This window comes from Nocardioides marinus (genome assembly GCF_013408145.1).
Classification (GTDB): Bacteria; Actinomycetota; Actinomycetes; order Propionibacteriales; family Nocardioidaceae; genus Nocardioides; species Nocardioides marinus.
In genome coordinates this window covers 1,075,272-1,301,450 of record NZ_JACBZI010000001.1, presented here as the reverse complement: position 1 = coordinate 1,301,450, position 226,179 = coordinate 1,075,272, and the positions used below count along the sequence as shown (strand labels likewise).

Annotated in this window: 218 protein-coding genes, 2 tRNA genes, 1 pseudogene and 3 riboswitches (2 of these 224 running past the window's edge); of the genes and pseudogenes, 84 read left to right on the top strand and 137 right to left on the bottom strand. The window is 73.3% G+C overall.

The window, feature by feature from the left end; genetic code table 11:
* The 7 genes in view from BKA05_RS06280 to BKA05_RS06250 are tightly spaced (at most 21 nt apart) and all read right to left on the bottom strand, a layout consistent with a single transcriptional unit that may run on beyond the window.
* On the bottom strand, positions 1-171 hold the beginning of the coding sequence (locus BKA05_RS06280; protein WP_179530664.1) for an SIP domain-containing protein. Its footprint begins 612 nt before the window's first position; the window shows 171 of its 783 coding nt (coding positions 1-171); the start codon lies at positions 169-171; its stop codon lies off the left edge, out of view.
* 13 nt (positions 172-184) lie between these two features.
* A complete protein-coding gene (locus tag BKA05_RS06275) occupies positions 185-1,471 on the bottom strand; it encodes a class I SAM-dependent methyltransferase (RefSeq protein ID WP_179530663.1) in 1,287 nt (428 codons plus the stop codon).
* Positions 1,468-2,832, bottom strand: a complete 1,365-nt coding sequence (locus BKA05_RS06270; RefSeq protein ID WP_179530662.1) for an FAD-binding protein — start codon at positions 2,830-2,832, stop codon at positions 1,468-1,470. The genes BKA05_RS06275 and BKA05_RS06270 overlap by 4 nt, the downstream gene beginning before the upstream one ends.
* A 21-nt stretch (positions 2,833-2,853) precedes the next feature.
* The gene (locus tag BKA05_RS06265; RefSeq protein ID WP_179530661.1) at positions 2,854-3,198 is read right to left on the bottom strand and encodes a cytidine/deoxycytidylate deaminase family protein; all 345 of its coding nucleotides are present in this window, start codon (positions 3,196-3,198) and stop codon (positions 2,854-2,856) included.
* Positions 3,191-4,486, bottom strand: a complete 1,296-nt coding sequence (locus BKA05_RS06260) for a hemolysin family protein (protein ID WP_179530660.1) — start codon at positions 4,484-4,486, stop codon at positions 3,191-3,193. The genes BKA05_RS06265 and BKA05_RS06260 overlap by 8 nt, the downstream gene beginning before the upstream one ends.
* Complete coding sequence (ybeY, locus tag BKA05_RS06255) at positions 4,483-4,938, bottom strand: rRNA maturation RNase YbeY (RefSeq protein ID WP_179530659.1); 456 nt, start codon at positions 4,936-4,938, stop codon at positions 4,483-4,485. Before ybeY ends, BKA05_RS06260 begins: the two co-directional genes overlap by 4 nt.
* Entirely contained in the window at positions 4,935-5,960 is a 1,026-nt protein-coding gene (locus tag BKA05_RS06250; RefSeq protein ID WP_179530658.1) for a PhoH family protein, read from the bottom strand. Before BKA05_RS06250 ends, ybeY begins: the two co-directional genes overlap by 4 nt.
* 122 nt (positions 5,961-6,082) lie before the next feature.
* Between BKA05_RS06250 and BKA05_RS06245 the strand changes: the two genes are divergently transcribed.
* Positions 6,083-6,358 (top strand): hypothetical protein, encoded by a 276-nt coding sequence (locus tag BKA05_RS06245; protein ID WP_179530657.1) that lies wholly within the window; start codon positions 6,083-6,085, stop codon positions 6,356-6,358.
* A gap of 10 nt (positions 6,359-6,368) precedes the next feature.
* On the opposite strand, the gene BKA05_RS06240 is transcribed toward BKA05_RS06245, so the two are convergent.
* Both BKA05_RS06240 and BKA05_RS06235 read right to left on the bottom strand, forming a co-directional pair.
* A complete protein-coding gene (locus tag BKA05_RS06240) occupies positions 6,369-7,610 on the bottom strand; it encodes a monooxygenase (RefSeq protein WP_179530656.1) in 1,242 nt (413 codons plus the stop codon).
* Between the two features lie 11 nt (positions 7,611-7,621).
* Positions 7,622-7,963 (bottom strand): histidine triad nucleotide-binding protein, encoded by a 342-nt coding sequence (locus BKA05_RS06235; RefSeq protein WP_179530655.1) that lies wholly within the window; start codon positions 7,961-7,963, stop codon positions 7,622-7,624.
* Positions 7,964-8,055: 92 nt separating this feature from the next.
* Here BKA05_RS06235 and BKA05_RS06230 point away from each other — a divergent pair, with 92 nt between their 5' ends.
* A complete protein-coding gene (locus tag BKA05_RS06230; protein ID WP_179530654.1) occupies positions 8,056-8,967 on the top strand; it encodes a Gmad2 immunoglobulin-like domain-containing protein in 912 nt (303 codons plus the stop codon).
* Between the two features lie 27 nt (positions 8,968-8,994).
* Here BKA05_RS06230 and BKA05_RS06225 read toward each other — a convergent pair whose 3' ends face one another.
* From BKA05_RS06225 to hrcA, 3 genes are read right to left on the bottom strand one after another with little or no spacing between them, the layout of a single operon-like run.
* Positions 8,995-9,735 carry a 16S rRNA (uracil(1498)-N(3))-methyltransferase gene (locus BKA05_RS06225; protein ID WP_179530653.1) on the bottom strand — a complete coding sequence of 247 codons (741 nt, stop codon included), beginning with the start codon at positions 9,733-9,735 and terminating at the stop codon, positions 8,995-8,997.
* A 25-nt stretch (positions 9,736-9,760) separates the two neighbouring features.
* Positions 9,761-10,936 carry a molecular chaperone DnaJ gene (gene dnaJ / locus BKA05_RS06220; RefSeq protein WP_179530652.1) on the bottom strand — a complete coding sequence of 392 codons (1,176 nt, stop codon included), beginning with the start codon at positions 10,934-10,936 and terminating at the stop codon, positions 9,761-9,763.
* Between the two features lie 56 nt (positions 10,937-10,992).
* Complete coding sequence (gene hrcA, locus BKA05_RS06215) at positions 10,993-12,027, bottom strand: heat-inducible transcriptional repressor HrcA (RefSeq protein WP_179530651.1); 1,035 nt, start codon at positions 12,025-12,027, stop codon at positions 10,993-10,995.
* Positions 12,028-12,168: 141 nt separating this feature from the next.
* On the opposite strand from hrcA, the gene BKA05_RS06210 reads away from it, so the two are divergent.
* The 4 genes from BKA05_RS06210 (at position 12,169) to BKA05_RS06195 (ending at position 14,621) form a co-directional block, all read left to right on the top strand.
* Positions 12,169-13,023: an MBL fold metallo-hydrolase gene (locus BKA05_RS06210; RefSeq protein WP_179530650.1), complete on the top strand. Its 855-nt coding sequence runs from the start codon at positions 12,169-12,171 to the stop codon at positions 13,021-13,023.
* Between the two features lie 53 nt (positions 13,024-13,076).
* Entirely contained in the window at positions 13,077-13,277 is a 201-nt protein-coding gene (locus BKA05_RS06205; protein WP_179530649.1) for a hypothetical protein, read from the top strand.
* A 76-nt stretch (positions 13,278-13,353) separates the two neighbouring features.
* Positions 13,354-14,208: a DUF3097 family protein gene (locus BKA05_RS06200; protein ID WP_179530648.1), complete on the top strand. Its 855-nt coding sequence runs from the start codon at positions 13,354-13,356 to the stop codon at positions 14,206-14,208.
* Positions 14,205-14,621 (top strand): DUF4870 domain-containing protein, encoded by a 417-nt coding sequence (locus BKA05_RS06195; RefSeq protein ID WP_218842336.1) that lies wholly within the window; start codon positions 14,205-14,207, stop codon positions 14,619-14,621. The genes BKA05_RS06200 and BKA05_RS06195 overlap by 4 nt, the downstream gene beginning before the upstream one ends.
* 6 nt (positions 14,622-14,627) lie before the next feature.
* Here the strand turns inward: BKA05_RS06195 and hemW are convergent, their stop codons facing one another.
* From hemW to BKA05_RS06165, 6 genes are all read right to left on the bottom strand, one after another.
* Positions 14,628-15,851: a radical SAM family heme chaperone HemW gene (gene hemW, locus BKA05_RS06190; RefSeq protein WP_179530647.1), complete on the bottom strand. Its 1,224-nt coding sequence runs from the start codon at positions 15,849-15,851 to the stop codon at positions 14,628-14,630.
* Positions 15,852-15,932: 81 nt separating this feature from the next.
* Positions 15,933-17,753 (bottom strand): AMP-dependent synthetase/ligase, encoded by a 1,821-nt coding sequence (locus BKA05_RS06185; RefSeq protein WP_179530646.1) that lies wholly within the window; start codon positions 17,751-17,753, stop codon positions 15,933-15,935.
* 131 nt (positions 17,754-17,884) lie between these two features.
* Positions 17,885-18,529, bottom strand: coding sequence for an MOSC domain-containing protein (locus BKA05_RS06180; RefSeq protein ID WP_179530645.1), 645 nt, complete (start codon positions 18,527-18,529; stop codon positions 17,885-17,887).
* 21 nt (positions 18,530-18,550) lie between these two features.
* On the bottom strand, positions 18,551-19,750 hold the full coding sequence (locus BKA05_RS06175; protein WP_179530644.1) for an NAD(P)/FAD-dependent oxidoreductase: 1,200 nt from the start codon (positions 19,748-19,750) through the stop codon (positions 18,551-18,553).
* 133 nt (positions 19,751-19,883) lie between these two features.
* Positions 19,884-21,230: an MFS transporter gene (locus tag BKA05_RS06170; protein WP_179530643.1), complete on the bottom strand. Its 1,347-nt coding sequence runs from the start codon at positions 21,228-21,230 to the stop codon at positions 19,884-19,886.
* Entirely contained in the window at positions 21,227-22,081 is an 855-nt protein-coding gene (locus tag BKA05_RS06165) for an aminoglycoside phosphotransferase family protein (protein WP_179530642.1), read from the bottom strand. Before BKA05_RS06165 ends, BKA05_RS06170 begins: the two co-directional genes overlap by 4 nt.
* A gap of 129 nt (positions 22,082-22,210) precedes the next feature.
* Here BKA05_RS06165 and BKA05_RS06160 point away from each other — a divergent pair, with 129 nt between their 5' ends.
* Entirely contained in the window at positions 22,211-23,632 is a 1,422-nt protein-coding gene (locus BKA05_RS06160; RefSeq protein WP_179530641.1) for a sugar transferase, read from the top strand.
* Here the strand turns inward: BKA05_RS06160 and BKA05_RS06155 are convergent.
* The 7 genes from BKA05_RS06155 to BKA05_RS06125 all read right to left on the bottom strand — a co-directional run bounded on the left by BKA05_RS06155 (position 23,589) and on the right by BKA05_RS06125 (position 32,139).
* The gene (locus tag BKA05_RS06155) at positions 23,589-24,653 is read right to left on the bottom strand and encodes a glycosyltransferase (protein WP_179530640.1); all 1,065 of its coding nucleotides are present in this window, start codon (positions 24,651-24,653) and stop codon (positions 23,589-23,591) included. The two genes, BKA05_RS06160 and BKA05_RS06155, sit on opposite strands and share 44 nt — an antisense overlap.
* Positions 24,654-24,727: 74 nt before the next feature.
* The gene (locus BKA05_RS06150) at positions 24,728-26,053 is read right to left on the bottom strand and encodes a hypothetical protein (RefSeq protein WP_179530639.1); all 1,326 of its coding nucleotides are present in this window, start codon (positions 26,051-26,053) and stop codon (positions 24,728-24,730) included.
* A 168-nt stretch (positions 26,054-26,221) separates the two neighbouring features.
* Positions 26,222-27,316, bottom strand: a complete 1,095-nt coding sequence (locus BKA05_RS06145; protein ID WP_179530638.1) for a glycosyltransferase family 4 protein — start codon at positions 27,314-27,316, stop codon at positions 26,222-26,224.
* Positions 27,313-28,470, bottom strand: a complete 1,158-nt coding sequence (locus tag BKA05_RS06140; RefSeq protein ID WP_179530637.1) for a glycosyltransferase — start codon at positions 28,468-28,470, stop codon at positions 27,313-27,315. Before BKA05_RS06140 ends, BKA05_RS06145 begins: the two co-directional genes overlap by 4 nt.
* A complete protein-coding gene (locus BKA05_RS20215; protein ID WP_179530636.1) occupies positions 28,467-29,801 on the bottom strand; it encodes an O-antigen ligase family protein in 1,335 nt (444 codons plus the stop codon). Before BKA05_RS20215 ends, BKA05_RS06140 begins: the two co-directional genes overlap by 4 nt.
* 17 nt (positions 29,802-29,818) lie before the next feature.
* On the bottom strand, positions 29,819-30,637 hold the full coding sequence (locus tag BKA05_RS06130) for a polysaccharide deacetylase family protein (protein WP_179530635.1): 819 nt from the start codon (positions 30,635-30,637) through the stop codon (positions 29,819-29,821).
* Complete coding sequence (locus BKA05_RS06125) at positions 30,634-32,139, bottom strand: oligosaccharide flippase family protein (RefSeq protein ID WP_179530634.1); 1,506 nt, start codon at positions 32,137-32,139, stop codon at positions 30,634-30,636. The genes BKA05_RS06130 and BKA05_RS06125 overlap by 4 nt, the downstream gene beginning before the upstream one ends.
* 165 nt (positions 32,140-32,304) lie before the next feature.
* On the opposite strand from BKA05_RS06125, the gene BKA05_RS06120 reads away from it, so the two are divergent.
* Positions 32,305-33,069: a hypothetical protein gene (locus BKA05_RS06120; protein WP_179530633.1), complete on the top strand. Its 765-nt coding sequence runs from the start codon at positions 32,305-32,307 to the stop codon at positions 33,067-33,069.
* 62 nt (positions 33,070-33,131) lie between these two features.
* Here the strand turns inward: BKA05_RS06120 and BKA05_RS06115 are convergent, their stop codons facing one another.
* Complete coding sequence (locus tag BKA05_RS06115; protein ID WP_179530632.1) at positions 33,132-34,058, bottom strand: F0F1 ATP synthase subunit B; 927 nt, start codon at positions 34,056-34,058, stop codon at positions 33,132-33,134.
* Between the two features lie 60 nt (positions 34,059-34,118).
* On the opposite strand from BKA05_RS06115, the gene BKA05_RS06110 reads away from it, so the two are divergent.
* Both BKA05_RS06110 and BKA05_RS06105 read left to right on the top strand, forming a co-directional pair.
* Positions 34,119-35,210, top strand: a complete 1,092-nt coding sequence (locus BKA05_RS06110; RefSeq protein ID WP_179530631.1) for a GNAT family N-acetyltransferase — start codon at positions 34,119-34,121, stop codon at positions 35,208-35,210.
* Between the two features lie 68 nt (positions 35,211-35,278).
* The gene (locus tag BKA05_RS06105) at positions 35,279-36,955 is read left to right on the top strand and encodes a metallophosphoesterase (RefSeq protein WP_179530630.1); all 1,677 of its coding nucleotides are present in this window, start codon (positions 35,279-35,281) and stop codon (positions 36,953-36,955) included.
* A 10-nt stretch (positions 36,956-36,965) separates the two neighbouring features.
* Here BKA05_RS06105 and lepA read toward each other — a convergent pair whose 3' ends face one another.
* Entirely contained in the window at positions 36,966-38,825 is a 1,860-nt protein-coding gene (lepA, locus tag BKA05_RS06100; RefSeq protein ID WP_179530629.1) for a translation elongation factor 4, read from the bottom strand.
* A 158-nt stretch (positions 38,826-38,983) separates the two neighbouring features.
* Between lepA and BKA05_RS06095 the strand changes: the two genes are divergently transcribed.
* Positions 38,984-39,958, top strand: coding sequence for a hypothetical protein (locus tag BKA05_RS06095; protein ID WP_343045545.1), 975 nt, complete (start codon positions 38,984-38,986; stop codon positions 39,956-39,958).
* Positions 39,959-40,109: 151 nt separating this feature from the next.
* Positions 40,110-40,370: a 30S ribosomal protein S20 gene (gene rpsT / locus BKA05_RS06090; RefSeq protein ID WP_179530628.1), complete on the top strand. Its 261-nt coding sequence runs from the start codon at positions 40,110-40,112 to the stop codon at positions 40,368-40,370.
* 100 nt (positions 40,371-40,470) lie between these two features.
* Here rpsT and holA read toward each other — a convergent pair whose 3' ends face one another.
* The 5 genes from holA to leuS form a co-directional block, all read right to left on the bottom strand.
* Positions 40,471-41,493 carry a DNA polymerase III subunit delta gene (holA, locus tag BKA05_RS06085; protein WP_179530627.1) on the bottom strand — a complete coding sequence of 341 codons (1,023 nt, stop codon included), beginning with the start codon at positions 41,491-41,493 and terminating at the stop codon, positions 40,471-40,473.
* Between the two features lie 62 nt (positions 41,494-41,555).
* Positions 41,556-43,913: a ComEC/Rec2 family competence protein gene (locus BKA05_RS06080; protein ID WP_343045544.1), complete on the bottom strand. Its 2,358-nt coding sequence runs from the start codon at positions 43,911-43,913 to the stop codon at positions 41,556-41,558.
* A gap of 2 nt (positions 43,914-43,915) precedes the next feature.
* The gene (locus tag BKA05_RS06075; RefSeq protein WP_218842332.1) at positions 43,916-44,806 is read right to left on the bottom strand and encodes a ComEA family DNA-binding protein; all 891 of its coding nucleotides are present in this window, start codon (positions 44,804-44,806) and stop codon (positions 43,916-43,918) included.
* 73 nt (positions 44,807-44,879) lie between these two features.
* The gene (locus tag BKA05_RS06070; RefSeq protein WP_179530626.1) at positions 44,880-45,857 is read right to left on the bottom strand and encodes a DegV family protein; all 978 of its coding nucleotides are present in this window, start codon (positions 45,855-45,857) and stop codon (positions 44,880-44,882) included.
* A 4-nt stretch (positions 45,858-45,861) separates the two neighbouring features.
* Complete coding sequence (gene leuS, locus BKA05_RS06065) at positions 45,862-48,351, bottom strand: leucine--tRNA ligase (RefSeq protein WP_179530625.1); 2,490 nt, start codon at positions 48,349-48,351, stop codon at positions 45,862-45,864.
* Between the two features lie 204 nt (positions 48,352-48,555).
* Between leuS and BKA05_RS06060 the strand changes: the two genes are divergently transcribed.
* Positions 48,556-50,151, top strand: coding sequence for an MASE4 domain-containing protein (locus tag BKA05_RS06060; protein WP_179530624.1), 1,596 nt, complete (start codon positions 48,556-48,558; stop codon positions 50,149-50,151).
* Here BKA05_RS06060 and BKA05_RS06055 read toward each other — a convergent pair.
* From BKA05_RS06055 to BKA05_RS06040, 4 genes are all read right to left on the bottom strand, one after another.
* Positions 50,100-51,023: an LLM class flavin-dependent oxidoreductase gene (locus tag BKA05_RS06055; RefSeq protein WP_218842330.1), complete on the bottom strand. Its 924-nt coding sequence runs from the start codon at positions 51,021-51,023 to the stop codon at positions 50,100-50,102. The two genes, BKA05_RS06060 and BKA05_RS06055, sit on opposite strands and share 52 nt — an antisense overlap.
* A gap of 85 nt (positions 51,024-51,108) precedes the next feature.
* Entirely contained in the window at positions 51,109-52,437 is a 1,329-nt protein-coding gene (locus tag BKA05_RS06050; protein WP_179530623.1) for an MFS transporter, read from the bottom strand.
* A gap of 50 nt (positions 52,438-52,487) precedes the next feature.
* Complete coding sequence (locus tag BKA05_RS06045) at positions 52,488-53,291, bottom strand: enoyl-CoA hydratase-related protein (protein WP_179530622.1); 804 nt, start codon at positions 53,289-53,291, stop codon at positions 52,488-52,490.
* Between the two features lie 2 nt (positions 53,292-53,293).
* Positions 53,294-53,899 carry a rhomboid family intramembrane serine protease gene (locus tag BKA05_RS06040; protein WP_179530621.1) on the bottom strand — a complete coding sequence of 202 codons (606 nt, stop codon included), beginning with the start codon at positions 53,897-53,899 and terminating at the stop codon, positions 53,294-53,296.
* 84 nt (positions 53,900-53,983) lie between these two features.
* On the opposite strand from BKA05_RS06040, the gene BKA05_RS06035 reads away from it, so the two are divergent.
* Positions 53,984-54,760, top strand: a complete 777-nt coding sequence (locus tag BKA05_RS06035; protein ID WP_179530620.1) for an SDR family NAD(P)-dependent oxidoreductase — start codon at positions 53,984-53,986, stop codon at positions 54,758-54,760.
* 14 nt (positions 54,761-54,774) lie between these two features.
* Here BKA05_RS06035 and BKA05_RS06030 read toward each other — a convergent pair whose 3' ends face one another.
* From BKA05_RS06030 to BKA05_RS06020, 3 genes are all read right to left on the bottom strand, one after another.
* Positions 54,775-56,661 (bottom strand): CocE/NonD family hydrolase, encoded by a 1,887-nt coding sequence (locus BKA05_RS06030; RefSeq protein WP_179530619.1) that lies wholly within the window; start codon positions 56,659-56,661, stop codon positions 54,775-54,777.
* A gap of 84 nt (positions 56,662-56,745) precedes the next feature.
* A complete protein-coding gene (locus tag BKA05_RS06025; protein ID WP_179530618.1) occupies positions 56,746-58,860 on the bottom strand; it encodes a PhoX family protein in 2,115 nt (704 codons plus the stop codon).
* 151 nt (positions 58,861-59,011) lie between these two features.
* Entirely contained in the window at positions 59,012-59,971 is a 960-nt protein-coding gene (locus tag BKA05_RS06020; RefSeq protein ID WP_179530617.1) for a helix-turn-helix transcriptional regulator, read from the bottom strand.
* Positions 59,972-60,042: 71 nt separating this feature from the next.
* On the opposite strand from BKA05_RS06020, the gene BKA05_RS06015 reads away from it, so the two are divergent.
* From BKA05_RS06015 to BKA05_RS06000, 4 genes are all read left to right on the top strand, one after another.
* Complete coding sequence (locus tag BKA05_RS06015) at positions 60,043-61,545, top strand: flavin-containing monooxygenase (protein WP_343045543.1); 1,503 nt, start codon at positions 60,043-60,045, stop codon at positions 61,543-61,545.
* Positions 61,542-62,180, top strand: coding sequence for an acetoacetate decarboxylase family protein (locus BKA05_RS06010; protein ID WP_179530615.1), 639 nt, complete (start codon positions 61,542-61,544; stop codon positions 62,178-62,180). The genes BKA05_RS06015 and BKA05_RS06010 overlap by 4 nt, the downstream gene beginning before the upstream one ends.
* A gap of 41 nt (positions 62,181-62,221) precedes the next feature.
* Entirely contained in the window at positions 62,222-62,920 is a 699-nt protein-coding gene (locus BKA05_RS06005; RefSeq protein WP_343045542.1) for an acyltransferase, read from the top strand.
* Between the two features lie 154 nt (positions 62,921-63,074).
* Positions 63,075-63,485 carry a hypothetical protein gene (locus tag BKA05_RS06000; protein ID WP_179530614.1) on the top strand — a complete coding sequence of 137 codons (411 nt, stop codon included), beginning with the start codon at positions 63,075-63,077 and terminating at the stop codon, positions 63,483-63,485.
* Positions 63,486-63,823: 338 nt separating this feature from the next.
* On the opposite strand, the gene BKA05_RS05995 is transcribed toward BKA05_RS06000, so the two are convergent.
* The 10 genes from BKA05_RS05995 to BKA05_RS05950 all read right to left on the bottom strand — a co-directional run bounded on the left by BKA05_RS05995 (position 63,824) and on the right by BKA05_RS05950 (position 70,286).
* A tRNA-Ala gene (locus BKA05_RS05995) sits at positions 63,824-63,899 on the bottom strand.
* 122 nt (positions 63,900-64,021) lie between these two features.
* Positions 64,022-64,648, bottom strand: a complete 627-nt coding sequence (locus BKA05_RS05990) for a histidine phosphatase family protein (protein ID WP_179530613.1) — start codon at positions 64,646-64,648, stop codon at positions 64,022-64,024.
* Positions 64,645-65,016, bottom strand: a complete 372-nt coding sequence (gene rsfS / locus BKA05_RS05985; RefSeq protein WP_179530612.1) for a ribosome silencing factor — start codon at positions 65,014-65,016, stop codon at positions 64,645-64,647. The genes BKA05_RS05990 and rsfS overlap by 4 nt, the downstream gene beginning before the upstream one ends.
* Complete coding sequence (gene nadD, locus BKA05_RS05980) at positions 65,013-65,636, bottom strand: nicotinate-nucleotide adenylyltransferase (RefSeq protein ID WP_179530611.1); 624 nt, start codon at positions 65,634-65,636, stop codon at positions 65,013-65,015. The genes rsfS and nadD overlap by 4 nt, the downstream gene beginning before the upstream one ends.
* Before the next feature lie 31 nt (positions 65,637-65,667).
* Positions 65,668-65,820: a hypothetical protein gene (locus tag BKA05_RS05975; RefSeq protein WP_179530610.1), complete on the bottom strand. Its 153-nt coding sequence runs from the start codon at positions 65,818-65,820 to the stop codon at positions 65,668-65,670.
* A 43-nt stretch (positions 65,821-65,863) separates the two neighbouring features.
* Entirely contained in the window at positions 65,864-67,114 is a 1,251-nt protein-coding gene (locus BKA05_RS05970) for a glutamate-5-semialdehyde dehydrogenase (RefSeq protein WP_179530609.1), read from the bottom strand.
* Between the two features lie 139 nt (positions 67,115-67,253).
* The gene (locus BKA05_RS05965) at positions 67,254-68,201 is read right to left on the bottom strand and encodes an electron transfer flavoprotein subunit alpha/FixB family protein (protein ID WP_179530608.1); all 948 of its coding nucleotides are present in this window, start codon (positions 68,199-68,201) and stop codon (positions 67,254-67,256) included.
* 30 nt (positions 68,202-68,231) lie between these two features.
* Positions 68,232-69,002, bottom strand: coding sequence for an electron transfer flavoprotein subunit beta/FixA family protein (locus tag BKA05_RS05960; RefSeq protein WP_292607495.1), 771 nt, complete (start codon positions 69,000-69,002; stop codon positions 68,232-68,234).
* Positions 69,003-69,168: 166 nt separating this feature from the next.
* Entirely contained in the window at positions 69,169-69,498 is a 330-nt protein-coding gene (locus BKA05_RS05955; protein ID WP_179530606.1) for a hypothetical protein, read from the bottom strand.
* Positions 69,499-69,506: 8 nt separating this feature from the next.
* The gene (locus tag BKA05_RS05950; protein WP_179530605.1) at positions 69,507-70,286 is read right to left on the bottom strand and encodes an enoyl-CoA hydratase/isomerase family protein; all 780 of its coding nucleotides are present in this window, start codon (positions 70,284-70,286) and stop codon (positions 69,507-69,509) included.
* A 108-nt stretch (positions 70,287-70,394) separates the two neighbouring features.
* Here BKA05_RS05950 and glgX point away from each other — a divergent pair, with 108 nt between their 5' ends.
* Positions 70,395-72,587: a glycogen debranching protein GlgX gene (gene glgX, locus BKA05_RS05945; RefSeq protein WP_179530604.1), complete on the top strand. Its 2,193-nt coding sequence runs from the start codon at positions 70,395-70,397 to the stop codon at positions 72,585-72,587.
* Here glgX and glgP read toward each other — a convergent pair.
* Entirely contained in the window at positions 72,584-75,178 is a 2,595-nt protein-coding gene (gene glgP, locus BKA05_RS05940; protein ID WP_179530603.1) for an alpha-glucan family phosphorylase, read from the bottom strand. The two genes, glgX and glgP, sit on opposite strands and share 4 nt — an antisense overlap.
* A gap of 124 nt (positions 75,179-75,302) precedes the next feature.
* On the opposite strand from glgP, the gene BKA05_RS05935 reads away from it, so the two are divergent.
* From BKA05_RS05935 to BKA05_RS19350, 7 genes are all read left to right on the top strand, one after another.
* On the top strand, positions 75,303-78,782 hold the full coding sequence (locus tag BKA05_RS05935) for a M36 family metallopeptidase (protein ID WP_179530602.1): 3,480 nt from the start codon (positions 75,303-75,305) through the stop codon (positions 78,780-78,782).
* 392 nt (positions 78,783-79,174) lie between these two features.
* Positions 79,175-79,465 (top strand): GIY-YIG nuclease family protein, encoded by a 291-nt coding sequence (locus BKA05_RS05930; RefSeq protein ID WP_179530601.1) that lies wholly within the window; start codon positions 79,175-79,177, stop codon positions 79,463-79,465.
* Positions 79,466-79,622: 157 nt separating this feature from the next.
* The gene (locus BKA05_RS05925; protein ID WP_179530600.1) at positions 79,623-81,611 is read left to right on the top strand and encodes an alpha-1,4-glucan--maltose-1-phosphate maltosyltransferase; all 1,989 of its coding nucleotides are present in this window, start codon (positions 79,623-79,625) and stop codon (positions 81,609-81,611) included.
* Positions 81,608-83,347, top strand: coding sequence for a maltose alpha-D-glucosyltransferase (gene treS, locus BKA05_RS05920; protein ID WP_179530599.1), 1,740 nt, complete (start codon positions 81,608-81,610; stop codon positions 83,345-83,347). Before BKA05_RS05925 ends, treS begins: the two co-directional genes overlap by 4 nt.
* Positions 83,344-84,849, top strand: a complete 1,506-nt coding sequence (locus BKA05_RS05915) for a maltokinase N-terminal cap-like domain-containing protein (protein ID WP_343045541.1) — start codon at positions 83,344-83,346, stop codon at positions 84,847-84,849. Before treS ends, BKA05_RS05915 begins: the two co-directional genes overlap by 4 nt.
* Positions 84,846-87,086, top strand: a complete 2,241-nt coding sequence (glgB, locus tag BKA05_RS05910; RefSeq protein ID WP_179530598.1) for a 1,4-alpha-glucan branching protein GlgB — start codon at positions 84,846-84,848, stop codon at positions 87,084-87,086. The genes BKA05_RS05915 and glgB overlap by 4 nt, the downstream gene beginning before the upstream one ends.
* 73 nt (positions 87,087-87,159) lie before the next feature.
* Positions 87,160-87,921 (top strand): NUDIX hydrolase, encoded by a 762-nt coding sequence (locus BKA05_RS19350; RefSeq protein ID WP_218842329.1) that lies wholly within the window; start codon positions 87,160-87,162, stop codon positions 87,919-87,921.
* A 36-nt stretch (positions 87,922-87,957) separates the two neighbouring features.
* Here the strand turns inward: BKA05_RS19350 and BKA05_RS05905 are convergent.
* A pseudogene (locus BKA05_RS05905) lies at positions 87,958-88,812 on the bottom strand (EamA family transporter); the annotation flags it as partial.
* A gap of 67 nt (positions 88,813-88,879) precedes the next feature.
* Between BKA05_RS05905 and BKA05_RS05900 the strand changes: the two are divergent.
* Positions 88,880-89,767, top strand: coding sequence for a LysR substrate-binding domain-containing protein (locus BKA05_RS05900; RefSeq protein ID WP_179530596.1), 888 nt, complete (start codon positions 88,880-88,882; stop codon positions 89,765-89,767).
* A 30-nt stretch (positions 89,768-89,797) separates the two neighbouring features.
* Here the strand turns inward: BKA05_RS05900 and BKA05_RS05895 are convergent, their stop codons facing one another.
* Genes BKA05_RS05895 through BKA05_RS05870 form a run of 6 tightly spaced genes read right to left on the bottom strand, consistent with a single transcriptional unit; the run spans position 89,798 to position 95,261 of the window.
* Positions 89,798-90,538 (bottom strand): EI24 domain-containing protein, encoded by a 741-nt coding sequence (locus tag BKA05_RS05895; protein ID WP_218842327.1) that lies wholly within the window; start codon positions 90,536-90,538, stop codon positions 89,798-89,800.
* A gap of 8 nt (positions 90,539-90,546) precedes the next feature.
* A complete protein-coding gene (locus BKA05_RS05890) occupies positions 90,547-91,518 on the bottom strand; it encodes a co-chaperone YbbN (protein WP_179530595.1) in 972 nt (323 codons plus the stop codon).
* A 55-nt stretch (positions 91,519-91,573) separates the two neighbouring features.
* Positions 91,574-92,791: an acetyl-CoA hydrolase/transferase C-terminal domain-containing protein gene (locus BKA05_RS05885; RefSeq protein ID WP_179530594.1), complete on the bottom strand. Its 1,218-nt coding sequence runs from the start codon at positions 92,789-92,791 to the stop codon at positions 91,574-91,576.
* 28 nt (positions 92,792-92,819) lie between these two features.
* Positions 92,820-93,101 carry a hypothetical protein gene (locus tag BKA05_RS05880; protein WP_179530593.1) on the bottom strand — a complete coding sequence of 94 codons (282 nt, stop codon included), beginning with the start codon at positions 93,099-93,101 and terminating at the stop codon, positions 92,820-92,822.
* A gap of 29 nt (positions 93,102-93,130) precedes the next feature.
* On the bottom strand, positions 93,131-94,087 hold the full coding sequence (meaB, locus tag BKA05_RS05875) for a methylmalonyl Co-A mutase-associated GTPase MeaB (RefSeq protein WP_179530592.1): 957 nt from the start codon (positions 94,085-94,087) through the stop codon (positions 93,131-93,133).
* A complete protein-coding gene (locus BKA05_RS05870) occupies positions 94,071-95,261 on the bottom strand; it encodes an acetyl-CoA C-acetyltransferase (RefSeq protein WP_179530591.1) in 1,191 nt (396 codons plus the stop codon). The genes meaB and BKA05_RS05870 overlap by 17 nt, the downstream gene beginning before the upstream one ends.
* A 187-nt stretch (positions 95,262-95,448) precedes the next feature.
* On the opposite strand from BKA05_RS05870, the gene mce reads away from it, so the two are divergent.
* The 4 genes from mce to BKA05_RS05850 all read left to right on the top strand — a co-directional run bounded on the left by mce (position 95,449) and on the right by BKA05_RS05850 (position 100,014).
* The gene (mce, locus tag BKA05_RS05865; protein ID WP_179530590.1) at positions 95,449-95,901 is read left to right on the top strand and encodes a methylmalonyl-CoA epimerase; all 453 of its coding nucleotides are present in this window, start codon (positions 95,449-95,451) and stop codon (positions 95,899-95,901) included.
* 120 nt (positions 95,902-96,021) lie between these two features.
* Positions 96,022-97,371 carry a crotonyl-CoA carboxylase/reductase gene (ccrA, locus tag BKA05_RS05860; protein ID WP_179530589.1) on the top strand — a complete coding sequence of 450 codons (1,350 nt, stop codon included), beginning with the start codon at positions 96,022-96,024 and terminating at the stop codon, positions 97,369-97,371.
* 205 nt (positions 97,372-97,576) lie between these two features.
* The gene (locus tag BKA05_RS05855) at positions 97,577-98,806 is read left to right on the top strand and encodes a coiled-coil domain-containing protein (protein ID WP_246289765.1); all 1,230 of its coding nucleotides are present in this window, start codon (positions 97,577-97,579) and stop codon (positions 98,804-98,806) included.
* Positions 98,803-100,014, top strand: coding sequence for an AI-2E family transporter (locus tag BKA05_RS05850; RefSeq protein ID WP_343045540.1), 1,212 nt, complete (start codon positions 98,803-98,805; stop codon positions 100,012-100,014). The genes BKA05_RS05855 and BKA05_RS05850 overlap by 4 nt, the downstream gene beginning before the upstream one ends.
* 10 nt (positions 100,015-100,024) lie before the next feature.
* Here BKA05_RS05850 and BKA05_RS05845 read toward each other — a convergent pair whose 3' ends face one another.
* Positions 100,025-101,020 carry an EamA family transporter gene (locus BKA05_RS05845; protein WP_179530587.1) on the bottom strand — a complete coding sequence of 332 codons (996 nt, stop codon included), beginning with the start codon at positions 101,018-101,020 and terminating at the stop codon, positions 100,025-100,027.
* A 38-nt stretch (positions 101,021-101,058) separates the two neighbouring features.
* Between BKA05_RS05845 and BKA05_RS05840 the strand changes: the two genes are divergently transcribed.
* From BKA05_RS05840 to BKA05_RS05830, 3 genes are all read left to right on the top strand, one after another.
* On the top strand, positions 101,059-101,598 hold the full coding sequence (locus BKA05_RS05840) for an ABATE domain-containing protein (protein WP_179530586.1): 540 nt from the start codon (positions 101,059-101,061) through the stop codon (positions 101,596-101,598).
* Positions 101,599-101,652: 54 nt separating this feature from the next.
* Positions 101,653-103,530 (top strand): S8 family peptidase, encoded by a 1,878-nt coding sequence (locus BKA05_RS05835; RefSeq protein WP_179530585.1) that lies wholly within the window; start codon positions 101,653-101,655, stop codon positions 103,528-103,530.
* A gap of 154 nt (positions 103,531-103,684) precedes the next feature.
* Positions 103,685-104,062 carry a response regulator gene (locus BKA05_RS05830; protein WP_179530584.1) on the top strand — a complete coding sequence of 126 codons (378 nt, stop codon included), beginning with the start codon at positions 103,685-103,687 and terminating at the stop codon, positions 104,060-104,062.
* Between the two features lie 66 nt (positions 104,063-104,128).
* Here BKA05_RS05830 and BKA05_RS05825 read toward each other — a convergent pair whose 3' ends face one another.
* From BKA05_RS05825 to BKA05_RS05815, 3 genes are read right to left on the bottom strand one after another with little or no spacing between them, the layout of a single operon-like run.
* Complete coding sequence (locus tag BKA05_RS05825) at positions 104,129-105,934, bottom strand: 3-hydroxyacyl-CoA dehydrogenase family protein (RefSeq protein WP_246289764.1); 1,806 nt, start codon at positions 105,932-105,934, stop codon at positions 104,129-104,131.
* An 8-nt stretch (positions 105,935-105,942) separates the two neighbouring features.
* On the bottom strand, positions 105,943-106,563 hold the full coding sequence (locus BKA05_RS05820) for a GNAT family N-acetyltransferase (protein WP_218842318.1): 621 nt from the start codon (positions 106,561-106,563) through the stop codon (positions 105,943-105,945).
* A 19-nt stretch (positions 106,564-106,582) separates the two neighbouring features.
* A complete protein-coding gene (locus tag BKA05_RS05815) occupies positions 106,583-108,142 on the bottom strand; it encodes an alanine/glycine:cation symporter family protein (protein WP_179530583.1) in 1,560 nt (519 codons plus the stop codon).
* A 73-nt stretch (positions 108,143-108,215) separates the two neighbouring features.
* On the opposite strand from BKA05_RS05815, the gene nucS reads away from it, so the two are divergent.
* Both nucS and BKA05_RS05805 read left to right on the top strand, forming a co-directional pair.
* Positions 108,216-108,902, top strand: coding sequence for an endonuclease NucS (nucS, locus tag BKA05_RS05810; RefSeq protein ID WP_179530582.1), 687 nt, complete (start codon positions 108,216-108,218; stop codon positions 108,900-108,902).
* A gap of 9 nt (positions 108,903-108,911) precedes the next feature.
* A complete protein-coding gene (locus BKA05_RS05805) occupies positions 108,912-109,445 on the top strand; it encodes a DUF952 domain-containing protein (RefSeq protein WP_179530581.1) in 534 nt (177 codons plus the stop codon).
* Here BKA05_RS05805 and BKA05_RS05800 read toward each other — a convergent pair.
* From BKA05_RS05800 to BKA05_RS05790, 3 genes are read right to left on the bottom strand one after another with little or no spacing between them, the layout of a single operon-like run.
* Positions 109,420-109,920, bottom strand: coding sequence for an SRPBCC family protein (locus BKA05_RS05800; RefSeq protein ID WP_218842316.1), 501 nt, complete (start codon positions 109,918-109,920; stop codon positions 109,420-109,422). The two genes, BKA05_RS05805 and BKA05_RS05800, sit on opposite strands and share 26 nt — an antisense overlap.
* Complete coding sequence (locus BKA05_RS05795; protein ID WP_179530580.1) at positions 109,917-111,383, bottom strand: PAS domain S-box protein; 1,467 nt, start codon at positions 111,381-111,383, stop codon at positions 109,917-109,919. Before BKA05_RS05795 ends, BKA05_RS05800 begins: the two co-directional genes overlap by 4 nt.
* Before the next feature lie 10 nt (positions 111,384-111,393).
* Positions 111,394-112,320 (bottom strand): FAD-dependent oxidoreductase, encoded by a 927-nt coding sequence (locus tag BKA05_RS05790; RefSeq protein ID WP_179530579.1) that lies wholly within the window; start codon positions 112,318-112,320, stop codon positions 111,394-111,396.
* A gap of 96 nt (positions 112,321-112,416) precedes the next feature.
* On the opposite strand from BKA05_RS05790, the gene BKA05_RS05785 reads away from it, so the two are divergent.
* Positions 112,417-113,535, top strand: a complete 1,119-nt coding sequence (locus BKA05_RS05785; protein ID WP_179530578.1) for an alpha/beta fold hydrolase — start codon at positions 112,417-112,419, stop codon at positions 113,533-113,535.
* Positions 113,536-113,577: 42 nt separating this feature from the next.
* Here the strand turns inward: BKA05_RS05785 and BKA05_RS05780 are convergent, their stop codons facing one another.
* From BKA05_RS05780 to BKA05_RS05765, 4 genes are all read right to left on the bottom strand, one after another.
* Positions 113,578-114,102 (bottom strand): ferritin-like domain-containing protein, encoded by a 525-nt coding sequence (locus BKA05_RS05780; RefSeq protein WP_179530577.1) that lies wholly within the window; start codon positions 114,100-114,102, stop codon positions 113,578-113,580.
* A gap of 11 nt (positions 114,103-114,113) precedes the next feature.
* Positions 114,114-114,341: a hypothetical protein gene (locus BKA05_RS05775; RefSeq protein WP_179529588.1), complete on the bottom strand. Its 228-nt coding sequence runs from the start codon at positions 114,339-114,341 to the stop codon at positions 114,114-114,116.
* Between the two features lie 70 nt (positions 114,342-114,411).
* Positions 114,412-116,487 (bottom strand): protein meaA, encoded by a 2,076-nt coding sequence (locus tag BKA05_RS05770; protein WP_343045539.1) that lies wholly within the window; start codon positions 116,485-116,487, stop codon positions 114,412-114,414.
* 23 nt (positions 116,488-116,510) lie between these two features.
* Positions 116,511-116,816, bottom strand: coding sequence for an STAS domain-containing protein (locus BKA05_RS05765; RefSeq protein ID WP_179530575.1), 306 nt, complete (start codon positions 116,814-116,816; stop codon positions 116,511-116,513).
* Between the two features lie 153 nt (positions 116,817-116,969).
* Between BKA05_RS05765 and BKA05_RS05760 the strand changes: the two genes are divergently transcribed.
* Positions 116,970-117,545, top strand: a complete 576-nt coding sequence (locus tag BKA05_RS05760) for a cob(I)yrinic acid a,c-diamide adenosyltransferase (RefSeq protein WP_179530574.1) — start codon at positions 116,970-116,972, stop codon at positions 117,543-117,545.
* Positions 117,546-117,604: 59 nt separating this feature from the next.
* On the opposite strand, the gene BKA05_RS05755 is transcribed toward BKA05_RS05760, so the two are convergent.
* The 25 genes from BKA05_RS05755 to argS form a co-directional block, all read right to left on the bottom strand.
* The gene (locus tag BKA05_RS05755; protein WP_343045538.1) at positions 117,605-118,804 is read right to left on the bottom strand and encodes an MFS transporter; all 1,200 of its coding nucleotides are present in this window, start codon (positions 118,802-118,804) and stop codon (positions 117,605-117,607) included.
* Between the two features lie 54 nt (positions 118,805-118,858).
* Positions 118,859-119,317, bottom strand: coding sequence for a DUF2550 family protein (locus BKA05_RS05750; RefSeq protein ID WP_179530573.1), 459 nt, complete (start codon positions 119,315-119,317; stop codon positions 118,859-118,861).
* A 99-nt stretch (positions 119,318-119,416) separates the two neighbouring features.
* Positions 119,417-119,815, bottom strand: a complete 399-nt coding sequence (locus BKA05_RS05745; RefSeq protein WP_218842314.1) for a F0F1 ATP synthase subunit epsilon — start codon at positions 119,813-119,815, stop codon at positions 119,417-119,419.
* Positions 119,815-121,269: a F0F1 ATP synthase subunit beta gene (gene atpD, locus BKA05_RS05740; RefSeq protein ID WP_179530572.1), complete on the bottom strand. Its 1,455-nt coding sequence runs from the start codon at positions 121,267-121,269 to the stop codon at positions 119,815-119,817. Before atpD ends, BKA05_RS05745 begins: the two co-directional genes overlap by 1 nt.
* Positions 121,270-121,281: 12 nt before the next feature.
* The gene (locus BKA05_RS05735; RefSeq protein ID WP_179530571.1) at positions 121,282-122,184 is read right to left on the bottom strand and encodes a F0F1 ATP synthase subunit gamma; all 903 of its coding nucleotides are present in this window, start codon (positions 122,182-122,184) and stop codon (positions 121,282-121,284) included.
* A gap of 6 nt (positions 122,185-122,190) precedes the next feature.
* Complete coding sequence (atpA, locus tag BKA05_RS05730; protein WP_179530570.1) at positions 122,191-123,825, bottom strand: F0F1 ATP synthase subunit alpha; 1,635 nt, start codon at positions 123,823-123,825, stop codon at positions 122,191-122,193.
* Between the two features lie 64 nt (positions 123,826-123,889).
* Positions 123,890-124,708, bottom strand: coding sequence for a F0F1 ATP synthase subunit delta (locus BKA05_RS05725; protein ID WP_179530569.1), 819 nt, complete (start codon positions 124,706-124,708; stop codon positions 123,890-123,892).
* Position 124,709: 1 nt separating this feature from the next.
* Complete coding sequence (locus BKA05_RS05720) at positions 124,710-125,270, bottom strand: F0F1 ATP synthase subunit B (RefSeq protein WP_179530568.1); 561 nt, start codon at positions 125,268-125,270, stop codon at positions 124,710-124,712.
* A 44-nt stretch (positions 125,271-125,314) separates the two neighbouring features.
* Positions 125,315-125,524 carry an ATP synthase F0 subunit C gene (atpE, locus tag BKA05_RS05715; protein ID WP_179530567.1) on the bottom strand — a complete coding sequence of 70 codons (210 nt, stop codon included), beginning with the start codon at positions 125,522-125,524 and terminating at the stop codon, positions 125,315-125,317.
* 117 nt (positions 125,525-125,641) lie between these two features.
* On the bottom strand, positions 125,642-126,448 hold the full coding sequence (gene atpB / locus BKA05_RS05710) for a F0F1 ATP synthase subunit A (protein WP_246289762.1): 807 nt from the start codon (positions 126,446-126,448) through the stop codon (positions 125,642-125,644).
* A 16-nt stretch (positions 126,449-126,464) separates the two neighbouring features.
* On the bottom strand, positions 126,465-126,686 hold the full coding sequence (locus BKA05_RS05705) for an AtpZ/AtpI family protein (RefSeq protein ID WP_343045537.1): 222 nt from the start codon (positions 126,684-126,686) through the stop codon (positions 126,465-126,467).
* Between the two features lie 90 nt (positions 126,687-126,776).
* A complete protein-coding gene (locus BKA05_RS05700; RefSeq protein ID WP_179530565.1) occupies positions 126,777-127,274 on the bottom strand; it encodes a hypothetical protein in 498 nt (165 codons plus the stop codon).
* A 135-nt stretch (positions 127,275-127,409) separates the two neighbouring features.
* Complete coding sequence (locus tag BKA05_RS05695; protein WP_179530564.1) at positions 127,410-128,540, bottom strand: MraY family glycosyltransferase; 1,131 nt, start codon at positions 128,538-128,540, stop codon at positions 127,410-127,412.
* A 5-nt stretch (positions 128,541-128,545) separates the two neighbouring features.
* Positions 128,546-129,286 carry an L-threonylcarbamoyladenylate synthase gene (locus tag BKA05_RS05690; RefSeq protein WP_343045536.1) on the bottom strand — a complete coding sequence of 247 codons (741 nt, stop codon included), beginning with the start codon at positions 129,284-129,286 and terminating at the stop codon, positions 128,546-128,548.
* Positions 129,287-129,291: 5 nt separating this feature from the next.
* Positions 129,292-130,134, bottom strand: coding sequence for a peptide chain release factor N(5)-glutamine methyltransferase (gene prmC / locus BKA05_RS05685; RefSeq protein WP_179530562.1), 843 nt, complete (start codon positions 130,132-130,134; stop codon positions 129,292-129,294).
* Positions 130,135-130,136: 2 nt separating this feature from the next.
* Positions 130,137-131,210, bottom strand: a complete 1,074-nt coding sequence (prfA, locus tag BKA05_RS05680) for a peptide chain release factor 1 (protein ID WP_179530561.1) — start codon at positions 131,208-131,210, stop codon at positions 130,137-130,139.
* A 115-nt stretch (positions 131,211-131,325) separates the two neighbouring features.
* Complete coding sequence (rpmE, locus tag BKA05_RS05675) at positions 131,326-131,541, bottom strand: 50S ribosomal protein L31 (RefSeq protein ID WP_179530560.1); 216 nt, start codon at positions 131,539-131,541, stop codon at positions 131,326-131,328.
* Positions 131,542-131,639: 98 nt separating this feature from the next.
* The gene (locus BKA05_RS20210; protein ID WP_179530559.1) at positions 131,640-133,274 is read right to left on the bottom strand and encodes an ATP-binding protein; all 1,635 of its coding nucleotides are present in this window, start codon (positions 133,272-133,274) and stop codon (positions 131,640-131,642) included.
* Positions 133,275-133,327: 53 nt separating this feature from the next.
* The gene (locus BKA05_RS05665; RefSeq protein WP_179530558.1) at positions 133,328-133,699 is read right to left on the bottom strand and encodes a response regulator transcription factor; all 372 of its coding nucleotides are present in this window, start codon (positions 133,697-133,699) and stop codon (positions 133,328-133,330) included.
* A gap of 77 nt (positions 133,700-133,776) precedes the next feature.
* Positions 133,777-135,576, bottom strand: a complete 1,800-nt coding sequence (gene rho, locus BKA05_RS05660) for a transcription termination factor Rho (protein WP_343045535.1) — start codon at positions 135,574-135,576, stop codon at positions 133,777-133,779.
* A 154-nt stretch (positions 135,577-135,730) separates the two neighbouring features.
* Positions 135,731-136,648: a homoserine kinase gene (gene thrB / locus BKA05_RS05655; RefSeq protein WP_179530557.1), complete on the bottom strand. Its 918-nt coding sequence runs from the start codon at positions 136,646-136,648 to the stop codon at positions 135,731-135,733.
* A gap of 8 nt (positions 136,649-136,656) precedes the next feature.
* Positions 136,657-137,739, bottom strand: coding sequence for a threonine synthase (gene thrC / locus BKA05_RS05650; RefSeq protein WP_179530556.1), 1,083 nt, complete (start codon positions 137,737-137,739; stop codon positions 136,657-136,659).
* Positions 137,736-139,040 carry a homoserine dehydrogenase gene (locus BKA05_RS05645; protein WP_179530555.1) on the bottom strand — a complete coding sequence of 435 codons (1,305 nt, stop codon included), beginning with the start codon at positions 139,038-139,040 and terminating at the stop codon, positions 137,736-137,738. The genes thrC and BKA05_RS05645 overlap by 4 nt, the downstream gene beginning before the upstream one ends.
* On the bottom strand, positions 139,040-140,443 hold the full coding sequence (gene lysA / locus BKA05_RS05640) for a diaminopimelate decarboxylase (protein WP_179530554.1): 1,404 nt from the start codon (positions 140,441-140,443) through the stop codon (positions 139,040-139,042). The genes BKA05_RS05645 and lysA overlap by 1 nt, the downstream gene beginning before the upstream one ends.
* A 19-nt stretch (positions 140,444-140,462) precedes the next feature.
* Positions 140,463-142,133 (bottom strand): arginine--tRNA ligase, encoded by a 1,671-nt coding sequence (gene argS, locus BKA05_RS05635; RefSeq protein WP_179530553.1) that lies wholly within the window; start codon positions 142,131-142,133, stop codon positions 140,463-140,465.
* A gap of 162 nt (positions 142,134-142,295) precedes the next feature.
* Here argS and BKA05_RS05630 point away from each other — a divergent pair.
* Positions 142,296-142,368 (top strand) — tRNA-Arg (locus BKA05_RS05630).
* 343 nt (positions 142,369-142,711) lie between these two features.
* The gene (locus tag BKA05_RS05625; RefSeq protein ID WP_179530552.1) at positions 142,712-144,250 is read left to right on the top strand and encodes a hypothetical protein; all 1,539 of its coding nucleotides are present in this window, start codon (positions 142,712-142,714) and stop codon (positions 144,248-144,250) included.
* Between the two features lie 168 nt (positions 144,251-144,418).
* Here BKA05_RS05625 and BKA05_RS05620 read toward each other — a convergent pair whose 3' ends face one another.
* Entirely contained in the window at positions 144,419-145,342 is a 924-nt protein-coding gene (locus tag BKA05_RS05620) for an LCP family protein (RefSeq protein WP_179530551.1), read from the bottom strand.
* Positions 145,339-146,010, bottom strand: a complete 672-nt coding sequence (locus BKA05_RS05615) for a hypothetical protein (protein WP_179530550.1) — start codon at positions 146,008-146,010, stop codon at positions 145,339-145,341. Before BKA05_RS05615 ends, BKA05_RS05620 begins: the two co-directional genes overlap by 4 nt.
* Positions 146,011-146,180: 170 nt before the next feature.
* On the opposite strand from BKA05_RS05615, the gene BKA05_RS05610 reads away from it, so the two are divergent.
* The 3 genes from BKA05_RS05610 to BKA05_RS05600 all read left to right on the top strand — a co-directional run bounded on the left by BKA05_RS05610 (position 146,181) and on the right by BKA05_RS05600 (position 150,832).
* Positions 146,181-149,930: a multifunctional oxoglutarate decarboxylase/oxoglutarate dehydrogenase thiamine pyrophosphate-binding subunit/dihydrolipoyllysine-residue succinyltransferase subunit gene (locus BKA05_RS05610; protein WP_179530549.1), complete on the top strand. Its 3,750-nt coding sequence runs from the start codon at positions 146,181-146,183 to the stop codon at positions 149,928-149,930.
* 12 nt (positions 149,931-149,942) lie between these two features.
* Complete coding sequence (locus BKA05_RS05605; RefSeq protein WP_179530548.1) at positions 149,943-150,119, top strand: DUF6104 family protein; 177 nt, start codon at positions 149,943-149,945, stop codon at positions 150,117-150,119.
* Between the two features lie 80 nt (positions 150,120-150,199).
* Positions 150,200-150,832, top strand: coding sequence for an acetoacetate decarboxylase family protein (locus BKA05_RS05600; RefSeq protein ID WP_179530547.1), 633 nt, complete (start codon positions 150,200-150,202; stop codon positions 150,830-150,832).
* Here the strand turns inward: BKA05_RS05600 and BKA05_RS05595 are convergent.
* From BKA05_RS05595 to BKA05_RS05585, 3 genes are all read right to left on the bottom strand, one after another.
* Complete coding sequence (locus BKA05_RS05595) at positions 150,829-151,074, bottom strand: hypothetical protein (RefSeq protein WP_179530546.1); 246 nt, start codon at positions 151,072-151,074, stop codon at positions 150,829-150,831. The two genes, BKA05_RS05600 and BKA05_RS05595, sit on opposite strands and share 4 nt — an antisense overlap.
* Positions 151,075-151,144: 70 nt before the next feature.
* Positions 151,145-152,299: a fatty acid desaturase family protein gene (locus BKA05_RS05590; protein ID WP_179530545.1), complete on the bottom strand. Its 1,155-nt coding sequence runs from the start codon at positions 152,297-152,299 to the stop codon at positions 151,145-151,147.
* Positions 152,300-152,345: 46 nt separating this feature from the next.
* Entirely contained in the window at positions 152,346-153,443 is a 1,098-nt protein-coding gene (locus BKA05_RS05585; RefSeq protein ID WP_179530544.1) for a ferredoxin reductase, read from the bottom strand.
* 158 nt (positions 153,444-153,601) lie between these two features.
* On the opposite strand from BKA05_RS05585, the gene BKA05_RS05580 reads away from it, so the two are divergent.
* Positions 153,602-154,249 carry a TetR family transcriptional regulator gene (locus BKA05_RS05580; RefSeq protein ID WP_179530543.1) on the top strand — a complete coding sequence of 216 codons (648 nt, stop codon included), beginning with the start codon at positions 153,602-153,604 and terminating at the stop codon, positions 154,247-154,249.
* A gap of 9 nt (positions 154,250-154,258) precedes the next feature.
* On the opposite strand, the gene BKA05_RS05575 is transcribed toward BKA05_RS05580, so the two are convergent.
* From BKA05_RS05575 to BKA05_RS20000, 4 genes are all read right to left on the bottom strand, one after another.
* Positions 154,259-154,936 (bottom strand): SDR family oxidoreductase, encoded by a 678-nt coding sequence (locus tag BKA05_RS05575; protein WP_179530542.1) that lies wholly within the window; start codon positions 154,934-154,936, stop codon positions 154,259-154,261.
* Positions 154,933-155,901 carry a zinc-binding dehydrogenase gene (locus BKA05_RS05570; protein WP_179530541.1) on the bottom strand — a complete coding sequence of 323 codons (969 nt, stop codon included), beginning with the start codon at positions 155,899-155,901 and terminating at the stop codon, positions 154,933-154,935. The genes BKA05_RS05575 and BKA05_RS05570 overlap by 4 nt, the downstream gene beginning before the upstream one ends.
* A 24-nt stretch (positions 155,902-155,925) precedes the next feature.
* Complete coding sequence (locus tag BKA05_RS05565; RefSeq protein WP_179533010.1) at positions 155,926-157,038, bottom strand: NAD(P)-dependent malic enzyme; 1,113 nt, start codon at positions 157,036-157,038, stop codon at positions 155,926-155,928.
* A gap of 152 nt (positions 157,039-157,190) precedes the next feature.
* A complete protein-coding gene (locus BKA05_RS20000) occupies positions 157,191-157,568 on the bottom strand; it encodes a S24 family peptidase (RefSeq protein WP_343045534.1) in 378 nt (125 codons plus the stop codon).
* A gap of 51 nt (positions 157,569-157,619) precedes the next feature.
* Between BKA05_RS20000 and sodN the strand changes: the two genes are divergently transcribed.
* The 3 genes from sodN (at position 157,620) to BKA05_RS05545 (ending at position 159,384) form a co-directional block, all read left to right on the top strand.
* Positions 157,620-158,021 (top strand): superoxide dismutase, Ni, encoded by a 402-nt coding sequence (sodN, locus tag BKA05_RS05555; protein WP_179530539.1) that lies wholly within the window; start codon positions 157,620-157,622, stop codon positions 158,019-158,021.
* 80 nt (positions 158,022-158,101) lie between these two features.
* Positions 158,102-158,515 (top strand): ATP-binding protein, encoded by a 414-nt coding sequence (locus BKA05_RS05550; RefSeq protein ID WP_179530538.1) that lies wholly within the window; start codon positions 158,102-158,104, stop codon positions 158,513-158,515.
* Between the two features lie 2 nt (positions 158,516-158,517).
* Complete coding sequence (locus BKA05_RS05545) at positions 158,518-159,384, top strand: RNA polymerase sigma factor SigF (RefSeq protein WP_179530537.1); 867 nt, start codon at positions 158,518-158,520, stop codon at positions 159,382-159,384.
* A gap of 25 nt (positions 159,385-159,409) precedes the next feature.
* Here the strand turns inward: BKA05_RS05545 and BKA05_RS05540 are convergent, their stop codons facing one another.
* Positions 159,410-159,823 carry a hypothetical protein gene (locus BKA05_RS05540; protein ID WP_179530536.1) on the bottom strand — a complete coding sequence of 138 codons (414 nt, stop codon included), beginning with the start codon at positions 159,821-159,823 and terminating at the stop codon, positions 159,410-159,412.
* 259 nt (positions 159,824-160,082) lie between these two features.
* On the opposite strand from BKA05_RS05540, the gene BKA05_RS05535 reads away from it, so the two are divergent.
* Complete coding sequence (locus BKA05_RS05535) at positions 160,083-160,334, top strand: WhiB family transcriptional regulator (RefSeq protein WP_179530535.1); 252 nt, start codon at positions 160,083-160,085, stop codon at positions 160,332-160,334.
* A gap of 30 nt (positions 160,335-160,364) precedes the next feature.
* Here BKA05_RS05535 and BKA05_RS05530 read toward each other — a convergent pair whose 3' ends face one another.
* Entirely contained in the window at positions 160,365-161,867 is a 1,503-nt protein-coding gene (locus BKA05_RS05530) for a histidine kinase N-terminal domain-containing protein (protein ID WP_179530534.1), read from the bottom strand.
* A gap of 80 nt (positions 161,868-161,947) precedes the next feature.
* On the opposite strand from BKA05_RS05530, the gene BKA05_RS05525 reads away from it, so the two are divergent.
* The 5 genes from BKA05_RS05525 to BKA05_RS20470 all read left to right on the top strand — a co-directional run bounded on the left by BKA05_RS05525 (position 161,948) and on the right by BKA05_RS20470 (position 165,586).
* The gene (locus BKA05_RS05525; RefSeq protein WP_179530533.1) at positions 161,948-162,808 is read left to right on the top strand and encodes a DUF2785 domain-containing protein; all 861 of its coding nucleotides are present in this window, start codon (positions 161,948-161,950) and stop codon (positions 162,806-162,808) included.
* 42 nt (positions 162,809-162,850) lie between these two features.
* On the top strand, positions 162,851-164,500 hold the full coding sequence (locus BKA05_RS05520; RefSeq protein WP_179530532.1) for an acetolactate synthase: 1,650 nt from the start codon (positions 162,851-162,853) through the stop codon (positions 164,498-164,500).
* Positions 164,501-164,510: 10 nt separating this feature from the next.
* Positions 164,511-165,017: a GNAT family N-acetyltransferase gene (locus tag BKA05_RS05515; RefSeq protein WP_179530531.1), complete on the top strand. Its 507-nt coding sequence runs from the start codon at positions 164,511-164,513 to the stop codon at positions 165,015-165,017.
* Positions 165,014-165,421 (top strand): thioesterase family protein, encoded by a 408-nt coding sequence (locus BKA05_RS05510; RefSeq protein WP_179530530.1) that lies wholly within the window; start codon positions 165,014-165,016, stop codon positions 165,419-165,421. The genes BKA05_RS05515 and BKA05_RS05510 overlap by 4 nt, the downstream gene beginning before the upstream one ends.
* Positions 165,422-165,511: 90 nt before the next feature.
* A complete protein-coding gene (locus BKA05_RS20470) occupies positions 165,512-165,586 on the top strand; it encodes a 50S ribosomal protein bL37 (protein WP_369759046.1) in 75 nt (24 codons plus the stop codon).
* A gap of 80 nt (positions 165,587-165,666) precedes the next feature.
* On the opposite strand, the gene rsrA is transcribed toward BKA05_RS20470, so the two are convergent.
* The 5 genes from rsrA to BKA05_RS05485 form a co-directional block, all read right to left on the bottom strand.
* Positions 165,667-165,951 carry a mycothiol system anti-sigma-R factor gene (gene rsrA, locus BKA05_RS05505; protein WP_179530529.1) on the bottom strand — a complete coding sequence of 95 codons (285 nt, stop codon included), beginning with the start codon at positions 165,949-165,951 and terminating at the stop codon, positions 165,667-165,669.
* Entirely contained in the window at positions 165,948-166,583 is a 636-nt protein-coding gene (locus tag BKA05_RS05500) for a sigma-70 family RNA polymerase sigma factor (protein WP_179530528.1), read from the bottom strand. The genes rsrA and BKA05_RS05500 overlap by 4 nt, the downstream gene beginning before the upstream one ends.
* A 137-nt stretch (positions 166,584-166,720) precedes the next feature.
* Positions 166,721-167,371, bottom strand: coding sequence for an alpha/beta family hydrolase (locus BKA05_RS05495; protein WP_179530527.1), 651 nt, complete (start codon positions 167,369-167,371; stop codon positions 166,721-166,723).
* On the bottom strand, positions 167,368-168,117 hold the full coding sequence (locus tag BKA05_RS05490; protein WP_179530526.1) for an SOS response-associated peptidase: 750 nt from the start codon (positions 168,115-168,117) through the stop codon (positions 167,368-167,370). The genes BKA05_RS05495 and BKA05_RS05490 overlap by 4 nt, the downstream gene beginning before the upstream one ends.
* Before the next feature lie 188 nt (positions 168,118-168,305).
* On the bottom strand, positions 168,306-168,947 hold the full coding sequence (locus BKA05_RS05485) for a hypothetical protein (protein WP_179530525.1): 642 nt from the start codon (positions 168,945-168,947) through the stop codon (positions 168,306-168,308).
* A gap of 205 nt (positions 168,948-169,152) precedes the next feature.
* On the opposite strand from BKA05_RS05485, the gene BKA05_RS05480 reads away from it, so the two are divergent.
* Genes BKA05_RS05480 through rsgA form a run of 4 tightly spaced genes read left to right on the top strand, consistent with a single transcriptional unit; the run spans position 169,153 to position 173,644 of the window.
* Positions 169,153-170,742: a sigma-70 family RNA polymerase sigma factor gene (locus BKA05_RS05480; protein ID WP_179530524.1), complete on the top strand. Its 1,590-nt coding sequence runs from the start codon at positions 169,153-169,155 to the stop codon at positions 170,740-170,742.
* A gap of 54 nt (positions 170,743-170,796) precedes the next feature.
* Positions 170,797-171,300, top strand: coding sequence for a DoxX family membrane protein (locus BKA05_RS05475; protein ID WP_179530523.1), 504 nt, complete (start codon positions 170,797-170,799; stop codon positions 171,298-171,300).
* 42 nt (positions 171,301-171,342) lie between these two features.
* A complete protein-coding gene (gene aroA, locus BKA05_RS05470; RefSeq protein ID WP_343045533.1) occupies positions 171,343-172,632 on the top strand; it encodes a 3-phosphoshikimate 1-carboxyvinyltransferase in 1,290 nt (429 codons plus the stop codon).
* 13 nt (positions 172,633-172,645) lie between these two features.
* The gene (rsgA, locus tag BKA05_RS05465) at positions 172,646-173,644 is read left to right on the top strand and encodes a ribosome small subunit-dependent GTPase A (protein WP_179530522.1); all 999 of its coding nucleotides are present in this window, start codon (positions 172,646-172,648) and stop codon (positions 173,642-173,644) included.
* 13 nt (positions 173,645-173,657) lie between these two features.
* Here rsgA and BKA05_RS05460 read toward each other — a convergent pair whose 3' ends face one another.
* Positions 173,658-174,086: a DUF2231 domain-containing protein gene (locus BKA05_RS05460; RefSeq protein ID WP_179530521.1), complete on the bottom strand. Its 429-nt coding sequence runs from the start codon at positions 174,084-174,086 to the stop codon at positions 173,658-173,660.
* Positions 174,087-174,143: 57 nt separating this feature from the next.
* On the opposite strand from BKA05_RS05460, the gene hisN reads away from it, so the two are divergent.
* The gene (gene hisN, locus BKA05_RS05455; RefSeq protein ID WP_179530520.1) at positions 174,144-175,019 is read left to right on the top strand and encodes a histidinol-phosphatase; all 876 of its coding nucleotides are present in this window, start codon (positions 174,144-174,146) and stop codon (positions 175,017-175,019) included.
* Positions 175,020-175,136: 117 nt separating this feature from the next.
* Positions 175,137-175,571 (top strand): CBS domain-containing protein, encoded by a 435-nt coding sequence (locus tag BKA05_RS05450; RefSeq protein WP_179530519.1) that lies wholly within the window; start codon positions 175,137-175,139, stop codon positions 175,569-175,571.
* Here BKA05_RS05450 and BKA05_RS05445 read toward each other — a convergent pair.
* Together BKA05_RS05445 and BKA05_RS05440 are read right to left on the bottom strand one after the other, a co-directional pair.
* Positions 175,553-176,245 carry an FHA domain-containing protein gene (locus BKA05_RS05445; RefSeq protein ID WP_179530518.1) on the bottom strand — a complete coding sequence of 231 codons (693 nt, stop codon included), beginning with the start codon at positions 176,243-176,245 and terminating at the stop codon, positions 175,553-175,555. The two genes, BKA05_RS05450 and BKA05_RS05445, sit on opposite strands and share 19 nt — an antisense overlap.
* Entirely contained in the window at positions 176,242-176,454 is a 213-nt protein-coding gene (locus BKA05_RS05440; RefSeq protein ID WP_179530517.1) for a hypothetical protein, read from the bottom strand. Before BKA05_RS05440 ends, BKA05_RS05445 begins: the two co-directional genes overlap by 4 nt.
* A 57-nt stretch (positions 176,455-176,511) precedes the next feature.
* Here BKA05_RS05440 and BKA05_RS05435 point away from each other — a divergent pair, with 57 nt between their 5' ends.
* Genes BKA05_RS05435 through BKA05_RS05425 form a run of 3 tightly spaced genes read left to right on the top strand, consistent with a single transcriptional unit; the run spans position 176,512 to position 179,152 of the window.
* A complete protein-coding gene (locus BKA05_RS05435) occupies positions 176,512-177,453 on the top strand; it encodes a DICT sensory domain-containing protein (RefSeq protein ID WP_179530516.1) in 942 nt (313 codons plus the stop codon).
* Between the two features lie 8 nt (positions 177,454-177,461).
* Positions 177,462-178,727, top strand: a complete 1,266-nt coding sequence (locus tag BKA05_RS05430) for an FAD-dependent oxidoreductase (protein ID WP_179530515.1) — start codon at positions 177,462-177,464, stop codon at positions 178,725-178,727.
* Positions 178,724-179,152: a hypothetical protein gene (locus BKA05_RS05425; RefSeq protein ID WP_179530514.1), complete on the top strand. Its 429-nt coding sequence runs from the start codon at positions 178,724-178,726 to the stop codon at positions 179,150-179,152. Before BKA05_RS05430 ends, BKA05_RS05425 begins: the two co-directional genes overlap by 4 nt.
* Positions 179,153-179,189: 37 nt before the next feature.
* On the opposite strand, the gene lepB is transcribed toward BKA05_RS05425, so the two are convergent.
* Positions 179,190-179,930, bottom strand: coding sequence for a signal peptidase I (gene lepB, locus BKA05_RS05420; RefSeq protein ID WP_343045532.1), 741 nt, complete (start codon positions 179,928-179,930; stop codon positions 179,190-179,192).
* A gap of 101 nt (positions 179,931-180,031) precedes the next feature.
* Here lepB and BKA05_RS05415 point away from each other — a divergent pair, with 101 nt between their 5' ends.
* Genes BKA05_RS05415 through BKA05_RS05405 form a run of 3 tightly spaced genes read left to right on the top strand, consistent with a single transcriptional unit; the run spans position 180,032 to position 181,864 of the window.
* Positions 180,032-180,400 carry an FKBP-type peptidyl-prolyl cis-trans isomerase gene (locus BKA05_RS05415; RefSeq protein ID WP_179530513.1) on the top strand — a complete coding sequence of 123 codons (369 nt, stop codon included), beginning with the start codon at positions 180,032-180,034 and terminating at the stop codon, positions 180,398-180,400.
* Between the two features lie 13 nt (positions 180,401-180,413).
* Entirely contained in the window at positions 180,414-181,583 is a 1,170-nt protein-coding gene (locus BKA05_RS05410) for an alpha-hydroxy-acid oxidizing protein (protein ID WP_179530512.1), read from the top strand.
* A complete protein-coding gene (locus tag BKA05_RS05405; RefSeq protein ID WP_179530511.1) occupies positions 181,580-181,864 on the top strand; it encodes an RNA-binding S4 domain-containing protein in 285 nt (94 codons plus the stop codon). The genes BKA05_RS05410 and BKA05_RS05405 overlap by 4 nt, the downstream gene beginning before the upstream one ends.
* A 115-nt stretch (positions 181,865-181,979) precedes the next feature.
* Here BKA05_RS05405 and BKA05_RS05400 read toward each other — a convergent pair whose 3' ends face one another.
* Positions 181,980-183,242 carry a DUF445 domain-containing protein gene (locus tag BKA05_RS05400; protein ID WP_179530510.1) on the bottom strand — a complete coding sequence of 421 codons (1,263 nt, stop codon included), beginning with the start codon at positions 183,240-183,242 and terminating at the stop codon, positions 181,980-181,982.
* 41 nt (positions 183,243-183,283) lie between these two features.
* On the opposite strand from BKA05_RS05400, the gene BKA05_RS05395 reads away from it, so the two are divergent.
* From BKA05_RS05395 to BKA05_RS05385, 3 genes are all read left to right on the top strand, one after another.
* Positions 183,284-183,706: an FAD synthase family protein gene (locus tag BKA05_RS05395; protein ID WP_179530509.1), complete on the top strand. Its 423-nt coding sequence runs from the start codon at positions 183,284-183,286 to the stop codon at positions 183,704-183,706.
* A gap of 63 nt (positions 183,707-183,769) precedes the next feature.
* A complete protein-coding gene (locus BKA05_RS05390; RefSeq protein WP_179530508.1) occupies positions 183,770-185,329 on the top strand; it encodes an MXAN_6640 family putative metalloprotease in 1,560 nt (519 codons plus the stop codon).
* 101 nt (positions 185,330-185,430) lie between these two features.
* Positions 185,431-185,610, top strand: coding sequence for a hypothetical protein (locus BKA05_RS05385; RefSeq protein WP_179530507.1), 180 nt, complete (start codon positions 185,431-185,433; stop codon positions 185,608-185,610).
* On the opposite strand, the gene cobC is transcribed toward BKA05_RS05385, so the two are convergent.
* From cobC to BKA05_RS05365, 5 genes are read right to left on the bottom strand one after another with little or no spacing between them, the layout of a single operon-like run.
* The gene (gene cobC, locus BKA05_RS19555) at positions 185,537-186,634 is read right to left on the bottom strand and encodes an Rv2231c family histidinol phosphate aminotransferase CobC (protein ID WP_343045531.1); all 1,098 of its coding nucleotides are present in this window, start codon (positions 186,632-186,634) and stop codon (positions 185,537-185,539) included. The two genes, BKA05_RS05385 and cobC, sit on opposite strands and share 74 nt — an antisense overlap.
* The gene (locus BKA05_RS19550; protein ID WP_343045530.1) at positions 186,627-187,994 is read right to left on the bottom strand and encodes a cobyrinic acid a,c-diamide synthase CobB; all 1,368 of its coding nucleotides are present in this window, start codon (positions 187,992-187,994) and stop codon (positions 186,627-186,629) included. The genes cobC and BKA05_RS19550 overlap by 8 nt, the downstream gene beginning before the upstream one ends.
* A complete protein-coding gene (cobO, locus tag BKA05_RS05375) occupies positions 187,991-188,605 on the bottom strand; it encodes a cob(I)yrinic acid a,c-diamide adenosyltransferase (protein WP_179530506.1) in 615 nt (204 codons plus the stop codon). The genes BKA05_RS19550 and cobO overlap by 4 nt, the downstream gene beginning before the upstream one ends.
* Positions 188,605-189,297 (bottom strand): 5,6-dimethylbenzimidazole synthase, encoded by a 693-nt coding sequence (gene bluB / locus BKA05_RS05370; protein ID WP_179530505.1) that lies wholly within the window; start codon positions 189,295-189,297, stop codon positions 188,605-188,607. Before bluB ends, cobO begins: the two co-directional genes overlap by 1 nt.
* On the bottom strand, positions 189,294-191,354 hold the full coding sequence (locus tag BKA05_RS05365; protein ID WP_179530504.1) for a VWA domain-containing protein: 2,061 nt from the start codon (positions 191,352-191,354) through the stop codon (positions 189,294-189,296). Before BKA05_RS05365 ends, bluB begins: the two co-directional genes overlap by 4 nt.
* Positions 191,355-191,378: 24 nt before the next feature.
* Positions 191,379-191,522: riboswitch (cobalamin riboswitch) on the bottom strand.
* A gap of 16 nt (positions 191,523-191,538) precedes the next feature.
* Here BKA05_RS05365 and cbiE point away from each other — a divergent pair.
* Positions 191,539-193,197, top strand: coding sequence for a precorrin-6y C5,15-methyltransferase (decarboxylating) subunit CbiE (gene cbiE, locus BKA05_RS05360; protein ID WP_179530503.1), 1,659 nt, complete (start codon positions 191,539-191,541; stop codon positions 193,195-193,197).
* Here the strand turns inward: cbiE and BKA05_RS05355 are convergent.
* The 4 genes from BKA05_RS05355 to BKA05_RS05340 are packed head-to-tail and all read right to left on the bottom strand — an operon-like array spanning position 193,170 to position 197,054.
* The gene (locus BKA05_RS05355; protein WP_343045529.1) at positions 193,170-193,940 is read right to left on the bottom strand and encodes a cobalt-precorrin-4/precorrin-4 C(11)-methyltransferase; all 771 of its coding nucleotides are present in this window, start codon (positions 193,938-193,940) and stop codon (positions 193,170-193,172) included. The two genes, cbiE and BKA05_RS05355, sit on opposite strands and share 28 nt — an antisense overlap.
* Positions 193,937-195,466: a precorrin-2 C(20)-methyltransferase gene (locus tag BKA05_RS05350; protein WP_179530501.1), complete on the bottom strand. Its 1,530-nt coding sequence runs from the start codon at positions 195,464-195,466 to the stop codon at positions 193,937-193,939. The genes BKA05_RS05355 and BKA05_RS05350 overlap by 4 nt, the downstream gene beginning before the upstream one ends.
* Positions 195,463-196,155 carry a precorrin-8X methylmutase gene (locus BKA05_RS05345; protein WP_179530500.1) on the bottom strand — a complete coding sequence of 231 codons (693 nt, stop codon included), beginning with the start codon at positions 196,153-196,155 and terminating at the stop codon, positions 195,463-195,465. The genes BKA05_RS05350 and BKA05_RS05345 overlap by 4 nt, the downstream gene beginning before the upstream one ends.
* Positions 196,152-197,054: a nitrite reductase gene (locus tag BKA05_RS05340; protein WP_179530499.1), complete on the bottom strand. Its 903-nt coding sequence runs from the start codon at positions 197,052-197,054 to the stop codon at positions 196,152-196,154. The genes BKA05_RS05345 and BKA05_RS05340 overlap by 4 nt, the downstream gene beginning before the upstream one ends.
* Positions 197,055-197,111: 57 nt before the next feature.
* Positions 197,112-197,295, bottom strand: a riboswitch (cobalamin riboswitch).
* A 215-nt stretch (positions 197,296-197,510) separates the two neighbouring features.
* Here BKA05_RS05340 and BKA05_RS05335 point away from each other — a divergent pair.
* The 4 genes from BKA05_RS05335 to BKA05_RS05320 are packed head-to-tail and all read left to right on the top strand — an operon-like array spanning position 197,511 to position 200,330.
* A complete protein-coding gene (locus BKA05_RS05335; RefSeq protein ID WP_179530498.1) occupies positions 197,511-197,735 on the top strand; it encodes a CbtB domain-containing protein in 225 nt (74 codons plus the stop codon).
* 8 nt (positions 197,736-197,743) lie between these two features.
* Positions 197,744-198,532 (top strand): CbtA family protein, encoded by a 789-nt coding sequence (locus BKA05_RS05330; RefSeq protein WP_343045528.1) that lies wholly within the window; start codon positions 197,744-197,746, stop codon positions 198,530-198,532.
* Positions 198,529-199,578, top strand: a complete 1,050-nt coding sequence (gene cobT / locus BKA05_RS05325) for a nicotinate-nucleotide--dimethylbenzimidazole phosphoribosyltransferase (RefSeq protein WP_179530497.1) — start codon at positions 198,529-198,531, stop codon at positions 199,576-199,578. The genes BKA05_RS05330 and cobT overlap by 4 nt, the downstream gene beginning before the upstream one ends.
* A gap of 11 nt (positions 199,579-199,589) precedes the next feature.
* The gene (locus BKA05_RS05320; RefSeq protein WP_179530496.1) at positions 199,590-200,330 is read left to right on the top strand and encodes an adenosylcobinamide-GDP ribazoletransferase; all 741 of its coding nucleotides are present in this window, start codon (positions 199,590-199,592) and stop codon (positions 200,328-200,330) included.
* A 53-nt stretch (positions 200,331-200,383) separates the two neighbouring features.
* Here BKA05_RS05320 and cobU read toward each other — a convergent pair whose 3' ends face one another.
* Entirely contained in the window at positions 200,384-200,923 is a 540-nt protein-coding gene (gene cobU, locus BKA05_RS05315; RefSeq protein WP_179530495.1) for a bifunctional adenosylcobinamide kinase/adenosylcobinamide-phosphate guanylyltransferase, read from the bottom strand.
* Between the two features lie 32 nt (positions 200,924-200,955).
* On the opposite strand from cobU, the gene BKA05_RS05310 reads away from it, so the two are divergent.
* Positions 200,956-201,897, top strand: coding sequence for a cobalamin biosynthesis protein (locus BKA05_RS05310; RefSeq protein WP_179530494.1), 942 nt, complete (start codon positions 200,956-200,958; stop codon positions 201,895-201,897).
* Here the strand turns inward: BKA05_RS05310 and BKA05_RS05305 are convergent.
* From BKA05_RS05305 to cobN, 6 genes are read right to left on the bottom strand one after another with little or no spacing between them, the layout of a single operon-like run.
* Positions 201,836-202,573 carry a cobalt-precorrin-6A reductase gene (locus BKA05_RS05305; protein WP_179530493.1) on the bottom strand — a complete coding sequence of 246 codons (738 nt, stop codon included), beginning with the start codon at positions 202,571-202,573 and terminating at the stop codon, positions 201,836-201,838. The two genes, BKA05_RS05310 and BKA05_RS05305, sit on opposite strands and share 62 nt — an antisense overlap.
* Positions 202,570-203,967, bottom strand: coding sequence for a cobyric acid synthase (locus tag BKA05_RS05300; protein ID WP_179530492.1), 1,398 nt, complete (start codon positions 203,965-203,967; stop codon positions 202,570-202,572). Before BKA05_RS05300 ends, BKA05_RS05305 begins: the two co-directional genes overlap by 4 nt.
* A complete protein-coding gene (locus tag BKA05_RS05295) occupies positions 203,964-204,515 on the bottom strand; it encodes a 2'-5' RNA ligase family protein (protein WP_179530491.1) in 552 nt (183 codons plus the stop codon). Before BKA05_RS05295 ends, BKA05_RS05300 begins: the two co-directional genes overlap by 4 nt.
* The gene (locus BKA05_RS05290; RefSeq protein ID WP_179530490.1) at positions 204,512-204,859 is read right to left on the bottom strand and encodes a hypothetical protein; all 348 of its coding nucleotides are present in this window, start codon (positions 204,857-204,859) and stop codon (positions 204,512-204,514) included. Before BKA05_RS05290 ends, BKA05_RS05295 begins: the two co-directional genes overlap by 4 nt.
* Entirely contained in the window at positions 204,856-205,632 is a 777-nt protein-coding gene (gene cobF / locus BKA05_RS05285; RefSeq protein ID WP_179530489.1) for a precorrin-6A synthase (deacetylating), read from the bottom strand. The genes BKA05_RS05290 and cobF overlap by 4 nt, the downstream gene beginning before the upstream one ends.
* Positions 205,629-209,288, bottom strand: coding sequence for a cobaltochelatase subunit CobN (cobN, locus tag BKA05_RS05280; protein ID WP_179530488.1), 3,660 nt, complete (start codon positions 209,286-209,288; stop codon positions 205,629-205,631). The genes cobF and cobN overlap by 4 nt, the downstream gene beginning before the upstream one ends.
* A gap of 28 nt (positions 209,289-209,316) precedes the next feature.
* A riboswitch (cobalamin riboswitch) is annotated at positions 209,317-209,455 on the bottom strand.
* 121 nt (positions 209,456-209,576) lie between these two features.
* Here cobN and BKA05_RS05275 point away from each other — a divergent pair.
* Positions 209,577-209,831: a hypothetical protein gene (locus tag BKA05_RS05275; RefSeq protein WP_179530487.1), complete on the top strand. Its 255-nt coding sequence runs from the start codon at positions 209,577-209,579 to the stop codon at positions 209,829-209,831.
* Between the two features lie 10 nt (positions 209,832-209,841).
* On the opposite strand, the gene BKA05_RS05270 is transcribed toward BKA05_RS05275, so the two are convergent.
* On the bottom strand, positions 209,842-210,555 hold the full coding sequence (locus BKA05_RS05270) for an FCD domain-containing protein (RefSeq protein ID WP_179530486.1): 714 nt from the start codon (positions 210,553-210,555) through the stop codon (positions 209,842-209,844).
* Between the two features lie 97 nt (positions 210,556-210,652).
* Between BKA05_RS05270 and BKA05_RS05265 the strand changes: the two genes are divergently transcribed.
* The 6 genes from BKA05_RS05265 (at position 210,653) to BKA05_RS05240 (ending at position 216,261) form a co-directional block, all read left to right on the top strand.
* Positions 210,653-211,180: a gluconokinase gene (locus BKA05_RS05265; protein WP_415836766.1), complete on the top strand. Its 528-nt coding sequence runs from the start codon at positions 210,653-210,655 to the stop codon at positions 211,178-211,180.
* Between the two features lie 56 nt (positions 211,181-211,236).
* A complete protein-coding gene (locus tag BKA05_RS05260) occupies positions 211,237-212,646 on the top strand; it encodes a GntP family permease (protein WP_179530485.1) in 1,410 nt (469 codons plus the stop codon).
* Positions 212,643-213,410 carry an SDR family oxidoreductase gene (locus BKA05_RS05255; protein WP_179530484.1) on the top strand — a complete coding sequence of 256 codons (768 nt, stop codon included), beginning with the start codon at positions 212,643-212,645 and terminating at the stop codon, positions 213,408-213,410. Before BKA05_RS05260 ends, BKA05_RS05255 begins: the two co-directional genes overlap by 4 nt.
* Before the next feature lies 1 nt (position 213,411).
* On the top strand, positions 213,412-214,404 hold the full coding sequence (locus tag BKA05_RS05250) for a zinc-binding dehydrogenase (RefSeq protein ID WP_179530483.1): 993 nt from the start codon (positions 213,412-213,414) through the stop codon (positions 214,402-214,404).
* 76 nt (positions 214,405-214,480) lie between these two features.
* The gene (locus BKA05_RS05245) at positions 214,481-215,827 is read left to right on the top strand and encodes an HNH endonuclease signature motif containing protein (RefSeq protein WP_218842309.1); all 1,347 of its coding nucleotides are present in this window, start codon (positions 214,481-214,483) and stop codon (positions 215,825-215,827) included.
* A gap of 89 nt (positions 215,828-215,916) precedes the next feature.
* Positions 215,917-216,261: an anti-sigma factor antagonist gene (locus BKA05_RS05240; RefSeq protein WP_179530482.1), complete on the top strand. Its 345-nt coding sequence runs from the start codon at positions 215,917-215,919 to the stop codon at positions 216,259-216,261.
* 3 nt (positions 216,262-216,264) lie between these two features.
* Here the strand turns inward: BKA05_RS05240 and BKA05_RS05235 are convergent, their stop codons facing one another.
* On the bottom strand, positions 216,265-217,377 hold the full coding sequence (locus BKA05_RS05235) for an FAD-dependent oxidoreductase (protein WP_343045527.1): 1,113 nt from the start codon (positions 217,375-217,377) through the stop codon (positions 216,265-216,267).
* A 7-nt stretch (positions 217,378-217,384) separates the two neighbouring features.
* Entirely contained in the window at positions 217,385-218,281 is an 897-nt protein-coding gene (locus BKA05_RS05230; protein ID WP_179530481.1) for a DUF1295 domain-containing protein, read from the bottom strand.
* A gap of 167 nt (positions 218,282-218,448) precedes the next feature.
* Here BKA05_RS05230 and BKA05_RS05225 point away from each other — a divergent pair, with 167 nt between their 5' ends.
* Positions 218,449-220,170: an N-acetylmuramoyl-L-alanine amidase gene (locus tag BKA05_RS05225; protein ID WP_179530480.1), complete on the top strand. Its 1,722-nt coding sequence runs from the start codon at positions 218,449-218,451 to the stop codon at positions 220,168-220,170.
* A gap of 4 nt (positions 220,171-220,174) precedes the next feature.
* Here the strand turns inward: BKA05_RS05225 and BKA05_RS05220 are convergent, their stop codons facing one another.
* On the bottom strand, positions 220,175-221,464 hold the full coding sequence (locus BKA05_RS05220) for an NAD(P)-binding domain-containing protein (RefSeq protein WP_179530479.1): 1,290 nt from the start codon (positions 221,462-221,464) through the stop codon (positions 220,175-220,177).
* A gap of 93 nt (positions 221,465-221,557) precedes the next feature.
* Between BKA05_RS05220 and BKA05_RS05215 the strand changes: the two genes are divergently transcribed.
* Complete coding sequence (locus BKA05_RS05215; protein WP_179530478.1) at positions 221,558-222,400, top strand: metalloregulator ArsR/SmtB family transcription factor; 843 nt, start codon at positions 221,558-221,560, stop codon at positions 222,398-222,400.
* The gene (locus tag BKA05_RS05210) at positions 222,393-223,505 is read left to right on the top strand and encodes an ArsO family NAD(P)H-dependent flavin-containing monooxygenase (RefSeq protein ID WP_179530477.1); all 1,113 of its coding nucleotides are present in this window, start codon (positions 222,393-222,395) and stop codon (positions 223,503-223,505) included. Before BKA05_RS05215 ends, BKA05_RS05210 begins: the two co-directional genes overlap by 8 nt.
* On the opposite strand, the gene BKA05_RS05205 is transcribed toward BKA05_RS05210, so the two are convergent.
* The 3 genes in view from BKA05_RS05205 to BKA05_RS05195 are tightly spaced (at most 32 nt apart) and all read right to left on the bottom strand, a layout consistent with a single transcriptional unit that may run on beyond the window.
* Positions 223,502-225,487 (bottom strand): cation:proton antiporter domain-containing protein, encoded by a 1,986-nt coding sequence (locus BKA05_RS05205; protein WP_179530476.1) that lies wholly within the window; start codon positions 225,485-225,487, stop codon positions 223,502-223,504. The two genes, BKA05_RS05210 and BKA05_RS05205, sit on opposite strands and share 4 nt — an antisense overlap.
* A gap of 32 nt (positions 225,488-225,519) precedes the next feature.
* Positions 225,520-225,954: an arsenate-mycothiol transferase ArsC gene (locus tag BKA05_RS05200; protein WP_179530475.1), complete on the bottom strand. Its 435-nt coding sequence runs from the start codon at positions 225,952-225,954 to the stop codon at positions 225,520-225,522.
* Positions 225,951-226,179, bottom strand: the 3' portion of a protein-coding gene (locus BKA05_RS05195; protein WP_179530474.1) for an MIP/aquaporin family protein. It continues 560 nt past the right edge of the window; only the last 229 of its 789 coding nucleotides appear in the window; its start codon lies off the right edge, out of view; it ends in the stop codon at positions 225,951-225,953. The genes BKA05_RS05200 and BKA05_RS05195 overlap by 4 nt, the downstream gene beginning before the upstream one ends.

The window sequence follows — 226,179 nt, the reverse complement described above, 5'->3', positions numbered from 1 at the left end:
GTAGCGGCTCTGGAACTGGCCGGGCACGACCAGCCCGACCCACTCGTCGGGCACGCCCGTGCTGGTGAAGCCACCCAGCCCCTCGCCCCCCAGCGTCAGCCGCAGCAGGTGGTCGGCGAGCCGCTCGCGGCGCAGGACGGTCGCGCTGTGCTGCTGGGCTCGGACACTCACGCGCCGAGGCTACTCACCAGGACGGGCGCAGCGGGAATCCGTCGCGACCGTCCTCGTCGGTGCGGACCGCCAGCACCTGGTGCAGCTGGATCTCGTTGCGCTCGAAGGCGAGCCTGCTGCCGGCCATGTAGAGCCCCCACACCCGGGCGGTGCCCTCCCCCACCTCGGCGACCGCGGCGTCCCAGCTCCCCACGAGGTTGCGGCACCAGTCGCGCAGCGTCAGGGCGTAGTGGTGGCGCAGGTTCTCCTCGTGCACGACCTCCAGCCCGGCGTCCTGGGCCGCGGTGATGATCGTGCCCGAGCCGGTCAGCTCACCGTCGGGGAAGACGTAGCGGTCGATGAACGCGCCGGTCTCCCTCGGCCGGTTGTCGTGCCGGGTGATGCAGTGGTTGAGCAGGCGCCCCCGGGGCCGCAGGCGGTCGCGCAGGAAGCCGAAGTACGCGGGGTACTGCTTGACCCCGATGTGCTCGGTCAGCCCGATCGAGGAGATCGCGTCGAAGTCCCCCTCCAGGACGTCGCGGTAGTCGCTGTGCCGCACCTCTGCGAGGTCGCCGAGCCCGTCGCGGTCGATGGCCTCCTTGGCGTACGACGCCTGCTCGCGGCTCAGCGTCACCCCGAGCGCCTGCACGCCGTAGTGCCGCGCGGCGTGGCGGACCATGCCGCCCCACCCGCACCCGACGTCGAGCAGACGCTGACCGGGCCGGAGGCCCAGCTTGCGGCAGACCAGGTCGAACTTCTCCGCCTGCGCCTGCTCCAAGGTGGCGTCGGCGTCGGGGTAGACCGCGCACGTGTAGGCCATCGACGGCCCGAGGACCAGCTCGTAGAAGGCGTTCGAGACGTCGTAGTGGTGCGCGATCACCTCCGCGTCGCGCGACAGGGAGTGCCGCAGCCCCTCCACGGTGCGCCGCCACCGGGGCAGGTGCTCCTGCGGCGGCGGGGGCGGCGGCTTGAGGACGCCGAGCCCGACGCCGGAGACCAGGCCGCGGACCAGCGTCAGCGCCTCCCCGGGCGAGGGCGCGCGGAAGCGCAGGTGGCTCTGCAGCAGCCGCATGGCGTCGTACGGGTCGCCGGGGTGGACCCCGTGGACCCGCAGGTCGCCGCTCACGTAGGCCCGGGCCATGCCGAGGTCGCCGGGCGCGGTGAGCAGGTAGGACAGCCCGCGCTCGGAGACCAGCTCGAGGGTGATGTCGGCGTCGGGCGGGCCCGCGCTGGAGCCGTCGTAGGCCTCGAGCCGCACGGGCAGGCCGTCGCGCAGCAGCGAGGCGACCGCCTCGCCGATGGAGAGGGTCGGGGAGGTCACTGGCGTCGCACCACCTTGTCGTAGAGGGAGGTCAGTCGGTCGTCGGGGTCGTGGACCGCGCGGACGGCGGCCAGCCCTGCGCCGTCGTAGAGCCGGTCGAAGGCCTCGCGGTCGTAGAAGGCCTCGGAGTAGAGCGACTTGTGGCCGCCGAGCGCGTGCACCTGCTCCTCGACGGCCCGGTTCGTCGGGCCCTGCGGGGCGTCCGGACCGACGTGGACGGTGCCCCAGAAGCCCACGTTGACATAGGTCCTTCCGGGCTCGAGCGGGTAGGTGGGCCAGTCGCGCCGCGCGACCAGCGGGCAGATCCACACCGGGGTCATCCCGACGTGCTCGTCGAACCAGTCGAGGAACTCCGACAGCCGCTCGACGGGCACCTCGACGTCCTGGACGACCCGCTCGCGACGCGGGCGCCCGGCACGCCGGTCGAGCCGGTCCACGATGCCCAGTCGGGTGTCGAGACCCACCAGACGGTGGTACACGTCGCTGCGCCGCCACCGGCGCGGCCAGAGCCGGCGCACCCAGGGGCGGTGCAGCCCGAGCGCTCCCGAGCACCAGAACCAGTCGGTGTCCCAGCGCCAGAGGTAGTCGAGCGTGCTGAGCTCGTCACGAGGCCGCTGCTGGAGCGAGCGGAAGAAGATCCGCTGACCGGTGTAGTCACTGGGACGGCTGGCCTCCCCCTCACGCCAGCGCGCCAGGGTGAGGTAGGCCTCGTCGGGGGCGAACACCACGCCGTCGAGCGCGTCGACGCGCTCGCCGTCGTGCTCACCGGTCTCGACGATCGCGGCGATGGTCTTGGCCAGCAGGCCGCGGTCGTCGACCCGCACGTGCTCGAGCTCGACGTGCCCCGGCGCCGGGAGCAGCTCGACCAGCAGCCGCGTGGCGTAGCCCAGCGAGCCGTAGGAGTTGGGGAAGGCGTCGAAGAGGTCGTCGCCCGGACGGACCGTGACCACGTCCCCCGCTCCGGTGAGGACGTCCATCTCCAGCACCGCCTCGTGCGGGAGGCCGTGGCGGAAGCTGGTGGACTCGATCCCGAGACCGGTCACGGCCCCACCGAGCGTGATGGTGCGCAGCTGCGGCACCACGGTGGGCACCAGCCCGTGAACGAGGGTGGCGTCGACGAGGTCCTCGTAGGTGCACATGCCCTGCACCTGGGCGGTGCGCGCGGTCGCGTCGACCTCGATGACGCCGTCCAGGCCGGACACGTCGAGGCCGGTCCCCACGGCGGCCCGCGGCCGGAAGAGGTTGGAGGTGCGCTTGGCCAGCCGCACCGGCTGGTCGGCCGGGATCGCGGCGTACGAGGCCTGCAGACGCCCGACCGCGTCCGCGTGCTGTTGCCAGGGGTCAGCAGCTGGCGCCCTCACGGGGCCGACTCTACGCCTGGGTCAGGTCGTGCGGGTCTCGGTGAGGTTGCCCCTGATGTCGCCCCGGTGAACGGGGACGCCGGCCCCCGCCAGGTCGCGCACCGCGGCCAGGTCGGCCTCGGCGACGGCGTCGGCGCCCGAGAGCACCACGGCCGCCTCCAGTCCGGTGGAGCCGGACGCGACGGCCATCGCGACGCACACGCCCAGGGCCGAGACCTGCAACGAGGGCAGGTCGACCGTGGCGGCGGCGTAGGTGCGACCGTCGGAGTCGCGGACGGCGGCGCCCTCGGCGGCGCCGGTGCGGGCCCGCGTCGCGCGGGCCAGGGTCACGAGCTTGCGGTCCTCGGCGGAGAGCGCCTCACTCATCCTCGTCCTCCTCCTCGTCGTGCTCGACCACGGTGATGAGCACGGTGTCGATCTTGTTGCGGCGCCCGGCGGCGGACTCGGCGACGAACCGCAGACCGTGCGCCTCGACCATCGACCCCGGGATGGGCACCAGGCCGAGGTGCTTGGCCATCAGGCCGCCCACCGAGTCGACGTCCTCCTCCTCGACGTCGAAGCCGAAGAGGTCCTCCAGGTCGTCGACGGGGTAGCGGGACGACACGCGGTACAGGCCCTCGGTCACCAGGTGCGCGTGCACCTCGTCGCCGTCGTACTCGTCGCTGATCTCGCCCACGATCTCCTCGAGGATGTCCTCGATGGTGATCAGGCCGGCGGTGCCGCCGTACTCGTCGACGACGATCGCGACGTGCTGGCGGCGCGCCTGCATCTCGCGCAGCAGGTCGTCGACGGGCTTGGACTCCGGCACCCAGTACGGCTCGCGCATGTGCGACTCGATGCGCTCGGTGAACTCCGCGTCGGGCTCCTCGAAGTCACGGCGCACGAGGTCCTTGAGGTAGGCCACCCCCACGACGTGGTCGAGGTTGTCCTCGATGACCGGCACCCGGCTGAAGCCCGAGCGCAGGAAGAGCGACAGGGTCTGGCGCAGGTTCTTGTGCCGCTCGACGAAGACCACGTCGCCGCGCGGCACCATGACCTCGCGGGCCGTGGTGTCGGAGAGGTCGAAGACCGAGTGGATCATCCGACGCTCCTCGCTCTCGATGAGCGAGGAGGCCTCGGCGAGGTCGACGAGCTCGCGCAGCTCGGTCTCGGTGGAGAACGGGCCGTCGCTGAAGCCGCGGCCGGGAGTGATCGCGTTGCCCAGCAGGATCAGCACCCGAGGGACCGGACCGAGCACCCGGGTGACCCAGGTCAGCGGCCCGGCGGAGAAGAGGGCGACCGACTCGGAGTGCTGACGCCCCAGGGTCCGTGGGGCCACGCCGATCACGACGAACGAGAGCACGAGCATCACGGCGACCGTCACCGTGACCGTCACCGCCCAGGACTCCAGGAAGCGCTCGCGCACCAGCAGCGTCGCGAGGACGATGGCCGTCACCTCGCAGGCCAGCCGCAGCAGCAGCGCGGTGTTGAGGTAGCGCGGGGCGTCCTCGAGCAGGTGCAGCAGCCGCTTGGAACCGGCCCGTTCCTCGGCCGCGAGCTCGCCGGCCCGCGCCTGGGAGAAGGAGCTGAGCGCGGCGTCGGCGGCGGAGAAGCCGCCGGCGAGCATGACCAGGAGGGCCACCGTCACCAGCAGCCAGACATCACCTGCGCTCATCCGAGGCTCGACCGCCAGGCAGCCAGCAGCTCGTCCTGGAGACCGAACATCTCCCGGTGCTCCTCGGGCTCGGCGTGGTCGTAGCCCAGCAGGTGCAGGATGCCGTGGACGGTCAGCAGGTCGATCTCGGCGACGGTGCCGTGGCCGGCCGTCTCACCCTGGCGCTCGGCGACCACCGGGCACAGGACGAGGTCGCCGAGGACACCCTCCTCGGGCTCCTCACCGACCAGGCCGGGCCGCAGCTCGTCCATCGGGAAGGCGAGGACGTCGGTGGGGCCCTCCTTCTCCATCCACTGCGCGTTGAGCTCGGCGATGGTCTGCTCGTCGACCGCCTTGATGCACAGCTCGGCCAGTGCGTGCACCCGCATCCGGTCCATCACGAACCGGGCGAGGGTGGAGAGCCGGCGGACGTCGACGTCGCGACCGGACTCGTCGAGGACCTCGATGCTCACGAGCGCTGCTTCCTGTGGGGACGGGCCGCCTGGGCCGGGCGGGGGTCGGCCTGCTGGGCCTGCGCGTCGAACTCGTCGTAGGCCGCCACGATGCGGCCGACCAGCTTGTGCCGGACGACGTCGGCGGAGGTGAGCCGGTGGAAGCCGATGTCCTCGACCCCGTCGAGGATGTCCTCCACGACCCGCAGGCCCGAGCGGACGCCGCCGGGCAGGTCGGTCTGGGTGACGTCACCGGTGACCACGATCTTGGAGCCGAAGCCGAGCCGGGTCAGGAACATCTTCATCTGCTCCGGCGTGGTGTTCTGCGCCTCGTCGAGGATGATGAAGGAGTCGTTGAGGGTGCGGCCGCGCATGTAGGCCAGCGGCGCCACCTCGATCGTTCCGGCGGCCATCAGCTTGGGGATGGTGTCGGGATCGATCATGTCGTGCAGCGCGTCGTAGAGCGGGCGCAGGTAGGGGTCGATCTTCTCCCCCAGGGTGCCGGGCAGGAAGCCGAGGTGCTCCCCGGCCTCGACGGCCGGACGGGTGAGGATGATCCGGTTGGCCTGCTTGGACTGCAGCGCCTGCACCGCCTTGGCCATCGCCAGGTAGGTCTTGCCGGTGCCGGCAGGCCCGATGCCGAAGGTGATGGTGTGCTCGTCGATGGAGTCGACGTAGCGCTTCTGGTTCAGCGTCTTGGGCCGGATCGAGCGCCCACGGTTGGAGAGGATGTTGAGGCTCAGCACGTCGGCCGGTCGCTCGGTGGTCTCGGCCCGGAGCATCCCGAGCACCCGGTCGACGGTCTCTCCGGTCACCGACTGGCCGGTGCGCAGGATCGTGACGAGCTCGTCGAGCAGCCGCTCGGCCAGCGCCAGCTCGGAGGGCTCCCCGACCAGGGTGATCCGGTTGCCGCGGACGTGCAGGTCGGCCTCGAGGGCCTCCTCGAGACGGGCGAGGTGCTCGTCACCGGGGCCGAGCAGGCTGACCATGTCGATGCTGGTGGGGACCACCACGGTGTGGCGGGTCTGGTGCGCGTCAGTCATGGATGCCCGGGTGGGCCCTCTCTCTTGCGGGTCTCGTGCAGCCCTTCCACTCTACGGCGTGCGGCGCAGCGCTCCCAGCGGGTAAGCCGGTGGGCGCACGGGGGCGGCGTACCGTGACAGGCGTGCCCGGTCCCGACGCCCTCCCCCGCGACTGGGACGACGAGGACCCGGACCCCGACGACGAGTCGTTGCCGCCGTACTGGTTCCCCGGGCAGGCGCTGCCGCCGGACGCCCGCCGGCTCGGCCTGACCCACCACACGGCGGAGGGGGCCCTGCTGGACTTCGGCGGGCGCCTGGACCCCGCCAAGCCGCTGCACCGGTGGACGGCGTGGTTCCTGCTGGTCGTCTTCGGCCTGCCCGTGCTCTTCGCCGTCCTGCGGGTCGTGCTCTACCTCTGAGGCGCCCGGCTCAGAACCGGCTGGTCGGTGCCCCCGCGGCGTAGGCCACCGACAGCGTGCCCAGGCACATCTCGTCGGTGGACCCCTCGCCCCACAGGACGTACTTCTCCTGCTGGCCCTCGAACGCCGGCAGCTTGTCGCGCAGCCACTGCTCGTGGCGGCAGGTGACCGTGAGGGTGTCGCCGGGCTGCAGGGTCAACGGCTCCACGGGCTGGGCGCCCTGGTCGTCGAAGTCCCACAGGTCGATGTCGAGCAGGGTCCGCTCCTGAGGGGTCCCCTGGTTGGCCACGACGGAGATCTCCCGGCCCAGCAGGTGCATGTGGCCGCCCACGCCCAGGACCGTCATCTCCTCGCTGACCCGGCGGGTGCACGTGGTGGTCTCCGAGGGTTCCTCCAGCTCGCCGCAGAGCAGGTGCAGCGCGTCGGCGGTCAGCGACGCGCCGCCGAAGCGCTGGCGCAGGTCGACCATGGCCGCGTCGCGGTCGCACAGCGGGCCCTCCGAGCGCGCGTCCCGGCAGGGCAGCTCGACGGGGGCCGGCATGAGGTAGGTGTGCAGGGACTGGAGGTCGGTGGCACCGGGCATCCACCGCAGCTGGGTCGCCGAGCGGTCCGGCGCAGCGCCCTTGAGCAGGTTGTAGTGCACCTGCATCACGACCCGGCTGCCGGCCTCGAGCCGGGTGCCGTAGCCGTCGCTGGTCGCCCGCTCGTCACCTCCCGGCGCCCAGGCGGCCAACCAGTTGGCGTCGGTGAGCCGGGAGAAGTCGCCCTCCAGCCCGCTGCCGCCGAAGCAGGTCCACCCGGGGTCCACGGTCCGCTCGTCGAGCTCCTCCGCCGCCGCGACCTGGTCGGCGTCGACCTTGAAGAGGATGACGTGGTGCACGACGTCGGGGTTGCCGGGGAGCACCTGGCTCCCGGTGAGCCAGACGTCCTCCTCCAGCTCGGGGTCGAGCAGGAAGCAGCGGTAGTCGTCGGTGCCGACCCCGGTCGGTGCGCTCGGGGTGTAGTCGGTGTCCATCTCCAGCGTCATCCGCCGCTCGCCACGGCGCAGGGGCACCTGCTTGCCGGGCGGCACCGCGGCCAGCTGCTGGGCGGCGACCTCGGGGGGCGCGGGCGGCTCGAGGACGTCCGCGGCCACGCCGGTACGACGGTCGTCGCCGCGCTGCGTGAGCGCCACCGCGACGGTGCCGACCACGGCCAGCACGGCCACCACGAGGACGGCGACGAGGCGCCGGCTCCTCCCCGGGGCGCTCATCCCGGGGTCCCTCATCCCGGGGGCCACGTCAGGTCGCGGCCGGCCAGCACGTGCAGGTGGGTGTGGAACACGGTCTGCCCGGCCTTCTCGCCGGTGTTGAACACCAGGCGGTAGCCGTCCTCGTGGCCCTCGGCGGTGGCGACCGCGTGGCCGGCGTCGATGAGCTCGGCCATCGCCACCGGGTCGCCCACGGCCAGCTCACCGGCGTTCGCGAAGTGTGCCTTGGGCACCACCAGCACGTGGGTCGGTGCCTGCGGGTTGATGTCGCGGAACGCGACGGTGCGCTCGGTGACGTGCACGACCTCGGCCGGCACCTCGTCGGCCACGATCTTGCAGAACAAGCAGTCGGACATGGGTCTCCCTTCCCCACCGTCGATCATCGCACGGGCGACACACGACGGAACCTGGAACGCGGATCGAGCGTCACAAGGGCATCATGGACACCATGCGCACCACTCCTCGCCCCGTCCGCACCCTGGCCGCCCTGGCCGTCGGGGTCCTGCTGACCACCTCCGCCTGCGGCGGTGACGACGCCGCGACCGACCCGGTCGCCGCGGACCGCTCGGAGTCGCCCGCGGCCACGTCGTCGCCCTCGGACCCGGCCGTCACCGACGTACCCACGCAGGAGCCGGCGCAGGCGGGTGCGGTGCCGGTCTACTACGTGGGCGAGTCCGGCTCGGGGCCGCGGCTGTTCCGGGAGTTCCGCAAGGTCAGCGGCGAGCCCGCGCTGGGCGCGGCCGAGATGGCCGCCTCGGGGGAGCCCGCCGACCCCGACTACCGGTCGGCCTTCCCCGGCGGCGGCGGGTTCTCCTCCGTCGAGCACGGCGACGGCCTGATCACCGTCACGCTCTCCGACGAGGCCTGGGTCGAGCGCGCGGCGGGGATGTCCGGGGCCGACGCAGAGCTGGCCGTGCAGTCCCTCGTCTACACCGTCCAGGGCGCGCTGCAGTCACGCGACCCGGTGACGGTGACCTCGCCCGGAGGGTCCACCACCCTCTTCGGGGTCGAGACCGCCGACGGGGTGGCGAACGCCGACCAGCTCGACGTGCTCAACCTCGTCAACATCACCTCGCCCGAGCAGGGCGCCGAGGTCCCCGGCACCTTCACCGCCAGCGGTGTGGCCTCCTCGTTCGAGGCCACCGTCCCGTGGGAGGTCCGCGACTCCTCCGACGCCGTCGTGGCCCGGGGCTTCGCGACCGCGGAGGGCTGGATGGACGCGCTCTACCCCTGGCAGACCGAGGTGGACGTCTCGGACCTGGCGCCGGGCACCTACACCTTCATCGCCATGACCGACGACCCCTCCGGCGGCGAGGGCAACCCGCCGATGTTCGACACCAAGGAGATCACCGTCGGCTGAGGACGGGCGGCGGACCGGCGGAGGACCTCAGCCCCACCGGGGCGTGCGCGACAGCAACGCGGCCACGGCGGCCACGCCGGCCGTCGACGTGCGCAGCACCTCGGCCCCCAGGCGCACGCTGACGGCGCCCGCTGCGGTCAGGGCCGCCAGCTCCTCGGGGGCGACCCCGCCCTCGGGACCGACCACGACGAGCACCGAGCCCGCCGGCGGCACCTCGAGCCCGGCCAGCGACGCCGTCGCCTCCTCGTGGAGCACGACGGCCAGGTGGGCAGCGGCGACGAGGTCGACGACCCGGTCGGTGCTCGCCAACGGATCCACCTGCGGGTGCCAGGTGCGGCGCGCCTGCTTGGCGGCCTCCCGGGCCGTGGCGCGCCACTTGGAGAGCCCCTTCTCCGCCCGCTCGCCCTTCCAGACCGCCACCGAGCGGGAGGCGGCCCACGGGACGATCCGCGCCGCCCCCACCTCGGTGAGGACCTCCACGGCGAGCTCCCCGCGGTCGCCCTTGGGCAGCGCCTGGACCACGGTGACCGCCGGAGCGGGCTCCGGGTCGGACGCGGTCTCGCGCACCGCGACGTCGAGGCGCCGCTTGCCGGTCGAGGCGACCTCGCCCACGGCCGAGCGACCGAGGCCGTCGGTCAGCACGAGGCTCTCGCCGACGCGCAGGCGTCGTACGGCGACGGCGTGGTGCGCCTCGTCGCCCTCGACGACCACCGTGGCGCCGACGCCCACGCCCTCCAGGGAGGGCACCAGGTGGACCGGGAGGGACATCGTGGACCTGCTTCGGCGGTGGGGATCAGTGGTTGAACGCGTCGCGCAGGCGCCCGAAGACCGACTTGGCGCCCGGCTTGACCGACCCCTCGGGCGACTCCTCGCCACGCAGCGCCGCCAGCTCGTGGAGCAGCTCCTCCTGCCGGGCGTCGAGCCGGGTCGGCGTCTCCACGGCGATGGTGACGACCAGGTCGCCGCGACCACCGCGCAGACCGGGGACCCCGCGCCCGCGCAGCACCTGCTCGGTGCCGGACTGGGTGCCGGGACGGATGTCGAGCTCGAAGGAGGTCTCGAGGTCGGTGACCTGCTCGGAGCCCTCGACCACGTCGGCCTCCAGCGTGGGCATCTCGATCGTGGTGCCCAGGGCCGCGGCCGTCATCGGCACCGTCACGGTGCAGTGCAGGTCGTCGCCCTGACGCTTGAAGACCGGGTGGGCGGCGACGTGGATCTCGACGTACAGGTCTCCGGCGGGGCCGCCGCCGGGGCCGACCTCGCCCTGCTCGGCGAGCTGGACCCGGGTGCCGGTGTCGACGCCGGCCGGGATCTTGACGGTCAGCGAGCGACGCGAGCGGACCCGGCCGTCACCGGAGCACTCCCGGCAGGGGTCGGGGATGACGCTGCCGAAGCCGCGGCAGGCGGCGCAGGGACGCAGCGTGCGGATCTCACCGAGGAACGAGCGCTGCACGTGGGCGACCTCGCCCTGGCCGCGGCAGGTCTCGCACGGCACGGCGTGCGAGCCGGGGGCCGCGCCCTCGCCGGCACACGCCGAGCAGGTCACGGCCGTGTCGACCTTGATCTCCCGGGAGACCCCGAAGGCCGCCTCGGCGAGCTCGATCTCCAGCCGGATCAGCGCGTCCTGCCCGCGGCGTACGCGCGGACGCGGACCACGGCCCGTGCCAGTGCCCTGACCACCGCCTCCGAAGAAGGCGTCCATGATGTCGGTGAAGGAAAACCCGGCGCCCTGGCCGAAACCACCCGCCCCACCGCCGAACGGGTCGCCGCCGCGGTCGTAGGCGGCGCGCTTCTGCGGGTCGCTGAGCACCTCGTAGGCCCGTGAGACCTCGCCGAACCTCTCCTGCGCGGCGGGGTCGGGGTTGACGTCGGGGTGGTACTGGCGCGCCAGCCTGCGATAGGCCTTCTTCAGCTCGGCGTCGTCGGCGTCACGGGAGACCCCGAGGATCTCGTAGAGGTCCTGGCTCACTGCTGGTTGCTTCCTACTCGTCTGCTGTGGGTGGTCTGCGGGTGGGGACGGGCCGTTCAGGCCTCGTCGAGGATGCGGGTGACGTAGCGGGCGACGGCACGTACCGCGGCCATCGTCCCGGGGTAGTCCATGCGCGTGGGGCCGACGATCCCCAGCGCGGCCAGCGACTGGTCCTCCGGCCCGTAGCCGGTGGAGACCACGCTGGTCGAGGCGAGCTCCTCGTAGGGGCCCTCCGCGCCGATGCGCACGGTGACCATGCCGCTGGAGCCCGCCTCCCCGAGCAGCTTGAGCAGCACGACGTGCTCCTCGAGCGCCTCGAGCAGGGGCCGGACGGCGGAGTCGAAGCTGTCGCCGTAGCGCGCGAGGTTGGCCGCACCGCCCACGGCCACCCGGTGGTCGGAGCGGTGGTCGCTCATCGCCTCGCACAGCGCCTCGACGACCGCCCCGGTGGCCTCGGCGCCCGGCTGTGCGGCGGCGGCGGGGTCGACCGGCACGATCCCCCGCAGGCCGGCGACCGCGTCGGCGATGCGCTGACCGGTCGCGACCAGCAGCAGCCGGCTGCGCAGACCGGCGAGGTCGTCGTCGGCGAGCGGGGCGGCGAGCTCGACCAGGCGCTGCTCCACCCGGCCGGTGCTGAGGATGAGGACCACCAGCAGCCGCTCCGGGGCCAGTGCCACCAGCTCGACGTGCCGCACGGTGGAGGAGGAGAGCGTGGGGTACTGCACGACCGCGACCTGTCGGGTCAGCTGGGACAGTAGGCGCACGGAGCGCTGCACCACGTCGTCGAGGTCGACCGCACCGTCGAGGAAGCTGGAGATCGCCCGCTTCTCCGCCGAGGACAGCGGCTTGACCGTGGTCAGCCGGTCGACGAAGAGGCGGTAGCCCTTGTCGGTGGGGACGCGACCCGCGCTGGTGTGGGGCTGGGTGATGTACCCCTCCTCCTCCAGCACCGCCATGTCGTTGCGGACGGTCGCCGGGGAGACCCCCAGCCCGTGCCGCTCGACCAGCGCCTTGGAGCCCACCGGCTCCTCGGTCGAGACGTAGTCCTCGACGATCGCGCGGAGCACGGCGAGTCGACGGTCCTCCTGCACGCTCCACCTCCGGGTCGACGCTGGTGACGGCTGACTGCCGCTGGATCCTCCTGGCACTCGATCTCAGCGAGTGCCAACTCTACTAGCCCGGGGTGACCCCTCCCGGCAGCGGCGACCCGTGCGGTTCCTAGGGTGGGGGTCATGAGCCTCTCCCCCACCGTGCCGACCGAGGTCGCAGACCGGGTCTGGGTCGCGCGGCACGCGTGGTTCGACGTCAACGTCACCTACGTCGCCGGGGAGCGGGGACTCGTGGTCGTCGACACCCACGCCTCGACCCGGATGGGTCGCGAGGTCGTGGAGACCGCACGCTCGCTCGGCGCCGGCGCGGTCGTGGGCGTCGTGACGACCCACGCCCACCACGACCACGTGCTCGGCACCGCCGCCGTGCGCGACGCCTACGGCGAGGTGCCCGTGCACGCGCACGAGGCGTGCGTGGAGGAGCTGGAGGCCTGGGCGGCCGACCGTCCGGCGTACGCCGGGGAGGAGGCCGAGCCGGGCGAGGTCGACGCCAGCCCGGTCGTGCTGCCCGACCACCCGTTCTCCTCCGCGGCGGTGCTGGACCTCGGCGACCGTGTCCTGGAGCTGGTGCACCCCGGTCGTGGGCACACCTCCGGCGACCTGGTCGTCCGGATCGCCGACGCGGACGTGCTGCTCGCCGGCGACCTGGTCGAGGAGTCCGCGCCGCCCGCCTACGGCCCCGACAGCTTCCCCATGGAGTGGCCGCTCGCCCTGGACGTGTGCCTGCAGCTGTGCACCGACCGCACCGTCGTGGTGCCCGGTCACGGCGCCCCGGTCGACCGGGCCTTCGTGAGGGACCAGCGTGCCGACATCGGGGTGGTCGCCGAGACCATCCGCGACCTCGCGGGGCGCGGGATCCGCGTCGAGCAGGCGCTCGAGGTGGGCGAGTGGCCGCTGGACCGGTCGGTCCTGGGCCACGCCGTGACCCGGGGCTACCAGCACCTCCCGGCCTCCCAGAAGCGGCTGCCGCTGCTGTAGGACCGCTCGCCCGGGTGAGGTCGGCTCCCCCGGCCGGACCTAGCGTCGAGGACATGTCCGAGCACGAGACCGAGAAGAGCACCGGCGTCCCCGACGAGCAGCTCCCGCCCGACCTGGTGCCGGGCGAGGACAACCCCTTGGCCGAGGGCCTGCCCGACGGCGAGGGCGAGGGCCTGCTGGAGGAGGGCAAGGACGCCGAGGAGATGGCCGACCGGCGGGAGAAGGCCAGCGGGCCCGCCGAGGAGACCGAGTAGGGCGAGCAGGGCGAGCAGGACGGGCCCGACGGCGCGCCTGGCGCGTCGGCACCGCGCGGCTTCCTAGCCTGTCCCGGTGAGCGACCGCTACGGATCCGACGTCCTCTCCACCGACTGGCGCGCCCCGAAGCGCGGCCGGGCCACCGAGGCACCCGCCACCCTGGGCGAGGTGGTCGAGGAGGTCACCGCCGACTTCTGCGGCGAGATCGTGGCGGTGGACCGCGACCTCGACGTGCTGACGCTCGAGGACCGTCGAGGTCGGCGACGCACCTTCCCCCTCGGCCCCGGGTTCCTGCTGGACGGCAAGCCGGTGATCCTCACGGCGCCCGTCACCCGCCAGGGGCCCGCGAAGCCCACCCGCACGGCCTCCGGCTCGGTCGCGGTGGACACCACGGCGCGGGTCGCCCGTGCCAGCCGGATCTTCGTCGAGGGTCGCCACGACGCCGAGCTGGTGGAGAAGGTGTGGGGCGACGACCTGCGTGTCGAGGGAGTGGCCGTCGAGTACCTCGGCGGCGTCGACGACCTCGCCGACCACCTGCGCGACTTCCGCCCGGGCCCGGGCCGCCGGGTCGGCGTCCTGGTCGACCACCTCGTGGCGGGCTCCAAGGAGAGCCGCATCGCCCAGGGCATCGCCCGCTCGCCGATCGGCAAGCACGTGCTGATCGTGGGCCACCCGTTCGTCGACGTCTGGCAGGCCGTCAAGCCGGACCGGCTGGGGCTCCAGGCGTGGCCGACCATCCCCCGCAGCATCGAGTGGAAGAAGGGCGTGTGCCAGCACCTCGGCTGGCCGCACCGCGACCAGGCCGACATCGCCCGGGCGTGGAAGCAGGTGCTGGGCCGGGTCAGCTCCTTCAACGACCTCGAGCCGGCCCTGCTGGGTAGGGTCGAGGAGCTGATCGACTTCGTCACGACCGACCAGGGGGACCGATGAGCCAGGTGCCGCCGCAGGGACCACCCCCGACGCCCGGCCCGATGCCCGGCCCGGGGGGCTGGGGTTGCCCGCCGATGTCCCCCGGGGAGGAGAAGACCTGGGGCGCGGCCGCCCACTGGTCGGCCTTCGTGGGCGCCTTCGTCGCCCTGGCCTTCCTCGGCCCGCTGCTGGTGCTGCTGCTCAAGGGCAACGAGTCGCCCTACGTGCGCCGCCAGGCGGTGGAGTCGCTGAACTTCCAGGTCTCGATGCTGATCTACGCCGTCGTCTCCGGCGTCCTGGTCCTCGTGCTCGTGGGTCTGCTGCTGCTCGTCCTCGTCGGCGTGCTGTGGGTGGTCTTCACCCTCATCGGCACCATCCGCTCGGCCAACGGCGAGGAGTACCGCTACCCGCTCACCCTGCGCCTGGTCAGCTGACCTGGCTCAGGACAACAGCTCCCGGACCACCGCGTCGGCGAGCAGCCGGGCGGCGTCGGTGAGGACCAGCCGGTCCCCCACCTGCCGCAGCAGCCCTCGCTCGACCAGGGCCGGGAGGGCGGCCAGGCCGTCGCCGTCGAGCACGTCACACGGCAGCCCCTCGCGCAGCCGCAGCTCCAGCAGCACGCGCTCGACCCGCCGGTCCTCGGCCGAGAGCACCTCCCGGGCCAGCGCCGGGCTGCGGCCCGCGGCCAGCCGCTCGGCGTACGCCGCGGGGTGCTTGACGTTCCACCAGCGCACGCCGCCGACGTGGCTGTGGGCGCCCGGGCCCACACCCCACCAGTCGGCGCCGGTCCAGTAGAGCAGGTTGTGCCGGCACCGGGTCGCGGGACCGGTGGACCAGTTGGAGACCTCGTACCACTCCAGCCCGACGGCCCGGAACCGCTCGTCGGCGAGCTCGTACTTGTCGGCGAGGTCGTCCTCGTCGGGGGCCGGCAGCTCGCCGCGGCGCACGCGGCGGGCCAGCGCCGTGCCGTCCTCGACGATCAGGGAGTAGGCCGACACGTGGTCGGGCCCGCAGGCCAGCGCCGCCTCGATCGAGGTCTCCCAGTCGGCCAGCGACTCCCCCGGCGTGCCGTAGATCAGGTCGAGGGAGACCTGCTCGAAGCCGGCCTCCCGCGCCCAGGTCACCGCCTGCGGCACCCGCAGCGGGTCGTGGGTGCGGTCGAGGACCGCCAGGACGTGCGAGACCTGGGACTGCATGCCGAAGGAGATCCGGGTGAAGCCGGCCTCGCGGAGCCGCGCCAGCCCCTCCGGGGTCACCGAGTCGGGGTTCGCCTCGGTGGTCACCTCCACGTCCGGTTCCAGCCCGAGCTCCTCGCGCGCCGCCTCGAGCACCGAGGCGAGGTCCTCGGGCGGCAGCAGGGTCGGGGTGCCCCCGCCGAGGAACACCGTGTCGACGCGCACGTCTCGCTCGCCGAGCACCCCGCGGATGCGGCGGATCTCGGCGACGGCCGCGTCGGCGTACGTCGCCCGGGAGGCACCGGGCACGGTGGCCGGCCCGAGCTCCTCGGCGGTGTAGGTGTTGAAGTCGCAGTAGCCGCAGCGCACCGCGCAGAACGGGACGTGCACGTAGAGCCCGAAGGGGCGCTGACCTATGCCCGCCAGCGCCTCGGGCGGGAGCGAGCCGTCCGCGGGGGCCGGGTCACCGTCGGGCAGGGAGGAGGGCATGGACCCCATCCTCCCCCGCGCCCCGGACGCGACGACGCCCCGGTCCGCAGCGGCGGCTGCGGACCGGGGCGTCGGGCGGACTCAGCCGTAGAAGCTGTCGATCAGGTCCTTGTTGTTGCCCTCGACGACCGCGCGCTTGACCTTCATCGAGGGGGTCAGCTCACCGGACTCGATGGTCAGGTCGTGGTCGAGGATCTCCCACTTCTTGATCGTCTCCCAGCGGTTCAGCTTGGCGTTGAGCTGCTCGACGTAGCCGGCCACCATGTCCTTGACCGGCTGGGACTGGACGATCTCGGTGTAGGACTTGCCAGACATGCCGTTCTCCTCGGCCCAGCCCGCCATCGCGTCGGGGTCGAGGGTCACCAGCGCGACGACGAAGTTGCGCTCGGCCCCGAAGACCATGAACTGGCTGGCGTAGGGGCACAGCGCCTTGAACTTCGACTCGATCGCCGGGGGCGCGACGTACTTGCCGCCGGAGGTCTTGAACAGCTCCTTGATGCGGCCGGTGATGGTGAGGAAGCCGTCGGCGTCGATCTCGCCCTTGTCACCGGTGCGCAGCCAGCCGTCCTCGGTGAGCGTCTCGGCGGTCTTGTCGGGCAGGTTGTGGTAGCCGGCCATGATGTGCGGGCCGCGCAGCTGGACCTCACCGCCCTCGCCGATGCGGACCTCGGACCCGGGGAAGGCCTGGCCGACCGTGCCCATCTTGTACTCGTCGGGGTGGTTCACGGTGGCGCCGGCGGAGTTCTCGGTCATGCCGTAGCCCTCGAGGATGAGGATGCCCGCGGCGTGGAACCACTCGGCGATCTCGGCGTTGAGCGCAGCCGAGCCGGAGATGAAGAACTTCACCCGGCCACCGAAGCGCTCACGGACCTTGGAGAAGACCAGCTTGTCGAACAGGCCGTGCTGGATCTTGAGCCCGAGCGGGATGCTCTTGCCCTCGCGCTTGCGCTTGTCGACCTCGATGCCGACCTTGAAGGCCTGCTGGAAGATCTTCTCCTTGGCGCCGCCTTCGGAGGCGGTCATCGTCACGATGCGCGCGTGGGCCTTCTCGAAGATGCGCGGCGCGGCACCCATGAAGGTCGGCTTCACGACGCCCAGGTTGTCCACGATCTTCTCGACCCGACCGTCGATGGCGGTCGCGAAGCCACAGGCCAGCTGGGTGGAGAGCAGCACCTTGCCGAAGGAGTGGGCCATCGGCAGCCACAGGAACTGCAGGTCGTCCTCGTGCAGGATGTTCTGCGACTTGATCGCGGCACCCTCGTAGACCCACCCACGGTGCAGCAGCCGCACGCCCTTCGGCTTGCCGGTGGTGCCGGAGGTGTAGATCAAGGTGGCGAGCGCGTCGGGAGCGATCGACGTGGCGGTCTCCTCGATCACACCGGGGTGCTCGGCGAGGTAGGCCTCCCCGAGCTTCTCGAGGTCGTCGAGCCCGATCAGCCAGTCACCGTCGGTGGTGCCGTCGAAGACGACGACCTTCTTGACGGTGGGGATCTGGGACTTCTCCTCGGTCAGCTTGGCGACCTGCTCGTCGTCCTCGGCGAAGACCACCTGGCACTCGGCGTCACCGACGATGTAGGCGGTGTCCTCGGCGTTGGTCGTCGGGTAGACCGTGGTGGTCGCACCCCCGGCGCACATGACCGCCAGGTCGGCGAGGATCCACTCGTAGCGGGTGCCGGAGGCGATGCCGACGCGCTGCTCGCTGGTCAGGCCGAGCGAGAGCAGGCCCGCGGCCAGCCGGCTGACCCGCTCGCCCGCCTGCTTCCAGGTGACCGACTCCCAGGCCTCCCCCACGGGGAAGCGGAAGGCCTCGGCCTGCGGTGAGGTCTCGACGCGGTCCAGGAAGAGGACCGCGACGTTCTGGGCGAGGTTGTCGACGAAGCTGGCGTCTCTGTTGGCGGGCATGTCGCTCCTGTACGAGAGTGCGGCGGGACTCCCGGCGCCCCCTCCGGCGTCGGGTGTGGCTCGTAACCTATGTCACTTTGCCTACTCGCGCGTAGCAACCCACGCAGCAAGATGCACCGGCCGACGCCGGATCACCGACCGGCCAGGTAGGACTCGGCCTTCTCCCGCGCCCGCGGCACCAGGTCCGGCACCTCCAGCAGCCGCGGCAGCAGCGCGTGGTCGGTGTGCAGCGCCCGGAACATCGTGCTCACCGTGACACCGTGCCCCGGGCGGTGCACCACGGTGAGCTCGTCACCGGCTCGCACCGACCCCTCGCCGAGCACCCGGAGGTACGGGCCGGGCCGGGCGAGCTGCGCGAAGCGTCGTACCCAGGCGGTGCTGTCGTAGCCGGTGCGGCCCATCCAGACCTTGAAGTCGTTGCACGGGGTGCGCACCGAGCGGACCTCGAGGAGCACCTCCCCGACCTGCCAGCGCTCGCCGATCTCGGCCTCGTTGACGTCGATGCCCGACGTCGTGAGGTTCTCCCCGAACTGGCCGTCCGGGATCGGCTGGCCGAGCTCGCCCTCCCAGTGGTCGAGGTCCTCGCGGGCGAAGACGTAGACCGCCTGGTCGGGACCGCCGTGGTGCCTGGTGTCGGAGACCTCGTCCCCGTCCAGGCCCAGCCGTCCCACCCGGACGGCCCCGCTGACCGTGGTCTTGTCGATGGAGGTGCGACCGATGCCGGCCCAGGCCGCCTCGCGGGGCCGGCCGACGTTGACGGAGAGGATGTGCGCCACGCGCACATCCTCTCCCAGGGGTCACGGCAGCTGGACGTAGCCGTGCCGCATCTTCCACATGAAGTACTTCTCGAAGCCCAGCTTCATCAGGTGCGCCTGCGGCCCCGGGATCAGGACCCCGTGCTTGCGCGGGGGCAGCATCTTGTCCGCCAGGATGACCACGCCGTTGTTGCCGGCGTCCATCACGCAGATCGCCTTGATGTCGCCGAAGGCCTGCTCGTGCTCGGGCACCTCGCCCCGCACCTGGGCGGCGATGTTCTTGGCGGCCGTGTGCGCCATCTGCTCGGTCGGGAACCCGGTCTTGGGGATGCCCACCGGGGTGGGCGTCTGCCACGGCACGTCCACGGCGGCGGCGATGCCCACGGCGTACACGTCGTCGTACTTCTCGGTCTGGTAGGTGTCGCGGACCCGGACGTAGCCCTTGTCGTCGGTCAGGCCGCTGGCCAGCAGGAACTCCTGGCCCAGGAACGGCGGCACGACCATGGAGTACGCCGAGGGCAGCTCGGTGCCGTCGGCCAGCACGATCGCGTCCTCGGCGACGTGGTCGATACCGGCGTCGAGGTGGGCGGTGATGCCCTCCTTCTTCAAGAACATCTTCAGCAGCTGCTCGCCGTGCGGGAGCCCGCCGATGCCGAAGTGGCCCAGGAACGGCTCGCTGGTGACGTAGCTGAGCCTCACGTCCTTGTGCAGCCCCGCCTTGCGCAGCTGGTAGGAGGTGTTGAACAGGAACTCGTAGGCCGCGCCGAAGCACCCGGCCCCCTGGGTGGCGGCGATGACGATGTCACCGGGGTCCTCCAGGTAGCGCTGCCAGGCGGTGCCCGCGTGCTCGGCGTCGGAGAGCGTGGTGATGGTGACCGCGTTCTCGCGGTAGCCGGGGACCACGTCGTCGTTGTTGCGGTAGCCGGTGGCGATGACGAGGTAGTCGTAGTCGAGCGTGCGGCCGTCCGCCAGCGTCACCTGCTTGCCGTCGGCGTCGATCCCCGTCGCGGCCACGTGCTCGAAGTCCACCCCGTGGCTCTCGAACGTGGGGGCGATCGGGAAGGTGAGGTCGCCACGGTCGCGCTTGCCGAACGGCAGCCAGATCAGGCTGGGGTTGAACAGGAACTGGTCGTCCTTGGAGACCACCGTGACGTCGACGTCCCCCTCCAGCTCGTGCTTGACGGCCAGGGCGGCCGTGAGACCGCCGAAGTTGCCGCCCAGTACCAGGACCTTCTTGCGCATGACCCGCTCCCTCTGACTGCTCCGGGTGTCCGCGGTCGCTCCGCGGCCCACCTCCACCCTCCGCCGGGGACCCCCCGGAGGGATGGGGCGAAGGTCCCGGACCGCGGGGACCCTGGGCAGGTGCCGAGTGCCGCTAGACCCGGCGGGAGACCGCCACGGCCCCGACGCCGGCCAGCGAGGTGAGCAGCAGGACCGCCACGAACGCCTCCCGGTCCGCGGCCGTCCCCACGCTGGTGAAGACCAGCCCGGCCAGCGCCACGGCGGAAGCCGCCCCGACGGCGTCGGCCAGGGTGACGGCCGCCGAGGCCGAGCCCCGCTCCCGCGCGTCGCTGCGGGCCAGGACGGCACGCGTGATGCGGGGGTACATCAGCCCCATGCCCGCAGCCGCCGCGAGCCAGCCGAGCACCACGAGCGCGCCGGGCAGGTCCAGCACAGCCACCACCAGGATCACCAGCACCCCGGCGGCCAGCCCCAGCGCTCCCGCGCGGAGGGCGGCCTCGTCGCTGAGCCGCGCACCGAGGCGCGCCTGCACCTGGGAGGCGCCGGCCCACCCCAGGGTCGCCGCGGTGAGGACCAGGCCGCTGGTGGCCAGCCCGGCGTCGTACTGCTCCTGGAGGAGGTAGGGCAGGTAGGCCTCGGTGGCGAAGAAGGTCGCGCCCACCGCCCCCCGCAGCGCGACCACCGCCGGGAGCCCGGGCGCGGCGCGGAGGGTGCCCCGGGGCAGCAGCGGACGCAGCGACCACAGCGCGAGCCCCAGCGCGAGCACGCTGAGTGGCCAGGCGGTCCCGCGCGGCAGGCCGGCGAGGGCGTTGAGGGCCAGCAGCCCCGCGGCGACCGCCGCGGCCAGGCCCACCCGTCGCAGCCCTCCCCGGGCCGCCGGTGCGGGCGCCGGCGGCTCGACCTGGGCCAGCGAGGGCACGAGCAGTGCGAGGGCGAGACCCGTCAGCACCAGGACGCCGAGGAAGACCCAGCGCCAGCCGACCGTGTCGGCGACGAGGCCGGAGGCGAAGGGCCCGACCAGGCCGGGGAGCACCCAGGCGGCCGCGAACGCCCCGAGGATCCGGGGACGGTCGACGTCGTCGTACACCTGCGCGACCAGGACGTAGAGCGCGACCGTCAGCCCTCCCCCGCCGAGTCCCTGCAGCACCCGTCCGGCCACCAGGACCGGCATCGTCGGGGCCAGTCCCGCGGCGAGCAGGCCCAGGCCGAACAGCGCCACGGCGGCCAGCAGCGGACGGACGGCGCCGCGGCGGTCGGCCCACAGGCCGACGACGACCATGCCCACCAGGCTGGCGGCGAGCGCGGCGGAGAACGCGGCGGCGAACCAGGCCCGGCCGTCGAGCTCGGCGCTCACGGTGGGCATGACGGTGGCGACGGCCAACGCCTCGAACGCCGCGAGGAAGACCAGGGCGAAGGACCCGATCGTCGCGCCGCGGTAGCCACCGGCGAGCAGGCTGCGAGTGCCGTCGGTGGTCGTCACGACTGCACCGCCTTGAGCACCGTGAGCATCCGCGTGACGTACGCCGGGTCCGACCCGTCCGAGCGGACCGCCCGGAAGGCGTTGAGCACCAGCCGCACCACCGCCCACGCGCGCGCCCGGTCCTCGTCCAGCCCGGCGGCGTCGACGACGGTCTCGAACCGGACTCGCACGGTGCGACGCAGGTCGCCCCGGGCCTCGTCGAGGCGGTTCCAGAGCAGCGGCGCCGGCTCCCAGTGCGGGTCACCGCTCATGGCGTGCGGGTCGATGGCCACCCACTCCCCGGTCCGGTCGGCGAGGACGTTCTCGTAGTGCAGGTCGCCGTGGACCATGGTGCCGGTGCTCGCGTCGTCGGCGACCAAGTCGCGCAGGTGGGCCAGGCACTGCTCCACCATCCGGCGCGGCAGGGGTGCGTCGCGCGGCAGGCCCGCCAACGGGTCGACGAAGCGCCCGACGTACGCCGTGAGGGGCAGCAGCTGCGGCGGGGCGGGGACGTGCAGCAGCCGGTAGAGCCCGGCGACCTCCTCACAGGCACGGACGTCCCACTCCTCGGAGAGGTCGCGGCGCTCGAGGCGCTCCAGCAGGACGGCCCGGCGCCGGGGGTCCGCCCGGAGCAGGCGCACCGCTCCCCGACCGCCCCAGTGCTGCAGCGCCAGGGCCTCGTGCTCGGTCTCCTGGTCCTCCGCCGCGACCTTCAGCACTGCGGGGATCCCCTCGTCGGTGCGCACCGGCACCACGTGGGAGTGGTGCCCCCACACCTCGTCGGACTCGGTCCGCAGGCCCCACTGCTTGCGCAGCGCCCGGGACACCGCGTCCAGCCTCCGCGCGGTCTCGGGGGACAGGGCGCTGGTCACCCGCGGAGCCTACGAGCAGATCACCCTCCCAGCACGGTTGAGCCCAGCGGCGTCGGGGAAGCCTGTGCGGGTCGGGGCGATCCTCCGACGTCGACGAAAGAGGGGGCACTCAGCACCATGGGGGCACGCATGACCGGTCCACGCGCGCGCAGGCGCGGCATCTCCATCACACCAGCGCTCGTGGTCTCGGACCTCGCGGCCATGCTCGCGGCGGTCCTCCTCGGAGGCGCTCCAGGGGCGACCGCGGTGGCAGGCGCCGTCCTCGGTGCCCTGGTGGTGGCCGGGGCGCTGCACCTGCACCGCTCTCGGCTGGTGCTCTCGGTGCTCGAGGACCTGCCGGCCCTGTCGTTCGTCGCTCTCACGGCCAGTGTGCTGCTGATGGCCTTCGACGTCAGCGGCACGCGCACGGTCGGTGAGTCCGTACGCGGGGCGGGACTCACGTTGCTGGCCGTGCTCGGCGCCCTGATGGTCTCCCGCTCGCTCGCCTACGCCGCCGTCCGGCGCCTGCGCCGGCACGGCGTGCTGGCGCACCGGGTCGTGGTGGTGGGCGCCGACCGCGTGGGCCGCGAGCTGGTGGCAGCACTGCGCGCCGACCCCTCCCTCGGCCTGCGGCCGCTCGGCTTCGTCGACGACGACGTGGACCCGCGCACCCTCAGCGCTCCGCTGCTGGGTCCCACCCGTCGTCTCCCGGCGGTGCTGCGCGACCTGTCGGTCGACGACGTGATCTTCGCCTTCGGCTCCGCCGACGACCAGCAGACGCTCTCGCTGGTGCGCTGGTGCCAGCTCAACCAGCGTCAGGTCTTCGTGGTCCCGCGCTACTTCCAGCTGCTCGGCCTCGACCGGGCCCGCAGCCTGGAGGTCGTCCGCGACACGACACTGGTGCGGCTGCACCGCTTCCGCCCGCAGCCCGGGCAGGTGCTGGTCAAGCGGGCCTTCGACGTCGTGCTGTCCCTGGCGGCCCTGGTCGCGCTCTCCCCCGTGCTCGCCGTGGCGGCCGGGCTGCTGCGGCTCGAGACCGGCTCGGGCGTGCTGTTCCGCCAGGAGCGGGTGGGCCGCGCGGGACGGACCTTCGAGCTGCTCAAGCTGCGCACGATCCCGGCGACGACCGCCGAGGCAGCCGTCACGTGGAACGCCGACCACGACCCGCGACTGGGTCGGGTCGGGCGGTTCCTGCGTCGTACCGGCATCGACGAGCTGCCGCAGCTGTGGAACATCCTGCGTGGCGACATGTCGCTGGTCGGGCCGCGCCCCGAGCGGCCGCACTTCGTCCAGCAGTTCTCCGAGACCCTCGAGGGGTACCGCCACCGGCACCGCGTCGACACCGGGCTCACCGGGTGGGCCCAGGTCAACAAGCTGCGGGGCGACACCTCGATCGAGGACCGCGTCCGCGCCGACAACTACTACATCGAGAACTGGTCGCTGTGGACGGACGCGAAGATCCTGGTGCGCACGCTGGGCACGTTCCGGCACGACCCGGCCCGCCGGCGGCCCGAGGTGATCAGCATGCTCACCGGCGCTGCGCGGCCAGCAGGCTCAGCGACAGCTGACTGACCGTCCGGGCGGCGGTGGCCGCGTCCCGGTGCTTCTGCACGTGGACGTGGCCACGCCGTCCCTCGAGGTCGGCGAGCGCCGGCCGCGACAACCGCAGCGCCACCGCGCGGGCGAGCGCGTCGACGTCACCGGGCGCGACGAGCTCGCCGCACTCGAAGGGCAGCGACTCCTGGATGCCCTCGACCCGGGTCGCCACGACGCTGCGCCCGGCCGCCATCGCCTCCATGGGGGCCAACGCGGCGCCTTCGTACGCCGAGGGCAGCACCACGACGTTGGCGGCGGCCAGCCACCGCGGCACGTCGGTGCGCACCCCGACGAAGCGCACGCCCTCGAGCGTGGCGGCCTCGGCGCGCAGGTCGGCCTCGTCGGGACCGTCGCCGACCAGGACGAGCTGGGCCCCGGGCACCCGGGCGGTGACCTTGGCCCAGGCCTGGAGCAGCTGGCGCTGCCCCTTCTGCGGGCTCAGCCGACCCACGCAGACCGCGGTGGGCGCCTCGTCGATGCCGAGCTCGACACGGGTCAGCACCCGGTCGACCGGACCGGAGACCGTGAACCGCCCGAGGTCCACGCCGTTGGGGACCACCGCCACCGGGGCGGTGATGCCGTGCCGGCGCCCCACGTCGGCCTCCCCCTCGCCCACGCAGACCAGCTGACCGGTCCAGCGGGAGGCCAGGCGTTCCCACTGCAGCGCGGCGCGCGCGGTGACACCCGACCCGGCCAGGAACGACCAACCGTGGGGCTGGAAGATCGTGGGCCGCCGACCGCGGACCGCGAGGCGACCCACCAGCCCGGCCTTGGAGCTGTGCAGGTGCACCAGGTCCGGGTCGAGGTCCTCGACGACGCGCGCGAAGCGTGCGGTCTCCGAGAGCGTGCTGCGACCCGGCTCCCGGGTCGCGTCGAACCACTGCACGTGGGCCCCGGCGGCGCGGGCCTCGAAGCCCAGCCAGCCGTCGGAGGGGCAGACGACGCTGACGCCCCACCCCCGCGCCACCTGCTCGCGGACGTAGCCCATCAGCGCCACCGCGGTGCCCTCGGAGGTCGGGACGGAGGCGTGGAGGACTCGTGGTCGCCCGTGCGGGCGCCGGGGCGAGGGACTCAGCTCGTGCCTCCGGACTCCAGACCGGCCCAGTCGGGGTCGGCGTCGTGGGAGCGGGACCGGCCCCGGGGACGGCCCCAGTCCTTGCCGCGACCCACGAGGACGGTGCCGAGGAGCCGGGCGCCCACCGCACCGATGCGGTAGGTGGTACGACGCAGCTGCTCGGGCGTGAGGGCCCCCTCGGGCACGGCCAGGACCACCGCACCGCGCGCCCCCATGGTCACGGCGTCGTCGTTGACCGTGGTGGGGCTGGCGATCACGACGACGACGTCGAAGTGCTCCTCGGCCTCCTCGGCCATGCCGGCGAAGCTCGTCTCGAGCAGCTCGGCGTGCGACTCCGCACCCCACGACCCCGAGGGCAGCACCTCGAGGCCGTGCACGGGCCCGGGGCTCAGCGCACGCACCAGCGGCGTCCCGCGCAGCACCTCGTAGAGGCCCGGCGTGCCCGGCTCCGTGCCGGTCTGCCGCGCGGCACCGACGCCCATCCGGGCGTCGACGAGCAGCGTGCGCCGGCCCACCTGGGCGGTCGAGATGGCCAGGTTCGCCGCCAGCCACGCGTTGAGGTCGCCGTCGCCGACACCGGTGACGACCACCAGGCTCGCCGGCTCGTCGCTGGCCTCGGCCTCGATGGACACGCGCAGGCGGCGGAACACGTCGGCGTCCGGCGTGCCGGCGTACATCGCCAGCAGGCTGGGCTCACGCGGCGGGTGGACGTGCCCCAGGACGGGGGCGGTCACCACCGACTCGAGGTCGGCCGCGCTGGAGATCCGGAAGGTCCGTCGGTCCCGGGCGAGCGCGGCAGCGGCGCCGAGCAGCAACGAGACCATCGTGCCGACGAGGATCGCGAGGAGGAGGTTGGGGCTGCTGTACGTCACCGGGGGGTTGGCGGGGTTGCTCAGGGTGTAGCGCAGGCCCCCACGACTGGGGTCGTTGCGGGTGAGCGCGGCGTAGGTGAGGTTCGCGATCTGCGCTGCCATCTCAGGGTCGCGGTCGTCGACGCTGATCTCCACCAGCACGGTGCCCTCGACCCAGCGACCAGCGATCGAGCGGCGCAGCTCGTCCTCGGACCGTGCCCCGCCGAGCTCCTGCTCGACGTCGGCGACGACCTCGCGGGAGTTGGCGAGCTCCCCGAGGGTGCTGCGCAGCGAGTCCTGGTCGTCGTTGCTGCCCTGCACCGAGGAGAGCGCCGAGATCTCGGCGGTCGCGGTGTAGGTCTTCGGCGCCATCATCACCCCGACCGCCACGGCGATCCCGGTGAGCACGGTCACCAGCAGCGCGATCGTGCGCTGCCTCCACAGCACGGCCCCGATGTGCCGTCCTTCCATCACTGTCGCCCCAATCGACTCAGCGCCGCGTCGGCGCGTGGACACGGAAACACCCACGCAGGGCTGCGACTCGTCGACGCCCCCCGGCGCGAGGACCACGGACGGTGGCCCGAGCGCCGTCCTTTCCTCTGACACCGGGTGCATACCCGTGCTCCCAGCCAGGCAAACTCACCGGTAACCAGGAGTGAGGAGCGACTCCCCGAGCCCGAGGTAGTCCTCGACCATGCGGTCCGGGGAGAAGCGGCTCCCGACCAGCTCCCTGCCGCACCGGGTGCGCTCCTGCCGCTGCGCCGCGGACTCCTCCGCCAGGGCGCGGTCGAGCGCGGCGGCCCACCGCTGGGCCAGCTCGGCCTCGGTGCCCTCCGGCGCCACCAGCTCCACGGCCGCACCGAGGTCCGTCAGCCCGCCGACCGCGGAGGCCAGCACGGGCAGTCCCACCGCCAACGCCTCCAGCACACCGATGGGCAGGCCCTCCCAGTCCGAGGGCAGGGCCAGCAGGTCGGCGCGCCCCAGCAGCGCCGGGACGTCGTCGCGGTCCCCGAGGAACCGGACCTCGCTCCCCAGGTCGAGCGCGCGTGCCAGGGACTCCAGGCGCGCGCGCTCGGGACCGTCCCCCGCGAGGAGCAGCTGCCCACCCTGGACCCGCCGCGCCGCCCAGCCACGCAGCAGCAGGTCCTGACGCTTCTGCCGGGTCATCCGGGCAGCGCAGAGGACCACCGGTCCTGCCGCGGGGACCCCGGGCAGCGGGTCCACCCCCGACGACGTCTGGGGCAGGGTCACGGCGTTCTCGACGACGCGGATCCGCTCGCCCGGCAGTCCGGCGTGCTCGAGGTCGTCGGCGACGGCGGCGGAGACCGCCACGACGAGGTCGCTGAGGCGCCGCAGGACCCGCACGGCCCGCGGGTAGTCCTCAGCGCCCAGCCCGTGCACGGTGGTGAGCAGCGGGGCGCGGCGCAGCCGGGCGACGGGAGCGGCGGCGAGCGTGGCGCGCACGTTGTGGGCGTGCACGAGGTCGACCGGCCGGCCCGGCGACCAGGCCAGCAGCCGCCCCGCTGCCGCGGCCAGGGACACGGGGCCGGGTGCGGCCAGGGGGATGCGGACGTGGTCGGCCCCGCCCAGCCGGCGTACGAGAGGGACCCGCCAGCCGTGGTCGCTGGCCACCCAGACCCGGTGGCCGCGCGCGACCATGCCCTCGGTCAGCCCCAGGACCACGGCCTCCGCTCCTCCGGTGCCGAGCTCCGCCACGACCTGCAGCACCCTCATCGGGCACGCTCCTGGAGCGCTGTCGCGTAGGTGCGCTGCAGGCCGTCGAGGCAGTGCTCGGTGGTGTACGTCGTGAGGACGCGCTCGCGTGCACGGGCACCGAGGTCGGCACGCAGTGCGGGGTCGGCGACCAGTCGGTCCAGGGCCGAGGCCAGGGAGTGTGGGTCGCCGGGCGGGCAGAGCAGCTGCGGCGCGACCGGACCCCACACCTCGGGGACGCCGCCGACCGCCGTCGCCACGGCCGGCAGACCGGTCGCCATCGCTTGGAGCAGCGCCATGGGGCAGCTCTCCGCGGCCGAGGTCAGCACGAACCCGTCGGCCTGCTGCAGCAACGGGGCCGGGTCGGCCACGTGTCCCAGGAGCCGGACCTCGCGACCGGTGGCGCCGGTGCCCGGCAACCGGGCCGTCACGAGCCCCTGGACCTGCGCGGCCAGCTCGCCGTCGCCGGCCACGAGCACCTCGACGTCCTCGTGCATCGCGGCCACCGCCTCGACCAGGACGTCGGCACGCTTGACGGGCACCAGGCCACCCAGCCAGACCAGTCGCGGCCGCTCCCCCGCCCGGGGCGTCCCTGCCGTGCCCGCCTCCGGCGGCCGGAACCGGTCGGGGTCGACACCGTTGGGGACGACGTCCACCCGGGAGGGGTCCAGCCCGACGTGTCGGACCGCGAAGTCTGCCACCGCGTGGCTGGGACTGACCACCCGGGCGCGGCCCCACCGCGTGATCCAACGCTCCCCGTGCAGGTAGTACCACCGGTCGCGGCGGCGTCGGGTGTCGGCGAGCAGGTTGCCGGCGACGTGGTCGCTCAGGCCGTCGGCCACCCCGTGCAGCGTGTAGACGACGGCGGTGCCCGGCAGGCTGCGACCCAGCCCACGTCCGACCCAGCCGGCCCGCCTGTCCTGCAGGTGCAGCACGTCCGGCGCGAGCGCCCGCAGCGACCTGGCGAGACCCGCGAGCCCGGCGAGGTCCCGCTTGGAGGTGGCCTCCTGGTCGTGCCAGGTCACGGCGGCACCCGCGGCGCCGACCCGTCGGCGTACGTCGGGCGGCGCGACGACGTGCGAGTCGACCCCGCGCCGGGCCAGCCCGACCGCGACCTCGACCGTGTGGTCGACCGGTCCGCCCCCGGCCTGGGTCAGGACCTGGACCACCCTCACCGGACGCTCCCCGGTGACAGGTCCCGGGAGGTCGTCAGGCCCGGGAGCACCGCACCCATCGCGCACAGCAGCCACAGGGGCAGGAAGAACTGCTCGGTGATGAAGCAGGCGGCCACCGAGGTGCCGACCAGGCCCGCCACGACCGCGGCACCCAGTCGCGACCCGGCCCGCCAGGCCCGCCAGGCGCCGGCCAGGCCCACGCCGAGCAGCACGAGGAACACCGCCAGGCCGAGCAGGCCCGCCTCGGCGGCGACCTCGAGGTAGGTGTTGTGCGCGACGTCGAGGTCGTTGCGGGCATCGACCGGCAGCCGGGAGGCGAACCACGTGTGCTCGGTCGCGAAGGAGCCCGGGCCGTGCCCCAGGACCGGCCGGTCGAGCGCCATCCGCGCCGCGGCGTCCCAGAGGTAGAACCGCTCGGAGACGTTCTGACCGGCGATGGCGGTCTTCTGGGTCAGGCTGTCCAGCACCAGCTCGCGCTGCCACACGGCGAGCACGGAGGCGGCAGCGAGCAGCACACCGCCCAGGCCGACCAGGTCGCGGAGTCGGACCTGACGGGAGAGCAGCCCCACCACCAGCATCACGGCCAGGCCGAGCAGGGCGCCGCGCGAGACCGTGGCGACCATCCCGACGGTCACCACGGCCGCCGCGAGGTCCCACCGGCCGGGCATCGCGCCGGGGCGCCGCAGCGCCATGGCCAGCGGCAGGGCGGGCAGCAGGTGGAAGGCGAAGTCGTTGGGGTCGGAGATCGGGCCGGCCGCACGGGGGTCCTCGGCCGTGCTCATCGCCACCAGCCCCACGGCGGCGGCGGCGGTCGCGGCCAGCACGTAGGTGCGGGCGAGGTCCTCGGGGCGCAGGAGCCGGCGGAGCAGGACGTCGACGAGCACCACGAGGACCGCCAGGAACCCGGCCCAGCGCAGCAGCACGCCGACCGCGCCGACCGGAGCGTTGACCAGGGTCGAGACCAGCAGCACCCACCAGAGCACGACCCCGACCAGCACGACCGGCACGCGGTGCATCCCGACGCTCTCGGCGCGACTGCGCATCAGTACCCAGCTGGCCACCACCACCGCCGAGAGCAGCTTCGTCGCGAGCGGCTCCACCTGGGCGAGGTAGCCCTCGAACAGCGAGGCCACGACGAAGACCAGCACGGCCACGTCGAGGCGCAGCAGCATCAGTAGCGTCACCCCGACCGCGAGCAGACCCGCACCGACCAGCAGCGGCGCGACGCCGGTGGCCAGCCCGAGCACGACGCCGGCGAGCGCCAGGGCGGTGGGCAGCAGCACCCGGGGGGACCCCGGCGTCTGCGGGGACCCGACGGCGTGCGGGCTCACGTGCTGACTCACCTGACTCACGGGGCCTCCCGCGGCCGGCGTACGGCGTCGACGGGGCGCAGGAAGCCGTAGGCGCCGTCGAGGAGCAGGTCGAGGTCGTCGACCTCCTCCGGGACGAACGCGCGGTGCAGGGACAGCGGGTGGGTACGCCGCCGGTTGGTGCCCTTGCTGACGGTGACCGCGGCGGTGTAACCGGCCCGCGCGGCGGCAGCGCGGACGCGGCGGTCCCAGCCGCCGGTCGGGTACGCCAGTGTGCGCACCGGCACGCGCACGAGGTCCTCCAGGACCTCGCGGGACTCCAGCAGCTCGTGCGCCAGTGCCTCGTCGTCCAGCGCCGGCAGCCACGGGTGGGTGCGGGTGTGCGAGCCGATGTCGAGCCCCTCGGCGTGGGCGTCGACGATCTGTTCCGCGGTGGCGACCCGGTGCCGCTCGTGGACGGGCTCGGTGGTGTCCCAGTCGAAGCGCTGCGTACCGGGGAGGTACTCCGAGCAGACGAAGAGGGTCGCGGGCATGTCCCGCTTGCGCAGCAGCGGCCAGGCGGTCTCCACGACGCTGGCGTAGCCGTCGTCGAAGGTGAGCGCCACCGCACGGGGAGGCAGGGACCCGAGGGCGAGTCGTTCCACCGCCTCGCAGAGCGGCAGCACCCGGGCGTCCCTCTCCTCCAGCAGGTCGAGGTGCTGCTCGAAGGCGGTCTCGGAGGTCGAGAGGCCGTCGGTGTGCCGGTCGTCGATCCGGTGCCAACCGATGAGGGTCAGCGGCTCCTCGGACCGCAGCCGGCGCACCGTGCGCCTGAGGGGCCGCAGCCCGCGGGCGACCGCCCGCACCTGCGGCCTCATGACGCGTCCCGCACGACCGCCCAGGCGGCGCGCACCTGGGCCGACCGGGTCAACCACAGCACGGCGGCGTAGCTCGTCAGCACGGCCAGGGTGAGCAGCACGGTGCGCAGCACCGAGACCGCCGCCAGGCCCGTGGCGTCGCCGAGGGCGTCACCGGCCAGCAGTGCCAGGGCCGCCGCGCCGCTGCCCACGAGCACCGGCCACAGCGACCGCACCCACCGGAGGGGGTCGAAGCCCGCGACCAGCCTGGCGGCCAGGGCCACCGCCAGCAGCGCCGTCGCGGCGGTCACGACCGTCTGCGTCCAGGCGACGGCCACCACGCCCCCACGGACCGTCAGGAGCAGCGCCGCCGACAGGCCGGCGAGGTGCAGGAGCCGCAGTCGCATGGCGACCCCCGGCAGGCCCGAGGCGTTGAGCGCCACCTGGATGGCCTGCGTGAGCCCGAGGACCCAGGAGAAGAGCGCCATCGCCGCGAGGACCGACACCGCCTCGGCCCACTTCTCCCCCAGCAGCATCAGCTGCTCGGGGGCCAGGGCGGACAGCACGACCAGGGGGGCCAGCAGCGCGGTGAGGACCGTCAGCACGACCTCCGCTGCGTGGCCCACGCTCTCGCCGCGACGCCGGCACAGGTAGGGGAAGGCAGCCCCGGTGACGACCAGGACGATCAGCACGTAGGGCATGTAGGCGATGCGGAAGCCCAGGGAGTACTGCCCGAGGGCGACCGCGCCGAGCACCCGGGCCACCAGCAGGTAGTCGACGTTGAGCTGGAGGACCTCGAGCAGGTTGGCACCGGCGAACGGCGCTCCGTAGGACAGCAGCCCGCGGGCACTGGCGGCGTCCCAGCCGGGGAGCACCGGGGGGTGCACGACCCAGGCGAGCAGCAACGTGAGGACGCCCTGCACCACCTGGCCGGCCACCAACGACATCACGCCCATCCCCTGGGTGGCCAGCACGATCGCGACCACGGCACCGACGAGCGCGCCGCTGGCCTCGGGGACGACGCGGCGCAGGAAGCGCAGCTCACGGCGCAGCAGCTCCTGGGTGACCGCCGCCACCGCCAGGGCCGGCAGCGTGACGACCAGGCCGCGGATCACCGCGGCGCCGCCGTCCTCGGCGCGCAGGGCGGAGGCCATGGCCGGCGCGGCGAACCACAGCAGCAGGGTCATGGCGGAGGCGCTGACCAGACCGATCGTCACGGCGGTGCGGGCCGCCGCGGTGACGTCCCCGCGCCAGTAGACCAGCGCCCCGGAGGTGCCGAGGTTGCCCAGGATGGCCGACACGTTCACGACCAGGGTGCCCAGGGCCACGAGTCCGAGTGCGGAGGGGGCGAGCGTCGCGGCGAGCGTCAGCAGGACGAGGGTCTGGGCGCCCTTGACGACGATGCTGTTGGTCGCGAACCACAGCGCGCCGCGGGCGGCGCGGCCCTCGTCGGAGCCCCGTCCGTCGCCGGCGCGGGCCTGCTCCTCGTGCACCTCGAGCCGCGCCACGGCCACCCCCCCCATGTCGACTGTGCTGGAGCCGACGCCGTGGAGCGCCGACGCAGGGGCTTATACCCGCGAGCGGTTTAGGCTCACACCTGCTGGGAACAACCTGCAGCGTGACCCGGCCGACACTCGGCTGTTGACCACGACGACGACGGCCCGGCGGCCGGACAAGGGGGCGGACCAGTGCGTCGACTCGGACTCGCGTGCGTCGCGGTCGCGGTCGCGATCGGCTCGAGCGGCTGCAGTGACCTGCGGGCCCAGCTCGAGGGCGCGGAGGTCGTCTCCCCGTCCCTCGACAGCTCCTACGCCGCTGTGCCGACGGTGCTCGAGACCTCGGAGTGGTCGGTCACCGACGGCCTGGTCTCGGTGATCGTGCGCAACGACTCCGACCGCGACCTGCGCACCGCCGAGGTGACGATGACCGCACGCGACGTCAACGGCGAGGTGCTCGGCACCTACGGCGCGTCCTCCATGGGTGGGGACAGCGCGTGCTGCACCGTGCAGGCGCTCGCGCCCGGTGAGGAGTTCGGCTTGTACTTCGCGGTCGGTGAGGGCTCGGAGCGCATCGACGACGTCGAGCTCACCTACTCCCGGCTCGCCTGGGCGCAGGAACCCTCCGACAGCCCGGCGCCCGATGGCGCGGAGGGACCGGAGCGACCCGACGTCCGTGCCCGCGCCACCGACTTCGTCATCCAGCAGCAGCAGACCGTCGTACGAGCCACGGTCGAGGTCGGCGACGAGGACATCCCGCGCGCGCTCGTCCAGGCGGTCCTGCGCGGCCGCAGTGGCAAGCTGATCGCCGTCGTGACCGGCCGCTGGTCGTGCTTCGAGGCCGACACCACCCGACGGATCCGGATGGAGCTCTTCCAGCCGGTCCCCCTCGGCACGGGCGTGGACAGCGTGAGCATCCGCCCCCTGACCGACGCCGTCGCGCCCCGCTGCTCCTGACGCACGAGCACGGCGCCGCCCGGCCCCTGGGGACCCGGGTGACGCCGTGCGTCGGCGATCCCTCAGACGCCGCGGAAGAGCCACCCGAGGGGACGCTGCTCCTGCTCGACGGTGGTGGACCGGGGGGCTTGCTCCGACAGCTCGTCGGTGCGGTCGGCCCCGAGGTGCTCCAGGTCCATGGAGAAGGGCTGGGCGAGGTGGTCGCCCGGGTCGTCGCCCAGGTGGTCGACCGGGGTGTCGGTCGGAGCGTCGGCCCGGTCGAGGTCCGGTGACTGCTCGGGCCGGTCGTCAGAGGAATCGGACTCCGGTCCCGCCGGGGTCGGGGGCTCGTCCTCGACCGCCGGGGCGGCCACGACGAGCTCCGGGGCGGGACGCGACGGCGTGTCGGACGCCGAGGACGACCGCTGGTCGTGCGCCGCGATCCGGCGCCCGACGTCGTCGAGGTCAGTCGCGGTGCGCAGGACGTGCTCGACGGTCGACTTCGCGCCACCGAGGAGTCCGCCCAGCTCCCCGAGCGTGCCTCGCAGCTCCTCCACGAGACCCTCGGTGCGAGCGCGCAGCGCTGCCACCTCCTCACGCAGCTCGGCCGTGACCTCGGCCCGGGCGCGGGCCCGTTGCTGCTCGAGGTCCTCGCGGGCACCGGCGACCTCGAGGGCCGCCTCGTCGCGCAGCTCCTGGCTCTCCTGCCGCGCCTGGGTCACCAGCGCCTCGGCCCGCTCGCGGGCCTCTGCCACCAGTCGCTCGGCGGTCTCCTGCGCGCTCTCGAGCAGCCGGTCGGCCTCCTCGGCCGCCTCCTGGCTCAGCCTGGTCGCCTCGGCCAGCAGCGATCCGGCGTCGCGGCGCGCTGCGTTCTCCTGGCGCAGCCGCGCAGCCTCCTGGGCCGCCTGGCTCGGGGTCTCCGCCCCGTCGGCCTCGTCATGGCCGTCTGCGGTGCGGACGGTGTGGCTGGTGTCGTCGGCGTCAGGGCGCGTGCCCGTGTCGTGGTTCATAACCCCCCTCGTCGGTCTCGGGGTCTCCTGCCCGGGGCCGCGCCTGGTAAACCCGTTCTCATGGTGAACCACGCCGCACCGCCGGACCCCGCGCACCTCGTCGAGGTCCGTGACCTCGGCCCGTGGCGTGCGGCGTGGGACGGGCTCGTGCTCCGGGCCCCGCTCCCCACGCCGTTCCTGCGCACCTGGTGGCTCGACGCCCAGAGTGCTGTGCAGGACGGGTCCGCACTGTTCGTGCTGGTCCTCAGCGGTGAGGAGCTGATCGGCGGCCAGGCGCTGCAGGTCGACCGGGTGCTGGGCGCGCGACGGATCCAGATGCTCGGCCAGGGGCCGCTGGCACCCGACCACCTCGACCTGCTCGCCGCGCCGGGCCGGGAGGCCGAGGTCGTCGAGCTGCTCGCCGCTTGGTGGCGTGCCCGACGACGCACACTGGTCGACCTCGACGGCCTGGCCGCGGGCACCCGCCTGGTCACGGCCGTAGGCACCCCGGCGCTCGCGCGCGAGACGGCCCCGCACCTGCGGACCGACGACCTCGGCGACGGGTACCTCGCCACCCGGTCGGCGAACCTGCGCCGAGCCGTCCGCCGAGCCCGTCGCGACTTCGGTCGCGAGGGTCTGGTGCTCACGCGCGCCGACCAGGGCGGGGCCTCCGCCGTCGACCGCGCGCTGACCGGGTTCGCGGCGCTGCACTCCCTGCGCCCGGACCGCGCCCCTCTCCTCAGCCGGATGCCGGAGCTCGCGCGCGCCGTGCACGGCGGCGTGGCCGCGGGCGAGGCACGCGTGCACGTCCTCGGTCGGCCCGGCGAGGCACCGGTCGCGGTGGCGCTCGCGTGGTGGTGCGCGCGACGGCTCTCGACGTACCAGGTGGCGCGATCGCTGGCGCGGGAGCACGCACACGCCGGCACGCTGATGATGGTGGAGATGATCGAGCACGGGGTGGCCGACGGGGCCAGGGAGGTCGACCTGCTGCGCGGCGACGCCGACTACAAGCTCCGGCTCGCGGACGAGCAGCGTGACCTGGTGCTGGTCCGCACCGGCCGGGGCGCACTCCCCCGTGCGGTGCTGGCCGCCCACGCCGCCCGGGGCCGGCTGGCCGCGGGTCGCCGACCGTTCACCGGCTCGTCACCCGAGGACTCGTCACCCCGCCCCTGACCGGTCGTTGTGGGACCGGACGCCAGCGCGGCGTCCGGTCCTGACGAGCAACCCGAGAGTGAGCAGCCGTGGGTCACGGTCCGCACCGCCCGTACGTCTCCCGCCGACAGTTCGTGCAGCGCACGGCCGCGGTCGGCATCGCTGCGGGGGCAGGACCGTTCCTGTGGCAGCAGCCCGGCTACTCCGCGCAGACGCCGGTGGAACAGATCCACGGGCAGTTCGGCCAGGACGCCTCCCGGGAGGCCGCGTTCAGCTGGATGACCCCGGGGCCGGTGCGCCGGCCGTTCGTGCAGATCGGCGGCGAGCGGGTGCGCGCCGAGACGGTGCAGTACGCCGGCTACCCCGGCTACCTCCACCACGCGCGGGTCGACCGACTCCTCCCCGACACCCGCTACCGCTACGCCGTGGGCCACCAGGGCGCGGTGCGGTCGACCAAGGCGGTCTGGCGCACGGGCCCCCGCCCCGGCACGCCCTTCACCTTCACCGCCTTCGGCGACCAGGGCACCGACGTCCCGGACCTGACCAACATCCAGGACTTCGACCCGCTGACCCTGCAGACCATCACCCACCAGCAGCCGCCGTTCCAGGCCTCGCTCAACCGGGACCTGGCCCACTCGATGAACCCCGCCTTCCACGTGATCGTCGGCGACACCTCCTACGCCAACGGCGACCAGACGATCTGGGACGACTGGTTCCGCGGCATCGAGAAGATGGCGCGGACCATGCCGTGGATGCCGTGCATCGGCAACCACGAGATCGAGGCGGCCGCAGGCATCGGCGGCTTCTCCCTGACGGGGCTGCTCGGCGGGGAGGACGACTCCTGGGGCCCACTGGGCTACGACGCCTACCGGCACCGCTTCGCGCTGCCGGAGAACGGCGACAAGGACTGGGAGGGCAACTGGTACCGCTTCCGCTACGGCTCGGTGGAGTTCATCTCCATCGACAACAACGACGTCAACACCGAGGTCACCGCCAACATCGGCTACTCCGAGGGCCGCCAGGAGCAGTGGGTCAAGCGCACCCTGCGACGCGCCGCGAAGGACCCCGGCGTCGACTTCATCATCGTGCTGATGCACCAGGCCGCGTTCTCCTCCGGACTGCACGGCAGCGACCCCGGCGTGCGCAAGGCGTGGTTCCGCCTCTTCGCGAAGTACGGCGTCGACCTGGTCATCCAGGGCCACGACCACCACTACGAGCGCACCCACCTGATGCGGCGCGCGAAGGTCGTCGAGGCTGCCGAGGACGGCCACTACACCTCCGACGTCGGGACGATGTACATCGTCTCCGGCAACGGCGGCGGCGTGCAGCGCGGCGAGGGCCTCTTCGGCGGCGGCGACTTCACCGCGGCGATCCAGGCGATGGAGGTCGGCACCGTCAAGGTCGAGGTGGTCCCCGACACCGGTCGCGGGACCAAGCGGCTGGTGCTGGGCGAGTACTCAGCCACCCGCGGCGGTGCCCCCATCGAGGAGGGCATCGTCATCGAGCGCAGCCTGGACCGCGGCAAGCGGTCGGCGCGGGTCGCCGAGGAGCCGGAGGCCGCCGCCCCACGGCTCGTGCTGCCCTCGGAGGACCCGGTCGGGCCGCTGCACGAGACCACCGGCGGCGTCGCCGCGCTCGCGATGGGTGCCGCCTCGACCGCGGCCCCGGGCACGACGTGGACCCGCGGGTCGGCCGACGAGGAGGTCGCCGAGCTGCGCGCACAGCGGCGCTCCGGCGTACGACGGGTGCTGCGCGACCTGCGGTAGCCGGCGCCGGCTACTTCTTGGACTTGTCGATCGAGCTGCCGGCACCGTCGTTGGAGAGCGCGGCCACGAAGGCCTCCTGGGGGACCTCGACGCGGCCGACCATCTTCATCCGCTTCTTGCCCTCCTTCTGCTTCTCCAGCAGCTTGCGCTTGCGGCTGATGTCACCGCCGTAGCACTTGGCCAGGACGTCCTTGCGGATGGCGCGGATGTTCTCGCGGGCGATCACGCGGGCGCCGATGGCAGCCTGGATCGGCACCTCGAACTGCTGGCGCGGGATGAGCTCCTTGAGCTTGCCGGCCATCATCACGCCGTAGGCGTAGGCGGCGTCCTTGTGCACGATCGCCGAGAACGCGTCGACCGGCTCGCCCTGCAGCAGGATGTCGACCTTGACCAGGTCGGCGGACTGGTCACCGGAGCGCTCGTAGTCCAGGGAGGCGTACCCCTTGGTGCGCGACTTCAGCTGGTCGAAGAAGTCGAAGACGATCTCGCCCATCGGCAGCGTGTAGCGCATCTCGACGCGGTCCTCGGAGAGGTAGTCCATCCCGCCGAGGGTGCCGCGCTTGGTCTGGCACAGCTCCATGATCGTGCCGATGTAGTCGCTGGGGCTGAGGATCGTGGCCTTGACGACCGGCTCGCGGACCTCGTGGATCTTGCCCTCGGGGAACTCGCTGGGGTTGGTCACCTCGACCTCGGTGCCGTCCTCCATCACCACGTCGTAGACCACGTTGGGGGCGGTGGAGATCAGGTCGAGGCCGAACTCGCGCTCGAGCCGGTCGCGGGTGATCTCCATGTGCAGCAGCCCGAGGAACCCGCAGCGGAAGCCGAAGCCCAGCGCACCGGAGGTCTCCGGCTCGTAGGTCAGCGCCGCGTCGTTGAGCTGGAGCTTCTCCAGCGCCTCGCGCAGGTCGCCGAACTGGTCACCGTCGATCGGGTAGAGCCCGGCGTAGACCATCGGGTTGGGGTGCTTGTAGCCGCCGAGCATGTCGGTGGCGCCGCCGTGCTGGGTGGTGATCGTGTCGCCGACCCGGGACTGGCGGACGTCCTTCACCCCGGTGATGAGGTAGCCGACCTCGCCCACGCCGATCTCGCCGGCCTTGACCTGCTCGGGGCTGATCACCCCGACCTCGAGCATCTCGTGGGTCGCGCTGGTCGACATCATCTTGATGCGGTCGCGGTGGTTGAGCTTGCCGTCGACCACCCGGACGTAGGTGATCACGCCGCGGTAGGTGTCGTAGACGGAGTCGAAGATCAGCGCGCGCGCCGGCTTGTCGGCCGCGCCGACCGGCGGCGGGGTCTGCTTGACGATCTCGTCGAGCAGGGCCTCCACGCCCAGGCCCGTCTTGGCGCTGACCTGGAGCACGTCCTCGGGCTCGCAGCCCACGAGGCCGGCCAGCTCGGCGGCGTACTTCTCGGGGTTGGCGCTGGGCAGGTCGATCTTGTTGAGCACGGGGATGATGTGCAGGTCCGCACCCATGGCGAGGTAGAGGTTCGCCAGCGTCTGGGCCTCGATGCCCTGGGCGGCGTCGACGAGCAGGATCGCGGCCTCGCAGGCCTCCAGGGAGCGGGAGACCTCGTAGGTGAAGTCGACGTGCCCGGGGGTGTCGATCATGTTCAGCACGTAGGTGCCGGCCTCGGCGCCGTGCTCGTTGTCGTCCCCGACGCCCCACGGCATCCGCACCGCCTGGCTCTTGATGGTGATGCCGCGCTCGCGCTCGATGTCCATCCGGTCGAGGTACTGCGCACGCGCAGCCCGCTCGTCGACGACGCCGGTCAGCTGGAGCATCCGGTCGGCCAGGGTCGACTTGCCGTGGTCGATGTGGGCGATGATGCAGAAGTTCCGGATGATCGCCGGGTCGGTCTGGCCCGGCACGGGCCAGGACTTCGGGGGAACAGCAGGCACGGGGTCTCAGGCGTTCTCTCGTACGTCGGGACGGACCCGGCCATCCTCCCACGACACCCCCCGAATGCCCGCCACGCCGGGGGTCGGCCTCCCCCACTCCACGCGCACGAGCCCCCACGATGGGCGTCGTGCCCACCTCTTCCCCGGCGGCCGCGCCTCCCTGCCCGATCCCCACCTACCTGCCGTGGGGACGCACGGCCAGGCGACTGGACTGGGCGCACCTGCCGCCCCAGGTGCGCTTCGACGTCGAGGCGAGGCTGGGCTCGCCGGTGGTCGCCGACAGCACGCTGACCCACGGCTACGTGCCCGTGATCGAGACGGTGCTGACCCTCGCCGACGGCACCCACCACCTGCTGCGCGCCGCCTCCACCCAGGCCCAGCGCTCCTTCGCCGCCTCGCTGCGCGCCGAGGCGCAGTGGCTGCGGACGCTGCCCGACCCGGTGCCGACGCTGCGGCTGACCCACCTGCTGGACGGGGACTGGGTCGTGCTGGTGCTCGAGCACCCCGCCGCGCGACTGCCCCACCGGCCGTGGCGCGAGGACGACCTCGACCGGTGCCTCGACGCCGTCTCCGCCGCCGCGCTCGCCCTCACCCCTGCGCCCGGGGAGGCCCGGCCCTTCGCCGAGGACCTCGCCGACTGGATGGGGCGCTGGGACATCCTGGAGGGCCGCGAGGACCTCGGCACCCCGATGCAGGTGCTCACCGCCGGACGGTTGGCGGCGCGACTGCCCGAGGTCACCGGCGGCGACACGCTCGTGCACACCGACCTGCGCGACGACACCCTCCACCTCACCGCGGACGGCGGGGTCCTGCTGGACGGCTGGGCCTGGCCGGTGCGCGGCGCGGCCTGGCTGGACCCGCTGCTGCTCCTGGTCGGGCCGTGCGGCGACGGCCTGGACGTGGAGGCCGTGCTCCGGCGTACGCCGCTGCTGGCCCGGGTCCCCGACGACGACGTGGACTGCGTCCTGGCCGCCATGGCAGGCTTCTTCCTGACCAGCTGCGACCTCCCGGTGCCGGCTGCGTCGCCCTGGTTGCGGGAGTTCCAGCGCTGGCAGGGCGAGGCCGTCTGGGGCTGGCTGCGACGCCGTCGCGGCTGGGCGTGAGCCGCGGGACCGGAGCGGGGACAGGCGATTTGGGCGCTCTCCGGCGCCGCTGTTAGCCTTGCACGTCGCTTCGGTAGCGCGCCTCTTGCGCGCCCGGCGACCGTCAGCATCACCAGACCAGCACGTAGACCAGACACGTAAGGCGAGCCCTGTGGCCAACATCAAGTCCCAGATCAAGCGCAACAAGCAGAACGAGAAGCGCCACGAGCGCAACAAGGCCGTCAAGAGCGAGCTCAAGACCGCCATCCGCCGCTTCAACGAGGCCGTCGAGGCCGGCGACAACGAGAAGGCCGTGACCTCGGCCCGCGTCGCCACCAAGAAGCTCGACAAGGCCGTCTCCAAGGGCGTCATCCACAAGAACCAGGCCGCGAACCGCAAGTCGTCGATCGCCAAGAAGGCCGCCGCACTCTGATCCTGACCCGGGCACTGCCCGGTCTGGGACGCTGACAGCGACCCGCTCCACCATCGGTGGGGCGGGTCGTCGGCGTTCCCGGGTGGTGCCGCGTCCGTCGTCAGGACCGCAGGGCGGCGATGGTGAGCACGAGCCGCTCGAGGGTGTACGACGCATCGCTGGCCGCACCCTTGACGTCCGCGTCGGCCTGGGCGACCGCGCGGATCGCGGCCACCAGCCCGTCCTCGCTCCACCCCTTGGCCTGGTCGCGCAGGGTCCGGATCTTCCACGGCGGGACCCCGACCTCGCGGGCCAGGTCGGCATCCCGCATGCCCCGACCGCGGGACGTGGCGGCCTTGAACCGGGCCAGCCCGCGGGCGCTCCCGGCAAAGGCCGAGGTCACCAGCACCGAGGCGGTGCCGTTGTCCAGCGCCCACCGCAGCTCCTCCAGCGCCTCGAGGCGACGACCGGAGAAGGCCGCGTCGGCGACGACGAAGGACTTCGCCTCAGCCCGTCCACCGAAGTACTGCGCGACGCGCTGCTCGCCCAGCGCCTCGTGGGGGAAGTCGTGCGCCAGCTGGTCGACCGCCGCCGCCAGGGCACGCAGGTCGTGCCCGACCGCCTGCACCAGGGCGTTGGCGGCCGAGGCCTCCATCCGGGCACCCAGCAGCCGGGCCTCGGCGATCGCGAACTGGGGGAACTCCGAGGGCTTGAGCTCTTCGGTCTTCACCTCCGTCACCGCAGCCAGCTTGCGGAGCTTGGTCAGCACGCCCGACCCCTTGGGCCCACCGGAGTGGACCAGGACCAGCGCCACGTCGTCGGCCGGCGCGCCGGCGTAGTCGAGCAGGCCCGTCACCGACTCCTCGGGAAGGTGCTCGAGCTCGCGCACGACCACGCACCGGGTGCTGGAGAACAGCGACGGGGCCGAGAGCTCGCCGAGCGTGCCCAGCGTCAGGTCGGCACCGAGCGCCTCACCCATCTCGGCCTCCGCGTCGTGGGCGCGGACCGCGGCCCGGACCGCGCCGACGGTGCGCTCGCGCAGGAACTCCTCCTTGCCGGTCACCAGCGTGACGTGGCCGAGGACGTCACCGGGCGCGGGGCCGGCCTGACGGGCGGGACGGGCGGAGGTGCGGGCTGCTGCCATGGTGCGGCTCAGCCTGCCACAGCGGGCCGACAGCGCCCCACCGGGAGGCGCACGGCCACCGGTCACCGGGTCGTGAGCACCGACGGCCCCGACTCCCCCGCCACCACGGCGACCGCTCCGTCGGTGTCGGTGCGGAGCACGTGGGCCCCCGAGGACTCCAGCGCTGCGAGCACCGCCAGCGAGGGGTGGCCGTAGTCGTTGCCCTCGCCGACGCTCACCACCGCGACGCTCGCACCGAGGCCGGCCAGCCACTCGAGGTCCTGGTAGGAGCTGCCGTGGTGGGGCACCTTGAGCACGTCGACGGCGAGGTCGGGCAGGGTGCGTGCCAGGGCCGCCTGGCCGGGAGGCTCGAGGTCGCCGGTGAGCAGCAGCCGCAGGCCGGCGACCTCGACCAGCAGCACCACGCTCGCGTCGTTCGCCGTCGTCCCGTCCCCCGGGCCAGGGTCCGGCTCCCCGGGCAGCGGCCAGAGCACCTGCAGGTGCGTGGCCCCGGAGCGCCAGGTGCCGGCGTACGGCGCGGGGTGGAGGGGTACGCCGTCGTCGGCCGCCTCGGCCAGCACCTCCCGGGCCCCGTCGACCGGGTCCAGCACCCGGCTCACCCACACCTCCTCGACGCGGTGCGAGCCCAGCACGGCCGCCAGCCCGTCGACGTGGTCGGCGTGGAAGTGGGTCAGGACCAGCAGGTCGACCGTGTCCACCCCGAGCCGGTCCAGGCAGCGCCCCACCGCGCCGGCCTCGGGGCCGACGTCGACCACGACCGCGCGCCCGGGGGTCGTCGGGAGCACCAGGGCGTCGCCCTGCCCCACGTCGCAGGCGACCAGCGCCCACCCCTCGGGGGGCCAGCCGGGCACGGGTGGGCGGACCACCACCACGGCCAGCAGCAGCACGCAGCTGGTCGCGCCCCGGGCCCGGGTGCCGACCAGCCACGGACCGTGCCAGGCCAGGACCACCGTGAGGACCGTCAGGAGGGCCAGGGCGATGCCGGTGGTGGACCAGTCGACCGCCGCCGTCGGCAGCGCCGCTCCGCGGTGGGCGACCTCGACGATCCACCCCACGCACCACGTGGCGGCGGTGCCGAGCAGTCGGCCGGCCCACGGCCAGACCAGCCCGACGCACCCGCCGAGCAGGCCGAGCACGGTGGCCGGACCGACGGCGGGCGCAGCCAGCAGGTTCGCGACGACGGCGACCAGGCTGACCTGGCCGCTGAGCGCCGCCACCACCGGGGTGCAGGCCAGCTGGGCCGCGGTGGGGACCGCGATCGCCTCCGCCAGCCACCGGGGCAGCCACCGCGCCAGTGCGTCGCGCCACCGGGGCCCGAGCAGGACGATCCCGGCCGTGGCGAGCACCGACAGCGCGAAGCCGGGAGCCGTGGCCAGGCCGGGGTCCAGGAGCAGCAGGACCGTCACCGCCACGCCGAGCCCGCGCACCGCCCGGCCACCGCCGTGGGTCAGGGCCAGGAGGCCCACCACCCCCATCACGGCGGCGCGCAGCACGCTCGGCTCCGTGCGGGCCAGCAGGACGAACCCGACGACCCCGGCCAGCCCGAGCAGCAGCAGCCCGCGGCCCCGCACGCCGATCGTCCGGGCGAGCACCAGCAGCGCGCCGAGCAGCAGGGTCAGGTTGGTCCCGGACACCGCCAGCAGGTGGGTGAGCCCGGTGGCGCGGAACTCCTCGGCCACGGTGGGGTCCAGCCCGGCGTCGTCACCGGCGACCAGGGCGGGCACCAGCACGCGCTCGGGAGCGGGCCGGTGGGCGACCGCCTCGCGCAGCGAGGCCCGCAGCACCTGGGTCGCCCGCCACCACGGGCCGGGCGGGTCGAGGACGTCCGGCTCACCGTGGACCGCGAGGACCGCCGCGAGCCGACGCTCCCCGTCCTCGGGGGGCTGCAACCGCCCCGCGAGCGCCAGCGCGGACCCGAGCCGGACCTCACCCCACGACGAGGGGGCCAGGACCAGCACCGGGGAGCGGACCCGCCACCTGCTCCCCCGACCGTCGACCTCGACGACGAGCGCCCGCAGGAACACCCCGTCCGACCGGCTGCCGGCCATCGGCCGCGGGTCGGTGGTCACGACCAGGCGCCCCGTCACGGCCGCTCGCTCGTCGGCGAGCTCGGCCACCGGGTCACCGGCGACCCGGTCGGCCCGCAGCAGGCCGGCGCAGAGGACCGCCACCAGGGCGAGCAGGCAGCCGAGCACCGTCGTGCGCCAGACCGCGACGAGGGTGCTGGTGCGAGCCCCGGTGCCGCACCGCCGCGCGAGCACGGTCGCCGTGGTGGCCAGGCCCACCACCAGCCCCACCACCAACCCCGCCGACAGCAGGAGCGACCAGCGCGGGGCCGCGACCAGCAGTCCCCCGGCCCAGGCGCCGAGACCGACCACCCCCATCCGCAGGTCCGTCGGGCGGGAGGTCGCGGCCGGCACGCTCAGACCGTCACGAGCGGGGCGAGCGTCTCCAGGGTGGCCGGACCGATCCCGTCGACCTCGAGCAGCTCCTGGACCGCGGTGAAGCCGCCGTGCTCCTCACGCCAGGCCAGGATGGCCTGGGCGGTCACGGGCCCCACCTCGGGCAGGGACTCCAGCAGGGCCTGGTCGGCGGTGTTGAGGTCGACCAGCGCCGCGGGGGCACCCGGGGCGGCGGGGGCACCAGCAGCACCGGGTACGCCGACAGCGGCTGCCCCCGGGCCGACCAGCACCTGCTCGCCGTCCACCAGCACCCGGGCCAGGTTGAGCCCGGAGAGGTCCACGCCACCGCGGGCGCCCCCGGCCGCCTCGATGGCGTCGACCACCCGGGAGCCGACCGGCAGCTCGAGGACCCCGGGGCGTCGGACCCGCCCGGCCACGTCGACGACCACGACCGACGTCTCCTCAGCGGGAGCGGCCTCGCCCGACGCAGAGGATGGCAGGTCCACCAGGGAGTCCCCACCGGCCGGCTCGGGTGCGACCGCAGGCAGGGGTGCGGAGACGGGGACCGGCTCCGAGCGCACGACCCACCAGCTGGTCACGGCCAGCCCGAGCGCCACCACGACCGCCACGACCGCGAGGTGGACCAACCCCAGCCGTAGGTGCGCCGGAGGCCCGGGCAGCCGCGTCGGGCGCCGGCTGGCGTGCCTGCCCGGCATCGGGACGGTCCGCGCGACCCGGACCGGCTCGACCGAGTGCACCGGCTCCAGCAGGTCGTCGAGGCCGGAGGGGGCGGGACGGGCGGGAGGCTCCTCCCGCACCCGTGTCGGGCCGGGCGCCGGCTCGGGAGGCACGAGCAGCGCGAGCCGTCGCTCGACGGCCTCGCGGTGCTCGGTGGATCGTCGCGATCGCATGGGGCGACGCTAAGGAGTCCGAGGACCCCTGGGTCCGGCGCCGGAGCGTGCTGTGCAGCACGGCGCCCGGAGGTCAGGCTGTGGACGCCTCGCGGTCCTCGTCAGGGCCCTCGTCGGGGTCCGCGCCAGGTCCCTGCTCGGTCCCGGGCACCGGACCCCGGGGCGCGACGCAGACCGCGATCATGCCCGGGCCGACGTGGGCACCCAGCACGGCACCCAGCTCACCGCACGAGACGGTGGCGTCCGCCAGTCGCTCCCCCAGCCGCTCCTGCAGGTGCTGGGCCAGGGTGGCCGCACGGTCGGGGTTGGCCAGGTGGGCGACGGCGACGTCGAGGTGCACGGCGACGTCGGGGTCGAGCCCCCCCGCCAGCTCCTCGGCAGCGGTCACCGCCAGCTCCTCGAGCCGGGCCAGCGCCCGGGTGGAGGTGCGCACCCGCTCCAGAGGCGCCACGCGACCGTCGTCGATCCGCAGCAGGGGCTTGACCGCCAGTGCGCCGCCGAGCAGCGCCGCGGTCGCACCGATCCGTCCCCCGCGGCGGAGGTACTCCAGGGTGTCGACGTAGAACAGCGACGACGACCGCTGCGCACAGTCACGGGCGGCGTCGGCCGCCTCCTCGGCGGTGGCACCGTCGGCCGCCGCGCGGGCGGCCGCGAGAGCGGCGTACCCCGTGGCCACGCCGACCTGGCGCGAGTCCACGGCGACGACCGGCACCGGCGCCTCGAGCGCCGCGAGCTGGGCGGACTCGAAGGTGCCGCTCATCTGCGCCGAGAGGTGCACCGAGACGATCGCCGTCGCGCCCTCCTCGGCCGCGCGCCGGTAGACCTCCAGCATCACCGCGGGCGAGGGCCGCGAGGTCGAGACCGGCGTCCACTCCTTCAGTGCCGCGGCGACGCGCTCCGGGGTGGCCCCGTCGGCGCCCTCGTCGAGCACCTCGGCACCGATGACGACCTGCAGGGGCACGACGACGACTCCGTGCTCCGCCGCCACCTGCGCGGGCAGGCTGGCGGTGGAGTCGGTGACGACGACGACACGGGTCTCCGGGGAGCTCACCGGGTCAGACCACCACGTTGACCAGCTTCGGTGCCCGCACGATCACCTTGCGGACGGCGGCGTCGCCGATGGCGCGCTGCACGTCGGCGTCGGCGAGGGCCAGCGCCTCCAGGTCGGCCTCGGCGATGTCGGGGGCGACCTCCAGGCGGGCCTTGACCTTGCCCTTGACCTGCACCACGGCCGTGACGGTGTCCTCGACCAGCAGCGCCGGGTCGACGGCCGGCCAACCGGCGCGGGCGACCGTGGGCTCGTGCCCGAGGCGCTCCCACATCTCCTCGGCGACGTACGGCGCCACCAGCGACAGCAGGACCGCGACCGCCTCCGCGGCCTCGCGGACCGCGGGGTCGGCGCCGCCCGGCCCGGAGTCGATCGCCTTGCGGGTGGCGTTGACCAGCTCCATCACGCGCGCGACCACGACGTTGAACCGGTAGGACTCCACCAGCTCCGCCGCGTCGTGGACGGTGCGGGCGGTGACCCGGCGCAGCGCCACGTCGCCGCCCTCGGCCGGGGTGCCCGGGGCGGAGGTGACGTCGCCGGACAGGCGCCAGGCGCGCTGGAGGAACTTCAGCGACCCGTCGGGCGACATGTTCGCCCAGTCGATGTCGTCCTCGGGCGGGCCGGCGAAGACCAGGGTCAGGCGCACGGCGTCGACGCCGAAGGCCTCCAGCTGCTCGCCCAGGTTGACGCCGTTGCCCAGGGACTTGCTCATCTTCTTGCCCTGGTTGATCACGAAGCCCTGGTTGAGCTGGGCCAGCCACGGCTCGCGGAAGTCGACCAGGCCCATGTCGTTGAGGACCTTGGTGAAGAACCGGCCGTACAGCAGGTGCAGCACGGCGTGCTCGACGCCGCCGACGTAGAGGTCGCAGGCCATCCAGGCGTTGACCTTCTCGCTGTCGAAGACGCGGTCGGTCTCGTGCGGCGAGCAGTAGCGGAACATGTACCAGGACGAGTCCACGAAGGTGTCCATCGTGTCGCCGTCGCGGGTGGCCGGGCCGCCACAGGTCGGGCAGGTGGTGTTGACCCACTCCTCGGCCGCAGCCAGCGGCGAGGTGCCCTTCGGCTTGAGGTCGGCACCGCGCAGCTCGGGCAGCTCGACCGGCAGCTGCTCGTCGGGGACCAGCACCTCGCCGTGCTCCGGGCAGTGCACGACCGGGATGGGCGCGCCCCAGTAGCGCTGGCGGCTCAGCAGCCAGTCGCGCAGCCGGAAGTTGACCGCGCCCGTGCCCGCCTTCATCTCCTCCAGGAAGTCGATGGTGGCACGCTTGGCGGCGTCGACGTCGAGGCCGTTGATGTTCAGCGCCGCGGACTGCCCGGGGGCCGGGCTGTTGATCGCCAGGCCCTCCCCGGCGTACGCCTCGCCCTCGAAGCCGGCCGGCGGCTCGGTGGTGCGCACGATCGGCAGGCCCATGGCGGTCGCGAACTCCCAGTCACGCTGGTCGCCGCCGGGCACGCCCATGACCGCGCCGGTGCCGTAGTCGGCCAGGACGTAGTCGGTCGCCCACACCGGGATCTGCTCGCCGGTGACCGGGTTGGTGGCCGTGACGCCCAGGTCCACGCCCGTCTTGGGGCGGTCCGTGGCCAGCCGCTCGATCTCGCTGGCCCGACGCACCTCGTCGCGATAGGCCTCGAAGGCCGGACGCTGCGCGTCGGTCACCAGCTCGTCGGCCAGCGCGGCGTCGACGGCCACGACCATGAAGGTGGTGCCGAAGATCGTGTCGGGGCGGGTCGTGTAGACCGTCACCGGCTCCTCACGGCCCTGGACGACGAAGTCGACGTGGGCACCCTCGGACCGGCCGATCCAGTTGCGCTGGGCGGTGACGACGCGGTCGGGCCAGGTCTTCTCCAGGTCGTCCAGGCCGTCGAGCAGCTCCTGGGCGTAGTCGGTGATCTTGAAGTACCACTGCGTCAGCTCCTTCTTGGTCACCTCCGCCCCGCACCGCTCGCAGGCGCCTGCGACGACCTGCTCGTTGGCCAGCACGGTCTGGTCCTGCGGGCACCAGTTGACCGGGCTCTTCTTCCGGTAGGCCAGGCCGCGCTCGTAGAAGCGGGCGAAGAGCCACTGGGTCCAGCGGTAGTACTCCGGGTCGGAGGTGTTGAAGGTGCGCGACCAGTCGAAGGAGGCGGCGTAGCGCTGGCAGGACTCGATCGACTTGGCGATGTTGGCCTTGGTGTAGGTCGCCGGGTGCTCGTCGTTGCGGATCGCGGCGTTCTCGGCAGGCAGCCCGAAGGAGTCGAAGCCCATCGGGTTGAGCACCTCGTAGCCGCGCTGCCACCAGTAACGCGCCACCACGTCGTGCAGCGCGAAGACCTCGGCGTGACCCATGTGCAGGTCGCCGGAAGGGTAGGGGAACATCGTCAGCGCGTACTTCTTCTCCCGCGGGGAGTCGTCGTCGGCGCGGAAGGGCTGCAGCTCGTCCCAGACCGGGCGCCACTTCTCCTCGACGGCGCGCACGTCGTACGACGTCGGCTCCTCCTGCTGGACCTGCTCGCTCATCTCGTCTCTCTCACGTCTCGTCACGTTCGTCGGTGGACTGCTCGGGGCCCCGGGTCGGGGCACAAAAAAACCCCTCGGGCAGAGGGGGGAGCCGCGGCGGCGGGGTGCTGGCCGGCGCGGCTAGGTAAGGAGCAGGTCCTGGCGCACGGGAAGCATCGTACTCGTTCGTCTCCGGTACGCCGAGCAGCGGCCGATCTGGAGGACGTGGAGACTCCCGCGGACGGCCGGCCCGTCGTGCGCGTCGGCCGCGCACCCTGGGTGGTCGCCGGCGCGGTGCTGGTCGTCGCCACCGCCATCCTGCTCGCCCCCCACGTGGAGCTCGGCTTCCAGCCGGCCTTCCTCCCGACCTTCTTCACCCTCGTCATCGCCAGCGACGTGCTGACCTGCCTGGTGCTGGTCGAGCACTACCGCAACGGCGGCGACGTCCGGGTGCTGGCCCTGTCGTGGGCCTACCTGTGGTCCGCGATCGTCGTGGCGGTCCACTCGGCGGTCTTCCCCGGTGTGTGGGCGGGGACCGGGCTCCTCGGGGCCGTGCCGAGCAGCGCGCCGTGGCTGTGGACCGCCTGGCACGTGGGTCTGCCGGTGCTGCTCGGCCTGGCGCTGGCACCCTGGCCGGCGCGGCTCGAGAGAGGGCTGGTCGACCCGACCCGGCGGCGTCGGGTGCTCGTCCTCAGCTGGGCGGTCGTCGCGGGGGCCGCGACGCTGGTCTGCCTGCGCTGCACGCTGTGGGCGGACTCGCTGCCGGTGATCATCGTCGAGGGCGACTACTCGGTGCTGACCCGGACCTACGGCCCCTGGGTCGCCGCCGCCAACGCCCTGGCCCTGGCCGTGGCGACGGCGGGCGTGCTGCGGCGCCGGGCGCCGGGCCTCGAGCGCTGGGCCCTGGTGGCCCTGCTGGCCAGCGCGTGCGACACCTCGCTGGTGCTGCTGGCCCACTCCCGCTTCACCACCGGCTGGTACGGAGCGCGGTTGATGGCGGTCACCGCGGCCCTCGTCGTGCTGATGTCGATGCTGCTGGCCGTGGCCCGGCTGCACCGGCAGGTCGCCGGCCACGCGGACCGGGTGGCCGAGCAGAACCTCGCGCTCCGCGAGGCCCAGCAGACCCGCGACCACGTGCTCGCCGTGGTCAGCCACGACCTCCGCTCCCCCCTCACCGCCCTGCAGGGCTACCAGCAGCTGCTCGCCGACGGGGAGCTGGGCGACCTGCCCGAGGACGCCCGGGACCTGGCCCGTCGCAGCGCCGCGATCTCGCGGCGGCTGTCCCTCATGACCGAGGACCTGCTCGCGATCACCGGGACGCAGGGGCAGGTCAGCCTCGTCCCGGTCGACCTGGCGCTGCCCGAGCAGCTGCGTGAGGTGGCCCAGGGCTTCCCCGGCCTCGACCTGCGCACGCAGTGCCCGCCCGGCCTGAGGGTGCGGGCGGACCCGCTGCGGCTGCAGCAGGTGCTGGTCAACCTCGTCGGCAACGCGCAGAAGTACGGCGCCGCGCCGGTCGTGCTGGCGGCGTACCCCGATCCCGGCGCGGGTCCGGGGGCGGTGCGGATCACCGTGAGCGACGCGGGTGCGGGGGTGCCGTCACGGTTCGTGCCGCAGCTGTTCGAGCCCTACACCCGGGCCGAGGGCACCGGGGTGCACGGCACCGGCCTGGGGCTCTCGGTGGTGCGCGACCTGGTGCAGCGCCACGGCGGGTCGGTCGGCTACGACCCCGACGGCAACGCCTTCGTCGTCCGGCTGCCCGGTGGCCCGGCTCAGGCCGTGGACGCGAGTCCCGAGACGAGCTCGGCGACCCGCTCGACCTGAGCGACGTCGCTGCCGGTGGGGATCAGCTGCACCTCGTGGGCACCCGCGTCGGCCATCCGCAGCAGGGTCTCGCGCAGCTCGTCGAGGGTGCCGGCGAAGCCGGTGGTCGGGGCCATCGCGTCGACCAGCTCGACCGGCAGCCAGTTCATGTAGTGGCGCAGGTGCCGGTGCACCTGGGCGCGGGCGGAGCCGTCGCCGTCGTCGAGGGCGAACCAGAACGACGTCGCCAGGTGCGGCGCCGGCCGCCCCACCTCGCCCCAGGCGTCACGGGCGAGGTCGAACAGGCCCGCCACCGCGGTCGGGTCGAGATCCAGGGTCACCCCGGCCAGGCCGTCGGCCCAGCGCGCCGCGTGCCTCACGGTGCGCGGACCCATCGTGCCGACGTGGACAGGCGGCCCGCCCGCCTGCACCGGCGCGGGCCCGACGGGCAGGGTCGCTCCGGTGACGTCCTCCCCCGCCCACACCCGCCGCATCAGCGCGACCCGGTCGGCCATCTGCTGCATCGTCTGGGTGGCGGGGTCGGCACCGGCGGCGCGGTAGTCCTCCTCGCGTCCACCGACGCCGACGCCGACGGTCAGCCGTCCGCCGCTGAGCCGGTCCGCGGTGGCCAGCGCCTTCGCGAGCGTGACCGGGTCGTGCAGCTGGGGGACCAGCACCGTGGTCACCAGCGGCACCCGGGTCGTCCAGGCCGCCACCGCGCCCAGCAGCGTCAGGGCGTGCGGGTTGTCGAAGGCCATCCGCTCCCCGAAGCACAGGCTGGAGAAGGGCCCCTCGTCGATGGCGCGCGCCCACCGCTCGAGGGTGTCGGGAGCCTCCCAGAGGTCCGGCTCCATCACCGGGAGCGTCATGCCGACCTGGAGTGCGGGCTGCATGGCCCGGACTCTCCCACACCCGCACCCCGCCGTCCCCGCGTCTCAACCGCGTCGAGCCGGCGTATTGATACGCCGGCTCGGCGTCTCAGGGGACGGGGACGGGTGCCGGGGTACGCCGGAGCAGGGGGCGCAGGGCGAGGAGGCCGAGCAGCGGGAGGGCGGCGAGGACGAGGAGCGCGACCCCCATGCCGACGGTGTCGCCGATGCCGCCGACGACCGCGGAGCCGACCGAGCCACCCGTCAGGAACACCAGCGTCGCCACGCCCAGCGCGACTCCGCGCACGTCGGCCGGCACCGCCTGACCCACCGCGGCCGACAGCGCCGGCTGGCCCAGCAGGAAGGCGAAGGTCACCAGCACGACCGCGACCGCGATCACGCTGACGTGGTCCATGCCGACGCCGAAGGCGGCGACGAGCAGCGCCACGGAGGCGCCCGACGCGCTGACCGCGAGCGAGCGACTGGGCCCGATCCGGCTGAGCAGCGGTCCGGTGATGCGGGGCACGACCATCGCGACCAGGGCGCTGGGCACCAGCAGCAGGCCGACCTGCCACGGCTCCCAGCCGTCGGCGACCAGCACGGCGGGCACCGCGATCAGCAGGCCGAACCACGCCGCCGGCACGGCCGCGGCGGCCACGGCGCTGCGCACGACGACCGGGTCGGAGACCACGACCAGGGGCAGGAACCCGTCGGGTCGGCGGCGGACCCGCCGCGCGGTGACCGGGGCACCGAGCACCAGCAGCACCGCTCCCGCCAGGGCGACCAGCGGGCCGGTCGAGGGAGACTGCACCAGGAGCACCAGACCGGCGGCGGTGAACCCCACCAGCACCGCGCCCGGGATGTCGAGGTCGGCGCCCGAGCCGGTCGAGCCCAGGGCGTGCCACAGCAGCGGCAGCACCAGCAGCCCCAGTGCCGGCAGCGCCAGGACCGCGCGCCAGCCCAGGAGGTGCTCGGTGAGACCGCCGACCAGCGGGCCCAGGCAGGCGACGACCGCCGACCAGCCCGCGAGGCGGCCGAGCGCGAGGTCGCGGACGGCACCGTCGTACCGCGCGGAGAGGGCGGCCACGCCGAGCACGGGGACCGCCGCGGCGCCGGCACCCTGCAGCAGGCGGGCGGTGAGGAGCAGGGGGTAGGTCGGCGCCAGGGCCGCGGCCACGGCCCCGCCGGCCATCAGGGCGACGCCGACCAGCAACGGGGTGCGGACCCCGACGAGGTCGGAGATCCGGCCGTGCACGGCGGTGGTGACCGCGAGCAGCAGCGCGTAGAGGCTGATGACCCAGGCGGCCTGGCCGACCGACACGCCGAACTCCGCGGCGACGTCGGAGAGCACGATCGCCGCTGACGCCGAGCCCATCGCGGCCAGGCCGAACAGCAGGCCAAGGACGGTGCTGACACGGCGGGAGTCGTCGGGGGTCACGACGCTGCACAACACAGGAGCGCCCCGGCTGATTCCGGCGGCCGCGAGGTTCAGCCGCGGAAGGCGGGCTTCTCCTTGGCGAGGAAGGCGCGCACGCCCTCGGCGAAGTCGGCGCCGGTGTAGACCTCGCGCAGCAGGTCGGCGTCCCCCGCGGGCGAGGCCTCCAGGCGGCGGGCGCGGTCGAGCAGCTGGCCCTTGGTCGCCCGGATCGTCACCGGGCTGGCGGCGCGCAGCCCGTCGAGCAGCCGCTCGAGCTCGGCGTCGAGGTCGTCGGTGACGCTCATCAGCGCACCGACGGCGTGCGCCCGCGGGGCGTCCACCAGGCGCGAGGCCAGCAGCATCTCGCGGGTCAGCGACTCCCCGAAGACGCTGGCGCAGCGGTAGACGATCGAGCCGGCGAGCGCGTTGCCCAGGGTGCGGGCGATCGGGTAGCCGAAGCGCGACCCGGGGGTGGCGATCCGCAGGTCGCAGTGGGTCGCGACCGCCAACCCGCCCCCGACGCAGACGCCGTCGACCGCGGCCACGGTCACCTGGGGCAGGGCGAAGAGCGACTCGAGCAGCTCGCGGATCCAGTCCTCGTAGGCGACCGCGTCCTGCTCGAGGAAGTCGGAGATCTCGTTGCCGGCCGCGAAGGCCCGCCCGCCGGCGCCGCGGAGCACCAGCACCCGGGTGTCGCGGTCCTGTGCCAGCTCGGCGCACAGCTCGCGCATCTGGGCGTACATGTCACGGGTGAAGGCGTTGTGGCGGTGCGGCCGGTCGAAGGTCACCTCGACGACGCCGTCGCCGCGCTCCACCCGGATGTCCTGGCGGTCCTGCTCGCTGCTGCTCTGGCCCTGCTCGGAAGACTCGGTCACGGTCAGGAACCGTACGACGTCGGGCTCCCGGCTCCGCGCGTGTCCCGCGTCGCGAGCCGACGCGCGGCCACCAGGCCGCCCACCGCACCGAACAGGTGCCCCTGCCAGGAGATGCCCGGCTGCCCCGGCAGCACGCCCCACAGCAGACCGCCGTAGGCGAGGAACAGCAGGGCCCCGAGCAGGACCTGGCCCAGCCGCTGGGCGAACCAGCCGCGCAGCACGAGGTAGACCAGCCAGCCGAAGACCAGCCCGGAGGCCCCGACGTGGACGGTGCCCGGGCCGGCCACCAGCCAGGTGCCGAGCCCCGCGACCAGCCAGATGACCCCGGTGACGGCGAGCCCACGGCGTACGTCGCCGAGCAGGACGAGGAAGAAGAGCAGCGCGACCAGCGGGGTGTTGGCCTCCAGGTGCCCCCACGACCCGTGCAGCAGCGGCGCCAGCACGATGCCGAGCAGGCCCTCGGTGCTGCGGGGGCGGATGCCGTCGTCGTCGAGCACGGCGGGTGTCCACTGGTCCCAGGCCTCGATGACCCACAGGAGCACGACGAACCCGGCGGTGATGGCGGCTGCCGTCGGCCAGGTGCGGGGTCGGGTGGTGGACCGGGGCATGCGATCGAGCGTACGGGGGCTCGACCCACCGCGGACCGAGCGAGTGATCGGTCCGGAGCCCGTCCGTCCCCTACGATGCCGGGCATGAGCACTCCGGAAGCCACCGTCCCCGACCTGTTCCGCCTCGACGGCAAGGTCGCCATCGTCACCGGCGCCTCCAGCGGTCTGGGTGTCGCCTTCGCCCGGGGCCTGGCGCAGGCCGGCGCCGACGTGGTGCTCGGCGCCCGCCGCGTGGACCGGCTCGCCGAGACCGCCGCGCTCGTGGAGGCCGCCGGCCGGAAGGCTCTCTGCGTCGAGACCGACGTCGCGAGGGTCGCCGACTGCGACCGCATCGTCGCGCTGGCGATGGAGGAGTTCGGCCACGTCGACGTGCTGGTCAACAACGCCGGCGTCGGCACCGCGGTCCCGTCGACCAAGGAGACCCCCGAGCAGTTCACCGGCGTCATCGACGTCAACCTCAACGGCTGCTACTGGATGGCCCAGGCCTGCGGACGCGTCATGCAGCCCGGCTCCAGCATCATCAACATCTCCTCGGTGCTGAGCCTGACCACCGCCGGACTCCCCCAGGCGGCGTACGCCGCCTCCAAGGCGGGCCTCAACGGGCTGACCCGCGACCTCGCCCAGCAGTGGACCGGCCGCAAGGGCATTCGCGTCAACTCCATCGCCCCGGGCTTCTTCACCTCCGAGATGACCGACCAGTACCCGCCGGGCTACCTCGAGTCCCAGCAGCAGCGCATCCCCGCCGGCCGCAAGGGCGACCCGCGCGAGCTGGCCGCCGCCGTGGTGTTCCTCGCCTCGGCCGCAGGCGGCTACGTCACCGGGCAGACCATCCCGGTCGACGGGGGCATGACGATCGCCTGACGCTCAGCGGGCCCTCACCTGCCGAGGCCTGGGATCGCTCGGCCGAACCGCGCTCGTCCCGGCAGCGTGAGCCTGGCGTCCGGACCGAGCTGGACGGTCACGGCGTCGGCCACCTTGGCGTTGTACGACGTCTGGTCGGTCGCCGCGAGCACCAGCTGCACGTGGTGGCCGGCCGCGAAGCGGTGCGCGAAGCCGGCCAGGCTGATGGTGACCGGCTTCCCCACCCGGCCGGCCGGGATCCGCACCGGCGTGATCAGCCGGTGCACCAGCGTGCGCACCACGCCGTAGAGCTCGGCGTCGTAGACCTTGACGAAGAGCACCAGGTCGCGGGTGTTGGTGTTCTCCAGGGTCACCCGCAGCCGCGGGATCCCCACCGAGTCCAACGGCTTCTTGAGCCTGGGACTGATGATGGCCACGTGCTGCCCGGTCTCCTCGGTGGTGGGCATGGCGAGGTTCGGGGAGGCGCCGGGCCCTGAGAAGTTCGAGGTCTCGGTGTAGGCCGCGGGCACGCCGCCGGGCGGGTTGAGGAAGCTCATCGAGCCCTCGGGGGTGGCCTCGGCGCGGCGGTGCATCAGCCCGTCGGCACCGAGCCGCACGGTGGTCGTGCGCTTCAGCGGGAACGTCCTCGCGGCGGCGTACTGGTCGGAGTTCGGGCCGTCGCCCCGGTGCACCCGCCAGCCCTCGAACCACGTGAACCCAGGGCCGGGACGCCCCTGCCCGCGCAGCCAGTGGTCCAGCCACTGCAGCTGGCGCTGCGGCAGGTAGCAGGCGTCCATCTCGCGCACGCTGCGCAGCGTGCCGTCGTAGGCCTCGCACTCCCCCGGCTGGGAGACGTAGCCGCCGTGGCCACCGGAGTTCCAGGTCATCGCGACGGGCACGCCGCGCTGGCGCAGCGTGCGGTAGGTGGCGGCGGCGTCGTTGAGGTTGAACAGCGTGTCGCTCTGACCCTGGACCAGCAGGGTGGCCGCGTCGACGTCGTCGAGGAACGTCGCGGCCGACGCCCGGGCGATGTGGTCACGGGCCTGCTGGTCGGCGTCGCCGGTGGTGCTGAGCAGGTCGAAGATCCGGCACACGTCGAGGTAGAAGTTCAGGCACGAGGGCGCCGCCGCAATCTCCTCGGCGTCACCCGAGGCGAGCTTGGCCTCGGTGCAGCCGCCCCCGCCCGACGCCGGCTCGGAGGTGCCCGCGGCGAAGAACAGCGTGGTCCACTCCTGCTTGAAGACGCCCTGCTCGTGGGCGTCGTGGTCCAGCCCCGACCGGTCGCCCTCGACGACGAGGTTGTTGGGGTCCAGGGAGTACTGCAGGGTGTTCCAGGTCCGGCCGGGGATCGTGGCGCGGATCCGCCGGTCCGCCGCGGCGAGCGGCAGCTGGATGCCGCCGCCGTACGAGCCGCCGATGGTGCCGAGCACCAGGCCGCGCCGGTCGCGGAGCACGTCGCGGCGGGGCTCCAGCAGGGCGTCGACCAGCTGCATCGCGCCCTTGACGTCCCAGTCGGCCGACTGCAGCGTGATGCAGCCACCGCTCTCCCCGAACCCCGAGGACGTCCAGGTCAGCACGAGGTAGCCGTGCGCGGCGAGGAACCGCGCCGTGGACACGACCTCGTTGCTCGTCTTGTCCAGGCCGAAGCCGTGGGTCATCAGGACCGCGGGCCGCGGGTCCCCGCGGCTCGCGCCGCGCGGCACGTAGAGCCGGGTGTCGAGCTCGATCTCGACGTCGTCGTCCGGGCCCACCACCACCGGCACCATCGCGTCGGTCGTGGTCCAGCGGTCCGCGGCGCGAGCGGCGGTGACGGCGGACGACCCAGGGACGGCGCTGCCCGCGGTCGGCAGGACCAGCAGGGACGCGGAGGCCGAGACCGCGACGAGGGAGCCGACGAGCAGCCGGCGTGACCATGACCACATGGGCCGAGGGTAGGGCCGCCCGCGCGACCGCGCCCCCGGAACCTCGTGGGTCCCGGGGGCGCGACGCTGCGGAGCCGGCTGACGTCAGCGTCGGCGGAAGGCGACGACGACCGAGGGTCGGGGGAAGTCGTCGGTGTGCGGCCAGGTGGAGGCCTGGTCCTCGAACGTCGCGCCGTCGATCTCACCGGGGTGCTGCACGGCGAAGAACAGCGAGCGGTTCCGGTCGGTGATGAGCGGGCCGCATGCCTCGGCACCCCGCGGCATCGTGACGAACTGCTGGACGTGGCCGCGCTCGGAGCCGGCGACGGGCACGCGGAAGATGCCGTCGTTGGAGCCGAGGGCGTTGCCGTCGGTGGAGATCCACAGGTTGCCGGCGGTGTCGAAGGTGACGTTGTCGGGGCAGCTGATGGGGCTCACCTCCGCCTTGTCGTACCCACCGAAGTAGGTCTCGGGAGCCTCCGGGTCACCGCACACCAGCAGCAGGTCCCAGGTGAACGTCGTGCGCGTGTGGTCGCCCCCGTCGGCGGTCATCTCCAGCACGTAGCCGTTGCGGTTGCCCGAGGCCTCCGTGAGTGGAGCGCCGATGGAGGAGCGCACCATCGAGGTGGTGACCGGGTTGGCCTCGTCGGCCTCGAAGCGCGACCCGCGCTGGGAGTTGTTGGTGAGGGCGGCGTACACCTTGCCGTTGACGAGGTTGGGCTCGACGTCCTCGGGTCGGTCCATCTTCGTGGGCGTGACCTGGTCGGCGGCGAGGCGGGTGAAGATCAGGACGTCGGCCACCGACATGCCGGGCACGAAGGACTCGGTGTCGCTGCACAGCGGGATCCACTCACCGGTGCCGTCGTGCACGCCGTCGGCGGAGCCGTCGCCGGTCAGGCGGGCGACGTAGAGCGTGCCCTTGGTCAGCAGCTTCTTGTTGCGCTTGCGCGCCGTGGCCGAGGAGCCCTTGGCGACCTTCTTGGCCGAGACGAACTTGTAGAGGTAGTCGCCGCGCTCGTCGTCGCCCATGTAGGCCACGGCGTGGCCCTTCGAGACGATGACGTTCGCACCCTCGTGCTTGAAGCGGCCCAGCATCGTGTGCTTGACCGGCGCCTCGTCGGGCGAGAAGGGGTCGACCTCCACGATCCAGCCGTGCCGGTGCGGCTCGTGCGGCTCGGCGGTCAGGTCGAAGCGCTCCTCCACCGTGTGCCAGTTGCGGCCCGAGCCGCTCGCGCCGATGCCGTAGCGGGCGTACTGCTCGGTGTAGCGCGCGTCGAGCTCGCCGGTGGCCTGGAAGTACTGGTTGAAGTTCTCCTCGCCCGACAGGGACGTGCCCCAGGGCGTCATGCCGCCGGCGCAGTTGTTGAACGTGCCGAGCACGCGGGTGCCGGTCGGGTCCTGCGAGGTCTTGAGGCGGTCGTCACCCGCAGCCGGGCCGGCCATGACGAACTCGGTGCGGTGGTGGATGCGGCGGTTGTACCTGGCCTTCCTCAGGTTCGTGACGGGGCGCCACGAGCCGGGGACCAGGCCGCGACGCAGCTCCACGACCGACATGCCGTGGTTGGCCAGGCCGATCTCGGCGATCTCCCGGTCGGTGTAGGTGTCGGCCGGGAACATGATCTGCTCGTCGGTGTACTCGTGGTTCACCACCAGCAGCGCCCGGTCCTTGGAGTCCTTGCGGTGGTCGCGCAGCTCGTGCACGCCCACGTAGTCGCAGTTGTAGCCGAACTGCATCCGGGCCGCCTCGGCGCTCTGCGCGTGGGCGTCGAACGCCGGGGCGCCGTGCACGACGGCGTCACCCCAGCGCATGACGACCTCGTGGTCGAACCCGGGCGCGGTGACGACTGCGTCGCGACGGTTGGGGCGCACGGGGGTGAAGGCGACCTTCGCCAGGTCGTCGGAGGCCCGACGCTCGGCGGCCGCAGAGGCCCCTGTGGTGGCCCCGGTGGAGGCCGAGCCGGCGACGGCGGCCGGGCCCAGGCCGCCGAGCACCAGCGCGCCCGACCCGACGGCGGCCCCCTTCAGGACCGCGCGCCGGGCGACGGCCTTGCGGATCTCGTCCTGCACGTGGCCGGCGCCGGAGGTGTTCGGCTCGGGGTGGTCGCAGGCGTTGCCGCAGCGGTAGAAGCAGGTCATCCGGCTGCGGGAGCCGTGCACGGTCGAGGCCGTGGGCGTGAGGGAGAGCAGGCGGCGGCCGTCGGGCAGGGGGGTCTGGGTCATCGGGGACTTCCTGGGCTCGGGAGACGGGGCGGCCCGACGCGGACGGGCCGTCGGCAACCTAGGGACGCCACCCCCACCGGTGGGGAGCGTCCCCGTGACCCGTCGTCGACGGCTCGGTGAACGCCCGGGGAGGGAGCCGCACGAGGCCGGCTCAGCGACGCGGGCGGCGCCTGGACGGGGCCTCGCCGGTCCACCGGCGGTGGGCGTGGGTGAGTGCTGCCGGCTCGGCGTACCCCAGGCGCGAGGCGACGTCCGCGACCGGCAGCCCGACGGCCAGCAACCGCGCTGCGAGACCCGAGCGCACCTCGTCGACCACCTCCCGGTAGCCGGTGCCCTCGGCGGCGAGCCGGCGACGCAGGGTCCGCTCGGTCATCCCCAGCGCCGCCGCGACCTGACCCATCGGGGCTCCGTCGCGCACGCGCTGCGCCACCAGGACGCGCACGTCGGCGGTCGTCGACGGCAGGTCGCGGTGCTGGTCTGCCAGGCCGAGGCAGGCGGCCTCGGCCGCCGCCCGGTCCGCCCCGCGGTCGCGGACGAGCGGGCGGTCCAGCTCGGCCACGGAGAAGGCCAGCGTGGCCACGTCGCCCTCCACCGACGTCACGACGCCCACACCACCGGGCACCAGCGACTCCAGCACGGTCGCGACCGCCGCGGTGTCGCGCACGAGCAGCCAGCGGCGTACGTCGGCGGGCAGGGCGCCCGCGTCGAGGTCGGCCACCACCTGGTCCCCCTCCAGGCGCGCCACCGGGATGACGAAGGCGAAGCTGAGGTCGATGAAGCGCAACGCCACGTCCACCGCGTCCCCGACCGTCGCCGACGACCGCATCGCCCACCCCATGACGCCGAAGGACTCCGCGGTGTAGCGGCGCCCGACGTCGGCCGCCGCGTGCGGCGCCCGGCGGGCCAGCGCCCTCGCGACCTGCAGCTCCTGCGCGGCGGTGACCGTGCCCACCCGGTCGAGGTCGTCGTGGACCAGCCCGGTGCCCACGAGCAGCGGCTCCACCGGCAGCCCGGCCCGCTCGGCCCACCCCGCCAGGTGCCGCACCCCGGCCGCCGACCGCGGGAACTCCCACCCCGTGACCCCGGGCGACGGGAGGCTGCGCTCTGACATGTCCGGAATTATCAAGTGAAGTGGCCTCGATGTCTCCCCCCGTACCGCGGGCCGGGCCTAGCGTCGGTCAGGTGACGAGCAGCACTCCTCCTTCCAGCAGTCCAACCGGTAACGGCCCCCGCGTCCTGGTCGTCGGCGCCGGCTTCGGCGGCCTCGGCACCGCCCGCGCCCTGCTGCGCCGCGGCATCACCGACGTGACCGTCCTCGAGCGCGCCGACTCCGTCGGCGGCGTCTGGCGCGACAACACCTACCCCAACGCCGCCTGCGACGTGCCCTCGCCGCTCTACTCGTGGTCCTGGGCACCCAACCCGCGCTGGGGCCGGCGCTACTCGGTGCAGCCCGAGATCCTCGACTACATCGAGCGCACGGCGCGCGAGGAGGGCCTGCTCCCCCTCGTCCGCACGGGCACGAGCGTGACCTCCGCCGAGCGCGTCGACGGGGCCTGGCGGGTCAGCACGACCGTGGGCGGCCAGCCGGGACCGACGTACGACGCCGACGTGCTGGTCCTCGCCACCGGCCAGCTCTCGGAGCCGGTCGTGCCCCGCCTGCCCGGGCTGGAGTCCTTCGAGGGCCCGGCCTTCCACTCCGCGCAGTGGCGCCACGACGTCGACCTCACCGGGAAGCGGGTCGCCGTGGTCGGGACCGGCGCCAGCGCCATCCAGCTGGTCCCCGGGATCGTCGACACCGTCGGCACGATGACCGTCTTCCAGCGGTCGGCGGCCTACGTCGTCCCGAAGCCGGACCGCGTCTACTCCGAGCGGCACCACCGGATGTTCGAGAAGCGGCCGGCGACCCTCGGCCTGGAGCGACGCTTCGTCTACTGGCTCTCCGAGCGCTTCAACGGCGCCCTGGTCGGCACCTCCCCCGTCGCCGGTCCCTTCCTCGGCCTGGCCCGCCAGGTCTGGCGGCTGCACCTGCGCCGCCAGGTCTCCGACCCGGCGCTGCGCCGCAAGCTGGTGCCGGACTACCCGATCGGCTGCAAGCGGCTGCTGTTCAGCAACGAGTGGTACCCCGCGCTGGACCGCCCGCACGTCGACGTCGTGACCTCGCCGGTCGCTTCCGTCGAGCCGCAGGGCGTGCGCGACGAGACCGGTCGGCTGCACGAGGCCGACGTGATCATCTGGGGCACCGGCTTCGCCGCCACCGACTTCCTGCGCGGCATCGACGTCGTGGGGGCCGACGGCACCCGGCTGGCCGACGTCTGGTCCGACGGGGCGCGTGCCCACCTCGGGCTCACCGTCCCCGGGTTCCCCAACTTCTTCACCATCTACGGCCCCAACACCAACCTCGGCGGCAGCTCGATCGTCGGGATGCTCGAGGCCCAGGCCGACTACGTCGCCCAGGTCTCCGCCGGCATCCGCGACGGTCGCCACCGCGCCGTCGCGCCGCGCCCGGAGGTGTGGGACGCCTACGACCGCGAGGTGCAGCAGCGCCTCGGTGGCACCGCGTGGGCCGGCTGCGACAGCTGGTACACCGACGGCCGCCGCATCACCACGAACTGGCCCGGCCTGGTGCAGGAGTACCGCGACCGGCTGACCACCGTCGACTGGGACGACCTGGAGGAGGTCTCGTGACCGCGCAGCAGGACCCGCACCGACCCGCCGAGCCGGCCGACCGGCCCTACCCGCCCGAGCCGTGGGACCTCACCGGCACCGGCGCCATCACCACGTGGCGGGTCCCGGTCGGGGTCCTGCCCGAGCTGCCCAGCGGCGTACGGGCTGCGGCGGTGCGGGGCACGGCGCTGGTGACCACCGCCTTCGTCCGGTACGACGACCGCGGGCTGATGGCCTACGACGAGCTGCTGGCGGCCGTGCTCGTGCGGCACGGCCGCGGCGTGGCCCTGTCGATCACCGACATCTGGGTGGACAGCGAGACCTCGGTGGCGGGCGGTCGGGGTCTGTGGGGCATCCCCAAGGACCTGGCGACCTTCGGCGAGCACTTCGCCGAGACCGCCGACGGCCCCATCGCGGCGGCCTCGTTCTCGGCTCGCCGCGGCCCTGCGGTGCGCCTGCCGCTGCCGCTGCGCGGCGCGGTGGTGCAGACCCTGGACGGCAGGACGGTCGCGAGCCCGATCCGCGCCGGCGGCACGGTCCGGCCCGCCCGGGCGACGTGGGACCTGGCGGAGGACGGGCCCCTGGCCTGGCTGCGGGGCGGGCGTCCGGTCACCAGCCTGCTGGCGCGCGACTTCTCGATGCGCTTCGGCAGCTGAGCACGCCCCCACGGCCGCTGTCCCGGCACTACCCTCCGACCGTGACCTCCCTCACCAGACGGGTCCTCGGACCCGCCGTGCAGGCCCTGTGGGCGTGGCTGGACAGCGTCGGCGAGATCGTGCCGGGCACCCGCACCGCCGACCGCTTCGGCGCCTTCGGCGACGGCAGCGCCATCGGCTTCCCCACCGCGACGGTGATGAACCCGTCCTCGATCCACATCGGTCGCGACACCCTCATCGGGCGCCAGGTCACGCTCTCGGTCGGGTACGGCGTCGGCGACCCGGGCATGCCCGAGCGCGGCCTGGTCATCGGCGACAAGTGCATCATCGGGGCGCGGTGCACCCTGACGGCGCACGAGTCGATCGTGGTCGGTGACGGCGTGTGGTTCGGCCAGGACGTCTTCGTCTCCGACGCCGGGCACGGCTACCAGGACCCCGACGTGCCGATCGGCGACCAGTTCGGCAGCCACGACCCGGTCGTGATCGGCCCCGGCTCCTGGATCGGCCACGGCGCGATCCTGCTGCAGGGCACCCGGCTGGGGCGCAACGTGGTCGTGGCCGCCGGCTCGGTGGTCCGCGGCGAGGTCCCCGACCACGCGGTCGTGGCCGGCACACCCGCCCGCGTCGTACGCCGCTACGAGCCCGGCATCGGCTGGGTGGGCCGCACCGGCGACATCCGTCCGGTGGTCCGCGCCGACTACCTCCAGGACGCGCTCACAGAGCTGCGCGAGCGGGCCTGACCACGTGCCGAGGACGGTGGGACCAAGGTCCCGACCTCGGGGGACCTAGGTCCTGACTGAGGACCGGAGTCCTCATGCCGTTCTCACGGGCGTCGATGCGACTCACGCAGGGGTTCCCACGGCTTGTTCCCTGCATCCACCCAGGAGGTGGGACATGCGCATCCTGACACTCACCGGTCTCCCCCGACCGCCGCACCCGGGGCAGCGGCTCCGGGTGGAGCACGGCACCCTGATGGGCCTGGACTCCGGGCTCGACCCGGGCGAGCAGGTGGTCCTGCTCGTGCGCGGTCGCCACCAGCTGGTCACCGTCCTGCGCGTCGACTTCGGCCTCGACGAGACCGTCTACGACCTCATGGTCAACCGCGTGGTCGACGAGGCCAACCTCGACGCGCTCGGAGCCCGCGAGGCGGCCCGGCGCATCTGGGAGGTCGAGGACGTCATGGCCACGATGTGCCGCCTGAAGCGGACCGGGATCGGGTGCGAGGAGACCTGCTCCACTTGCGCCCTGAACCCCGACAGCGCGGCCGGCTCGATCCTGCACCAGCACCTCAGCGCCCTGGACTGAGCCGCGCAGCACCCCCAGAAATGGCCGAAGGCCGCCTCGTGCGAAGCGGCCTTCCGGACCTGGTGGAGGTGAGGGGACTCGAACCCCTGACCCTCTGCATGCCATCGCCCCGGGTGACAGAGCCGCTACCAGCTGCGCCGCGCACCACACCCGCCAGAAATGGCCGAAGGCCGCCTCTTGCGAGGCGGCCTTCCGGACCTGGTGGAGGTGAGGGGACTCGAACCCCTGACCCTCTGCATGCCATCGCCCCGGATGACAGAGCCGCTACCAGCTGCGCCGCGCACCACACCCGCCAGAAATGGCCGAAGGCCGCCTCTCGCGAAGCGGCCTTCCGGACCTGGTGGAGGTGAGGGGACTCGAACCCCTGACCCTCTGCATGCCATGCAGATGCGCTACCAGCTGCGCCACACCCCCAGGTGGTGTGCCGGAGACGGGCTGCAGCCCGTTCCAGCGACCTGCGGAACATTAGCCGACCGCTGTTCGCAACGCGAAATCGGGGTGCCGAGCCGCCGTACCGAGGGCGCTGGACCGGTGCGTCAGGCCGTGCGGTGGTAGGCCAGCAGGCGCAGCCGACCGGTCTCGGGCTGCTCGAGCAGCTCCACCCAGCCGCAGTTGCCCAGGCCGCGCAGCGAGTGCACCTGCTCGGTGGGCCAGCCCAGGAGGCCGACGGTGGCGACGCGGATGGCGGCCCCGTGGGAGACGGCCAGCCCGGTGCCGCCGGCAGGCACGGAGGCGATCAGCTCGAGGAGGCCGGACACCATGCGCTCCCGGACCACCTCGGTGCTCTCCCCGCCGGGGACGACGTCGAAGTCACCCTGGTGGAAGCGGGCGAACTCCTCGGGGTGCTGCGCGGCGTACTCCTCGTGGGAGAGCCCCTGGCGCTCGCCGAGGTGGAACTCCCGCAGCCTCGCGTCGTACGACGCAGCCCGGCCGCACGCGGCCAGGACCGGCTCCGCGGTCTGCCGGGTGCGCAGCAGGTCCGAGCACCAGACGACGTCGGGCTCGAGGGCGGCCATGGCCGCCGCGACGGTCGCGGCTTGGGCGTGGCCGACGTCGTCGAGGGGCACGTCGAGCTGCCCCTGGATGCGGCGGGCGTGGTTGTGCGCGGTCCGCCCGTGCCGCAGCAGCACCAACCGGCGGCCGTGGGGCTCGGGGCCGCTCACGAGCGGGTGACGTCCTCCGGCAGCGTGATGGCCGGGCAGTCGCGCCACAGGCGCTCCAGGGCGTAGAACGCCCGCTCCTCCTCGTGCTGGACGTGCACGACGATGTCGCCGTAGTCCAGCAGGACCCAGCGTCCGTCGCGCTGGCCCTCGCGCCGGATCGGCTTGGCGCCGACCTCGCGCAGGGCGTCCTCGACGGCGTCGACGATGGCGCCGACCTGCCTCTCGTTGGACGCGGAGATGATGAGGAAGGCGTCGGTGATGGCCAGCTGCTCGGAGACGTCGAAGGCGACGATCTGCTCGCCCTTCTTCTCCCCACCGGCGCGGGCGGCGGTGGTGACGAGCTCGATGGCGTGGTCGGTGGCGGTCATGCTGCTCCCGTGGGGCCGGTCTCGCCGGCCGGGTAGAGGTCGTGCTTGGTGAGGTACTGCACCACACCGTCGGGGACGAGGTACCACACGGGTTCCCCCCGCTCCCGGCGGAGACGGCAGTCGGTCGAGGAGATGGCCAGTGCCGGGATCTCGATCATGGTCACGCGGTCGGCGGGGATCGAGGCGAGGGTGGCGGCGTCCATCTCGTAGCCGGGCCTGGTGCACCCGACGAACTGGGCGAGCGCGAAGAGCTCCTCGGCGTCGCGCCAGGTGAAGATGTCGGCGAGTGCGTCGGCGCCGGTGATGAAGAACAGCTCGGCGTCGGGCATCGCCGCGCGCAGGTCGCGCAGGGTGTCGACGGTGTAGGTCCGCCCCGGGCGGTCGATGTCGACCCGGCTGACGGTGAACCGGGGGTTCGACGCCGTGGCGATCACCGTCATCAGGTAGCGGTGCTCGGCCGGGGTGACGTCACGCCCGGCCTTCTGCCAGGGGTCGCCGGTCGGCACGAAGACGACCTCGTCGAGGTCGAACCAGTGCTGGACCTCGGAGGCCGCGACCAGGTGGCCGTGGTGGATGGGGTCGAAGGTGCCACCCATGACGCCGATGCGGCGCCGGGTCACCTGCTCCCCCGTCCTGGCACGGGCGGAGCGCTCAGCTGTGCTCGCGGCCGCCGCCGAAGGCGAGGAGCGCGAACATCAGGCCCATGAGGATGGCCAGCGTGATGCCGCCGATGCCCCAGGCCAGGGCGTGGTTGACGTGGTGCTCCTCGGCGGCCTCGGAGGCGAGGATGATCAGCGACTGCATGGCCGCGATCCTAGCGGGCCGCACGCGGCCCCCACGCGGCGGCTCAGCGCACGTGCCCGTCCCCGGTGACGACGTACTTGGTCGACGTCATCTCCGGCAGCCCCATGGGCCCGCGGGCGTGCAGCTTCTGGGTGCTGATCCCGATCTCGGCGCCGAAGCCGAACTCGCCCCCGTCGGTGAACCGGGTGCTGGCGTTGACCAGCACCGCGGCCGCGTCGACCGCCGCCACCCAGCGGCGCGCCACTGATTGGTCCTCGGTCACGATCGTCTCGCTGTGCTGGCTGGAGTGGCGGCGCACGTGGGCGAGTGCCGCGTCGAGGTCCGGGACGACCCGGGCGGCGAGGTCGAGCGAGAGGTACTCGGTGTCCCAGTCCTCCTCGGTCGCCGCCACCACCCCGTCGTACGCCGCGAAGGCCTCGTCCCCGTGGAGGGTCACGCCCGCCCCCTGCAGCGCCGTCACGACGCGGGGCAGGAACTCCCCTGCCACGTCCGCGTGCACCAGCAGCGACTCCGCGGCGTTGCACACGCTCGGCCGGTGGGTCTTGGCGTTGACCACGATCGCCAGCGCCTTGTCCAGGTCGGCGGCCGCGTCGACGTAGACGTGGCAGTTGCCCACCCCGGTCTCGATCACGGGCACCGTCGACTCCTCCACCACGGCCCGGATCAGCCCGGCGCCGCCACGCGGGATCAGCACGTCCACGTGGCCCCGCGCCCTCATCAGGGCCTTGACGGTGTCGTGGGAGTCGGCGGGCACGAGCTGGACGACGTCCGCTGCGAGGCCGGCGGCGACCGCCGCGTCACGCAGGACGCCCACGATGGCGGCGTTGCTCGCCGCCGCGCTCGAGGAGCCGCGCAGCAGCACGGCGTTGCCGGACTTCAGGCAGATGCCCGCGGCGTCCGCGGTCACGTTGGGACGGGCCTCGTAGATCATGCCGACCACGCCGAACGGCACCCGCACCTGGCGCAGCTCCAGCCCGTTGGCGAGCGTGCTGCCACGGACCACCTCCCCGACGGGGTCGGGCAGCGCCGCGACGTCGCGCAGCCCCTGCGCCATCCCCTCCAGCCGCTCGGGGGTCAGCCGGAGCCGGTCGACGATGCCGGCCGGCGTACCGCCCGCCTCGGCGCGGGCGACGTCCTCGGCGTTGGCCGCCAGGATCGGCTCCGCGCGGGTGAGCAGCGCCTCGGCCATCGCGAGCAGCGCCGCGTCCTTCTGCGCCCTGGTGGCCAGGCCCAGCCCCAGCGAGGCCTCCCGGGCCCGCTGCGCCAGCTCGATCACGTCCTGCTGGGTGGTCATGGACCCGAGCCTAGGGCGCCCGGGACGTCATGCGGACGGGACGTCCACCCCTGCGGGAGGTATGACGTCCCCCGGAGACGACGTCACCCCGCCGGTCCGAGGACCGACGGGGTGACGTGCGTGGAACGACAGGCTGTGATCAGCCCTTGCGCTTCTCGATCTGCTCGGTGGCAGCGGGCAGCACGGCGTGCAGGTCGCCGACGACGCCGAAGTCGACGAGCTCGAAGATCGGCGCCTCCTCGTCCTTGTTGACCGCGACGATCGTCTTCGAGGTCTGCATGCCGGCGCGGTGCTGGATCGCACCGGAGATGCCGTTGGCGACGTAGAGCTGCGGCGAGACGACCTTGCCGGTCTGGCCGACCTGGAAGGAGTGCGGCTTCCAGCCGGAGTCGACCGCGGCGCGGGAGGCACCCACGGCGGCGCCGAGCGCGTCGGCCAGGCCCTCGATCGGGTCGAAGTCGCCGCCGGTGCCACGACCGCCGGAGACCACGATGGCGGCCTCGGTCAGCTCGGGACGACCCGTGGACTTGCGCGGCTGGGCGGCCACGATCTGGGCCTTCTTCGCCGAGTCGGAGATGGTCGCGGCGAACGCCTCGACCTCACCGGCGCCGGCGCTCTCCTCCGGGGCGGCGGAGTTCGGCTTGACCGTGATGATCGGCGTGCCCTTGGTGACCTTGGACTTCACGGTGTAGTTGCCGGCGAAGACCGACTGCGTGGTCACGCCGCCGTCCTCGATGTCGACCGCGTCGGTGATGATCCCCGAGTTGGTCTTGATCGCCAGGCGACCGGCGATCTCCTTGCCCTCGTAGCCCGAGACCAGGAGCACGGCGGCCGGGGAGGTCTTCTCCACCAGCTGCTGCAGGGCCTCGGCCTTCGGGGCCACCAGGTAGCCCTTGATCTCGGCGTCGTCGACGACGTAGATCTTCTCGGCGCCGAAGGCCTTGAGCTTGTCGGTCACCGCGGCGTCGTTGCCACCGAAGTAGACCGCGGACGGGGTGCCGAGCTTCTTGGCCAGGGCCAGGAGCTCGAGCGTGGGCTTGCGGACAGCGCCGTCGACTGCGTCGACGACGACCAGGACCTCAGACATGTGTGCGTTCCTCTCCTATCCGAGCCCGGCTCAGATGAACTTCTTCGACGCGAGGAACTCCGTCAGCGCGGTGGCGCCGGAGCCGTCCTCGTCGGTGACGATCTCGCCGGCGGTGCGCGGCGGGCGGGCAGCGGTCTCCTCGACGGCGCTCCACGAAGCGTTCAGGCCCACGAGCTCGGCGTCGACGCCGAGGTCGGACAGGCTCCAGGTCTCCAGCGGCTTCTTCTTCGCCGCCATGATGCCCTTGAACGACGGGTAGCGCGCCTCACCGGTCTGGTCGGTGACCGACATGACCAGCGGCATGGTGGCGCCGATGACCTCGGTGGCGGTGTCGCCGTCGCGCTTGATGCGCACCTGGTCGCCCTGGGTCTCGATGACCGAGGCGAAGGTGACCTGCGGGAGGTCGAGGCGCTCGGCGAGCATCGCCGGGACGACCGAGCCGGAGGCGTCGGTCGAGGCCATGCCGCACATCACGAGGTCGGGCACGCCGATCTTCTTGATGGCCTCGGCCAGCACCAGCGACGTGCCGAGGTAGTCGGAGCCGGCGATGGCCTCGTCGGAGACCAGGATGCCCTTGTCGGCACCCATCTGCAGGGCCTTGCGCACCGCGTCGACGGCCTTCTCCGGGCCGATGCAGAGGGCGGTGACCTCGGTGTCGTCACCGGCCTTCTCCTTGAGCTGGAGCGCCTGCTCGACGGCGTACTCGTCGAGCTCCGACAGCAGCCCGTCGACGCCCACGCGGTCCACGGTGTTGTCCGACTCGAACTGCCGGTCGGCAGTGGCGTCGGGCACGTACTTCACACAGACAACAATGTTCATGGTGGTGACGGCCCCCGGGGGGCCCCTCCTGTGCTCTCGGGATCGATCGCGAGGCTACCCTCGCGTCAACAGACATGTAACACGCGTTTACGGTTGCTTTTCTCACACCACCGGGCTGGACCGCGCCCGGCCCCCACCCGGCCCGTCCTCAGGCGCCGGGGCGCACCACCCGCTCGAGCAGGCGTCCCACGAGCAGGTAGACCACGGCGCCCAGGCCCCAGTTGACCAGGGCGTTCTTGGTCTCGGCGGACTCCCCGCTGAACTCGCGGATGCCGTTCTCGCGGGAGAAGACCCCCAGGTCGACGGCGTCGGCCGCGGACAGCACGAAGCTGACCAGGCCGTTGTCCTCGTTCGCGTCGATCGCCACCAGCAGGGCGCCCACCGCCAGGACCAGGGCGGCGAGGACGCACAGGGTCCACAGCAGCTGCGCGACGCGCGTGCGCCAGGACCCGCTCGAGAGCCTGTCCTTGATGCCCATGCCCCTCCTCACCTGCTCGCGAAGGTGGCCTTGCCCGGCCCGTTCTCGAGGAAGGATGTCATGCCGGTGGTGCGGTCCTCGGTGGCGAAGACCGCGGCGAACTGCATCCGCTCGATCTCCAGACCGGTCTCGAGGTCGGTGCCCAGGCCCCGGTCGATGCACTCCTTGGCCGCCCGCAGCGCCAGACCGGCCGCCGAGCGGAACTGCCCGGCCCAGGCCAGCGCCTCACTGTAGACCTCCTCGTCGGGGACGACCCGGTCGACCAGACCGATCGCCAGCGCCTCGTCGGCCTTGACGAAGCGGCCGCTGAAGATGAGGTCCTTCGCCTTCGACGGTCCGACCAGGCGGGCCAGCCGCTGGGTGCCGCCGGCGCCGGGGATGATACCGAGCAGGGTCTCGGGCTGACCCATCACCGTGCGCTCGCCGGCGATCCGCAGGTCGGCGGCCAGCGCGAGCTCGCAGCCCCCGCCCAGGGCGTAGCCGTTGACGGCCGCCACGACGGGCTTCGGGATGCGCGCGATCGCCGTCACCGCCGACTGGAGCGGGCCGGAGCGGGCGACCATGTCCTGGTAGGACATGTCGGCCATCTCCTTCACGTCGTTGCCCGCGGCGAAGACCCGCTCACCGCCGTACAGCACGACGGCGCGGACGTCGTCGCGCTCGGTCGCCTCGGCCGCGGCGGCCCGCAGCTCCTCCTGGACCGCGATGCTGATCGCGTTCATCTTCGGACGGTCGAGCCGGATCGTGCCGACGCCGTCGGCGACCTCCAGCCGGACGAACTCACCCATCGACTCTCCCTCTCCTCGTCGCTCACCGGTGCGGCCCTGCGGCGCCGAGGACGTGGCGACGGCTGGGCCCGCGCCGAGCATCGTGCCACCCCTGACACAATCCTCGACATGGTGCCGGTGGCGTGGACGCATCTCGGGCAGACCTCCAGGGTCTGGCCCGGGCGCAACTGGCCCCTCGGTGCCACCTGGACCCCCGAGCAGACCAACTTCGCGGTGTACGCCCCCGAGGCGAGCGAGGTGACCCTGTGCGTGTTCACCGACGCCCCCGACGGGGGCGAGGAGGAGCACCGCCACGTGCTCACCGAGCAGTCCCTGGGGATCTGGCACGGCGCCCTGCCCGACGTGCGGCCGGGCACCCGCTACGGCTACCGCGTCGACGGCCCGTGGGACCCCGACGCCGGTCACCGGTTCAACCCGCACAAGCTGCTGCTGGACCCGTACGCGATGGCGGTGAGCGGTGACTACACCCCTGCCCCCGCCACCTTCGGGTACGTCTTCGACAACCCCGAGGAGCAGTCCACCGAGGACTCCGCACCCTTCGTGCCGCGCAGCGTCGTCGTCGACCCGGGCTCCGGCGACTTCGACTGGGAGGGCGACCAGCCGATGCGGCGCCGCTGGCGCGACACGGTCATCTACGAGTGCCACGTCAAGGGGATGACCCAGCTGCACGACCGGGTCCCCGAGCACCTGCGCGGGACGTACGCCGGGCTCGGCTCCCCCGCGGTCACCGACTACCTGCGCGACCTCGGCGTGACCGCCGTGGAGCTGCTCCCGGTCCACCAGTTCGTCTCCGAGCCCGGCCTGACCGAGCGCGGCACCAGCAACTACTGGGGCTACAACTCCATCGGCTACTTCGCCCCGCACGCGGCCTACTCCTCCTCCGGCGACCGTGGCGAGCAGGTCCGCGAGTTCAAAGAGATGGTCAAGGCGCTGCACCGCGCCGGCCTCGAGGTCATCCTGGACGTGGTCTACAACCACACCGCCGAGGCCGGTCCCCTCGGGCCGACGCTGTCCTTCCGCGGCCTGGACGACCGCGGGTTCTACAAGCGCGTGATCCCCGTGCCCGACCCGGAGACCGGCGAGGTGGAGTTCGACGACACCTACTGGGACGTCACCGGCTGCGGCAACACCGTCGACTCCAACCACCCCCTCGCGCTGCGGCTGATCCTGGACTCGCTGCGCTACTGGGTCACCGAGATGCACGTCGACGGCTTCCGCTTCGACCTGATGTCGGCGCTGACCCGCACCGGCTACGACATCGACATGAACTCCGACCTGCTGGTCGCGATCGGCCAGGACCCGATCCTGCGGCACGTGAAGCTGATCGCCGAGCCGTGGGACGCCTCGATGGACGGCTACCTGGTCGGGGGCATGCCGCCGCCGTGGGTGGAGTGGAACGACCAGTACCGCGACGAGATCCGCGACTTCTGGCGCAACCACGCCCAGGGCCCGCGCACCGTCGCGACCCGGCTGGCCGGCTCCTCCGACCTCTACGCCGACGACGGACGCTCGGCCTACAACTCGATCAACTTCGTCACCGCCCACGACGGGTTCACCCTGCGCGACCTGGTGACCTACGAGCACAAGCACAACGAGGCCAACGGCGAGGACAACCGCGACGGCACCGACAACAACCGCTCGTGGAACCACGGGGTCGAGGGCGAGACCGACGACCCGGCCCTCGTCGCCGTACGCCGGCGGCAGGCGGCGAACATGATGGCGACCCTGTGCCTGTCCAACGGCGTGCCGATGATCACCGCCGGCGACGAGCGCGGCCGCACGCAGCGCGGCAACAACAACGCCTACTGCCAGGACAACGAGATCTCCTGGGTCGACTGGTCGACCCAGGACGCCTGGCTCGACGTCTACGAGGTCACCAAGACCGCCCTGCGGCTGCGTCGCGACCACCCGGCGCTGCGCCAGCGGCACTGGTTCGAGGGACGCCCCACCATCAAGGGCGGCCCCAAGGACCTGGCCTGGCTGCATCCCTCGGGTCGCGAGATGCGCGAGGAGGACTGGTACGACCACGAGCTGCGCACGATCGGCATGTTCGTCTCCGGCGCCCCGCTGCGCGCCCCCGGCCCGCGCGGGGAGCAGCAGGTCGACCGCTCGTTCATGCTGTGGTTCAACGCCGGCTGGCTGCCCCAGGCGGTCCACCTCCCGGAGAACGACTGGGTCCAGCGCGGCGAGGTCGTCCTCTCCACCGACGTCAAGCTCGACGTGGGCGCCGAGGTGGAGGCCGGCGACCGGATCTCCGTGGGGCGCCGCTCGGTCGTGGTGCTGCGCGAGCTGAAGGACTAGCCGGTCGGCAGGGCCACGACGCCCAGCTCGGCGTCGGAGGCGAGCAGCTCGTGGCGCGGCACCACCCTGACGGTGTAGCCGAACGACCCGGCGGAGTCGAGGGCGACGGCGCCGTCGAAGCGGTGCCGGCCGCCCTCGTAGCTCTCGGCGAGGGTCAGCAGGGAGGTCCGGGTGTCCAGGAGCTCGTCCTCGGCGGTGGTCCGCCCGTGGACCAGCTGGACCTCCACGTCCTCCGGCGAAAGCGAGCCCAGCGCCACGAAGGCGCGCGTCGACATCAACGCCCCCACCTCCGGGGAGTCGCCCACCCCGCTGGACTCCACGTGCTCGACCCGGACCCCGGGCCAGGACTCCAGGACCCGGCGCTTCCAGGCGGCGAGGTCGACCGCCCCGGCGTAGTCGCTGTTCAGGGCACGGGCGGTGGCGGCGGCCGGGGCGTAGAGCTGGCGCACGTAGTCGCGGACCATCCGCGTCGCGAGCACCTTGGGGCCCAGCGACTTCAGCGTGTGCCGGACCATCTCCAGCCAGCGGGTCGGGACCCCGGAGGCGTCGACGTCGTAGAACCGGGGCGCGACCTCGTTCTCGATCAGGTCGTAGAGCGCGGCGGCCTCGAGGTCGTCACGACGGTCGACGTCCTCCACACCGTCGGCGGTCGGGATCGCCCACCCGTTGTCGCCGTCGTACCACTCGTCCCACCAGCCGTCGAGCACCGAGAGGTTGAGACCGCCGTTGAGCGCGGCCTTCATGCCGGAGGTGCCGCAGGCCTCGTAGGGGCGCAGCGGGTTGTTCAGCCACACGTCGCAGCCGGGGTAGAGCGGCTGGGCCATGGCGATGTCGTAGTTGGGCAGGAAGACGATCCGGTGCCGGATCTCGGGGTCGTCGGAGAGCCGGACGATGTCCTGGATCAGCTTCTTGCCGCCGTCGTCGGCCGGGTGTGCCTTGCCGGCGATCACCAGCTGCACCGGACGGGCCGGGTCGAGCAGCAGCCGCTTGAGCCGCTCGGGATCGCGCATCATCAGGGTCAGGCGCTTGTACGACGCGGCGCGGCGGGCGAAGCCCATCGTCAGCACGTCGGGGTCGAGTGCGGAGTCGATCCACGCGAGCTCGGCGCTAGCCGCCCCGCGCTTGGTCCAGGACTTGGCCAGGCGCCGGCGGGCGTCCTCGACCAGGCGCTGGCGCAGCACCCGCTTGGTCGCCCACACGGCCTCACCGGGGATCGAGTCGACAACGTCCCAGAAGGCGTCGACGTGCTCGGAGTCAGGCGCCACCCCGGCGCGGGCGGCGAGCTCGAAGACCTCGCGTCCGACCCAGGTCGGGCCGTGGACTCCGTTGGTGATGGAGCCGATCGGGACCTCGGCCTCGTCGAAGGCCGGCCAGAGCCCCTGGAACATCCCGCGCGAGACCTGCCCGTGCAGCTGTGAGACGCCGTTGGCGCGCTGGGCGAGGCGGAACCCCATGACGGCCATGTTGAACACGGCCGGGTCGCCTCCCTCGTAGTCCTCCGACCCGAGCGCGAGGATCCGCTCGACGGGGACGCCGGGGCAGGCGCCGGAGTCGGCGAAGTACTGCGCCACCAGCGACCGGGGGAACCGGTCGATGCCGGCCGGGACCGGGGTGTGGGTGGTGAACACCGTCGAGGCGCGCCCGACCTCGAGCGCGGTGTCGAAGTCCAGGGCGGGCCCGGCAGGGTCGACCGTCAGCTCACGGATGCGCTCCAGCCCGAGGAACCCGGCGTGGCCCTCGTTGGTGTGGAAGACCTCGGGCGCCTCGTGACCGGTGATCCTCGAGAACGCGCGCAGCGCCCGGACGCCACCGATGCCGAGCAGGAGCTCCTGCCGCAGCCGGTGCTCGGAGTTGCCGCCGTAGAGACGGTCGGTGACGTCGACGTACTGCTGGGGGTTGCCCTCCACGTCGGTGTCGAGCATGAGCAGCGGGACGCGTCCCACGCTGGCCACCCAGATCCGGGCCAGCAGGTCCGGGCCGCCCGGCATCGCGATCGAGACGGTGGCCGGCTCCCCGGTGGGCTCGCGCAGCATCGAGATCGGGAGCTCGTCGGGGTCGAGGACGGGGTAGGTCTCCTGCTGCCAGCCCTCGCGCGACAGCGACTGCTTGAAGTAGCCGTGGCGGTAGAGCAGGCCGACCCCGATGATCGGCACCCCGAGGTCGCTGGCCGCCTTCAGGTGGTCACCGGCCAGGATGCCCAGGCCCCCGGAGTACTGCGGCAGCACCGCGGTGATGCCGAACTCGGGGCTGAAGTAGCCGATCGCGCGAGGCCCGCTGCCGTCCGCGCCGCCACCGGAGCGCTGGTACCAGCGCGGTGCGGTCAGGTAGGTCTCCAGGTCGGCCTCGGCCCGGGCCAGGTCGGCGAGGAAGGTCTCGTCGGCGGCCAGCTGTTCGAAGCGCTCGCGACCCACGGCCCCCAGCAGACGCACGGGATCGTGGCCGGTCTGCTCCCAGAGGTCGGCGTCGACCGCGGCGAAGACGTCCTGGGTCGGTGGGTGCCAGGACCAGCGCAGGTTCAGCGCGAGGTCGTTCAGCGCAGCCAGCGCGGGAGGGAGGACGGGGCGGACGGTGAAGCGACGGATGGCACGCACGCGCGAACGCTAACCCCGATCACTTGAACGATCCAAGACATCTGGACCTCTAGGACCGATGTGAACGGCGTGTTTCGTCGCGGTGGACGCATAACCACCGGTTCGCGGACACGTTGAGCAGGCCATGCCCACTGCTCCCTCCCGCGCACGGCGCCGCACGACGGCCGCCCTCGCCCTGATGACCGCCACCCTGGTCCCGGGCCTCGCGCAGATCCCCGCCCTGGCCACCCCCTCCACCGTCGCCACCACCGACCTGCCGCACGTCGTCGACGGGGTGGTCGCCACCCTCGGCGACACCGTGCCCGGCCTGGCCGACCTCGACCTGCGCGGTCGCGTGCTGCCCACCGCGGCCCAGCGCAGCGCGGCCGACCGCCTCGGCGCGGTCACGCTGCGCTGGAACGACTTCGGCACCCCGAGCTCGCTGCTCCGGGCCGATGGCGCCCTGGCCCGCGCGACGTCCTCCGACCCGGTCCTCGCTGCGCGCGCCTACCTCGAGGACAACGCAGCCCTCTTCGGCCTGACCCGCTCGGCGATGGCCGGCCTGGAGCTGGTCAACGAGCAGAAGCTCGCCGACTACCCCGACGCCCAGGGCCGCCCGACCGCCCCGGCCGGGCACGCCGTGCTGTTTCGCCAGCGCTTCGGTGACCTCTCCCCCGCCCTCGGCTCGATGGTGACCGTGGGCGTCTCCCGCGGCGAGATCGCCTACGTCTCCTCCTCCCTGGTCCGTACGACGCAGACCGCTCCGGCCGCGACCCTCACCCCGCTCGAGGGCTGGGTCGAGGCCGCCGGCAACGTCGGCCGCTCGATCACCGGCTCCACGCTGAAGAAGATCGGCACCGTCGTCGACCGTGCCGTCGGCTCGGTCGCCCCCTGGACCCGGCTCTCCGTGCCCGGCTTCTCGGAGCAGCAGCAGGTCCGCCTGCGCGCCCTCGCGCTGGCCGACGGCACCGTGCGCCCGGTCTACGAGGCCAACGTCGTCGACAACCAGGACGGCCTGGCCTTCGCGTACACGCTGATGGTCGACGCCGTCACCGGTGACGTGCTGCACCGCGCCCACCAGGTCGAGAACGACTCGGTCCAGGAGGTCTACCAGGGCACCTTCAGCAGCACCCAGTGCGGCCCCAAGCACCCCTTCGAGCTGACCGACGACCTGACCACCACGTTCAACGCCGCGGCGCTGGCCCTGCCCGTCGACGACGTCGTCGTGAAGTTCTTCGGCCCCAAGGACCGGCTGCTCTACACCGGTGACCTGCTCACCAGCCCCGAGGTCGTCACCTGGACCTCTCCCGAGCCGCTGGAGGCCGGTGTCTACAGCGCCCAGGTCTGCCCCTTCGACGACGCCTCGGCGGTCGTCGGTGCCTATGCCCTGCTCGTCTCGACCAGCGACACGGCCACCCCCGGGGTCGGCGGCGGCCTCGGCTTCGACCCGACGTGGAGCTACTACCCTGCGAACCCGTCGATGTCCTCGACGAAGGTCGGCAAGACCCCGGGCAACGACGTCATCGGCTGCTGGGTCGACACGCCCGACTGCTCCATGCCCACCGGCCCGTTCCGAAACCTGGCCTCCCCCTTCGCCTGGGACCAGGTCAACGTCGCCGGCGCGTCGTCGATGACGACCATCGGCAACAACGCCAACACCCACGAGGCCTGGGTCAGCCCGCTCTCCCCCGGTGGCCTGCTGCAGGCCCCGGTCTCCCCGACCCGCACCTACACCGGTGAGTTCACCGACGCGTGGAACGAGTCGGCCTGCGACCCGACCAACCTGGTGCCCGGCGGCAACGACATCGACTTCGTCACCGGCAACCTGTTCGTCTCCCACAACCGGATGCACGACTACAGCTACTACCTCGGCTTCACCGAGGAGAACTACAACCTGCAGCTGGACAACTTCGGTCGCGGCGGCGTGCCTGCCGACGCGGAGGTCGGCAACGTGCAGGCCGGCGCTCTGACCAGCCCGGTGTTCGAGGCCACCGGTGTCGCCACCGGACGCAACAACGCCAACCAGATCACCCTGCAGGACGGCGTCCCCGGCATCACCAACCAGTACCTCTTCCAGCCGGCCGCGAGCGCGTTCTACGCGCCCTGCACCGACGGCAGCCTCGACATGGGCATCGTCGGCCACGAGTACACCCACGCCATCTCCAACCGGATGATCGCCGGCCCGGACGAGGGCATCGGCTCCGACCAGGGCGGTGCCATGGGCGAGTCCTGGGGCGACCTCACCGCCGCGGAGTACCAGTTCAGCCACGGCTACAAGAACGGCGGCAACATCTTCGCCGTCGGCGTCTACGCCACCGGGAACAAGAAGACCGCGATCCGCAACTTCGCGATCAACAAGAACCCGCTGAACTACTCCAACTACGGCTACGACACCACCGGCGTCCAGGTCCACGCCGACGGCGAGATCTGGAGCGGCACCCAGTGGGAGGTGCGCCAGGCGCTGGTGGAGAAGTGGAACAAGAAGTTCCCCTACAAGGACAAGGCCCTGCAGCTGGCCTGCGCCCAGGGCTCCGACCACGCCTCCCCCGTCGCCCCGCAGTACTGCCCCGGCAACCGGCGCTGGATCCAGCTGGTCTTCGACGCCTTCCTGCTCCAGCAGGGCAGCACCTCGATGCTCGACGCCCGCGACGCCATGCTGGCTGCCGACCGGATGCGCTTCGGCGGCGAGGACCTCAAGGTCATGTGGCAGGCCTTCGCCCGCCGCGGCATGGGCAAGAACGCCGTCATCGACGCCACCGACGAGAACGTCGTCACCGGCGGCTTCGCCTCCCCCAAGGGCGACAACGCCACCGTGACGTTCAAGGGCGGCTCGGGACCCGGGTCGGTCTACGTCGGCATGTTCGAGGCGCGTACGTCGCCACTGGCCGACACCTTCCCGAGGACGAGGACCAAGGCGACCGCGACGATGGCGCCGGGCAGCTACGACCTGCTCTACGTCTCCCCCAAGGGCGGCTTCCACCGCTTCGGCCTCACCGTCAAGGCGGGCCAGAAGCGGACCGTGCGGCTCCCCAGGGCCGTCAACCTGGCCGCGTCCGCCGCCGGCGCGAAGGTCATCGGCGCCACCGAGGGCTCGCTCAAGACCGAGGCGCTCATCGACGGCACCGAGGACACCAACTGGGCCGGCGTGACCGAGGCCAACGTCGACGAGTCCAAGCCCTTCGTGGCCGTCGACCTCGCGGGCAGGAAGTCCACGATCCGCCGGGTCCAGGTCAGCGCCCTGCTGAACCCGGTCGACGGTGCCGACGACATCGACCAGCTGTCGGGCTCGCGGTTCACCGCGCTGCGACAGTTCGCGATCGAGGTCTGCGCCACGGGCTGCACCAGCGGCAAGGCGACCTGGAAGCGCGTCTTCACCTCGAGGTCCGACGCCTTCCCGGCCGTCCGCCCGCGCCCGACCGCTCCCAAGCAGGCCATGCGCTCGTTCTCCTTCAAGCCCACGAAGGCCTCGGCCGTGCGGCTCGTGGTCCTCAACAACCAGTGCACCGGGTTCGCCGGGTACGCCGGCGAGCTGGACAACGACCCGATCACCACGACCGACTGCGCCACGGGCTCCGAGCGCGGCACCGTGGTCCACGCGGCCGAGCTGCAGGTGTTCAAGAAGTAGCCACCCCATCCTCGCTGCTCGATCGCTTCGGTGGTCGAGCAGCGAGGAGCGCCAGCGACGAGCGGGCGTCGAGACCACCCACGCACCACAGGTGGTCGAGCAGCGAGGAGCGCCAGCGACGAGCGGGCGTCGAGACCACCCACGCACCACAGGTGGTCGAGCAGCGAGGAGCGCCAGCGACGAGCGGGCGTCGAGACCACCCACGCACCACAGGTGGTCGAGCAGCGAGGAGCGCCAGCGACGAGCGGGCGTCGAGACCACCCACGCGCAACCGGTGGTCTCGACACCCGCTCGCTGGCGCTCGCTGCTCGACCGCCCGTCAGCGCGACCCGTTGTCCACAGGCTGCGGGCCTGTCGCGGTTGGCGCCCGCCTGGGCGGGCAGGTCCCCTCCATGGCCTGGACCTACATCCTCGAGTGCGCCGACGGCAGCTACTACGTCGGCAGCACGACCCACCTGGACCTGCGCGTCAGCCAACACCAGCGCGGCGAGGGCGCCACGTACACACAGAGCCGACGACCGGTCCGCCTGGCGTGGGCGGGTGAGTTCGAGCGGATCGACGAGGCGTTCGCTTTCGAGAAGCAGGTCCAGCGGTGGGGGCGCGCCAAGCGGCAGGCCCTGATCGACGGCCGCTGGGACGACCTGCCTGGATTGGCACGGGGGCGCGACCTGCCTCCGACCTGAGGTGGTCTCGACACCCGCTCGCTGGCGCTCGCTGCTCGACCACCCGGTCTCACCGTGGTCTCGACGCCCGCTCGCTGGCGCTCGCTGCTCGACCATCGGAGCTGCGCCACCGGGTGGGTGTTTGCGTGACGGGTGCCCAGCCGCTTGGCTAGTGGGCATGGTCGGACGCATCCCCGTCATGAACGTGATGCCACTGGTGGACCTCGGTCGGCAGCCCGCGAAGGCGACCGTCGGCGAGCCCTTCAGGGTCTCCGCGACGGTCTTCCGGGAGGGCCACGACAAGCTCGCGGCCGAGGTGGTGCTGACCGACCCCTCGGGCACGCGTCGTGCGCCGGTGCGGATGGTCAAGCACCCCGACGTGCCGGACCTGCACGAGGCGTGGGTGACCCCCGACCTCGAGGGTGCCTGGAGCTTCGAGGTGCAGGCGTGGTCCGACCCGCTGGCCACCTGGCAGCACGACGCGGGCATCAAGATCCCCGCCGGGGTCGACGTGGAGCTGATGTTCCTGGAGGGGCGGCTGCTCTTCGAGCGCGTCGCCGCCACCCTCGAGCCCGCCGACACCAAGGCTCGGCAGGTGCTCGAGGGCGCGGTCCTGGCCGCCCAGGACACCGAGCGCCCCGCCGCCGCCCGGCTCGCGGCCCTGCGCGACCCGGAGCTGACGCAGGTGCTGCTCGAGCACCCGTTGCGCGAGCTGGTCACCGTCGAGGGGCCCTACCCGGCGTACGCCGACCGCGAGCGCGCGTTGTTCGGCAGCTGGTACGAGTTCTTCCCGCGCAGCGAGGGGGCCACCAAGGACCCGACGACCGGGAAGGTCCGCTCCGGCACCTTCCGCACCGCGGCGAAGCGGCTCGACGCCGTTGCCGCCGCCGGCTTCGACGTGATCTACCTGCCGCCGATCCACCCGATCGGCGAGGTCAACCGCAAGGGCCCCAACAACACCCTCACCCCCGGCCCGGACGACACCGGCTCGCCGTGGGCGATCGGGTCCAAGGACGGCGGGCACGACGCGATCCACCCCGACCTCGGCACGATGGCCGACTTCGACGCCTTCGTCGCCCGCGCCGGGGAGCTGGGCCTCGAGGTCGCGCTCGACCTGGCCCTGCAGGCCGCGCCCGACCACCCGTGGGTCACCACCCACCCGCAGTTCTTCACCACCCGTGCCGACGGCTCGATCGCCTACGCCGAGAACCCGCCCAAGAAGTACCAGGACATCTACCCGCTCAACTTCGACAACGACCCCAGCGGCATCTGCCGCGAGGTGCTGCGCGTGGTGAAGCTGTGGATGTCCCACGGGGTGCGGATCTTCCGCGTGGACAACCCGCACACCAAGCCGGTGGCGTTCTGGGAGTGGCTGCTCAAGGAGGTCCGCCGCACCGACCCCGACGTCCTGTTCCTCTCCGAGGCGTTCACGCGCCCGGCGATGATGCACGGCCTGGGCGCGGTCGGCTTCCACCAGAGCTACACCTACTTCACCTGGCGCACCGCGAAGTGGGAGATCGAGGAGTACCTCCGCGAGCTCTCCAGCGAGTCCGACCACCTGATGCGGCCGAACTTCTTCGTCAACACCCCCGACATCCTCCACGCCTACCTGCAGTACGGCGGGCCGGCCGCGTTCAAGGTCCGGGCCGCCCTCGCGGCGACCAGCTCCCCGAGCTGGGGTGTGTACGCCGGCTACGAGCTGTTCGAGCACGTGGCGGTCAAGCCCGGGTCCGAGGAGTACCTCGACTCCGAGAAGTACCAGATCCGCATCCGCGACTGGGACGCCGCCGAGGCCGAGGGCCGCACGCTCACGCCGTACCTCACCCGGCTCAACGAGCTGCGCCGCGAGCACCGCTCCCTGCAGCTGCTGCGCAACCTCACGATCCACCACAGCGACGACGAGAACGTCCTGGTCTTCGCCAAGCAGGCCGTCGTGGGCGACCCCGACAGCGACACCGTCGTGGTGGTCATCAACCTCGACCCGCACGCCACCCGCGAGACGACCGTCCACCTCGACCTGCCGTCGCTGGGCATGGACTGGGGCGAGCGCTTCGTGGTCCACGACGAGATCACCCACCAGGACTGGTCGTGGGGCCAGCACAACTACGTGCGCCTGGACCCCCACCACGAGCCGGCCCACGTGCTGACGGTGCGGAGGGGCGCATGAGCGACCACCTGCCCTCCGAGTCCGGCGTGGACCTCGACGAGGCCACCCGGTCCCAGCCCGACTGGTTCAAGACCGCGGTCTTCTACGAGGTCCTGGTCCGCTCCTTCCGCGACTCCAACGGCGACGGCACCGGCGACTTCGCCGGCCTGGTCGAGAAGCTCGACTACCTCGAGTGGCTCGGGGTGGACTGCCTGTGGGTCCCGCCGTTCTTCCCCTCCCCGCTGCGCGACGGCGGGTACGACGTCGCCGACTACAACGGCGTGCTGCCGGCGATCGGCACCATCGAGGAGTTCCACCGCTTCCTCGACGAGGCCCACGCCCGCGGCATCCGCGTGATCATCGACTTCGTCATGAACCACACCAGCGACCAGCACCCGTGGTTCCAGGCCAGCCGCAGCGACCCGGACGGGCCCTACGGCGACTTCTACGTGTGGTCCGACACCGACGAGCTCTACCAGGAGGCTCGGATCATCTTCGTCGACACCGAGCCGTCGAACTGGACCTGGGACCCGGTGCGCCAGCAGTACTACTGGCACCGGTTCTTCCACCACCAGCCCGACCTCAACTTCGACAACCCGGCCGTGCACGACGCGATGATCGACGCGCTGCGGTTCTGGCTGGACATGGGCCTGGACGGCTTCCGCCTCGACGCGGTGCCCTACCTCTACGAGCGTCCCGGCACCAACGGCGAGAACCTCCCCGAGACACACGAGTTCCTCCGCAAGGTGCGGCGCATCGTCGACGAGGAGTACCCCGGCCGGGTGCTGCTGTGCGAGGCAAACCAGTGGCCCCAGGACGTCGTGGAGTACTTCGGCGACTTCGAGTCCGGTGGCGACGAGTGCCACATGGCCTTCCACTTCCCCGTGATGCCGCGCATCTTCATGGCGGTGCGCCGCGAGTCGCGCTACCCCATCTCCGAGATCCTCGAGCAGACCCCGCGCATCCCCGACAACTGCCAGTGGGGCATCTTCCTGCGCAACCACGACGAGCTGACCCTGGAGATGGTCACCGACGAGGACCGCGACTACATGTGGCAGGAGTACGCCAAGGACCCGCGGATGAAGGCCAACATCGGCATCCGCCGCCGCCTGGCCCCCCTGCTGGACAACGACACCAACCAGATCGAGCTCTTCAACGCGCTGCTGCTCTCGCTGCCCGGCTCGCCGGTGCTCTACTACGGCGACGAGATCGGGATGGGCGACAACATCTGGCTCGGCGACCGCGACGGCGTGCGCACGCCGATGCAGTGGACCGGCGACCGCAACGCCGGGTTCTCCTCGGCCAACCCCGGTCGGCTCGACCTGCCGGTCGTCCAGGACGCGATCTACGGCTACGAGTCGGTCAACGTCGAGGCGCAGATGGAGAACCCCTCCTCGCTGCTGCACTGGACCCGCCGGATGCTCGCCGCCCGTCGCCACCACCCGGCGTTCGGCCTCGGGGAGTTCCACGACCTCGGCGGCTCCAACTCCTGCGTGCTCTCCTACGTGCGGGAGTGGACCGACCCCGAGACCGGCGAGGAGGACGTGATCCTCTGCGTCAACAACCTCTCCCGCTTCCCCCAGCCCGTCGAGCTCGACCTGCGGCGCTTCGAGGGCCGCCGGCCGGTGGAGCTGCTCGGCAACGTGCCGTTCCCGACCGTGGGCGAGCTGCCCTACCTGCTCACCCTCGCCGGCTACGGCTTCTACTGGTTCCGGCTGACGGCGCCCGAGCACCTCGAGGAGGACCAGCTGCTGTGACCTCCTCCGACACCCCCCGAGGCGGGACCCCCCGGGCCCCGCTGACGCTGCGGACCGACCACCTCGACCACCGCGTCCTGGCCGACTACCTGGTGCGGACCCGCTGGTTCGCCGGGAAGGGCCGCCCGTTCACCGTCACCGGCGTACGCCGGCTCGGCGAGGTGCCCGCGGGGTCGGTCCCCGAGCCGCGCGTGGTGCTGCACCTGGTCGAGCTGACCTACTCCGACGTGCCCGCCGGGGCCAGCGACGAGGTCGAGCGCTACCAGGTGCCGCTGGCCCTCTACACCGAGGCCGAGTCCCGCCTCGACCACGCCTTCGTGGGCTGGTGGGAGGAGCCCGGCCTGGGCTGGGTGCACGCCTACGACGCCCTGCACGACCGGGAGGCGATGGCCCGCTGGCAGCAGGCCTTCGACACCGCCGCGGGCCGGCCCGGCGGCAACCTGGTGGACCACGAGAGCTCGCTGGCCTTCCACCGGCTGCCCGGCCACGACCTCGACCTCGCCGCGCACTCGACGCTGTTCTCCGGCGAGCAGTCGAACTCCTCGGTGGCCTTCGGGGAGGACGCCCTGCTCAAGGTCTTCCGCAAGGTGACGGCGGGGGTCAACCCCGACGTGCAGGTCCACGAGGTGCTCAGCCGCGCGGAGTCCCCCGACGTCGCGCACCTCTACGGCTGGGTGGACTGGGTCGACCCCGACTCCGTCGACCCCCACGACCCCGAGTCCGGCGAGGTCGTCCAGCTGGCGATGCTGCAGCAGTTCCTGCGCACGGCCTCCGACGGCTGGGACCTCGCGCTGTCCAGCGTGCGCAACCTCTTCTCCGACCCCGAGCTGCACGCCTCGGCCGCGGGCGGCGACTTCGCCGGGGAGGCCACCCGGCTCGGCCTGACCCTCCGGGCGGTGCACGACCTGCTCGTGGAGCACTTCGGCGAGGACGAGGTCCCCGCCCGGGAGGTCGCCGAGCGGATGGGAGACCGGCTGCCGGCCGCCCTGGCCGCCGCCCCGGCGCTGGAGCCGCACCGCGAGTCGCTCGAGCGGCTCTTCGACCGGGTCGCGGCCCTCGGTCACGTGGGCGTGCACCGCATCCACGGCGACCTGCACCTCGGGCAGACCCTGCGCACCTCGCTGGGCTGGAAGATCGTCGACTTCGAGGGAGAGCCGGCCAAGCCGTTGGCCGAGCGGCTGCTGCCCGACTGCCCCTGGCGCGACGTCGCCGGCATGCTGCGCTCCTTCGACTACGCCCCGCGGGTCGTGGAGCGCACCTGGGCCGAGGACGACCCCGACGGTGCGGACGCGCGCGCCGCCAAGGCCCAGGAGTGGGCCAACCGCGCCAAGAACCACTTCCTCGTCGCGTACGCCGGCGGCGAGGTCACCCCCGAGCAGCGCACGCTGCTGGAGGCCTACGTCGCCGACAAGGCCGTCTACGAGACCGTCTACGAGACTCGCAACCGGCCGACCTGGGTGGAGATCCCCCTCCAGGCCGTGGCCGAGATCGGAGCGTCATGACCCCCCCAGCCCCCACCGAGCCTCCCACCCGGGCCGCTACCGGCACCGGCACGAGCCCCCGACCGGTCCCCCGCGAGGAGCTCGACCAGCTCGTCCGCGGCGAGCACGGGCACCCGCACGCGGTGCTCGGCCCGCACGTGCACGAGGGGGCCGTCACCGTCCGGGCGCTGAAGCCGCTGGCCGCCCGGGTCGCCGTCGTCGGCGAGTTCGGTGAGGTGCCGCTGACCCACGAGCACGAGGGCGTCTGGGTCGGGGTGCTCCCGGTCGCGGAGGTGCCCGACTACCGACTCTCGGTCGCCTACGACGGCGACCCGCTGCTGCTCGAGGACCCCTTCCGCTTCCTGCCCACGCTGGGCGAGGTGGACCTCCACCTGGTCAACGAGGGCCGGCACGAGCAGCTGTGGACCGCCCTGGGTGCCCACGTGCGCCACTACGAGGGGGCCGACGGGCGCGCCATCGAGGGCACCTCGTTCGCGGTGTGGGCGCCCTCGGCGCGCGGCGTGCGCCTGAAGTGCGACGCCAACGGCTGGGACGGCCGCGAGCACCCCATGCGACAGCTGGGCACGTCCGGGGTGTGGGAGCTGTTCGTGCCCGGCGTCGGGTCGGGGACGGCGTACAAGTTCGCGATCCTGGGCCAGGACGGCCACTGGCGCGAGAAGGCCGACCCGCTGGCGCGCTGGGCCGAGCCGCCGGCCAGCACCGCGTCGAAGGTCTTCGAGTCCGACTACACCTGGGGCGACGACGCGTGGATGTCCGCACGCGCCGACACCGCGCCGGTCAGCGCCCCGATGAGCGTCTACGAGGTGCACCTGGCCTCGTGGCGGCGCCACTACGACGGCAGCACCTGGTCGTGGGACCAGCTGGCCACCGACCTGGTGGCCTACGTGCAGGACCTCGGCTTCACCCACGTCGAGCTGATGCCGGTGATGCAGCACCCCTTCGGCGGCTCGTGGGGCTACCACGTCACGTCGTACTTCGCGCCCGACAGCCGCTTCGGCGACCCCGACGGCTTCCGGCTGCTGGTCGACCGGCTCCACCAGGCCGGCATCGGCGTGATCCTGGACTGGGTGCCCGGCCACTTCGCCACCGACGAGTGGGCGCTGGCCCGCTTCGACGGCACCCCCCTCTACGAGGACCCCAACCCCCAGCGCGGGTGGCACCAGGAGTGGGGCAGCCACATCTTCAACTTCGGTCGCCCCGAGGTGCGCAACTTCCTGTTCGCCAACGCCGTGTACTGGTGCGAGGAGTTCCACGTCGACGGCCTGCGCGTGGACGGTGTCGCCTCGATGCTCTACCTCGACTACTCCCGCAAGGAGGGCGAGTGGTCGCCCAACAAGTACGGCGGGCGGGAGAACCTCGAGGCCGTGCAGTTCCTGCAGGAGATGAACGCCACCGTCTACCGACGGGTGCCCGGGGTGGTCACCATCGCCGAGGAGTCCACCTCCTGGCCCGGCGTCACCAAGCCGACCGACGCCGACGGCCTGGGCTTCGGCTTCAAGTGGAACATGGGCTGGATGCACGACTCGCTGACCTACATGGCCCACGAGCCGGTGCACCGCGCCTACCACCACGGGGAGATGACCTTCTCGCTGGTCTACGCCTGGTCGGAGAACTTCGTGCTCCCGATCAGCCACGACGAGGTCGTGCACGGCAAGGGGTCGCTGCTGCGCAAGATGCCCGGTGACCGGTGGCAGCAGCTGGCCAACCTGCGCGCCTACCTCGCCTTCATGTGGGGCCACCCCGGCAAGCAGCTGCTCTTCATGGGCGTGGAGCTGGGCCAGGAGTCGGAGTGGGCGGAGTCCCGCGAGCTCGACTGGTGGCTGCTGGAGCACCCCGAGCACGCCGGGGTGCACCGGCTGGTCCGCGACCTCAACCGCGTCTACGCCGAGTCCGGGGCGCTGTGGGCGCAGGACCACTCCCCCGACGGCTTCGCCTGGATCGACGCCAACGACGCCGGCCGCAACGTCTTCTCCTTCGTCCGCCGTGCCCCCGGGCACCCCGACCTCGTGTGCGTCTCCAACTTCTCAGCGGTGCCGCACCACGGGGTGCGCGTGGGCTTCCCGGCGGCCGGTGAGTGGGCGGAGGTGCTCAACACCGACGCCGAGACCTACACCGGCTCCGGGGTCGGCAACTTCGGCTCCGTGACGGCGGTCGACGGCGAGCACCACGGCCACCCGGCGTACGCCGACGTCAGCCTGCCGCCGCTCGGCACCGTGTGGTTCCGGGCGGCCCGCTGACGGTGGTCGAGCAGCGAGGAGCGCCAGCGACGAGCGGGCGTCGAGACCACCGGCCGCCCTCTAGGGTGGCCGCATGAGCCAGCAGCCGACGACGAGGCAGAGCACCGTCGCCGACGGGGTGGCCCGTCTGGTGTGGCCCCCCGGGGAGCCCATCGACAACGTCCGTCGCGAGGTGGCGCGAGCCCTGGTCTCGCACGCCAGGGTCGAGGCGCACGTCGACCCCGACGACACCGAGGGCCAGCGGATCGCCACCTGGGCGGGAATGCTGCGCGAGGGGGTGATGCGCGGCGTCACGGTCGACGGCACGCCGATGGACCGGATCGTCTACGCGCGGCTGGCGACCGACCGCCCCGTCGACGAGCCGGGCTCCTTCCGGGCGCTGCTCAACTCCTTCCTGCCGCGCAAGCGCGCCATCTCCCAGATGCTGGTGCGCGACACCGACGACCGGGTGCTGCTGTGCCAGCTGACCTACAAGACCGACTGGGACCTCCCGGGCGGTGTCGTGGAGGTCGGCGAGTCGCCGCACGAGGCCGTGGCCCGGGAGGTCGAGGAGGAGCTGGCCCTGGCCCTGCCCGCGGGACGCCTGCTGCTCACCGACTGGCTCCCGCCGTGGGGCGGCTGGGACGACGCGCTCTGCCTGGTCTTCGACGGCGGTGCCCACGACCCGGGCCTGCTCGACCAGGTGGTCAAGCAGGCCCGCGAGATCCGCTCAGCGCGCTTCTGCACCCTCGACGAGGTCGACGAGCTCTGCGCCGACTTCACCGCGCGGCGCGTCCGTGCCGCGCTCGCGACCCTGGCCGGCGAGGGCTCGGCCTACACCGAGAGCGGGCGCTGAGGCGCGGCGCCGCCGGGGCGCACGCAGCGCCACCAGCACGCCCAGCACCAGCAGCAGCCCGCCACCGGCCTCGCCGACCGTCGGCAGGTCGCCGAGCAGCAGCCAGGCCGCGGTCATCGCGACGACCGGCGCCAGCAGGACCCACGGGACCACCGCGGCCGAGGGGTTGCGGGCCAGCAGGGTGTTGAAGATCCCGTAGCCCAGCAGCGAGGCCACGCCCGCGGTGTAGAGGGTCGCCAGGACCGCCGCGCCGTCCACGGCGGCCAGGCCCTCGACCACGGCCGACGGCCCGTCGACCACGAGGGCCAGTGCGAGCACCGGGACCGGGACGACGAGTCCCGACCACACCGTCAGCGAGAGCCCGCCGGGCACCTTGGCCGCGCGCGAGACGACGTTGCCGATCCCCCACGACAGCGCGCCCATCAGGCACAGCCCCAGGCCGAGCAGGGGGACGTCCCCGCCACGGCCCAGCGCGACCACGGCGAGCCCGACCACGCCCAGCCCCACGCCGACGCCCTGGGCCACCGTCGGGCGCTCGCGCAGGACGCCCGCGGCGATCACGATCGTGAACACGACCTGCGCCTGCAGCACCAGGGCGGCGATGCCGGGCGGCAGACCGACACCCATCGCGACGTACAGGAAGCCGAACTGCCCGACCGACATGAACAGCCCCACGGCGCCCAGCACCCGCCACGACACCGCCGGGCGCGGCACCAGGAACACCGCCGGCAGCACGACCGCCACGAAGCGCAGGGCAAGGAACACCAGCGGGGGCACCTCGCCCATGCCGAGGTCGATGGCCAGGAAGTTCAGTCCCCACAGCGTCGCCACCAGGGCGGCCAGGGCATTGTCTCGGCGGCTCACGGCTCCCAGCCTGCGGCACCGCACCATGCAGCACCAGCGATCATTCCTACCCGTCATCGTGAAGCAGCGCTGCACGGTCTGTCACGATGGACCCGTGCTCAACCTCGATGCCCTCACCGCCCTGCGCGCCGTCTCCGAGCACGGCTCGGTCAGCGCCGCCGCCACGTCGCTGGGGTTCACGCCCAGCGCGGTCAGCCAGCAGGTGAAGCGTCTCGAGCGGCAGACCGGCGTCGCCCTGCTCGAGCGGGTCGGCCGCGGCGTCATCCTCACCGGCGCCGGGCGCCACCTCGTCGACGAGGGCGGCCGGCTGCTGACCGACCTCGAGCGCCTGGAGAGCGGCCTGCACCGGCTCTCCGGCGACGTCACCGGGCACGTGCGGCTCGCGGCCTTCTCGACCGCGATGCGCGGACTGGTCGCCCCCCGCCTGGGCGAGCTGCGGCTGCGTCACCCCGAGCTCACCTTCTCCCTGACCGAGACCGAGCCCTGGGACACCGTGGAGACGGTGGCCGCCGGCCGCCTCGACATCGGCGTCGTGCACTCCTGGGGCGACGTGCCCCTGCACGTCCCGGACCACCTCGAGCGCACGGTGGTGGCCCGTGACGTGGCCGACGTGGTCGTGCGTGAGGACCACCCGTTGGCGGGCCGGGGGCGGGTGACCCCGGCCGACCTGGTCGAGGAGGGCTGGATCGCGACGCCCGAGGGGACCATCTGCCGCCAGTGGCTGCACCGGATGTACGTCGGCACCGGCCGCAGCCCGCGGATCGCGCACGAGTCCCTGGAGTACGACTCCCACCTCGCCCTGGTGCGCGCCGGGCTCGGCATCGCACTGGTCCCCCGGCTGGGCCGCTCGCGCATCGAGCCGCCGCTCACCACCGTGGCGGCCGCCGACCCGGTCCCCACCCGGGAGGTCGTCGCGGTCCACCGACGGTCGATGGCCGCCTCCCCCGCCCTCCAGGCCGTGCTGGCGGCGCTGACCGGCTGAACGGCTCGGGGTCGTGCCCCTCAGAGGGCGCTATGCCGCCCACTCAGGGGCACGACCCGGCCGGTCGAGCAGGTCGCGGGCCAGCATCGTGGCGCCGGCGACCGCGGCAGGCATGACTGCGACGGCGCCGAGCGGCACGAGGAAGCACAGCTGGGTGGCGACACCGAAGCCGAGCACCGCGCCCCGGTCGCGGCGCAGCACCTCCGCGCGGGCCGCCCGGTCCATCCCGCGCGCCTCCAACGGTCGCGCGAGCAGCTCACCGGCCAGCAACCACCCCGACACCAGGAGGCCCAGCGCGACACCGGCCACGGCGCCCACCACCGGGAGCAGCCCGAGCACCACCACCCCCAGGCCCACCGCCAGGCCGGTCGCGGCGAGGACCAGGCCGTCGGCGGCCGAGCGCCAGAAGCCCGGACCGGAGCCCGGCACCTCGCCGCCCAGCATCCGCTCGGTCTCGGCCCAGATCCGGGCGTAGAACGGGTCGCCCACCGCCAGGGTCAGCCCGGTGAAGGTGACCGACGCCAGCACCACGAACGCCAGCACCACCACGACCGCGAGCCCGAGCCGCAGCAGCCCGCGCAGCGCCTCGGCCCAGTCGTCGGCGAAGGGGGTGGCCCAGGCGACCAGGTCACCCACGGTGAGCAGCAGCCCCACCAGCGCCGCCAGCACGACGACCGCCACCAGCAGGGCCGGCAGCACCCCGAGCAGCATCAGCCGCGGGCGCGTGCGCCACAGGCCCAGACCGCGCAGGAGGTACCCCGGGCCGCGCACCGGTCGGCTCAGAACAGGGCCGAGGCCAGCGCCCGACGACCGTTGAGGACCCGCGGGTCGTCGTTGCCGACCGCGGCGAAGAGGCCCAGCAGGTGGTCGCGGGCGCGCTCGCGCTCCTTGTCCGACGTACGCCGCACGAGCTCGACGAGCCGCACGAACGCGTCCTCGACGTGCCCGCCGAGCATGTCGAGGTCGGCGCACAGCGTCTGGGCCTCCACGTCGTCAGGGGCGGCGGCCGCCGCGGCCCGAGCCTCGTGCAGGTCCACCCCCTGCGTCCGCTGCAGGACCTTGGCCATCGCCAGGCCGGCGACCGCCTCCGCGTCGGCGGGGTTGGCCGAGACCAGCTTCTGGTACTCCTCGACCGCGCGGTCGACGTCGCCCGCGGCCAGCGCGTCCTGGGCCGGCGCGTAGCGCGGGTCCATGGCCGGCTCCTCGCCCTCCTCCGCGGCGGGGGCCGCGGCACGGGGCTGGTGCCGACCGGTGACGCCGCCGGCGGTCAGCTGCTGGGCCAGCTGGTCGAGCAGGCCGCTGATCTCCTCGGGCCCGAGCACGTCCTGGGCGATCGGCTGCGGACGGCCGTCGAGCACGGCCATGAGGTACGGGATCGACTGCAGCTGCACGGCCTGCGCGATCGCCGGCGTGGCGTCGACGTCGACCAGCGCCGCGAGGAAGCGGCCCTCGTGGCCCTCGACCGCAGCGGCGAGGTCCTCGGCCATCTGCTCGCTCTCCGGCAGCCGGCTGGCGGAGTAGAAGGCCAGCAGCACCGGCGCGGTCATCGAGGACTCGACGACCTGCTGGAAGTTCTCCTCGGTGACCATGACGGAGTACGCCGAGCCGCCCTGACCACCGGCACCACCGCCGGCCCCTCCGCCGGCCCCTCCGCCGGGCCGGCCGGCGGCGGACGGGGTCGCTGACGGGGCCGGCTTCTTCAGCGCCGAGAGGTCGATGGCACCGGGGCGGGAGAACGGCTGCTGCGTCATGGCGCCAATCCTAGGAAACCTGCCCCGCCCACCGGGTGGGGGCCTCGGGCGGTGGTCACACGCGGTCGGAGAGACCCAGCGCCCCCGCCTCCTCCCACAGCTCCTCACGGACCCGTGGGTGGGCGGCGTGCTCGATGAGGTGCCGGGCCTGGGTCCGCTCGTCGTGGCCGGCGAGCTCGGCGGCTCCCTGCTCGGTGAGCACCGCGCTGACCTGGAAGGAGGTGACCGGCTCGTCGACCATCGGCACGATCGTCGAGCAGTCGGCCTTGGGGTGCCACGAGCGCAGCGCCATCAGGGCCTGCCCGCCCCGGCTGTGCAGCGCCCCCACGATGAAGTCGGTCTGACCGCCGAAGCCGGAGTGGATGCGCGCGTTGATCCGCGAGGCGTTGGCCTGGCCGAAGAGGTCGACCTGCAACGCGGTGTTGATGCTGGTCATGCCCGGGTTGCGCGCGATCAGGCCGGGGTCGTTGGCGGTCTCGGTGCGGATCATCCGCACCCGCGGGTTGCGGTCGACCCAGGCCAGCAGCTCGGGCGAGCCGAAGAGGAACGACGCCTGCACCGGCACGTCCGGGTCCAGGGCGCCCGCCTGCTCCAGCGCGAGGACCGAGTCGCAGAACATCTCGGTCCACACCCGCAGCCCCCGCCGGCCGGTCAGCCCGCGCAGGGCGGCGTCGGGCACCGCACCGATGCCGGCCTGCAGGGTCGCCCCGTCGCCGACCCGGGCCGCGACCTGGGCGCCGATGGCCGCAGCCTCCGCGTCGATCGCGCTCGGCGGCACCGGCGTCACGGGCTCGTCGGCCTCCACCAGGACGTCGATCGACCCCACGTCCAGCTGGCTGTCGCCGTACGTCCAGGGGACGCGGTCGCTCACCTGCGCCACCACCCGCCCGCCCCGGGGGCGCGCCGCCTCGATCGCGGCCGGCAGCACGTTGACCTCCGTGCCGAGCGAGACCCTCCCGTCCCGCGGCCGGGTGGTGTGCAGCAGCACCAGGTCCGGCTGCTGGGTGGTGACGAAGAGCCGTGGGACCAGCGAGAGCCGCGACGGGGTGTAGCGCAGCCGTGGGCTGCGGCGCATGCCCGGCCCGACGAACGGCGTCTCGTAGGTCACCCCGTCCCTGTCGGGGATGCCCCGTTGGGCGTTGAGCACCCACAGCCGGTACGACGCCAGCGACTCGTCGACGAGGCCGAGCAGGTGCCACGGGGTGGCATGGTTGCCGGTCGCGACCACCCGAGGGTCCTCGGGCAGGCCGGCCAGCAGGGTGCGCAGGTCCACGCCCCCATTCCAGCAGAACCGGGTGTGCTCAGTCGTTCCGCCGGGCCTGCTCCGCCTCGAAGCGCTCGATCTTCCCGCGGGCCTCGTCCAGGCGTCGCAGGTCACGGCGGGACAGCAGGGGCACCGGCCCCCAGGTCGCGTGCCGCGAGACCACCCGGTCCCGGTCCAGGCCGGCCACCTGGAACTCCCGGAGCGGACGTCGGGCCAGCTCACGGGCGACCCGACGGTCCTCGAGGTGGATCCACACGATGAGCCCGACCACCGCGGCGAGCAGCAGCAGGGCGGCCCAAGCGTGAGAGAAGACGTCCACGGCACCCATCGTGCCCCCGTCGGGCCCCGCTACTCCCCCAGCAGTGCGTCCGCAGCGGCGTAGGGGTCCTGCTCCCCGGCGGCCACCGCGGCTGCCAGGGCGTCCAGGGCGGAGTGGTCCCCCAGGTCCCAGCGTGCGCGCAGGGCGGCCACGGCGACGGCCTCGACCTCGGCACGGGCCCGACGGGCGCGTCGCACCGCCAGCTGGCCGGTGTCCTGGAGCCAGGTGCGGTGCTGCTCGAGGCCCTCGACGACCTCGTCGACCCCCTGGCCGGTCTGGGCGACGGTGGCGAGGATGGGCGGCTGCCAGGCGTCGGCGGCCCGCTCGGTGAGCGCGAGCCCGGCCCGCAGGTCGCGGCGCAGGCGGTCGGCACCGTCGCGGTCGGCCTTATTGACGACGTAGAGGTCACCGACCTCGAGGATGCCGGCCTTCGCGGCCTGGATGCCGTCGCCCATGCCGGGGGCGAGCAGCACCATCGTGGTGTCGGCCAGGCCGGCGACCTCGACCTCGCTCTGCCCCACCCCCACGGTCTCGACCAGCACGACGTCGAAGCCGGCCGCGTCGAGGACCCGGACGGCCTGGGGCGTGGTGAACGAGAGCCCGCCCAGATGGCCCCGGGAGGCCATGGAGCGGATGAAGACCGCGTCGTCGGCGGCGTGCTCCTGCATCCGGATCCGGTCACCGAGCAGCGCCCCGCCGGAGAACGGCGAGGACGGGTCGACGGCCAGCACACCGACCGAGCGACCGGCCGCGCGCAGCGCGCCGATGAGCGCGTTGGTCGAGGTGGACTTCCCGACGCCGGGCGCGCCGGTGAGCCCGACGACGTGCGCCCGGCCGGTGTGCGGCGCGAGCGCCGCCATCACCGGCCGCAGCAGGGGCGACTCGTCCTCGACCAGCGACACGAGCCGGGCGACGGCCCGGGCCTGGCCGGCGCGTGCGCGCTCGACCAGGTCCGGGACCGCCGAGGGGTCAGTTCTTCGGGACACGCACGATCAGGGCGTCGCCCTGGCCACCGCCGCCGCACAGCGCGGCCGCACCGGTGCCGCCACCGCGGCGCTTGAGCTCCAGCGCCAGGTGCAGCACCACGCGGGCACCGGACATGCCCACGGGGTGGCCCAGCGCGATCGCGCCGCCGTTGACGTTGACCTTCTCGTCGGGCAGGCCCAGCGCACGGGCCGAGGCGATGCCGACCGCGGCGAAGGCCTCGTTGAACTCCACGAGGTCCAGCGACGAGGGCTCGATGCCCTCCTTGGCGCAGGCCTTCGCGGTGGCGTTGGCCGGCTGCAGCTGCAGGGTGGAGTCGGGGCCGGCGACCATGCCGTGCGCGCCGATCTCGGCCAGCCACTCGATCCCGAGCTCCTCGGCCTTGGCCTTGCTCATCACGACCACGGCGCAGGCGCCGTCGGAGATCTGCGAGGAGGTGCCGGCGGTGATGGTGCCGTCCTTGGCGAAGGCCGGGCGCAGGGCGCCGAGGCTCTCGGCGGTGGTCTCGCCGCGCACGCCCTCGTCGGCGGAGACGACCACGGGGTCGCCCTTGCGCTGCGGGATGGAGACGGGGACGACCTCGTCGTCGAACACGCCGTTCTTCCAGGCCTCGGCGGCCTTCTGGTGCGAGGCCGCGGCGAAGGCGTCCTGCTCCTCACGGGTGAACTTGTCGGTCGCGGCGTTGCAGGACTCGGTCAGGCCGCCCATGGCCTGCTGGGTGGCCTGGTCGAACAGCGCGTCGTAGGCCATCGAGTCCACCAGCGAGGTGTCGCCGTACTTGAAGCCCTCACGCGACTTGGGCAGCAGGTGCGGGGCGTTGGTCATCGACTCCATGCCGCCCGCGACGATGACGTCGGCCTCGCCCGCGCGGATCATCTGGTCGGCCGTCGCGATGGCGTTCAGGCCCGACAGGCACACCTTGTTGACCGTGATCGAGGGCACCGAGGCAGGCAGCCCACCGGCCAGGCCGGCGGCCCGGGCGGGGTTCTGGCCGGCGCCGGCGAGGATGACCTGGCCCATGATCAGGTAGTCGACCTGGTCGCCGGTCACGCCCGCCTTCTCCAGGGCGCCCTTGATGGCGATCCCGCCGAGGTCGGCGGCCGAGAAGCTCTTCAGCCCGCCGAGCAGGCGGCCGATCGGGGTGCGCGCCCCGGCGACGATGACGGTTCCGGACATGGGGTTCTCCTCCAGTGCTGGGTGGGCCGGCGCGGGCGAGGGCCACGGCCGCCGGGCCAGGACCCGGTCAGGCTACCCACGAGTCACCTCCGCGGCGAGGGGCGTCCGTCCCGGCGACCGTGAGGCACATGTCACAACCTGGGCGGGTGCGTTGTGGCCGCAACGTCCGGCGTACGACGATGCCGCCATGAGCACTCCCCTCGACCTCCCCAGCCACCTGTTCACCGCCATCGACCACGTCGGCATGGCCGTGCCGGACCTCGACGAGGCGATCGCGTTCTACCGCGACACCTTCGGGATGACGCTGGCCCACGAGGAGACCAACGAGGAGCAGGGCGTGCGCGAGGCGATGATGGCCGTCGGCGACTCGGGCTCCTGCGTGCAGCTGCTCGCCCCGCTCTCGGAGTCCTCCACGATCGCGAAGTTCATCGACCGCAACGGCCCGGGCTGCCAGCAGATCGCCTACCGCGTCACCGACGTCGAGCAGGTGGCGGCGATCCTGCGCGAGCGCGGCCTGCGGATGCTCTACGACGCCCCCAAGCGCGGCACCTCCGACAGCCGGATCAACTTCGTGCACCCCAAGGACGCCGGCGGCATCCTGGTCGAGATCGTCGAGCCGAACCCCGCCGCCACTCACTGACCGTGCCGTGCATCACAGGGGGTGGTCGCGAGATCACTCTTCACGGCACTGTTACCCACCAGTAATCTTCCGCGCGGGGCGCCCGCCCCGACTGACTCCCGACCAGACCAGGAGCCACCCGTGCAGCACATCCTCGATGCGATCCAGGCCGGCCAGACCGGCGACGCGACCTCGCAGGACTTCGCGAACCTCGCCCTGCCCGAGTCCTACCGTGCCGTGACGGTGCACAAGGACGAGGTCGACATGTTCGAGGGCCTGGCGTCCCGCGACAAGGACCCCCGCAAGTCCCTGCACGTCGAGGACGTCGCGCTCCCCGAGCTCGGTCCGGGCGAGGCGTTCGTCGCGGTCATGGCCTCGGCGATCAACTACAACACCGTGTGGACCTCGATCTTCGAGCCCGTCTCCACCTTCGGCTTCCTCGAGCGCTACGGCCGCCTCTCCGAGCTGACCAAGCGCCACGACCTGCCCTACCACGTGGTCGGCTCCGACCTCGCCGGCGTCGTGCTCAAGACCGGCCCGGGCGTCACCCAGTGGAAGCCGGGTGCCGAGGTCGTCGCGCACTGCCTCTCGGTCGAGCTCGAGGACCCCGCCGGTCACGACGACACGATGATGGACCCCCAGCAGCGCATCTGGGGCTTCGAGACCAACTTCGGCGGCCTGGCCACCATCGCCCTGGTCAAGTCCAACCAGCTGCTGCCGAAGCCGGCCCACCTCACCTGGGAGGAGGCCGCCTCCCCCGGCCTGGTCAACGCCACGGCGTACCGTCAGCTCGTCTCCAAGAACGCCGGCCAGATGAAGCAGGGCGACAACGTCCTGATCTGGGGCGCCTCCGGCGGCCTGGGCGGCTTCGCCACGCAGTACGCCCTCAACGGCGGCGCCAACCCCATCTGCGTGGTCTCCAACGAGGAGAAGGCCAAGATCTGCCGCTCCATGGGCGCGGAGATGATCATCAACCGCTCCGAGGAGAACTGGAAGTTCTGGAACGACGACAACACCGAGCAGAACCCCAAGGAGTGGCAGCGCCTGGGCAAGAAGATCCGCGAGCTCACCGGCGGCGAGGACATCGACATCGTCTTCGAGCACCCGGGGCGCGAGACCTTCGGCGCGAGCGTGTACGTCACGCGCAAGGGCGGCACCATCACCACCTGCGCCTCCACGACCGGCTTCATGCACGAGTACGACAACCGCTACCTGTGGATGAACCTCAAGCGCATCGTCTCCAGCCACTTCGCCAACTACCGCGAGGCCTACGAGGCCAACCGCCTCATCGACCAGGGCAAGATCCACCCGACCCTGTCGAAGACCTACACCCTCGACGAGGTCGGCCAGGCCTCCCTCGACGTGCACCACAACAAGCACCAGGGCAAGGTCGGCGTGCTCTGCCTCGCGCCCGAGGAGGGCCTCGGCGTGCGCGACCACGAGAAGCGCGCCAAGCACCTCGACGCGATCAACCGCTTCCGCGGCGTCTGATCCCGCGCCGGGCCGACGGGCCCGGCACCTGCACCACCCCGCGAGGGCCGTCGGTCGACCACCGGCGGCCCTCGCGGCGTCCGGGCGCGGAGACCTGGCGGAAACTGGGCAAGAATTCAGGTGCCCACGGGTGGGACTGGACCGACCCATGCTCGACAATGGGGGCACACGTCGACCTCCCACGACTGGAAGTAGGTTGTGCCGCATGACCGACCAGGGCCTGTCCATCTTCGACGAGCAGTCCGGCAAGGGCTCTCCTGACGACAAGACCCAGGTGATCCCGGTCGCCTCCCGAGGCGGCCAGGAGGCCCCCCAGGTCCCGGCCGGGGGCTCCGGCGGCGCCCAGCGCCCCGTCGTTCCCCCGGCGACGCGGCCCACCAGTGCCCCCGCGACCGGTGGCGCCGCCCCCGGCGGCTTCCCGGTGGTCCGTCGCGGCGGCTACGACCCGTCCGCCGTCGACAGCCGGGTGCGCCAGCTGCTGGGCGAGAAGACCGGCCTGGCGCAGAGCCTCACCGAGTCCGAGACCCGCGTCCTCGAGCTCGAGGCCGAGCTGGAGCGCGTGCGCACCGAGGTCGCGGAGATGGAGCGCCCGTCGTACGCCGGCCTGGGCGGTCGCGCGAGCGCGATGCTCCGACTGGCCGAGGAGGAGGCCGCCGACGTGCGCGCCGCCGCTCGCCGCGACGCCGACGAGATCCTCAACCAGGCCGAGCGTGACGCGAAGGCCATCAAGGCCGACGCCGCACGCGAGGCCGAGGACATGCGCATGGTCCAGCTCCAGGAGCTCGAGGAGCACCGCACCCGCCTGCTCACCGACGCCGAGCAGGAGCGCTCGCTGGCGCGCAGCGAGGCCGAGGACCTCCGTGCCTCCGCCCAGCGCGAGGCCGACCAGGTCAAGCTCGCCGCCCAGCAGGAGGCGACCGAGATGCGCACCTCTGCGCAGCGCGAGGTCGAGAAGGCCCGCGCCGCCGCGGACCGCGAGGTCACCGAGGCCCGGCGCACGCTGGCGGTCGAGAAGGAGCGGCTGGCCCGCGAGGCCGCCGAGCACCACGAGAGCGCGATGGCCGAGACCCAGCGCCTGGTCGCCGAGGCCGAGCAGCGCGCCACCTCCGCCGAGGAGCGCGGCCGTCAGGCCACCCAGCAGGCCACGCAGTACCGCGAGCAGTCGCAGACCGAGGCCGACGCGCTCCTCCAGCGTGCCCGGCGCGAGGCCGAGCAGATCGTCTCCTCCGCCCAGAAGCAGGCCGAGTCGATCTCCTCCACCGGCACCGCCGAGGCCGAGCGGGAGCTGGCCGCGGTCCGTGCCGAGGTGGAGCGCCTGCAGAAGCGGCGTGACGGCATCACGGCCCAGCTCTCCTCGCTGGCCGACATCGTCTCGGGCTTCGGCAAGGACGAGCCGGAGGCTGCGAGCGACGAGCCGGAGAACGACGAGTCGTGACGACCGAGCCGGGCGGGCCCGAGGACGAGCAGCCCGGCGGGCCGCAGGACCCCCGTGACACCCCGGACACCCGGGACACCGTGGCGATGGTCGAGCAGCACGAGGAGGAGGCCGTCGAGGGCGACTCCCACGTCGGCCTGGTCGGCGGCCCGGAGCACCTGGGCACGCCCGGTCCCCCGCTGGACCGTCGCGCCCCGTTCTACCTCGGTTTCTTCGGCGGCCTCGGCGCCCTGACCGCGTGGTGGCTGGGCACGACGATCCTGGCGATCGGCTCCACGCTGCTGCTGATCGTCGTCTCGCTCTTCCTCGCCGCCGGGCTGCACCCGGCCGTGCTGTTCCTGGAGCGTCACGGCCTGCGGCGCGGCTGGGCGGTGCTGACGGTGATCGTCGCGGCGCTGGGCGCCCTCACGCTCTTCGTGGTCGCCATCGTCCCCGTCATCGCCGACCAGGTCCGCGCCATCACCGACAACGCCCCGGGCTGGTTCGACCAGCTGCAGCGCAACGAGCGGGTCCGAGCCCTCAACGAGGACTACCAGATCCTCGACCGCGCCCGGGACTACGTGAGCAACGGCGACTTCCTCTCCGGCCTCTTCGGCGGGGTCCTCGGCTTCGGCCTCGCCCTGCTCGGCGCGGTCTTCAACGCCTTCATCGTGCTGGTCCTCACGCTGTACTTCCTGGCGTCGATGGAGACCACCAAGGGCGCCCTCTACCGCCTGGCCCCCGCCTCGCGCCGCGACCGCGTCAGCCGCCTCGGCGACCGGATCCTGGCCAGCGTCGGCGGCTACGTCTCCGGCGCCTTCATCGTGGCACTGGTCTCGGGCGTCTCCTCGCTGGTCTTCCTCTTCGTCATCGGCCTCGGTGAGTACGCCGTGGCGCTGGCCACCGTGGTGGCGCTGCTGGGCGTGATCCCGATGATCGGCGCCACCCTGGGCGCCGTCGTGGTGACGGCGATCGGCTTCGCCACCGACGTGCGCACCGGCATCGCGTGCATCATCTTCTACGTGGTCTACCAGCAGGTCGAGAACTACCTGATCTACCCGCGCGTCATGTCCCGGTCGGTGGACCTGCCCGGCGCCGTCATCGTGATCGCAGCACTCGTCGGCGCGGCGCTGCTCGGCGTCGTCGGCGCACTGCTGGCGATCCCCACCGCGGCCGGCATCCTGATGCTGCTGCGCGAGGTCTACGTGCGACGCCAGGACGTCTCCTAGCCGTCGCTGCTCACAGCACGGGCTCGGGTCGCTCGGCCAGTCGGGCCGGACGCCCCTCGCCCAGCTTGACCCCGACCACGCCGGCGAGCACCAGCACGCCACCGAGCAGCTGGATCGCGCGCGGCAGCTCACCGAGGAGCAGCCACGCGGCCACCACCGCCGCCAGCACCTCGGTGAGTGCCACGAACGACGCCAGTCGCGAGCCGAGGCGCCGGCCGGCCGCGATCCCGGAGGTGTAGGCGACGCCGGCGGTCACCAGGCCGAGCACGAGCACGGGGACCCACCAGGCCACCGTCGTACCCGCGGGGCCGGCGTAGGTCACCTCCGTGGTGGCCGCCCGCATCGGCAGCAGGCCGGTGAGGCCCAGCAGGCCCAGCGAGGTCGCGCCGACCACCAGGCCCCCGGCCGCGAGCGTGAGCGGGGGCAGCCCGTTGCCCTCGTCGGCGGAGATGAGGAAGTACGCCGTGGCCCCGACCATGGCACCCAGCGCCCAGGCGACGCCGACCGCGCTCAGCTCGGCTCCCGAGACGACGTCGAGCACGAGCACGAGGCCCGCGGCCGCCACCGCCGCCCCGACCAGCGTGACGGGGCCGGGGCGCTGGCCGTGGCGCAGCCACAGCCACAGCACGACGGCGGCGGGCGCGGTGTACTCGATGAGCAGCGCGGGGGCCACCTGCATGTGCTGCACGGCGGAGAAGTAGCAGAACTGCGCGCCGGCGACGGCGAGCACGCCGTAGAGGACGACCAGGGTCGCGTTGCGCCGCAGCAGCGCCCAGCGGCCGCGCAGGGCGACCAGGCCCAGCGGCAGCACGACCAACGCCGCGACGGCGACGCGGACCAGTGTCGCGGCACCCGGCGACCACCCGGTGTCGAGCAGGCCACGGGCGACCGCGCCAGAGAGCCCGAAGGACAGCGAGCTGACCAGCGCGAAGGTGAGCCCCGCCGAGAGCCTCGAGGCGGACGCACCGTGGCCCGAGACCGGGGCGTCATGAGTCAACGTCGTCATGAGTCATGACAGTAGAGGGGTCGTAGTAACGTGTCAATGTGGTTTTCGCCCATGACACCGAGATGTCCCTGCAGGCAGCCGTCGAGCTCACCAACACCACGGCCGGCCCCGACACCCTGGCCACCGTGGCCGACCTCGACGCCTACTACTCCGGCTTCGAGTACACCGGTCGGCACGAGCGCACCCGGACCGAGCTGGAGGAGGTGCGCGCGCTGCGTCCTCGCTTCCGCGAGCTCTTCACCGCCAGCCGGGAGGACGCGGTCGAGATCGTGAACCACATGCTGGCCGAGGCCGGTGCGGTCCCCCAGCTGGTGCGCCACGACCCCTACGACTGGCACATCCACGCTTGTCCTCCCGATGCCCCCCTCGCGACACGCATCACTGTGGAGACGGCGATGGCGATGGTCGACGTCATCCGCACCGACGAGATGTCGCGCCTGGGGGTCTGCGAGGACCAGGACTGCGACGGCATCGTCCTGGACCTCTCCCGCAACCGCTCCAAGCGGTTCTGCTCGACCACCTGCGGCAACCGCAACGCCGTCGCCGCCTACCGGGCACGACAGGCCGGGGAGGCGTAACCGCCGAGGCGTCGGGCGCGTTGAGCAGGGCAGTTCCCGACCCGAAAGGCCCTGATGTCCCGCCTCCGCCGCCTCGCCACGCTCACCTGCGCCGGCCTGGCCCCGCTCGCCCTGGCCGGCGCCGCCACCCTGGCGCCCGCGACCGCGACTGTCCCCCAGACCGCAGCCCGGGCAGCGACGCCCGTCGCCACCGCCGCCGAGGCCCTCGCCTCCCCCACGGGCCGCGCGATCGTCCGTTTCGCCGACGTGCCCACGACCGCGCAGCTGCGCTCCCTGCGGGGGCTCGGCCTGAGCGTGCGCGGCCTGGACGCCCTGCCGATGGCCGTGGTCCACGGACCGGCCGCGACGCTGGCGCGGATCGTGCCCGAGGGCCTGGGCCTGGACGTGCGCGCCGACGAGGTCCTCTCCTACGCCGACACCGCCTCCTCCGACGTCATGTCCTCCTCCCCCGCCGCCGCCAGGAAGCTGAGGAGCAAGGGGCTCACCGGCGAGGGCGTCACGGTCGGTGTCATCGACTCCGGCTGCGACGGCACCCACCCCGACCTCGCCGACCACATCGTGCACAACGTGGTGCTGCTCAGCCCGGAGTACGCCAACGCCGGCACCAGCCCGGTGCTGCCGGTCCCGATGGGGGACACGCCCTACTCCAACACCGACCTCGGGTCGGGCCACGGCACGCACGTGGCGGGGATCGTCGCAGCCGACGGCACCAGCAGCCCCGACCACCTCGGCGTCGCGCCCGACGCCGAGCTCGCCTGCTTCGCCATCGGCGCGGTGATCACCACGACCGCCGTGGTCACGGCCTACGACTACATCCTCGACCAGCCGGACCTGCTGGGCATCGACGTCATCAACAACTCCTGGGGAAACAGCTTCCGGCAGTACGACCCGCAGGACCCGGTCAACGTGGCCACCAAGGCCGTCAGCGACCGCGGCGTCACCGTCGTGTTCTCGGCCGGCAACTCCGGCTCGGGGGACGCCGAGGCCAGCGTGAGCCCGTTCAACCAGGCACCGTGGGTCATCTCGGTCGCCGCCGGCGACCTATCCCGGCAGCGCGGGAGCTTCTCCTCCAACGGCCTGGAGTTCGACAACGGGCGGGCCGTCGCGATCGGGGCGGACGGGCACACCGTCCACCGCGGCGACCGGGTCGGGCTGACCGAGCCCGACATCATGGCCCCCGGGGTCTCGATCTCCTCCTCCTGTGACAGCACCGGGACCGTCATCGGCCCGTGCCCCGACCACGGGAACACCTCCGCGTCGGGCACCTCGATGTCCTCGCCCCACATCGCCGGCGCGGCCGCCGTGCTGCTCCAGGCCAACCCCCGGCTCACGCCGGCCCAGGTGCAGCAGGCCATGAAGGCCACCGCCAGCCCGGTGCGCACCGAGGACGGGACGACGCTGCGCTCCTACCAGGTCGGCTACGGCCACGTGAACCTCGACCGCGCCGTGACGCTGGTCAAGGGCCGCTCCGGGAAGGCCCTGACGAAGAGGATCGCCAAGGCGATGCGCAAGGCCGACCGTCGCCTGGCCCGCCAGGACCCCTGGAAGGTCACCCGCACCGACCAGTGGCAGTCCGACGCCCTGCCGATCGCGGTCGACCCGCTGCCGTTCTTCGACACCCACGACCTGACGGTCACCAGGGGCACCGATGCCGTGAAGCTCGCGGTCGTCTACCCGACGCCCGGCACCGCAGCGAACCTCGCCGAGGTGACGGCGACCCTGGTGGCAGCGGACGGGACGGAGGTCGGCTCCACCAGCACCGACCTGCTCTTCAGCCACGGCACCGGGTCGGTGCTCCTGGAGGGCGTCGCCCCGGGCGACTACACCCTCGAGCTCGGCGGCTACTACGTCTCCGACCCCGACACGCTCGACAGCGACTCGATCAACGGTCGGGTGGTCTTCGTGTCGGCCTCGCAGCTGCGGCGCCGCTGAGGCACGGCACCGGACCGGGAGGTCCTCGGAGGTCCCGTCCCGTCCGCGGGACGGGACCTTCGTCATGCCCCACCGGGTTCCGGCACGCGATCACCGGCGCTGTGTCACCCTGGACCCTCGGGCGCCAGACTCCCCGACCCCCACCAGGAGCACCGTGCCGAAGCAGATCCTCGTCGTCGACGACGACCCCGACCTGTCACTGCTCATGACGCTGTTCCTGCGCAAGCATGGGCACGAGGTGGTCACCGCGGGTGACGGTCGCGCCGCCCTGGAGCGGGTCCGCGCCTCGACCCCCGACCTCGTGGTGCTCGACTGGAACATGCCCCACCTCGACGGGCTCGGCCTGGCCGCAGCGGTCCGCGGCGAGCTCGGCCTGACCTCGTTGCCCCTGCTCATGGTCACGGCCCTGCCCGATCACGCCCAGGCCCTCGCGGCGGGCATCGACAAGGTCGTGTCGAAGCCCTTCTCCTCAGCCGTCCTCATCGGAGCCGTGGAGGAGCTGCTGGCCTCCGCGGGACGCGCCCCCGCCTGAGCCCGGCCAGGAGGGCGACCGGCCCCCGCCTGCGGTCGCAGGGGCCGGCTGCGTGGACTCGAGGGGTCAGCGAGCGCTGTAGTCGCGGAACCCGCGCTTGGTCTTGCGACCGAGGTACCCGGCGGTGACCAGGTGCTCGAGCAGCGGCGCCGGCGCGAAGCCCGGCTCGCGGAACTCCAGGTAGAGCTCGCGCTGGATCGCCAGCGACACGTCGTTGCCGACCACGTCTAGCAGCTCGAAGGGTCCCATCGGCAGCGCGCAGCCCTGCTTCATCGCGGTGTCGATGTCGTCGGCGCTGGCGTAGTGCGCCTCCAGCATCTTCACCGCATCGTTGAGGTAGGGGAACAGCAGCGCGTTGACGATGAACCCGGCGCGGTCGGTGCAGGAGACCGCGACCTTGCCGACCTTGGCGCACAGCGCCCGGACGGTCTCGGTGACCGCGTCGTCGGTGGAGACCGTCGAGACCACCTCGACCAGCTTCATGACCGTCGCCGGGTTGAAGAAGTGCATGCCGATGACGTCCTGCGGCCGCGAGGTCACCTTGGCCATGGCGATGATGGGCAGCGAGGAGGTGGTGGTGGCGAGGATCGCGCCCGGCTTGCAGATCTCGTCGAGGTTCTCGAAGAGCGTGGTCTTGATCGCCAGGTCCTCGGCGATGGCCTCGACCACGAGGTCGACCGTGCCCAGGTCGTCCAGCGAGGTCGTGCCGGTGACCCGGCCGAGCACGTCGGTCTTCTGCTCCTCGGTGGCGCGGCCGCGCTGGATCTGCTTGTCGAAGTTCTTGGTGATCATGGCGCGCACGCCCTCGACCTTCTCCGCCGAGCGACCGACGTAGAGCACGTCGTAGCCGGCCTTGGCGAAGACCTCGACGATGCCCGACGCCATGGTCCCGGTGCCCACGACACCGACCTGGGAGATGTCGTGACGCAGGGCCGGGGCGGCATCCGCGCTCGGGGTCGCCGCGTCGTCGACCACGACCGGGGAGTCCGGCTGCTCGTAGGTGTAGAAGCCGCGCCCGGTCTTGCGACCCAGCAGGCCCGCGGTGACCATCTGCTTCAGGATCGGCGTCGGGGCGTGCAGTCGGTCGCGTCCCTGGCGGTACATCGTCTCGAGGATCTCGTAGGCGGTGTCGAGACCGATGAGGTCCAGCAGCGCCAGCGGCCCCATGGGGTAGCCGCAGCCGAAGCGCATCGCGGCGTCGATGTCCTCGCGCGAGGCGTATCGCTGCTCGAACATCGAGGCCGCGTGGTTGAGGTAGCCGAAGAGCAGGGTGTTGGCGATGAAGCCGGCCTTGTCGCCGCACACGACCGGGCTCTTGCCCAGCGAGCCGAGCAGCGCCTGGACGTCGTCGAGGACGCCGGGCTCGGTCACCACGGTGCGCACGACCTCCACGAGGCGCTGCACCGGTGCGGGGTTGAAGAAGTGGATGCCGACGACCCGGCCCGGGGCCGAGGTCGCGGTGGACAGCTCGGTGACGGAGAGTGAGGAGGTGTTGGTGGCCAGGATCGCGTCGGCGGCGACGATGGCGTCGAGGTCGCGGAAGATCGCCACCTTCGCCTCCATCGACTCCACCACGGCCTCGACGACCAGGTCGGCCTCGGCGAGGTCCTTCAGGCTGGTGGAGAAGGTGATCCGGCCCAGCAGCTCGTCCGCCTCGGACTGGGTCAGCTTCTCGCGCGCGACGGCGCGGCCGGTGGAGGCCTCGAGGTGGCGACGACCACGGGCCACGCCCTCGTCGTCCTTCTCCACACCGACCACGGCGTAGCCGTGACGGGCGAAGACCTCGGCGATGCCGGCACCCATGGTGCCGAGGCCCACGACACCGATGGTGGTGAAGGTGCGGGCGGTGTCAGGAGTCTCGGGAGCGGTCATGGGCGGCATCATGGCACGGGTCGGGCACCCTGCCTGTGGCCTGGTTCACTGGTCGGTAACTTGTGCGCCGATCCACTCCGAGATGATCGATCCAAGTCCCGTCGCAGCACCTCCCGCACCCCACACCGGTCCAGTCCCAGAGCCCTCTCGGCCACCCGGATCCGCTCCAGGTGGGCTGGGGGGTCGAGGTCCTCGACGAAGCCGAGCCGTCGGTAGAACGGGCCGTTCCACGGCACGTCGCGGTAGGTGCAGAGCGTCAGCGAGGAGTGCCCGGCCCAGCGCGCCTCCTCGCAGGCGGCCTCCACCAGGGCCGTCCCGATGCCCTGGCGGCCGTGGTCGGGCAGCAGCACGGAGAGCTGCTCGAGGTGGGCCGTGACCGACCCGTCGTCGGCGTCCAGCCACAGCAGGTGGACGAACCCCAGCGGCCCCGTCCCGGCGTACGCGGGGTCCGCCGCCACCAGCAGCTCACCGGGGACTGCGTCCCGGCTCGCGCCGGACACCGCCGGCGCCAGCAGTGCGGGCACCGCGGCGGCACCGAACCAGTCCCGGAACGGCGCGGCCCCCGAGTCCTCGACAGCGGCGAGGTGCCGCATCTCGGAGGGCCGCGCCGGACGGACCGACAGGCTCACCGCCGGCGCCCCGGGTGGCTCAGGTCGTGGCGCGCTCCTCCACGGGGACCTCGGAGATCTCGCCGCTGCGGATCCCGTCGAGGAAGGAGCGCATCTCCTCGCGCACCTTGGGCAGCAGGAGGTAGCAGGCCAGGAGGTTGAAGATCGCACACACGAACAGCATGGCGTCCGCGAAGCTCAGGACCGAGCCCAGGTCCACGACGGCACCCAGCACGGTGAACACGCAGAACATGACCTTGAAGACGTTCTCGTTGAACGTCGTCTTGCCGACCAGCGAGGTCCACGCACGCATCGTGTAGTAGGCCCAGGTGATGAGCGTGGAGAAGGCGAACAGCGCCACGGCGAGGGCCAGGACGTTGTCGAAGCCCGGGATGAAGGTGTTGAAGGAGTCCGAGGTGAGCGTGACACCGCCCGCGCTGTCGAGGCCACCGCCGACGAGCTCGTCGTAGTTGGTCCCCTCGGCGGCGATGACGATCGTGAGGGCGGTCATCGTGCAGATCACCACGGTGTCGATGAACGGCTCGAGCAGGGCCACGAAGCCCTCGCTGACCGGGTGGCGGGTCTTGACGGCCGAGTGGACGATGGGTGCCGAGCCCACACCGGCCTCGTTGGAGAACGCCGCCCGCTGGAAACCGATGATCAGCACGCCGATCGCACCGCCGGTGATGCCCTCCGGGGCGAAGGCCCCCTCGACGATGCGCCCGATCGCGCCCGGCACCTCGGTGGCGTTGATGCCGATGACCAGCAGGCAGGCGCCGACGTAGATCAGCGCCATGACGGGCACGAGCTTGGAGGTGACCCGCGCGATCGAGGTCACACCACCGAGGATCACGACGCCGACGAGCAGGGCGAGCACGAGGCCGAAGCCGAAGGACGCCCCGCTGGAGGCGAGGAAGGAGTCCTCGCCGCCGGTGACGTTGACGGCCTGGGCGTAGGTCTGGTTGGACTGGAAGGCGTTGCCGCCCAGGGCGCCGAACAGGATCAGTGCGACGGCGAAGATGCCCATGGCGACCTTGCCGACGCCGGGACCGAACCGCTCGAAGGCGACCGGCATGTAGCGGAACGGCCCTCCGGTTACGGTGCCGTCCTCGTGGACCTCGCGGTAGCGCACGCCCAGGGTGCACTCGACGAACTTGGTGCACATGCCGAGCAGCCCGGCCAGGATCATCCAGAACGTCGCACCGGGTCCACCGACGGTGACCGCGACCGCGACACCGGCGATGTTGCCGAGTCCCACCGTGCCGGACACGGCCGAGGACAGCGCCTGGAAGTGCGTCACCTCCCCGGGGTCGCTGGAGCGCGAGTACCGACCGCGCACGAGCGCCCACGCCGTGCCCAGGGAGCGGAACTGCACGCCGCGGAAGTAGACGGTGAAGACCGCGGCGGCCACCACGAGCCACAGCACGATGAGGGGGAAGGAGTAGTCGCCGAGCGGCAGCTCCCAGAAGATCACCGAGGTGACGGCGGTCGCGATGGGGTCGAAGGCGTCGTTGATCGCCTTCTCCAGGCTGGGGATGAACCCGCTGTCGGACTCAGCGGCCAGGGGGATCATGCCCGTGACGGTTCCGAGAATGGTCATAGCCGGCCATGCAACACCACCCGTCCGGTCCCCGGACCACCCGGGCGGTTGAGCCCGGGTACCCTCGGGCCGCGTGAGACTCGTCGTCGCGCGCTGCCAGGTCGACTACGCCGGCCGGCTGACCGCCCACCTGCCCATGGCCACCCGGGTGCTGATGATCAAGGCGGACGGGTCGGTGCTGGTCCACTCCGACGGCGGGTCCTACAAGCCCCTGAACTGGATGTCCCCGCCGTGCGCCCTGCGCGAGGGCAGCACCGAGGACGGCCGGGTCGAGTGGACGGTGACCGGGAAGACCGACGACACCCTGCGCATCCTCATCGAGGAGGTGCTCCACGACAGCTCCCACGACCTCGGGGTCGACCCCGGGCTGCAGAAGGACGGCGTCGAGAAGCACCTGCAGGAGCTGCTCGCCGAGCACCCGGCCACCCTCGCCGACGGGCTCACGCTGGTGCGTCGTGAGTTCCCGACCGCGATCGGGCCCGTGGACCTGATGTGCCGCGACGCGGAGGGCCTCAGCGTCGCCGTCGAGATCAAGCGCCGCGGCGAGATCGACGGGGTCGAGCAGCTGACCCGCTACCTCGAGCTGCTCAACCGTGACCCGCTGCTGACCGGCAGGGGCGCCGTCCGGGGCATCTTCGCCGCCCAGGCCATCAAGCCGCAGGCCCGGGTCCTGGCCGAGGACCGCGGCATCACCTGCGCGGTCGTCGACTACGACGCCCTGCGCGGCATGGACGACGACGCCGAGCACCGACTCTTCTGAGAGGGACCCATGCTGGTCTTCCACGTGGCGACCGCCGCGGACTGGGCGCAGGCCCGGCGCGACGGCGCCTACACCACCTCCACCCGGGGCCGCACCCTGGCCGAGGAGGGGTTCATCCACGCCAGCCGCGCCGAGCAGTGGCGCGGGGTGCACGCGCGGTTCTACGCCGACGCCGACGAGCCGTTGCTGCTCCTCGAGATCGACACCGACCGGCTCGGCTGTCCGGTCGTCGAGGAGCCGGGCGAGCCCGGGGGCACCGAGACCTTCCCCCACATCCAGGGGCCGGTGCCCGTGACCGCCGTGGTGCGGGCCGTGCCGGTCGAGGAGGCCCTGGCCGCCACGTCGTTCAGCGCCCTGTTCCTGCGCGAGGTGCTGCGCAACGCGGCGATCGGCTTCGCGCTGATCATCCTCTCCGCCACCGGTGCGGTGATGGTCGGAGGCGTGGACGGTGGCCCGGAGACCCTGGCCGGCGCCGCCGGCGGGCTGGCAGTGGGCCTGCTCGTCGTGTGGCTGCTCCTCAGGCGGGGACGCCGGCGGCCGTGAGCCGCTGGAGGTTCTTGAGGAAGTGGCGGAACGCCAGGTTGCACAGCGGCCCCGTCAGCGGCGCGAGGACCTTCGACGGGCCGGAGAGCTCCTGGGCGAGCGTCCAGGTCAGCCGGCAGCCCGAGCCGGTCGGCTCGATCCGGTAGTCCTCCAGGAAGGCGCTGAGCGCCGAGGTCGAGGAGGCGTTGAAGCGGAAGGCCAGTCGGCGTCCGGGCTCCCAGGCCAGGAACTCCTCGTCCCCGACGATCCCGCCGCGCATGGTCACCACACGGGTCGTGCCGACGCCGTACGGCGCCGGGGAGGTGTACTCGACATCGGTGATCACCGACGCCCACCGCGACCAGGTGTCGGCGCGCGCCAGCACGTCGAAGAGCTCCTCGGGCGTCAGGGCGATGTCGACGGAGTTGGTGAAGACCGCGGGCGCGGACTCGAGGTAGTCGAGCCCGACGGGGCGGCAGGGGTGCAGGGCGGTCATCCGGTCTCCTCGATCACGGCGGGCGCCTCGGGCAGCACCACGCGCACGGTGGTCCCCTCCCCCAGGGTGCTCGTGGCGCTGATCCTGCCACGGTGCGCGTCCACGATCGCACGGGCGATGGTCAGGCCGAGGCCGGCGCCCGGCACCTGGTCGCGCACCGCGTCGGCGGAACGGAAGAGCCGGTCGAAGATCCGCGGCAGGTCCTCCGGCGGGATGCCGGTCCCCCGGTCCCTCACCTCCAGCCAGACCTCCTCGCCCTCACGCCCACCGGCCACCACGACCTCACCGCCGGCGGCGCTGAACTTGAACGCGTTCGCGACCAGGTTGTCGAGGACCTGGGCGAGCCGCACGGGGTCGCCCTCCACGAAGAGCCCGGGCGGGACCTGCACCGAGACCGACATGGCCTTGCTCAGCGCCGCAGCCCCGGCACCCTCGGCGCTGGAGCGGGCGACGGTGGCCAGGGAGACCCGCTGGGGCTCCTCCACCGTGGTCACGTCGATGGAGGAGAGGTCCAGCAGGTCGTTGACCAGGCGCAGCTCACGGTTGGCGTTGCGCTCGATGACCTCGAGCATCCGGCGGGCGGGGAGGCTCAGGTCCTCCTCGTCCAGGTCCGTCATCAGCTCGACGTAGCCGATGATCGAGGTCAGCGGGGTCCGCAGCTCGTGCGAGACCGTGGCCACCAGCTCGTCGCGCAGCCGGTCGGTCTCGCGCTGGAGCCGCAGCCGTTCGGTGATGTCGCGCACGGCCGCCGAGACGAGGATGCCCTCCTCGGTCTGCAGCGGAGACAGGGAGATCTCGACGGGGAACTCGCTGCCGTCCTTGCGAGCGGCGTACAGCTCGCGGCCCGAACCCATCGGCCGGACCCCGGGCTGCCCGAGGAAGCCCGCGCGCAGGGCGTGGTGCCCCTCGCGGTAGCGCTCGGGCACCAGCGTCTCGATCGGGCGCCCGAGGAGCTCCTCGGGCTCGTAGCCGAAGATGTTCACGACCTGCCGATTGACGACGACGATGCTGGCCGACTCGTCGACGATGACCATGGCGTCGGGGGCCGCCTCGAGCAGGCTGCGGAAGCGCTCCTGCTCCAGCACTCGCGAGGAGACGTCACGCACGGTCGCACAGACGTAGGTCGCGTCGTCGGTCGAGACCTTGGCCAGCGAGATCTCCGCGGGGAACTCGGTGCCGTCGGACCGCGCGGCCGCCAGGTGCAGCAGCCCCATCGGTCGTCCGCCGTGGACACCCTCGAAGCTGGCCCGGCGCCGGGGATGGCTCGCGCGCACGGCCGCGGGGACCAGCGTCTCGACGGGGCGTCCGACCAGGTCGTCGGGAGGGGTCCCGAAGACCTCGAGGCAGTGGCTGTTGGCGGAGACGATCAGCCCCTCGTCGTCGACGAGCAGCACCGCGTCCGGGGAGGCGTCGACGACACCGCGCCACAGGGCTGCATCGCCCAGCCGGTCGCTCCCCTCCACGGGAACCACCCTAGGCGAGGATCGCGCTCCCGGTGAGCGAAGCGACCTCATCGGCACAGCCCCAGCTCAAGGTCACACCCGCGCCTCCGTGGCCGTAGCAGTGCACGACGTCCCCGACCCGCTCGAGCCGCACCCGAGGACGGACCGGGCGCAGTCCGACCCGGTGCGACAGCACGCGGGCCCCGGCCAGCTGCGGGACGAGTCGCGTGGCCCGCTCCAGGATGAGCCGGGCGACCTCCGGGTCGGGCGTGCGGCTCCACTCCCCCTCCTGGTCGGTGCCGCCGACCACGACGTCGCGGGAGCGCGGCACGACGTACGTCGGCCCGTCGGCGTCCAGGGTCCACCGCTCGATCCCCACCTGCGCCACCCGCACCACCTGGCCCCGCACGGGCACGACGCTCGGGTCTCCGGCCAGGTGCCGGCTCCCGAGACCTCCGCAGTCCACGACCAGGTCCACGCCGTCGGCACCGGTGGGCAGGGCCGACAGGTTCAGCCGGGTCACCGTCCCGCCCAGCTCGGCGACCCGGGAGGAGAGCCAGTCGAGGTAGACCGGCATCTCGACGACGGGGGCGGTGAAGGACCAGGAGTCGGCGTACCCGGGCGGCACGTCGACCCCGCGGCGCAGGTCCGGCACGGCCGAGGCCCACCAGGGCTCCCCCGCCGCGCGGCGCAGCACCTCGCCCCCCGGGACCATCTCCACGCCCGTGCGCGGCAGGCGGGCGAGCGCGGCCAGCTCGGCGAACGTGGCTGCGGCCCAGGCCGTCACGCGGTCCTGGGGAAGGGCCCGGTAGGGGTACCACAGGGCGGCGGCCACCGCGGAGGTCGTCTCCCGCGGCAGGTCGCGGGCCAGCACGTCGACACGGTGCCCGGACTCCAGCAGGCGCACCGCGCAGCTGAGCCCGACGACGCCTGCACCGACCACCAGCACCCTGCTCACGGGCCGCAGTCTGGCATCCCCGCACTCGCCCGCGTGGCTAGGAACACATACCGACAGTTTGTTCGCAAGTGTGCTGTTGACATAGATTCAACGCCCATGAGCACCCCCCACCCCGGCTCGTCACGCATCGCACCCTCTCGACGCGACCGTCGCACCGGCCGCACGCTGCTCGCCGGCCTGGTGGTCGGCGCCCTCACCGGCGCGCTGCTGGGCGCCGTCGCGGGCCAGTCCTCCGCAGCACCGGATCCCCAGCGGGTCATCTCCCGCGACGTGGTCTTCACGCTCAACAACCACAACGACACCTCCGTTCCCTGCCTGGCCGACGGCGCGGTGCACACGGTCGCCGGACGGCTCGTCGGGCCCCGCGAGGAGGTGCTCGGCCACGCCGGCAGCACCCGCATCAACGTCCTGGTGCACGACGCCGGGACCGGCGGCTGGTTCTGGAACCTGCAGGGCGCCCGGCGCTACGACTACGCCGGGCAGCTCGCCCGGCACGGTGAGACCTCGCTGATCCTCGACCGGCTGGGCTTCGACGCCAGCCCGCTCGCCGACGGGCGGGGCACCTGCCTCGGGGCCCAGGCCACGATGCTGCACCAGGTGGTCCAGCACCTGAAGGCCGGGATCTACGAGTACGTCGCTCGCCCCGGCGCGGCCGTTCCCCACGGCGCCCAGGTGGTGCTCCACGGCCACGGCGTCGGGGCGGCGGTCGCCCAGCTGGAGGCGGCGGAGTTCGACGACGTCGACGGCCTGGTCGTGATGGGCTGGAGCGACACCGGAGCCTCCGGCACCGCGATCTCGGAGGCGGCCCGCCAGACCTCGGCGTGCCTGGGCGACGACTACGTGCCCTTCGGCGCCACCGCCGACGACTACGCCTCGCTGCTCTTCGCCACCGCGCCCGGGCGGGTCCGCCGCGCCGCCCTGGCCCGACGCAACGACACCCCGTGCGGCGACGTCACGAGCCTGCTCGGCACCGTCGGCGCCCTCAACCTCGGCACCCGTGCCGTCGAGGCGGACGTCCTGGTCCTGCAGGGTGGGCGCGACGTGCGCACCCGGGACGCCTCCGCGGACGCACAGGCCGGCCGCTACCGGGCTGCCGACTCGGTCACCGCCCGGACCTTCTCGCGCGCAGGATCGGCCCTGCCGCTGGAGAAGCAGGCACCACAGGTACGACGCACGGTGCTTCGCTGGCTGGACTCGACCTTCGTCGAGCGCTGAGCCGGGGCCGGCCGACCAACCGCGCGGTCCGGGCCGGCGGTCTCAGGCGCCGGCGATCCGAGGGGCGGTCGGGTCCTCCCCGGCGTCCGCCTGCTCGCGCGCGACGTACTCCTCGATGTCCTCGATGTCATCGACGTTGCGGGAGACCACGGCCAGCAGGTCCGACATGGTCGCGACTTCCTCGACCTGCTCCTTGATGAACCACTGCATGAACTGCTCGGAGGCGAAGTCGCTCTCCTCACGGGCCACGCGCAGCAGCGCGTTGATCTGCTCGCTCACCCGCCGCTCCTGCGCCAGGGCCAGCTGGACGGGGGCCACGACGTCGGCGAAGCCGGTGACCGGCGCCTCGACGCCGGGGATCGCGACCTCGGCGTCGGTGTCGAGGAGGTAGCGCACCATCATCAGCGCGTGGCTGCGCTCCTCCAGCGCCTGGGCGTAGAAGAAGGCCGCCATCTGCGGCATCGTCAGCGCGTCGTAGTGGACCGCGCAGGCGAGGTACTGGTTGTGGGCGGCCAGCTCGTGCCCGATCTGGGCGTTGAGCTGGTCGATGAAGCGTGCGGCAGGCACAGGGAGTCTCCTCAGGCGACCTTCGTGAGGTCCTTCTTGGTGAAGGACCGGCCGTCGACGCGGACCAGTCTCCTCTTCTTGACGGTGTAGCCGGGCGGCAGGGTGCCTTCCTTGAGCATGCGCAGCGGACAGCGCGCGCACTTGCTCCGCGACTCGCAGCACTTGGTCTTCGGGAGCTTGACCAGCACGGCCTTCTTGGCGCCGCCCTTGCCGCTCGCGCCGGACTTCTTCTTGCCCACACCCGGAGCGTAGCACCGAGTTAGGCATGCCTTTCCTATGTCTCATGCCCGGGGCGGCCCGGCACGAGCCTCAGCCCAGGCCGTTGGCCCGACGGATGACCTCGACGATGCCGCCCATGATCTCGGTCAGCCCGAAGTCCTTGGGCGTGTAGACCGCCGCGACCCCCAGCTCGGCCAGGCGGCGCGCGTCGGACTCGGGGATGATCCCGCCGACGATCACGGGCACGTCGTCCAGGCCGGCGTCGCGGAGCCCGTCCAGGACCGCGGGCACCAGCTCCATGTGCGACCCGGAGAGGATGGACAGACCCACGCAGTGCACGTCCTCGGCCACGGCGGCCGAGACGATCTGCTCCGGCGTGAGCCGGATGCCCTGGTAGATGACCTCGAAGCCCGCGTCGCGGGCGCGCACGGCCACCTGCTCGGCACCGTTGGAGTGGCCGTCGAGCCCCGGCTTGCCGACCAGCAGGCGCAGACGACCGCCCAGCTCCTCGCCGGTCACCCTGACCCGCTCACGCACCTCGGCGAGCTCGGCGCCCGCCTCGGCGACACCCACGGCGCCGGAGACACCGGTGGGGGCGCGGAACTCGCCGAAGACCTCACGCAGGGTGCCGGCCCATTCCCCCGTGGTCGCTCCCGCGCGGGCGGCGGCCAGGGTGGCGTGCATCAGGTTGTCGGTGCCCTTGGCGGCCTCGGCCAGCGCGCGCAGCGCCTCCTCGACCGCCTGCGGGTCGCGCTGGGCCTTCCACTCCTCCACGCTCGCACGGGCGGTCTTCTCGGCCTCGGGGTCGGCGACCATGATCGCCCCGTCGAGGTCGGAGGTGAGCGGGGAGGGCTCGGTGGTCTCGAACTTGTTGACCCCGACGATGATCTCCTCGCCGGCCTCGATGCGCGCCCGACGAGCGGCGTGGGAGGAGACGAGCTCGCCCTTCATGTACTCCACCGCCGCGATCGCCCCGCCCATCGCCTGCACCCGGTCGATCTCGGCCTTGGCGCCGGCGACGAGCTCGGCGACCTTGGCCTCGATGACGTGCGAGCCGTCGAAGATGTCGTCGTACTCCAGCAGGTCTGACTCGAAGGCGAGCACCTGCTGCAGACGCAGCGACCACTGCTGGTCCCAGGGACGCGGCAGACCGAGGGCCTCGTTCCACGCGGGGAGCTGCAGGGCGCGGGCGCGCGCGTTCTTCGAGAGCGTGACGCCCAGCATCTCGAGCACGATGCGCTGGACGTTGTTCTCCGGCTGGGCCTCGGTGAGGCCCAGGGAGTTGACCTGGACGCCGTAGCGGAAGCGGCGCATCTTCGGGTCCTGCACCCCGTAGCGCTCGCGGGTGATCTCGTCCCAGAGCTCGACGAAGGCCCGCATCTTGCAGGTCTCCTCGACGAAGCGCACGCCGGCGTTGACGAAGAACGAGATCCGGCCGACGACCTTGCCGAAGTCCTCCTCCGAGACCTGGCCCGAGCTCTTGACCTCGTCCAGCACGGCGATGGCGGTGCACAGCGCGTAGGCGAGCTCCTGGGTGGGCGTCGCCCCGGCCTCCTGCAGGTGGTAGCTGCAGATGTTGATCGGGTTCCACTTCGGGATCTGGTGGACGGTGTAGGCGATCATGTCCGCGATCAGCCGCATCGAGGCCTCGGGCGGGAACGCGTAGGTCCCGCGGGAGAGGTACTCCTTGATGATGTCGTTCTGGGTGGTGCCGGCCAGCTGCGCCGCGACCTCCTCGGGCGAGAGGTCGGGGTTCTGCTCCTCGGCGGCGACCTGGTACATCGCGAGCATCCACATCGCGACCGCGTTGATGGTCATCGAGGTGTTCATCTCCGTCAGCGGGATGCCGTCGAAGAGCTTGCGCATCTCGCCGAGGTGCATGACCGGCACGCCGACCTTGCCGACCTCGCCGCGCGCCATCGCGGAGTCGGGGTCGTAGCCGGTCTGCGTGGGGAGGTCGAAGGCGACCGAGAGACCCGTCTGCCCCTTGGCGAGGTTGGTCCGGTAGAGCTGGTTGGACGCGGTCGCGGTCGAGTGGCCGGCGTAGGTCCGCATCACCCAGGGACGGTCCTTCTCGGGGCGAGCGGGAGTGGCGTTCTCGGTCATGGTCCGAGGGTAGAACGAGTTGTACGCGCCGGTAACCTCCGTCCATGTGGCCAATGCCACTCAGGACGCGACGCGCCCGCGGCTCAGGCCGTGGCCGGCTCCCGCTCGACGTCCACGACCCGGATCAGGTGGGACAGGTGCAGCATCCGGCGCACGGCGGGCCCGCAGCCGCGCAACGTCAGGTGGTGCCCCTCCCGAGCCGCCGTCCGTGAGGCCATCGCCAGCACCCGCAGGGCGGTGAGGTCCACCGAGCCGACGTCGGTCAGGTCCGCGACCACGTGCGGGTGCTCCGCGAGGTGGTCGTAGAGCGCCGAGCGGACCTGTGGCGTGCAGCGGACGTCGAGGTCGCCGCGCAGGACGAGCGTCGGCCCGTCGGTCGTGATGTCCATGTCCTACCTCCCGAGACGTGCGCCCCCAGGTTGCTCTCACCACACTGACGCCCGCCACCTCATTTCGGTTGCACCTGCGTCCGGACTTTCTCGGTCGTGTCGGTGGTGGAACCGTCAACCGGCTGTGCCGGACCTGTGACTAGGCTCGCGGTCATGGTCAACCTGACGCGCATCTACACCCGCACCGGCGACGCCGGGGAGACCCGCCTCGGCGACATGAGCCTGACCACCAAGAACGACCTGCGGCTGCACGCCTACGCCGACGTCGACGAGGCCAACGCGACGATCGGGCTCGCAGTCGCGTCCGGGGGCCTGGACGAGGACGTCGTCGCCGTGCTCACCCACGTCCAGAACGACCTCTTCGACGTCGGCGCCGACTTCTGCACCCCCGTCGTGGAGGACCCCGAGTTCCCGCCGCTGCGCGTCGAGCAGGACTACGTCGACCGCCTCGAGGCCTGGTGCGACGAGTACAACGAGCACCTCGAGACCCTGCGCTCCTTCATCCTCTCCGGCGGTACGCCGGGCGCGGCCCACCTGCACGTCGCCCGCACCGTCGTCCGCCGGGCCGAGCGCTCGGCCTGGGCCGCCTTCGAGCAGCACGGCGACAGCATGAACAAGCTGGCCATCACCTACCTCAACCGGCTCTCCGACCTCGTCTTCATCCTGGCCCGCCACGCCAACCGGGAGCAGGGCGACGTCTTGTGGGTGCCCGGCGGCGAGCGTTCCTGACCGCAGCCGACGCACTCGCGCACGTCGGTCATGTGCGCCGGTGACCTCCCGACCGTGCGTCAGCGACCTCTCGGCGGCCGGGTGGCCAGCACGCTGAGGGAGGCGGGCAGCATCAGCGCGGTGACCGCCAGCAGCACCTCGAGCGTGCCGATCCGGTCGCCGAGGTGGCCCAGCAGCGGCGGACCGGCCAGGAACGCGCCGTACCCGATGGTGGAGACGACCGAGACCCGGGCCGCGGCGCGGGGCCCGGAGTCTGCTGCGGCACTCATCCCTACCGGGAACCCCAGCGCCGCCCCCAGGCCCCACAGGACGATCCCGAGCGCCACGACCGGCAGCGCCTGCCCCAGGACCGTGAGGACTGCCCCCAGCGCGGCCAGCCCGGCGCTGGCCCACAGCACCGCCGGGCGCCCGTGGCGGTCCAGCAGCACCGGCCCGTAGAGCCGGCCGGCGGTCATCGCCACCACGAAGAGGGCGAACCCGGCCACGCCGACCCAGTGCGCCACGCCGTACCCGTCGATCAGCCCCAGCGCCAGCCAGTCGTTGGCGGTCCCCTCGACCATGGCGAAGCACATCACCATCAGGCCGATGGCCAGGGTGCGCGGGTCCCGCCACACCGAGCCGGCGCCCCGGGCACCCTCCGGCTCCTCGCGGTGCTCGGGTTCCGCCGGCAGGAAGCCACGGGTCCCCCGCACGGCGACGACGGCGACCAACGCGGCCACGACCAGCAGGTGCGCCAGCATCGGGGCGCCGAGGGCGAGGACCACCACGCCCACCCCCGCGCCGGCAAGCGACCCGGCACTCCACCCGGCGTGGAACCGAGGCATGACGGTGCGACGCATCCGCCGCTCCACCTCGGCCGCCTCGACGTTCATCGCGACGTCCCAGACACCGATGCCGACCCCGTGGACGAACAAGCCGGCCGCCGCCAGCGGCAGGCTTCCGAGGGCCGCGCCGAGCGCGGCGGTGGACAGCCCGACGGTGTCGGCGAGCACGCCGGCGCGCACGGTGGCCCCCGCCCCGATCCGCTCGATGACCCTGCCGGTGCTCGGCAGGGCCAGCAGCGAGCCGACGGAGATCGCGAGCAGCAGCGTGCCCAGGCCCCCGTTGCTCAGCCCCAGCCGCTCGCGCAGGTCCGGCAGCCGCGAGACCAGCGAGGCGAAGACCAGCCCGTTGAGCACGAACGAGCCGGCGACCGCGCTGCGCGCCCGTCGCAGGGACGGCTCCAGCGGTGCGCGGCGCGGGAGGGTGGGGGTGCTCACCGCTCCATGATGACGACCCGGTGTTTACCGGTCAAACACGGGCTGGGCCGGACCTCAGCGGCGGGTGCCCCTCGACCCCGGCATCTCGGCGCCGGGCGGGCGTGCCTCGAGCCAGGCCTGGAAACCCGTCAGGGTGCCGGGGCTCATGGCCAGCTCGATGTCACCGTGCGCGGAACGGCACGAGATGACGACGTGGTCGGGGAACAACGAGACCTGCTCGGCGCCCTCGGGTTGACGACGCCCCACGTAGGTCAGCTCGTCTCGCACCCACGAGCGCTTGGGCCTCGGCGAGAGCGAGAAGATCCGGAACCACTCCAGCCGCTCCTCGGAGTAGCGGCCGACACCGAGCAGCCACCCGCGCCCGGGACGCTGGGTGCGCACCCGGTGGGAGAGCTCGAAGGTGCCGCCGGAACGGGCGATGACGCGGCGGCGCACGACCAGCGCGAGGGCGTAGAGCAGCACCAGCACGAGGAGGGCGCCCGCGATGTCGAGCAGCCACTGCCACAGCGGCACCGCACTCCCCCTCCCGGATGATCCGGAGACGACACCACCCACCGTCCCGGTTGGGGGTCACCCTAGCGGGACGGTGGGTGGGTCAGATGACCGGCTCGGTCAGCTCGCCTTCTCGGCGGCCCGGATGCGGGCGGAGGCACGACGGATGCGCATCTCGCGCTCGTCACCGGTCGGCAGCCCCTCGGCCGCCTCCAGCTCCGCCTTCGCCTCGTCGATGCGGATCTCCTCGGCCAGGACCGCGTGCTCGGTGAGGATCGAGACCCGGTCGTCGGCGACGGAGATGAACCCGCCGTCCACGGCCGCGTGCACGATGCCGTCCGGAGCGCTGATCTCCACCGCGGCGTCGGTCAGCAGCGAGAGCAGCGGCGCGTGACCGCGCAGCACACCCACGTCGCCGTCCACGGTGCGGGCGATCACCATCGACGCCTCACCGGACCACACGGTCCGGTCGGCGGCGACGAGGGCGACCTGCAGGCCCGTCCCGATGTCGGAGGCCATCAGAGGTTCTTCTGGATCTCGGCCCACTTCTTCTCGACGTCGTCCAGACCGCCGCACATGAAGAAGGCCTGCTCGGCCACGTGGTCGTACTCGCCGTCCGCGATCTTGTTGAACGCCTCGATGGTGTCCACGACGGGGACCGTGGAGCCCTCGATACCGGTGAACTGCTTGGCCACGTAGGTGTTCTGCGACAGGAAGCGCTGGATACGGCGCGCCCGGCTGACGATGACCTTGTCCTCCTCGGACAGCTCGTCGACACCGAGGATCGCGATGATGTCCTGGAGCTCCTTGTTGCGCTGGAGGATCTGCTTGACGCGGATCGCGCAGTCGTAGTGCTCCCGACCGATGTACTGCGGGTCGAGGATGCGGGAGGTCGAGGTCAGCGGGTCCACCGCGGGGTAGATGCCCAGCGAGGCGATCTCGCGGGACAGCTCGGTGGTCGCGTCCAGGTGGGCGAAGGTGGTCGCCGGCGCCGGGTCGGTGTAGTCGTCGGCCGGCACGTAGATCGCCTGCAGCGAGGTGATCGAGTGACCACGCGTCGAGGTGATGCGCTCCTGGAGCACACCCATCTCGTCGGCGAGGTTGGGCTGGTAGCCCACCGCGGACGGCATCCGGCCCAGCAGGGTCGACACCTCGGAACCGGCCTGGGTGAACCGGAAGATGTTGTCGATGAACAGCAGCACGTCCTGGTTCTGGACGTCGCGGAAGTACTCCGCCATCGTCAGCGCCGACAGGGCGACGCGCAGGCGGGTGCCCGGCGGCTCGTCCATCTGGCCGAAGACCAGGGCGGTCTGGCCGAGGACCCCGGCCTCCTCCATCTCGACCATGAGGTCGTTGCCCTCACGGGTGCGCTCACCCACGCCGGCGAACACCGACACACCACCGTGGTCGCGGGCCACACGCGCGATCATCTCCTGGATGAGCACGGTCTTGCCCACGCCGGCGCCACCGAACAGGCCGATCTTGCCGCCCTGCACGTAGGGGGTCAGCAGGTCGATGACCTTGATGCCGGTCTCGAACATCTGGGTCTTGGACTCCAGCTGGTCGAAGGCGGGCGCCTTGCGGTGGATGCCCCAGCGCTCGGTGGCCTCGAAGGTCTCGCCCTCCTTGAGGTTGAGCACGTCGCCGGTGGTGTTGAACACCTTGCCGAGGGTGGCGTTGCCCACGGGGACGGTGATCGGCTCGCCGGTGTCGCGCACCTGGCCACCGCGGACCAGGCCGTCGGTCGGCTTGAGCGAGATGGCGCGGACCATGCCGTCGCCGATGTGCTGGGCGACCTCGAGGGCCAGCGTGGTGGTCTCGCCGCCCAGGGTGATCTCGCACTCGAGCTTGTTGTACATCTCGGGCATGTTGTCGACGGGGAACTCGACGTCGACGACCGGACCGATCACTCGGGCGATCCGACCGACGCCGGCGCCGCCGGTCTGGGTGGTCTCTTCGATGGTGGCAGTCATGTCTCTACTCCGTTACTCGGCGCCGGCGTTCGCGTCGGCGAGCGCGTTGACGCCACCGACGATCTCGCTGATTTCCTGGGTGATGCCGGCCTGACGGGCCTGGTTGGCGATGCGGGTGTACTTCTTGATCAGCTCTTCGGCGTTGTCCGTGGCGGACTTCATCGCCTTCTGGCGGGCGGCGAGCTCGGAGGCGGCCGCCTGCAGCAGGGAGAAGAAGATCCGCGACTGGACGTACTGCGGGAGCAGTCCGTCGAGCACGGCCTCCGGGGAGGGCTCGAACTCGTAGAGCGGCAGCAGGTCGTTCTCGTCGGGCGCCTCGGCACCCTCCACGACCTCCAGCGGCAGCAGCCGCACCGCGGTGGGCTCCTGGTTCAGCATCGAGACGAAGCGGGTGTAGACCACGTGGACCTCGTCCACGTCACCCTCCTCGCCCTGCTCCTTGAGGAAGGAGTCGATGAGCGTGCGACCCACCTCGGCGGCGACGTCGTACGACGGCTGGTCGGAGAACCCCGTCCACGACTGCACGATCGGGCGCTGGCGGAACTTGAAGTACGCCTCGCCCTTGCGACCGGTGATGTAAAAGTCGATCTCCTTGCCCTCCTCGCGGAGCCGCTCGGCCTCCTTGAGGACCGACGAGGAGTAGGCACCGGCCAGGCCCCGGTCGCTGGTCACGATGAGGACGGCGGCCCGCTGGGGGTTCTCCTCCTCCTTGGTCAGCGGGTGCTCGACGTTCGAGAACGTCGCCACCGCCGACACCGCACGCGTCAGCTCTCGGGCGTACGGCGCCGCAGCCTGGGCCCGCTGCTGCGCCTTGATGATGCGCGAGGCAGCAATGAGCTCCATGGCGCGCGTGATCTTCTTCATCGACTCGGTCGACTTGATCCGCGCGCGGTACTCACGCAGCGATACGGCCATGTGGGATCAGCCCCGCTTCTGCTTGACGATCTGCTCCTGGCCGAGCTCGTCGTCCTCGAGCGCCTCGGACTCCTCGTGGCCGGCCTTGATGGCCCCACCCTCAGAGGTCTCGAACTGCGTGAGGAAGGCGTCGTACGCGGCGGCCAGGCCGTCCTCGTCCTCGAACTTCTGGGTCTCGCGGATGGCCGCGAGGATCCCCTCGTGCGAGCGCTTGACGAAGTCGATGAACTCCTGCTCGAAGCGCAGCACGTCCTGGACCGGGACCTTGTCGAGGCGGCCGGTGGTGCCGAGCCACAGCGAGACGGTCATGTCCTCGAGGGCGTACGGCGAGTAGGCCGGCTGCTTGAGCAGGGCCATCAGGCGCTGACCGCGGTCGAGCTGCTGGCGCGAGGCCGCGTCGAGGTCGGAGGCGAACATGGCGAAGGCCTCCATGGCGCGGAACTGCGCCAGGTCGACCTTCAGCGAGCCGGTGACCGCCTTCATCGCCTTGGTCATCGCCGCACCACCCACGCGCGACACCGAGACACCCACGTCGATGGCGGGGCGCTGGTTGGCCGCGAACAGGTCGGACTGCAAGAAGATCTGACCGTCGGTGATCGAGATGACGTTGGTCGGGATGAACGCCGAGACGTCGTTGGCCTTGGTCTCGATGATGGGAAGACCCGTCATCGAGCCGGCACCGAGCTCGTCGGAGAGCTTCGCGCAGCGCTCCAGCAGGCGCGAGTGCAGGTAGAAGACGTCACCCGGGTAGGCCTCGCGGCCCGGCGGGCGACGCAGCAGCAGCGAGACGGCGCGGTAGGCCTCGGCCTGCTTGGTCAGGTCGTCGAAGACGATCAGGACGTGCTTGCCGTCGTACATCCACTGCTGGCCGATGGCCGAGCCGGTGTAGGGCGCGAGGTACTTGAAGCCGGCGGAGTCGGACGCCGGGGCGGCCACGATGGTGGTGTACTCCAGCGCGCCGGCCTCCTCGAGGGCACCACGCACGGAGGCGATCGTCGAGCCCTTCTGGCCGATGGCGACGTAGATGCAGCGGACCTGCTTGGTCGGGTCGCCCGACTCCCAGTTCTGCTTCTGGTTGATGATCGTGTCGATCGCGATCGTGGTCTTGCCGGTGGCGCGGTCGCCGATGATCAGCTGGCGCTGACCACGGCCGATCGGGGTCATCGAGTCGATGGCCTTGATGCCGGTGGCCAGCGGCTCGTGCACCGACTTGCGCTGCACCACGTTCGGGGCCTGGAGCTCCAGGGCGCGGCGGGTGTCGGAGGCGATCTCGCCGAGGCCGTCGATCGGCTTGCCGAGCGGGTCGACGACGCGACCCATGAACCCGTCGCCGACCGGGACCGAGAGGATCTCGCCGGTGCGGCGGACCGTCTGGCCCTCCTCGATCTTGTCGAAGTCACCGAGGATGACGACACCGATCTCGCGGGTGTCGAGGTTCAGGGCCAGGCCCAGGGTGCCGTCCTCGAACTCCAGCAGCTCGTTGGCCATCGCCGAGGGCAGGCCGCTGACGCGGGCGATGCCGTCCGCGGCCTGCGCGACCGTGCCGACCTCTTCGCGGGTGGCCGCGTCGGGCTGGTAGTCGGCGACGTACTTCTGCAGCGCGTCGCGGATCTCGTCCGGACGGATGGAGAGCTCCGTCATTGGGTGCCTTCTCTCTTGTGTGCTCGTCGCCCGGTCAGGGCGAAGTCAGGTGAGGTGGGTGGGGTCAGCCGGCGAGCAGTCGGCGGGCGTCGTCGAGGCGGCCGGAGACCGTGCCGTCGATGACGTCGTCACCGATCTCCACGCGGATGCCGCCGAGGACGTCCGGGTCGACGATGGTGTTGAGGTGGACCGGTCGGCCGTACTGGCGCGACAGGACGTCGGCGAGGCGCTGCTGCTCGGCCTCGCTCAGGGCACGGGCGACCCGCACGGTGGCGACGTTTTCGCCGGCCACGGTCGCAGCGACCTTCTGGTACTCGGCCAGTGCCACGCCCACCGTGCGGTAGGTGCCGTGCAGCGCCTGCTTGGCCAGCACGATCGTGGCCGGCAGGGTCTTGCCGCCCAGCAGGTCGTCGACGAGCCGCTCCTTGTCGGCCACCGAGCGTGCCGGGTCCGAGAGGCCGTCGCGCAGCGACGGGTTGTCCTTGACGGTCCGGGCGACGGCGAACAGCTCGTCGGCGAGCCGCTCGGAGTCGCCCGAGGCCGAGCGGACCGTGGCGACGACGCTGAGGTGCTCCAGCACGTCGGCGAGGTCGCGCGAGGAGGTCCAGCGCCGGCCGACCGCCGAGCGGACCAGGGCCAGGCTCGCCTCGGCGACCTTGCCGCCGAGCACCTCGCCCACCACGCCGGTCTTGGCCTCGACGGGGATCGAGGCGTCGGTCGCGAACCGTCGCAGCGCACCCTCCGCCCGCAGCGTCTGGGCCACCTCGAAGAGGTCGCCCGCGATCTGCGGGGCGGACTCCGGCGAGCCGGAGACCGCAGCCTCCAGCTCGCCGGTGAGCGTCGCGACGGCGTCGGCCGAGGCTCCGCGGAAGTCCGAGGTCATCTCAGTTGACCCCCGGCGTCCCGGACTCGAGGTCGGCGAGGAAGCGCTCGACGACGCGGCTCTGTCGGGCCTCGTCCTCCAGGCTCTCGCCCACGATGCGACCGGCCAGGCCGGTCGCCAGGGCGCCGACCTCCGCCCGCAGCGAGGTGACCGCCTGCTGGCGCTCGGCCTCGATCTGCGTCTTGCCGTGCTCGACGATGCGAGCCGACTCGGCCTGGGCCTGCTCGCGCATCTCGGCGATGATCGCAGCACCCTGCTCACGCGCCTCCTCACGGATGCGCGCCGCCTCGTGGCGGGCCTCGGAGAGCTGCTGCTCGAGCTCGGCGAGCTTGGCGTCGGCCTCGGCCTGCTTGGTCTCGGCGGCGGCCAGGCCGCCCTCGATCGCCTTGGTCCGCTCGGCGTAGGTCGCCTCGAAGGCGGGCACGACGAACTTCTTCACGGCGAAGAAGAGGATGCCGAACACCACGAGAGCGAGAACGATCTCGATCGGGTGCGGGATGAGCGGGTTGAGCTCACCCTCTGCGGCGGCCCTCACCACGAGGGGCGCGTTCAGTGATGGCATAGCAGGTCCTTCCGGGCTCCTACGTCAGACGGGCGTAGGACAGGTCAGAGGACGAACGCGAGGGCGATACCGATGATGGCGAGCGCCTCGGCGAGCGCGAAGCCCAGGATGGCGATCGACTGGAGGCGACCCTGCGCCTCGGGCTGACGCGCGACGCCGGAGATGTAGGCGGCGAAGATCAGACCGATACCGACACCGGGCCCGATGGCGGCCAGGCCGTAACCGATCATGTTCGCGGAGCCCTCAACAGCCATGGGAAGCACGGCATTTCCTTTCGGTTGGTACTACAACGGGTGGGTACTGCGGGTGGTGCTCTGAACCGGGGCCGTGCCCCGGTGGATCAGGGGGTGGATCAGGGTGGTGCTGGTGGATCAGTGCTCGTCGGCCAGTGCGCCCTGGATGTACATGGCGTTGAGGAGGACGAACACGTAGGCCTGGAGGAACTGGACCAGCAGCTCCAGGAACGCGATGGCGATGAACAGCACCCAGGCCAGGATGCCGACCGGCGCGTAGGCCAGGGACATCTCCAGGATGAGGTACTCACCGCCGAGCGCGAAGAGGATGAGCAGCAGGTGGCCGGCCAGCATGTTGGCGAACAGACGCAGCGCCAGCGTCACCGGGCGGACGATGATGTTGGAGAGGAACTCCAGCGGGATCAGCAGCAGCAGGATCGGGCCGCCGACGCCGGAGGGGACCGACTGCAGCTTGAGGTAGCCCAGCACACCGTGCTTCTTCATGCCCACGGCGTTGTAGATCACCCAGCTCATCGCGGCCAGGCCGTAGACCATGCCCGAGCGCGAGAACGTCGGGAACTGCAGGAACGGGATGGAGGCGAAGAGGTTGTTGAGCAGGATGAAGAAGAACAGCGCGAAGAGGTACGGCGTGAACCGCATGAAGTCGTGGCTGCCGATGATGTCGCGACCCATGGAGTTGCGGACGAAGGAGTAGGCCTCCTCGCCGACGAACTGCAGCTTGCCGGGGACCATCTCGCGCTTGCGCGCGGCGACGTAGAAGAACCCGAAGACCAGGACGGCCGCGAGCACGAGCTGCAGCATCGGCTTCGTGACGCCCAGGACCATCTCCTGGCCCATGAACTCGAAGGTGCTGCCGCCACCCACGGGGGGCAGGTCGAAGTCTGCCGGACCCGGCGGGGTGAACTCCGTGCGGATGTTGCTCAACGTGACTCCTACTGACTCACTGCTTGGCGGGCGGCTGGTCGGGCTTCGTGTCCGGTGGTGCGGGGGGCGCCTTGAACCGGGCCCAGGTCTGGAAGGTGCCGAGCGCGGCGCCCAGCAGGATGCCGACCACGACCAGGAACTGCGTCCCCAGCCAGCGGTCGAGTCCGTATCCCACCGCACCGTAGAGCAGCACTCCGGCGACCAGGTAGCCGAAGGCCATCCAGGGGTCCCCGTGCACGTCGTCCCCTGTGGGGGGCGACGCGTCGCGCCGCGCTGCGGGAGGTGGTTCCGGAGCCATTGCGCACCGGACGATAGCAGCAGGCGAGGGTCATCGCGCACCCGCCTCGGAGCCGTCTCGCGGGGTGTCCGCGGAGGCCTCAGCGGGGCTGTGCGCGCGGGGGGCCTCGAAGGCCGGGATGCGGGCGGTGAGCGCGCCGTGCAGGTGGGCGACGAGCCAGGCCACGGTGCCGGCCACGACCGCACCGGCCAGCCACTCGCGCGAGAGCTGCTCGTCCAGCAGGCCGCTGCGGGTCAGGACCACGAAGGCCAGCGCCATGGCCAGGACCTGCAGCGTGTAGGTCAGCAGGGCGATCAGCAGGGCGGCGGAGGGCAGCACGGCGGAGACCAGGTCGACCGCGACCGCCCCGAGTCCGAAGACGCCGAGCACCAGGGCCGCGCCCACTCCGGCCCCGGAGGCGGCCGGTGCGCCGTCGACCACGGCGCCGGCGCCCACGATGACCAGGCAGACCACCGCTGAGGCCAGCGCCGGCCGCAGCAGCGGCACCGCGACGGGGCGCGGGGGCTGGAGCGGCGACTCGGTCGTCATCGTCGGCGGCCGTTCTGTCGGGTGCGGGCGGTCCTGCTGGGGTGGTGCTGGGGCTCTCGTCCGGCGGCGGAACCCCGCCTGCGAGCGCTCGTGAAAACTATCACAAGCGTTCCGGGGCGCTGGCAAGTGGATCGTTCAAGCCTCCAGGCCGGCGCGGTGCAGCCTCGGCAGCAGGAAGGTCAGACCCACGGTGAACAGGGTCGCCGCCACCACCCCGCCGACCACGAGCGGGCCGGAGTACAGGCTCACCAGGACGGTGCCGAAGGCCACCAGCCCGGCCCAGAGCCACATGATGAAGACCGCCCGGCGCTGGGAGTGCCCGATCTCGAGCAGTCGGTGGTGCAGGTGCTGCTTGTCCGGGGCGAAGGGCGAGCGTCCGGCCCGGGTGCGACGTACGACGGCCAGCACCAGGTCGAGCAGCGGGACGACGAGGATGGCCACCGGCAGCAGGATCGGCAGCAGCAGCACCAGGCTGGCGTCCCCGCCCGCCCCGCTGCCCTGGGAGAGGTCGACCTCGTTGAACTGTCCGGTGAGCGTGACGGCCCCCGCCGAGAGCACCAGCCCGATCAGCATCGAGCCGGAGTCCCCCATGAAGAGCCGGGCCGGGTTGATGTTGTGCGGGAGGAAGCCGGCGCACGCGCCGGCCAGCGCCACCGTCAGCAGGGCGGCGGTCGTGGCGCGCGACGTGTCGTTGATCGAGGTCAGCTGGTAGCAGTAGAGGAAGAAGGCCAGCGCCCCGATGCCGACCACGCCCGCGGCCAGCCCGTCGAGCCCGTCGACGAAGTTGACCGCGTTGACGGTCGCGATGACCAGGAACCCCGTGAGCAACGCCCCCTGCGCGGCGTCGAGGGAGAAGACCTCTCCCCCCGGCACGGTGAAGAAGTAGAACTGGACCCCGAAGGCGACCAGGAACCCGGCTGCGAGCAGCTGGCCGCCCAGCTTGGTCAGGGCGTCGAGCTCGAAGAGGTCGTCGAGGACCCCGACGGCGCAGATCAGCGCCCCGGCCCCGATCACCACGCCGGCGTCGCGGAAGACGAACTCCCCGGCGCCGGTGGAGAGGAACGGCAGCTCGCGGGCGACGAGGTAGGCGGCGACGAGTCCACCGAGCATCGCCAACCCGCCCAGGTAGGGGATCGGCTCGTCGTGCACGTCGCGGTCACGGACCCGGGCGACTGCCCCGGTCCGCAGCGCGATCTCGCGCGCGACGACGGTCAGCAGGTAGCTGACCGCCATCGCGACGAGGAAGACGACGACGTACTCGCGCACCCGCCTCAGGCCCCGCCCTCGTCGCTGTCCTTCTCCTGGTCACTGTCCGGCCCGGTGTCCTGGTCGGTGTCCTGGTCGGCGTCCGGCGCGCCGTCCTCGAGCACGAGCGTCGCGCCCAACGGCTCGAGCACCGCGTTGAGCTGCTCCAGCGACAGTGCCCCGAGGCGCAGGACCCGCCCCTGGGTGCCGGTGACGTCGACGATCGTGGAGGCCTCACCGCCGGGCGAGGCACCGTCGTCGACGATGACGTCCACGACCTCGCCGAGCATGTCCTCGGCCCGGTCGGCGTCGGTCGCCGCGGGCATGCCGGTCAGGTTGGCCGAGGAGACGGCCAACGGTCCGGTGCGCTCGAGCACCTCCCGGGCCAGTGCGTGGTCGGGCATCCGCACGGCCACGGTCCCCCGCGTCTCCCCCAGGTCCCACTGCAGCGAGGTCTGCTGGTGGCAGACCAGGGTCAGCGGACCCGGCCAGAACTCCTCCACGAGCGTGCGGGCGTAGCCCGGAACCCGGACGGCCAGGGCGTCGAGCGTGGTGGCTGCCGAGACCAGCACGGGCGGCGGCATCTCCCGGCCGCGACCCTTGGCGGCGAGCAGGGCCCGGACCGCCGCGGGGTCGAACGCATCGGCGGCGATGCCGTAGACGGTGTCGGTGGGGATGACGGCCAGCCCCCCGCGCTGCAGGGCCAGGGCGGCCGCCTCGATGGCGCTCTCGCGCTCCTCCTCGCCGTCGGTGCCGTAGCGCTCCATGGGGGTCATCGTGCCAGTCGCGCCGTCGCGAACCGCGCACGCCCGGCCAGGTCGCGGTGGTCGCGCACGTCGACCCATCGGCCGGTGCCGCTCAGCACGGCCGGGACGCTCTCGCCCTGGACGTCGGCGTGCTCGACACCCAGGACCCCGTCGGGTCGCAGGAGGTCGGCAGCCCGACGGGCCAGGACCCTGATGGCGTCCAGGCCGTCGTCACCCGAGAACAGGGCCAGGTGCGGGTCGTGGTCGCGTGCCTCGACCGCCACCGACTCCCATGCCTCGAGCGGCACGTACGGCGGGTTGCAGACCACCACGTCGACGGAGCCGAGCAGGTCGTCGAACGCCTCGAAGGCGTCGCCGAGGCGCAGGTCGACGTCCCGACCCGCCAGGTTGCGCTCGGCATAGGCGTGCGCCTCAGGGCTGAGCTCGACCGCGTGCACCGCGGCGTGGGGCACCTCGTGCTTCACCGCGGCCGCGATGGCCCCCGACCCCGTGCACAGGTCGACGACGACGGGCGCGGGCAGGGCCGTGGCCCGCTCGACCGCCCACCCCGCCAGCAGCTCGGTCTCCGGCCGCGGGACGAAGACACCGGGCCCGACGGCCAGCTCGACGTGCCGGAAGGCGGCGGTGCCGGTGAGGTGCTGCAGTGGCTCGCGGGCCGCGCGCCGGGCCACGAGAGCGGCGTAGGCCGTGGCACGCTCCTCGTCCACCTCGTCGACGAGCACCAGCGCCGCGCGCGTGGTGCCGAGGACGTGGGCGAGCAGCCCTGCGGCGTCGGCCTCCGGGCTGGCGACACCCGCGTCGGCGAGGGTCTGCGTGGCCCGCGAGACCAGGGCACGACGGGCGGGCACGCTCAGTCCTCGAGGGCCGCGAGCCGCGCCGCCATGTCGGCGTCCACGCACGAGGCGAGCACCGGCTCGAGGGCGCCGTCCAGGACCTGGTCGAGGTTGTAGGACTTGTAGCCCGTGCGGTGGTCGGAGATGCGGTTCTCGGGGTAGTTGTAGGTGCGGATCCGCTCGGAGCGGTCCACCGTGCGCACCTGGCTGCGGCGGGCCTCGCCGGCGGCGGCGTCGGCCTCCTCCTGGGCCGCGGCGAGCAGACGCGCGCGCAGGATGCGCAGCGCCTGCTCCTTGTTCTGCAGCTGGGACTTCTCGTTCTGGCAGGAGACCACGATGCCCGAGGGCACGTGGGTGATGCGGACCGCGGAGTCGGTGGTGTTGACGCTCTGCCCGCCCGGCCCGCTGGAGCGGAACACGTCGATGCGCAGGTCGTTCTCGTCGATGCTGACGTCGACCTGCTCGGCCTCGGGGAGCACCAGGACGCCCGCGGCGCTGGTGTGCACCCGGCCCTGCGACTCGGTGACGGGAACGCGCTGGACGCGGTGCACACCGCCCTCGAACTTCAACAGCGCGTACGGCGCCTCGCCCGGCGCAGGCGTGCCCTTGGCCTTGACCGCGACCGTGACCGACTTGTAGCCGCCCAGGTCGGACTCGGTGGCCTCCAGCACCTCGATGCTCCACCCGCGCTGCTCGGCGAAGCGGGTGTACATCCGCAGCAGGTCGCCGGCGAACAGCGCCGACTCCTCGCCGCCCTCGCCGGACTTGACCTCCAGCAGGGCGTCCTTGTCGTCGGCCGGGTCGCGGGGCACGAGGAGTCGGCGCAGCCGCTCCTCGGTGGTGACGCGGCGCGCGGCCAGCTCCTCGGCCTCCTCGGCGAAGGAGGGATCCTCCCCGGCCAGCTCGCGTGCGGCCTCGAGGTCCTCCCCGATTCCCTGCCAGTCGCGCCAGGTGTCGACGATGGCCGACAGCGCGGCGTAGCGCTGGTTGAGCCGCTTGGCCAGCCGGGCGTCCGCGTGGGTCTCGGGACGGGCGAGCTGCTGCTCGAGCTCACCGTGCTCGGCGAGCATCCCCTCGACGGCCTCGAACACGGGCGGGCTCCTCGGTGGTGGTGCGGCGGGCGAGCTGACGGGGTGGTCCGCAGCAGGTGCAGACAGCACGAGCGCCGGCCCACTCCTGCGGGAGTGGACCGGCGCTCGGACGGGGCTACTTCTTGGCAGCCTTGGCGTAGCGGGCCTCGAAGCGGGCGACGCGGCCGCCGGTGTCGAGGATCTTCTGCTTGCCGGTGTAGAACGGGTGGCACTGCGAGCAGACGTCGGCGCGGATCGTGCCGGAGGTCGCGGTGCTGCGGGTGGTGAACGTGCTGCCGCAGGTGCAGGTCACCTGGGTCTCGACGTACTCCGGGTGGATGTCCTTCTTCATGGGTGTTCCTCTCGTCGATGGACCCGGGTCGCCGTCGGAGGCGGCAGCGTGAACCGGGGCCGAGCCAGGACATCATGCCCAACACCGGCACCCGGGTGCTAATTCCGGGCCCGCTCCCCCATCGCGTCCGCCGCCTGCTGGCCGGTGGTCTCGTCGGCCGTCTGGTCGGTGGGCTCGTCGACGGCTGCCGCCACCGGCTCGTCGGTGGTCCCCTCCACCGGCACCCCGGGCTGCCAGGCGGGACGGCCGCTGGGCTCCAGCGCTGCAGGATCGCCGAGGAGCGGGAGGCGGACGGAGACGGTGGTCCCGCGCCCTTCCTCGGAGTCGATGCGCATCTCGCCGGCGTGCTTGTCCACGATGGTCTGCACGATGCGGATGCCGAGGCCGGTGCCGGCGATCTCGTTGGTCACGGCGTTCGAGGCCCGGAAGAAGCGGGTGCCCAGGCGTTCCAGCTCACCGGCCGGGATGCCGATCCCGTGGTCGCGGACGCGGACCACGACGTGGCGCGCCGCCACCACCAGGTCGACCTCCACGCGGCCGCCGTCGAGGCTGAACTTCACGGCGTTGGACAGCAGGTTGAGCATGGCGCGACCCAGCATCGCGCGGTCCGCGAGCACGGGCACCGGGTCCTCCGGCATCGAGAAGCTCACAGCGATGCCGCGTCCGGCGGCAGTGATGCGTACGTCGGTGACCGCGTCGCGGACCAGCGTCGCGAGGTCGGCCGCCTCGAGGTCGGTGCTCCGGGTCTCGGCTTTGGACAGGGTCAGCAGGTCGTCGATGAGCGTCTTGAGGCGGGCCACGTTGCGGCGGCTCGCCTCCAGGATGCGCTCGTGCCGGGGGGACATCACCCCGTCGAACTCCTCGGCCACGACCTCCAGGTAGCCGCTGATGGTGGTCAGCGGGGTGCGCAGCTCGTGGGAGACGTTGGAGACGAAGTCGTCCTTGGCGGTGTCCAGCGTGCGCAGCGAGGCCTGGATCTTGGCCTCGACCGCCAGCGAACGGGCCTGGGCGTCCGCCAGGGCGTTGAGGGCCTCGATGACCGAGCGCAGCTCCTTGGGGCCATCGGCACGGGCCCGCAGGCTCGGGTCCTTGACCATCAGGTGCACCACCCGCTCGAGCTCGACCAGCGGCTCGGAGACCTGGCTGAGCATCCTGGCCCGGGACCGCGAGACGACCAGCCAGGAGATCAGGGCCAGCAGGGCGACGGCGGCGATCGTGCCGCGCAGCCGCCAGGCCGCATCGGCACTGGCCTGACGGACCCGGTCCCCGAAGGCGGCCGCGGTGGCCTGGTGGGCCTGCAGGACGTCGGCGAAGAGCCGCTGACCGGTGCGGTAGCGGCGCGGCTGGTAGCTGTCGGGCCCGCCGGGTGCGTCGACCCGCGGCTGGGCGTACTGCTCCACCCAGGCGTCGATGGCGTTCTCCTGCTGGGTGACCAGCAGCGTGAGCGCGGAGTCGCCCTCGGCGAAGGCGCGGACCTCGCGCTGGTCCCCGGGGAGCCGGGCCAGGAGCTGGTCGTACTCGTCGACGGCCGCCGGGTCCGCGCTGCGGGCCCAGTTCGACACCGCTCCCTCGAGCGCGGTGAGGTCGAGGAGCACGTCCTGGTTGGCGGCGGCGGCCGGCTGCAGCTCCTCGGTGAGGCTGTTGACCGCCCGGGTCGACAGCAGCACGCCGACGATGGCCACGACGGCCATCAGCACCACCAGCACGGTCAGCCGGTGCAGCGCGGGCGTCACCGTCCGCGCGACCGTGCGGCCCCCCACCCCGGTTCCCACGTCGATGCCCCGGGTCAGCCGGAACGCGAGAGCAGCGCCTCCACCCGGGAGGCCAGCTCCCGGGGGCTGAAGGGCTTGGTGATGTAGTCGTCGGCGCCGGAGTCGAACCCGGTCTCGACGTCGGACTCCTGGGCACGCGCGGTGAGCAGGATGACGGGCAGGTCGGCCAGGGCGGGATCGGCGCGGATCGCCCGGATGGCGTCGAGGCCCGAGACGCCCGGCATCATCACGTCGAGGACGGCGAGGTCGGGCCGGCTCGCCTGGCACGCCTCGACCGCAGCCGCACCGTCGCCGACCGCGGTGATCTCGTGACCCATCGTCGAGAGCTTGAACTCGACCAGCTCACGGATGTCGACGTCGTCGTCGGCTACCAGGATCCGCGCCACTGCTCACCCTCTCGTTCCCGGGCCTGCCGCCCGCGGTCGAGACGAAGCCTAGCCCCAGCAGAGCCCACCGGAGGCGGCTATCGACCAACCGGCGACACACCACCGGCGGCCTGCACCTGTCGGAGCAGCTCGTAGTTGGTCTGAGTGGCCCGCACCCGGTCCAGGAGCAGCTCCAGTGCCTGCACGGGGTCGGCCTCGGCCAGGCCGCGGCGCATCGTCTCGACCACCGCGAGCTCCTCGGCGGAGAGCAGCAGGTCGGCGCGCCGGGTGCCGCTGGCGAGCACGTCGACCGCGGGGAAGACCCGCCGCGCCGCCAGGTCGCTGCGCAGCCGCAGCTCGTGGTTGCCGGTCCCGCGGAACTCCTCGAGGATCCGCTGGTCGGTCGCGGACGCGGAGTCGGACTCCGCCGTGGCCAGGATCGTCAGCGACCCGCCGTTCTCGATGTTGCGGGCCGCGCCGAAGAGCTTCTTGGCGGGGTGGAGCGACTGGGGGTCCAGACCACCCTCGAGCGCACGGCCGCTGGAGGGAGCGGCGAGGTCGTAGGCGCGGGTCAGTCTCGTGATGCCGTCGAGCAGCACCACGACGTCGTGGCCGAGCTCGACGAGCCGCTTGGCCCGCTCCACCGCGAGCTCGGCGGCCGAGGTGTGGTCGGTCGGCTGGCGGTCGAAGGTCGAGGCGATGACCTCCCCCTTGACCGTGCGCTCGACGTCGGTGACCTCCTCCGGGCGCTCGTCGAGCAGGACCACCATCAGGTGGCACTCGGGGTTGTTGGCCGTCACCGAGGCCGCCAGCGCCTGCAGCAGGGTGGTGCGCCCCGACCCCGGGGGCGCCACGATCATCCCGCGCTGGCCCTTGCCGACCGGTGCCAGGAGGTCGACGACACGACCCACGACGTCGGCGGGTCCCGTCTCCAGGCGCAGCCGCTCGGAGGGGTAGAGCGGGGTCAGCCGCGTGAAGTCCGGACGGTGGCGCGAGGCGTCGGGCTCCTGCCCGTTGACGCTCTCGATCTTCACCATCGGGTTGAACTTCTCCTTGCGCTCGCCCTCGCGGGGCTGGCGCACCTGCCCCGTCACGGCGTCGCCGCGGCGCAGGCCGTACTTGCGGACCATCGTCAAGGAGACGTAGACGTCGTCGGTCCCGGCGAGGTAGCCGCTGGTGCGGACGAACGCGTAGTTGTCCAGGACGTCGAGGATGCCCGCGGCGGGCACGAGGACGTCGTCCTCGAGGATCGTGGTGTCGACCTCGCCGCGGCGGGTCCGGTCACGCTCGCGCCCGCGACGTCGCCGGCTGCGACGCCCGTTCTCGTCGTCCTCACCGTCGGGCTGGCCGCCCTGGTTGGACTGGCCGCCCTGGTTGGACTGGCCGCCCTGGTTGGACTGGTTGCCGGCCTGGTTGGACTGGTTACCGCCCTGGTTCCCCTGGCCGCCCTGCTGGGACTTCTGCGGGGACTTCTGCGGGTTCTTGGCCTGGCCCTTGGCCTGCCCCTTCAACTGCTGGGGCTGGTCCTGCCCCTTCGACTGCTGGGGCTGGTCCTGCCCCTTCGACTGCTGGGGCTGGTCCTGCTGCTTGGGCTGCTCCTGCGTCGGCCGGTCCCGCTTCGGCCGCTCCTGCTGGGGCCGCTCCTGCTGGGGCCGGTCCTGCTGGGGCCGCTCCGGTTCGGGCTGGGCCTTCGCCGCGCCTCCCCCGCCCTGGGCGGCCTTGATGGCCTCGACCAGCTGCGCCTTCTTCATCGAGCCGGCGCCGGCGACGCCGAGCCCGCCCGCCATCGCCTTCAGGTCGGCGAGGAGCATGGAGTTGAGTCCGCCGGAGCGCTTCTTCGCGGCAGGAGCGGTCTCCTGCGCAGCGTCGGGAGCAGCGGCCTGGGGCTGGTCGGTCACGTGAGTCCTTCCCACGTCGGCGTGCACAGAGGGGCACGGACGTGCGACATCCGCCCGAGAGGCGGGGAAAAGGCGAGGATCGGGTGCCCGCAGGAGCGGGACGTGGCCAGCGTCGGTGACGACGTGCGGCCGCCGCCCACCCTAGCAGTCGGGGTCAGGCGGAGGTCCGGACCGTCGCCCCGGCCGTGTCGACGGCCAGGTGCGCCGACCACCACCCCTGGGGCGTACGGGCGAGGACGGCGCGGGTGGTGGGGCCCTGCGGCCCGTCGGTGAAGGCCAGGACCGTGGGACCGGCGCCGGACACGACCGCGGGCACGCCGTCGGCCCGCAGTGCCTCGACCAGGGCGAGGGACTCGGGCATGGCCGGGCGGCGGTAGGACTGGTGCAGGTAGTCGCGGGTGGCCAGCAGCAGGTGCTCGGGCTGCCCGGCGAGGGCGGCGACGAGCAGGGCGGCGCGGCCCGCGTCGGCCGCCGCGTCGGCGTGCGGCACCGTCTCGGGCAGCAGGCCGCGCGCCACCTCGGTCGAGACCGGCGTCGGCGGCACCAGCACGACGACTCCCACCCGGGGGTCGACCGGGGAGCCGACGGCGTACCACTCACCGTCCTCCTGGCCCGACACCACGAACCCGCCCAGCAGGGCCGGGGCGACGTTGTCGGGGTGGCCCTCGATGCGGGCGGCCAGGCGCAGCAGCGCACCGTCGTCGAGCAGCAGCTCTCCGCCCGCGACCAGGGCACGCGCCAGCACCACTCCCCCGACGATGGCGGCCGAGGAGGACCCCAGCCCGCGGGCGTGCGGGACCACGTTGCGGCAGGAGAGCCGCAGACCCGGCGGCTGCTCACCGAGCAGCTCGAAGGCCGCGCGCATCGAGCGCACGACGAGGTGGGACTCGTCCAGCGGCACGGCGCCGGCGCCGGCGCCCTCGACCTCGACGACCAGGCCGGAGGCGAGGACCTCTCCCTCGAGCTCGTCGCGCAGGTCCAGAGCCAGACCCAGGCTGTCGAAGCCGGGACCGAGGTTGGCCGACGTGGCGGGGACCGAGACCCGCGCGGGCCCCTCGACGAAGGTGACCATGCCGGAGGTCAGGCCAGCCCGGCCGCGGCGGCGGCCGCGTCGACCTCGGCGTCCACCACGGTGTCGACGATGCCCGCGCCCCCGGCGGAGAAGGCCTCGAGCGCGGTCGCGGTGTCCTTGAGACCGTGACCGGTGACCGTGATGACGACCGTGGACCCCCGGTAGGACTCACCCCGGGCCAGCTCCTGGAGCAGGCCCGCGACACCCGCCGCCGAGGCGGGCTCGACGAAGACGCCGTCGTGGCTGGCCAGCTCGCGCTGGGCGGCGAGGATCTGGTCGTCGCTGACCGCCGCGAACCGGCCCTCGGACTCCTTGGCGGCCTTCTCGGCCAGGTGCCACGAGGCGGGGTTGCCGATCCGGATGGCCGTGGCCTTGGTCTCGGGGTCGGGGAACGGCTCGCCGGTGACCAGGGGCGAGGCACCCTCGGCCTGGAAGCCACGCATGACCGGTCGCTTGGTGGCCTCGCCGAGCTCGGCGTACTGCGTGTAGCCCAGCCAGTACGCCGAGATGTTGCCCGCGTTGCCGACCGGGAGCAGGTGGTAGTCCGGCGCGTCGCCGAGCATGTCGACGACCTCGAAGGCCGCGGACTTCTGACCCTCCAGGCGCACCGGGTTCACGGAGTTGACCAGCGCCACGGGGTAGGCCTGCGAGAGCCCTCGCGCCATGGCCAGGCAGTCGTCGAAGTTGCCGCGCACCATGATCACCTGGGCGCCGTGCAGGATCGCCTGGGCCATCTTGCCGGCAGCGATCTTGCCCTCCGGGACCAGGACGAGCGGCTTGAGCCCGGCCTTGGCGGCGTAGGCGGCCATCGAGGCCGAGGTGTTGCCGGTCGAGGCGCACACGACGGCCTTCGCGCCCTCGTGCACGGCGACGGAGATCGCCGCGGTCATGCCGCGGTCCTTGAACGAGCCGGTGGGGTTGTCGCCCTCGACCTTGAGGTGGACCTCGGCGCCGGTGAGGCCGGAGAGCCACTCCGAGTGCACCAGGGGCGTGCCACCCTCGCGCAACGTGACCGCCGGGGTGCCGGTGGGGATGTCGAGCAGGTCGCGGTACTCCTCCACCACGCCCCGCCACTGCTGGGTCCGGCTCACTCGGCTCCTCCTTCGACGCGCATCACCGAGGTGACCTCACGCACGATGTCCATCTGCTGCAGGTGCGTCACAGTCGCCGAGAGCTGGGCGTCGGTCGCGTCGTGGGAGACCACCACGAGCTGGGCGTCGTCACCGCGGCCCTCCTGGCGCACCGTCTGGATCGAGACGCCGTGCTCGGCGAAGGCCAGTGCCACGGCGGCCAGCACGCCCGCCTTGTCGTCGACGTCGATCGCCACGTGGTAGCGGGTGACGGTCTCCCCCATGGGGAGCACCGCACGGTCGGTGTAGGCGGACTCGCCCGCGCCCCGGGTCTGCGAGAGCCGGTTGCGCGCCACGGTCACCAGGTCGCCCAGGACCGCCGAGGCGGTCGGGGAGCCACCGGCACCGGGGCCGTAGAACATCAGCTGACCCGCCGCGTCGGACTCGACGAAGACCGCGTTGTAGGCCTCGCGCACCGAGGCCAGCGGGTGGCTCCTGGGGATCATCGCCGGGTGCACACGCACCGCGACGGCCTCCTCCCCGTCGGGCTGGACCCGCAGCTCGCAGATGGCGAGCAGCTTGACCACGCAGCCCATGTCGGCGGCCGAGGCGACGTCCGCGGCGGTGACCTCCGAGATCCCCTCCCGGTGGACGTCGGCGGCGGTGACGCGGGTGTGGAAGGCCAGCGAGGCCAAGATGGCGGCCTTGGCCGCGGCGTCGAATCCCTCGACGTCGGCCGTGGGGTCGGCCTCGGCGTAGCCCAGCTCCTGGGCCTCCTCCAACGCCTCGGCGAAGCCGGCCCCGGAGGAGTCCATCTTGTCGAGGATGAAGTTGGTGGTGCCGTTGACGATGCCGAGGACCCGGGTCACGCGGTCACCGGCCAGCGACTCGCGCAGCGGGCGCAGGATCGGGATGGCCCCGGCCACCGCGGCCTCGTAGTAGAGGTCGCGCCCGGCCTTCGCCGCGGCCTCGAACAGGGTCGGGCCGTCCTCGGCGAGCAGCGCCTTGTTGGCGGTGACGACGGAGGCGCCGGACTCCAGCGCCGAGAGGATCAGCCCGCGCGCGGGCTCGATCCCGCCGATGACCTCGACGACGAGGTCGGCCCGGGTGACCAGCGAGGCGGCGTCGGTCGTCAGCAGCCCCTCGGGGACGTCGACCTCACGCGGCGCGTCGAGGCGGCGTACGCCGACGCCCACCAGCTCCACGGGCGCCCCGATGCGCGCCGCCAGGTCGTCGGCCTGCTCGTCGAGCAGCCGCACCACCTGCGACCCGACCGATCCGCATCCCAGCACCGCCACCTTCAGCGGCTCCGCGCTGCCCATCACCGATCACCCACGTCAGTCGCCAACAAGTCGTCCTCAGTCTCCCGTCGCACGACGACGCGCGCGACCCCGTCCCGCACCGCGATCACCGGTGGCCGCAGTGCATGGTTGTAGTTGGACGCCAACGAGCGGCAGTAGGCCCCGGTCGCCGGCACGGCGACGAGGTCCCCCGGGGCGACGTCGCCGGGGAGGAACTCGTCCTTCACCACGATGTCACCGGCCTCGCAGTGCTTGCCCACCACCCGGGCCAGCACCGGCGGTGCGTCCGAGGCACGGTTGGCGACCGTGCAGGAGTAGTCGGCGTCGTACAGCGCGGTGCGGACGTTGTCGCTCATCCCGCCGTCGACCGAGACGTAGGTGCGACGGGCGCCACCGTCGAGCCGCACCGGCTTGACGGTCCCGACGGAGTAGACGGTGCACATGGAGGGGCCGACGACAGCGCGGCCGGGCTCGATGGACAGGGCCGGGCGCTCGATCCCCAGGGCGCGGCACTCGTGCTCGACGATCGCGCGCATGCCGGCGGCCAGGTCCGCGGGGTCGGCCGGGTCGTCCTGGGTCGTGTAGGCGATGCCGAAACCGCCTCCGAGGTCCATCTCGGGCATCTGCACGCCCAGCTCCTCGCCGACCCGCGCGTGCAGGGCGAGGACGCGTCGCGCCGCCACCTCGAACCCCGAGGTGTCGAAGATCTGGCTCCCGATGTGGGAGTGCAGGCCCAGCAGGCGCAGGCCGGGAGCGGAGTGCACCCGCCGGACGGCCTCGAGCGCGTCGCCGGAGGTGATGGAGAAACCGAACTTCTGGTCCTCGTGAGCGGTGGCGATGTACTCGTGGGTGTGCGCCTCGACCCCGGCGGTGACCCGCACCATCACGCCCACCTCGCGCCCGAGGTCCGCGGTGACGGCGGTGAGCCGCTCGATCTCGTGGAAGGAGTCGACGATGATTCGGCCGACCCCCAGGCGCACCGCGCGCTCCAGCTCGGCCACCGACTTGTTGTTGCCGTGGAAACCCACCCGCTGCATCGGGAAGCCCGCCCGCTCTGCGACCGCGAGCTCACCGCCGGTGCAGACGTCGAGGTGGAGCCCCTCCTCGTCGACCCACCGCGCGACGGTGGTGCACAGGAACGCCTTGCCGGCGTAGAAGACGTCGAAGTCGTGGAAGCCCTCGCGGAACGCCGCGGCGCGGGCACGGAAGTCCACCTCGTCCAGGACGTACGCCGGGGATCCGTGCTCGGCGACCAGGTCGGTCAGCGGCACGCCGCCCACCGCCAGGACGCCGTCGGTCTTGGCGGCGGTCTGCGACCACAGGTGCTGGACCAGGGCGTTGGGGTCGCCCGGCTCGCGCAGCCAGGACGGCCCGCGCAGGGCACCGGACGCGTGCGCCCAGCCGGCCTCGTGGGTGTGGCTCATCGCTGCTCCTCCCGCCCGGTCACATCCGCTCGGGCGCCGAGACGCCGAGCAGGTCGAGACCGTTGGACAGCACCGTGCGCGCGGCCAGCGTCAGCACCAGGCGCGCCTGGTTGACCGGGCCCGCGGGCTCGTCGCCCTGCGGGAGCATCCGGCACTCCTTGGTGTCGTACCACTTGTTGAACACCGAGGCGGTGTCCTCGAGGTAGCGCGCGACACGGTGCGGAGCGCGGAGCTCGGCAGCGGCCGTCACGACCCGCGGGAACTCCGCCAGCGCCCGGAGGAGGTCGCCCTCCCGCTCGTGAGCGAGCAGCCCGGCGTCGAAGGCTGCCACGGCGTCCTGCACCGTCATGCCGAGGTCGGCGGCGTTCTCCACCATCCGACACGTCCGCGCATGCGCGTACTGCACGTAGAAGACGGGGTTGTCGTTCGTCGCGCGAGCCCACAGCTCGAGGTCGAGGTCGATGTTGACGTCGCTGGAGTAGCGCGCCAGCGCGTACCGCCCCGCATCGACGCCGATGGCCTCGACCAAGTCGTCGATCGTGACCACGGTGCCGGCTCGCTTGGACATCCGCACGGGCTGGCCATCGCGCAGCAGGTTGACCATCTGGCCGATGAGGATCTCGAGGTTGGTGCCCGGGGTGTCCCCGAACGCCGCGCACATCGCCATCATCCGACCCACGTAGCCGTGGTGGTCGGCACCGAGCATGATCAGGCAGCGGTCGAAGCCGCGCTCCCGCTTGTCGAGGTAGTAGGCCAGGTCGCCGGACAGGTAGGCACCGTTGCCGTCGGACTTGATGACCACCCGGTCCTTGTCGTCACCGAACTTCTCGGTGGACAACCAGGTGGCGCCCTCCTGCTCGTAGATGTTGCCCAGCTCGCGCAGTCGCTCGACCGCGCGCTGCACGGCACCGGACTTGTGCAGCTCGTCCTCGTGGAAGAAGACGTCGAAGTCGACGCCGAAGTCATGGAGGCTCTTCTTGATCTCGGTGAACATCATGTCCACACCCACGGACCGGAAGACCTCCTGCGGGTCCTCGGACTCCAAGGCATCGGGCCGCTCCGTGAGGACGGCTGCCGCGATGTCGTGGATGTACTGGCCGCCGTAGCCGTCCTCGGGGGCGGGCTGACCCTTCGCGGAGGCAAGCAGGGAGCTGGAGAACCGGTCGATCTGGCTGCCGTGGTCGTTGAAGTAGTACTCACGGGTCACGCGGGCGCCGGACTTCTCGAAGATTCGACCGAGCGCGTCACCGACGGCCGCCCAGCGCACTCCACCGATGTGGATCGGACCCGTCGGGTTGGCGGAGACGAACTCGAGGTTGATGCGCTCGCCCGCGAAGGAGTCGTTGGCGCCGTAGGACGCGCCGGAGGCGACGATGTCGGCGGCCACCTTGCCCTGGGCGTCGGCAGCCACGGTGATGTTGAGGAAGCCGGGACCGGCGATGTCGACCGCGGTCACGCCGTCGGAGGCGAGCAGGCGCTCACTGACCAGCTGGGCGAGCGCTCGCGGGTTCGTCCCCGCCCGCTTCGCCAGCTGCAGCGCGACGTTCGTGGCGTAGTCCCCGTGCTCCTTGGATCGCGGTCGCTCCACCGTCACGCTCGTGGGGACGCCGTCGGGCAGGGCCAGCAGACCCTCGTCCGTCAGCGCCGTGAGGACGTCGACGATGGTGGTGGACAGCTGCTCAGGAGTCACCCGACGAACCCTATCGGCGGCGCCGGGGGCGACCCGCATCGCTGCCCGGGGTGGGACCCGCCCACGCCGGACCGGGCCGATGCGGGCACCGGACGAGACCCGCTGTAGGGTGAGCCCGCTCCGTGGCACGGACCGGCTCGGCCGGACCCACGACACGGGCACGCCTCCGTAGCTCAGGGGATAGAGCACTGGTTTCCGGTACCAGGTGTCGCAGGTTCGAATCCTGCCGGAGGCGCCCACTCACAGCGCTGCGCCAGCCGCACTCACCTGCCGCCGCACCACGCCGCGGCCCCGACCGGGGTCGACCCGGCCTCGATGTCCGTCGGGCACTTGTACACCCCTGCTCAAGTCCCCCACGCCCCCGGCCGATGCCTCTCCCAGCGTGGGACGCCGAGGACCTGGCACGAACGGGCTGGTCCAGACCACCCGAAGTGACTACCTAACCCGTCGGCGTCCGAGCCGTTTTACCTGCTGAGGTTCGTCGACTCGACGAAAGCCTCCCGGGAGGGGAGGGGTGCTCTACACACTCTTCCTGGCTACCACCGCTGAACCATCCAGCGACGACGAAAGTAGGAAGTGTGAAGAAGTCCCTGAAGAGGGCCGTGGCCGTCTCCGCCGTCTGCGCGGCCGGCCTGGCGGGCACCCTCACCACCCAGACCACCGCGACCGCGGACGAGGCTCGGAAGGCTCCGGCCAAGGAGATCACCGACTTCGGCATGACCGCCCTTGCGTACGGCACCAAGGTCGGCGTCGGCGGTGTCGACGTCAAGACCCTGAAGGACGCCAAGACCCTGCAGGCGTGCACGCGCACCTCGGGTCTCGAGCGCCGCGCGCCGTCGCTGCTGTCCACGGACCAGATCACCGCCCTGCTGGGCGACGCGCTGCCGGTGGACGTGGCCGAGCTGATCCACCTGTCCCCGAGCACCTCCACCACCGAGACCTACACCAACGGCAACATCACCGGTGTCAAGGCCATCAACACCATCGCCGACATCCAGCTCGGCGGCGAGGTCATCGACAACATCTCGATCCCGACCATCAAGATCGAGGGCCTGAAGTCGGTCGCCGACTCCTTCTACGACCCGGCCGACACCGACGGCGACGGCAAGAAGTTCGGCACCGCCGAGTCCTTCGGCTTCGGCGACCTGAAGCTGCTCCTCCCCGAGGACGGCGTCATCGGCGAGACCCTGAACCTCCTGCTCGAGAACCTCGGCCTCTCGACCGAGGACCTCAACGAGGCCATCAACGTCCCGCTGGGCATCCTCGTCGACACCCTCCAGCAGATCATCGACACCGCCGGCCTCGGCGACGTCATCGAGATCCCGGGCCTGGGCTCCATCGGCCTGGGCTCCTCCTTCGCCAAGGTCGGCAACGGCGGTGCCTCCTCGGGTGCCAACGCGCTGCAGATCGAGGTCAACCCGTCGGGTGAGGAGAACGGCCACGCCGCGCTCCTGAAGCTCGGCTACGCCCAGTCGCGCATCTCGGCCCCGGTCACCTCCGGCGTCTTCCGCTCGACCATCATGGGTCTGGACTTCAAGGCCCTCCCGCTGGCCGACGACGTCGAGCTGCTGCACATGGGCGGCATCGGCACCCAGGCGATCCCCTGCGAGGGCACCGCCGGCAAGAAGGTCACCAAGGCCATCGAGGGCGCCCGCTCCATCCCGCTGAACATCCCGGGCCTGGGCGGCCTGGCCACCCTCACCGGCATCGAGTACTCCTACAAGGCCAAGCAGATGGCCCGCGGCCGCGCCAAGTCGATGGCCAAGTCGTCGCTGGGCAGCCTGGAGATCCCGGTCCTCGGCCTCGAGATCCAGGGCATCTCCTCGCGCCTGAACCTGAAGAAGTTCCCGGGCGAGCGGGTCCGCGGCTCGAACAAGCCGAAGTTCAAGGTGCTCGACATCATCCACAACGGCGAGTCGATCCTTCCGCAGAACCTGCGCATCGGTGACGTCATCGAGTTCGTCGTCGACGAGCTGGAGCAGACCGGCTTCATCACCTTCGGCAAGGTCAAGAGCCGCAACTACTACGGCGCCAAGATGTCGGCCATCGCCATCACGATCCCGGGTCTGTTCGACATCGACCTCGGCTGGCTCGAGTCGCAGATCTACCCCAAGTGATCCACGCTCGCTGAGGCCCCGTACGTCGGCCTCGGCGACCTGACCGGCACCGCCGGTCCACCACCCTTCGAACCGGGGCGGTCCTCACCAGAGGATCGCCCCGGTTCTGCGTCCAGTGGTCTCGAGGCTCCTCGCTGGGGCTCGTCGCTCCTCGCCGGCGAGGAGCCGCTAGCAGCCCGGCGGCAGCGTGGCGTCGTTGCGGGCCGCGTTGCCGTAGCGACGGGCGGCGCTCACGTTCGGCAGCACGATGCTCGCGCCGCCGACGTTGCCGATCCGGCCGGGCACCACGCAGGTCGTGATGCGGCCCGGGTCCACGCGGGCGACGAGCTGGGCGAGCCGGAACAAGGTGGCCGGCCCCTCCCCCGTGGCCATGTGCTGGAGCACGCTCATCACCCCGCGCTCCATGAACCCGGGGCGGCCCGACTGCGAGGCCACCCGGGCCTGGATGCCGCGCAGGACCCGCTGCTGGTTGGCCGAGCGGGCGAAGTCGCCCCCGGCCAGGGTCTTGCGGATGCGGGCGAAGGCCATGGCGTGGTAGCCGTCGAGGCGGATCCGGCCCGCGGCGAAGCCCTTGGGCTTGAGGTTCTCGTCGGAGAAGCGTCGGGGGTTGGAGACGGTGATGCCTCCGATGTCGTCGACCATGTCCTCGAAGAAGGGGAACCGGGTGACGAAGACGTAGTCGGGCGTGATCCCGACGAGGTTGCCGACGGTCCGGCCGAGCAGCTGCGGGCCCCCGTAGACCATCGCGGAGTTGACCCGACCACGACCGTGACCGGGGATCGGCACCCAGGAGTCGCGTGGGATGCCGATCGCGGTCGCCGCACCGGTCCGCGGGTCGATGCCGACCAGCTGCAGCGCGTCGCCCCGGGTGCGGGTCATCGACTGTCCCGGGCGCGCGTCCGATCCCACGGCCAGGATCCACACGGTCCCGCGCCCGGCATCGAGGCCCTTGGCGTGCCGCATGCCGACGAGCACGGACTCCTCGGGGGCGACCCCGGAGTCCGGCACGACGGCAGCGGTCGTGGCCAGGACCGCCGCCAGTGCGGCCGTCCGCGCCGTACTCCGCCAGCCGCGCCGTGCCGTGGCCCTCATCGCTTCTCCTTCTTCCCGGCCGCCTTCTTCCCGGCCGCCTTCTTCGAGGGGGTCTGCCAGGGGCCCTGGGTCACGTCGAACCCGAACACCTTCCAGCCCCGGTCGAAGGTCAGCAGCAGCCGTCCCTCCACGCGGATCCGCTTCTTGACCTCGCCACTGGTGCGGTAGTCCATCCGGGTGCGCGCGGTGACCGCACGGGCGACACCGCGGGTGCCGAGCACGTCGACCGCCACGCGACGCCGCAGCGGCACGAGGTCGTCGATGCGGTCGCCCAGCCGGGCGCTGGTCATCAGGTCGCGCTGGCGCCAGGCCTGGGCCGCGGCCACCTTCGTGAAGCCGGGGAACGAGCCCTGGTAGCGCCGGCGGGGGTAGTCGCCCTCGACGAACGCCGCGTCCCACCACCGGTCGACCACGGCGGCGACCCGCCGGGCCACCTGGCGGTGCTGCTGCGGCGAGATCCGCCCCACCCGGGCGCCGGTCACCACCGACGTACGCACAACCTGCTCCCCGCGGTCGGCGGCCCGGGACCCGGCCGCACCCGAGCGGCCCTGTCCCTCGGGCGTGTCGCCCGCCGTGCAGGCCCCCAGCGGCGCGACCAGCAGCAGGCCCGCCGTGGTGGCTGCGACCAGGTGTCGACGGCGGGGCCGCGACCGGTAGCGGTCGTGCACGGGTGCTCCTTCGGGGTGCTCGGGGCCGGAACTGGCCCGACGGGGTGTGGTGTCCACGACACCCTGCCCGAATACCGTCCCTGTCCTGGGTATTTACCCCGGCGGGGGTCTAGCCTGGGTGATCGCAATTCCCACCCTCGCGCGCTCATCTGAAAGAGGCGAATCAAGCCGTGCCGCAGTCCCCTGGCAGCTCCTCCTCCACCGGCTCCCCCGAGGTCGCGAACGACTTCGGTGCCAACGAGTGGCTCGTGGAGGAGATGTTCGACCAGTTCCAGAAGGACCCGAGCAGTGTCGACCCGGCCTGGGCGGCCTTCTTCAAGGCCCAGGACGGCGGCCGCGGCGCGAGCAACGGCACCGGCTCGAACGGCAGCGCCACGAAGCCCGAGGCTGGGAAGGCGAAGGCCGAGCCCGCCAAGGCCGAGCCCGCCAAGCCCGCCGCGGCGAAGCCCGAGGAGCCTGCGAAGGCCCCCGCACCCGTCGCCAAGCCGCGCCCGGTGAGCAAGGCCGCCGAGGTCAGCAAGGGCACGTCCTCGCCGATGCCCAAGGAGACCAAGCCGGCGGCGAAGGCCGAGGCCAGCGACGAGCCGACGTACACCGTCCTGCGCGGCGCACCGGCCCGCACCGCCCAGAACATGGACGTCTCCCTCACCGTCCCGACCGCGACCTCGATCCGCTCGGTGCCGGTGAAGCTGCTGTGGGACAACCGCACGGTCATCAACAACCACCTCGCCCGCGCCCGCGGCGGCAAGGTCTCCTTCACCCACCTGATCGGCTACGCGCTGGTCAAGGCGTTGAAGTCGATGCCGGAGATGAACAATTCCTTCGCCGAGGTCGAGGGCAAGCCCAACCTGGTCACCCCCGCCCACATCAACCTCGGGCTGGCCATCGACATCAAGAAGGGCGAGACCCGTCAGCTCCTGGTGCCCAGCATCAAGGCCTGCGAGTCGATGGACTTCGCCGGCTTCTGGACCGCCTACGAGGACGTCGTCACCAAGGCCCGCGACGGCAAGCTCACCGTGGCCGACTTCCAGGGCACCACGATCAGCCTGACCAACGTCGGCGGCCTGGGCACCAACCACTCGGTGCCGCGCCTGATGACCGGTCAGAGCGCGATCATCGGCGTCGGCGCCATGGAGTACCCCCCCGAGTGGCAGGGCGCCTCGGAGGAGGCCATCGCGCGCAACGCGATCTCCAAGGTCATGACCCTGACCTCGACCTACGACCACCGCGTGATCCAGGGCGCGCAGTCCGGTGAGTTCCTCAAGCGGGTCCACCAGCTGCTGCTGGGCCAGGACGGCTTCTACGACGAGATCTTCCGGTCGCTGCGGATCCCCTACCAGCCGATCCGGTGGGGCGCGGACATCGCGACCTCCCACGACGACGAGATCTCCAAGCAGGCCCGGATCCTCGAGCTGATCCACGCCTACCGCGTGCGCGGCCACCTGATGGCCGACACCGACCCGCTGGAGTACCGCCAGCGCACCCACCCCGACCTGGAGATCGAGAACCACGGGCTGACCCTGTGGGACCTCGACCGGGAGTTCGCCACCGGCTCGTTCGGCGGCGAGGGCCGGCGGTTCATGAAGCTGCGCTCGATCCTCGGCATCCTGCGCGACTCCTACTGCCGCACCACCGGCATCGAGTACATGCACATCATGGACCCCGAGCAGCGCCGGTGGCTCCAGGAGCGCATCGAGCAGCCGCACGTGAAGCCGCCCCGCGAGGAGCAGCTGCGCATCCTGCTCAAGCTCAACCAGGCCGAGGCGTTCGAGACCTTCCTGCAGACCAAGTTCGTCGGCCAGAAGCGCTTCTCCCTCGAGGGTGGCGAGACGACCGTCCCGGTCATCGACGAGATCTGCGAGGCCGCCGCGGAGGCCGGTCTGGACGAGGTCACCATCGGCATGGCCCACCGCGGCCGGCTCAACGTGCTGGCCAACATCGTGGGCAAGAACTACTCCCAGATCTTCCGGGAGTTCGAGGGCAACATCGACCCGCGCACCGTGCAGGGCTCCGGCGACGTGAAGTACCACCTCGGCGCCGAGGGTGAGTTCACCGCCGAGACCGGCTCGACGGTCAAGGTCTCGGTGGCGGCGAACCCCTCGCACCTCGAGGCGGTCGACCCCGTGCTGGAGGGCATCGCCCGCGCCAAGCAGGACGTGCTCGACCGCGGCCAGGAGTTCCCGGTCCTGCCGCTGCTGGTCCACGGCGACGCGGCCTTCGCCGGCCAGGGCGTCGTCGCGGAGACCCTCAACCTCTCCCAGCTGCGCGGCTACCGCACCGGCGGCACGGTCCACGTGATCGTGAACAACCAGGTCGGGTTCACGACCTCCCCCGGCTCCTCGCGCTCTTCGCTCTACTGCACCGACGTCGCCCGGATGGTCCAGGCGCCGATCTTCCACGTCAACGGCGACGACCCCGAGGCCTGCATCCGCGTGGCCCGGCTGGCCTTCGAGTACCGCCAGGCCTTCCACAAGGACGTCGTCATCGACCTGGTCTGCTACCGCCGCCGCGGTCACAACGAGGGTGACGACCCGTCGTACACCCAGCCGCTGATGTACGACCTGATCGAGCAGAAGCGCTCGGTGCGCAAGCTCTACACCGAGTCCCTCATCGGACGTGGCGACATCACGATCGAGGAGGCCGAGCAGGTCCTCAAGGACTACCAGCAGCAGCTGGAGCGGGTCTTCACCGAGGTCCGCGAGGCCACCAGCCAGCCCTCGGGCTGGACCACGGTGCCCGACTACCCGGACAAGCCGTCCGGTGAGACGCGGACCGCGGTCGACCTCGAGGTCCTCAAGCGGATCTCCGACGCCTACGTCACCCCGCCCGAGGGCTTCACCGTGCACCCCAAGGTGATGCCGCAGCTGCAGCGTCGCGCCACCTCGATCACCGAGGGACCCATCGACTGGGGCACCGGCGAGATCCTCGCCTTCGGCTCGCTGCTGATGGAGGGTCGCCCGGTCCGCCTCGCCGGTCAGGACTCCCGCCGCGGCACCTTCGTCTCGCGCTTCGCCACGATCATCGACCGCAAGAACGCCGACGAGTGGACCCCGCTGTCCTCGCTGACCGAGGACCAGGCGAAGTTCTACATCTACGACTCGCTGCTCTCCGAGTACGCCGCCCTCGGCTTCGAGTACGGCTACTCCGTGGCCCGCCCCGAGGCGCTGGTGCTCTGGGAGGCGCAGTTCGGCGACTTCGTCAACGGCGCCCAGACCGTGATCGACGAGTTCATCACCAGCGGCAAGACCAAGTGGCGCCAGGACTCCGGCGTCGTGCTGCTGCTGCCGCACGGCTACGAGGGCCAGGGGCCCGACCACTCCTCGGCCCGCATCGAGCGGTTCCTGCAGATGGCCGCCGACGAGGCCTTCGTGGTCGCCCAGCCCTCCACGCCGGCCTCCTACTTCCACCTGCTGCGTCACCACTCGCTGGGTGAGGAGCACCGCCCGCTGATCGTGTTCACCCCGAAGTCGATGCTCAAGCGCAAGGAGGCGGCCTCGACCCCCGAGGAGTTCACCTCCGGCTCCTTCCGTCCCTTCATCGGCGACGGCGAGGCGGACCCGCAGAAGGTCGACACCCTGCTGCTGTGCAGCGGCCGGGTGACGTGGGACCTGATGGTCGACCGGGCCAAGCGCGAGAACCCCGAGCGGTTCGCCATCGCCCGGATCGAGCAGCTGTACCCGCGGCCGCTGGACGACATCAAGGCCGAGATCGCCCGCTACCCCCACCTCAAGGAGGTCCGGTGGGTGCAGGACGAGCCGCGCAACAACGGCCCCTGGCCGCACTACGCGCTCAACGCCTGGTCCGAGGTCGACGCCACCGTCGTCCCGGTCACGCGGGCGGAGTCCTCGTCCCCGTCGGTCGGCACCGTCAAGCGGCACCAGGCCGAGCAGAAGGACCTGCTCGACCAGGCCTTCGCCTGACGGGGAAAGTCGATGTACTTCACCGACCGCGGCATCGAGGAGCTCGTCTCCCGCCGGGGTGATGAGGAGGTGACCCTGGGCTGGCTGGCCGAGCAGCTCCAGGCGTTCACCGACGTCCACCCCGAGCACGAGTCGGCCGTGGAGCGGCTCGCGACCTGGCTGGCGCGGCTGGACGACCCCGAGGACTGACAAGCACGGCCTTGACGACGCCTGGACCCGTGACGAGAACCTGTTCTCGTCACGGGTCCTCTCGTTCTAGGGTGCTGGGCATGACCTCGCTGGACCCGACCCCCGACGCCGGCACGCCGACCTACCCGCCCGCCCCGTGGACCATGGACGGCCAGCTGTGGCTCTCCCTGTTCCGCGTCGGCCACGACGTCGACGAGCGCCGTCCCCGGGGTGTGTACGGCGTCGCGCTGGTCTCCTACGAGGAGCCCAGCCCGCTCACCTACTCCGAGCTGCTGGTCGCGCGGGTCGTCAAGGACCCGGTCAAGGCGGTGTCGATCACCGACATCTGGGTCGACTCCCCCGCCTCGGTCGCCGGCGGACGCGGCCTGTGGGCCATCCCCAAGGAGCTCGCCGACTTCCGTCGCACCAGCGAGCGGGGGACGGTGCGCGAGCGCACGTCGTGGTCGGTCGACGTGGACGGCCGGCCCGTGGTGCGCGCCCGCTTCACCGACGCCTCGCACGTCGTGCCCCGGGTGCGGTTCAAGGGCGCCACCTGGCAGCCGCCGATCGACGACCACCGCGACCCCGTCACCGCCACGCTGACCGGGTCGGCCAAGGCCGCACCGTGCCGCTCCGCCTGGGAGGTCGCACCCGACGGACCACTGGGCTGGCTGGCCGGTGCCCGTCGTCTGGCGTCGTTCCGCCAGACCGGGTTCCGGATGACCTTCGGCTAGTCCGGCTCGTCGACGGTCGCCGGCGGGTCGTGCTGCTCGGCGGCCCGCTTCGCCGCGTCGCGGATCTCGAACACCTCGGTGGCCAGGCCGCCGATCGCGCCGGCGACGTCCTTGACCGCGCCCGTCAGGATGCCGGCGACCTCGCCCACCGCGTGGGCGGTCGCCTCGACGGTGCTCTGCACCGCGTCCTTGCCGATCTCCGCCTTGCTGATCCGGTCCTTGCCGGTGGGGCCGCTGGTCATGGGGACAGTCTGGCCCGCCGCGGGGCGGCGGGCCAGGTGTCGTGCCTCACGGACCCGTGCACCCGCGCGCTCAGGCGGCCGCCGCGGCCGCGTCGGCGGCCGTGGACGGGGTCGCCTGCGGCGTACGACGCCCGGGGAGCGCGAGCCGGCAGATCTTGGCGAAGACGCTGCCGACCTGCTTGTGCAGCGGGCCGGTGTTGTAGGGCAGCCCGTAGCGCTCGCAGATCTCCTTGACCTCCGCGGCGACCTCCGGGTAGCGGCGGGCCGGGAGGTCCGGGAAGAGGTGGTGCTCGATCTGGTGGGACAGGTTGCCGCTCATGATGTGGAAGAGCGGGCCACCGGAGATGTTGGCCGAGCCGAGGACCTGGCGGTAGTACCAGTGTCCCCTGGTCTCGCTCCGCTCACCGTTGGCGTCCTCGCCGTCCAGGCACTCCTCCTGGGTGAACGTCTCGACGCCGGCCGGGAAGTGGCCGCAGAAGATGATGTTGAAGGCCCACACGTTGCGCACGAGGTTCGCCACGGTGTTGCCGGCGAGGGTGAGCGGGAACAGCGGCCCGGTGAGCGCCGGGAAGAGGACGTAGTCCTTCAGCGCCTGGCGGCGGATCTTGCGCAGCAGCCCGGGGTAGAGCGGCTTGTTGTCGGCCAGGCTGCGCTTGCCGGACACGATGTTCTCGACCTCGAGGTCGTGCAGGGCCACGCCCCACTCGAAGAGCATCATCAGCGCGAACGCGTAGACCGGGTTGCCCAGGTAGTAGGGCCGCCACTTCTGGTCCTCGTCCATGCGCAGGATCCCGTAGCCGATGTCGCGGTCCTTGCCGAGGATGTTGGTGAAGGTGTGGTGGATGTAGTTGTGGGAGTACTTCCACTGCTCACCGGGGCACACGGTGTCCCAGTCGAACATCCGCGAGCTCAGGCCGGGGTCGCCCATCCAGTCGTACTGGCCGTGCATCACGTTGTGGCCGATCTCCATGTTGTCGAGGATCTTCGACACCGAGAGGGCGGCGACGGCCAGCGGCCAGGCCGGCGGCAGGTAGAACATCGCGCGCCCCGCGACCTCGAGCCCGCGCTGGTACTTCACGACCTTGCGGATGTACTCCGCGTCGGCCTCGCCGAGGTCGGCGAGGACGCGCTGGCGGATGGCGTCCATCTCCTCGCCGAACGCCTTGAGCTGCTCGGCGGTGAGCGGGACCTTGCGGGAGACGGGTGCTGCCTGGGTGATCGTCATGAGGGTGCTTCCCTTCGGTGCGGAGGGGTGTGCCTGGGGTGGGTGGTCAGAGGTCGACGACGCAGTCGCCGACGGGCGAGGTGACGCAGACGCGGATCTCCTCGTCGGGCAGCGAGGACTCCTCGCCGGTGAGGACGTTGCGGACGGTGCCGCTGGACTTGGTGGCGGTGCAGGAGAAGCAGATGCCCATCCGGCAGCCGGAGGTCGGGCGCAGGCCCAGGGCCTCGGCCTGCTCCAGCAGCGTGGCGCCGGTGTTGGCGGCCTGCTCGCCGGAGCGGGAGAACGCCACGTCGCCCTCGGCGGCGCCGGAGGGGACGACGCTGGCGACGTTGAACAGCTCGGTGCGCAGCCGGGTGGAGTCGGCGTACGCCTCGCGGACCAGGTCCAGCATCGGGGCCGGCCCGCAGGCCCACGTGTCGGTCTCGGCGTAGGCCGGCACGAGGCGGCGCAGCTCGAACTCGCTGAACACGCTGCCGTGACGCAGCACGACGTCGACGTCGTTGTCGCCCGCGGCGATCTCGGCCAGCTCGTCGGCGAAGATCTGGTCCTCGGCCGAGCGGGCGTAGTGCAGGAACGTGACGCGGCGCCCGGCGCGGCCGTCGTACCCGTCGCGCAGCAGGGTGCGCAGGATCGACATCGCCGGGGTGATGCCCGAGCCGCCGGTGACGAAGAGCAGGTGGTTGTTGGTCGGGGTGGCCGGGCTCTCCTCGAGGACGAAGTCGCCCTCCGCCTGCGAGAGGTGCACCAGGTCGCCGGGCTGCGCCCGCTCGACCAACCAGCGCGAGACCGACTGCCCGGGACGGGCCTCGCCCTGGGCACGGACGGTCAGGGTGATCGTCTCCCCCGGCAGCGAGGCCGCGGAGGAGATGGTGAAGCAGCGGGTGGTCCGGCGGCTGCCCGGGAGGTCGACACCGACCTGGACGTACTGCCCTGCGCGGTGGCCCCGCCACGTGCTCGTCGGCTGCAGGGTGATCGTCGCGACCGGGTGCTCGCCGCCGGTCTCGCGGTGGACCGAGAGGACCTGCGCGCGGACCTCCCGCGCCGCCCACATCGGGTTGATCTGCTCGAGGTAGCGGTCCACGCCGTGCGGGGAGGTGAGTGCGGCCATCGCGCGGGAGCGGAGGATGGTGCCGGCGAAGCTCATGACATCTCCTGTCGTGGGTGAACGTCTGTGCACTCAATGGTGGTGGAGGTCGGAACCGAAGGTCAAGGAGACGTCTGGTGACACCGACCACCTCGCCTCGTGATCGTGGACACACGTGCACTGACTGGGGCGGGACCCCACCCCGATACGCTGGCCCCGTGAGCGAGACCCGCCCCGAGAGCCGACTCGAGCGCAAGCAGCGCACCCGGCGAGCGATCCTCGACGCGGCGCTGGAGCTGTGCGAGGACTCCAGCCTGGTGGCACTGTCGCTCCGCCAGGTCGCGGGCCGCGTGGGCATCGTGCCGACCGGGTTCTACCGGCACTTCGAATCCATCGAGTCCCTCGGCATGGCACTCGTCGACGAGTCCTTCGCGTCGCTGCGCGCCATGCTCCGCGACGTACGCCGCATGGACAGCGAGCCCGGTTCCTACGCCGGGATCGTGGACCGCTCGGTGGAGATCCTGGTCGAGCACGTCGCCCGGCAACGAGCCCACTTCGCCTTCATCGCCCGGGAGCGGACCGCCGGTCCGCCGGCGGTCCGCGACGCCATCCGCCACGAGATCGACCTGTGCGAGCGGGAGCTGGCCACCGACCTGGCCCGCCTGCCCGGGACCGATGCCTGGAGCGGCGAGGACCTGCGGATCCTCTCCAACCTCATCGTGCACGCCATGGTCTCCACCGCCGAGGCGCTGATCGCGGCCGCGGACCGACCGGCGCTGGCCCAGCAGATCGCCGACACCGCCCGCACGCAGCTGCGGATGGTGATCATCGGGGCGCTGCAGTGGCGCTCGCGCCCCTCGACGTAGCGCTCGGGCTCAGCGCGGCTTGACCGTGAGGTCGGGGATGGTCGCGTCGCCGGGCAGGTCCAGCACGTGCAGGACCGCCGCGGCGACGGTGCTGGGCTGCACCCAGTCGTCGGCGTCGTACTCCTTGCCCTCCTGGGCGTGCACCTTCTCCTGCATCGGGGTGGCCGTCCGCCCGGGGTAGACCGAGCTGACCCGGACCCCGTGCCCGGCCTCCTCGCCGCGCAGGGAGTCCGCGAAGGCCCGCAGGCCGTGCTTGGAGGCGGCGTAGGCCGACCACTGCGGGTGCGCGAAGAGCCCGGCGCCGGAGTTGACCAGGACCACCGTGCCCCGGGCCGCGCGCAGCGCCGGCAGCGCCACCCGGGTGAGCACGGCCGGAGCGACCAGGTTGACCTGCAGCTGCTCGGTCCAGGCCTGCACCGACAGGTCGGCGACCGCCCCGAGCTCGACCACCCCGGCGGCGTGGACGACCGAGTCCAGCCGTTCCGGCAGGTCCAGCGACTCGGCCGTCGCCGGTGAGGCGAGGTCGGCGACCAGCGTGCGGGCGCCGGGCAGCGCGGCTGCCATCTCCTCGGCCCGCTGCGCCGACCGCGCGACGACGAGCACGTCGTCACCGCGCTCGAGCAGGGCCCGGGCCACCAGCTCCCCGATGCCCGAGCCGGCTCCTGTCAGCAGGTGGGTACGCGTCACCGGGTCAGGACGATCTTGCCGAAGACGTCGCCCTCGACGATGGCGGAGAAGCCGTCCGCGGCCTGCTCCATGGGCAGGGTGCGGTCGACCAGGGGGCGGGCACCCGTGGCGTCCAGGAGCGAGACCAGCGAGGCCAGCTCGTCGCGCGTGCCCATGGTGGAGCCGACCACCGAGAGCTGCAGGAAGAAGATGCGGGTCAGCTCGGCGTCGTCGAGCTGCGGGCCCGAGGTGGTGCCGGAGATGACGATCGCGCCCCCGGGGCGCAGCGAGCGGATCGAGTGCGACCAGGTCGCGCGTCCCACGGTCTCCATCACGGCGTCGACCTTCACCGGCAGCCGGGCGCCGGACTCGAAGACCTCGTGGGCGCCGATCTCCAGCGCTCGGGCACGCTTGGCCTCGTCGCGGCTGGTGGCCAGCACCCTGAGCCCGGCGGCGCGGCCCAGGATGATGCAGGCCGTGGCGACGCCCCCGCCGGCACCCTGGACCAGCACGGTGTCACCGGCCTTGAGGCCGCCCCGGGTGAAGAGCATGCGGTACGCCGTCAGCCAGGCCGTCGGCAGGCACGCGGCCTCCTCGAAGGACATCGACGCCGGCTTGGGGACCACGTTGCGGCGCGGCACGACGACCTTGTCGGCGAAGGTCCCCTGGTGCTTCTCCGAGAGCAGCGAGCGTCGCGGGTCGAGGGTCTCGTCACCGGTCCACGACGGGTCGCTGACCACGGCGTGCACGACCACCTCACGACCGTCCTCGTCGAAGCCGGCGGCGTCGCAGCCCAGGATCATCGGCAGGGACTCCTCCTTCAGCCCGACCCCGCGCAGCGACCACACGTCGTGGTGGTTGAGCGAGGCCGCCCGCACGGTGACCGTGGTCCACCCGTCGGGGGCCACGGGGTCCGGGCGCTCCCCCACGCGCAGCGCGGAGAGCGGGTCCTCGGAGGAGAAGGAGTCGGCGTAGACGGCGAACATGGGACCGACGCTACCCAGCCGCGGTCAGCGCCGCGCCACCCCGTCGCGCCGTGCGGCCTCGGCGACCGCCGAGGAGACCGCACCGGGGACACGGGGGTCGAACGGACCGGGGATGACGTAGTCCTCGCGCAGGTCGTCGCCGACGAGCTCGGCCAGCGCGGTGGCCGCCGCCAGCTTCATGCCCTCGGTGATCGCCGTGGCGTGCACGTCGAGGGCGCCGCGGAAGATGCCGGGGAAGGCCAGCACGTTGTTGATCTGGTTGGGGAAGTCCGAGCGACCGGTGGCCACGATGCGCGCGTACTTGTGCGCGATGTCGGGGTGCACCTCGGGGGTCGGGTTGGCCATCGCGAAGATGATCGCCTCCGGAGCCATCCGGGCGACGTCCTCCTCCGGGATGGTGCCGCCCGAGACGCCGAGGTAGACGTCGGCCCCCTCCAGCGCCTCGGCGAGGGTCCCGGCGCGACCGCAGCGGTCGGCGGTGATCTCGGCCAGCGCCTTCTTGACCGGCGTGAGGTCGTCGCGACCGGAGTGCACGACGCCCTTGCGGTCGGTGACCGCGATGTCCTCGATGCCGGCCTCGATCAGGATCTTGGCGATCGCCACGCCCGCGGCGCCGGCGCCGGAGATCACGACGCGGGTGGTCGCGTGCTCACGACCGGTCAGCTTCAGCGCGTTCTGCAGGGCTGCCAGGGCGACCACGGCGGTGCCGTGCTGGTCGTCGTGGAAGACGGGGATGTCCAGCCGCTCCTTGAGCCGGTCCTCGATCTCGAAGCAGCGCGGGGCGGAGATGTCCTCGAGGTTGATGCCGCCGAAGCTGGGCGCCATCCGGGCGACGGTCTCGATGATCTCGTCGGTGTCGGTGGTGTCCAGGCAGATGGGCACCCCGTCGACTCCGCCGAACTGCTTGAAGAGCACGGCCTTGCCCTCCATCACCGGCATCGCCGCTGCCGGGCCGATGTCGCCGAGGCCGAGGACGGCCGTGCCGTCGGTGACCACCGCGACGGTGTTGGGGACCCAGGTGTAGTGCTGGGTCATCGCAGGGTCGGCCGCGATCGCCTCGCACACCAGGGCCACGCCCGGGGTGTAGGCCAGCGAGAGGTCCTCCTTGCCGGTCAGCGGCGTCGAGGCGATGCCCATCTTGCCGCCGACGTGGAGGTCGAAGACGGGGTCGCCCTCGTGCGGGTGGTGGGCGGCACGGAAGGGCTGCGGGGTGTTCGGCGACTCGGACACGGCGGGCAGTCTGGCACAGCAGCACGGCCCCCTCGGGGGGCGTCTCGGGGTGCGATGGATCACAGCCGGCGCGGTCGCGGCCAGAGCCTGGCCACCACCACGGCGCGCACGTTCTGCTCCGGCACCGGCCCCCGGTGCCGGGAGTCCACGCCGACCGACGGGTCGTCGCTGAGCAACCACCACCCCGCGGCCCCGCTCGCCGTCGTACGCCGCTCCACGGCCCGCTTCACCGCGACCGTGCCGTCGGCCAGCTCCCCGACCACGAGGTCGCCCGGGGCCGGCGCCCGGTCGTAGCGCAGCAGCAGCAGGTCACCCTCGTGCAGGGTCGGGGCCATCGAGGCCCCCCGGACCCGGGCCGTCCCCCACCGGTGCCCCGCTCGGGAGCTGCCCCGGGAGGGTGCCCAGGAGGGTGGTCGTCGTCGCCGGGGTGCGTGCACGAGAGTAGTGTCCCAAGCGTTCGACACGGACGACCCGACGAGAGGATCCGCATGTTCGCGAAGCTGTTCGCCCCCACGATCGAGGTCTCTGCCCACTGCGACCTGCCGTGCGGTGTCTACGACCCCGCCCAGGCCCGCATCGAGGCGGAGTCGGTGAAGGCGATCATCGCCAAGGCCAACGACAGCGACGACCCCGACTTCAGGACCCGCGCGGTGCTGATCAAGGAGCAGCGCTCGGAGCTGGTCAAGCACCACCTGTGGGTGCTGTGGACCGACTACTTCAAGCCCCCGCACTTCGAGAAGTACCCCCAGCTGCACACGCTGGTCAACGAGGCGACCAAGCTCGCCGGCGCCGGCGGCACCAAGGGCACGATGGACGCCGAGGCGGCCGACCAGCTCCTGGCCAAGATCGACCAGATCGCCGAGATCTTCTGGGAGACCAAGAAGGCCTGAGTCGCGCCCGCGACAGGTCGGCCGGTCCCCACGGGGGCCGGCCGACCACCCCCGCCCACCTGCACCCCGAGGACTGCCGCATGACACTGCCCGGTCAGACCGACCTGCTCGGTGATCGCCCCGACGTCGAGCTGCGCCTGCCCGCCGACGGCGCCTACGTCTCGGTCCTGCGCACCCTCACCGCCGGCCTGGCGGCCCGGCTCGACTTCACCATCGACGACATCGAGGACCTCCGGATGGCGGTCGGCGAGGCGTGCGCGATGGTGCTGCCCGAGGCCGATCCCGGCTCGGACCTCACCGGTCGCTTCGCCCTCGCCCCCGGGCGGCTCACGGTCGCGGTGGCCGTCCGGGCCTCGCAGCCCTCGCCGCCGGACCACGACTCCTTCGCCTGGCAGGTGCTCACCACCCTGGCCAGCAGTGCCACCGTGAGCACCACCGAGGGCGAGCTCGTCGTCACGCTCGTGATGACCCCCGACCTCGCCCCGGGCGCCTGAGCATGTCCGCGGCCCCTGGCCAGGACCGACCGGCCACCCCGCTGCCCGAGGTGGCACTGCCCGAGGTGCCCGACCCGCCCGAGCCCGCCGACCTGCGTCGCCAGGGCATCGAGGAGACCCGGCGACGCAGCGCCGAGCTCTTCGTGGAGTTCCTCGACGAGGACGCGTCGGCGGCCAGCCGGGAGGCGGCGCGCGACGCCCTGGTGCGTCTGCACCTGCCGCTGGTCGAGCACTGCGCCCGCCGGTTCCGCAACCGCGGCGAGCCGTTCGAGGACCTCGTCCAGGTCGGCACGATCGGCCTGATCAAGAGCGTCGACCGCTTCGACACCGGCCGCGGGGTGGAGTTCTCGACCTACGCCACGCCGACGATCATCGGCGAGATCAAGCGCTACTTCCGCGACAAGGGCTGGGCCATCCGCGTGCCCCGTCGGTTGCAGGAGCTGCGCATGCAGATCGGCACGGCCACGGCCGAGCTGACCCAGTCCCTCGGGCGCTCCCCCACGGCCGCCGAGCTGGCGGGTCACATCGGCTGCACCGTGGAGGAGATCGTGGAGGGCATCGAGTCCTCCAACGCCTACTCCACCCTGTCCCTGGACGCCTCGGACGACTCCGACGACGGCGCCGCCTCGATGCTCGACGCACTCGGCGAGGTCGACGCGGGGCTCGAGCACGTCGAGGTCCGCGAGTCGATCAAGCCGCTGCTCGACCAGCTCGACGCCCGGGAGAAGAAGATCCTGCTGCTGCGGTTCTTCAAGAACATGACGCAGAGCCAGATCGCCGAGGAGATCGGCGTCTCGCAGATGCACGTCTCCCGGCTGCTCAACCGCACCCTGGAGCAGCTGCGCACGTCGCTGCAGAACGCCGAGTGACGCCTCGGCGGTCCCCCCACCCGGTCTAGGCCTGCGGGTCCTCCTCCGGCAGCGTCCCCAGCGCCCGCATCGTGTCGGGGTGCAGCATCCCGGCCAGCGCGACCAGGCCGCAGCCGACCAGCACGAGCGCGACGAGCGGGGCGTCCTTGAGGTTCCAGGCCAGGCCCAGCGCAATGAGCTGGGCCAGCAGCAACGGGCCGCGCGCCCACGAGGCCAGCCGCAGCAGCCCCCACGCGCAGCCGAGCACCGCTGCACCGGTGAGCGCGAAGAAGATCGCGGTCGAGACACCCAGCGACAGCCGCTCGCTGTCCACGCTCGCCGTCTCCAGCGCCGCGAGCAGCAGCAGCACCAGCCCCTCCAGGCCGGCCAGGCTGGCGGCCACGACCAGCGGAGCGGGTCGGGGGTCGCGGCTCGGGTCGGTCTGGTCGGCGGCGTCCACGAGGGGAGAGACTAGTCTTCGGGCCATAGCACGCCTCGCACGCCATCTCCGCGAAACACCGCTGTGACGTAAGAAACCACTCCGGAGGGCGTCAGGGTCTTGTTTAGCGATCCAATCCTTGCCACGCTGGTCGCTGCGCTCGAGGTTGAGTCAACTCCTGCATGCCCACCGGCGTGCCCACGACCACCCGGCGACAGCGCCGCAGGCCCTGCCACCCCTGGCTTGCCCGGACGTAGAAGGAAAGAGGGATATCCCAGCCATGGATTGGCGCCACCGTTCCGCCTGCCTCGACGAGGACCCCGAGCTCTTCTTCCCGATCGGCAACACGGGTCCTGCGATCCTCCAGATCGAGGAGGCCAAGCAGGTCTGTCGTCGCTGCGACGTGCGCGAGCAGTGCCTGCAGTGGGCCCTCGAGGCCGGCCAGGACCACGGTGTCTGGGGTGGCCTCAGCGAGGACGAGCGCCGGGCGCTGAAGCGGCGTACGTCGCGCGCCCGCGTCCGCACCGCCTGATCGCCCCCGGGCCCTCAGTCCAGGGGCAGGTCAGTCCAGGGGCAGGTCGATGCCTGCGCGGGTCCCTCCCCCCTCGGCCGGCCCCAGCGTGAGCCTGCCCCCGAGCTCGGACTCGACGAGGGTCCGCACGATGGACAGGCCCAGGTTGGTCGACCCGTCGAGGGTGAAGCCCTCGGGCAGCCCCCGACCGTCGTCGACCACCGCGACCTCCAGCCGCCCCGCTCGCCGGCCCACCTCCACCGTGATCGTGCCCCCCGCGGGCTCGCCGGGGGCCGCGGCACCGCTGTCGGCGGCGGTGTCGGCGTCGTAGCCGTGCTCCACGGCGTTCTGCAGCACCTCGGTCAGGACCATGGCCAGCGGCGTCGCGGTCTCCGACGGGAGCCGCTCGAAGGAGCCCTGGCGACGGATCCGCACCCGTCCGGTGGTCGCGGTCACCTCCGCGACCATGCCGCAGAGCCGGTCGGTGATCTCGTCGAAGTCGACGTCCTCCTCGACGGCCTGGCTCAGGGTCTCGTGGACGATCGCGATCGACCCGACACGTCGCACGGCCTCCTCCAGCGCCGACTTGGCCTCGGGCGCCTCGATCCGCCGGGCCTGCAGGCGCAGCAGCGCGGCCACCGTCTGCAGGTTGTTCTTCACCCGGTGGTGGATCTCGCGGATGGTGGCGTCCTTGGTGATCAGCTCCCGGTCGCGGCGACGCAGGTCGGTGACGTCGCGCACCAGGACCAGCGCGCCGATGTGCTCCCCCTCGGGACGCAGCGGGATCGAGCGCGCGATGAGCGCGACGCCGTCGGTGGAGAACTCGGTGTCGCGGTGGGCTCGTCCGCCCATCACCGCGCTCAGCGTCTCCTCGTCCGGGCGGCGGCGCGAGGGCACCAGCGAGCGGGTCAGGTCCACGAGCCGGTGCCCGGCCAGGTCGCCGTGCAGCCCGAGCCGGCGGAACACCGACTGCGCGTTGGGGCTGGCGTAGACGACCCTGCCCTCGGCGTCGACACGCACGAACCCGTCACCCACCCGCGGGGAGTCGGCGTGGTCGCTGCGCTGCCCGGTGGCCGGGAAGTGGCCCGCGGCGATCATCCGGGTCAGGTCGGCCGCCGTCTGGAGGTACGACAGCTCCAGGCGGCTGGGCGTGCGCACGCCCAGCAGGTTGGTGTTGCGCGCGACCACGGCGATCACCCGGCCGCCGTGGCGCACCGGGATGGTCTCCACGCGGACGGGCACCTCGTCGCGCCACTCCGGGTCGCCCTCGCGCACCAGGCGCCCCTGCTCCAGGGCCTGGTCGAGCAACGGGCGGCGCCCGACCGGCACGAAGGTGCCGATGACGTCGTCGACGTACGCCGTCGGTGCGGTCGTGGGCCGCATCTGGCCGGCGGCCCAGAACCCCGAGCCGCCCCTGTCGGGCAGCCACAGCACCAGGTCGGCGAAGGAGAGGTCGGCGATGATCTGCCAGTCCGCCTGCAGCAGCTGCAACCACGCCACGTCGGCCGCGTCGAGGTCGGTGTGGCTGCGGACGAGCTCGGTCAGCGAGGTCACGGGAGCGAGCCTAGGACCGTGCTGGCGCGGGCCGAGGACCGAGGTTCGCGATGTCGGGCCCGGGTGGCAGGATTCCTCCCATGACGGGGAGCGTCTCGGGGAGCTACTGGAAGCAGGTGCTGGCCGACGACATGGCCGTACCTACCGACCGACCGCTCGGTGATCTGACCGCCGAGCTGACCGGGATGCTCGGCGACCCCGACCCGGTCCTGCGCGACGGCACCGCGTTCCCGACCCTGGCCACCTGGGTCTCCCGCGGCGTCTACGACGACCTGCTGGGCGGTCTCGGCGACGGCATGGCCGCCGGGCTCTCGACCGGCCTCGGCGCACGCGGGGACGACTCGGTCTTCCGTCGCTCCTTCTCCGCACTGGTGCTCGGCGCCTGCGTGGCTCGCGACAACCAGCGGCCCCTGGTGCCCGGCGGGAAGATCCTGGAGTGGGGCGACCGACTGGCGACCTGGCTGCTGCGCGAGGAGGACCTGCGCGGCTTCGTGCCCGGCAAGGGGTGGGCGCACGCGGTGGCCCACGGGGCCGACGCGCTGGGCACGCTCGCCTGCTCCCCGCACCTGCACACCCCCGAGCTGACGGTCCTGCTGGACGTGGTCGCCGACCGGCTGCTGCTGCCGACGACCACCTCGTGGGGCAGTGGCGAGCCCGACCGGCTCGCCCTCGCGGTCGTGCAGGTGCTGCGCCGCGACCTCGTGCCGTTCTCGGTCGTCGAGCCGTGGGTCAACCGCATCGCCGCCGCAGCCACCCACGGTCCCGGTGAGGACGCCGACCCCTACGCCCGCTCGGCCAACCCCGAGGCGTTCCTGCGGGCCCTCTACCTGCAGCTGGCCATCGGCCCCCGGCCCCCGGCGGTGCGCAGCGACCTGCTGCTCGTCCTGGTCGAGGCGCTGCGTCGCTCCAACCCCTGGACCCTGGCGCCCGACGCGCACTGAGCTCTCCCCCGTCGGCGGTGACCGCCGGGTAACGTGCGCCACATGACGCAGCTCGAGGGCCATGCCGGTGCGCTGGCCGTCGCCGTGGCCCGTGCCCACGGCGTGGAGACCATGTTCACCCTGTCCGGGGCCCACGTGTTCCCGATGTACGACGGCGCGGTGCAGGCCGACCCGCCGATGCGGCTGCTCGACGTGCGGCACGAGCAGACCGCGGCCTTCGCCGCCGAGGCGACCGGCAAGCTGACCCGGGTGCCGGGGCTGGCGGTGCTGACGGCCGGGCCGGGCGTGACCAACGGGGTCAGCGCCATCGCCCAGGCCCAGTTCGCCGGCTCCCCCATGGTCGTGGTCGGTGGCCGCGCCCCGCAGAACCGCTGGGGCACCGGCTCGCTGCAGGAGCTCGACCAGCCGCCGATCCTGGCGCCGGTCTCCAAGCTCGCGCGCACGATCCCCACGGCCGGCGACGTGCTCGACGGCATGCACGAGGCCTTCACCGTGGCCCGGTCCTCGCACCGCGGACCGGTCTTCGTCGACGTCCCGATGGACGAGTTCTTCAACGCCTCCGCCGGCGAGGTCGCCCCCGGTGGCCCCGCCCGCGGTCAGGACCCCGACACCGACGCGCTGGAGACCATCGCGGACCTGCTGGTGGGGGCCTCACGCCCGGTGCTGGTGCTGGGCACCGACGTCTGGGCCGACGGCGCCGAGGAGGCCGCGCTGCGCCTGGTCGAGGAGCTCGGCCTGCCCGCCATCACCAACGGCATGGGCCGCGGCATCATCCCCGGCGGGCACCCGCTGCTGGCCACGAAGGCCCGCGGCCAGGCCCTCGGCACCGCCGACCTCGTGGTCGTCGTCGGCACCCCGCTGGACTTCCGGCTGGGCTACGGCGTCTTCGGCGGCAAGGACGGCGCCGAGCCCGCCCGGGTCGTGCACGTGGCCGACTCCGCCGACCAGGTCAGCGGGCACGCCACGCTGGCAGCCTCGGTCGCCGGCGACCTGACCGCCTGCCTCGACGGCATCCTCGAGGCGGTCGACCGCCGCGGCCGCACGTCGTACGCCGGGTGGAGCACGAGCCTGCAGGAGACCGCCCGCGCCGCGGCCGAGCGCGACGCCGCGCTGCTGACCGCGGAGGCCGATCCCATCCACCCCGCCCGCATCTACGGCGAGCTGGTGCCCCGCCTGGCCGACGACGCCGTGGTCATCGGCGACGGCGGGGACTTCGTGTCCTTCGCCGGCAAGTTCGTCGAGCCCAAGCGTCCCGGGGGCTGGCTGGACCCCGGCCCCTACGGCTGCCTGGGCGCCGGACTCGGTGCCGCGATCGCGGCCCGCCTGGCCCGTCCCTCGGCCCAGGTCGTGCTGCTGCTGGGCGACGGCGCGGCGGGCTTCTCCCTCATGGACGTCGACACCCTGGTGCGGCACGGGCTGCCGGTCGTCATGGTCATGGGCAACAACTCCGCGTGGGGGCTGGAGAAGGGCCCGATGCAGATGCTCTACGGCTACGACGTGGCCGCGGACCTGGCCAAGCAGACCCGCTACGACGAGGTGGTCAAGGCCCTCGGTGGTGCCGGGGAGAGCGTGACCGACCCGCGGCAGATCGGGCCGGCCCTGGACCGTGCCTTCGCCTCGGGTGTGCCCTACCTGGTCAACATCATCACCGACGTCGACGCCGCCTACCCGCGCAACACCTTCGGCATCTGACCGCTGGCCCGTGCTCATCCGACCGGCCGCCCCGGCCGACCTCGCCGCCGTCGGCGAGGTCACCGCGGCGGCGTACGCGCCCTTCACGCTCGGCCCCGACGACCCCTACGTGGCCCGCCTGCGCGACGCCGCGTCCCGGGCCGAGCAAGCCGAGCTCTGGGTCGCCGTGACCGACGACCCGCACGGCCCTGGCGAGGTCCTCGGCAGCGTCACGACCTGCCCGCCGGGGTCGCCGTGGCGGGAGATCGCCGAGTCCGGCGAGGGCGAGTTCCGGATGCTCTCGGTCGCCCCGGGCGCCCAGGGGCAGGGGGTCGGCTCGGCTCTGGTCGAGCACGTCCTGGACCACTACCGCCGTGACGGCGCCCGCGCGGTCGTGATGTCCTCGCTGGTGGAGATGACCGCCGCCCACCGGCTCTACGCCCGGCACGGCTTCAACCGGCTGCCCGAGCGGGACTGGAGCCCCGTCCCCGACGTCCACCTGATCGCCTTCGGCACGACCCTGGGAGGGACCGCATGACCGACCGGACCGACCTGACCGCGACCCTGCGCTTCACCGTGGGCGAGGACGACACGGCCCAGGCCGTCGGCTCCGGTGACCTGCCGGTGCTCGGCACGCCGCGCCTGCTGGCCTGGCTGGAGGCCGCCACCTGCGCCGCGCTCGCACCGGACCTGCGTGACGGCGAGACCAGCGTCGGGACGCGGGTGGAGCTCGAGCACCAGGCGCCCACCCCGCTGGGCGCGGTGGTCGAGGCCGCTGCCTCGGTCACCCACGTCGACGGGCGGCTGCACCGGCTCACCGTGAGCGCTCGGCACGCCGCCGACACCCCGGCTGGCCGCCCAGGCAAGGTCGTCGCGACCGGCGAGGTGACCCGGGTGGTGGTCGACGCCGAGCGCTTCATGGGCCGCCTGGCCGGGTCCTGAACCCCGACCTCGATTTCCCGTGGGCTCCCGGTCCTGGGAGACTGGCCGCTGGCCTGTGCACGGGCCGACGACTATTCCGAGGAGATCACCATGGGCAAGACCGGTCGCAAGCGCCGCGCTCGCAAGAAGAAGGGCGCGAACCACGGCAAGCGCCCCAACGCCTGAGCGAGGTCCAGCACCTCCGCGTCAGACGCGCCGAACCCCCGGAGCCCACAGGGCCCGGGGGTTCTTGCGTGTGCGGGGACTCAGGTCTCGCTGATCCGGATCTGGACCTCGCGCACCCGCATCATCACGCGGGCGCGCAGGTCCTCGGGCGCGGACTCCGAGCACGAGCGGGCGACGATGGACTTCACCGTGCGCTGCAGGTCGTACTTCTCCAGGCAGGGGTTGCAGGTGTCGAGGTGCATCCGCACCACGGCACAGTCGGCCTCGTCGAGCTCGTTGTCGAGGAAGTAGACGATGCGCTCGAGGAAGTCGGCGCACTCGCTCTCGCTCGGGTCGTGGTCATGGTGGTGGGTGTGCTCGGTCACGACCCCTCCCCAGGCAGGCTCGAGGCGGGCAGCAGGTCGTTGGCCCGCACGTAGTCGGTCAGCATGTCGCGCAGCTGGCGGCGGCCGCGGTGCAGCCGCGACATCACCGTCCCGATCGGCGTCTCCATGATCTCGGCGATCTCCTTGTAGGCGAACCCCTCGACGTCGGCGAGGTAGACCGCGAGGCGGAACTCCTCGGGCAGCCGCTGCAGCGCGTCCTTGACCTCGCTGTCGGGCAGGTGCTCGAGCGCCTCGGTCTCGGCGGACTTCAACCCCGTCGAGGAGTGCGACTCCGCGCGGGCCAGCTGCCAGTCCTCGACGTCCTCGGACATCGACTGCTGCGGCTGGCGCTGCTTCTTGCGGTAGCTGTTGATGAAGGTGTTGGTGAGGATCCGGTACAGCCACGCCTTCAGGTTGGTGCCCGGCTTGAACTGGTGGAAGGAGGAGTACGCCTTGGCGAACGTCTCCTGCACCAGGTCCTCGGCATCGGCGGGGTTGCGGGTCATCCGCATCGCCGCCGAGTACAGCTGGTCCAGGAAGGGCAGCGCGTCGCGCTCGAAGCGGGCGGACCGCTCGGCGTCGGTCTCGGTCGCGGGGTCCACCGGCTCGTCCGGCAGCAGGCTGTCAGTCATCGTGCCCCAGCCTAGCCCCGGTTCGGTCGGGACGACCCGCTCGTCGGTGCGTTCCAGCAGTGCCATCACGAGGGGCACAACGTCCCCGGCGTACGCGGGCATTCCCGCGCCCCTCAGCCGGCCCGGCAGCCCGCCCGTCAGTCGGGGAGCACCTCGCGCACCAGCCACTCGAGCGTGGCCTCGACCAGCAGGGCCATGGCGTCGTCCTCGGTGAGGTCGCCGCGCTTCGGGACCTTGAACCCGTGGTCGGCCCCCGGCACCACCGCGAGGTGCACCTGGTCGGGCAGCGGGTCGGGGAACTCCTCGGGGCGCCCCATCGTGTCCCGCTCCCCCTGGACGACCAGGGTCGGGACCCCGGCACCCTCGAGCTCGGCCAGCCTCGACTTCTCCGGCTTGCCCGGCGGGTGCAGGGGGAAGGCCAGCGCGAGGCAGCCGTGGGCGCCGAGGTCGGCGGCGCAGCGCGCGGCGGACCGGGCGCCCGCGGACCGGCCACCGACGACGAGGGGGTGTCGTGACCCGAGCGCCGCGGCGGCCGCACGCAGCCCGGCGTCCAGGGTCGGCGGCGGGGTCGCCACCTTGCGTCCGGCCACGCGCCAGGGCTGCTCGAACCGCGCCACGGTGATGCCCTGGCGGGGCAGGTCGGCCGCGAGGGCCTCGAGGTCGCGGGTGTCGATGCCCACGCCCGCGCCGTGACTGAGCAGCAGCGTCGCCGAGGCGGTACGGGCGCGCTGGACCACGAGGCGCCCCGGGCCGTGCGGGGTCTCGACGACCTTCTCGGTGGTGCTCACAGCTCCCCCTCCAGCGGCAGCGGCTCCACCAGCTCGGGGCCGTTGTTGCGGACGTTGCTGACCAGCGTCGACACCGGGAACGCCTCGAGCCGTCCGGGGGCGGCGGGGGCGAGCAGCCGGAGGAGGTCACCGGCCTCGACGGTCGGGTCGAGCCAGTCGGCCCAGCGCTCACGCTCGACCATCATCGGCATCCGGTCGTGGATGTGGCCGAGGTCGTCCTCGGCGTCGGTGGTGATCACCGTGCAGGTCCAGCGGAAGCGGTGCGGGTCGTCCTCGTCGCGGGTCGGGTCGCGCCAGATCTCGTAGAGACCGGCCATCGCGAGGACCCCCTGGTCCTTGGGCCGGATGAAGAACGGCTGCTTGCGCGGCTTCCCCGCCTTCGTGAGCTGCTCGGTGGGGTACCACTCGAAGTACCCGTCGGCCGGGAGCAGGCAGCGGCGCTTGGCGAAGGCCCGCTTGTAGGCCGGCTTCTCGGCGACGGTCTCGGCCCGGGCGTTGATCATCCGGTTGCCGATCGAGGGATCCTTGGCCCACGACGGCACCAGGCCCCACTGCAGCACCCTCAGCTGGCGCTCGGCGGTGGGCCGCTCCTCGCCCTTGGGCGGCCGCTCGAGCACGGCGTACACGTCCTTGGTGGGCGCCACGTTGTAGTCGGGCTCGAGAGCGGCCTCCAGCATCGGCTGGTCCACCTCGAACTCCTCGACGAGGTCCTCGGGCCTGCGACTGGAGGCGTAGCGACCACACATGCGGGTCAGCCTAGGGGCGAGCGGAGCGGGCAGCCGGGGTGGTCGGGACCGGTGGGTACGTACAGGGACGGACCGAACGGGCCCGGACGCACACGCGCCAAGCCTGGGACGCGCTCTCCGAGGACCGTTCGGTCCGTCTGGCTGCGAAGGCCGCGAGCACCTGCCGCGGTGCGCGGCAGCCACCCTCCCTACGCGCCGTCGAGACGCTCGAGCAGCAGCACGAGCTCCAGCTCCCCCTCCGGGAGCGGGTGCACGCGGGTGGTGACGTCGTACCCGTCCTCCAGCAGCAGGCGCCGCAGCAGGCCGACCAGTCCCTCGAGCCGGCGGTCCTTGTGCGCCAGCACCACGACCCGCCCCGAGGCGGTGTGGGCGACGGTCTCCTCCCCGAAGACCACCCGGACCCGCTCGCCCAGGGCGGCGCCCCACAACGCCGCCCTGAGCGAGTCGGAGTCGTGCGCCGGGCGGTCTCCCTCCGTACCGCCCGGCGACACGACGACCAGGGCATGGGCCTGCGCGAGGTCGAGACCCGCGCGCCGCTGCTCGGCCAGCCTGGTCCGCAGGTGGGCCGTGGTCGCGAGACCCGTGAGCGGGTCCTCGCAGGTGAGCCGGTGCAGGTGCCCGAGGGTGGTGTCGGCCCAGCCCTCCACGAGGGCCTCCACCTCCTCGGTACGAGGCTCCCGACCCCGTGCCTGCTCCTCGGCCCGCAGGGTGCGCAGCGCCTCTCCCACGCTCGCACCGTCCCGCGCCAGGCGGCGACCGACGTCCCGTGCGTGCTCGAGCGACGTGGGGCCCGGCGCCGGGCGGCGCAGCAGGTCTGCCAGCCTTCCCATCCGGTCCTCCTCCTCGTCTGCTCTGGTCGTGCACGCCGGCGCTGTCCAGGGGGTCCGGGACGTCGGCCGCCGCCACCATGGCGGGTTCTTCGGGGAGGGGACGCGACCGCGGTGAGGTCATGACGCGGTTCCGCAGAATTCCTGGAAAGAATTTTCTCCGGCCGTTCCGGCGTGCTGTTCTGCCCGCTCGTGCGTTGATAGGGACGTGAGCGCCACGCAGGCGCCCGGGACGATCCTGGACCGCTCCGACGCCGACCTCATCTCCGCCGTGCGCGCCGGCGACCTCGAGTCGTACGGCGAGCTCTTCGCGCGCCACCAGGAGTCCGCCCGCCGCCTGGCCCTGCAGCTCACCCGGGGCAGCGGCGACGCCGAGGACCTGGTCTCCGACGCGTTCGCGAAGGTGATGGAGGTGCTGCAGCGCGGCGGCGGGCCCGACGAGGCCTTCCGGGCCTACCTGCTGACCTCGGTGCGACGCCTGCACGTCGACCGCACCCGGGTCACCTCGCGGGTCCAGGCCACCGACGACATCGCGGCGTACGACGCCGGCGTGCCGTTCCACGACAGCGCCGTGGCCGGCTTCGAGAACGACGCGGCGGCCGAGGCGTTCGCCTCGCTGCCCGAGCGCTGGCAGCTGGTGCTGTGGCACACCGAGGTCGAGGGCGCGAAGCCGGCCGAGGTGGCTCCCCTGCTGGGCATCAGCCCGAACTCCGTGGCGGCCCTGGCCTACCGCGCCCGCGAGGGCCTGCGCGAGGCGTTCCTCGCCGCCCACGCCACCCGCACCGAGGACCCGGAGTGCCGCCGGACCCAGTCGATGCTCGGTGGCTACGTGCGTGGCAACTCCTCCCGTCGCGACGCCACGAAGGTCGAGGACCACCTCGAGGGCTGCCGACGCTGCACCGGCATCTACCTCGAGCTCGCCGAGGTCAACAGCGGCATGGGCGCGCTGCTGGGACCACTGCTGCTGGGTGGGGCTGCGGCGGCGTACGCCGGCTCCGCGGCGGCGGCGAGCGGCGTCGGAGTCGGCCTGGGCGGGTGGGTGCTCGCGCTGCCCGGGCGCGCCCGGGACGTGGCCCTGGCCAACCTCCCCGCGACCGCGGCGGCAGGGGTGGCGACCGCCGTCGTCGGAGGAAGCGTCGTCGTGGGCGTGGCGCGCTCGGCCGACCCTGCCCCTGACACCACGGCCGGCCCCGCAGCCTCTGCACCGGCCGTGCCGCCCTCCCCCGGGACCGGCAGCGGGACCGCCCCCGAGCCCACGGACACGGGCGCCGGGTCGGAACCCGAACCGGACGTGGAGCCCGTGGTCGACCTCGAGCCCACCTCCGCACCCGTGACCGAGGAGCTCACGCCTCCTGACATCACGCAGGAGCCGACTCAGCCTTCACCGGAACCCACGACGGAGCCGACACCCGACCCCGAGCCCGAGCCCACGTCCGAGCCCGAGCCCGAGCCCACCCCGGAACCCACCCCGGAACCCACCCCGACGACCGCGCCGCGGGTCACCGCCCAGGGCTCGGCGACGACGGTGCTCGGCGTCACCTGGCGGGTCGTGCTCGACGTGACCTCCCTGCCGGAGGGCGCGACCGGGCAGGTCCGCCTCACCAGCGACCGGCCGCTGGTGGCGCTCACCCTCGACCCACGGTGCGCCGGCCTCGCGCTCGGCCCCGCCACCTGCTCGCTGGGCACGGGCAGCTACACCTTCCGCGCCGTCCCGCTCCCCCTCGGCACCACGACCCTGACCTTCGAGATCACCACGACCTCGGGCGAGACCCTGGCGGTCCGGGTCCCCCTGTCCTGAGCGCTCACCCCAACAGGCGGGCATGGTCCTCGCCCACCTGGGCAGGCTCGGTCCATGTCGATCAGCCGCACCATCGCCCGCCCCCTGCTCGCCTCCACCTTCTTCATCGGCGCGACCAATGCGCTCAAGCACAGCGACGCCATGGCGCAGAAGGCCGAGACCGTGACCGACCGCCTCGTGCCCCTGATGCGCAAGGCCGTCCCCGGCCTGCCGCAGGACCCTCAGACCCTGGTCAAGGTCAACGCCGGTGTGCAGCTCGGCGCCGCCCTCGGGCTGGCCACCGGCCGCGCGCCGCGCACCTGCGCCACGGTACTGGCGGCCTCGCTGGTGCCGACCACGCTGGCCGGCCACCGGTTCTGGGAGGCCGACGACGACGCGTCGGCGCAGCAGCAGCGCCTGCACTTCGCCAAGAACCTCTCCCTGCTCGGTGGCCTGGTCATCGCCGCCGGCGACACCGACGGCAAGCCCGGCGTCGCCTGGCGCACCCGCCACCTCGCCCGGACCGCGAAGCGGGAGGCACGTCGCGAGGCGAAGCTGGTGTCGGCCCGCGTGCGATGAGCCGGCCCGCGAGCCACGACCCGGCCCGACTAGGCTGCGCGGGTGCCTGACGCCCCGCTGCCCGACCCCTGGCCGGCGCCGCGCGCCACCGGCCCCGTGGAGGCGACGGTCGGCCTGCCCGGCAGCAAGAGCCTCACCAACCGCGCGCTGGTGCTGGCGGCCCTGGCCGACGGGCCCAGCGTCGTACGCCGGGCGCTGCGGTCGCGCGACTCCCTGCTGATGGCCGCGGCCCTCACCGGCCTCGGCTCGCACGTCGACACCAGCGCCGACGACTGGACGGTCACTCCCGGCGCGTTCGCGGGCGACACCGACGTCGACTGCGGGCTGGCCGGCACGGTCATGCGGTTCGTGCCCCCGGTGGCGGCGCTGTCCCACGGCACGGTCTCCTTCGACGGCGACCCGCACATGCGCACCCGCCCCATCGGCGAGGTGCTCCTCGCGCTGCGCCACCTCGGCGTCGAGGTGGACGACGACGGTCGGGGCGCCCTGCCGTTCCGGCTGCACGGACGTGGCTCCGTGCGTGGCGGCCGCGTGGTGCTGGACGCCTCGCAGTCCTCGCAGTTCGTCTCCGCGCTGCTGCTGGCCGGTGTGCGCTACGACGAGGGCGTCGACGTGCGCCACGACGGCAAGCCCATCCCGTCCCTGCCGCACATCGACATGACGGTGGCGATGCTGCGCGAGCAGGGCGTCGAGGTCGACGACAGCGACGCCCACCGGTGGGCGGTGGCGCCCGGCCCGCTGCGGGCGCTGGATCGCACCATCGAGCCCGATCTCTCCAACGCCGGCCCGTTCCTCGCGCTCGCCGCGGTGAGTGGCGGCAGCGTCACCGTCCGCGACTGGCCGTCGGAGACGACCCAGGCCGGCGACGCCTGGGGCGAGCTGCTCACCGCCATGGGCTGCGCCGTCGAGCGCACCCCCGACGGGTTGCGGGTCACCGGCCCCGAGCCCGGGACCCTCCAGGGCCTCGACGTCGACCTCCATGACGTGGGCGAGCTGACGCCCGTGGTCGCCGCGCTGTGCGCCCTGGCCTCCACCCCCAGCCACCTGCGCGGGGTCGGGCACATCCGCCACCACGAGACCGACCGGCTGGCCGCCCTGGCCCGCGAGCTGGGGGGTCTCGGCGCCGACGTCACCGAGCACCCCGACGGGCTCTCCTTCCGCCCGGCGCCGCTGCACGGCGGGCTCTTCCACACCTACGCCGACCACCGCATGGCTCACGCCGGCGTCGTCGTCGGCGCCGCGGTCGACGACGTGCTCGTCGAGGACGTCGCCACGACCGCCAAGACCTTCACCGACTTCGCCGGGGCCTGGTCGGCCCTCTTCGGGCGCTGAGGCGGGCGGGTCGATGAGCGGGCGCTACTCCGAGCACGACCACGAGCACTACGAGCGTCCGCGGCGACGCACCCGCCCCCGCACCAAGGAGCGCCCGTCGTACGACGACGCGACCGACGCCCTGGTCGTGACCGTCGACCGGGGTCGGTTCACGCTGCACGTCGAGGACCGCGTCGTGATGGCGGTCAAGGCCCGCCCCCTGGGCCGCAAGGGCGTCGTGGTCGGCGACCGGGTCCGCGTGGTCGGCGACGTGACGGGCGACGAGGGCTCGCTGGCCCGCATCGTCGAGGTCGAGAAGCGCTCCACGGTGCTGCGACGCACCGCCGACGACGACGACCCCGTGGAGCGGGTGATCGTCTCCAACGCCGACCAGCTGGTGGTCGTGACGGCACTGGCCGACCCCGAGCCGCGGCCCGGCCTGCTGGACCGCGCCCTCGTCGCGGCCTACGACGCCGGCATGCGCCCGCTGCTGTGCCTGACCAAGGCCGACCTGGCCTCCCCCGACGCCCTGCTGTCGACCTACCGCTCGCTGGGGGTCCCGTGGGTCGTCACCCGACGCGGCGGCGACCTCACCGAGCTGCGCGAGGAGCTGGCCGGCCGCACGAGCGTGCTGATCGGGCACTCGGGCGTCGGGAAGTCCACGCTGGTCAACGCCCTGGTGCCCGACGCGGGCCGCGAGGTCGGCGTGGTGAACGCGGTGACCGGGCGCGGGCGGCACACCTCGACCTCTGCCTACCTGCTGGCACTGCCCGAGCACGACGGGCGCCCCGGGTGGATCGTCGACACCCCCGGCATCCGCTCCTTCGGCCTGGCCCACGTCCAGCCCGAGCACCTCATCGAGGCCTTCCCCGACCTCGACGAGATGACCGAGGACTGCCCGCGCGGCTGCACCCACGGCACGGAGGAGCCCGAGTGCGGCCTCGACGACGCACTCGCCGCCGGCACCGCCGACCCCGACCGGGTCACGTCGTTCCGCCGACTCCTCGCCGCGCGGTCCGAGCCCGCCTGGTGAGGCCGAGCCGGGCTCAGCCGCCCCAGACCGCCTGGGCGCCGGCGTCGCCGGTCAGCGCGACGGCCACCACCGTGGCCACCCCGCCGACCGCGGCCAGCAGCGGCAGCACGCGAGCGGCACGCCCCGTGCGCAGCGTCGTCGCGGCCACCGCCAGGGCGGAGAACGCCAGGGTCACCCACAGCGCGAAGGCAGCGCGGTCCTCGTGGGTGTCGACCGCCGGGATGTTCGACAGGGCGGGGTTGTCCTCGAGGTAGCTGTCACCGCTGAGGTAGGCCAGCACCACGAAGACCGCCGCGAGGACCGCGGTCACGAGCGTGACGCCGCGCAACCGCTCGCGCAGCGCCGGGACGGCGTACGCCACGGCGAGCAGACCGGCCACCGGACCGAAGACGACAGCACCATGGACGAGCAGGGCGTGGGCGGGCATCCCGTTGATCTCCATGGACCACCACGGTAGGGCCACCGGCGCCGATCGCACCTGAGGCTAGCCTGTGCGTTCGTGGCCACCCCCGACTTCACCGACGACCTCCGACTGGCCCACGTGCTGGCCGACGACGCGGACTCCCTGACGACCGCGCGCTTCAAGGCCCTGGACCTGCACGTGATGAGCAAGCCGGACCTCACCCCGGTCACCGACGCCGACCAGGCCGTCGAGGAGGCGATCCGCCGGACCCTGTCGCGGGTGCGCTCACGGGACGCGATCACCGGCGAGGAGCAGGGCACGACCGGCAACAGCCAGCGGCGCTGGATCATCGACCCCATCGACGGCACCAAGAACTTCGTCCGCGGGGTCCCCGTCTGGGCCACGCTCATCTCGCTGGTGGTCGACGACGAGGTGGTGGTGGGCGTCGTGTCGGCACCGCAGCTGCAGCGTCGCTGGTGGGCCTCCACCGGCGGCGGGGCCTGGACCGGCAAGTCGCTGCTCAAGGCCACCCGCATGCAGGTCTCCGACGTACGCCGCTTGGAGGACGCGTCGTTCTCCTACTCCTCCCTCTCCGGCTGGGAGGACCGCGACCGCCTCGAGGACGTGCTCTCGTTGATGCGGCGGTGCTGGCGCACCCGGGCCTACGGCGACTTCTGGTCCTACATGCTCGTGGCCGAGGGGGCCGTCGACATCGCCGCCGAGCCCGAGCTCGAGGTCTACGACATGGCCGCCCTCGACGTGATCGTCCGTGAGGCGGGCGGCTCCTTCACCTCCCTCGACGGCAGCGCCGGACCGTGGGGCGGCAACGCGGTGGCCAGCAACGGCCACCTGCACGACGCGGCGCTGGCCTTCCTCGGCGGCCTGCCCGACGACGCCGGCGACGACCCCGACCAGCCGCGCAGCGGCCCGGGCTCGGTCTCCGACCTGCGGTCCCGGCGTCCGAGGGACTGACGCGGACCACCCGGCGGTCCAGGGGCCTGTCCACGGGGGCCGTCGGCCTCTGTACGCGTGACCGAGGTCACTTGTACGGTCGACTCGTTGCTCCCGTCACCACTCAGGAGGTCCGCCGTGAACATCGCCGCTGTGCTGGATGCCAAGGACCGGGGGCGCGAGGTCGTCAGCATCTCCCCCGACGCCGGGGTGCGTGACCTGCTGGGGCTGCTCGCCGAGCACAACGTCGGCGCCGTGGTCGTCAGCCGCGACGGTCGCACGCTCGACGGCATCGTGAGCGAGCGTGACGTCGTGCGCCACCTGCACCACGACGGCACCGTGGTCAACAACACCGTCGGCGCGATCATGACCGAGGTGGTGGAGACCTGCCGGCCCGAGGCCGGCCTGGACGAGGTCATGGAGACGATGACCCGGCGCCGCTTCCGCCACCTGCCGGTCGTCGGCGACGACGGACTGGTCGGCGTCGTGAGCATCGGGGACGTGGTCAAGCACAAGATCGGGCAGCTGCAGTTCGAGCGCGACCAGCTCGACTCCTACGTGCACCAGGCCTGAGGTCGCAGCTCGCCGAGGCTGACGCGGTGGCCGCCGACGCGGATGTCGCTGTCGGCGTCCACGACCTGGCTGACCACCGGGGACCCGTCGACGGTGCAGCCGCCCGCCAGGGCCTTGAGCACCGAGCGGCCCTCGAGGTCGCGACCCAGGACGGCGTGCCGCGGCCGCAGGCCCGGGAGCACCACGTCGCAGGCGGGGTGGGAGCCGATGACCAAGGTGCTGGGCAGCGGGTCGCGGACGGCCGCGGGGAGGCTGCGCTCGCCACGGGCACCGCGCACGCCCCGGAGCAGACGGGCACCCGCCGTCTCGATGCTCGCCAGCGCCAGGTCCCGCGGGCTCCCGACCCGCAGGGGCGGCAGGCCGCGCAGGCGCCGGGACCCACCGCGGTCGGACCCGCCGAGGGTCAGCAGGCGGCGTCCGTGCCGCTCGACGTGCAGCGCGAGGCCGCGGGCGGCCAACAGGTCCGCGAGAGCGCGGACACCCGCCCAGTCGACGCCCACGCCGGCGCGCGGCGGCGCGGCCGCGCCGTCGGGGGCGAGGTCGACCACGACCTCCCGCCCGCGACCGTGCACCCGCACCACCGCGGTCGTGCCGTCGGCACGCTCGGTGGTGATCTCGAGGTCGATGTCGAGCACGAGACGCGTGGGGGCGTCGACCCCCGTCGTGGTGCTCACGCCCCGCTCCCGTCGGGGCCACCGCTGACGGCGACGTGCCCGCGCACGCGCCAGCGCGAGTGCCCGGCGGTGCCGGGCACCTCCACCTCGACGTCGGCGAGGTCGAGCCGCAGCGGCCGGCCCTCCGGCGCCCCGTCGAGCACGTCACCCACCGCGGCCGCGAGCTGGTCCCACGTGTCGATCCGACCGACCGGGCTGCTCCCCATCACCAGCCACCACCCTTCCACAGGTTCCTCAACAGGCTGTGTAGGTATAGCATCACAGATGTGAACACCACGTCTACCTCCGTCCCGGTCCGCCGCACCGATGCCCCCGGCAGCTCCGCTACCTCCGGCAGCGCCGGGGCCTCCCTGAGCATCGGCGACCTCGCCGAGCGCACCGGGGTCGCGCCCGCGACCCTGCGCATGTGGGAGCAGCGGCACGGCTTCCCGGTGCCCGACCGCCTCGAGAGCGGCCACCGCCGCTACTCCGAGGCCGACGTGGCCGGGGTGCAGGAGGTGCTCGGTCGTCGCGAGGCCGGCGTACGCCTCGACGCCGCCATCGCCGAGGTCCTCGCCGGCGCCCAGCGGGCCGCGGAGCCGCGCGCCGCCTCGGTGTGGGCAGAGCTGCGTCGCCACCACCGCGAGGTGCCCGTCCACCGACTCACCAAGCAGACGCTGCTCTCGCTGTCGTGGGCCATCGAGGACGAGTTCGCCGCGAAGGCCGAGCGGGCACACCTGTTCGGTCTCTTCCAGGCCGAGCAGTACTACCGGCCGGCCCGCCGCCGGTGGCGCGAGCTGTCCCGGGTGGCCGGCTCGGCGTACGCCTTCTACGCGCCCGCCGACCCCGACGCCCCGACCCCCGAAGGGGCCACGCCGGTCCTGCTCGACGACGACTCGCCGGTACGCCGGGAGTGGGCCGTGGTCTGCGACAGCCACGACCTCCCGGTGGCGCTGACCGCGTGGGAGCTGCCCGGGCAGGAGGGGGTGCCCGACCGCCAGCGGCTCTTCGAGTCGGCCTGGACGATCGACCCCACGGCGGTCCGCCGCGCTGCCCGCACGTGCGCGGCTCTGGCGGCACAGGCAGGGGCGGAGGGGACGGCGGCGGTGCAGTTCGCACTGGCCGACGAGCCGGCACCGGTAGCGGCGGACCTCGCCGCCGTCAGCGCCCTGTTCTCCCGGGTCGTCGCCTACGTCGACGACGGCCACCGCCCGCGCGCGGGTCGGTGAACCCGCCGATGGACGACGCCGACGTCGTGGTCGTGGGCGCCGGGCTGGCCGGGCTGCGCTGCGCCCGCCGGCTGGTCGCAGCCGGCCTGGAGGTCGTCGTGGTCGAGCGGTCGGACCGGGTCGGCGGCCGGGTGCGCACCGACGAGGTCGACGGCCACCTCGTCGACCACGGCTTCCAGCTGCTCAACCCCGCCTACCCCGCGGTACGCCGCTGGGTCGACGTCCCCGCGCTCGCGCTGTCCCCGCTGCCGGCCGGCGTGCGGGCCGCCACCGACCACGGCCCCGTGGACCTCGGCGACCCGCGGCGCGAGCCGTCGCTGCTGCTGGCCAGCGGGGTGGCCGCGCTCCGGCGGGCGCCCGAGCTGCCGGGACTGCTGCGCTGGCTGCGCCCGGTCCTGCGGCCCACGCACCGGGGACTGGCCGACCGGCTCGCGGCCCGGCCCGGGGACCCGCCCCCGGGGTCGCTGCAGGAGTCCCTCGACGCCGCGCGCGCCGGCGGTGACCTGCGGCGGGTCCTGGAGGCGTTCCTCACCGGTGTCCTGCTGGAGAGGACGGGTGCCAGCGACGCCCGCGTCGCGCGGCTCATCGTGCATTCCTTCCTCGACGGCACGCCCTCGCTGCCGGCCGACGGCATGCGGGCACTGCCCGCCCAGCTCGCCACGGGGCTCGACGTGCGGCTGGGCCGCACCGTGCGGGCGGTCGAGCCCGGGGTGGTCCGCGACGACGACGGCGACCTGCGGTCCCGCGCCGTCGTCGTCGCGACCGACGAGCCCTCCGCCGCCGGCCTGCTGGGGTCGGCCCCGGAGACCCAGCGCGGCGTGGTCACGCACTGGTGGTCGGCCGACCCCGACCGGCTGCCCGCCCGGGGCGGACGCCTGCACGTCGACGCACGCAGCCGGCCGACCGGCCCCGTGGCCAACACCGCGGTGGTGTCACAGGCGGCAGCGTCGTACGCGCCGGTGGGGAGGGCCCTGGTGCAGGCCTCCGTGGTGCTGACGCCCCACCACGCGCCGCCCGCCGAGGCCGGGGTCCGGCGGCACGCCGCCGCCCTGCTCGGCGCCGACGCCTCCTCGTGGGAGGAGCTGGCCCGCCACGAGGTGCGGCACGCGCTGCCCGCGGCCGTACCCCCCCACGACCTGCGCCGCCCGACCCGGGTGGAGCCCGGGCTGCACGTCTGCGGCGACCACCGCGACTCCCCCTCGATCCAGGGCGCGCTGGTCAGCGGCGACCGGGCGGCCATCGGGGTGCTCCGCGACCTCGGGGTGCCGGCGTGAGCACCGCCCTGGTCGCCCTCACCGCGACGGCCTGGGCCCACGCGGCCTTCCAGGTCACCGTCTCCGCGCTGGTCTACCCGGTGCTGGCAGCGACCCCGGACGGGTCCTGGCGCGCGGCGCACGACCGGCACAGCCGGGTGATCAGCCTGCTGGTCGTGCCGTTGTACGCCGCCGTGCTGGTCTCCACCGCCGCCGCCCTGGTCACCGTCGGCTCGGCCGGGGTGTGGGTGGCGGCGGCCGGCGCCGGCCTCGCGCTGGGCACGACGGCCGCCGTGGCCGCACCCCTGCACGGCCGGCTGGGTGCCGCGCGGCTGGGCGAGCGCCGGCGCCGGGTCCTGCTCGCGCGACTGCTGCGGGCGGACCGGTGGCGAACCGCCGGCGCGCTGATCAGCGCAGGCGCGGCGACCCTCACTGTCCTGAGCTGACCGCGCGGACCGGGTAATCGGGCAACCGGGCCGGCGCTCAGTCCTCGAGCGCCTCGAAGGCCTCGGGCCGCTGGAGGATGTCGAAGCGGCTGGCGGGCCAGACCCGCGCGAAGACCTTGCCGACGACGAGCTCGACCGGGACGAACGCATCGGAGTCGTCGCACGGCTCGCCCTTGCGGCCGCCGCAGCGCAGCCGGTAGGACGAGTCCGCGGAGTCGTCGCGGTGGTCGCCCATGACGAAGACCATGCCGTCGGGCACCGGGCCGGCGTTCCACTGGCAGGTGGAGAGCATCGGGCCGTCGCAGCGGTCGTCGTTGAGCGTGAAGCCGCTGGAGTCCAGCGGCTCGCCGTTGACCAGCAGCCGGCCCTCGTCGTCGCAGCACTCGATGGTGTCGCCCGCGACCCCGATGACCCGCTTCACGAGGTGACCGCCGGTGGGGTAGAGGCCGATGCGGCTCATCGCGTCGGTCAGCAGGTTGGTCGGCCCCGACGACTCAGCGTCGCTGAGCCAGGCGCCGGGGTCCTCGAAGACCACGATGTCGCCCCGCTCCGGACCGCCCGATCCCCAGTAGGACACCTTCTGCACCAGGATCCGGTCGTTGATCTCCAGCCCGGGCTCCATCGAGCCCGAGGGGATGTAGAAGGCCTGGACCAGGAAGGTCTTGACCACCAGGGCCAGCACGATGGCCAGCCCCAGCAGCAGGAGGGACTCCTGCCAGACCGGGATCCGACGACGCGGCGACGGGGCAGGTGCTGCCGCCTGGTCCTCTTCGGACACGTCCCCTCCTCGGTGCCGCCGGTCCGGCCGGGGGGAACCATACCCGCCGCCCCCTGCTCCGCCTCGCCGACGCGACACCCGGCCCGGCTAGGCTCGCCCGCATGCAGAAGCCCGAGATCGACTTCCCCGACTTCGACCCGCCCGCCGACCTCGTGATCACCGACCTGAGCGTCGGCGACGGCGAGGAGGCCACCGCCGGCCAGACCGTCTCCGTGCACTACGTGGGCGTGGCCCACTCCACCGGTGAGGAGTTCGACGCCTCCTACAACCGTGGCGAGCCGCTGCGCTTCCGCCTCGGCATCGGCCAGGTCATCCAGGGCTGGGACACCGGCGTGCAGGGCATGAAGGTCGGCGGCCGCCGTCAGCTCGTCATCCCGCCGCACCTGGGCTACGGCGACCGTGGCGCCGGCGGGGTCATCAAGCCCGGCGAGACGCTGATCTTCGTCGTCGACCTGCTCGGCGTCTCCTGAGCGACGGCGACGCATGACCCACTTCGGCGACCACCAGGTCTCCATCTACGCCGCCGGCATGCTCGCCGGGCAGATCCCCGCGTGGACCACCGACCTGGCCTCCCTGGAGCGCCACGCCGCCGAGGTGCTGCCCCCGGAGGCGCTGGGCTACATCGTGCCCAGCGCCGGGGGCGGCTTGACGGCCCGCGCCAACGTCGCGGCCTTCGAGCAGTGGCGGATCGTGCCGCGGATGCTGCGCGACCACGCCACCCGTGACCTGTCCACGGAGGTGCTCGGTACGCCGATGGCCGCACCGCTCCTGCTCGGACCGGTCGGTGTGCAGACCCTGGCCCACCCCGACGGCGAGCTCGCGACCGCCCGGGCGGCGGCGGCCCTGGGGTTGACCTACGTCCACTCCACGCAGGCCGGCCACTCGATCGAGCAGGCCGCGGCGGCCAACGGGGACGGCCAGCGCTGGTTCCAGCTCTACTGGCCCACGCACGACGAGCTGTGCGAGAGCTTCCTGGCCCGCGCACGGGCGGCCGGCTACACCACGCTCGTCCTCACCCTCGACACCACGCTGCTGGGCTGGCGCCCGCGCGACCTGGACCGCGGGTACCTCCCCTTCCTGGCCAACGAGGGCATCGCCAACTACACCTCCGACCCGGTCTTCAACGCGCTGCTGGACAAGCCCGCCGAGGAGGACCCCGCCGGCGCCGGCCTCGCCTTCGCCGGTGTCTTCCCCAACCCCGGCCTGTCCTGGGAGCAGCTCCCCTGGCTGCGCGAGCGCTGGGACGGCCCGATCGTCCTCAAGGGCCTCCAGCACGTCGACGACGCACGCCGCGCGGTCGACGCCGGGGTCCAGGGGGTGGTGGTCTCCAACCACGGGGGTCGCCAGGTCGACGGGGCGGTCGCCTCGCTCGACGTGCTGCCCGGCATCGCCGAGGCCGTCGGCGACGAGCTCACCGTCCTCTTCGACTCCGGCGTCCGCTCGGGGCCCGACGTGCTCAAGGCCCTGGCGCTGGGCGCCGACGCCGTGCTGCTCGGTCGCCCCTACCTCTACGGCCTGGCCCTGGGTGGGCAGGAGGGCGTCGAGCACGTGCTGCGCTGCCTGCTCGCCGAGCTGGACCTGACGATGGGCAACGCCGGCTGCTCCACCCCGGCCGACCTGGTCCCCGAGCTGCTCGTGAGGAGCCCCCGATGAACCCCGACCCCGTCGACCCCGTGGACCCCCTGGACCCCGTGGACCCCGTAGACGTCGCGATCCGCGACGAGTCCATCCGGCTGGGGCAGTTCCTCAAGCTGGCCAACCTGATCGAGTCCGGCTCGGAGGCCAAGGAGGTCGTCGCATCGGGTTGGGTGCTGGTCAACGGAGAGGTCGAGACGCGGCGGGGCCGCCAGCTGGTCAAGGGCGACGTCGTGGCGCTGGGCGGTCAGGCCTCCCGGGTCTCCGACGAGTCGGCGTACGACGACCTGCCCTGGTGACGACGGCGGAGCCGGCGTCACGCTGGTGGTCGAGCAAGCCGCACGGCTGAGCTTGCGAAGCCGTGACCGGCGTGTCGAGACCCGGTGAGGTGCACGACAACCGACTCGCCCAGCTCTACAGCAGCACCACCACGGTGTGGATGAGGACCCCGACGAGCCCGCCGACGATGGTGCCGTTGATCCGGATGAACTGCAGGTCGCGGCCGACGTGCAGCTCGATGCGCTCGGCGGCCTCCTTGCCGTCCCAGCGCTCGATGGTGTGGGTGATGACCTGCGTCAGCTCGCTGCCGTAGCGCTCGACGGCGAAGGCGACCGCGTCGGCGGCGAGCCCGTCGATCCGCTCGCGCAGCGCCGGCTCCCCCACGAGCCGGGCGGCGAAGCGCTCCAGCTCGGTGCGCATCCGCAGCCGCACGGCACCCTCGGGGTCGTCGAGGGACGCGGTGAGCGCCCGGCGCAGCGCCTCCCACAGCGAGACCGCGGTCGCGATCACCTGGGGGCGGTCGAGCAGCCGCTCCTTGAGCCCCTCGGTGCGGGCGCGGGTCGCCTCGTCGTGCTGGAGGTCCTCGGCCAGCTGGCGCAGCATGGAGTCCAGGGCGGCGCGCGCCCGGTGGCGCGGCTGGTCGCGGATGTCGGCGACCCAGCGCACGAGCTCGAGGTGGATGCGTGAGGTGACCCGGTCGTTGATGGACGGAGGGGCCCACCACGGAGCCCGCTCCCCGATCACGTCGGTCACCGTGTCGGGGTTGTCGACCAGCCAGCCGTGCAGCTCCTCGAGCGCGAGGTCGACCAGTCCGTGGTGCAGGTCGTCGCGCATGGCCTCGGCGAGCAGGTTGCCCAGCAGCGGGGAGATCGGCTCCTCGCGGAACCGCGGGACGAGCGCGTCCTCCACGAGGCTGCGCACGTGCTCGTCGCGCACCTTCGACAGTGCCACGCCGATGACCTCGGCGGCCTCCTCGGCGACGCGACGGGAGTTCTCGGGGTCCACCAGCCAGTCCCCGACGCGGGCCGAGACCCGGGCCGCCAGCACCCGCTCGCGGACGACGGGCTCGGAGAGGAAGTTCTCCCCCACGAACTCCTCCAGCCCCCGCCCCAACTCGTCCTTGCGCCGGGGGATCAGCGCGGTGTGCGGGATCGGGAGCCCCAACGGGTGCCGGAACAGCGCGGTCACCGCGAACCAGTCCGCGATCGCGCCGACCATCGACGCCTCCGCCCCGGCGTTCACGAAGCCCCAGAACCCGTCCCGGCCGTGGGTGAGGACGAAGACCAGGGCCGCCAGCAGCAGCAGGCCCAGGGCGACGGCGCGCATCCGGCGCAGGGCCTGGGCGCGGCGTACGTCGGCGGCGGGATCTCCCGCGGGCAGCGGTGCGGTGGTGGTCATCGCTGCAGAGTCTGGCGCACGCACCTGACAGACTGCCGCCCATGTCCGAGCCGACCTCCGCGCCCAGCCCGCGCACCGTCATCACCTTCGGCACCTTCGACGTCTTCCACGTCGGGCACCTCAAGGTCATCCAGCGCGCCTCGGAGCTCGGCGACCGGCTCGTCGTCGGCGTGTCGGCCGATGCGCTCAACCTGCGCAAGAAGGGCCGCGAGCCGGTCTTCAGCGAGGCCGAGCGGATGGCCATCGTGGGCGCGCTGAAGCCCGTGGACGCGGTCTTCCTCGAGGAGAGCCTGGAGCAGAAGCGCGACTACATCCTCGAGCACGGCGCCGACGTGCTGGTCATGGGCGATGACTGGGCGGGCCGCTTCGACGAGTTCCGCGACGTGTGCGAGGTCGTCTACCTGCCGCGCACGCCGGCGATCTCCACCACCGCCCTGATCGAGAAGATCTCCGGCGCGAGCTGACTCTGACGTACCGTCGGGGGTGTTCCCCCCCTCACCCCCTCGGCACGCCCGGAAGGTCCCCCCATGCGCCTGCTGGCCGCCCTCGCCTGCTCCACGGCACTGCTGGTCGCCACCTTGGCGCCCCCGGTGACGACCGGCGCGAGCGCGGAGGAGCAGCCCACGGCCGCCCAGCAGGTGCTGGCCGAGGCCCGCGCGCTGCTCACCGGCGCGACCGGTGAGGGCCCCGCCGCCCGCCGCTCCACCGACGGGCCCGGCGCCCATACCTCCCGCGAGGCCACGCTGGTGCTGCGTGACCTGCGCGCCGCGCTGCCGCGGCTGGGCGCCGAGGACCGGGCGTCCGCGCAGGCCCTGCTCGCCCGCCCCACCGACGGTCGCGCCGACCCCGAGGGCACCGGCTACTCGACCGGCTCGAAGAAGCGCTGCCGCGGTCACTTCTGCGTCCACTACGTCACCAGCACCGCCGACCGCGCCACCAGCGCGTGGGTCGACAAGACCCTGACGGTGATGAAGAAGGTCTGGGCCCGCGAGGTGGACGGGCTCGGCTACGACGCGCCCCTCAGCGACGGCTCGCTCCCGCGCTCGCGCAACGGCGGCAACGGCAAGTTCGACGTCTACCTCGCCGACGTGGGCGACGACCTGCTCTACGGCTACTGCTCGGCCGACTTCGTGCTGCGCAAGGACCGCCGCCGTGCGGGCGGCTACTGCGTGCTCGACAACGACTTCAGCAAGGACCAGTACGGCGGCAAGCCGGGCAAGACCCTGGCCGTCACCGCCGCCCACGAGTTCTTCCACGCGATCCAGTTCGGTTATGACTACTACGAGGACCGCTGGTTCATGGAGTCGACGGCCACCTGGGTCGAGGAGCGCTTCGCCGACGGGGTCAACGACAACCGGCAGTACCTCGCCTTCGGCCAGGTCGGTGAGCCCGACACCTCCCTGGACCTCTTCGAGCGCGGGGGCTTCGCCCACTACGGCAACTGGCCCTTCTGGGAGCACCTGGCCGACCGCTACGGGGACGGCATCGTCCGCAGGACCTGGAACACCGCCCGGGGCGCGACCTACTCCACCAAGGCGGTCGAGAAGGTGCTGTCCCGCCGGGGTGGCTTCGCCAAGCGGTTCGCGGCCTTCGCCGCCGGCAACCTCACCCCCTCGCAGAGCTACCCCGAGGGTCAGCACTGGCCCGCCGCCGCCCCCGAGGCCAGGTGGACCTTCGGGCGCCGCTCGGCAGCCCGCAGCGACGAGGTCGGCATCGACCACATGGCCTCGGCGTCGTACGTCTTCGTCCCCGACGCCACGCTGACCTCCGAGGGGTTCGCCGGTGCCCCCTACCGCCTGCGGGTGAGCGTGGACGGCCCCCGCGCCAAGACCACCCCGACCGCCTGGCTGGTCGTCCGCACCGTCGACGGGGACTGGCGCTCGGAGCAGGTGGAGCTCGACGCCGACGGCTCGGCCACGGTGACGGTGCCGTTCACCGTCGAGAAGGTCGAGGCGGTCTCGCTCACCCTGGCCAACGCCTCCACCCGGTTCCGCTGCGACAAGGACACCCCGGACTGGTCCTGCTTCGGCATCCCGCGCGACCAGGACGAGCAGTTCGCCCTGACCGCCGAGGTCTACGAGCGCTGACCGCTCAGGTCGCCTCGCCCTCACCCGATCGGATGGACTGAGACCGCGGTCTCTCGGGAACCGTGCTGCCATCCCCCCACCACACGTCTGAGGAGAGCCCGATGACCCCCACCGGTCAGCCCGTCCCGACCGCTCTGTCCCGCCGTCGCACCCCGGCGCTGGTCGACGGCGCCTCCGTCGCCGCCGCGGGTCTCGTGCAGGCCGCGCTCATCCTCGCCGCGCCCGCCGTGGGTCACGGCCTGGTGGCGGTGCGCTCGCTGCGGGGCACCCCCCTGGACTGAGGCCCGCCAGCACGTCGCCGAGGGGGGCCAGGACGGCGCGGGGCCGTGCGGCCACCCGGACCCACTCCGGCCCGAGACCGGGGAAGGTGTCGCACCGGCGCACCGCGATCCCCTGCTCGCGCAGGTGCTCGTGGGCACCGACGCCGGGTCGTGCCAGCACGAACGGCGCCACCGACGGCACGAACGGCACACCGCACGAGAGCAACAGGTCCTGCAGGTCGACCCGCCACTGCTGCAGCTCCCGCGCACGCCGCCGCTGCTCGCGCAGCCCCCGTGCGGAGGTGACCGCGTGCACGGTCGCCGACGCCGCCGCGGAGAACGTCCACGGCGGGCGGACCGCCCGTAGGGCCGAGACCGTGACCGGGTCGCCCACGAGGTAGCCCGCACGCACTCCTGGCACCGCCCAGCTCTTGGTCAGGCTCCGGACCACCACGAGGCCGTCGTGGCGCCTACCCACCCACGACTCGGGCTCCCCGGGCAGTGCGTCCATGAACGCCTCGTCGACCACCACGAGACGGCCCGGGCGCACCAGGGCGGCCACCTCCGCCCGGGGGTGCAGGGTGCCGGTGGGGTTGGTCGGGTTGCCCAGCACCACCAGGTCGGCCTCCTCCGGGACCGACGCCGAGCCGAGCGTGTCCCCCGGGCTCAGCAGCACGGTCCTCACCTCGTGCCCGGCCTGCACCAGGGCGGCGTGGGGCTCGGTGAACTGCGGGTGGACCACGACGGGGCACCGCCAGGGGCGCAGGCGCGCCAGGAGGGTGAACGCCTCGGTCGCCCCGGCCGTTGCCAGCACCTCCTCGGGAAACCGGCCGTGGTGGGTCGCCAGGGCACGCTCGGCCGGGCCGGCATCGGGGTAGGCCGCGACGTCGGCGACCGAGGCCTCGAGCGCCTCCCGGAGGAACGCCGGCGGACCGTGGGGGTGGACGTTGACCGCCAGGTCGAGGAGTCCGGAGCCGCGCACCTCGGCGTCACCGTGGTGGAGGAGCTGCGCCGAGGTGGGCCCGGCCGCCCGGTGCTCAGCCACGGTGCACCGCGGCGGCGAAGCGCGCGGCCAGCTGAGGGTGGCCGGCCCAGTGGGTGTGCAGGTACGACGCGTGCAGCGTCGGCCCGGCGAACCCGGTCGGCGCGCCGTCGACCAGCCAGGCGGGTCCCAGACCCGCACGCGGCCGGCTGCCGTCCCCGGCAACGGGCGTGACGTGGGTGCGGTGGAACTCGTGACCGGTGACCCGCTCCCCGGCGCGGGTCAGCAGGGAGTCCGAGGCGGCGACGGCCTCGGGGTAGCGCAGCGTGAGCCGCTCGGTCATCGCCGCGTCGGCGGGGACCGCCCCGACCATCGGCACCCGGTCCAGGCTGCGGCACAGGTAGAGCAGACCCGCGCACTCCGCCACCGTGGGGAGCCCGTCGGCGACGGCCCCGCGGACCTCCGCGACGAGGCTGCGGTTGAGCGAGAGGTCGGCGGCGTGCACCTCGGGGAACCCGCCGCCGAGGTAGAGGCCGGCCGTGCCCGCGGGCAGCGACCGGTCCTGGAGCGGGTCCAGGACCACCGTGTCGCAACCGGCCGCATCCAGCAGCTCCTCGGTCTCGGCGTAGCGGAAGGTGAAGGCGCGCCCGCCCGCGACGGCGACGAGCGGTCGCGCCCCGTCCCCCGGCGGGCTGGTCGGGGGACTCCACGGCTCGGCGTCGAGGTCGGGGGCGGTGGCGGCCAGGTCGAGCACGGCCTCGAGGTCGACGTGCCTCTCGACGAGGTCGACCAGCGGGTCCAAGGCCTCGGCCGACATGCCGCGTTCGACGGCGGGCACCAGGCCGAGGTGTCGTGACGGGGTGGCCACCGAGGCCTCCCGCGGCAAACGCCCCACCACCGGCAGCCGCACCGAGGACTCCACCTCCGCGGCGTGGCGCGGGGAGCCGACCTGGTTGAGGACGACGCCGACCACGTGCACCGAGGGGTCGTAGGTCGCCATCCCGTGCACCACCGCACCCACCGATCTGGAGGCGCGGGCGCAGTCGACGACCAGCAGCACCGGCGTCCTGGTGAGCGCGGCGACGTGGGCGGTGGACGCGAAGCCGGCCCCTCCGACGCGGCCGTCGAACAGACCCATGACGCCCTCCGCCAGGGCGACGTCGGCGCCGCGGGCACCGTGCAGGAGCAGGGGGACGACGCGCTCCTCCCCGACCAGGTGCGGGTCGAGGTTGCGGCCGGGGCGCCCGGTGGCCAGGGCGTGGTAGCCGGGGTCGATGTAGTCCGGGCCCACCTTGTGGGCCGAGACCGTGTGCCCGCGCCGGCGCAGCGCAGCCATCAGTCCCGTGGCGATCGTCGTCTTGCCCTGGCCGGTGGAGGGTGCCGCGACCACCAGACGCGGCAGCCGTCGCCCGCCGGCGCTCACCACTCGATCCCCCGCTGCCCCTTCTGCCCGCGGTCCATCTGGTGCTTGACCTTGGTCATCTCCGTGACCAGGTCGGCCGCCGCGACCAGGTCGGGGTGGGCCCGGCGACCGGTGACCACGACGTACTGCCGTCCGGGTCGCTCCTGCAGGGTCCGCACCACGTCGTCCACGTCGACCCAGCCCCACTCCATGGGGTAGGTGAACTCGTCGAGGACGTACAGGTCGTGCCGCTCCTCGGCGATCGCCCGCTTGACCTCGGCCCAGCCCTCGGCCGCGTCGGCCGCGTGGTCGGTCTCGGCGCCGGCCTTGCGGCGCCACGACCAGCCGGCGCCCATCTTGTGCCAGCTGACCGGTCCGCCCTCGCCCGTCTGCTCGTGCAGCTCGCCGAGCCTCTCCAGCACCGTCTGCTCCCCGATGCGCCAGGTCGCGGACTTCACGAACTGGAAGACCCCCACGTCCCACCCCTGGTTCCACGCCCGCAGCGCCAGCCCGAACGCGGCGGTCGACTTCCCCTTCCCGTCGCCGGTGTGCACCATCAGCAGCGGCAGGTGCCGTCGCTGGGCGGTGGTGAGCCCGTCGTCCGGGACGGTCAGCGGCCTGCCCTGGGGCATCAGTGGTCCTCCTGTCGCTCGCGCGGGGCGCGGTGGTGGTCGTAGGTCTCGTGGTGGACGGCCGCGGCCAGTGGTCGCCGGCGGCGCCACCCGTGCCGCTCGAGGTCCGGCACGGTCCGCAGGGTGCTGACCCGGCCCAGGCACAACCAGGCGATGGGACGCACGTGCGCCGGCAGGTCCACGAGCCCGGCCAGCACCTTCTCCCGGTAGAACGACACCCACCCCACGCCCAGGCCCTCGGCGGTCGCGGCCAGCCAGAGGTTCTGGACCGCGAGGACCGCCGAGAACAGCCCGGTGTCGTCGACCGTGCGCCGACCGAGCACCTGCGCGCCGCCCCGCGTGGGGTCGTAGGTCACCACCACCCCCAGCCCGCTCTCCCGGACCCCCTCGACCTTGATCGCCGCGAACCGCTCGCGCTCCTCGCGCCGCAGGCCAGCGGCGTACGCCGCCCGCTCGGCGGCGACGTGCTGGGCGAACCCCTCCAGGACGCACCGGTCGCGGACGACGACGAAGTCCCAGGGCTGGCTCATCCCCACGCTCGGCGCCCGATGGGCTGCGTCGAGCACCCGCAGCAGGGTCCCCTCGTCCAGGGGCTCGCCGGTGAACTCCGCGCGGACGTCGCGCCGGCGGGCGACCAGGTCGTAGAACCTGCGGGCGTCCTCTGCGACCCCGGGGGCCGGGTCGGCCCTCACGCGGCGCGCCCGCGGACCACGCCGTGCAGCGCCGCCGCGTCGACAGCGGCCACGGGGACGTGCTCGGCACCGAGCCGTTGCGCCAGCGTCCGGGCCAGCCCGAGCCGGATCGGGCCGGCCTCGCAGTCGACCACGACGCAGTCCACCCCGGTGGCCGCCAGCCGGTCCGCCGCCCGGTGGGAGCGGCCGACGGCGTCGGCGCCGGACGTGGCACGGCCGTCGGTCACCACGACCAGCAGCGGGCGGCGCGCCCCTGCGCGGCGTCCCTCGCGGTCCAGGACCCGGGCGGCCTCCGACAGGCCCTCGGCCAGGGGCGTGCGACCGCCCGCGGGCAGCGCCTCGAGCCGGGACGCGGCCACGTCCACGGACCCGGTCGGCGGCAGCACCAGCGTGGCGGAGTCGCCGCCGAAGGTGACCAGCCCGACGGTGTCGCGCCGCTGGTAGGCGTCCAGCAGCAGGCTCAGGATCGCCGACTTCACCTCGCGCATGCGGCGTCGCGCGGCCATGGAGCCGGAGGCGTCGACGCAGAAGAGGACGAGGTTGGACTCCCGCCCCTCGCGTACCGCCGCACGCAGGTCCGCGGGCCGCAGCCGCAACGGCCCGTCCGCGCGGCCGCGGGCGTGCTGATGCGGCACCGATGCCAGCACCGTCCCCAGCAGGTGCGGTCCTGCGCCGGCGGGAGCGTCCGCGGTCGGGACGGAGCGGACCACGCGTCCGGTGCTGGACTCCGCGCGGCTGCGCCGCCCCGGCGCGGGGCGCGTGGCGCCGCGGTCGCGGCGGTGCGTCCCGTGCGCCTGCAGCAGCCGGGCCCGGAAGGTCTCGCCGGCGCCCACGGTCGAGCTCCGGGGTGGGGATGCGCCGGCCGGTTCCGAGCCGGCCGGGAGATCGCGCCCCTCGCCCTCCGCGCCGTCGCCGCTCCCGCCGTCGCCGCCCTCGCCGTCGCTCGTGACGCCGCCCCCCGGTCGGGGATCGGGCTCCGGGTCCGGCTGGGGATCGGGGTCGGGGTCGGGATCGGGGTCGGGGTCGTCCGGGCCGAGGGCGTCGTCCAGCGCCCGGTCCAGCAGGTCGTCCTCGAGGTCGGGGTCGTCGAAGGGCGCGCGGCGCCGTCGGTGCGGCAGCGCCAGGCGTGCGGCCACCCGGACGTCCTCGCCGGTGACCTCGGTGCGGCCGCACCAGGCGGCGTGGGCGACTGCGGTGCGGGCGGTGACGATGTCGGCCCGCAACCCGTCGACCTCGAGGGCGGCGCAGACCTCGGCGACCGCGAGCAGCACCTCCTCGCCCAGGTGCACGTCGGTGCATGCCGACCGCGCGGCGGCGACCCGTGCGGCGAGCCGCTGCTCGGCGGCGGCGAACCGCGCGACGAACCCGGCAGGGTCGGCCTCGAAGGCCAGCCGGCGGCGCACCACCTCGACCCGTCGAGCGGGGTCCCGGGGGGCGGCCACGTCCACGGACAGGCCGAACCGGTCGAGCAGCTGCGGGCGCAGCTCGCCCTCCTCGGGGTTCATGGTGCCCACCAGGACGAAGCGCGCCGGGTGGGTGACCGAGAACCCGTCGCGCTCGACGGTGGCCCGCCCGGTCGCGGCCGCGTCGAGCAGCAGGTCCACGAGGTGGTCGTGCAGGAGGTTGACCTCGTCGACGTACAGCAGGCCGCGGTGCGCCCTCGCGAGCAGCCCGGGCTCGTACTCCGCGCGCCCGGCGGACAGGGCGCGCTCGAGGTGGATCGAGCCGGTGACCCGGTCCTCCCCCGCACCCACCGGCAGCTCCACCAGCCGGACGGGTCGGCTCACGACCGGGGTCCCGTCGGCGAAGGGGCCGTCGGGGGAGACGTCCCCGGGGTCACGCGGGTCCGTGGAGAAGCGGTCGCCCTCGATGACCTCCACGGGCGGGAGGACGGCGGCCAGGCCGCGCACCGCCGTCGTCTTGGCGGTCCCCTTCTCCCCGCGCACCAGGACGCCGCCCACCTCGGGGGCGACCGCCGCGAGCAGCAGGGCGAGGACCAGGTCGTCGGACCCGACCACGGCCGAGAGTGGGTAGGACAGGGTGGGGTGCTGTGGCACGTGAGGCTCCCGCTCGTACGCCAACGGACAGAACGCCCCGAGGCCGGTCTTCGGACTTCCGGTGCCGCACCTGGTGGGTGCGACCGGTCACCGCAGCGGGCCTGTGCCGGACTTCCACCGGCTTCCCAGATTCTCCCCTCACGGGGCACCTCGAGGCTGCGGGCACACGATAGCCTCGCCGCCCGTGACCTCCCCCGCGGCCCACCATCCGGTCCCTCCGACGGAGCCGATCGTGGTGGCCGCGCTGTGCCTGCGCGACGCGGAGGGTCGGGTGCTGTCGGTGCGCAAGCGCGGCACGACGTCGTTCATGCTGCCCGGGGGCAAGCTCGAGCCGGGTGAGGGCGCCGTGGCCGCGGCCGTGCGAGAGGTCCGCGAGGAGGTGGGGCTGGTCGTCCGGGACCCCGCTCCCCTGGGCCGCTTCACCGCGCCGGCCGCCAACGAGCCCGGGCACTGCGTGGTCTCGACGGTGCTCACCGCGCAGCTGCCCGGCGAGCCCGTCCCCGCCGGGGAGATCGAGGAGCTGTGCTGGGTGGACCCGCACGACCCGGTCGTGCCCCCCGGCACCACCCTGGCCCCGCTGACCCGGGACCACGTGCTGCCGGCGCTGCTCGCGGGAGGGCCGCGGGTGGTCGTGGTGGGGGTGGGGGCCGACGGCTGGGGCGGCCTGCCCGAGCCGGTGCGGCAGCGACTCACCGCCGCACCGGTGGTGCTCGGCTCGCCGCGCCAGCTCGACCTGCTGCCGCCGGTCGAGGGGCAGCGCCGCGAGCCGTGGGGGCGGCCGTTCGGGGAGAGCCTGGTCGGGCTGCTGGCGGAGCACGCCGCCGCCGAGCCCGTGGTGCTGGCCTCGGGCGACCCACTGGTCTCCGGCGTGGCCGGCACCCTGGTGCGCCTCCTCGGACCCGAGCGCGTCGACGTGGTGCCGGCGGTCTCGTCGGTGGCGCTGGCGCGGGCCCGGATGGGCTGGGCCCACGACGCCTGCGCGGTCGTGACGGTGGTCGGCCGCAGGGTGGAGCGGGTGCTGCGCGAGCTGGCGCCGGGTCGGCGCGTGGTCGTGCTGTCCTCGGACGCCTCGACCCCCGCCGCCGTCGCCGGGCTGCTGGTCGGCAGCGGCCACGCGGCGACCCGGTTGACCGCGCTGGCCGACCTCGGCGCTCCCCACGAGAGCAGGTACGCCGGCACCGCCGCCGCGTGGGACCACGACGTGCCGGCGCTGCACGTGCTGTGCCTCGAGGTCGCCGGCGACTCCCCCACGGCCTGGGCCCCGGCGTCGTGGGCGCCCGGACTGCCCGACGACGTCTTCGAGCACGACGGGCAGCTGACCAAGCGCGACCTGCGGGCCAGCGCCCTGTCCCGGCTCGCGCCGCGCCCCGGGGAGCTGCTGTGGGACCTCGGCGCCGGGGCCGGGTCGGTGGGCATCGAGTGGATGCGCGCGCACCCGACCTGCCGCACGGTCGCCGTCGAGCGGGACCCGGCCCGCGCCGGGCGGGTGCGCGCCAACGCCGCACGCCTCGGCGTACCGGACCTCGAGGTGGTCGAGGGCAGTGCGCCCGACGCGCTGGCCGGGCTCCCCGCGCCGGACGCGGTCTTCGTCGGCGGCGGCGCCACGGCTCCGGGACTCCTCGATCGCTGCCTGGCGGCGCTGCGTCCCGGAGGGCGGCTCGTGGTCCACGGGGTGACCGTGGAGACCGAGTCGCTGCTGGCCGCCGCCCACGCCCGCCACGGGGGCGAGCTGACCAGGATCGCCGTCGAGCACGCCGCGCCCCTGGCCTCGTTCACCGGCTGGGAGCCCTCGCGCACCGTGGTCCAGTGGAGCCTTCAGGTGCGCGGTCGGTCGGCGGAGTAGAGCCAGGACTCACCGGCCCCCGGCACCGGGTCACCGCTGCCACCGGCCCCGGCCAGCGCCCGGCCGACCAGCACGACGGCCGCCTGTCTCAGCCCCGCCTGCTCCACGGGGGCGGCGATCGTCGCGACCGTCCCACGCAGCACCAGCTCCTCGGGCTGGGAGGCCCGGTGCACGACCACGACCGGGCAGTCCGGGCCGTGGGTGGGCAGCAGCCGCTCCATCAGGTCGCGCACCCGGGTGATGGCCAGGTGCAGCACCAGGGTGGCCCCGGTGGCGGCGAAGGACTCCAACCGCTCGGTGTCCGGCATCGCGGTCGAGCGTGCCTGGGTGCGGGTCAGCACGACCGACTGGGCCACCAGCGGGACGGTGAGCTCGCGGCCGACCCGCGCCGCGGCAGCGGCGTACGCCGGCACCCCCGGCACCACCTCCCAGGGCACGCCCGCGGCATCGAGACGGCGGGACTGCTCGTGCAGCGCGGAGTAGAGCGAGGGGTCCCCGGAGACGAGCCGCACCACCCGCTCGCCGCGGAGGTGACCGGCGACCAGCTCGTCCACGATCGCGTCGAGGTCCAGCCCCGCGGTGTCGACCAGGCGGGCACCGTCGCGGCAGTGGCCCAGCACCTCGGCGTCGAGGTAGGTGCCGGGGTAGAGCACCACGTCAGCGCGGCGCAGCAGCTCGACCGCCCGCAGGGTCAGCAGGTCCGCGGCGCCCGGGCCGGCGCCCACCACGTGGACAGGGTTCACGGCTGGACCCACCGCGGCGTCCAGACCCGGCCGGCGCGGTCGACGCGGGTGCTCGAGGCGCCGACGAGCACCAGGCACTTCATGTCGATCGACCCGGCGTCGAGCCCGGCGAGCGTGGTCACCACCAGCGACTCCTCGGCCCGGCCCACGTCGCGCCCGACCACGACCACGGTGTCGGGGGTCTTGTGCTCCAGCAGCAGCTTCTGGGCGGCCACGACCTGCTCGGTGCGGCTGCGACTGGCGGGGTTGTAGACCGCCACCACCAGGTCGGCCTCGGCCAGCGCCCGCAGCCGCCGCTCGACCACCGACCACGGCTTGAGCCGGTCGCTGAGACTCACCACCGCGAAGTCCCCGCCGATCGGCGCCCCCGCCCTCGCGGCGACAGCCTGCACGGCCGAGAGTCCCGGCACGACGCGCACGTCGACGCCGTCGTACGCCGGGTCGTCGGCCGCCTCCAGGACCGCGGTGGCCATCCCGAAGACCCCGGCGTCGCCACCGCTGACGACCGCGACCCGCTCGCCGGACCGGGCCAGGTCCAGCGCGGCGCGGGCCCGGTCGATCTCCACCCCGTTGCCCGAGGCGTGCCGGGTCAGGCCGGCGCGTTGCGGCACCCGGTGGACGTACGGCGCGTAGCCGACGACGTGGTCGACCCCCGCCAGCGCCTGGCTCGCCTCGGGGGTGAGCCAGCCGTCGGGCCCAGGGCCCAGCCCGACCACGACCAGCTCGTGCGCCGGGCGCACCTGCGGGTCCGCGACCGTCCGGACCGGTGCGGCGTCGCGACGGCCGGTGCCGTGCACGGAGTCGCCGTTGACCACGACGAGCGAGAAGTACGGCACGGTGCCGGGGTCGACGTCGGCCACGGGCATCGCCCGTTCGGCGCCGGTGGAGGCCCGCTCGACGTACATCGCGTGCTCGAGCCGGCCGGCGGCCGCCAGGGCGCGGCGGACGGCCGGGAAGGTCCGGCCGAGCTTCATGATCACCGCACCGTCGGTGTCGGCCAGTCGACGTGCGAGCTCGGGCTCGGGGAGGGTGCCGGGGAGCACGGTGAGCACGTCGGTCTGACGCACCAGCGGCCAGGCGACCGCCGCGGTGGCGGCCGCGAAGGCGGGGACCCCGGGCACCACGACGGTCTCGAACCGCTCGGCGAGCGCGTCGTGCATGTACATGAACGACCCGTAGAACAGCGGGTCCCCCTCCGCCAGGAGGACCACGTCGCGCCCGGCGTCGAGGTGGGCCGCCAACCGGGCCGCCGCCTCGGCGTAGAAGTCGGCCAGTGCTCCGGCGTACCCGCCCGGGTGGGCGGTGGAGCCGGTGGTGACCGGGTAGGTCAGGCACTCCTCGACGCACCCGTCGGGGATGAGGTCGGCGGCGATCCGCCGCGCGTTCGACTGCTTCCCGACGCCCGCGTGGTAGGCCACGACGTCGGCGGCGCCGATCAGCCGCGCGGCCTTGAGCGTGACCAGCTCGGGGTCGCCCGGGCCGACGCCCACGCCCCAGAAGCGGCCCCGCCCCTCCCCCGCGCTCACTCCGCCTCCTGGGCCAGGGCGTTGACCGCCGAGGAGCACATCGCCGAGCCACCGCGGCGCCCGCGGACGGTGACGAACGGCAGGTCGATGCCGTGGTCGCGGCGCAGGTCGACCAGCGCCTGCTTGGACTCCGCGGCACCGATGAAGCCCACCGGGCAGCCGACGACCGCGGCCGGCCGGGGGCCGCCGGCCAGGATCATCTCCAGCAGGTGGAACAGCGCGGTGGGCGCGTTGCCGATCGCGACGACCGCACCCTCCAGGACCGGCTCCCACAGGGACACCGCCGCTGCGGTGCGGGTGGTCCCCCACCGGGCCGCCAGCGCCGGGACCCTCGGGTCGTGCAGGTCGCAGCGCACCTCGTTGCCCCGGGGAAGCCGGGAGGCGGTGACGCCGACGGCGACCATGCGCGCGTCGCAGAGGACCGGTGCCCCGGCCTCCAGCGCCTCTCGCGCTGCCGGCACCACGTCGGGGTGGACGACGAGGTCGCTGACCAGGTCCACCTGGCCCGACCCGTGCACCATCCGCACCGCCAGCCGCTCGGCGGAGGGCGGCACCAGCGACAGGTCCGCCTCGCGCCGGATCGTGGCGAAGGAGTCGACGTAGATCGCCGGCCCGTCGGTGACGTAGTCGTAGCGCCGCTCGGGCGCGACGGGCTCCCAGGAGCCGAGGGGGTCGAGGGTGTCGCTCATGCCGCCGCCCCCGCTCCCGGCACCAGCACGCCGTGCCACGGGGTCACGACGACATCGGTCCCCAACCCGGCGGCGGCCTCCACGTCGCCCATCAGCCGATCGTCGAGGGCCCCGCCCGGGATGTGGACGTGGACGCCGCCGGCCACGGCACCGTGGACCAGCGGCGGGGAGGACACCACGGCCCGTGGGTCGGCCGTCGCGACGGGCAGGAGCGGCGCGCCGAGCTCGGCGACGTGCCAGGCCGCGCGTGGGCCGCTCCCCCGCCGCCGCAGGAACTCCTCGGCGAGCGCCACCAGCGCGCGGGGCGCCCCGGCCAGCGGCACGACCGGGCCCCACCGGGACGGGTCGGGCCCACCGCAGCGCAGCTGGGCGGTGCGGTCGTCCAACGCCGTCAGACCGAGGTCGCACTCGCGGTCGGCGAGGTCGCCCCGGCCGTCGTCGAGCACGAAGAGGAACCGGCCGGGCAGCGCGGCCAGCGCGGGCGAGCCGCACAGGAGCCGGTCGAGGTCCCGGGCCACCGGGCGCAGGTCCGCGCGACCGCCGGCCAGCCCGGTCTGGGGTGAGACCAGGACGTTGCGCACGAGCTCGTGGGTGCGGCTGGGGACCAGGCCGGTCGCGAGCACGGCACCGACCACCTCGGCGGCCACCTGCTCCCCACCACCGGCACCGGCACCGGTGGCCGCGGCAGGGAGACCACGCAGCTGCAGGTTGGCCCGCGTCGTCAGGTGCACCCGGGCATCGCCCCACCGCTCGGCGATGTCGAGCAGCGCGCGCAGCCGCGACACCGGGATGCGCCCGCCGACCAGGCGCAGGCGCACGAGCAGGCCGTCGTCGGCCGGCCAGGGGCGGAAGAGTGCGGGGCACCGATCGGCTCGGTGACGGGGGGACACGACGGGCACGAGGCCAGCTCCTTCGAGGTCCGGGCTCGTCCGCGAAGCCCGTCTGCGACCTCACGGCGGCTGCCGCAAGGGCCAGCAGGTCTTCGGACTCGGGATCACTCGGCACCGGGCGCCTTCCCAGCGGCTCCCCTCGCCCGAGGGGACCCACCAGTGGCGTGCTGCCCGGCCCGTCACCCACACCGCTGCGCGTCAGTCCCGGATTCTCACCGGGTTCCCAGTGACTGGCCCGAGGACCGTACCAACACCGTGCCGGACGCCTCGTTCCCGTCCGGCCACCGATGCCCTAGTCTTCGGCGAGCAGGTGTGAGGAAGCCGGTGGGAATCCGGCACAGTCGCGCTACTGTGACCGCCCTCCGCGAGCCGTCGTACGACGGTTGGTCGGTGGGTGGGAGTCAGACCCGATCGCCTGCTTCCATCCCCATCGACCAGGGACGCAGTCATCCCTGAGGAGGACCCATGTCGCAGTCTGCCCTGCCCATCTCGGCCGCCCCGCTCTCCGAGCAGCTCGCTCCCGTCCCGCTGCGCGAGCTCGCCCCCTGGACCGTGCTCCTGGCCACCCTCGGGCTGCTGGTGCTCTTCTTCGTCGGCGTCGACCAGGGCGCCGTCTCGGTGCCGTCGGGCTCCTTCGTGCACGAGCTCACGCACGACGGTCGCCACCTCCTCGGCTACCCCTGCCACTGAGCGCACCCGTGAGCACCCCCGTGCCCGCGCGCGCCCTCCTCGTCCGAGGACTGCTCGCCGGCCTGCTGGCCGGCCTCGTCACGTTCGCCGTCGCCCACCAGGTGGGCGAACCCTCCGTGGAGCAGGCGATCGCCCTGGAGTCCACCGCGCCGCCCGGCCACGACCACGCCGAGAGCACCCCTGCCCACTCCCACGCCGAGGAGGACGCGGTCGTGAGCCGCACCGTCCAGCGCACCGTGGGCCTGTGGCTGTCCACGGTGCTGGTCGGGCTCGCCCTCGGCGGCCTGGTGGCCCTGGGTGCGGCCTACGCCGTGGGCCGGCTGGGGTCCCTGAGCGCCGCCCAGTCCACTGCGGTCGTCGCCCTGGTCGGCTTCGTCTCCTTCACCCTCGTGCCGTTCTCGAAGTACCCCGCCAACCCGCCGGCTGTCGGCTCGGGCGAGACCATCGGTGAGCGGACCGCGGCCTACTTCGGGTTCGCCGCGCTCTCGCTCGTGCTGGCCGTGCTGGCGGTCGTCGCCGCCGTCCGCCTGGCCCGGCACCTGGACGGGTACGCCGCCTCGGTCGCCGCCGGGACCGGGTACCTCGCGTTGGTCGTCTCCGTCGGCGTGCTGCTGCCGGCCGGGGAGGACGTCGGCGCCTACCCCGCAGGGGTCCTGTGGGCGTTCCGCACCGCGTCGCTGGTCGTGCAGACGACACTGTGGGCGGTGCTGGGGCTCGTGCTGACCGGCCTCGTGGGCCGTCTCTCGGCCAGGGCCCGGCACGAGGTGGCACGCCGGCAGCTGGCGGCCTCGCTGTGAGCGCGACGTCCGGGGCGGTCCGGCCCCCCGACGCCGGCGCCCGCGCGTCCGCGGTCGATCGGCTGGCCGCCCTGGCCACCCCGGCCGGAGCGCTGGGGCGGCTGGGCGACCTGGCCGTCTGGCTCAGCGCCACCACCGGCGAGGTGCCGCCGCCGGACCTGCGCCGGACCGGCGAGGTGCGGTTGACCGTCTTCGCCGGCGACCACGGCGTCGCGGCCCACGGAGTCTCGGCGTACCCCGCCGCGGTGACGCCGGCCATGGTCCGCACCGTCGCCTCCGGGCGCGCCGGCGTCTCGGCGCTCGCGGCAGCCCACGGCGTGAGCGTGCGGGTCCTCGACGTGGCCGTCGACGACGACCTCGCCGACCTGCCCCCGTCGGTCACCGGGCGCCGGGTCCGACGTGGGTCGGGCGCCATCCACGTGGAGGACGCCCTCACCGGCGAGGAGACGGTCACCGCGGTGGAGCTGGGTCGCGCGGTCGCCCGCGAGGAGCGCGCCGCGGGCGGCCGGCTGTTGCTCGGCGGAGACCTCGGCATCGGCAACACCACCCCTGCCGCGTCCCTGGTCGCCGCGGCGCTCGGGCTGCCCGCCGAGGAGGTCGTCGGTCGCGGCACCGGGGTCGACGAGGACGGGCTGGCCCGCAAGACCGACGTCGTCGCGACCGCCCTGGCCCGCACCCGCGGTCGCCACGACGATCCCGTGGACTGCCTGGCCGCGCTCGGCTCGGCGGACCTCGCGGCGACGACCGGCTACCTGGCCGAGGCGGCGGCCCTGGGCGTGCCGGTGCTGCTCGACGGGCTGATGTCGGTGGCGTGCGCGCTGCTCGCGGAGCGCCTGGCGCCCGGCGCCGCGGGCTGGTTCGCCGCCGGCCACCGCTCCACCGAGCCGGCCCAGTCGCTGGCCCTGGCGAAGCTGGGCCTCGAGCCGCTCCTCGACCTCGGGCTCCGGCTCGGCGAGGGCAGCGGCGCGGTGGCGGCGGTGCCCGTGGTGCGCTCGGCGGCCGCGCTGCTGCGCGGAACCGCCCTGCTCTCCGAGGTCCTGACCTGAGGATCGGGCCCGTGCGCGACCCGCTGCTGCTCGCGCTCGGCACCCTCACCACCGTGCCGGTGCCGGCCCCACGCCGGGTCGACCCCCGCGTCGCCGGCCGCGCCATGCTGGCGGCGCCGGCCGCGGTGCTCCCGCTCGGCGTCGCCGTCGGCGTGCTGCTGGTCTCCACCGCCGCACTCGACCTCGCGGCGCCGGCGCGCGGCCTGCTGGCCGTGCTGGTGCTGGCGCTCGGCACCCGAGCCCTGCACTGGGACGGCCTCTCCGACGTCGCCGACGGCCTGACCGCCTCCTACGACCGGGAGCGGTCCCTGGCCGTGATGCGCACCGGGACCTCCGGCCCCGCCGGGACCCTCGCGGTCGTGCTGGTGGCCGGCCTCCAGGCCACCGGGTTCGCCGTCCTCTCCGGCTCGACCTCCGGTTGCCTCCTCGCGGCCGGCTGCGTGCTGGGGTCGCGGGTGGCGCTGGCGACCGGCTGCGCCCGCCCGGTCCCCTCGGCGCGCTCCGACGGCCTGGGGGCCACGGTGGCCGGCACCGTCCCGGTACCACTGGCGGCGACCTCCTGGCTGCTCCTCGCGGCCCTCCTCGCCACGCTCGCGGGCCCGGTGCCGGCCGGCGCGGCCGTGCTGGTGGCGGCCGTCGCGACGGTGCTCCTCCTCCGTCGCTGCACCACCCGCCTGGGCGGAGTCACCGGCGACGTCCTCGGCGCCGGCGTGGAGATCTCGCTGGCCGCCCTGCTGCTGACCCTCGCATGAGCCGGGACGTCACCCGCGCACGGCCGAGGCGTCACTCGCGCACGGTCGAGGGGTCACAGCCGCAGGGTCCGGCCCGCGACCACGAGGTGCACCTCGTCGCAGGCCCTCCCGACCCGCTGGTTCAGCGTGCCGAGCAGGTCCCGGAAGACCCGGCCCGACCGGTGCGCCGGGACCACCCCCAGACCGACCTCGTTGGTCACCAGCACCACGTCGCGCTCGGTGGCCGCAAGCGCGGCCAGCACCTCGTCCGTACGCCGCTCCAGCAGCTCCGCGAGCTCAGCGGCCGACCGCTCCCAGGCCCGCTCCTCGTCGAGCACCCCGGTCAGCCAGGTGCCGAGGCAGTCGACCAGCACGGGTGCCGACCCCTCACGCAGGGCCGCGGCGACGTCGCGGGTCTCGACGGTGCCCCACGCGGCCGGCCGGCGCGCCCGGTGTGCCGCGACCCGCGCCGCCCAGTCCGGGTCGGGGTCGTGGTCGGTCGTGGGCCCGGGTGCGACGTAGGTCGCCGGCCCGTCCCCGGCGACGGTGAGCACCAGCTCCTCGGCATGCCGCGACTTGCCCGACCGGACGCCGCCGGTCACCAGCACCTTCACCTGCCACCTCCGGTCTCCTGCACGGAGCGCGGATGAGCGCCCGCGCCGTGGGCCTGCTGCTGGGGTACGCCGCCGACCTGGTGTGGGCCGATCCCGCACGGCACCACCCTGTCGCATGGTTCGGCACCGCCGCGAGCCTGCTCGAGCAGCGGCTGTGGCGCGATGAACGGGGCGCGGGCGCGGCGTACACCCTCGCGCTGGTCGGCGGGGTGACCGTGCCCGCGGCCCTGCTCGAGCACCGAGCGCCACCCTGGGTGCAGGCGGGCGCGACGGCGCTCGCGACCTGGACGGTCCTGGGCGGCACCAGCCTGGACCGCGAGGCCCGCGCGGTGCAGCGACTGCTGGACGAGGGCGACCTGGACGCGGCCCGGGCGCGCGTCGGCCGGATCGTGGGGCGCACGACCACGCGGCTCGACGCGGCGGGCGTCGCCCGGGCCGCCGTGGAGTCGGTCGCGGAGAACACCTCCGACGCCGTGGTCGGCTCCCTGGTGTGGGGCGCCCTCCTCGGGGTCCCGGGGCTGCTGGGCCACCGGGCGGCCAACACCCTGGACGCGATGGTCGGTCACCGCACCCCGCGCCACGAGCGGTTCGGCTGGGCCTCCGCCCGCCTCGACGACGTGCTCGGCCTCCCGGGCGCGCGGCTCACCGCTGCCCTGGCCGTCGTCGCCGGGCCGGACAGGGCCGGCGCCGCGCGGGCCTGGCGACGCGACGCGGCCGCGCACCCCAGCCCCAACGCCGGGCCGGTGGAGGCCGCGTTCGCCGGGGCGCTGGGGCTGACCCTCGGCGGCGAGACGACCTACGGCGAGCGCACCGAGCAGCGCCCCCGCCTCGGCGACGGGCCGGCGCCGGCGGCTCACGACGTCCACCGGGCCCGCCGACTCGCCGGCCGGGTGGGGGTCGGGGCGCTGGTCCTCACCGCGGGCCTGGCCCGTTGGCTGCCCGCACCCAGGCGACGGCGTCCCCGACCGCGCTGACGACCGGCACGCCCGCCGCTGGCGCGGGGCGCGCCACCACGACGCAGGGCACGCCGAGCTCGGCGGCGACGGCCATCTTCGGCCACGTGTGCGCGCCGCCGGAGTCCTTGGTCACCAGGACGTCGGCACGGTGCCGGCGCAGCAGCGCCCGCTCGCTCTCGTGGCTGTAGGGCCCCCGGTCCAGCAGCAGCCGCCAGCCCCGGGGCACCTCGACCTCGGGCGGGTCCACGACCCGCGCCAGCACGGCGTGCCCGGCCAGCGGCCCGGTGAAGGCCCCCAGGTGCTGACGGCCCACGGTGAGCAGCGGCCGTGCCCCGAGCCCTGCCGCGGTCGCCGCGGCCCCGTCGTGGTCCGCCACGAGGTGCCACGACCCTGTCGGGTCGCTCCACCCGGGCCGGGCCAGCCGCAGCAGCCGCCCGCCGGGGACGGCCTGCGCGGCGTGCGCCGAGATCGTCGCGGCGAAGGGGTGGGTGGCATCGACGACGACGTCGAACCCCGCAGCGTACGCCGCCAGGCCGGCGACCCCGCCGAACCCCCCGATCCGCACCTGCCCGACCGGCAGCCGGGGTCGCGCGACCCGCCCGGCCAGCGACGTCTCGACCGCCAGGCCGTCGGCGACCAGGGCAGCGGCGAGCTCCCGCGCCTCCGCGGTCCCGCCGAGCAGAAGGACCCTCACCGGGTGCCGCCGCGGGCCAGGGAGAGCAGGGCGGGGACGTCGAGGTGCTCCTCGACGAGGTCCCCGAGGAGGTCCAGGCGCCGTTCCCGTGCCGCGGGGAACGAGGTCCGCGACGTCACCCCCAGGGTCTCGGCGAGGTAGGCCGCACGGACCGCGTCGTCCTCCAGCGCCCCGTGGACCATCGTCCCGGTCACCGACCCGGCGGTGAGCCGGCCGCGCACCCGCCCGTGGTGAATCTCGTAGCCCGCCGGCTCGTGACGTCGCAGCACCTTCTCCTCGCCGAACTCCGTCTCGAGGTCGAGCAGCCCCAGCCCGTCGACCACCGCGCCCGCGGCCCCCTCGATCCCGATCGGGTCGCGGACCACTCGCCCCAGCACCTGGCACCCGCCACAGATCCCGAGCACCGGCCGGCCGCGGCCGGCGTGGTCGAGCACCGCCCGGTCCAGGCCGCGCGCCCGCATCCAGGCCAGGTCCTCCAGGGTCGCCCGGGTCCCGGGCAGCACCACGAGGTCGGCGTCGCCGAGGTCGCGGGGCCCGGAGGCGAAGACGACGTCGAGGTCCGGCTCGAGAGCGAGGGCGTCGACGTCGGTGAAGTTGGAGATCCTCGGGAAGCGCACCACGACGACCCGGCGGGCATCGCCACCGGTGCCCGCCGCACGTCCCTCGAGGTCCAGGGCGTCCTCGGAATCCAGCCACACGTCGGGCCGCCACGGCAGCACGCCGTGCACGGGCAGCGAGGTGCGCCGCTCCAGCTCCTCCAGGCCCGGGCGCAGCAGGGTCGGGTCGCCGCGGAACTTGTTGACCACCCAGCCCGCCAGCAGCGCCCGGTCCGCGGGGTCGAGCAGCTCACGGGTGCCGACGAACGCCGCGAGCACACCGCCCCGGTCGATGTCGCCGACCACCACGGTGGGCAGGGAGAAGGCGCGCGCGAGCCCCATGTTCACGTAGTCACCGGCCCGCAGGTTGACCTCCGCCGGGCTGCCGGCGCCCTCGGCGACCACGACGTCGTAGCGCGAGGCGAGGTCGGCGTACGCCGCATGTGCGGCTGCGGCCAGGTGCCGGCGTCCGGTCTTCCAGTCCCGCGAGGAGACCGTGCCGCCCGGACGACCCATCACCACCACGTGGCTGCGCCGCTCTCCCCCGGGCTTGAGCAGCACGGGGTTCATCGCCACCTCGGGGACGGCCCGGGCGGCCAGCGCCTGGGTCCACTGGGCGCGGCCGATCTCGGAGCCGGCGCCGTCCGCCCCGTCGACGACCATGGAGTTGTTGGACATGTTCTGCGCCTTGTACGGCGCCACGCGGACGCCCCGCCGGGCCAGCGCGCGGCACAGCCCGGTCACCACCAGGCTCTTGCCGGCGTCGGAGGTCGTGCCCGCGACCAGCAGCCCGGTCACCCGGCGCCGCCCAGCGGCCAGGTGCACAGTCGGCGGCACGCGTCGTTGCCCCACCACTGCAGGTCGACCCGGTCCACCACGAGCTCCGCGGGCAGCAGGTCCCCGAGCGCGGCGCGGACCGAGCCGAGGCCGACCTGCGGCCCCACGCGGTCCAACGTCACGTGCGGGGTCGGCTCGCCGTACCTCCCCCCGTAGGGCGGGTACGCCGGGAACGCCTCGACCAGGGCCGCGGTGAGCTCGCGCAGCGGCCCGTCCGGCTCGGGCACCGCGTGCACCAGCCCGTCGGCGAAGACCGCGACCGAGGTCAGGGTCACCGTGGACGCGCCGACCTCCGCGAGCACGTCGCCGACCCGCCGCAGGTCCGCGGGCGAGGGCGCGGGGACCCACGGCGAGAGCAGCGTGAGGTGGGCGTGCGCGAAGGCCGGGTCGGCGGAGACGAAGCTCTGGTCGTAGTGCGCCGTGCGCTCCCGGACCCACTCCTCCAGGGCCGGGACCGGGACCGCCAGGCAGGTGTGGCCGGTGGTGTGGCCGGTGGTGTGGCCGGTCACCGGCGCACCTGGGCGAAGGCCAGCCCTGCCAGGTCCGGTGGTACCGGTCCGCCGACGGCCGCCCAGCGCAGGACGGCCCCGACGGTGTCGTGGTCCAGCACCTGGCCCAGCCAGGTGTCGTGGGGCCGCCCGCCGGTGGCGAAGTCCCTGACCAGCAGGACGTTGCTGCGGTCGCACTGGGCCAGGCAGTCGACCACGCGCACCCGCACCTGGGCTCCGTCGACACGGCCGGCGCCGGTGAGCAGGTCGTCGCGCAGGGCGTCGTGGTCGACGTCGGGGTGCTTGTCGGGCGAGCCGCAGCAGCAGTCGCGGCACAGCAGGAGGTCGCGGTCGGGGAGAGTCACGCGCCCTCCTCGCGGACGGGGTCGGGTGCACGGACCAGGTACACGTCCATCACCCACCCGTCGACGGCAGCGGCCCGTTCCCGGGCGGCCCCGATGGCCGGCAGGACGTCGCCGACCCGTCCGGCCACCGCCTGCTCCCCGGCCGCGCCGAGGTTGGCGGCCCACCAGATCGACCAGTCCTCGAGGCCGAGGCCGTCGAGCTCGATGCGCCGGTTCAGCATCACGGCGACGTTGCGCTGCCCCTGGGCCAGCGCCTCCGGCAACCGCCGCCCCGTCGTCACGTGCAGCGGACGGGCCACGTCGTGGAGCACGATCCGGTGCCGCGCCGCGAGCAGCGACAGGCTGCTGACCCCGGGCACGACGTCGACGTCGAGCGGCAGCCGCCGGGTGAGCCGGTCGAGCAGCCTCAGGGTCGAGTCGTAGAAACCGGGGTCGCCCCAGACCAGTAGCGCCACGTCACCGGGGTGCTCCCGCAGGGCCCGCTCCCAGCGCGCCGCCCGCTCCTCGTGCCAGGCGGTCACCGCGGCGGCGTACCCCTGCTCGTCCAGTCCCTCGCGGCGATCGCGGCGGGCGTCCTCGACGACGACGAGGGGCAGTCCGTAGGCGGTGCAGATCGCCCGTCTCGCCGCCAGCAGCGGGTCGTGGGTGCTCTTCTCGAAGGCCAGGACCACGTCGACCGACCGCAGCGCGGCGACCGCCTCGGGGGTGAGGTGCTGGGGTCCCATCCCCATGCCGACCACCCGGACGCGCCGCGCTGCCCCCACGCCGCTCATCCGCGGTCCTCCAGGTCCCCCTCGGTCTCGAGGTAGACCTCCTGCATCCGGGCGAGCAGGTCGGGGTCGGGCTCGGCCCACATCCCCCGGTCGACCGCCTCGTGCAGCCGCTCCACGATGCCGCGCAGCGCCCACGGGTTGGAGGCGCGCATGAAGGCCCGGTTGGTGTCGTCCAGGACGTACTCCTGCGCGAGGGAGGCGTACATCCAGTCGTGCACCACCCCGGCCGTCGCGTCGAACCCGAAGAGGTAGTCGACGGTCGCAGCCAGCTCGAAGGCCCCCTTGTAGCCGTGCCGCTGCATCGCCGCGATCCACCGTGGGTTGACCACGCGCGCCCGGAAGACGCGGTTGGTCTCCTCCTGCAGGGTGCGGGTCCGTACGGCGTCGGGGCTGGTGGAGTCGCCGACGTAGGCCCGCGGGTCGGCCCCGGTCAGCGCGCGGACGGTCGCGACCATGCCTCCGTGGTACTGGAAGTAGTCGTCGGAGTCGGCGATGTCGTGCTCACGGGTGTCGACGTTCTTGGCCGCGACCTGGATCCTCCGGTACGCCGTGCGCATGTCCTCCGCGGCCGGGCGACCGTCGAGGTCGCGGCCGTAGGCGAAGCCACCCCACGCGGTGTAGACCTCGGCGAGGTCGGCGTCGCTGCGCCAGTCGCGCGACTCCACCACCTGCAGGATGCCCGCGCCGTAGGACCCGGGCTTGGAGCCGAAGACCCGGGTGGTGGCGCGCCGCTCGTCGCCGTGCTCGGCGAGGTCGGCACGCGCGTGGGCGCGCACGTAGTTGAGGTCGTCGGGCTCCTCCAGGGCCGCGACCATCCGCACCGCGTCGTCGAGCATCGCCACGACGTGCGGGAAGGCGTCGCGGAAGAACCCCGAGATCCGCACCGTCACGTCGATGCGGGGACGGTCCAGCTCCTCCAGCGGCACCACGACCAGCTCACGGACCCGGCGCGAGGCCTCGTCCCACTCCGGCCGCACGCCCAGCAGCGCCAGCACCTCCGCGACGTCGTCGCCGGAGGTGCGCATCGCCGAGGTCCCCCAGACCGACAGCCCGACCGAGCGCGGATAGGTGCCGGTGTCCTCGACGTGGCGGCGCAGCAGCCCCTCGGCCAGCGCCTGCCCGGTCTGCCAGGCCAGGCGGCTCGGCACCGCGCGCGGGTCGACGGTGTAGAAGTTGCGACCGGTCGGCAGCACGTTGACCAGGCCGCGCAGCGGCGAGCCCGACGGGCCGGCCGGGACGAACCCGCCACCGAGGGCGTGCAGCACCGCATCGAGCTCGTCGGTCGTGCGCCGCAGCCGCGGCACCACCTGCTCCGCGGCGAACTCCAGCACCCGTCGCACCTCCGGGTCGTCGTGCAGCGTCGAGGCGACCGCGGGGTCCCACCCGGCGGCCTCCATCGCCAGCACCAGCCCGCGGGCCCGCCCCTCGACCTCGTCGACCACCGCCGTCGCCGCGTCCGCCTTCATCCCCAGTGCGGTGCGCAGGCCCGGCACCGCCTGCTCCTGACCGCCGAACACCTGGGCGGCCCGCAGGATCGCGAGCACCAGGTTGACCCGGGCCTCGCCGTCCGGCGCCTGGCCGAGCACGTGCAGGCCGTCGCGGATCTGGGCGTCCTTGATCTCGCACAACCAACCGTCGACGTGGAGCAGGAAGTCGTCGAACTCCTCGTCCTCGGGACGCTCCTCCAGGCCGAGGTCGCGGTGCATCTCAGCCGCCTTCATCAGCTGCCAGATCTCGCCACGGATCGCCGGCAGCTTGGCCGGGTCCATCGCGGCGATGTTGCCGTACTCGTCGAGCAGCTGCTCGAGACGGGCGATGTCGCCGTAGCTCTCGGCCCGCGCCATCGGCGGCACCAGGTGGTCGACGATCGTGGCGTGCGCCCGGCGCTTGGCCTGGGCGCCCTCGCCGGGGTCGTTGACCAGGAACGGGTAGACCAGCGGCAGGTTGCCGAGCACGGCGTCGGTCGCGCAGGCCGCCGACAGCGCGGCGTTCTTGCCCGGCAGCCACTCCAGGGAGCCGTGCTTGCCCAGGTGCACCAGCGCGTGCGCCCCGAAGCCGCCCGCCTCCTGCGCGGCCTCCAGCCAGCGGTAGGCGGCGAGGTAGTGGTGGCTCGGGGCGAGGTCGGGGTCGTGGTAGATCGCGACCGGGTTCTCGCCGAAGCCGCGGGGCGGCTGGATGAGCAGGACCACGTTCCCGGCGCGCAGGGTGGCCAGCACCAGCTCGCCGTCGTCGTTGCGGAACAGCGTGCCCGGCGCGGGGCCCCAGGCCTGCTCGATCTCATGGCGCAGCCCGGCGTCGAGGTCGGCGGTCCAGGCGGCGTACTGCTCGGGGGTGATCCGCACGTGCGCGTCGGTGAGCTGCGCCGTGGTCAGCCACTCCTCGTCCTGACCGCCGGCGTCGATGAGGGCGTGGATCAGCGCGTCCCCGGCCTCGGCGTCGCTGCGCTCGGGGTCGTCGGCCAGCGCCAGCACCCGGGTGACCACGGCGGCGGGATCCTCCAGGCCCAGGTCGTACCCCTCCTCGCGCAGCCGGCGCAGCAGCCGCACCGCCGAGACCGGGGTGTCGAGGCCGACGGCGTTGCCGACCCGGCTGTGCTTGGTGGGGTACGCCGAGAGCACCAGCCCCAGGCGTCGCTCGGCGGGCGGGACGTGGCGCAGCCGGGCGTGGTTGACCGCGATCCGCGCGACCCGGGCGCAGCGCTCGCCGTCGGCGACGTAGCGCGGCAGGCCCGCCGGGTCCTGCGGGTCGACCTCCTTGAACGAGAACGGCGCGGTGATGATCCGCCCGTCGAACTCCGGGATCGCGACCTGGGTCGCGGAGTCCAGCGGCGAGACGCCGTCGTCGTTGGCCTCCCACTCCGCGCGGCTGCTGGTCAGGCACAGGCCCTGCAGGACGGGGATGTCCAGCGCCCGCATCCGCTCCACGTCCCACGCCTCGTCGTCCCCGCCGGCGCTCGCGCCCGCCGGTGTGGTGCCCCCCGCGGCCAGCACGGTGACCACGAGGGCGTCGAGGGTGCCGAGCGCGGCGTACAGCTCGTCGGGCGCGGAGCGCAGCGAGCCGGCGAACACCGGTACGCCGACCGCCTGACCCGTGGCGTCGATCGCGTCGGCCAACGCGTGGGCGAACGCGTCGTTGCCCGCGACGTGGTGGGCGCGGTAGTACAGCACCCCCACACGCGGCATCTCCTGCCCGGTGGTCGGGCTCGTCGAGACCCGCTCGACCATCCCCCACTGGGGCACCTCGACCGGCGGCTCGAACCCCTCGCCGGTGAGCAGCACCGTGTCGGAGAGGAACGCGTGCAGCTGGCGCAGGTTCTCCGGACCGCCCTCGGCGAGGTAGCGGTGGGCCTCGGCGGCCACGCCGATCGGCACCGAGGAGAGCTCCATCAGCTCGGCGCTGGGCTGCTGCTCCCCGCCCAGCACGACCACCGGCATCCCGGTCTCGCGGACCCGGAGGAAGCCGCTGCACAGGTCCTGCGGCGACCCGAGCAGCCGCCCCACGACGAGGTCGCAGCCCTCGATCGTCTCGGCCATCGACCGGTGGCCGGGTCGCGAGGGGTTGGCCAGCACGAAGTCGGCCCCGCTCGCCCGCGCGGACAGCAGGTCGGTGTCGGAGGTGGACAGCAGCGCGATGCGCGCACGACGGCTCTCGCCCATGGGTTTCTCCTCGGGGTTCTCGCCCCTGCTCGACGGAGGTCCCGTGGCCAGTGTCTGGCTTCGCACCCGGCGGACCGGGTGCTCACAGTGGCGGAACCGCCCCGGACTCTCACCGGGTTCCTGGTCACCACGAGACGTGTGGCGTCACCCTAGGGCATGGCTTCCCCGGGTCCCTCGGGGAGCACGTCGACGACGTCACCCCTTCGAGAATCGGCATGTGGGGCCGGCGCGACCTACGCTGGTCGAGCACCACACGACGACACGATTCCGGGAGGGGTGGGACGACGCATGATCGACACCGACGCACGCGCCACGGCGGCACGACTGGACTTCGAACGCACAGCGGCACGGGTCGAGCGGACCGACCCCGCCACCTCGGGCCGGGTCCGGCTCGTGGCCCTCTCCCTGGGCCGTGAGCTCAAGGCCAAGCGGCTGACCTCCGAGGCGTACGCCGCCGAGCTGGAGTCGCTGACCGCGGCCCTGCGCGACGTCCTCGAGTTGGCCGCCCCGCCCGACCCCGCAGCGGCCACCGCTCCTCGCTGACGGGCAGCCCCTAGCGGCCCGCCGCCAGGGCGTCGGCCGCCTCGTCGATGATCGAGGTCATCGCGACCTGCGCCAGCGCCACGTCCCCGAGCCGTACGGCGCGGGCGACGTCGTCGTGCAGCGCGACCGCCTCGGGGTTCGGGCGCGCCGGCATCATGCCGTGCTGGGTGCGCCCGGAGAGCACCTCCGCCACGACGTCGACCAACGCCGCGAACATCTCGTTGCCGCTGGCCTCGAGCAGCACCCGGTGGAAGGTCTGGTCGGCCCGCAGGTAGGGCTCGAGGTCGCCGGTGCGGGCGTGGACCTGCATGTCGGAGACCGCGCCCGCGAGCGCCCTGCACTGCTCCGCGTCGGCGCGGGCCGCCGCCAGCGCGGCGGCCGCCGGCTCCACGCCGCGGCGCAGCTCCGAGAGGGACAGCAGCTGCTCGGCTCGGTCCCCGTGGTCCAGGCGCCAGCGGATCAGCCGGGGGTCGAAGACGCTCCAGCCGGTCCGCGGCTGCACCGTGATGCCGACCCGGCGGCGCGCCGCGAGCATGCCCATCGCCTCGAGGACCCGGACGGCCTCCCGGGCGACGCTGCGCGACACGGCGTACCGCGCGCAGATCCCCTCCACCGTGAGCACCTCCCCGGCGGCGAGCCGGGCGGCGGCGATGTCGCCGCCGAGTGCGTCGAGGACGTCGGCGTGCCGGCCCCCGAGCGTGGCGTGGCGCGGGGTGGAGGTCACGGACGGATCCTCTCATCCGGTCCGCTCGAAGGGAATGCTCTGCCGAATTTGAACGAAACACTTGCAAAAGTCTGTCTTTATCGGTTTTCCTGTGATCGTGACCACAGCAGCACAGCGTGACGGCCTCGTCGACGCCCACGGACCCGTCGTGGTGATGGGCGTCTCCGGGAGCGGCAAGTCCACCGTCGGGGCGGCCCTCGCCCGGCACCTCGGGGTGCCCTTCGCCGACGCCGACGACCTGCACCCGCCGGCCAACATCGCGAAGATGAGCGCCGGTGAGCCCCTCACCGACGAGGACCGCTGGCCCTGGCTCGACGTCGTCGGCGAGTGGCTGGCCGCCCACCCCGAGGGGGGCGTGATGAGCTGCTCGGCGCTGCGCCGGGCCTACCGCGACCGTCTCCGGTCCTGGGCGCCGGGCCTGCGCTTCGTGCACCTCGACGGCGAGGCGTCGCTCATCGCGATGCGTCAGTCCGCCCGCGAGGGCCACTTCATGCCCCCCACCCTCCAGGCCTCCCAGCAGCGCGCGCTCGAGGCACTGGACCCCGACGAGCCCGGCGTCCGCGTCGACGTCGAGGCCACCGTCGAGGCGCTCGTGGCCACCGTGGCCCGCGACCTGAACGCCTGACCCCCCCCACCACCACCCACCCCCCACACCCACCCACAGAAGCAGGAGCACCACCCATGACCGACCTCGAGCTGACCTGGGAGCTGCCGACCGCCGGCCTCCTCGGGCTCGCCGCCGCCGCCGTGGCGGTGCTGCTGGTGCTGATCATCGGCGCCCGCGTCCACGCCTTCCTGGCCCTGGTGCTCGTCAGTGCGCTGACCGCGCTGGCCGCCGGCGTCCCCTTCGAGGCGGTGGTGCCCACGATGCTCTCCGGCTTCGGCGGGACCCTGGCCTCGGTCGCCCTCCTCGTCGGCCTGGGCGCGATGCTCGGCCGGATGCTCGAGCTCAGCGGCGGGGCGCAGGTGCTGACCGACGCGCTCGTGCAGCGCTTCGGCGAGGACCGCGCTCCCCTGGCGCTGGGCATCGCCTCGCTGCTGATGGGTTTCCCCATCTTCTTCGACGCCGGCCTGGTCGTCATGCTGCCGATCATCTTCGCCGTCGCCCGCCGCCTCGGCGGGTCGGTGCTCACCTACGCGTTCCCCGCCGCGGTGGCGTTCTCGGTCATGCACATCTTCGTGCCGCCGCACCCCGGCCCAGTGGCGGCCTCCGGCCTGCTCGGTGCCGACGTGGGCCTGGTCGTGATCCTCGGCCTGCTGATCGCCGTGCCCGCGTGGGTCATCGTCGGCCGCATCTTCGGCGGCTGGGTCGGCCGCACCTACGACCTGCCCGTTCCCGAGATCCTCCGCGGCAGCGACCACGACGAGGACGCCGCGGCCTTCCGCAGCGACCCGACCGTCGGCACGACGCTGTCGCTGCTGGCCCTGCCGCTGGTCCTGATCTTCCTCAACACCGGCCTCAACGCCCTCGCGACCGCCGAGGTCGTCTCCCTCGAGGACGGCTGGGTGCGCGGTCTGCGCCTGCTCGGTGAGACCCCCGTCGCCCTGCTGATCACCGTCTTCGTCGCGATGTACGTGCTGGCCTGGCGCCGTGGCCGCGACCGCGGCCTGGTCGACCGGGTCGTCGACGGCGCCCTGGGCCCGATCTGCGCGATCGTCCTGATCACCGGCGCGGGCGGCATGTTCGGCGGCGTCCTGCGCGCGACCGGCATCGGCGGCGCGATCGCCGAGTCGCTGGAGTCGCTGGGCCTGCCGCTGATCGTCGCCGGCTTCGTGATCGCCGCCATCGTGCGCATCGCGCAGGGCTCGGCCACGGTCGCGCTCACCACGGCCGCCGCGCTCGTGCAGCCGGCCGTCCAGGCGGCCACCGACCTCAACGCCGGCCAGCTGGCCGCGATGGTCCTCGCCCTGGCGGCGGGCTCGGTCTTCGCCGGGCACGTCAACGACTCCGGGTTCTGGCTGGTCAGCCGGTTCTTCGGGATGGACACCGCCACCACCCTCAAGACCTGGACCGTCGGCCAGGCCCTGATCGGCGTCGTCGGCTTCGTCGGCGCGCTGGCGATCTACGGCGTGGCGGCGGGCATCGCATGACCGGGACCGACCTCGGCGGGCGCACCGCGCTCGTCACCGGCTCCAGCCGCGGCATCGGCCGGGCGCTCGCCGACGGCATGCTGGCCGCGGGCGCCCGGGTGGTCCTCAACGGTCGCGACACCGCGGTCCTGGAGGAGACCCGGGCGAGCCTGGCGGCGACGCACGGCGAGGGGCGGGTGCTGGCCCGCGACTTCGACGTCACCGACGAGGCCGCCGTGACGCTGGCCGTCGACGAGCTCGAGGAGCGGGTCGGGCCGATCGACGTGCTGGTCAACAACGCCGGCGTCCAGCACCGCGTCCCGCTGCTCGAGCTCGACCTGGCCGACTGGGAGCGGGTGCTGGCGACCAACCTCACCAGCGCCTTCGTGGTCGGTCGCGCCGTCGCGCGGCACATGGTGCCGCGCGGCGGGGGTCGGATCGTCAACATCGCCTCTGTCCAGGCCGACCTGGCGCGGCCGACCATCGCGCCGTACACCGCGGCCAAGGGCGGGCTGCGCAACCTCACCCGCGCCATGTGCGCGGAGTGGGCCTCGGCGGGTCTGCAGGTCAACGCGCTGGCGCCGGGCTACATCCACACCGAGATGACGCAGGCGCTGGTCGACGACCCCGCCTTCGACGGGTGGGTCCGCGGCCGCACGCCCGCCGCCCGATGGGGCCGGGTCGAGGACCTCGTGGGTCCGGCGGTCTTCCTGGCCTCCGACGCCGCGGCGTTCGTCAACGGGCAGGTGCTGTTCGTCGACGGCGGCATGACGGCGGTGGTCTGAGGTGGCCGCCGGGCCCAACCTGGCGGTCGTCGCGCACGCCGCCGACGACCTGCGCGTCGAGGAGGTCCCCGAGCCGCAGCCCGGCCCGGGCGAGGCGGTCGTGTCCGTCGCGTACGGCGGGATCTGCGGCTCCGACCTGCACTACTGGACCCACGGCGCCGCCGGACTCTCGATCCTGCGCGAGCCCATGGTCCTGGGCCACGAGATGTCCGGCACCGTCCTCGTGGCGGCCGCCGACGGGACCGGCCCGGCGCTCGGTACGCCGGTGACGGTCCACCCCGCCACCCACGACTCCTACCTGGGGTCGGCGGCGCTGCTCCCCCACACCCCGGGCGTCTTCGCCCGGCGGGTGGCGCTGCCCGCGGCGATGCTGCGGCCCCTCCCGGACGCGGTGTCGCTGCGCAGCGCCGCCCTCTGCGAGCCGGCTGCCGTCGCCTGGCACGGGCTGGCCCGGGCCGGCGACGTCCGCGACCGCCGGGTGCTCGTGATCGGCTGCGGGCCCATCGGCGCGCTCTCGGTCGCCGCCGCGCGCACCCACGGCGCGGCCGAGGTGGTCGCCGTGGACCTGCACGACCTGCCCCGGCGTATCGCCACCGACCTGGGCGCCACCTCGACGCTCGCCGCGGACGACCCCCGGCTCACCGAGGTGGGCCTGGACGTCGACGTGGCCCTCGAGTGCTCCGGCTCCCGCCCCGGGCTCGCCTCGGCCATCCGGGCCACCCGCCGCGGCGGCCGGGTCGTGATGGTCGGTCTGCAGCCCGCCGGGGAGCAGCCCACGCTGCTGGCCCAGGCCATCACCCGCGAGCTCGAGCTGGTCGGCAGCTTCCGGTTCCGCGACGAGATCGACGACGTCGTCGCTGCCCTGGGCTCCGGGCTCGCCCTGGACGCCGCGATCACCCACGAGGTCGACGTCACCGACACCGCCGGCGTCCTCGACGCCTTCGGCACCGCGCGGAACGCCTCGGTCTCGGGGAAGGTGCTGCTGCGGTTCTGAGGACACAGCGGGACGAGGTTGCTCGCCCCCGTCCCGCGTTGGCGCCGTCTCGCTCTCATGCCTTGTACTCGAACTGATGTTCGACTATTATCTGGTCATGGACCCCGCCGCCGCACTCCGCGACCTGCGTCAGCAGGCACTGGAGGCCGCGGAGGCACTGGGCAGCCTGGAACCGGGTGAGGTCGACGCCGCGGCAGTGGAGCTGATCGCCGAGGCGGAGCGCCTGAAGAACTCGTTGTGCGCCGTGCAGGCGCAGGCCGCGGTGGCGCTCAAGCGGGCGCGAGTCGAGCAGCGGGCCCACCAGCCGAAGCCGATGCGGGAGCGCGGCATCGGCACCGAGGTCGCGCTGGCGCGGCGCGAGTCCCCGCACCGCGGTGGCATCCACCTCGGCCTGGCGGTGGTGCTGACCGAGGAGCTCCCCCACACCCTGGCGGCCATGCGCGCCGGCTGGTGCACCGAGTGGCGGGCCACCCAGATCGCCCAGGGCACCGCCTGCCTGAGCCTGGTCGACCGGCTCCGGATCGACGCCGAGCTGATGAGCGAGGAGAGCAGGACGGCCGGCTGGGGCGAGCGCCGCTTCCGTGCCGAGGTCGACCGCCTGGCCTACGTCGCCGACCCGGCCGCCGCGGTGGCCCGGCACGAGAAGGCCGTCTCCGAGCGACACACCAGCATCCGGCCGGTCGCCGACGGCATGGTGAGGCTCTCCGCCCTGCTCCCGCTGGCCAAGGGCGTGTCAGTGCACGCGACCCTGAGCCGCTGCGCCGACTCCGCCCGCGCCGCCGGCGACGGGCGCACCCGCGGCCAGGTCATGGCCGACACCCTCGTCGAGGGGGTGCTCGGCGACGCCGACGTCGTCCCGGTGACGGTGCAGGTGACGCTGTCCGACGCCGCCCTGCTCAACCTGCCCGGCCGCGAGGGGGACGAGCCGGGCTGGGTCGGCGCACCGGGCACCGGCGCCATCCCGCTGCCCGCCGACCTCGTGCGCGACCTGGTGCGCCGGGCGTCCGACCAGGGCGTCGCGGAGCTCAAGCGGCTCTACCTCGACAGGGGCGGTCGGCTGGTCGCCATGGAGTCGACCGCTCGCACCTTCCCCACCGGCCTCGCCGACTTCCTCACCACCCGCGACCGCACCTGCCGCACCCCCGGCTGTGACGCACCGGTGCGACACCACGACCACGTCCGGCCGCACGCTGAGGGCGGCGCCACCAGCGCCGCCAACGGGCAGGGCCTCTGCGAGGGCTGCAACTACGCCAAGCAGGCACCCGGGTGGTCCTCACGACCACTCCCGGGCGACCCGACCGTCATCGAGACCATCACCCCCAGCGGCCACCGCCACCTCAGTCGCGCACCCGGTCCGCCACCCCCGCAACAGCACCGTCTCCGGCTCGACCTCGCCTTCGCCCAGCTCGGACTGGCAGCGTGAACGCGCGCGTCCAGCGCCCCACCCCGAGGGATCTATCGCGAGTCCGCCCGACCGGCGAGGATCGAGCCACCCCAGCGCTTTGGAGCACCGTGACCTCGCCCCCCGTCCCGCAGGACGTCGCCTTCGACGTCGTGCAGCACCCCGATCGCACGGTGGTCGTCGCCCGCGGCGAGCTCGACGTCCTCTCGGTCCCACAGCTGCGGCGGGTCCTCTACGACCCCGTCCACGTGAGCGGCCCGGCGGTGGTCGTCGACCTGTCCCTCGTGACGTTCCTGGACTCCGTGGGCATCGGTGCCCTGGTCGCCGCCCGCCGCTGGCTCACCTCGCGGGGCGCCACGATGACGCTGGCCTGCGGAGACAACCAGCCGCACCGGGTGCTGCGGATGATGGGCCTGGACAAGGTCTTCGACATCATCGCCCCCGAGCCGGGCTGAGACCTACCGCCGCACCCCGCCGTAGATCCCCCGCTTCACCACCCACGGCTGCAGCGCCCGGTCCACCACCACCCGTGGGATCCGGAACGGCCGCCCCGAGGGGTTGAACACCTCCAGCCCGGTGCGCTGCGGCCCCAGCACCGACCCCCAGCGACGCCCCGGCAGCGAGATCTCCCGCAGCGGCCGCCCCTCGAGGTACGCCGCGACGTTGGCCGCCAGCACCGTGTGCTGGAAGTTGCGCGCGGTCGAGCGCAACGGGTCGGTCGCGGCGACGTCCCCGATCGCGAACACCCCCTCCACGCCCGGGACGCGCAGGTCCGAGCCGGTGCGCACGAACCCGTGCTCGTCGAGGACCGAGACGGGCAGCCACCCGGTGTGCGGTCGCACGCGCCCCACGGCCCACAGGACGAGGTCGGCCTGGGCCGGCGCCTGCCCGGTCGACCAGGTCACCGGCCCCGGGCACGGCTCGTCGGAGCCCGGCAGCACCGCTCGGTGCCCCGGGTGCAGCACCACACCGGCGGCCTCGAGGCGACGCCGCACGCCGGCCCAGGTGCGCCCGTGGTGCTGCGGCAGCCCCCGCTCCCCGGGGAAGTAGAGGTCCACCTGCTTGTCGGGCCACCGCACCGCCAGGTTGTACGCCGCTCCCACCGCAGCGGCCCCACCCCCGACGACCGCGACCGAGCCGGCCGCCGCGAGCCGCGCGTGCCGGTCCGCGAGGTCGGTCGCGACAGCGGCGTCGTCGCGGACGGCGTCGCTGCGCCAGAAGCCGTTGGCGACCCCGGTGGCGACCACCAGGACGTCGTACCCGAGCTCCCGGGCCACGCCGTCGGCCCCGACCACCGACACGGTCCGCGCCACGAGGTCGGCCGAGGTGAGCCGGCCGTGCACCACGTCGACCCGGTCCAGCAGCCGGAACGAGCGGTAGGGGATGCGGTAGTCGCGCGACCAGCTGTCGGGACGGGCCAGCCGCAGCCCGAGCTCCTGCCCGCTGACCAACCCGGTCGTCGGCGAGACGCCGGTGACCGCCAGGCCGCGCCGGCGCATCGCCCGGGAGGCCAGCGCGCCCGCGCACAGCACGCCGGTGTCGCCGAGCCCGGCGACCAGCACCCGGGTCACTGGAGCCTCACGACCGCCGGGGCGGACGGGGCAGCAGCATCGGCACGCTGTCGATGACGTCCTGGTAGCCCGGTCGCCGCTCGAGGCTGCGCTTCTCCATCATCGGGATCGAGGCACCCAGGAACATCGCGACCATCCCGACCACGCCGATCACCTGCCACCACCACTGTCCCGGGAGGGCGGAGAGGCCGAAGAGCAGCAGGGAGACCCACATCAGGATCTCGCCGAGGTAGTTGGGGTGACGCGACCAGGCCCACAGGCCGGTGACCAGGGACTCCCCCGGCTTCTTGGTGCGCGCGAAGCGGTGCTGCTGCGTGTCGGCGACCAGCTGCAGCGCCACGGCACCGACGCCGACGACCAGCGCGACGAGGTCGAGCCAGCCCCACGCTCGCTCCGATCGGGTGACGGCGTAGACCGGCAGCATCGCGGCGAAGACCTGCACGGTCGGGAAGACGTGGATGCCCATCAGGTCCACGGCCATCTCGGCCTTCGGGTTCTTCTCCCGCAGCATCGGGTAGCGCCAGTCCTCGTGGTGCAGGCCGGGCCAGGCGTAGACCCAGTTGGCAGTGAGGCGGATAGCCCACAGCCACAGCACCACCGAGAGCAGCGCGAAGCGCACCCCGTCGGCACCCGGGTCGCGCTCGAGCCACCAGTAGACCGCCAGCAGCGGGGGGATCACCGACCAGTAGGCGTCGTAGCAGGAGGAGTTGTGCACGATCCGGCTGCCGGCGAAGACCACCGCGGTGGCCACCAGGTCGGCGATCAGCGCATCGAGCCAGAGGTAGGCCGTGTCCGGCCCGAGGTAGAGCCAGGCAGCGGCCGCGGCGATCGCCACGACGTACAACCCGGTCACGATCGCCAGCGAGGCGCCCTTGCTGCGCGGCGCGGTGGTGGTGTCAGTCACCCCCGAAGTAGAACGTGTTTCACTTCACTCGTCCAGCGCTTCGACGCAACTGCCGGGAACCGTCGGCCCCCACCGGGCGGGCCGTGACCCCTCCCACCACACACGTCACACGCGCCACGCCCCCGACCTCCCCGGATCCGGGCCCGGTCCTTGGGACCATGCCTGGCGTGACTGAGCCGACGACCAGCGGGCCCCCCACCAGTCGCCGCACCCTCGCCAAGGCCGCCGTGGCCGCCACCGTCGGGGTCGGCGCGGTGGGAGCCGCCGTGCGCCTGGGCCAGGACGACGACACCGCGCGGCGCGGTGGCGCGCTGGTGCTCTCCGCCGAGGGCGGCAGCGACATCGCCGAGCTGGAGGTCCCCCTCGAGCTCGGGAGAGCCCGCAACGGCGTGCGCGAGACCGAGTCCCTGCCGACCTCGCTGTACTCCATGGTGGGCGTCACCTGGCGCGGCGACGCCTCCCCCCAGGTGTGGGCGCGGGCCCGGCGCAGCGACGGCTGGACCGAGTGGACCCGGCTGCCGGTCCTCGAGGACCGCCCCGAGGACGATGCCTGGCAGGCCGACCGACGGGGCACGGCCGCGTGGTGGGTCGGCCCGAGCCGGGCAGTGCAGGTGCGCGTCGCCGGTGCAGCCCCCAAGGGCATGCGGCTGGTGCTGCTGCACCCGGCCGGTCGCACCAGCGACCAGGCGGTGGGCACGGCCGCCCGGCGCTCGACCGGGGCCGAGGACGTCGTGGCACCCAAGCCCGACATCTCCTCGCGCGCGACGTGGGGCGCCGATGAGTCCTGGCGCGACGGCAGGCCGCGCTACGAGTCGACCATCGAGCAGGTCCACGTCCACCACACCGCCAGCGGCAACGACTACTCCCGCAGCGAAACCCCGGCCCTGATCCGCGGCATGTACCGCTACCACACCAAGAGCCTGGGCTGGTCCGACATCGCCTACAACTTCCTCGTCGACCGCTTCGGTCGGATCTGGGAGGGCCGCGCCGGCGGCGTCGCCCGTCCGGTGCGGGGCGCGCACACCCTCGGCTTCAACTCCGACTCCTGCGGCATCGCCGTCATCGGCAACTTCGACCAGGTCAAGGCTCCCGACACCGTCGTGCGCGGTGTGGCTGCGGTGGCCGCCTGGAAGCTCGACCGCTACGGCCGGCGCGCCCGGGGCAGGACCACCGTGCGCTCGGAGGGCTCCGACAAGTACCGCGACGGCGCGATGGCCACGCTGCGCGTGATCGACGGCCACCGCGACACCAACGACACCTCCTGCCCGGGCACCAATCTCTACAAGCGACTGCCCGACATCCGGGCCCGGGCGCACGAGATCATGACCGCGCCACCCCCGCCCTCGAACGTCACGGTGCAGGAGCCGGCCCGCGTCGGCGGCGCCGCGCTGGTCGGTCGTGGTCTCAAGGCGCTCAAGGGCCGCTACGACCCCGACGACGCCCGCACCCGCTACCAGTGGCTGGCGGAGGGTCGCGAGATCAGCGGGGAGAAGTCCTGGCGCTACCAGTGCCGCGAGGCCGACCTCGGGCGGACCGTCTCGGTGCGCGTGACCAGCAACGCCCCCGGCCGCGACCCCGTCATCGAGGTCGTCGAGGCCGGTCGGGTCAAGGCTCCGGTCGAGATCACCCTCAAGACCCGCCGCCGCGGCGGCCGCGTGCGCGCCAGGGTCGCGGTGCGCAGCCCCGACGGCATCGCCGCCGACCCGGGGGGCACCGTGACCCTGAGCATCGGCAACCGCGTGGTCGAGCGCCGGGTCCGCGACCTGGACAAGGCGATCTGGTTCGGTCGCGGGAAGCCGCTGGCCGACCGGGCGACCCGCCTGGTCGTCACCTACTCCGGGGACCAACGCTTCCTCGCCGACGAGGTGCGCCGCCAGGTGCGGCCCTGAGCCCTCAGGCCGCCCCGCAGCAGCCCCCACCGTCGTACGTCGCCCCCGCACCGCAGACACCGGTCTCCGGGAGCACCAGCTCCACCCGCGCGGCGGCCTCGTGGTCGCCGGCGACCTCGGCGACCACCGAGCGCACCTGCTCGAACCCGGTCATCGCCAGGAACGACGGCGCGCGACCGTAGGACTTCATGCCCACCAGGTAGAGCCCGCCCTCGGGCTGGCGCAGCACGTCGGCGCCGTGCGGGCTGACGGTGCCGCAGGAGTGGAAGGCCGGGTGGATCTCCGGCGCCAGCGCCCGCGGGGCCGACAGCTCACCGTCCAGGTCGAGCCGCACCTGCGCAAGCCACGCGTGGTCCGGGCGGAAGCCGGTCACCGCCACCACCCGGTCCACCGTGACCCGGCGACCGTCCTCGGCGACGAGCACGGTCCCGTCCCGTCCCGCCTCGACGACCGCGGTCCGGAACCCCGTCACGACCTCGACGTACGCCGACTCCGCGGCCGCCCGCGCGCGGGACCCGAGCGCGCCGCGCCCCGGGAGCTCGTCGGCCTCCTCCCCGCCGAAGACCGCGTCGGCGTCGTGGCGTCGCAGCAGCCAGGTGATCCGGGTGCCGGGCTCCTCCTGCGCGAGTGCGGCCAGGTCGACCACGGCCTGGTGCGCGGAGGCGCCTGCGCCGACCACGGCGACGCGGCGACCGGCGTGCGCGGCACGGACCTGCGGGTCGGTGAGGTCGGGCACCCGGTAGGTCACCGCGGCCGCGTTCTCACCCGGCGCCGGCCAACCGTCAGCACCCACCGGGCCGGGGTCGCCCCAGGTGCCGGAGGCGTCGATGACCGCAGCCGCCGACAGCACCTGCTCGGCACCGTCCGCGGTCCGCACGTGCACGGCGAAGGGCACGTCCTCCCGCTGCTGGGCCACGAGCCGGTCCCGCCCGCGACGCGCGAGCCCGACCACCTCGCTGCCGGTGCGCAGCACGACGCCCCGGTCGACGAGCGCCGCGGCGAGCGGCTCGAGGTAGTGCGCGACCCACTCGCGACCGGTCGGCGCCTCGTGGGCGAGCGGCCGCTCCCACCCGCCGGCCTCCAGCAGTCGGGCTGCCGCGTCGTCGACCAGCTCCGACCACGGCGAGAAGAGCCGCACGTGCCCCCAGCCGCGCACGGCGGCGCCGACGTGGGCCCCGGACTCCAGGACGGTGACGGGCAGGCCGCGCTTGACGGCGTGGGCGGCGGCCGCGAGCCCGATCGGCCCGGCGCCCACGATCACGAGCGGCTGGCCGGGGGTGGGCGTGAGTGTCATGGGCGTGCACCTTCCGAAGTTCATCGATCCTTGTCGATGGATGACCCTAGACCATTCATCGAACTGCGTCGATGGATGGTCTAGGCTGGTCCCGTGACCAGCACCCCGACCGGCCTGCGACCCGACGACGCCGCGACCTACGCCGAGTGGTTCGCCGTCCTGGCCGACCCGACCCGCGTGCGGGTCCTGCACCAGGTCGCCTCCAGCGCGTCCGGCGCGGTGCGCGTTGGCGACCTCGCGACCGCGCTCGGCATCAGCCAGGCCACCTGCTCCCACCACGTGCGCAAGCTCGCCGACGTGGGCTTCGTCCGCATCGACAAGGTGGGCACCAGCAGCCTGGTCTCGGTCAACGCCGCCTGCTGCACCGGGCTCCCGCACGCCGCCGACGTCGCCATGGGCACCCTGACCACCCGACCGTGCTGCCCCGGGGACGTGCCGGCCGACGTGACCACCCGGGCCATGACCGACGCCGACCTGCCCCGGGTGCGCGAGATCTACGCCGAGGGGATCGCGACCCGGCAGGCGACCTTCGAGACCGAGGCCCCCGCCATCGAGGCGCTGCGCGAGAAGTGGCTGCCCGGCCAGCGCTGGGTCGCCGAGCTCGTCGAGACCCCCGGCGAGGTCGTCGGGTGGACCGGCGTGAGCCCCGTCTCGACCCGCGCGTGCTACGCCGGCGTCGGCGAGACCTCGGTGTACGTCGCCGAGCAGGCCCGTGGTCGCGGGGTCGGCCGTGCGCTGCTCCAGCGCCAGGTGACCGAGGCCGACGCCGGTGGGCTGTGGACCCTGCAGACCTCGATCTTCCCGGAGAACCGCGCCAGCCTCGCGCTGCACCGCAGCGCCGGCTACGTCACGCTGGCCGTGCGCTCGCGCATCGCCCGGCTCGACGGCGAGTGGCGCGACACGGTGCTGATGGAGCGTCGCCGCACCGATGACTGACCCGCTCCCCGACCACGTCGACGTCTGCGTCGTCGGTGGCGGGCAGTCGGCGCTCGCCCTCGCCTTCCACCTGCGCCGGGCCGAGCGCCGCCGCTCCGGCCCTGCGCTGCGGGTGCTGCTGCTCGACTCCCGCACCCACCCCGGTGGGGCGTGGCAGGACGCCTGGCCCAGCCTGCGGCTCTTCTCCCCCGCCGGCTACAGCTCGCTGCCGGGGCGGCTGATGCCGCGCCCGCCCGGGGACGAGCCGCCCGACGCGGCGCACGTCGTGGACTACCTCGCCGACTACGAGCGGCGCTACGACGTCGACGTGCGCCGGCCGGTGCGGGTGACGGCCGTCGAGCGCGCCGACGGCGGGCTGCTGGTCCGCACCGACCACGGCGACCTCCGCGCTCGCGCGGTGGTCTCGGCCACCGGGACGTGGGACCGCCCCCTGTGGCCGACGGTCCCGGGCACCGACGGGTTCGAGGGCGAGGTCCTGCACGTCCACGACTACCGAGGGCCCGAGCCGTTCGCGGGCAGGCGGGTGCTGGTCGTGGGCGGTGGCAACTCCGGCGCCCAGGTCGCCGCGGACCTGCTCGGCACCGCCGCCGCGGTCCACTGGGCGACCCGGCGTCCGCCCCGCTACCTGCCCGACGACGTCGACGGCCGCGTGCTCTTCGAGGTCGCCACCCAGGCGGTCCGCGACCGCGCCTCCGGCCGGGAGGCCCGCGGCGTCGGGTCCCTGGGTGACGTCGTCGCGGTGCCGCCGGTGCGCGCGGCCCGCGACCGGGGCGACCTGGTGGCCGAGCCGATGGTCGAGCGGCTGACCGAGCACGGCGCGCGGTGGCCCGACGACCGCGAGGAGCCGCTCGACGCGGTCGTCTGGGCGACCGGCTTCCGGCCGGCGCTCGCCCACCTGCGCGGGCTGGGCCTGACCTGGACCGACGGCCACCCGGCGACCGGGGCGCCGGACGGCTCGCCCTTCGCGGTGCGGTCGGCCGACGGCGTACCGCTGTGGCTGCTGGGGTACGGCGACTGGTGCGGCCCCGCGTCGGCGACCCTCATCGGCGTCGGGCGGCCCGCGGCGGCGGTGGCGGCCGACGTGGTCGCCACCCTCGACCGCTAGCCCCGCGGCTCGGGCACCGTGGTGTCGTCGAGGAAGCAGTAGGCCCAGGTCTCCCCGGGCTCCAGCGACGCCATCAGCGGGTGGTCGGTGGCGCGGTGGTGGGCCGTGGCGTGCCGGCCGGGCGAGGAGTCGCAGCACCCCACGTGCCCGCAGCTGAGGCACATCCGTAGGTGCACCCACCGCTCCCCGTCGCGCAGGCACTCCTCGCACCCGGCTGTCCCCGGCTGCACGGGCACCGACGCGGCACCGTGCGGGCACGCGTCGGACGGCCAGCGGTAGTGCACGAGCCGCGAGACGTCGACGTCCGCCGTCGGGACCTCGACCACCCGGGCGCCGACCACCTCCGCGAGGTGGCGTCGCCCGGCGACGGCGGGATCGACCACATGGTCCACCCCCGCGGCGGCGAGGTCCTCGAGGTCGACGCCGGTCGCGCGCACCACCACGGGGACGTCGCTCTGGCCGCGCACCATGACCGCCACCCGGGCGGCCTCCTCGGCGTCGTGCTCGGCGACGACGACCAGCCGGGCGCGGGCCAGGCCGGCCTCCTCGAGCACGTGCGCCCGCATCGCGTCCCCGCGTACGACGGTGAGCCCCGCGGCCTCGGCCTCGGCCGCCCCGCCGGGGTTGAGCGTGGTCATCACGACCGGCACGCCGCGTGCCCGCAGGTCGGCCCCGAGGGCGACGGAGTCGGCACCCCAGCCGAGCATCAGCACGTGCCCCTGCACCTCGTGCGCCTCGGCGGGGGTCGCCTCCTGCCCCGCGGACGACCCGGCGGTCGCGCCCGCGCGCGGCAGCAGCCGGGTGCCGAGGGACCCGAAGGCCGGGGTGAGCATCATCAGCAGCACCGTGGTGGCCACGAAGACCTGCGACCCGTCCTCACCCTCGCCCAGTGGGCTGAGCCCGGCTCCCTCACCGACGGTCAGCAGCACGAAGGAGAACTCCCCGACCTGGCCGAGCAGCAGCCCGGCGGCGACCGCCTGGCGCCACCCCACCCGCAGCGGCGCGAGGGCGGCGGCGGTCGTGAGGGTCTTCACGGCCAGGACGACCACGGCGACCGCCAGGACGAGCGGGAGGTTGGCGAGCAGGAAGCCGACGTCGAGCAGCATGCCGACGGAGACGAAGAAGATCGCGCTGAAGAGCACCTGCAGCGGCAGGATCTCCGAGAGCGCGTGGGTGCTGTGCCGGCTCTCGCTGACCACCAGCCCGGCCAGGAAGGCACCGAGCGAGACGCTGACGCCGGCCAGGGCGGTGAGGTAGGCGGTGCCGAAGCAGATGGCGACGACGGCGAGCAGGAAGACCTCGGGCGAGCAGAGCGCGGCGACGCGCTCGAGCACCTTGGGCATCACCCGGCGCGCCACGACCAGGACGACCCCGACCACCGCGACGGCGATCCCGAGCGCCTCCAGCAGGGCGCCGGTGCCGCCCTCGGCCTCGGTGCCCAGCAGCGGGACGACCAGCACCATGGCCACGACCGCGAGGTCCTGGAAGACCAGGGTGGCCAGCGCGAGCTGACCGCGGGTGCTGCTGGTGCCGCCGGTGTCGGCGAGCAGCTTGAGCACGATCGCGGTCGAGGACAGTGCCAGGAGGAAGCCGGTGAACAGCCCGACCTTCCAGTCCCGCCCCAGCGCGACCGTCACCGCGAGCCCGGCCCCGGTGGCCAGCACGACCTGCGACCCGCCGCCGAAGGCGACCCAGCGCCACACGCGCGCCAGGCGCTCGAGGGAGAACTCGATGCCGATGGTGAACAGCAGCAGGATCACGCCGATCTCCGCCGCCGCGTCGACCGCCTCGGTCGAGGACACCAGGCCGAGCTGCGCTGGCCCGATCAGGACGCCGGCCAGCAGGAAGCCCACGATCGGCAGCACCCGCACCCGGACGCTGAGGTAGCCGACGACGGCCGCCGCCAGCACCAGCGCCGCAGTGGCGGTGAGGTAGCGCGGCACGCCCTCGGACGAGGCCAGCACGACCAGGTCTGCGTTCACAGGTGGAAACCTAGCCGGTGCCGCTCACCTGCTCAGGCCGCGAGCACGGAGTCCGGGAGCTCCAGGTCCGGCACCAGCTCGACGAGCATCGCGCGCACCCGGCCGTCGATGTCGGCGACGATGCCGCGGACGGTCTCGGGGTCCTGGCCGCCGGGGTCCTCGACCGGCCAGTCGACGTACCTCACGCCGGGGACGTAGGGGCACTCCTCGCCGCAGCCGAGGGTGATCGCCATCGTGGAGGCGGCCACGGTCTCGTGGGTCAGGTGCTTGGGGTGCTCCTTGCTGGTGTCCAGGCCCAGCGACTCCAGCACGTCGGCCACCTCGGGATGGATGTGCTCGCCGGGCTGGGTGCCGGCCGACAGGGCACGGACCCGACCCTGGGCGTAGTGCTCGGTCAGGACGCGGCCGATCACGGAGCGTCCACCGTTGCGGACGCAGGCGAAGACGACCTGCGGGACGTCGGTCATGGGGTGTCCTCTCGGGAGGGCTGGGATGCGGACTGGGTCGGGACGACGACGTCCCCGAGGCTGGTGTCGCCGGGGGCGCCGAGCTGCGGGTGCAGCCAGTGCACGAAGGCGACCGCGAGGGTGGCGCCGACCAGCTGCGCGAGCACGAACGGCGGCACCGAGGCGGGCGCGATCCCGGCGAAGGTGTCGGAGAAGACCCGCCCCACGGTGACGGCGGGGTTGGCG

Bases quoted from the DNA above. Each gene is read 5' to 3' on its own strand.
- BKA05_RS05600 (WP_179530547.1), top strand. From the start codon at position 150,200: ATGACCTCGCTGGACCCGACCCCCGACGCCGGCACGCCGACCTACCCG.
- BKA05_RS05965 (WP_179530608.1), bottom strand. From the start codon at position 68,201: ATGTCTGAGGTCCTGGTCGTCGTCGACGCAGTCGACGGCGCTGTCCGC.
- BKA05_RS06195 (WP_218842336.1), top strand. From the start codon at position 14,205: ATGAGCCAGGTGCCGCCGCAGGGACCACCCCCGACGCCCGGCCCGATG.
- BKA05_RS05700 (WP_179530565.1), bottom strand. From the start codon at position 127,274: ATGACGACCGAGTCGCCGCTCCAGCCCCCGCGCCCCGTCGCGGTGCCG.
- BKA05_RS05590 (WP_179530545.1), bottom strand. From the start codon at position 152,299: ATGACGATCACCCAGGCAGCACCCGTCTCCCGCAAGGTCCCGCTCACC.
- BKA05_RS05585 (WP_179530544.1), bottom strand. From the start codon at position 153,443: ATGAGCTTCGCCGGCACCATCCTCCGCTCCCGCGCGATGGCCGCACTC.
- BKA05_RS06160 (WP_179530641.1), top strand. From the start codon at position 22,211: ATGACCGGTCCACGCGCGCGCAGGCGCGGCATCTCCATCACACCAGCG.
- BKA05_RS05335 (WP_179530498.1), top strand. From the start codon at position 197,511: ATGTCGCAGTCTGCCCTGCCCATCTCGGCCGCCCCGCTCTCCGAGCAG.
- BKA05_RS05385 (WP_179530507.1), top strand. From the start codon at position 185,431: ATGACCCCCACCGGTCAGCCCGTCCCGACCGCTCTGTCCCGCCGTCGC.
- cobN (WP_179530488.1), bottom strand. From the start codon at position 209,288: ATGGGCGAGAGCCGTCGTGCGCGCATCGCGCTGCTGTCCACCTCCGAC.
- BKA05_RS05490 (WP_179530526.1), bottom strand. From the start codon at position 168,117: ATGTGTGGTCGCTACGCCTCCAGTCGCAGGCCCGAGGACCTCGTCGAG.
- BKA05_RS05220 (WP_179530479.1), bottom strand. From the start codon at position 221,464: ATGACACTCACGCCCACCCCCGGCCAGCCGCTCGTGATCGTGGGCGCC.
- BKA05_RS06030 (WP_179530619.1), bottom strand. From the start codon at position 56,661: ATGTGGTCATGGTCACGCCGGCTGCTCGTCGGCTCCCTCGTCGCGGTC.
- BKA05_RS05400 (WP_179530510.1), bottom strand. From the start codon at position 183,242: ATGACCACCACCGCACCGCTGCCCGCGGGAGATCCCGCCGCCGACGTA.
- BKA05_RS05620 (WP_179530551.1), bottom strand. From the start codon at position 145,342: ATGAGGGCCACGGCACGGCGCGGCTGGCGGAGTACGGCGCGGACGGCC.
- BKA05_RS06130 (WP_179530635.1), bottom strand. From the start codon at position 30,637: ATGAGGCCGCAGGTGCGGGCGGTCGCCCGCGGGCTGCGGCCCCTCAGG.
- BKA05_RS05845 (WP_179530587.1), bottom strand. From the start codon at position 101,020: ATGACGACGTTGACTCATGACGCCCCGGTCTCGGGCCACGGTGCGTCC.
- BKA05_RS06000 (WP_179530614.1), top strand. From the start codon at position 63,075: ATGCGCATCCTGACACTCACCGGTCTCCCCCGACCGCCGCACCCGGGG.
- hemW (WP_179530647.1), bottom strand. From the start codon at position 15,851: ATGCCCTCCTCCCTGCCCGACGGTGACCCGGCCCCCGCGGACGGCTCG.
- BKA05_RS05690 (WP_343045536.1), bottom strand. From the start codon at position 129,286: ATGGAGCGCTACGGCACCGACGGCGAGGAGGAGCGCGAGAGCGCCATC.
- BKA05_RS05825 (WP_246289764.1), bottom strand. From the start codon at position 105,934: ATGACCGCTCCCGAGACTCCTGACACCGCCCGCACCTTCACCACCATC.
- BKA05_RS06055 (WP_218842330.1), bottom strand. From the start codon at position 51,023: ATGCAGCCCGCACTCCAGGTCGGCATGACGCTCCCGGTGATGGAGCCG.
- BKA05_RS05935 (WP_179530602.1), top strand. From the start codon at position 75,303: ATGCCCACTGCTCCCTCCCGCGCACGGCGCCGCACGACGGCCGCCCTC.
- atpD (WP_179530572.1), bottom strand. From the start codon at position 121,269: ATGACTGCCACCATCGAAGAGACCACCCAGACCGGCGGCGCCGGCGTC.
- BKA05_RS06205 (WP_179530649.1), top strand. From the start codon at position 13,077: ATGTCCGAGCACGAGACCGAGAAGAGCACCGGCGTCCCCGACGAGCAG.
- atpE (WP_179530567.1), bottom strand. From the start codon at position 125,524: ATGGCTGTTGAGGGCTCCGCGAACATGATCGGTTACGGCCTGGCCGCC.
- BKA05_RS05460 (WP_179530521.1), bottom strand. From the start codon at position 174,086: ATGGAGATCAACGGGATGCCCGCCCACGCCCTGCTCGTCCATGGTGCT.
- BKA05_RS05725 (WP_179530569.1), bottom strand. From the start codon at position 124,708: ATGACCTCGGACTTCCGCGGAGCCTCGGCCGACGCCGTCGCGACGCTC.
- BKA05_RS05500 (WP_179530528.1), bottom strand. From the start codon at position 166,583: ATGACTGACAGCCTGCTGCCGGACGAGCCGGTGGACCCCGCGACCGAG.
- thrB (WP_179530557.1), bottom strand. From the start codon at position 136,648: ATGGTCACCTTCGTCGAGGGGCCCGCGCGGGTCTCGGTCCCCGCCACG.
- BKA05_RS05870 (WP_179530591.1), bottom strand. From the start codon at position 95,261: ATGTCCGGAACCGTCATCGTCGCCGGGGCGCGCACCCCGATCGGCCGC.
- BKA05_RS05570 (WP_179530541.1), bottom strand. From the start codon at position 155,901: ATGTTCGCCGTCTACGCCGACTCCTTCTCCTCCGAGGACCCGCTCTCC.
- BKA05_RS05345 (WP_179530500.1), bottom strand. From the start codon at position 196,155: ATGAGCGACACCCTCGACCCCCTCGGCTCCTGGGAGCCCGTCGCGCCC.
- BKA05_RS06240 (WP_179530656.1), bottom strand. From the start codon at position 7,610: ATGAGCGCCCCGGGGAGGAGCCGGCGCCTCGTCGCCGTCCTCGTGGTG.
- BKA05_RS05835 (WP_179530585.1), top strand. From the start codon at position 101,653: ATGTCCCGCCTCCGCCGCCTCGCCACGCTCACCTGCGCCGGCCTGGCC.
- leuS (WP_179530625.1), bottom strand. From the start codon at position 48,351: ATGAGCGAGCAGGTCCAGCAGGAGGAGCCGACGTCGTACGACGTGCGC.
- atpA (WP_179530570.1), bottom strand. From the start codon at position 123,825: ATGACGGAGCTCTCCATCCGTCCGGACGAGATCCGCGACGCGCTGCAG.
- BKA05_RS05550 (WP_179530538.1), top strand. From the start codon at position 158,102: ATGACACTGCCCGGTCAGACCGACCTGCTCGGTGATCGCCCCGACGTC.
- BKA05_RS05395 (WP_179530509.1), top strand. From the start codon at position 183,284: ATGTCCGAGCCGACCTCCGCGCCCAGCCCGCGCACCGTCATCACCTTC.
- BKA05_RS19350 (WP_218842329.1), top strand. From the start codon at position 87,160: ATGAGCCAGCAGCCGACGACGAGGCAGAGCACCGTCGCCGACGGGGTG.
- cobF (WP_179530489.1), bottom strand. From the start codon at position 205,632: ATGAGCGGCGTGGGGGCAGCGCGGCGCGTCCGGGTGGTCGGCATGGGG.
- BKA05_RS05410 (WP_179530512.1), top strand. From the start codon at position 180,414: ATGACCCACTTCGGCGACCACCAGGTCTCCATCTACGCCGCCGGCATG.
- BKA05_RS06225 (WP_179530653.1), bottom strand. From the start codon at position 9,735: ATGTCCCTCCCGGTCCACCTGGTGCCCTCCCTGGAGGGCGTGGGCGTC.
- glgB (WP_179530598.1), top strand. From the start codon at position 84,846: ATGACCCCCCCAGCCCCCACCGAGCCTCCCACCCGGGCCGCTACCGGC.
- BKA05_RS05720 (WP_179530568.1), bottom strand. From the start codon at position 125,270: ATGCCATCACTGAACGCGCCCCTCGTGGTGAGGGCCGCCGCAGAGGGT.
- mce (WP_179530590.1), top strand. From the start codon at position 95,449: ATGAGCACTCCCCTCGACCTCCCCAGCCACCTGTTCACCGCCATCGAC.
- BKA05_RS05430 (WP_179530515.1), top strand. From the start codon at position 177,462: ATGGACGACGCCGACGTCGTGGTCGTGGGCGCCGGGCTGGCCGGGCTG.
- BKA05_RS06185 (WP_179530646.1), bottom strand. From the start codon at position 17,753: ATGCCCGCCAACAGAGACGCCAGCTTCGTCGACAACCTCGCCCAGAAC.
- BKA05_RS06175 (WP_179530644.1), bottom strand. From the start codon at position 19,750: ATGCGCAAGAAGGTCCTGGTACTGGGCGGCAACTTCGGCGGTCTCACG.
- BKA05_RS05890 (WP_179530595.1), bottom strand. From the start codon at position 91,518: ATGACGCAGCAGCCGTTCTCCCGCCCCGGTGCCATCGACCTCTCGGCG.
- BKA05_RS06025 (WP_179530618.1), bottom strand. From the start codon at position 58,860: ATGACCCAGACCCCCCTGCCCGACGGCCGCCGCCTGCTCTCCCTCACG.
- BKA05_RS05200 (WP_179530475.1), bottom strand. From the start codon at position 225,954: ATGACCGACGTCCCGCAGGTCGTCTTCGCCTGCGTCCGCAACGGTGGA.
- BKA05_RS06230 (WP_179530654.1), top strand. From the start codon at position 8,056: ATGCGCACCACTCCTCGCCCCGTCCGCACCCTGGCCGCCCTGGCCGTC.
- BKA05_RS06250 (WP_179530658.1), bottom strand. From the start codon at position 5,960: ATGACTGACGCGCACCAGACCCGCCACACCGTGGTGGTCCCCACCAGC.
- BKA05_RS05545 (WP_179530537.1), top strand. From the start codon at position 158,518: ATGTCCGCGGCCCCTGGCCAGGACCGACCGGCCACCCCGCTGCCCGAG.
- BKA05_RS05535 (WP_179530535.1), top strand. From the start codon at position 160,083: ATGGATTGGCGCCACCGTTCCGCCTGCCTCGACGAGGACCCCGAGCTC.
- rsfS (WP_179530612.1), bottom strand. From the start codon at position 65,016: ATGACCGCCACCGACCACGCCATCGAGCTCGTCACCACCGCCGCCCGC.
- BKA05_RS05565 (WP_179533010.1), bottom strand. From the start codon at position 157,038: ATGGGCATCGCCTCGACGCCGCTGACCGGCAAGGAGGACCTCTCGCTG.
- BKA05_RS05605 (WP_179530548.1), top strand. From the start codon at position 149,943: ATGTACTTCACCGACCGCGGCATCGAGGAGCTCGTCTCCCGCCGGGGT.
- BKA05_RS06020 (WP_179530617.1), bottom strand. From the start codon at position 59,971: ATGTCAGAGCGCAGCCTCCCGTCGCCCGGGGTCACGGGGTGGGAGTTC.
- BKA05_RS05955 (WP_179530606.1), bottom strand. From the start codon at position 69,498: ATGGGCATCAAGGACAGGCTCTCGAGCGGGTCCTGGCGCACGCGCGTC.
- BKA05_RS05245 (WP_218842309.1), top strand. From the start codon at position 214,481: ATGTTCGACTATTATCTGGTCATGGACCCCGCCGCCGCACTCCGCGAC.
- BKA05_RS05210 (WP_179530477.1), top strand. From the start codon at position 222,393: ATGACTGACCCGCTCCCCGACCACGTCGACGTCTGCGTCGTCGGTGGC.
- BKA05_RS06260 (WP_179530660.1), bottom strand. From the start codon at position 4,486: ATGAGCGCAGGTGATGTCTGGCTGCTGGTGACGGTGGCCCTCCTGGTC.
- BKA05_RS05950 (WP_179530605.1), bottom strand. From the start codon at position 70,286: ATGGGTGAGTTCGTCCGGCTGGAGGTCGCCGACGGCGTCGGCACGATC.
- BKA05_RS05855 (WP_246289765.1), top strand. From the start codon at position 97,577: ATGACCGACCAGGGCCTGTCCATCTTCGACGAGCAGTCCGGCAAGGGC.
- holA (WP_179530627.1), bottom strand. From the start codon at position 41,493: ATGGCAGCAGCCCGCACCTCCGCCCGTCCCGCCCGTCAGGCCGGCCCC.
- BKA05_RS06040 (WP_179530621.1), bottom strand. From the start codon at position 53,899: ATGCCCCGGTCCACCACCCGACCCCGCACCTGGCCGACGGCAGCCGCC.
- BKA05_RS05390 (WP_179530508.1), top strand. From the start codon at position 183,770: ATGCGCCTGCTGGCCGCCCTCGCCTGCTCCACGGCACTGCTGGTCGCC.
- lysA (WP_179530554.1), bottom strand. From the start codon at position 140,443: ATGAGCCACACCCACGAGGCCGGCTGGGCGCACGCGTCCGGTGCCCTG.
- BKA05_RS05930 (WP_179530601.1), top strand. From the start codon at position 79,175: ATGGCCTGGACCTACATCCTCGAGTGCGCCGACGGCAGCTACTACGTC.
- sodN (WP_179530539.1), top strand. From the start codon at position 157,620: ATGTTCGCGAAGCTGTTCGCCCCCACGATCGAGGTCTCTGCCCACTGC.
- BKA05_RS05595 (WP_179530546.1), bottom strand. From the start codon at position 151,074: ATGACCAGCGGCCCCACCGGCAAGGACCGGATCAGCAAGGCGGAGATC.
- BKA05_RS06110 (WP_179530631.1), top strand. From the start codon at position 34,119: ATGGTGAACCACGCCGCACCGCCGGACCCCGCGCACCTCGTCGAGGTC.
- BKA05_RS05405 (WP_179530511.1), top strand. From the start codon at position 181,580: ATGAACCCCGACCCCGTCGACCCCGTGGACCCCCTGGACCCCGTGGAC.
- BKA05_RS05275 (WP_179530487.1), top strand. From the start codon at position 209,577: ATGATCGACACCGACGCACGCGCCACGGCGGCACGACTGGACTTCGAA.
- BKA05_RS05475 (WP_179530523.1), top strand. From the start codon at position 170,797: ATGTCGATCAGCCGCACCATCGCCCGCCCCCTGCTCGCCTCCACCTTC.
- BKA05_RS05310 (WP_179530494.1), top strand. From the start codon at position 200,956: ATGAGCGCCCGCGCCGTGGGCCTGCTGCTGGGGTACGCCGCCGACCTG.
- BKA05_RS06115 (WP_179530632.1), bottom strand. From the start codon at position 34,058: ATGAACCACGACACGGGCACGCGCCCTGACGCCGACGACACCAGCCAC.
- BKA05_RS05645 (WP_179530555.1), bottom strand. From the start codon at position 139,040: ATGGGCAGCGCGGAGCCGCTGAAGGTGGCGGTGCTGGGATGCGGATCG.
- BKA05_RS05735 (WP_179530571.1), bottom strand. From the start codon at position 122,184: ATGGCCGTATCGCTGCGTGAGTACCGCGCGCGGATCAAGTCGACCGAG.
- BKA05_RS05520 (WP_179530532.1), top strand. From the start codon at position 162,851: ATGACGCAGCTCGAGGGCCATGCCGGTGCGCTGGCCGTCGCCGTGGCC.
- BKA05_RS05975 (WP_179530610.1), bottom strand. From the start codon at position 65,820: ATGCAGTCGCTGATCATCCTCGCCTCCGAGGCCGCCGAGGAGCACCAC.
- BKA05_RS06150 (WP_179530639.1), bottom strand. From the start codon at position 26,053: ATGGAAGGACGGCACATCGGGGCCGTGCTGTGGAGGCAGCGCACGATC.
- BKA05_RS05255 (WP_179530484.1), top strand. From the start codon at position 212,643: ATGACCGGGACCGACCTCGGCGGGCGCACCGCGCTCGTCACCGGCTCC.
- BKA05_RS05525 (WP_179530533.1), top strand. From the start codon at position 161,948: ATGACGGGGAGCGTCTCGGGGAGCTACTGGAAGCAGGTGCTGGCCGAC.
- BKA05_RS05805 (WP_179530581.1), top strand. From the start codon at position 108,912: ATGCTGGTCTTCCACGTGGCGACCGCCGCGGACTGGGCGCAGGCCCGG.
- BKA05_RS05800 (WP_218842316.1), bottom strand. From the start codon at position 109,920: ATGACCGCCCTGCACCCCTGCCGCCCCGTCGGGCTCGACTACCTCGAG.
- BKA05_RS05785 (WP_179530578.1), top strand. From the start codon at position 112,417: ATGAGCACCCCCCACCCCGGCTCGTCACGCATCGCACCCTCTCGACGC.
- BKA05_RS06035 (WP_179530620.1), top strand. From the start codon at position 53,984: ATGAGCACTCCGGAAGCCACCGTCCCCGACCTGTTCCGCCTCGACGGC.
- BKA05_RS05765 (WP_179530575.1), bottom strand. From the start codon at position 116,816: ATGGACATCACGACCGACGGGCCGACGCTCGTCCTGCGCGGCGACCTC.
- BKA05_RS06075 (WP_218842332.1), bottom strand. From the start codon at position 44,806: ATGCGATCGCGACGATCCACCGAGCACCGCGAGGCCGTCGAGCGACGG.
- cobO (WP_179530506.1), bottom strand. From the start codon at position 188,605: ATGCCCCAGGGCAGGCCGCTGACCGTCCCGGACGACGGGCTCACCACC.
- BKA05_RS06235 (WP_179530655.1), bottom strand. From the start codon at position 7,963: ATGTCCGACTGCTTGTTCTGCAAGATCGTGGCCGACGAGGTGCCGGCC.
- rpmE (WP_179530560.1), bottom strand. From the start codon at position 131,541: ATGAAGAAGGACATCCACCCGGAGTACGTCGAGACCCAGGTGACCTGC.
- BKA05_RS05745 (WP_218842314.1), bottom strand. From the start codon at position 119,815: ATGGCCTCCGACATCGGGACGGGCCTGCAGGTCGCCCTCGTCGCCGCC.
- BKA05_RS05415 (WP_179530513.1), top strand. From the start codon at position 180,032: ATGCAGAAGCCCGAGATCGACTTCCCCGACTTCGACCCGCCCGCCGAC.
- glgX (WP_179530604.1), top strand. From the start codon at position 70,395: ATGGTGCCGGTGGCGTGGACGCATCTCGGGCAGACCTCCAGGGTCTGG.
- BKA05_RS05970 (WP_179530609.1), bottom strand. From the start codon at position 67,114: ATGACCACCCAGCAGGACGTGATCGAGCTGGCGCAGCGGGCCCGGGAG.
- BKA05_RS06125 (WP_179530634.1), bottom strand. From the start codon at position 32,139: ATGGGGGGGGTGGCCGTGGCGCGGCTCGAGGTGCACGAGGAGCAGGCC.
- rsgA (WP_179530522.1), top strand. From the start codon at position 172,646: ATGAGCGGGCGCTACTCCGAGCACGACCACGAGCACTACGAGCGTCCG.
- BKA05_RS06210 (WP_179530650.1), top strand. From the start codon at position 12,169: ATGAGCCTCTCCCCCACCGTGCCGACCGAGGTCGCAGACCGGGTCTGG.
- BKA05_RS05925 (WP_179530600.1), top strand. From the start codon at position 79,623: ATGGTCGGACGCATCCCCGTCATGAACGTGATGCCACTGGTGGACCTC.
- BKA05_RS05760 (WP_179530574.1), top strand. From the start codon at position 116,970: ATGGTCAACCTGACGCGCATCTACACCCGCACCGGCGACGCCGGGGAG.
- BKA05_RS06145 (WP_179530638.1), bottom strand. From the start codon at position 27,316: ATGAGGGTGCTGCAGGTCGTGGCGGAGCTCGGCACCGGAGGAGCGGAG.
- treS (WP_179530599.1), top strand. From the start codon at position 81,608: ATGAGCGACCACCTGCCCTCCGAGTCCGGCGTGGACCTCGACGAGGCC.
- BKA05_RS05510 (WP_179530530.1), top strand. From the start codon at position 165,014: ATGACCGACCGGACCGACCTGACCGCGACCCTGCGCTTCACCGTGGGC.
- BKA05_RS05485 (WP_179530525.1), bottom strand. From the start codon at position 168,947: ATGGGAAGGCTGGCAGACCTGCTGCGCCGCCCGGCGCCGGGCCCCACG.
- BKA05_RS05815 (WP_179530583.1), bottom strand. From the start codon at position 108,142: ATGACCATTCTCGGAACCGTCACGGGCATGATCCCCCTGGCCGCTGAG.
- BKA05_RS06265 (WP_179530661.1), bottom strand. From the start codon at position 3,198: ATGAGTGAGGCGCTCTCCGCCGAGGACCGCAAGCTCGTGACCCTGGCC.
- BKA05_RS05260 (WP_179530485.1), top strand. From the start codon at position 211,237: ATGACCGACCTCGAGCTGACCTGGGAGCTGCCGACCGCCGGCCTCCTC.